This is a genomic window from Pseudomonas spelaei (assembly GCF_009724245.1).
GTDB classification, from domain to species: Bacteria; Pseudomonadota; Gammaproteobacteria; order Pseudomonadales; family Pseudomonadaceae; genus Aquipseudomonas; species Aquipseudomonas spelaei.
In genome coordinates this window covers 56,999-231,226 of the sequence record NZ_WNNK01000008.1, presented here as the reverse complement: position 1 = coordinate 231,226, position 174,228 = coordinate 56,999, and the positions used below count along the sequence as shown (strand labels likewise).

Annotated in this window: 170 protein-coding genes, 1 pseudogene and 1 riboswitch (1 of these 172 running past the window's edge); of the genes and pseudogenes, 130 read left to right on the top strand and 41 right to left on the bottom strand. The window is 60.0% G+C overall.

Annotated elements, in window-relative coordinates:
• Positions 1-73: pseudogene (locus GNF76_RS12200) on the top strand (DUF2937 family protein); the annotation flags it as partial.
• Positions 74-206: 133 nt separating this feature from the next.
• On the opposite strand, the gene GNF76_RS12195 reads toward GNF76_RS12200, so the two are convergent.
• A complete protein-coding gene (locus GNF76_RS12195; RefSeq protein ID WP_155583399.1) occupies positions 207-1,136 on the bottom strand; it encodes a LysR family transcriptional regulator in 930 nt (309 codons plus the stop codon).
• Positions 1,137-1,314: 178 nt separating this feature from the next.
• Here GNF76_RS12195 and GNF76_RS12190 point away from each other — a divergent pair, with 178 nt between their 5' ends.
• Genes GNF76_RS12190 through GNF76_RS12180 form a run of 3 tightly spaced genes read left to right on the top strand, consistent with a single transcriptional unit; the run spans position 1,315 to position 3,676 of the window.
• Positions 1,315-2,055 carry a 5-oxoprolinase subunit PxpA gene (locus GNF76_RS12190; RefSeq protein ID WP_178123296.1) on the top strand — a complete coding sequence of 247 codons (741 nt, stop codon included), beginning with the start codon at positions 1,315-1,317 and terminating at the stop codon, positions 2,053-2,055.
• Positions 2,052-2,756: a 5-oxoprolinase subunit PxpB gene (gene pxpB / locus GNF76_RS12185; RefSeq protein WP_155583397.1), complete on the top strand. Its 705-nt coding sequence runs from the start codon at positions 2,052-2,054 to the stop codon at positions 2,754-2,756. The genes GNF76_RS12190 and pxpB overlap by 4 nt, the downstream gene beginning before the upstream one ends.
• Positions 2,753-3,676, top strand: a complete 924-nt coding sequence (locus GNF76_RS12180) for a 5-oxoprolinase subunit C family protein (protein ID WP_155583396.1) — start codon at positions 2,753-2,755, stop codon at positions 3,674-3,676. The genes pxpB and GNF76_RS12180 overlap by 4 nt, the downstream gene beginning before the upstream one ends.
• Positions 3,677-3,811: 135 nt before the next feature.
• Here the strand turns inward: GNF76_RS12180 and GNF76_RS12175 are convergent, their stop codons facing one another.
• Both GNF76_RS12175 and GNF76_RS12170 read right to left on the bottom strand, forming a co-directional pair.
• A complete protein-coding gene (locus tag GNF76_RS12175; protein WP_155583395.1) occupies positions 3,812-4,990 on the bottom strand; it encodes a vWA domain-containing protein in 1,179 nt (392 codons plus the stop codon).
• Between the two features lie 11 nt (positions 4,991-5,001).
• On the bottom strand, positions 5,002-5,847 hold the full coding sequence (locus GNF76_RS12170) for an AAA family ATPase (RefSeq protein WP_029292347.1): 846 nt from the start codon (positions 5,845-5,847) through the stop codon (positions 5,002-5,004).
• 232 nt (positions 5,848-6,079) lie between these two features.
• Between GNF76_RS12170 and cysK the strand changes: the two genes are divergently transcribed.
• Both cysK and GNF76_RS12160 read left to right on the top strand, forming a co-directional pair.
• Positions 6,080-7,054, top strand: coding sequence for a cysteine synthase A (cysK, locus tag GNF76_RS12165; RefSeq protein WP_155583394.1), 975 nt, complete (start codon positions 6,080-6,082; stop codon positions 7,052-7,054).
• Between the two features lie 186 nt (positions 7,055-7,240).
• Positions 7,241-8,179 (top strand): aspartyl/asparaginyl beta-hydroxylase domain-containing protein, encoded by a 939-nt coding sequence (locus GNF76_RS12160; protein ID WP_155583393.1) that lies wholly within the window; start codon positions 7,241-7,243, stop codon positions 8,177-8,179.
• A 259-nt stretch (positions 8,180-8,438) separates the two neighbouring features.
• Here the strand turns inward: GNF76_RS12160 and GNF76_RS12155 are convergent, their stop codons facing one another.
• Positions 8,439-8,981 carry a hypothetical protein gene (locus GNF76_RS12155; protein ID WP_155583392.1) on the bottom strand — a complete coding sequence of 181 codons (543 nt, stop codon included), beginning with the start codon at positions 8,979-8,981 and terminating at the stop codon, positions 8,439-8,441.
• Between the two features lie 446 nt (positions 8,982-9,427).
• On the opposite strand from GNF76_RS12155, the gene GNF76_RS12150 reads away from it, so the two are divergent.
• The gene (locus tag GNF76_RS12150; protein ID WP_155583391.1) at positions 9,428-10,288 is read left to right on the top strand and encodes a DMT family transporter; all 861 of its coding nucleotides are present in this window, start codon (positions 9,428-9,430) and stop codon (positions 10,286-10,288) included.
• Positions 10,289-10,320: 32 nt separating this feature from the next.
• Here GNF76_RS12150 and GNF76_RS12145 read toward each other — a convergent pair whose 3' ends face one another.
• Complete coding sequence (locus tag GNF76_RS12145; protein ID WP_178123295.1) at positions 10,321-11,217, bottom strand: DMT family transporter; 897 nt, start codon at positions 11,215-11,217, stop codon at positions 10,321-10,323.
• Positions 11,218-11,394: 177 nt separating this feature from the next.
• Here GNF76_RS12145 and aceK point away from each other — a divergent pair, with 177 nt between their 5' ends.
• Positions 11,395-13,116, top strand: a complete 1,722-nt coding sequence (gene aceK, locus GNF76_RS12140) for a bifunctional isocitrate dehydrogenase kinase/phosphatase (RefSeq protein WP_155583390.1) — start codon at positions 11,395-11,397, stop codon at positions 13,114-13,116.
• 174 nt (positions 13,117-13,290) lie between these two features.
• On the opposite strand, the gene GNF76_RS12135 is transcribed toward aceK, so the two are convergent.
• The gene (locus tag GNF76_RS12135; protein WP_155583389.1) at positions 13,291-13,899 is read right to left on the bottom strand and encodes a hypothetical protein; all 609 of its coding nucleotides are present in this window, start codon (positions 13,897-13,899) and stop codon (positions 13,291-13,293) included.
• 253 nt (positions 13,900-14,152) lie between these two features.
• Here GNF76_RS12135 and hrpA point away from each other — a divergent pair, with 253 nt between their 5' ends.
• From hrpA to GNF76_RS12105, 6 genes are all read left to right on the top strand, one after another.
• Entirely contained in the window at positions 14,153-18,064 is a 3,912-nt protein-coding gene (gene hrpA / locus GNF76_RS12130) for an ATP-dependent RNA helicase HrpA (protein ID WP_155583388.1), read from the top strand.
• 226 nt (positions 18,065-18,290) lie between these two features.
• Entirely contained in the window at positions 18,291-19,412 is a 1,122-nt protein-coding gene (locus GNF76_RS12125; RefSeq protein WP_178123294.1) for a beta-ketoacyl-ACP synthase III, read from the top strand.
• A 110-nt stretch (positions 19,413-19,522) separates the two neighbouring features.
• Positions 19,523-20,137 (top strand): RNA polymerase sigma factor, encoded by a 615-nt coding sequence (locus tag GNF76_RS12120; protein WP_155583386.1) that lies wholly within the window; start codon positions 19,523-19,525, stop codon positions 20,135-20,137.
• Positions 20,131-20,367 carry an anti-sigma factor family protein gene (locus GNF76_RS12115; protein ID WP_155583385.1) on the top strand — a complete coding sequence of 79 codons (237 nt, stop codon included), beginning with the start codon at positions 20,131-20,133 and terminating at the stop codon, positions 20,365-20,367. The genes GNF76_RS12120 and GNF76_RS12115 overlap by 7 nt, the downstream gene beginning before the upstream one ends.
• 337 nt (positions 20,368-20,704) lie before the next feature.
• A complete protein-coding gene (locus tag GNF76_RS12110) occupies positions 20,705-22,039 on the top strand; it encodes an OprO/OprP family phosphate-selective porin (protein ID WP_155583384.1) in 1,335 nt (444 codons plus the stop codon).
• Between the two features lie 156 nt (positions 22,040-22,195).
• On the top strand, positions 22,196-23,320 hold the full coding sequence (locus GNF76_RS12105; protein WP_155583383.1) for a GNAT family N-acetyltransferase: 1,125 nt from the start codon (positions 22,196-22,198) through the stop codon (positions 23,318-23,320).
• Between the two features lie 11 nt (positions 23,321-23,331).
• Here GNF76_RS12105 and aqpZ read toward each other — a convergent pair whose 3' ends face one another.
• The 5 genes from aqpZ to GNF76_RS12080 form a co-directional block, all read right to left on the bottom strand.
• Positions 23,332-24,036, bottom strand: a complete 705-nt coding sequence (aqpZ, locus tag GNF76_RS12100) for an aquaporin Z (protein WP_155583382.1) — start codon at positions 24,034-24,036, stop codon at positions 23,332-23,334.
• A 170-nt stretch (positions 24,037-24,206) separates the two neighbouring features.
• A complete protein-coding gene (locus GNF76_RS12095; protein ID WP_155583381.1) occupies positions 24,207-26,039 on the bottom strand; it encodes an ABC transporter ATP-binding protein in 1,833 nt (610 codons plus the stop codon).
• Between the two features lie 83 nt (positions 26,040-26,122).
• Positions 26,123-26,686, bottom strand: coding sequence for a peptidylprolyl isomerase (locus GNF76_RS12090; protein WP_155583380.1), 564 nt, complete (start codon positions 26,684-26,686; stop codon positions 26,123-26,125).
• Positions 26,687-26,689: 3 nt separating this feature from the next.
• Positions 26,690-27,493: an alpha/beta fold hydrolase gene (locus GNF76_RS12085; protein WP_155583379.1), complete on the bottom strand. Its 804-nt coding sequence runs from the start codon at positions 27,491-27,493 to the stop codon at positions 26,690-26,692.
• Between the two features lie 14 nt (positions 27,494-27,507).
• Positions 27,508-28,431 (bottom strand): PA3225 family LysR-type transcriptional regulator, encoded by a 924-nt coding sequence (locus tag GNF76_RS12080; RefSeq protein WP_155583378.1) that lies wholly within the window; start codon positions 28,429-28,431, stop codon positions 27,508-27,510.
• A gap of 49 nt (positions 28,432-28,480) precedes the next feature.
• On the opposite strand from GNF76_RS12080, the gene GNF76_RS12075 reads away from it, so the two are divergent.
• The 4 genes from GNF76_RS12075 (at position 28,481) to GNF76_RS12060 (ending at position 31,216) form a co-directional block, all read left to right on the top strand.
• Positions 28,481-28,795, top strand: coding sequence for a 3-phosphoglycerate kinase (locus GNF76_RS12075; RefSeq protein ID WP_155583377.1), 315 nt, complete (start codon positions 28,481-28,483; stop codon positions 28,793-28,795).
• A gap of 151 nt (positions 28,796-28,946) precedes the next feature.
• Positions 28,947-29,546: an FMN-dependent NADH-azoreductase gene (locus GNF76_RS12070; RefSeq protein ID WP_155583376.1), complete on the top strand. Its 600-nt coding sequence runs from the start codon at positions 28,947-28,949 to the stop codon at positions 29,544-29,546.
• Between the two features lie 201 nt (positions 29,547-29,747).
• Positions 29,748-30,623 carry a carboxylate/amino acid/amine transporter gene (locus tag GNF76_RS12065; RefSeq protein ID WP_155583375.1) on the top strand — a complete coding sequence of 292 codons (876 nt, stop codon included), beginning with the start codon at positions 29,748-29,750 and terminating at the stop codon, positions 30,621-30,623.
• 35 nt (positions 30,624-30,658) lie between these two features.
• Complete coding sequence (locus GNF76_RS12060) at positions 30,659-31,216, top strand: RBBP9/YdeN family alpha/beta hydrolase (RefSeq protein ID WP_155583374.1); 558 nt, start codon at positions 30,659-30,661, stop codon at positions 31,214-31,216.
• A 21-nt stretch (positions 31,217-31,237) separates the two neighbouring features.
• Here the strand turns inward: GNF76_RS12060 and GNF76_RS12055 are convergent, their stop codons facing one another.
• Positions 31,238-32,527: a mechanosensitive ion channel family protein gene (locus GNF76_RS12055; protein WP_155583373.1), complete on the bottom strand. Its 1,290-nt coding sequence runs from the start codon at positions 32,525-32,527 to the stop codon at positions 31,238-31,240.
• A gap of 192 nt (positions 32,528-32,719) precedes the next feature.
• On the opposite strand from GNF76_RS12055, the gene GNF76_RS12050 reads away from it, so the two are divergent.
• From GNF76_RS12050 to GNF76_RS12040, 3 genes are all read left to right on the top strand, one after another.
• On the top strand, positions 32,720-34,066 hold the full coding sequence (locus GNF76_RS12050) for a DEAD/DEAH box helicase (RefSeq protein WP_178123293.1): 1,347 nt from the start codon (positions 32,720-32,722) through the stop codon (positions 34,064-34,066).
• Positions 34,067-34,249: 183 nt separating this feature from the next.
• Positions 34,250-35,956: a copper resistance system multicopper oxidase gene (locus tag GNF76_RS12045; RefSeq protein WP_155583371.1), complete on the top strand. Its 1,707-nt coding sequence runs from the start codon at positions 34,250-34,252 to the stop codon at positions 35,954-35,956.
• A gap of 10 nt (positions 35,957-35,966) precedes the next feature.
• Positions 35,967-36,818 carry a copper resistance protein B gene (locus GNF76_RS12040; RefSeq protein WP_155583370.1) on the top strand — a complete coding sequence of 284 codons (852 nt, stop codon included), beginning with the start codon at positions 35,967-35,969 and terminating at the stop codon, positions 36,816-36,818.
• On the opposite strand, the gene GNF76_RS12035 is transcribed toward GNF76_RS12040, so the two are convergent.
• From GNF76_RS12035 to GNF76_RS12025, 3 genes are all read right to left on the bottom strand, one after another.
• Positions 36,815-37,681 carry a DUF6279 family lipoprotein gene (locus GNF76_RS12035; protein ID WP_155583369.1) on the bottom strand — a complete coding sequence of 289 codons (867 nt, stop codon included), beginning with the start codon at positions 37,679-37,681 and terminating at the stop codon, positions 36,815-36,817. The genes GNF76_RS12040 and GNF76_RS12035 overlap by 4 nt on opposite strands.
• Positions 37,682-37,746: 65 nt before the next feature.
• The gene (locus tag GNF76_RS12030) at positions 37,747-38,472 is read right to left on the bottom strand and encodes a TorF family putative porin (protein WP_178123292.1); all 726 of its coding nucleotides are present in this window, start codon (positions 38,470-38,472) and stop codon (positions 37,747-37,749) included.
• 210 nt (positions 38,473-38,682) lie between these two features.
• Positions 38,683-38,862 (bottom strand): hypothetical protein, encoded by a 180-nt coding sequence (locus tag GNF76_RS12025; RefSeq protein ID WP_034146402.1) that lies wholly within the window; start codon positions 38,860-38,862, stop codon positions 38,683-38,685.
• 335 nt (positions 38,863-39,197) lie between these two features.
• Here GNF76_RS12025 and GNF76_RS12020 point away from each other — a divergent pair, with 335 nt between their 5' ends.
• Positions 39,198-40,034, top strand: a complete 837-nt coding sequence (locus GNF76_RS12020; protein WP_155583368.1) for a CvfB family protein — start codon at positions 39,198-39,200, stop codon at positions 40,032-40,034.
• A 280-nt stretch (positions 40,035-40,314) separates the two neighbouring features.
• Positions 40,315-41,757, top strand: a complete 1,443-nt coding sequence (locus GNF76_RS12015; protein WP_155583367.1) for an NCS1 family nucleobase:cation symporter-1 — start codon at positions 40,315-40,317, stop codon at positions 41,755-41,757.
• On the opposite strand, the gene GNF76_RS12010 is transcribed toward GNF76_RS12015, so the two are convergent.
• Positions 41,747-42,913, bottom strand: coding sequence for an MFS transporter (locus GNF76_RS12010; RefSeq protein ID WP_155583366.1), 1,167 nt, complete (start codon positions 42,911-42,913; stop codon positions 41,747-41,749). The two genes, GNF76_RS12015 and GNF76_RS12010, sit on opposite strands and share 11 nt — an antisense overlap.
• Positions 42,914-43,017: 104 nt before the next feature.
• Here GNF76_RS12010 and ptrR point away from each other — a divergent pair, with 104 nt between their 5' ends.
• Positions 43,018-43,911 carry a putrescine utilization regulator PtrR gene (gene ptrR / locus GNF76_RS12005; RefSeq protein ID WP_178123291.1) on the top strand — a complete coding sequence of 298 codons (894 nt, stop codon included), beginning with the start codon at positions 43,018-43,020 and terminating at the stop codon, positions 43,909-43,911.
• Positions 43,912-44,047: 136 nt separating this feature from the next.
• On the top strand, positions 44,048-44,170 hold the full coding sequence (locus tag GNF76_RS29785) for a PA1414 family protein (RefSeq protein ID WP_003210728.1): 123 nt from the start codon (positions 44,048-44,050) through the stop codon (positions 44,168-44,170).
• A 223-nt stretch (positions 44,171-44,393) separates the two neighbouring features.
• Here the strand turns inward: GNF76_RS29785 and GNF76_RS12000 are convergent, their stop codons facing one another.
• The 4 genes from GNF76_RS12000 to speB are packed head-to-tail and all read right to left on the bottom strand — an operon-like array spanning position 44,394 to position 48,720.
• The gene (locus GNF76_RS12000; RefSeq protein ID WP_155583365.1) at positions 44,394-45,776 is read right to left on the bottom strand and encodes a sodium:solute symporter family protein; all 1,383 of its coding nucleotides are present in this window, start codon (positions 45,774-45,776) and stop codon (positions 44,394-44,396) included.
• Positions 45,777-45,811: 35 nt separating this feature from the next.
• Positions 45,812-47,323 carry a purine-cytosine permease family protein gene (locus tag GNF76_RS11995; protein ID WP_155583364.1) on the bottom strand — a complete coding sequence of 504 codons (1,512 nt, stop codon included), beginning with the start codon at positions 47,321-47,323 and terminating at the stop codon, positions 45,812-45,814.
• A gap of 21 nt (positions 47,324-47,344) precedes the next feature.
• Positions 47,345-47,770 (bottom strand): YybH family protein, encoded by a 426-nt coding sequence (locus GNF76_RS11990; RefSeq protein ID WP_155583363.1) that lies wholly within the window; start codon positions 47,768-47,770, stop codon positions 47,345-47,347.
• A complete protein-coding gene (gene speB, locus GNF76_RS11985) occupies positions 47,770-48,720 on the bottom strand; it encodes an agmatinase (protein ID WP_178123290.1) in 951 nt (316 codons plus the stop codon). Before speB ends, GNF76_RS11990 begins: the two co-directional genes overlap by 1 nt.
• Before the next feature lie 278 nt (positions 48,721-48,998).
• Between speB and GNF76_RS11980 the strand changes: the two genes are divergently transcribed.
• The 7 genes from GNF76_RS11980 (at position 48,999) to GNF76_RS11950 (ending at position 56,796) form a co-directional block, all read left to right on the top strand.
• Positions 48,999-49,892 (top strand): LysR family transcriptional regulator, encoded by an 894-nt coding sequence (locus tag GNF76_RS11980; protein ID WP_155583362.1) that lies wholly within the window; start codon positions 48,999-49,001, stop codon positions 49,890-49,892.
• 6 nt (positions 49,893-49,898) lie between these two features.
• Positions 49,899-50,495 (top strand): tRNA-uridine aminocarboxypropyltransferase, encoded by a 597-nt coding sequence (locus GNF76_RS11975; protein WP_155583361.1) that lies wholly within the window; start codon positions 49,899-49,901, stop codon positions 50,493-50,495.
• Positions 50,496-50,606: 111 nt separating this feature from the next.
• A complete protein-coding gene (gene cysM / locus GNF76_RS11970) occupies positions 50,607-51,509 on the top strand; it encodes a cysteine synthase CysM (RefSeq protein WP_155583360.1) in 903 nt (300 codons plus the stop codon).
• A complete protein-coding gene (rlmD, locus tag GNF76_RS11965) occupies positions 51,509-52,861 on the top strand; it encodes a 23S rRNA (uracil(1939)-C(5))-methyltransferase RlmD (protein WP_155583359.1) in 1,353 nt (450 codons plus the stop codon). The genes cysM and rlmD overlap by 1 nt, the downstream gene beginning before the upstream one ends.
• Positions 52,862-52,996: 135 nt before the next feature.
• Complete coding sequence (gene relA, locus GNF76_RS11960) at positions 52,997-55,240, top strand: GTP diphosphokinase (protein ID WP_155583358.1); 2,244 nt, start codon at positions 52,997-52,999, stop codon at positions 55,238-55,240.
• Between the two features lie 151 nt (positions 55,241-55,391).
• Complete coding sequence (mazG, locus tag GNF76_RS11955; RefSeq protein WP_155583357.1) at positions 55,392-56,225, top strand: nucleoside triphosphate pyrophosphohydrolase; 834 nt, start codon at positions 55,392-55,394, stop codon at positions 56,223-56,225.
• Between the two features lie 25 nt (positions 56,226-56,250).
• Positions 56,251-56,796, top strand: a complete 546-nt coding sequence (locus GNF76_RS11950) for a DUF2058 domain-containing protein (RefSeq protein ID WP_155583356.1) — start codon at positions 56,251-56,253, stop codon at positions 56,794-56,796.
• Between the two features lie 92 nt (positions 56,797-56,888).
• Here GNF76_RS11950 and GNF76_RS11945 read toward each other — a convergent pair whose 3' ends face one another.
• The 4 genes from GNF76_RS11945 to purM all read right to left on the bottom strand — a co-directional run bounded on the left by GNF76_RS11945 (position 56,889) and on the right by purM (position 59,785).
• Entirely contained in the window at positions 56,889-57,077 is a 189-nt protein-coding gene (locus GNF76_RS11945) for a hypothetical protein (protein ID WP_155583355.1), read from the bottom strand.
• 277 nt (positions 57,078-57,354) lie between these two features.
• Entirely contained in the window at positions 57,355-58,068 is a 714-nt protein-coding gene (locus GNF76_RS11940) for a DUF3108 domain-containing protein (RefSeq protein ID WP_155583354.1), read from the bottom strand.
• A gap of 8 nt (positions 58,069-58,076) precedes the next feature.
• Positions 58,077-58,727 carry a phosphoribosylglycinamide formyltransferase gene (gene purN / locus GNF76_RS11935; protein WP_155583353.1) on the bottom strand — a complete coding sequence of 217 codons (651 nt, stop codon included), beginning with the start codon at positions 58,725-58,727 and terminating at the stop codon, positions 58,077-58,079.
• On the bottom strand, positions 58,727-59,785 hold the full coding sequence (gene purM / locus GNF76_RS11930) for a phosphoribosylformylglycinamidine cyclo-ligase (RefSeq protein ID WP_124359311.1): 1,059 nt from the start codon (positions 59,783-59,785) through the stop codon (positions 58,727-58,729). The genes purN and purM overlap by 1 nt, the downstream gene beginning before the upstream one ends.
• A gap of 341 nt (positions 59,786-60,126) precedes the next feature.
• Between purM and GNF76_RS11925 the strand changes: the two genes are divergently transcribed.
• The 5 genes from GNF76_RS11925 to GNF76_RS11905 all read left to right on the top strand — a co-directional run bounded on the left by GNF76_RS11925 (position 60,127) and on the right by GNF76_RS11905 (position 64,765).
• On the top strand, positions 60,127-61,170 hold the full coding sequence (locus GNF76_RS11925) for a DUF2066 domain-containing protein (protein WP_155583352.1): 1,044 nt from the start codon (positions 60,127-60,129) through the stop codon (positions 61,168-61,170).
• Positions 61,171-61,213: 43 nt separating this feature from the next.
• Positions 61,214-62,287, top strand: a complete 1,074-nt coding sequence (locus GNF76_RS11920; protein ID WP_155583351.1) for an AI-2E family transporter — start codon at positions 61,214-61,216, stop codon at positions 62,285-62,287.
• 230 nt (positions 62,288-62,517) lie between these two features.
• Positions 62,518-63,222, top strand: a complete 705-nt coding sequence (gene hda / locus GNF76_RS11915) for a DnaA regulatory inactivator Hda (protein WP_150581685.1) — start codon at positions 62,518-62,520, stop codon at positions 63,220-63,222.
• A 214-nt stretch (positions 63,223-63,436) separates the two neighbouring features.
• A complete protein-coding gene (locus GNF76_RS11910; protein ID WP_155583350.1) occupies positions 63,437-64,081 on the top strand; it encodes a C40 family peptidase in 645 nt (214 codons plus the stop codon).
• Positions 64,082-64,225: 144 nt separating this feature from the next.
• Complete coding sequence (locus GNF76_RS11905; RefSeq protein ID WP_155583349.1) at positions 64,226-64,765, top strand: C40 family peptidase; 540 nt, start codon at positions 64,226-64,228, stop codon at positions 64,763-64,765.
• A 157-nt stretch (positions 64,766-64,922) separates the two neighbouring features.
• Here the strand turns inward: GNF76_RS11905 and GNF76_RS11900 are convergent, their stop codons facing one another.
• Entirely contained in the window at positions 64,923-66,236 is a 1,314-nt protein-coding gene (locus GNF76_RS11900; protein WP_155583348.1) for a PQQ-dependent sugar dehydrogenase, read from the bottom strand.
• A 99-nt stretch (positions 66,237-66,335) separates the two neighbouring features.
• Positions 66,336-66,583: riboswitch (cobalamin riboswitch) on the top strand.
• 77 nt (positions 66,584-66,660) lie between these two features.
• On the opposite strand from GNF76_RS11900, the gene cobO reads away from it, so the two are divergent.
• From cobO to GNF76_RS11835, 14 genes are all read left to right on the top strand, one after another.
• Positions 66,661-67,272, top strand: coding sequence for a cob(I)yrinic acid a,c-diamide adenosyltransferase (gene cobO / locus GNF76_RS11895; RefSeq protein ID WP_155583347.1), 612 nt, complete (start codon positions 66,661-66,663; stop codon positions 67,270-67,272).
• Positions 67,269-68,678, top strand: coding sequence for a cobyrinic acid a,c-diamide synthase CobB (locus tag GNF76_RS11890; RefSeq protein ID WP_155583346.1), 1,410 nt, complete (start codon positions 67,269-67,271; stop codon positions 68,676-68,678). Before cobO ends, GNF76_RS11890 begins: the two co-directional genes overlap by 4 nt.
• On the top strand, positions 68,675-69,325 hold the full coding sequence (bluB, locus tag GNF76_RS11885; protein ID WP_155583345.1) for a 5,6-dimethylbenzimidazole synthase: 651 nt from the start codon (positions 68,675-68,677) through the stop codon (positions 69,323-69,325). The genes GNF76_RS11890 and bluB overlap by 4 nt, the downstream gene beginning before the upstream one ends.
• Complete coding sequence (gene cbiB / locus GNF76_RS11880; RefSeq protein WP_155583344.1) at positions 69,322-70,230, top strand: adenosylcobinamide-phosphate synthase CbiB; 909 nt, start codon at positions 69,322-69,324, stop codon at positions 70,228-70,230. The genes bluB and cbiB overlap by 4 nt, the downstream gene beginning before the upstream one ends.
• On the top strand, positions 70,223-71,212 hold the full coding sequence (gene cobD / locus GNF76_RS11875) for a threonine-phosphate decarboxylase CobD (RefSeq protein ID WP_155583343.1): 990 nt from the start codon (positions 70,223-70,225) through the stop codon (positions 71,210-71,212). Before cbiB ends, cobD begins: the two co-directional genes overlap by 8 nt.
• Positions 71,209-72,660, top strand: a complete 1,452-nt coding sequence (locus GNF76_RS11870) for a cobyric acid synthase (protein WP_155583342.1) — start codon at positions 71,209-71,211, stop codon at positions 72,658-72,660. Before cobD ends, GNF76_RS11870 begins: the two co-directional genes overlap by 4 nt.
• A gap of 1,010 nt (positions 72,661-73,670) precedes the next feature.
• Positions 73,671-74,192: a bifunctional adenosylcobinamide kinase/adenosylcobinamide-phosphate guanylyltransferase gene (cobU, locus tag GNF76_RS11865; protein WP_155583341.1), complete on the top strand. Its 522-nt coding sequence runs from the start codon at positions 73,671-73,673 to the stop codon at positions 74,190-74,192.
• Positions 74,189-75,244: a nicotinate-nucleotide--dimethylbenzimidazole phosphoribosyltransferase gene (gene cobT / locus GNF76_RS11860; RefSeq protein WP_155583340.1), complete on the top strand. Its 1,056-nt coding sequence runs from the start codon at positions 74,189-74,191 to the stop codon at positions 75,242-75,244. Before cobU ends, cobT begins: the two co-directional genes overlap by 4 nt.
• The gene (gene cobC / locus GNF76_RS11855; protein WP_155583339.1) at positions 75,241-75,816 is read left to right on the top strand and encodes an alpha-ribazole phosphatase family protein; all 576 of its coding nucleotides are present in this window, start codon (positions 75,241-75,243) and stop codon (positions 75,814-75,816) included. The genes cobT and cobC overlap by 4 nt, the downstream gene beginning before the upstream one ends.
• A 2-nt stretch (positions 75,817-75,818) precedes the next feature.
• Complete coding sequence (locus GNF76_RS11850) at positions 75,819-76,547, top strand: adenosylcobinamide-GDP ribazoletransferase (protein ID WP_155583338.1); 729 nt, start codon at positions 75,819-75,821, stop codon at positions 76,545-76,547.
• A gap of 42 nt (positions 76,548-76,589) precedes the next feature.
• A complete protein-coding gene (locus tag GNF76_RS11845) occupies positions 76,590-76,994 on the top strand; it encodes a MarR family winged helix-turn-helix transcriptional regulator (RefSeq protein WP_155583337.1) in 405 nt (134 codons plus the stop codon).
• Between the two features lie 63 nt (positions 76,995-77,057).
• Complete coding sequence (locus GNF76_RS11840; RefSeq protein WP_178123301.1) at positions 77,058-78,257, top strand: MFS transporter; 1,200 nt, start codon at positions 77,058-77,060, stop codon at positions 78,255-78,257.
• Positions 78,254-78,376: a hypothetical protein gene (locus GNF76_RS29780; protein WP_257034019.1), complete on the top strand. Its 123-nt coding sequence runs from the start codon at positions 78,254-78,256 to the stop codon at positions 78,374-78,376. Before GNF76_RS11840 ends, GNF76_RS29780 begins: the two co-directional genes overlap by 4 nt.
• A gap of 34 nt (positions 78,377-78,410) precedes the next feature.
• A complete protein-coding gene (locus tag GNF76_RS11835; protein ID WP_155583335.1) occupies positions 78,411-78,962 on the top strand; it encodes a glutathione peroxidase in 552 nt (183 codons plus the stop codon).
• 65 nt (positions 78,963-79,027) lie between these two features.
• Here the strand turns inward: GNF76_RS11835 and GNF76_RS11830 are convergent, their stop codons facing one another.
• The 3 genes from GNF76_RS11830 to GNF76_RS11820 all read right to left on the bottom strand — a co-directional run bounded on the left by GNF76_RS11830 (position 79,028) and on the right by GNF76_RS11820 (position 81,449).
• Positions 79,028-80,317: an OmpP1/FadL family transporter gene (locus GNF76_RS11830; protein WP_155583334.1), complete on the bottom strand. Its 1,290-nt coding sequence runs from the start codon at positions 80,315-80,317 to the stop codon at positions 79,028-79,030.
• A 146-nt stretch (positions 80,318-80,463) separates the two neighbouring features.
• The gene (locus GNF76_RS11825; RefSeq protein WP_155583333.1) at positions 80,464-80,946 is read right to left on the bottom strand and encodes a hypothetical protein; all 483 of its coding nucleotides are present in this window, start codon (positions 80,944-80,946) and stop codon (positions 80,464-80,466) included.
• Positions 80,947-81,224: 278 nt separating this feature from the next.
• Complete coding sequence (locus GNF76_RS11820) at positions 81,225-81,449, bottom strand: hypothetical protein (protein WP_155583332.1); 225 nt, start codon at positions 81,447-81,449, stop codon at positions 81,225-81,227.
• A 940-nt stretch (positions 81,450-82,389) separates the two neighbouring features.
• On the opposite strand from GNF76_RS11820, the gene GNF76_RS11815 reads away from it, so the two are divergent.
• Both GNF76_RS11815 and GNF76_RS11810 read left to right on the top strand, forming a co-directional pair.
• Positions 82,390-82,713, top strand: a complete 324-nt coding sequence (locus tag GNF76_RS11815) for an SEL1-like repeat protein (RefSeq protein WP_155583331.1) — start codon at positions 82,390-82,392, stop codon at positions 82,711-82,713.
• Positions 82,714-82,888: 175 nt separating this feature from the next.
• The gene (locus tag GNF76_RS11810) at positions 82,889-84,253 is read left to right on the top strand and encodes a DNA recombination protein RmuC (protein WP_178123300.1); all 1,365 of its coding nucleotides are present in this window, start codon (positions 82,889-82,891) and stop codon (positions 84,251-84,253) included.
• Positions 84,254-84,302: 49 nt separating this feature from the next.
• Here the strand turns inward: GNF76_RS11810 and GNF76_RS11805 are convergent, their stop codons facing one another.
• The 3 genes from GNF76_RS11805 to GNF76_RS11795 all read right to left on the bottom strand — a co-directional run bounded on the left by GNF76_RS11805 (position 84,303) and on the right by GNF76_RS11795 (position 88,869).
• Positions 84,303-87,773, bottom strand: a complete 3,471-nt coding sequence (locus GNF76_RS11805; protein ID WP_155583329.1) for a hybrid sensor histidine kinase/response regulator — start codon at positions 87,771-87,773, stop codon at positions 84,303-84,305.
• A 104-nt stretch (positions 87,774-87,877) separates the two neighbouring features.
• The gene (locus tag GNF76_RS11800) at positions 87,878-88,261 is read right to left on the bottom strand and encodes a YbaN family protein (protein WP_155583328.1); all 384 of its coding nucleotides are present in this window, start codon (positions 88,259-88,261) and stop codon (positions 87,878-87,880) included.
• A gap of 20 nt (positions 88,262-88,281) precedes the next feature.
• Entirely contained in the window at positions 88,282-88,869 is a 588-nt protein-coding gene (locus tag GNF76_RS11795; RefSeq protein ID WP_155583327.1) for a UPF0149 family protein, read from the bottom strand.
• A gap of 329 nt (positions 88,870-89,198) precedes the next feature.
• Between GNF76_RS11795 and recQ the strand changes: the two genes are divergently transcribed.
• Together recQ and GNF76_RS11785 are read left to right on the top strand one after the other, a co-directional pair.
• On the top strand, positions 89,199-91,325 hold the full coding sequence (gene recQ, locus GNF76_RS11790) for a DNA helicase RecQ (RefSeq protein ID WP_155583326.1): 2,127 nt from the start codon (positions 89,199-89,201) through the stop codon (positions 91,323-91,325).
• A gap of 121 nt (positions 91,326-91,446) precedes the next feature.
• Complete coding sequence (locus GNF76_RS11785) at positions 91,447-91,881, top strand: MarR family transcriptional regulator (protein WP_155583325.1); 435 nt, start codon at positions 91,447-91,449, stop codon at positions 91,879-91,881.
• Positions 91,882-92,029: 148 nt separating this feature from the next.
• Here GNF76_RS11785 and GNF76_RS11780 read toward each other — a convergent pair whose 3' ends face one another.
• Positions 92,030-94,219, bottom strand: coding sequence for a patatin-like phospholipase family protein (locus tag GNF76_RS11780; protein WP_155583324.1), 2,190 nt, complete (start codon positions 94,217-94,219; stop codon positions 92,030-92,032).
• 83 nt (positions 94,220-94,302) lie between these two features.
• On the opposite strand from GNF76_RS11780, the gene GNF76_RS11775 reads away from it, so the two are divergent.
• On the top strand, positions 94,303-94,590 hold the full coding sequence (locus GNF76_RS11775; RefSeq protein WP_155583323.1) for an Rdx family protein: 288 nt from the start codon (positions 94,303-94,305) through the stop codon (positions 94,588-94,590).
• Between the two features lie 36 nt (positions 94,591-94,626).
• On the opposite strand, the gene GNF76_RS11770 is transcribed toward GNF76_RS11775, so the two are convergent.
• The 3 genes from GNF76_RS11770 to GNF76_RS11760 all read right to left on the bottom strand — a co-directional run bounded on the left by GNF76_RS11770 (position 94,627) and on the right by GNF76_RS11760 (position 96,758).
• Positions 94,627-94,908: a hypothetical protein gene (locus tag GNF76_RS11770; RefSeq protein WP_155583322.1), complete on the bottom strand. Its 282-nt coding sequence runs from the start codon at positions 94,906-94,908 to the stop codon at positions 94,627-94,629.
• A gap of 131 nt (positions 94,909-95,039) precedes the next feature.
• Positions 95,040-95,921, bottom strand: coding sequence for a DMT family transporter (locus tag GNF76_RS11765; protein ID WP_155583321.1), 882 nt, complete (start codon positions 95,919-95,921; stop codon positions 95,040-95,042).
• Between the two features lie 93 nt (positions 95,922-96,014).
• The gene (locus tag GNF76_RS11760; protein ID WP_155583320.1) at positions 96,015-96,758 is read right to left on the bottom strand and encodes a helix-turn-helix transcriptional regulator; all 744 of its coding nucleotides are present in this window, start codon (positions 96,756-96,758) and stop codon (positions 96,015-96,017) included.
• Positions 96,759-96,892: 134 nt separating this feature from the next.
• On the opposite strand from GNF76_RS11760, the gene GNF76_RS11755 reads away from it, so the two are divergent.
• Positions 96,893-97,702, top strand: a complete 810-nt coding sequence (locus GNF76_RS11755; RefSeq protein ID WP_155583319.1) for a UDP-2,3-diacylglucosamine diphosphatase — start codon at positions 96,893-96,895, stop codon at positions 97,700-97,702.
• Positions 97,703-97,830: 128 nt separating this feature from the next.
• On the opposite strand, the gene GNF76_RS11750 is transcribed toward GNF76_RS11755, so the two are convergent.
• From GNF76_RS11750 to phhA, 3 genes are all read right to left on the bottom strand, one after another.
• A complete protein-coding gene (locus GNF76_RS11750; protein ID WP_155583318.1) occupies positions 97,831-99,027 on the bottom strand; it encodes an amino acid aminotransferase in 1,197 nt (398 codons plus the stop codon).
• Positions 99,027-99,383, bottom strand: coding sequence for a 4a-hydroxytetrahydrobiopterin dehydratase (locus tag GNF76_RS11745; protein ID WP_017134918.1), 357 nt, complete (start codon positions 99,381-99,383; stop codon positions 99,027-99,029). Before GNF76_RS11745 ends, GNF76_RS11750 begins: the two co-directional genes overlap by 1 nt.
• Before the next feature lie 105 nt (positions 99,384-99,488).
• A complete protein-coding gene (phhA, locus tag GNF76_RS11740; protein ID WP_155583317.1) occupies positions 99,489-100,295 on the bottom strand; it encodes a phenylalanine 4-monooxygenase in 807 nt (268 codons plus the stop codon).
• Between the two features lie 277 nt (positions 100,296-100,572).
• Here phhA and GNF76_RS11735 point away from each other — a divergent pair, with 277 nt between their 5' ends.
• The 49 genes from GNF76_RS11735 to GNF76_RS11495 all read left to right on the top strand — a co-directional run bounded on the left by GNF76_RS11735 (position 100,573) and on the right by GNF76_RS11495 (position 150,813).
• Positions 100,573-102,135, top strand: coding sequence for a sigma-54-dependent transcriptional regulator (locus GNF76_RS11735; RefSeq protein WP_155583316.1), 1,563 nt, complete (start codon positions 100,573-100,575; stop codon positions 102,133-102,135).
• A 314-nt stretch (positions 102,136-102,449) separates the two neighbouring features.
• Positions 102,450-103,190, top strand: coding sequence for a flagellar basal body rod protein FlgF (locus GNF76_RS11730; RefSeq protein WP_178123289.1), 741 nt, complete (start codon positions 102,450-102,452; stop codon positions 103,188-103,190).
• A 77-nt stretch (positions 103,191-103,267) separates the two neighbouring features.
• Positions 103,268-104,053, top strand: a complete 786-nt coding sequence (gene flgG / locus GNF76_RS11725) for a flagellar basal-body rod protein FlgG (protein WP_155583314.1) — start codon at positions 103,268-103,270, stop codon at positions 104,051-104,053.
• A 52-nt stretch (positions 104,054-104,105) separates the two neighbouring features.
• On the top strand, positions 104,106-104,801 hold the full coding sequence (gene flgH, locus GNF76_RS11720; RefSeq protein WP_155583313.1) for a flagellar basal body L-ring protein FlgH: 696 nt from the start codon (positions 104,106-104,108) through the stop codon (positions 104,799-104,801).
• A gap of 27 nt (positions 104,802-104,828) precedes the next feature.
• Complete coding sequence (locus GNF76_RS11715; RefSeq protein ID WP_178123299.1) at positions 104,829-105,917, top strand: flagellar basal body P-ring protein FlgI; 1,089 nt, start codon at positions 104,829-104,831, stop codon at positions 105,915-105,917.
• A 4-nt stretch (positions 105,918-105,921) separates the two neighbouring features.
• Positions 105,922-107,190 (top strand): flagellar assembly peptidoglycan hydrolase FlgJ, encoded by a 1,269-nt coding sequence (flgJ, locus tag GNF76_RS11710; protein WP_155583311.1) that lies wholly within the window; start codon positions 105,922-105,924, stop codon positions 107,188-107,190.
• 10 nt (positions 107,191-107,200) lie between these two features.
• A complete protein-coding gene (flgK, locus tag GNF76_RS11705) occupies positions 107,201-109,243 on the top strand; it encodes a flagellar hook-associated protein FlgK (protein ID WP_155583310.1) in 2,043 nt (680 codons plus the stop codon).
• Positions 109,244-109,257: 14 nt separating this feature from the next.
• Complete coding sequence (locus GNF76_RS11700) at positions 109,258-110,835, top strand: flagellar hook-associated protein 3 (protein WP_155583309.1); 1,578 nt, start codon at positions 109,258-109,260, stop codon at positions 110,833-110,835.
• A gap of 279 nt (positions 110,836-111,114) precedes the next feature.
• Entirely contained in the window at positions 111,115-112,044 is a 930-nt protein-coding gene (locus tag GNF76_RS11695) for a ketoacyl-ACP synthase III (protein WP_155583308.1), read from the top strand.
• A 264-nt stretch (positions 112,045-112,308) separates the two neighbouring features.
• The gene (locus GNF76_RS11690) at positions 112,309-113,727 is read left to right on the top strand and encodes a flagellin N-terminal helical domain-containing protein (protein ID WP_155583307.1); all 1,419 of its coding nucleotides are present in this window, start codon (positions 112,309-112,311) and stop codon (positions 113,725-113,727) included.
• 74 nt (positions 113,728-113,801) lie between these two features.
• Positions 113,802-114,152, top strand: a complete 351-nt coding sequence (locus tag GNF76_RS11685) for a flagellar protein FlaG (RefSeq protein ID WP_155583306.1) — start codon at positions 113,802-113,804, stop codon at positions 114,150-114,152.
• 81 nt (positions 114,153-114,233) lie between these two features.
• On the top strand, positions 114,234-115,640 hold the full coding sequence (fliD, locus tag GNF76_RS11680; RefSeq protein WP_155583305.1) for a flagellar filament capping protein FliD: 1,407 nt from the start codon (positions 114,234-114,236) through the stop codon (positions 115,638-115,640).
• A gap of 140 nt (positions 115,641-115,780) precedes the next feature.
• Positions 115,781-116,185, top strand: a complete 405-nt coding sequence (gene fliS, locus GNF76_RS11675; protein ID WP_155583304.1) for a flagellar export chaperone FliS — start codon at positions 115,781-115,783, stop codon at positions 116,183-116,185.
• Between the two features lie 25 nt (positions 116,186-116,210).
• Complete coding sequence (gene fliT, locus GNF76_RS11670; protein ID WP_155583303.1) at positions 116,211-116,507, top strand: flagellar protein FliT; 297 nt, start codon at positions 116,211-116,213, stop codon at positions 116,505-116,507.
• A gap of 172 nt (positions 116,508-116,679) precedes the next feature.
• A complete protein-coding gene (locus GNF76_RS11665; RefSeq protein ID WP_155583302.1) occupies positions 116,680-118,155 on the top strand; it encodes a sigma-54 dependent transcriptional regulator in 1,476 nt (491 codons plus the stop codon).
• 110 nt (positions 118,156-118,265) lie between these two features.
• Entirely contained in the window at positions 118,266-119,477 is a 1,212-nt protein-coding gene (locus GNF76_RS11660; RefSeq protein WP_155583409.1) for a sensor histidine kinase, read from the top strand.
• Positions 119,478-119,482: 5 nt separating this feature from the next.
• A complete protein-coding gene (locus GNF76_RS11655; protein ID WP_155583301.1) occupies positions 119,483-120,868 on the top strand; it encodes a sigma-54-dependent transcriptional regulator in 1,386 nt (461 codons plus the stop codon).
• Positions 120,869-120,999: 131 nt separating this feature from the next.
• Entirely contained in the window at positions 121,000-121,329 is a 330-nt protein-coding gene (gene fliE, locus GNF76_RS11650) for a flagellar hook-basal body complex protein FliE (protein WP_155583300.1), read from the top strand.
• A gap of 16 nt (positions 121,330-121,345) precedes the next feature.
• Positions 121,346-123,121: a flagellar basal-body MS-ring/collar protein FliF gene (fliF, locus tag GNF76_RS11645; RefSeq protein WP_155583299.1), complete on the top strand. Its 1,776-nt coding sequence runs from the start codon at positions 121,346-121,348 to the stop codon at positions 123,119-123,121.
• Positions 123,114-124,130: a flagellar motor switch protein FliG gene (gene fliG / locus GNF76_RS11640; protein WP_155583298.1), complete on the top strand. Its 1,017-nt coding sequence runs from the start codon at positions 123,114-123,116 to the stop codon at positions 124,128-124,130. The genes fliF and fliG overlap by 8 nt, the downstream gene beginning before the upstream one ends.
• A gap of 10 nt (positions 124,131-124,140) precedes the next feature.
• Entirely contained in the window at positions 124,141-124,917 is a 777-nt protein-coding gene (fliH, locus tag GNF76_RS11635) for a flagellar assembly protein FliH (RefSeq protein ID WP_155583297.1), read from the top strand.
• On the top strand, positions 124,907-126,265 hold the full coding sequence (gene fliI / locus GNF76_RS11630; RefSeq protein WP_155583296.1) for a flagellar protein export ATPase FliI: 1,359 nt from the start codon (positions 124,907-124,909) through the stop codon (positions 126,263-126,265). The genes fliH and fliI overlap by 11 nt, the downstream gene beginning before the upstream one ends.
• 3 nt (positions 126,266-126,268) lie before the next feature.
• Positions 126,269-126,718, top strand: a complete 450-nt coding sequence (fliJ, locus tag GNF76_RS11625) for a flagellar export protein FliJ (RefSeq protein ID WP_155583295.1) — start codon at positions 126,269-126,271, stop codon at positions 126,716-126,718.
• Positions 126,719-126,900: 182 nt separating this feature from the next.
• A complete protein-coding gene (locus GNF76_RS11620) occupies positions 126,901-127,206 on the top strand; it encodes an STAS domain-containing protein (protein WP_155583294.1) in 306 nt (101 codons plus the stop codon).
• Positions 127,203-128,921, top strand: a complete 1,719-nt coding sequence (locus tag GNF76_RS11615; protein ID WP_155583293.1) for a fused response regulator/phosphatase — start codon at positions 127,203-127,205, stop codon at positions 128,919-128,921. The genes GNF76_RS11620 and GNF76_RS11615 overlap by 4 nt, the downstream gene beginning before the upstream one ends.
• Positions 128,922-128,951: 30 nt before the next feature.
• Positions 128,952-129,296, top strand: a complete 345-nt coding sequence (locus GNF76_RS11610; protein WP_178123288.1) for an Hpt domain-containing protein — start codon at positions 128,952-128,954, stop codon at positions 129,294-129,296.
• Between the two features lie 90 nt (positions 129,297-129,386).
• The gene (locus tag GNF76_RS11605) at positions 129,387-130,724 is read left to right on the top strand and encodes a flagellar hook-length control protein FliK (RefSeq protein WP_155583292.1); all 1,338 of its coding nucleotides are present in this window, start codon (positions 129,387-129,389) and stop codon (positions 130,722-130,724) included.
• 204 nt (positions 130,725-130,928) lie between these two features.
• Positions 130,929-131,429, top strand: a complete 501-nt coding sequence (fliL, locus tag GNF76_RS11600; RefSeq protein WP_155583291.1) for a flagellar basal body-associated protein FliL — start codon at positions 130,929-130,931, stop codon at positions 131,427-131,429.
• Between the two features lie 9 nt (positions 131,430-131,438).
• Entirely contained in the window at positions 131,439-132,407 is a 969-nt protein-coding gene (fliM, locus tag GNF76_RS11595) for a flagellar motor switch protein FliM (protein WP_154743732.1), read from the top strand.
• A gap of 41 nt (positions 132,408-132,448) precedes the next feature.
• Positions 132,449-132,916 (top strand): flagellar motor switch protein FliN, encoded by a 468-nt coding sequence (fliN, locus tag GNF76_RS11590; RefSeq protein ID WP_033900765.1) that lies wholly within the window; start codon positions 132,449-132,451, stop codon positions 132,914-132,916.
• 1 nt (position 132,917) lies between these two features.
• On the top strand, positions 132,918-133,367 hold the full coding sequence (gene fliO / locus GNF76_RS11585) for a flagellar biosynthetic protein FliO (RefSeq protein WP_379652606.1): 450 nt from the start codon (positions 132,918-132,920) through the stop codon (positions 133,365-133,367).
• Positions 133,367-134,110: a flagellar type III secretion system pore protein FliP gene (fliP, locus tag GNF76_RS11580; protein ID WP_155583290.1), complete on the top strand. Its 744-nt coding sequence runs from the start codon at positions 133,367-133,369 to the stop codon at positions 134,108-134,110. Before fliO ends, fliP begins: the two co-directional genes overlap by 1 nt.
• Before the next feature lie 3 nt (positions 134,111-134,113).
• Positions 134,114-134,383, top strand: a complete 270-nt coding sequence (gene fliQ / locus GNF76_RS11575; RefSeq protein WP_071486515.1) for a flagellar biosynthesis protein FliQ — start codon at positions 134,114-134,116, stop codon at positions 134,381-134,383.
• 10 nt (positions 134,384-134,393) lie between these two features.
• Complete coding sequence (gene fliR / locus GNF76_RS11570) at positions 134,394-135,170, top strand: flagellar biosynthetic protein FliR (protein WP_379652607.1); 777 nt, start codon at positions 134,394-134,396, stop codon at positions 135,168-135,170.
• Positions 135,171-135,173: 3 nt separating this feature from the next.
• A complete protein-coding gene (gene flhB / locus GNF76_RS11565) occupies positions 135,174-136,310 on the top strand; it encodes a flagellar biosynthesis protein FlhB (protein WP_155583288.1) in 1,137 nt (378 codons plus the stop codon).
• A 235-nt stretch (positions 136,311-136,545) separates the two neighbouring features.
• Positions 136,546-138,660, top strand: coding sequence for a flagellar biosynthesis protein FlhA (gene flhA / locus GNF76_RS11560; protein ID WP_155583406.1), 2,115 nt, complete (start codon positions 136,546-136,548; stop codon positions 138,658-138,660).
• A gap of 11 nt (positions 138,661-138,671) precedes the next feature.
• Positions 138,672-139,988, top strand: a complete 1,317-nt coding sequence (gene flhF / locus GNF76_RS11555; RefSeq protein ID WP_155583287.1) for a flagellar biosynthesis GTPase FlhF — start codon at positions 138,672-138,674, stop codon at positions 139,986-139,988.
• A 120-nt stretch (positions 139,989-140,108) separates the two neighbouring features.
• Positions 140,109-140,942: a flagellar synthesis regulator FleN gene (gene fleN, locus GNF76_RS11550; protein ID WP_003192912.1), complete on the top strand. Its 834-nt coding sequence runs from the start codon at positions 140,109-140,111 to the stop codon at positions 140,940-140,942.
• Positions 140,939-141,679 carry an RNA polymerase sigma factor FliA gene (fliA, locus tag GNF76_RS11545; RefSeq protein ID WP_155583286.1) on the top strand — a complete coding sequence of 247 codons (741 nt, stop codon included), beginning with the start codon at positions 140,939-140,941 and terminating at the stop codon, positions 141,677-141,679. The genes fleN and fliA overlap by 4 nt, the downstream gene beginning before the upstream one ends.
• 169 nt (positions 141,680-141,848) lie before the next feature.
• The gene (locus GNF76_RS11540; protein WP_169353513.1) at positions 141,849-142,223 is read left to right on the top strand and encodes a chemotaxis response regulator CheY; all 375 of its coding nucleotides are present in this window, start codon (positions 141,849-141,851) and stop codon (positions 142,221-142,223) included.
• Positions 142,224-142,241: 18 nt separating this feature from the next.
• Positions 142,242-143,030 carry a protein phosphatase CheZ gene (locus GNF76_RS11535; RefSeq protein WP_155583285.1) on the top strand — a complete coding sequence of 263 codons (789 nt, stop codon included), beginning with the start codon at positions 142,242-142,244 and terminating at the stop codon, positions 143,028-143,030.
• 11 nt (positions 143,031-143,041) lie between these two features.
• Entirely contained in the window at positions 143,042-145,231 is a 2,190-nt protein-coding gene (locus tag GNF76_RS11530; RefSeq protein ID WP_155583284.1) for a chemotaxis protein CheA, read from the top strand.
• Between the two features lie 48 nt (positions 145,232-145,279).
• Positions 145,280-146,416, top strand: a complete 1,137-nt coding sequence (locus GNF76_RS11525; RefSeq protein WP_155583283.1) for a protein-glutamate methylesterase/protein-glutamine glutaminase — start codon at positions 145,280-145,282, stop codon at positions 146,414-146,416.
• Entirely contained in the window at positions 146,416-147,156 is a 741-nt protein-coding gene (locus GNF76_RS11520; protein ID WP_155583282.1) for a flagellar motor protein, read from the top strand. Before GNF76_RS11525 ends, GNF76_RS11520 begins: the two co-directional genes overlap by 1 nt.
• Positions 147,157-147,171: 15 nt before the next feature.
• Positions 147,172-148,059, top strand: a complete 888-nt coding sequence (gene motD, locus GNF76_RS11515) for a flagellar motor protein MotD (RefSeq protein WP_178123286.1) — start codon at positions 147,172-147,174, stop codon at positions 148,057-148,059.
• A 51-nt stretch (positions 148,060-148,110) separates the two neighbouring features.
• Positions 148,111-148,899: a ParA family protein gene (locus GNF76_RS11510; protein ID WP_155583281.1), complete on the top strand. Its 789-nt coding sequence runs from the start codon at positions 148,111-148,113 to the stop codon at positions 148,897-148,899.
• A 154-nt stretch (positions 148,900-149,053) separates the two neighbouring features.
• On the top strand, positions 149,054-149,854 hold the full coding sequence (locus GNF76_RS11505) for a CheW domain-containing protein (protein WP_155583280.1): 801 nt from the start codon (positions 149,054-149,056) through the stop codon (positions 149,852-149,854).
• Between the two features lie 77 nt (positions 149,855-149,931).
• The gene (locus GNF76_RS11500; RefSeq protein WP_155583279.1) at positions 149,932-150,420 is read left to right on the top strand and encodes a chemotaxis protein CheW; all 489 of its coding nucleotides are present in this window, start codon (positions 149,932-149,934) and stop codon (positions 150,418-150,420) included.
• Entirely contained in the window at positions 150,421-150,813 is a 393-nt protein-coding gene (locus tag GNF76_RS11495; RefSeq protein WP_155583278.1) for a DUF2802 domain-containing protein, read from the top strand.
• 163 nt (positions 150,814-150,976) lie between these two features.
• On the opposite strand, the gene GNF76_RS11490 is transcribed toward GNF76_RS11495, so the two are convergent.
• Both GNF76_RS11490 and fliK read right to left on the bottom strand, forming a co-directional pair.
• Positions 150,977-151,306, bottom strand: coding sequence for an EscU/YscU/HrcU family type III secretion system export apparatus switch protein (locus GNF76_RS11490; RefSeq protein ID WP_155583277.1), 330 nt, complete (start codon positions 151,304-151,306; stop codon positions 150,977-150,979).
• Positions 151,303-152,880: a flagellar hook-length control protein FliK gene (gene fliK, locus GNF76_RS11485; protein WP_155583276.1), complete on the bottom strand. Its 1,578-nt coding sequence runs from the start codon at positions 152,878-152,880 to the stop codon at positions 151,303-151,305. Before fliK ends, GNF76_RS11490 begins: the two co-directional genes overlap by 4 nt.
• 198 nt (positions 152,881-153,078) lie before the next feature.
• On the opposite strand from fliK, the gene ccmA reads away from it, so the two are divergent.
• From ccmA to GNF76_RS11365, 24 genes are all read left to right on the top strand, one after another.
• Positions 153,079-153,714 (top strand): cytochrome c biogenesis heme-transporting ATPase CcmA, encoded by a 636-nt coding sequence (gene ccmA, locus GNF76_RS11480; protein WP_155583275.1) that lies wholly within the window; start codon positions 153,079-153,081, stop codon positions 153,712-153,714.
• Positions 153,711-154,379: a heme exporter protein CcmB gene (gene ccmB, locus GNF76_RS11475; RefSeq protein ID WP_154743753.1), complete on the top strand. Its 669-nt coding sequence runs from the start codon at positions 153,711-153,713 to the stop codon at positions 154,377-154,379. Before ccmA ends, ccmB begins: the two co-directional genes overlap by 4 nt.
• A gap of 84 nt (positions 154,380-154,463) precedes the next feature.
• Positions 154,464-155,219 (top strand): heme ABC transporter permease, encoded by a 756-nt coding sequence (locus GNF76_RS11470; protein WP_155583274.1) that lies wholly within the window; start codon positions 154,464-154,466, stop codon positions 155,217-155,219.
• The gene (gene ccmD / locus GNF76_RS11465) at positions 155,216-155,392 is read left to right on the top strand and encodes a heme exporter protein CcmD (protein WP_071487711.1); all 177 of its coding nucleotides are present in this window, start codon (positions 155,216-155,218) and stop codon (positions 155,390-155,392) included. The genes GNF76_RS11470 and ccmD overlap by 4 nt, the downstream gene beginning before the upstream one ends.
• On the top strand, positions 155,389-155,844 hold the full coding sequence (ccmE, locus tag GNF76_RS11460; RefSeq protein WP_169353527.1) for a cytochrome c maturation protein CcmE: 456 nt from the start codon (positions 155,389-155,391) through the stop codon (positions 155,842-155,844). The genes ccmD and ccmE overlap by 4 nt, the downstream gene beginning before the upstream one ends.
• A gap of 3 nt (positions 155,845-155,847) precedes the next feature.
• Complete coding sequence (locus GNF76_RS11455) at positions 155,848-157,836, top strand: heme lyase CcmF/NrfE family subunit (RefSeq protein WP_155583273.1); 1,989 nt, start codon at positions 155,848-155,850, stop codon at positions 157,834-157,836.
• On the top strand, positions 157,833-158,369 hold the full coding sequence (locus GNF76_RS11450; protein WP_155583272.1) for a DsbE family thiol:disulfide interchange protein: 537 nt from the start codon (positions 157,833-157,835) through the stop codon (positions 158,367-158,369). The genes GNF76_RS11455 and GNF76_RS11450 overlap by 4 nt, the downstream gene beginning before the upstream one ends.
• On the top strand, positions 158,366-158,839 hold the full coding sequence (locus GNF76_RS11445) for a cytochrome c-type biogenesis protein (RefSeq protein ID WP_155583271.1): 474 nt from the start codon (positions 158,366-158,368) through the stop codon (positions 158,837-158,839). Before GNF76_RS11450 ends, GNF76_RS11445 begins: the two co-directional genes overlap by 4 nt.
• Positions 158,832-160,025 (top strand): c-type cytochrome biogenesis protein CcmI, encoded by a 1,194-nt coding sequence (gene ccmI / locus GNF76_RS11440; RefSeq protein WP_155583270.1) that lies wholly within the window; start codon positions 158,832-158,834, stop codon positions 160,023-160,025. The genes GNF76_RS11445 and ccmI overlap by 8 nt, the downstream gene beginning before the upstream one ends.
• Before the next feature lie 15 nt (positions 160,026-160,040).
• Positions 160,041-160,433, top strand: coding sequence for a hypothetical protein (locus GNF76_RS11435; protein WP_155583269.1), 393 nt, complete (start codon positions 160,041-160,043; stop codon positions 160,431-160,433).
• 347 nt (positions 160,434-160,780) lie between these two features.
• The gene (phnC, locus tag GNF76_RS11430; RefSeq protein WP_155583268.1) at positions 160,781-161,614 is read left to right on the top strand and encodes a phosphonate ABC transporter ATP-binding protein; all 834 of its coding nucleotides are present in this window, start codon (positions 160,781-160,783) and stop codon (positions 161,612-161,614) included.
• A 32-nt stretch (positions 161,615-161,646) separates the two neighbouring features.
• A complete protein-coding gene (phnD, locus tag GNF76_RS11425) occupies positions 161,647-162,648 on the top strand; it encodes a phosphonate ABC transporter substrate-binding protein (RefSeq protein ID WP_155583267.1) in 1,002 nt (333 codons plus the stop codon).
• Positions 162,649-162,764: 116 nt separating this feature from the next.
• On the top strand, positions 162,765-163,547 hold the full coding sequence (gene phnE, locus GNF76_RS11420) for a phosphonate ABC transporter, permease protein PhnE (RefSeq protein ID WP_155583266.1): 783 nt from the start codon (positions 162,765-162,767) through the stop codon (positions 163,545-163,547).
• 35 nt (positions 163,548-163,582) lie between these two features.
• Entirely contained in the window at positions 163,583-164,287 is a 705-nt protein-coding gene (phnF, locus tag GNF76_RS11415) for a phosphonate metabolism transcriptional regulator PhnF (RefSeq protein WP_155583265.1), read from the top strand.
• Between the two features lie 11 nt (positions 164,288-164,298).
• Positions 164,299-164,736 (top strand): phosphonate C-P lyase system protein PhnG, encoded by a 438-nt coding sequence (gene phnG / locus GNF76_RS11410; RefSeq protein ID WP_155583264.1) that lies wholly within the window; start codon positions 164,299-164,301, stop codon positions 164,734-164,736.
• Entirely contained in the window at positions 164,736-165,326 is a 591-nt protein-coding gene (gene phnH / locus GNF76_RS11405; RefSeq protein WP_155583263.1) for a phosphonate C-P lyase system protein PhnH, read from the top strand. Before phnG ends, phnH begins: the two co-directional genes overlap by 1 nt.
• On the top strand, positions 165,326-166,399 hold the full coding sequence (locus tag GNF76_RS11400; protein WP_155583262.1) for a carbon-phosphorus lyase complex subunit: 1,074 nt from the start codon (positions 165,326-165,328) through the stop codon (positions 166,397-166,399). Before phnH ends, GNF76_RS11400 begins: the two co-directional genes overlap by 1 nt.
• The gene (locus GNF76_RS11395; protein ID WP_155583261.1) at positions 166,392-167,258 is read left to right on the top strand and encodes an alpha-D-ribose 1-methylphosphonate 5-phosphate C-P-lyase PhnJ; all 867 of its coding nucleotides are present in this window, start codon (positions 166,392-166,394) and stop codon (positions 167,256-167,258) included. The genes GNF76_RS11400 and GNF76_RS11395 overlap by 8 nt, the downstream gene beginning before the upstream one ends.
• On the top strand, positions 167,255-168,028 hold the full coding sequence (phnK, locus tag GNF76_RS11390) for a phosphonate C-P lyase system protein PhnK (RefSeq protein ID WP_155583260.1): 774 nt from the start codon (positions 167,255-167,257) through the stop codon (positions 168,026-168,028). Before GNF76_RS11395 ends, phnK begins: the two co-directional genes overlap by 4 nt.
• Positions 168,028-168,747 carry a phosphonate C-P lyase system protein PhnL gene (gene phnL, locus GNF76_RS11385; protein WP_155583404.1) on the top strand — a complete coding sequence of 240 codons (720 nt, stop codon included), beginning with the start codon at positions 168,028-168,030 and terminating at the stop codon, positions 168,745-168,747. The genes phnK and phnL overlap by 1 nt, the downstream gene beginning before the upstream one ends.
• The gene (locus GNF76_RS11380) at positions 168,737-169,882 is read left to right on the top strand and encodes an alpha-D-ribose 1-methylphosphonate 5-triphosphate diphosphatase (protein ID WP_155583259.1); all 1,146 of its coding nucleotides are present in this window, start codon (positions 168,737-168,739) and stop codon (positions 169,880-169,882) included. The genes phnL and GNF76_RS11380 overlap by 11 nt, the downstream gene beginning before the upstream one ends.
• Positions 169,882-170,445, top strand: coding sequence for a phosphonate metabolism protein/1,5-bisphosphokinase (PRPP-forming) PhnN (gene phnN, locus GNF76_RS11375; RefSeq protein WP_155583258.1), 564 nt, complete (start codon positions 169,882-169,884; stop codon positions 170,443-170,445). The genes GNF76_RS11380 and phnN overlap by 1 nt, the downstream gene beginning before the upstream one ends.
• Positions 170,436-171,185, top strand: a complete 750-nt coding sequence (gene phnP / locus GNF76_RS11370; RefSeq protein WP_155583257.1) for a phosphonate metabolism protein PhnP — start codon at positions 170,436-170,438, stop codon at positions 171,183-171,185. Before phnN ends, phnP begins: the two co-directional genes overlap by 10 nt.
• A 561-nt stretch (positions 171,186-171,746) precedes the next feature.
• Positions 171,747-173,216: a M10 family metallopeptidase C-terminal domain-containing protein gene (locus tag GNF76_RS11365; RefSeq protein ID WP_155583256.1), complete on the top strand. Its 1,470-nt coding sequence runs from the start codon at positions 171,747-171,749 to the stop codon at positions 173,214-173,216.
• 48 nt (positions 173,217-173,264) lie between these two features.
• Here GNF76_RS11365 and GNF76_RS11360 read toward each other — a convergent pair whose 3' ends face one another.
• A protein-coding gene (locus GNF76_RS11360) for an MFS transporter (protein ID WP_155583255.1) crosses the window boundary here: on the bottom strand, positions 173,265-174,228 show its 3' portion. Its footprint extends 233 nt past the window's final position; the window shows 964 of its 1,197 coding nt (coding positions 234-1,197); the start codon falls outside the window, past its right edge — the gene reads right to left on this strand; the stop codon is at positions 173,265-173,267.

Genomic DNA, 174,228 nt, shown 5'->3' with positions numbered 1-174,228 from the left:
TTGGGTCGTGCTGGGCGGCAAGCGCCTGCGCCAGAGCCGGCCGATTGAAGAGCGGGATTTGAAGGGACTTTAAGGCCAATCCTGGCACGGTCCTTGTGGGTGCTGGCTTGCCTGCGATAGCGGTGTATCAGCACCAGAAATGCCTGCTGACCCACCGCTATCGCAGGCAAGCCAGCTCCCACAGTTAATCCGGTTTCGTCAGTCGGTCAGGTGCCAGTCGAAGGTTTGCTGAGCACCATCAGTTCCTCACCCACTTCCAACGCATACCGGGCCACGACCGTCTGGCACAGCCCGACAATCTCTTCCACCAGTTCCACGCCAACCCGCCACGACACCACCACCTGCAAGTTCGGCGGCCGTTGCTCCATGGGCAGCATCACCAACTCACCTCGTGCCAGTTCCTCGCTGACCAGCACTGGTGGCAATGCGCCAATACCGAAACCATCGCGCAGTAAACGGGTAATCGCCGACACCGAGTTCACGCAGTTCATCCGCGGCGCGGCCACCCCGTTGGCTTGCATCAGGCTCAGTACATCCTGATGGGGATGGGAGTTTTTCGAGTAGGTGATGATGCGCTCCTGGGCCAGGTCGGCGAGGGAGGCATAGTCGCGGTTGTAGATCGACTGGCTGGCGACAATCCAGCCCATGGGGTGGCTGGCCAGTTCCAGGCTGCGCAGGGTTTCCTGGCGCAGCAGGTCGGTTTGCAGGATCAGGTCGAGAAAGCCCTTTTGCAACTGATCGCTGAGGTTCAATGCGGTATCGGCGACCAGTTCGATTTCCACCAGCGGGAAATGGTCCATCAGCTCTGCCACCAACGGGCTGAGCCAGGTGTGGATCACGGTGTCCATGGCGCCGATGCGGATCCGTCCAACCTTGCTGCTGGTGGTTTCCAGGGATTGCTTGAGCCCCTGCATGGTGAGCATCATCTGCTCGGCATAGTCGAGCACCTTCAAGCCTTCCGGCGTCAGGCTTACACCACGGGAGTCGCGCAGGAACAGCTTCACCCCCAACTCGCTTTCCAGCACGGCAATGCGGCTGGAGATCGAGGCCTGGGTGGTGAAGAGTTTCTCTGCCGTGAGGCGAAAACTCTTGAGCTTGGCCACCCAGACGAAGGTTTCAAGGAACTTCAAATTCATGGGATCAACTTTTTCTTATGCATGGATCGGTTTTTATTAGTTGGACGCCGCCTGAGGCAAACGCCAAAAATCGAGCCGTCTCACGATAAGCGTCGTGGGGGTTCAGGACAACATCGTTGCGAGATCTTGGTAAAAGATCCCACACTACAAAAAAATAATGCCTACAGGAGTCCTTACCGTGAGCCGCCTGCTATTGAACTGCGACATCGGCGAAAGCTTTGGCAACTGGACCTTGGGTCTGGATGCCGAAGTCATGCCGTTCATTGACTGCGCTAATGTGGCGTGCGGCTTTCACGCCGGTGACCCGAGCATCATGCGCAAGACCGTCAGCCTGGCGTTCCAGCATGGTGTGCAGGTCGGTGCGCATCCTGCGTATCAGGATCTGGCGGGCTTCGGCCGCCGCTCCATTGCTTATACGCCCCAGGAAATCCAGGACCTGCTGCACTACCAGATAGGCGCCCTTGAAGGTATTTGCCGGGCCCAGGGGGGCCGGGTCAGTTACGTCAAACCCCATGGTGCGATGTACAACGACATGATGGCCAAGCCCGAGCAATTGCGCGCGGTGATCAAGGCCGTGGCGGCGTATGGTGAGTTGCCGCTGATGCTGATGGCCACCCGCGACAACAGCGCCGCTCAGGCCTTGGGTGACGAATATGGCGTGACGTTATGGTTCGAGGCATTTGCCGACCGGGCGTATGACAGCGCCGGGCATCTGGTTTCCCGCTTGTTGCCTGGTGCGGTGCATCGCGACCCGGATCAAATCGTCGAGCAGGCCTTGATCATTTCCCGTGGTGAACCACTCACTGCCAGTGACGGCAGTGCCTTGTACTTACAGGCCAACACGCTGTGCGTGCACGGCGACAATGTCAGTTCGGTGGCGGCGGTCCAGCGCATCCGCGAGGCCTTGACCCTACGATGAAACCGCGGATTGAAGTGGTGGCCATCGATTGCCTGATGGTGCGTCTGTTTGATGTGATTGCTGAAGACAATATGCCCTGGATGCTGGCAGCCACTCGTCGCCTGCGGGAAGGCTTTGGTGCGGCGCTGGTGGACCTGGTGCCGTCTTACACCACCCTGATGGTGCATTACGACCTGCTTGCGTTGAGCCCGGCCCAGGCTCGGGAGTTGATTAGCCTGGCGCTGAATGGGTTGCAACCTGAGCCCAAGGGCAGCGGACAGTGCCATGTGCTGCCGGTCTGGTATGACCTCACTGTCGGGCCAGAACTGACAGTGTTGGCCCAGCGTAGCGGCCTGTCGGTGGAGGAGGTGATTCGTCGTCACAGCCAACATGAATATCAGGTGTTTGCCCTGGGTTTTGCCCCAGGTTTTGCTTTTATGGGGCTGGTGGATGAGGTGCTCGCCACTCCCCGGCTGAACACCCCGCGCAAGCGGATAGCAGCCGGCAGCGTGGGCATCGCCGAACGACAAACCGCCGCTTATCCGGTGGTGTCGCCGGGCGGCTGGAACCTGATCGGCCGCACCCCGGCCAAACTGTTCGATCGAGCGCGCGATGGCTATAGCCTGATGCAGCCGGGAGATACTGTGCGGTTCGAGCCCGTCGATCATGCCGAATTCATCCACCTGGATGGCGATGACACGCCGTTGGAGGCGCAGGCATGAGCCGCTTGTTGATCGAGGCCAGCACCCCACTGTGCCTGCTGCAGGATGCCGGACGTTTTGGTGTCAGGCACCTGGGCGTGACTCAGGGGGGGGCGCTGGATTGGGTGTCGATGTCCTGGGCTAACTGGTTGCTGGGTAATGCACTGGATGCGCCTGTGGTGGAAATCACCTTGGGCGGGTTCACCGTGCAGGCTGAGGAATATTGCCTGTTGGCGTTGGCCGGGGCGGACCTTGGGGCTTATGTGGATGAGCGAGCGATCAGCCCCGGACGCAGTTTTATCCTGCAAAAAGGCCAGCGCTTGCGGTTCACTCAGCCATTCAGCGGTGCCCGAGCCTATTTGGCGGCACCGGGAGGCTTTGATGCGCCGAAGGTACTTGGCAGTTGCGCCAGTGTCGGACGTGAAGAGTTGGGCGGGTTGGACGGCTTGGGTCGGGCGCTGTCCGAGGGGGCATATCTGAGGTACTCCGGCACAGGCGGCGATATGCGCGTGTTGTCTGCCGAGCAGTTGCCGAACCTGCAATCAAAGGCGCCTCTGGCGTTGATCGTTGGGGCGCAGATCGGTCAGTTCAGAGGGCAGAGCCTGTTTGATGCGTTCAATACCGAGTGGACCCTGGACAGCCGTGCCGACCGCATGGGTATGCGTTTGCTGGGGACGCCGTTGGAGTATCAGGGACGGTCACTGATTTCCGAAGGTATCCCGTTGGGGGGCATCCAGGTGCCGCCGGATGGGCAGCCGATTGTGTTGCTTAACGACCGGCAGACCATTGGCGGTTATCCGCGATTGGGGGCATTGACGCCGTTGGCGCTGGCGCGGCTGGCGCAGTGTTTGCCGGGGGAGAAGGTGCGGTTGGCGCCGGTGGTGCAGGAGACGGCGCATCAGCAGCACGTCGAATATTTGCGACGATTTGCCAGAGACTGAAGAGCGCCGCAGAACTAAATGTGGGAGCGGGCTTGCTCGCGAAGAGGCCGTGTCAGTCAACCATGTATTAACTGACCCACCGCCTTCGCGAGCAAGCCCGCCCCCACATTTGAGCGTCGTGATTTTGAGAATTGGTTATTTGGACAAGAAGCGCATCCCTTCCTCAAGCCCGCGCAACGTCAGCGGATACATCTGGTCCTCGATCAGATCCCGCACGATGCCGGTCGACGCCGTATAACCCCAGGTGTCTTTCGGATACGGGTTAATCCAGATCAGTTTCTTGTACTTCTCCATGAACCGCTGCATCCACACATAGCCCGGCTCTTCGTTCCAGTGCTCGACACTGCCGCCCGCCTGGGTGATCTCATAAGGCGCCATGGCTGCATCGCCGATAAAGATCACTTTGTAGTCGGCGCCGTACTTGTGCAGTAAGTCCTGGGTCGAGGTGCGTTCCGAGCCCCGGCGCATGTTGTTCTTCCACACCGATTCATAAATGAAGTTGTGGAAGTAGAAGTACTCCAGGTGCTTGAACTCGGTCTTGCAGGCCGAGAACAGTTCTTCACAGGTCTTCACATGGGCGTCCATCGAGCCGCCGATATCGAACAGCAACAGCAGCTTGATGGTATTGCGCCGTTCCGGGCGCATCTGGATATTCAGCAAGCCGGCATCGCGGGCGGTGTGGTCGATAGTACCGTCGATGTCCAGTTCTTCCGCCGCGCCTTGACGGGCGAATTTACGCAGGCGGCGCAGGGCGATCTTGATGTTGCGGGTGCCCAGTTCTACCTGATCGTCGAGGTTTTTGTACTCGCGCTGGTCCCATACCTTGACCGCTTTGCCCTGGCGATTGCCGGCGTCGCCGACACGAATGCCTTCCGGGTTGAAGCCGCCGGAGCCAAACGGGCTAGTACCGCCGGTGCCAATCCACCTGTTACCGCCGGCGTGGCGTTCTTTCTGTTCTTCCAGACGTTTCTTGAATTCTTCGATCAACTTGTCGAGGCCGCCCAGGGACTGGATCTGCGCACGTTCTTCGTCAGTCAACGAACGCTCGAACTCCTTGCGCAGCCAGTCTTCGGGAATCAGTGCCTGCAGGTGGTCGTCGAGTTTTTCCAGACCGTTGAAATAGGCACTGAAGGCCCGGTCGAACTTGTCGAAATGCCGTTCGTCCTTCACCAGGATCGCCCGGGCCAAGTAATAAAACTCGTCCATGTCGGCGAAGGTCACGCGCTGTTTCAGCGCGTTGATCAGGTCCAGCAGTTCACGCACCGAGACCGGCACCTTGGCTGCACGCATTTCATTGAACAGGTTGAGCAGCATGGCGATTGCCCTTATCGAGTGCCGCGACGGCTCATGAACGCCAGGCGCTCGAGCAGTTGCACGTCTTGCTCGTTTTTCACCAGGGCACCGGCCAGGGGCGGGATGGCCTTGGTCGGATCACGCTCGCGCAACACCGCTTCACCGATGTTGTCGGCCATCAGCAGCTTCAGCCAGTCCACCAGTTCGGAGGTGGAAGGTTTCTTCTTCAGGCCGGGCACCTTGCGCACGTCGAAGAACACGTCGAGGGCTTCGCTGACCAGGTCTTTCTTGATGTCCGGGTAATGCACGTCGACGATTTTCTGCAGCGTGGTGCGGTCGGGGAAGGCAATGTAGTGGAAGAAGCAGCGGCGCAGGAACGCATCCGGCAGCTCTTTTTCGTTGTTGGAGGTAATGATGATGATCGGACGCTTCTTGGCCTTGATGGTCTCGTCGATTTCGTAGACGTAGAACTCCATCTTGTCGAGTTCTTGCAGCAGGTCGTTGGGGAACTCAATGTCAGCCTTGTCGATTTCATCGATCAGCAGGATTACCCGCTCCTCGGACTCGAAGGCTTCCCAGAGCTTGCCCTTTTTCAGGTAGTTGCGCACGTCGTGGACCTTGTCCACACCCAGCTGCGAGTCCCGCAGGCGGCTGACCGCGTCGTACTCGTACAGGCCCTGATGGGCTTTGGTGGTGGACTTGATGTGCCAGGTGATCAGGCGGGCGCCAAAGGATTCGGCCAGTTGCTCGGCGAGCATGGTCTTGCCGGTGCCCGGTTCGCCCTTGACCAGCAATGGTCGCTCCAGGGTGATGGCGGCGTTGACGGCCAGTTTCAGGTCATCGGTGGCAACGTAGGCCTGGGTGCCTTCGAACTTCATCGGTCATTCCTCGAGCGTGACGCCCACAGGCGGCGGGCCTGGGGACGAATCATCAGTAATGGGCCGACTATACCGCGCAGGCCCGGCGACTGTGAACGCAGACGGGCTATTCAGTCTCTGAATGGGCAGTCACATTGCGTTCAGTCCGCGCTGGGCGTTCGCCTTGACTGGACGCCTCGGGACACGAGGCATACCCTTGGGACCTCTCCAAATGGTGCAATGAGGACCCGTCATGAGCCGCATTTTTGCAGACAACGCGCACTCCATCGGTAACACGCCCCTGGTTCAGATCAACCGTATCGCGCCCCGTGGCGTGACGATCCTGGCCAAGACCGAAGGGCGTAACCCGGGGTATTCGGTGAAGTGCCGGATTGGCGCGAACATGATCTGGGACGCTGAAAGCCGCGGAAAACTCAAACCGGGGATGACCATTGTCGAGCCCACGTCGGGCAATACCGGGATCGGCCTGGCGTTTGTCGCCGCCGCCCGGGGCTACAAGTTGCTGTTGACCATGCCGTCGTCCATGAGCATTGAACGGCGCAAGGTGCTCAAGGCCCTGGGGGCCGAGTTGGTGTTGACCGAACCGGCCAAGGGCATGAAGGGCGCGATTGAAAAGGCCGGGGAAATCCTCGCCAGTGATCCGGCCCAATACTTTATGCCGGCCCAGTTCGATAACCCGGCCAACCCGGCGATCCACGAGAAAACCACCGGTCCGGAAATCTGGAACGATACCGATGGCGCGGTGGACGTGTTGGTGGCGGGCGTGGGGACGGGAGGTACCATCACCGGGGTGTCCCGCTATATCAAGAACACCCAGGGCAAGCCGATCCTGTCGGTGGCGGTGGAGCCCATCACTTCTCCGGTGATTACCCAAACGTTGGCCGGCGAGGAGGTCAAGCCCAGCCCTCACAAGATTCAGGGTATTGGTGCCGGGTTTGTGCCGAAAAACCTCGATCTGTCGATGGTCGACCGGGTTGAGCTGGTCAGTGATGACGAATCCAAGGCCATGGCCCTGCGGTTGATGCAAGAGGAAGGGATTCTCTGCGGTATTTCCTGTGGCGCCGCGATGGCCGTGGCGGTACGCCTGGCCCAGAAGCCGGAAATGCAGGGCAAGACCATCGTCGTTGTACTGCCGGACTCCGGTGAGCGATACCTGTCGAGCATGTTGTTCAGCGATTTGTTTACCGATCAGGAAAACCAGGCTTGACCCAAATCAGCCCGATTGCGTGGGCCTTATGCATAATTGGCCCATCATCGCGCAGTGCTTAACACCGATTGTTGGATTGCGCGGGTTTTTCCCGAGGCCCGGAGTGTTTATCATGGCCGGCTGCTACGTCTGGTTTCCCTTCAGTGGGAGGTTGTTGGCCAGGCGCCTATTTCCAGGAGTTGCTGCATGACCTTTTCTTTGGCCGCCAAGTTGTCGGTGTTGCTGTTGTTTATCGGCAGTACGCTTTATGTGCATTTGCGTGGCAAGGCGCGCCTTCCGATGTTGCGCCAGTTCGTCAACCACTCGGCGCTGTTCGCGCCCTACAACGCCTTGATGTACATCTTTTCTGCGGTACCGTCCAAGCCTTACCTGGATCGCAGCAAGTTCCCGGAACTGGATGTGCTCAAGAACAACTGGGAAGTGATCCGCGAAGAGGCCATGCACCTGTTTGACGAGGGCTACATTCGCGCCGCCGAGAAGAACAACGACGCCGGTTTTGGCTCGTTCTTCAAGAAAGGCTGGAAGCGTTTCTACCTCAAGTGGTACGACAAACCGCTGCCGTCGGCTGAGCTGTTGTGCCCGAAAACCGTGGCCCTGGTCAGCAGCATTCCTAACGTCAAGGGCGCGATGTTCGCCTTGTTGCCGGGTGGCAGCCACCTCAATCCGCATCGCGATCCGTTTGCCGGGTCCCTGCGTTATCACCTGGGGTTGTCGACCCCCAACTCCGACGACTGCCGCATCTTTGTCGACGGTCAGGTCTATGCCTGGCGTGACGGTGAAGACGTGATGTTCGACGAGACCTACGTGCACTGGGTAAAGAACGAAACCGAGAAAACCCGTGTGATCCTGTTCTGCGACATCGAACGCCCGTTGAGCAGCCGGTTGATGACCCGTATCAACCGCTGGGTCAGCGCCCAATTGGGCCGCGCTACGGCGCCGCAGAACCTGGATGACGAGCGCGTCGGCGGGATTAACCAGGCCTACGCCTGGAGCAAGCGTTTCAGCGACAGCTTCAGCGGTGGGGTCAAGCAGTGGAAGCGCAAGTATCCGAAGGCGTACCGCATCTTGCGGCCAGTGTTGGCGGTAGTGGTGCTGGGGGCATTGGGGTATTGGCTGTTTGGTTGAGGCCTTTGCAGGCATAAAAAAACCGCTCGGATGAGCGGTTTTTTTATGTTTTTGGCTTGTCTGGGCAGCCTGCCAAAAGACAGGGTTCCTCAACGTCACTTGTCATGGCCGCATTCAGAAAGCGACGCTGATTGGCGCTAAGTGGGGCAGTCTTGGGGTCTCTGACTGCCTTGGAAGATGCATTTCGGGTGCCGGGCTTTTCAAAAAGTGCTCCCATATTGCCTCCAATGCTGATCATTAATTGAACATATTTATGATGCTATTCGTTCTCTACCGCTATCACAAGCCTGCCTCGTGAGTCGAACTCAAAGCCGAGATCACGGTAGATGGAAATAGCGCCAGGTGCGGGTTCCTGGATTTCTATCCATTGACTACCAATGATCCGGGCATAGTGATCAACGGCAATCATCGTCAATGAGGCTATGCGGCTTTTCAGGGGGTGTAGCTTTCCAGGTTTTCCTTCCAGCCGGATGATCTTGATCCTTAGCCGGCTCTGGTTTGGATTGGCGAAGCACAGTCCACAGAGTTCGTTTCCGTACCAGATGGATAAATCGAACGCCATCGGCTCACTTGCCTTCCAGCCTGTGACCTCGTCCCATGAAAAGTGTGAGTCTTCTCGCCAGTCTTGATAGGCGGCCAGTGCATGGGCATTGATTGTTTCGAATCGGACGTTTGTTAAGTCAATTTCCTCGTTTCCAGTCTGTTTCAGGCTTTCGTACCACTGATGAGTGGAGGCGCTCGCAAGGCGTAGCGCTTTGGATCGGTAGAGCTGGTATCGCAGAGAGTCGCGTTTTTTTGGCATTGGCGGTCATTGGGGAGAGATCCTCCTGAGGTGGAGTGCATTGGTTTTCCCAAGGCTAGGTGCGGTGCCTCCATATGTCCTTACTGGCCTTTTGGCGAAGTCGTTGCAAAGCATGTCGCCAGCTGGTTATAGTCAGCCTCAGGTGTTTCACAGCACCTTTTTATCCCTTCAAAAAAGATCAGCACATGCCAGCTTCCCTGTGCATAGCGGTAGTCGATTCAGCGGTCAGCGCTGTGGTCGTGCCGTGCGGGAACCAGCAGCCTGCGCAGATCAGTCATTACCCCCCACCTGTCAGTAGCACGCCGGTGTACGCAGTCGTATCACCGCCGGGCGTTGGCATTTCGGGCTGATCAGCTGATTGCTGTTACCCCGTGCCCGCCTGAAGAAAACCTACTGAGTTTCAGCCTCGGCTGAGTTGGCTTTTTGCCTGATGACAGGTGGTACCTATGTCTGTTCTTTCGAAACAATCCGTGGCCGCGGCGGCCTCGACGAGTCTGTTTGTCTTGCTGTGGAGCAGTGGGGCGATTTTCTCCAAATTGGGCCTGGCCCATGCATCGCCCTTTGCTTTTCTGCTGATCCGTTTTGCCATTGCCCTTGTGGGCCTGGTGGTCCTGGTGCCGATCCTCAAGCTCAAGTTACCGCGCCCCGGCAAACCGCTGCGGTACGCGGTGGCCACCGGCCTGGTGCTGTTGGGGGCTTATCAGATTTTCTATCTGCTGGCCCTGGACCTCAAAGTCACGCCGGGCGTCATGGCGACCATCATGGGCGTGCAACCGATCCTGACCGTGGTGCTGATGGAGCGCCAGCGCTCCTGGAGCCGGATGTTCGGTCTGGCGTTGGGGCTGGCGGGGTTGATCATGGTGGTTTACCAGGGCATCGGCTTGTCCGGCATGTCTATGGCGGGGATGCTGTTCGGCTTGCTGGCCCTGGCAAGCATGACCTTCGGTTCCATCATGCAGAAGCGCATCACCGATAACCCGTTGGGCACGCTACCCGTGCAGTACCTGGCAGGCCTGCTGCTGTGCGCGGTATTCGTACCGTTCCAGCCGTTTCACTTTGAGCACGACACGGGCTTTTACTTGCCTGTGTTGTGGATGGGGTTGGTGGTGTCACTGCTGGCAACCTTGCTGCTGTACCGGCTGATCGCCAGGGGCAATCTGGTGAATGTCACCAGTCTGTTTTACCTGGTACCGGCCGTGACGGCGGTGATGGATTACCTGATCTTTGGCAACAGGCTGGCGATGTTGAGCCTGCTGGGGATGGGGCTGATCATCATCGGATTGGCTTTTGTGTTTCGTAAAAGCTGATCAATAAACACCCTGTAGGGGCGAGTAGGCTCCTACAGGGGCTTGGCCAGTTTTCCCGGTCTGAGCACCAACCACAACGCCCCTGCAATCAACACCCCGCCATACAGATGGGCCATTGATAAAGGCTCATCCAGCAGCAGCGCCCCCCACAATACGCCGAACGGCGGAATCATGAAGGTGACGGTCATCGACTTCACCGGCCCAATGGCCGTCAGCAAGCGGAAGTACAGAATGTAGGCGAACGCCGTGCAGACCAGCCCCAGGCCCAGCAATGACAGCCACACATGCCAACCGCCCCAACTGGCCGGGGGATGACTGATTGCGCTCCAGGCAAACCAGGGCAACAGGAACAACGTCGCGCCGAGCATGCTGCCGAGGGCTGACAAGCGACTATCAAGGCCACCTTGTTGATCGAGCCAACGCCTGGCCAGAAACCCGGCGAAACCGTAGCACGTCGTTGCCAACAAGCAGGCGAGGGCGCCCATCAGCAGTTCCATGTCGAATGCCACGGGGCCGGCGCGGGTCAGAATGCCAACACCGAACAACCCCAGGCAGACGCCGGTGATCTTGGATGGAGTCAGGCGCTCGCTGAAGAACAGGCCGCCAATCAACACCCCCATCAGCGGCGTGGTGGCATTGAAAATCGCCGAGTAACCAGCCGGCAGCACTTGGGCGGCCACTGAATACATGGTCGCAGGAATCCCCGAGTTGATGACCCCCAGCAGCAGGACAGTCTTGAACTTGCCTTGAAAGTCCCAGCGCACCCGCATCATCGCCAGGATCACCAGCAGGCCGGTGGCGGCAATCGACACGCGAAAGAACGCCGTAGGAATCGTGCCGATTTCGGGCGCGATAATCCGCATGAACAAAAAACTCGCGCCCCAGATAGCGGCCAGCACCAGCAGGTGCAGGGTGTCGACAGGTCTCACGGAAAATTCCTACTTGATGAGGGTGGAAGTGTTGCCCAACGGCCTGCCTGACACAATTGCTAATCCACTATTTACAGAACAAATCGGGTCATGGGGGCTGCCGGAAAAATGACCCTTCTCCTGTCCCCCGACACTGGCTAAGCTCAGGTCTTCCAAATGCCCGCAGAGGTTTCCCTTATGCCGCAGCAAACGCCCGCCCTCGACATTGCGCAAATGATCCTCGACGGCTTTGACGATTACCGCGAGCATTTTCGCCAGATCACTGACGGCGCCCGGGAACGTTTCGAAAAGGCCCAGTGGCAGTTGGGGCAAGCGGCCTCGACAGCCCGTATCAACCTCTACGAAGAAAAAGTCAGCGAAGTGATCGCGCGCCTGAGGGCCGGTTTCGACGAGGCATCGTTGCTCGACATTGCAGCCTGGCCGCTGGTGAAAAGCGCCTACATCAACCTGATTGATCTGCGCTTTGACGATGAGTTGTCCGAGACCTGGTACAACTCGACCTTTTGCGGGCTGTTCAGCCATGACCTGATCAGCGACGGCTGCATGTTCATTCACACCACCCGCCCGAGCCTGCGTCGGGCCCGGGCCGCGCAAACCCGCACCTACAAGCCGCAAGGCAAGCTGTCAGGCATGCTTGAGCAGATCTTTGCCGATTACAGCTTCAGCGAACCCTACGCCGATTTGCCGGCGGATCTGAGCCGACTGGAAGCGCAGTTGCGGGAAAATTTGCCGGACTGGGTCTGCAAGGATCCGGAGCTCAACGTCGAGCTGTTTTCTTCGGTGCTGTACCGCAACAAAGGCGCCTACCTGGTAGGGCGTATCTACACCCGCGACGAGCAATGGCCATTGGTGATTCCGCTGTTGCACCGGGAGGGGCGCGGCATCCAGATCGACGCGCTGATCACCGATGAAGCGGATGTGTCGATCATCTTCTCCTTCACCCGTTCCTATTTCATGGTGGATGTACCGGTGCCGGCGGAATTCATCGGCTTTCTCAAGCGCATCCTGCCGGGCAAACACATCGCCGAGCTTTATACCTCCATCGGCTTCTACAAACACGGCAAGTCCGAGTTCTACCGGGCGCTGATCAACCACCTGGCCACCACCGACGACCAATTCATCATGGCGCCGGGCGTGCGTGGCATGGTCATGAGCGTGTTTACCCTGCCGGGCTTCAACACGGTATTCAAGATCATCAAGGACCGTTTCTCTCCGTCGAAAAACGTCAACCGCGCCACGGTGATCGAGAAGTATCGCCTGGTGAAAAGCGTCGATCGCGTCGGACGCATGGCTGATACTCAGGAGTTCGCCGACTTCCGTTTCCCCTTGAGCAAATTCGAGCCTGAATGCCTGGCCGAACTGCTTGAAGTGGCGGCCGGCACGGTCGAAGTCGAAGGCGATACCGTGCTGATCCGCCACTGTTGGACCGAGCGACGCATGACCCCGCTCAACCTCTACCTGGACAACGCCAACGAGGCCCAGGTGCGCGAAGCGCTGGAAGACTACGGTTTGGCGATCAAGCAACTGGCAGCGGCGAATATCTTCCCCGGCGACATGTTACTGAAGAACTTCGGTGTCACCCGTCACGGGCGCGTGGTGTTTTACGACTATGACGAAATCTGCTTTCTGACCGAAGCCAACTTCCGCCACATCCCGGCACCGCGTACCCCGGAAGATGAAATGGCCTCGGAGCCCTGGTACTCCATCGGGCCGCTGGACGTATTTCCCGAAGAGTTTCCACCTTTCCTGTTTGCCGATGCCGGCCAGCGCAAGTTGTTCGATGAACTGCATGGCGAGTTGTACAACGCGGACTATTGGAAGGGACTGCAGGAGGCGATTCGCGCGGGGAAGGTGATTGATGTGTTTCCGTATCGGCGCAAGGAGTTGGATAATGAATAGAAACCGGCCCAGCCCGTTCTCTGGGCGGGCCAGCGTTTGCTCAGTTCATCACGCTGAATTCAAGCGCCTTTTTCAGGCGGCACTGACAGATTTAGAAATGATGGGAGTGGTATGACTATTTGTGCTCGTTGAATGCAATTTTCAGTTGTGCGGATTGAAGGGCTCCGAATGTAGTCAGGCGATTGTGCATTGCCCTTTTGTCGAATCTACACCCATGTTTCTCAAGTGTTCTTGGGTCGGCCGTAAGTCCCGAACCGTGGGCTGATAATGCCCTGATGTATTGGAAAGACGTGTTTGGCCAGTAAAGTCTTTTTTGATATATCCGGCGCTGACGACGTTACTTGACTGACCACTGCCAGCTCCGATTTCAGCGATTGTGGGGTGTGATAGCCATTTTGGAGGGACATCTTTATCAATGTTTCCAATGATCATTTGGTTATCTTTTGTGAGTACGAACTTATTTACTGTGTTGGGTTTTGACAGGATTTTCAGGCTGCCAGGTGTATCCACGGTTACCAGCTCTGCACGGGGATTTCTGAGATTCAGTGCTGCAATTGCGAGATGTTTCTCTGCATTAAGATCCCGTGCTTTTTTATTGGTCAAAACATCGTAGGAGGTCTGCGGTGGCGTAGAGGTTTGCCAACTGCTGGAATTGGAGAATGAATTCGAAGAGCCCTGTGGGGGGTGTGATGAGGGCGCCGATGAAGTTGCAGACTGAGGTTTGGGATCTGAATTTGATAACCAGGAATTGATTTCGTAGGTAGGATTGTCAGGAAAACGCATATAGCAAAACTCCGGCATGGTTTTAATCAGTGAGATGTTGAGGCGTATTGGAGGGCTTTTTTGTTGGTTTTACCTTCGGACAAATCTGGGTATTTGTAGGGTTGAATCTATGTGTTACGTATGAAACTTCTTCAATTTAGCCTCTGCTACGACTCGTCCTGATGGGCTGAAATCTGCGACAATCCACTGCTGAATTTGTCAACTAAGTCACCCAAGGCTTACCTGCCTCCCAAAGAAGACCTTTGCCCACCTGATGACTGACCAAGCGCCCGCTATCGACCAACTGCTGAAAAGCCTCGATCACGCCATGCTCGCCGACCGCCACCGCTTGCGTCGGCAACTGCTTGAGCTACGCAAGAAACCTGATGAGGAGAAACTTGCGCAGTGGGTGACGAAGGTGCAGGCCTCCTGCGCCCAGGTGACAGTGCGGCGTGCCAGCCTGCCGCTGATTCGTTATGACGATAGCCTGCCGATTGCCGCCAAGCGCGATGAAATCAAGGACGCGCTGCTCAAGCATCAGGTGTTGATCATCGCCGGTGAGACCGGCTCGGGTAAGACCACACAGTTGCCGAAGATCTGCCTGGAGATCGGTCGTGGTCAATATGGCTTGATCGGCCACACCCAGCCTCGGCGGATTGCTGCGCGCAGCGTGGCGAGCCGGGTTGCCGAGGAGTTGGCCACGCCGCTTGGGTCGTTGGTGGGCTATCAGGTGCGCTTCGAAGACCAAAGCGACTCCAACACCCTGATCAAACTGATGACCGACGGTATCTTGCTGGCGGAAACCCAGAACGACCGTTACCTGGAGCGCTACGACACGATCATCGTCGACGAAGCTCACGAACGCAGCTTGAACATCGACTTCCTGCTGGGTTACCTGAAAACCCTGCTGCCGCGTCGTCCGGACCTGAAAGTCATCATCACTTCGGCCACCATCGACCTGGAGCGCTTTTCCAAGCATTTCGATGATGCACCGATAGTCGAGGTGTCCGGTCGTACGTTCCCGGTGGAAACCTGGTACCGCCCGCTGACGCTGGAGCAGGACGAGGAGGGCAATCGCGTCGAGGATGACTTGACCGTGGATCAGGCGATCCTGGCTACCCTCGATGAAATCGCTGCGTTTGAACGCAGCGAGCGCAAGAGCCCCGGTGATGTGCTGGTGTTTTTGCCGGGTGAGCGTGAGATTCGTGATGCTGCCGATATGCTGCGCAAGGCCCAGCTCAAGCACACGGAAATCCTGCCGCTGTACGCACGGCTGTCACCGGCCGAACAGCAGCGGATTTTCCAGTCCCACCCGGGCCGCCGCGTGGTGTTGGCGACTAACGTCGCCGAAACTTCGCTGACCGTGCCGGGCATTCGCTATGTGATTGACAGTGGCACCGCTCGCATCAGTCGCTACAGCTACCGTGCCAAGGTTCAGCGCCTGCCGATCGAGGCGATTTCCCAGGCCAGTGCCAACCAGCGTAAAGGTCGTTGCGGGCGGGTCGAGCCGGGCATCTGCGTGCGCCTGTTCAGCGAGGAAGACTTTGTTGGACGGCCGGAGTTTACCGATCCGGAAATCCTGCGCACCAACCTGGCCGCAGTGATCCTGCAGATGCTGCACCTACGGCTGGGTGAAATCACCGACTTCCCGTTTATCGAACCACCGGATGGCAAGGCCATCAGCGATGGTTTCAATCTGCTGCAAGAGTTGTCGGCGGTGGACCGCAACAGCCAGTTGACCCCAATGGGCCGGCAGTTGGCGCGTTTGCCAGTGGACCCGCGCATGGGTCGCATGTTGCTGGAAGCCGCCAAGCTCGGCAGTTTGCAGGAAGTGTTGATCGTCGCCAGTGCCATGTCGATCCAGGACCCGCGCGAGCGTCCGCCGGAGCGTCAGCAAGCCGCCGACCAGGCTCACGCGCAATGGAAAGACCCCGATTCGGACTTCGCCGGGCTGGTCAATCTGTGGCGTGGCTTTGAAGAGCAGCGCCAGGAGCTGACTGCGAGTCCACTGCGTAACTGGTGCCGCAAGAATTTCCTTAACTACCTGCGTTTGCGCGAGTGGCGTGATTCCCATCGTCAGTTGAGCCTGATCTGCCGTGATATGCAGCTAACGTTGAATAAAGAGCCGGCGGATTTCCCGAAACTGCACAAGGCAGTGCTCTCGGGCTTGCTGAGCCAGATCGGCCAGAAAACCGAAGACGGTGACTACCTTGGCGCTCGCCAGCGACGCTTCTGGATTCATCCTTCGTCGGGCATCGGCAAGAAGCGTCCGCAATGGCTGATGACCGCCGAGCTGGTGGAAACCACCAAGCTCTATGCGCGGATGGTGGCCAAGATCGACGCCGACTGGATCGAGCCGTTGGCCGGGCACCTGATCAAGAAAAACCACTTTGAGCCCCATTGGGAGAAGAAACGCGGACAGGTCGTGGCGTTTGAGCAGATCACGTTGTTCGGGCTGATCGTGGTCGGTCGTCGGCCGGTGCATTACGGACCGATTGATCCGGTGACCTCTCGCGAGTTGTTTATCCGCGAGGGTTTGGTGCGCGGCGAGATTCAGTCGCGGGCCAAGTGCCTGACGGCCAATCAGCAACTGCTGGAGCAGCTCGACGAACTGGAAGCCAAGGCTCGCCGTCGTGACATCCTGGCGGACGAAGAAACCCTGTTCGCGTTCTATGATGCGCGCTTGCCGGCGGAGATTCACCAGACCGCGACTTTTGACAGTTGGTACAAGGTCAACAGCCAGAAAGACCCGCAACTGTTGATCATGCGCGAAGAAGACGTGCTGGCTCGCGAGGCCAGTGAGGTCACCGCTGCGCATTACCCCGACACCTTGCACCTGGGCGACCTGGCCTTGGCCTTGAGTTATCACTTCGAACCTAACCATCCTCGCGATGGCGTGACCTTGCGCGTGCCGGCACCGCTGTTGCCGGCGCTGCCTGCCGAGCGCCTGGAATGGCTGGTGCCGGGTGTAATTGAGGCCAAATGCGTCGCCCTGGTGCGCAACTTGCCCAAGGCCCTGCGCAAGAACTTTGTGCCGGTGCCGGACTTCGTCAAGGCGGCGCTGCAACGCATCGAGTTTGCCCAGGGTTCGCTGCCTCAGGCCTTGGGGCGCGAGTTGTTGCGCATGACGGGGGCACGGGTCAGCGATGAAGCCTGGGCTGAAGCTGCCCAGCAGGTGGAAAACCACCTGAAGATGAACCTGGAAGTGGTCGACGGCCAGGGCAAGTTCCTCGGCGAAGGTCGTGACCTGGCCGAACTGACGGCGCGCTTCGCCGAAGCCAGCCAGGCGGCCTTGGCCGTGCCTCAGTCCGCAAAAAGCCAGCAGCCGGTGGAAGCCAAAGTGTTTGCGGCGGTGGCCGAGAAGACTCAGCAGAAGATCGCCGGGCTGTCGATGACGGTCTATCCGGCGTTGGTGGAGGAGAACGGCACGGTCAAGGAAGGACGTTTCTCCACCGCTGCTGAAGCCGAATTCCAGCACCGCCGGGCTTTGCAGCGGCTGTTGATGCAGCAATTGGCGGAACCGGCCAAATTCCTGCGGGGTAAATTGCCCGGTCTGACCGAGTTGGGGTTGATGTACCGCGAACTGGGGCGCATCGATGCCTTGGTGGAAGACATTCTGCTGGCCAGCCTCGACAGCTGCGTGCTGGAAGGAGAAGCCAGCCTGCCTCGTGATGGTGCTGGTCTGGCTGCCTTGGCCGAGCGAAAACGCGGCAGTTGGACCGAACATGCCGAACGCCTGGCACGCTTGACCCTTGAGGTACTGAAGCTGTGGCACGGTCTGCAAAAACGCTTCAAAGGCAAGATTGACCTGGCCCAGGCTGTGGCCCTCAATGACATCAAGCAGCAACTGAGCAACCTGGTGTACCCGGGCTTTGTGCGGGAAACCCCAGCCCAGTGGTTCAAGGAATTGCCGCGCTTTCTCAAGGCCATCGAGTTACGCCTGGAGAAATTGCCGAGCCAGGTGCAGAAGGATCGGGTCTGGAGTACCGAGTTGGGTGGGCTATGGAGCCAGTATCAGTCGCGCCTGAACAAACACACCCAGGAAGGCAAGCGCGATCCTCAGCTAGAGTTATACCGCTGGTGGCTGGAAGAGTACCGGGTCTCGTTGTTTGCCCAGCAGTTGGGGACCAAAGTGCCCATTTCCGACAAGCGTTTGAGCAAACAATGGAGCCTGGTGGAAGCCTGATCGTACGCCCGGGGGGCAGGTGTACGTTGCAACTGGCGCCAAACCCCCCGCTTTATGGCAAACTTCGCTGTTATAAATGCCGGGATCGTCGAGAAGGGCTGGTGCAGCCGCGACGCGATGGAATAAAGCGTTTCCGGTTTGATGTCCGCTGGGCGCAATAGAACTACTTACGGTTTGGTACGACGGTACCAATGCCATCTGCCTGAATAGATTTAGAGGAACGACCGTGCATAACGTCGTCATCAGCGGCACAGGCCTGTACACCCCGGCCAACAGCATCTCCAACGAAGAGCTGGTGCAGTCTTTCAATGCTTACGTACAACAGTTCAACCTGGATAACGCAGCGGCCATCGAGCGCGGTGAAGTGCAGGCACTGACTGAATCCAGCGCCGCCTTTATCGAAAAGGCTTCGGGCATCAAGAGCCGCTTTGTCATGGACAAGGCCGGTATTCTTGACCCCCAGCGCATGGCGCCACGCCTGCCCGAGCGCTCCAACGACGAGTGGTCGGTCCTTTGCCAGATGGCTGTCGGCGCTGCCGAGCAAGCCTTGCAGCGTGCCGGCAAGACCGCAGCCGATATCGACGGTGTGATCGTTGCCTGCTCCAACCTGCAACGGGCTTACCCGGCCATCGCCATCGAAGTCCAGGAAGCCTTGGGCATCGAGGGTTTTGGCTTCGACATGAACGTGGCCTGTTCTTCCGCTACTTTCGGCATCCAGAACGCGTGCAACAGCATCCAGTTGGGCCAGGCGCGAGCGATCCTGGTGGTCAACCCCGAAGTTTGTACCGGCCACCTGAACTTTCGCGACCGTGACAGCCATTTCATCTTCGGTGATGCAGCGACGGCGGTGATCCTTGAGCGGGCCGACCTGGCTACCTCCAAGCACCAGTTCGATGTGGTCAGCACCAAGCTGCTGACCAAGTTCTCCAATAACATCCGCAACAACTTCGGGTTCCTCAACCGCGCAGCGGAAGAGGGCATCGGAGCAGCGGACAAGCTGTTCGTGCAGGAAGGCCGCAAAGTCTTCCGTGATGTCTGCCCGATGGTCGCCGAGTTGATCGGCAAGCACCTGGCCGAAAACCTGTTGAATGTGGATGACGTGAAGCGCTTCTGGCTGCACCAGGCCAACCTGAGCATGAACCACTTGATCGTCAAGAAACTGCTGGGTCGCGAAGCCACGGTGGAAGAGGCGCCGGTGATCCTCGATACTTACGCCAATACCAGTTCGGCGGGTTCCGTGATTGCGTTTCACACCTACCAGGACGACTTGCCCAAGGGCGCTGTAGCGGTACTCAGCTCCTTTGGCGCGGGCTATTCGATTGGCAGCGTGATTCTGCGCAAGCGCTGATTAACGAAGCGACGCAGTCAGTGTGGGAGCGGGCTTGCTCGCTCCCACACAAGCCCGGCTCCCACACTGACTGTGTTCTTATCTTGAAATGTGTTTGTACCGAGGTCTGAATGGCAGCAGCGGACGACTCGCACCTGCTCGAACGACTGCTCAAGGGTGAGCAGCGTGCCTACAAGGAATTGGTCGCGACCTACCAGAGCGCCATGCGCGCCGTTGCCTATGCCATTGTTGGGCAGCGTCATGCCGATGAAGTGGTGCAGGACGCGTGGCTCTCGGTGGTGCGCAACCTGGGCAAATTCGAGGGGCGTTCCAGCCTCAAAACCTGGCTACTGACTATTACCGCTAACGCTGCCAAAGGCCGTTACAAACAAAATCGCCGGGAGGTCCTGCTGGATGACCTGCCGTCGCCCCACGGTACCATCGGTGATGATCGCTTCGTACCGGAGGATGGCCACTGGTTGGTCGCACCGTTTGCCTGGCATCAGGACACGCCTGAAGCGTTGCTCACCGAGAATGAGCTGCGCGAATGCCTGGAGCACACGCTGCTGAGCCTTTCCGAGCTGCAAAGCAGTGTGTTGCTGTTACGCGAACGCCAGGGGCTGGAGTTGGAGGAGATTTGTAATCTTCTGGAGATCTCGCTCTCCAATGTTCGTGTGCTGCTGCATCGGGCACGGCTTAAAGTCTTCGCCACTGTGGAGCATTTTGAGGAAACCGGCGAATGTTGACCTGTAAAGAACAAGTGGCACGTTCCAGTGACTATCTCGATGGGCAACTGACCTTTCGCGAGCGCTTGCTGGTGCGCCATCACCTGATGTTCTGCCCCAAATGCCGACGTTTTATCCGCCAGATGCGCTTGATGCAAGCGACCTTGCGCATCATGCCCGAGCCACCTGTGCCGGATGTCGACGAATTGGCTGAACGCTTGGCCGCCGAGCGTTCTCGCGACCCGCAGTAATCTGACAGTTTTCACAGTAGCACCCCAACCCGCGTCGGCTTCAGACGCGGGTTTTTTTTCGCTTGAAAAATCACCTGATTAAAAAAGATTTCATTTTTGTCAGTGTTTTTACATTTTGTTTCATTTGGCATTTTTGCCAATTTTGTCCGCGAAACGCTTGCAGGGCGTGGCGTTGCGCTTATTTCTATTGGCTATAAAAAAGTTCCCATGTAACAAAATCTTTATGTTGCAGCAACCCGGCTGAAATATCCCCTCGCCAAGATCCCCACCCAACACAAGCGGCTCTAGTCCGCGTGTTTTGCCAATGCACAAGACCATCAATTAGGGGAAATCTTCGATGATCCGTAAGCACTTCGCCGGTTTTGCGGCCAGCGCTCTGGCCCTGGCGGTTACCGCCCAGGCTTTCGCAGGTACTGTCACTACTGACGGCGCCGATATCGTGGTCAAAACCAAGGGCGGCCTTGAGATTGCGACTACCGACCAGAATTTCAGCTTCAAGCTGGGCGGTCGTCTGCAGGCCGATTACGGCACGTTTGATGGCTTTTACACCAAGAACGGCGACTCGGCGGATGCCACTTACTTCCGTCGTGCCTACCTGGAGCTGGGCGGTACCCTGTACAAGGATTTCAAATACCAGGTCAACTACGACTTCTCCCATAACTCGGGTAATTCCGACGACGGCTACTTCGACGAAGCGTCGATGTCTTACGTGGGCTTCAAGCCGGTCACCATTCGTGTGGGGCGCTTCGACGCAGATTTCGGCCTGGAAAAAGCCACCAGCTCCAAGTGGGTCACGGGTATCGAGCGTAACTCGGCCTACGAATTGGCTGACTGGATCAACTCCCACGAAAACGGCATGGGCATTCAGGTCAGTTCGGTAGTGGCCGACATGGCTTACCTGTCCGCCAGCGTTGCGTCCAAGGACATCAACGACAAGGACGGCAAGGGCGTGAAGCAATTTAACGGCCGTGCGGTGTTTGCGCCGATGCATGAAACCGGCAATGTCTTGCACGTGGGCCTGGATGTCGCGGTACGTGATTTGAAAGACACCGCATTCGACTCTCGTATCCGTCCTCGCCTCGGTGCACGTGGTGTGTCTACCTCCGGCGGCAACGATGCTGGCACCAACGGTAACCGCGCCACCTTTGGCGGCGGTGTGGGTCTGGACTCCGGCAACTTGACCAGCACTGATGCCTACGACACTGACACCGTGTTTGGCGGCGAATTCGCTTTTGCCACCGGCCCGTTGTCCCTGCAGGCGGAATACCTGAATCGCAAAATGAAGGCCGACAGCAGCGCCTACCAGGATGTGAAAGCCACCGGTTTCTACGGCCAAGTGGCTTACACCCTGACCGGCGAAGCCCGTGTCTACAAACTCGACGGTGCCAAGTTCGACACCATCAAGCCCGAGAACAAGCAGTATGGCGCGTGGGAAGTGTTCTATCGCTACGACAACATCAGTGTTGATGACAAGAACGTCGTTCGCAACAGCGCCACCCGTGAAACCGGCGACGCCAAGGCCAACTTGAACACCATTGGGGTTAACTGGTATGCCAACGAGTCCGTCAAGGTCTCGGCCAACTACGTCAAAGTCAGCACCGACAGGATCAAGAACGCCAATGGCGATGACAGCGGTGACAACTTTGTAGCTCGCGTGCAGTACGTGTTTTAAGCAACCTGCAACACCGCTTCAAAGCGCTCTTCCTTCATCCGTTAAAGCGCTCCTCGTTTGTTTGCCCCGCCGTTTGGCGGGGTTTTTTTATGGCCGTGAAAGTGCAGGAGCTGCGATACTCGCCCCGTCTACCAGCAGTGATCATCGGGGAAGCGGATGCCGTTACAACGTTTGAATAGCCTGTCCGAAATTGCCCCCGAAGCGTGGAATGCGTTGGTCCCCTCCGACCAGCCTTTTTTGCGCCACGCCTTCCTCAGCGCTCTGGAAGACAGTGCCAGCCTCGGCCCACACTCCGGCTGGCAGCCCGAGCACCTGCTGCATTATGAAAGCGGACGCCTGATCGCCGCGCTGCCCAGCTATCGCAAGTGGCATTCTTATGGTGAGTATGTCTTCGACCATGGTTGGGCCGATGCTTGCGAGCGTGCCGGTATCGACTACTACCCCAAACTCCTGACGGCCGTTCCTTTCAGTCCGGTCAGCGGCCCACGGCTGCTGGCGGCGAGTGTCGAGGACGGTTTTGAACTGCTCAAAAGCCTGCCGGGCTATCTGGAAATCGAAGGTCTTTCCAGTGCCCATATCAACTTCACCGATGCGTTGGCCGATAGCGCCCTGGCCCAGCAGACGGGCTGGTTGCAGCGATTGGGGTGTCAGTTTCATTGGCAGAACCGTGGTTATCGAGACTTTCAGGACTTTCTCGACGCGTTGAGTTCGCGCAAGCGCAAGCAGATGCGCAAGGAGCGCGAACAGGTCGCGGGGCAGGGCATCGAGTTCGAGTGGTTGCAAGGTCATGAGCTGAGCGAGGCGCAATGGGATTTTGTCTATGCCTGCTACGCGAACACGTACGCCGTGCGCCGACAATCGCCTTACCTGACCCGAGACTTTTTCAGTCTATTGGCCGAACGCATGCCCGAAGCGATTCGCGTGGTGCTGGCCAAACAAGGATCACGGCCCGTAGCGATGGCGTTCAGCCTGATCGGCGGCGGCAGTTTTTATGGGCGTTACTGGGGATGCCTGGCGGAGTTCGACCGCCTGCATTTCGAGACTTGCTTCTATCAAGGTATGGATTACGCGATTGCCCACGGTTTGCAGCGGTTCGACGCCGGTGCCCAGGGTGAGCACAAACTGATTCGTGGGTTTGAGCCGGTCATCACCCATTCCTGGCACTACCTGCGCCATCCCGGTTTGAAGACGGCAGTGGCAGACTTTCTGGAGCGGGAGCGGGTGGGGATTTTGGCGTATGCCGAAGAGGCGAGAACAGCCCTGCCTTATCGGCAGGGCTGAACCCGTTTGCTTCAGGCTTTCTCTTCTTTGCCCAACCAGCGATAAACCACACCGCCGACCACTGCACCGAGGATCGGTGCGATCCAGAACATCCACAACTGCTGGAGTGCCAAACCGCCGACAATCAGCGCCGGGCCAGTGCTGCGAGCCGGGTTGACCGAGGTGTTGGTGACGGGGATCGAGATCAGGTGGATCAGCGTCAGCCCCAGGCCAATGGCAATCGGCGCCAAGCCAGCTGGAGCACGACGGTCGGTGGCGCCGAGGATGATCAGCACAAACATCGCCGTCATCACCAACTCAGTGACAAAGCCCGCTGCCATCGAGTAACCACCCGGTGAATGCTCGCCATAGCCATTGGATGCCAGGCCGCCGGCCAGTTCAAAGCCCGGTTTGCCGCTGGCAATGAAGTACAACAGCGCGGCTGCGACGATGGCGCCGATAACCTGAGAGACGATGTACGCCGGTAACTCCTTGGCCGGGAACCTCCCGCCCACTACCAGCCCCACGGATACTGCCGGGTTTAGGTGACAACCGCTGATATGTCCGATGGCATAGGCCATGGTCAGCACGGTGAGCCCGAATGCCAGGGCCACACCGAGTAGACCGATCCCGACGTTGGGGAACGATGCGGCCAATACCGCACTCCCGCAGCCGCCCAACACCAGCCAAAACGTACCTAATCCTTCCGTAACGGAACGTTTGAACAGAGAAGACATGAACACGTCCTTAATAGATTGCTCTATCTGATTAACTGGTCGGTGAAGCTTCCTTGCCGCTTATGTCAGGATCCTCCTGAATCCTGATTGCAGTACAGCAGGATTATGGCGTATGACCAGTTTGATAGAGAAAAACTGTCAGAATTGTTCGGATTTTGAGACAGTTGGCGTCAGTCGATTCCTACAAAGCCTCCCGTCTGGTGCTGCCACAACCGCGCATACAACCCGCGATGAGCCAGCAGTTCGGCATGGCTGCCGCTTTCGGCGATCTGCCCCTTTTCCAGCACCACCAACCGGTCCATCCGGGCAATGGTCGAGAGCCGGTGGGCGATGGCGATTACGGTCTTGCCTTGCATCAGGGTTTCCAGGCTTTCCTGGATCGCCGCCTCCACCTCCGAGTCGAGGGCCGAGGTGGCTTCGTCCATGATCAGGATCGGCGCATCCTTGAGCAGTACCCGGGCAATCGCAATCCGCTGGCGCTGGCCGCCGGAGAGTTTCACACCTCGTTCGCCGACATGGGCATCCAGGCCGGTGCGGCCTTCGGAGTCCGACAACAGCGGGATGAACTCATCGGCGCGGGCCTTGTGCACGGCGGCCCAAAGCTCTTCGTCGGTGGCGTCGGGCTTGCCGTACAACAGGTTGTCGCGGATCGAACGGTGCAGCAATGAGGTGTCTTGGGTGATCATGCCGATCTGTTCGCGCAAGCTTTCCTGGGCAACCTCGGCGATGTTCTGGCCGTCGATCAGGATGCGCCCGCCTTGCAGGTCATACAGGCGCAGCAGCAAGTTCACCAACGTGGACTTGCCCGCACCGGACGGGCCGATCAGGCCGATTTTTTCCCCGGCTTTGATCTCCAGGTTCAGACCGCCGATGATTCCGCTTTTCTTGCCGTAGTGAAAATCCACCTGCTCAAAACGCACTTCGCCGTGGGGCACGCTCAGGGGCTGGGCATTTTCCACGTCGGTGACGGCGACCGGTTGGGCGATGGTTTTCAGGCCGTCCTGGACCATGCCGATGTTCTCGAAAATGCCGTTGACCACCCACATGATCCAGCCGGACATGTTGACGATCCGAATCACCAGGCCAGTCGCCAGGGCAATGGCGCCGACGGAGATCAGCGACTGGGTCCACAGCCACAAGGCCAGGCCCGTGGTGGTGACGATCAGCAGGCCGTTCATGGTGGTGATCGCCACGTCCATGCTGGTGACGACGCGGCTGGCCAGTTGGGTTTTCTCGGTTTGCTCGATGATGGCTTCCTTGGCGTAGTTCTGCTCGAAATGGGTGTGAGCGAACAGCTTCAAGGTGGTGATGTTGGTGTAGCCATCAACGATCCGGCCCATCAGTTTGGAGCGCGCTTCAGAGGAGATCACCGAGCGCTCCTTGACCCGAGGCACGAAGTAACGCAAAGCCAGGCTGTAGCAGACGATCCAGGTGACCAATGGAATCATCAGGCGCCAGTCGGCCTCGGCGAACAGCACCAGGGCGCTGATGGCGTAGATTGCCACGTGCCAGATGGCATCCACGGCCGCTACTGCGGAGTCCCGCAGGGAGTTGCCGGTTTGCATGATGCGTTGGGCAATACGCCCGGCAAAATCGTTCTGGAAGAAGTTCAGGCTCTGCTTGAGTACATAGCTGTGGTTCTGCCAGCGGATCAGGCTGGTCATGTTGGGGCTGATGGTCTGGTGCACCAGCAAGTCATGCAGGGCGCCGAAGATCGGGCGCAGCAGCAAGGCGACCACGGCCATCCAGATCAACTCGGTGGCGTGAATCTGGAAGAAATCGGGCGGCGGCGTGCCCTGGGCCAGGTCAATGATGCGGCTCAGGTAGCTGAACAGCGCCACTTCGATCAGCGCGCCGATCAGGCCCACTACCAGCAGCGCGGCAAAGCATGGCCACACCTGACGCAGGTAATAGAGATAGAACGGCAGGACTGTATCGGGAGGAGACGCAGTGGGGGCGTCGCGGAAAATATCGATCAGTTGTTCAAAACGACGATAGAGCATTAGGTCTGACGCCCGCCGGGCGGGCTCTCCTGTTCAAATACGCGCGGGGCCTTGTGAGCGCCGCGCGAAACTCCCTGTAGACCTCAGTCGATGCGCTTGGCCGACTTGATCAGGACAGGATCGATTGGCACGTTTTGCATGCCCTGTTTGGTGGTGGTTTGCGAATTGACGATGATGTCGACCACGTCCATGCCTTTGACGACTTTGGCGAAGACTGCGTACCCGGCATCGCGGCCTGGATCAAGGAATGCATTGTCCGCAACGTTGATGAAGAACTGGCTGGTGGCCGAGTTCGGGTCGTTGGTACGGGCCATGGACAAGGTGCCACGCACGTTATGCAGGCCATTGCTGGCTTCGTTCTTGATCGGTGCTTCGGTTGGTTTTTGCGACATTTGCGTAGTGAACCCGCCACCCTGGACCATGAAACCCGGGATCACCCGGTGGAAAATGGTGTTGGTGTAGAAGCCCTTGTCGACATAGGCCAGGAAGTTCTTGGTGCTGATCGGAGCCTTGACCGGGTCCAGTTCGATTTCGATATCGCCATTGGTGGTGGTGATCAATACGTGGGGCGCCTTGGCAGGTTCAGCAGCCATCAGGTTGGCGGCAAACAGAACGGAGCCTGCAAAGAATGCGATTTTTTTCAGCATGGGTCAGTGATCCTGGGTAGTGGTTTCGACTGTATTCAGAAAATCGAGCAAGGTGGTATTGAAGACGTCGGGTTGATCCAAGGGCGTTGCATGGCGGGAATCGTTGATCACCACCAGCCGCGCATCAGGCAGCAGTTTTACATAGATTTCTTTCTGCGCCACCGGGGTGTAGTCGTGGTCGGCGCTGACGACGAGGGTTGGACAGGTGATCCTGGAAAGTCGTTCCTGTACACCCCAGCCGACAATCGCATCGAAGCTGGCGAGGTAAGCACGTTTGTCGTTTTTTGCCCAGCGTTCGGTCATCTTGCGCCGCAGTTCGGCCTGCTCAGGTTTGGGAAAAAGCATCGTGCCCAAGGCTTTGCCGATGGTGTTCAAGCTCAGGATTCGCGCCAGGCTCCAGCGCTTGGCCCATTGCCAATAATCGCTGGCGGTGCGGACCTTGACCTGAGGCGCGCTGTTGACGATGCACAGGCTCTTGACCAACTGAGGCTCATCCACCGCCAGTTGGAAGGCGATCATGCCGCCCATGGACAGGCCCACTACGTGGGCAGGCGTCAGATGCAGATGTTCGACCAGCGCCACCAGGTCGGCGGTAAACCCAGGGATGCTGTAGCGCTCCCGGGGCTTGTCGGAGCGGCCGTGACCACGGATATCCACGACCACCAGTCGATAATGTTGTGCCAGCACCGGCACCTGCAACTCCCAATCCAGGCAACTGGAGCCCAGGCCGTGGATCAGGATCAGCGGTGTGCCATGACCATATTCCTCGTAATGCAGGGTGCAACCTTCATGTTCGAAATAGGCCATCGATGAACTCCTGTTCAGGCTTGCTGCGGTGCGGCAAAGGGGGCGTCCAGCGGTGCGGTGTCAAAGGTACGCAGCAACTCGACGAGAATCTGCGTGGCCGGGCCCAAGGGTTTGTCCTTGTTTGAATACAGGTAAAACGTCGGGTTGCGGCTGGCGCCTTTCTCCAAGGGTAGCTGCTTGAGCAGCCCTTCCTTGAGTTCGCGTTCGATCATGTGCCTCGGCAGCCAGGCAAAGCCCAGGCCGCTGCTGACGAAGGTGGCAGCGGTGGGCAGGCTGCCGACGGTCCAGCGTTGTTCGGCGCCGAGCCATCCGACGTCTCGCGGCTGCTGGCGGCCGGAATCGCGGATTACCACCTGCATCTGGCTTTCCAGGTCGTGGAAGCTCAATTCACGGTTCAGTCGATGCAACGGATGCTCTGGATGGGCCACGGCGATAAATTCCACGTCGCTCATTTCGGTGCCCAGGTAGCCAGGAATGATGAAGCCGCTGATGGCCAGGTCTGCCATGCCGTCGATCAGCAGTTCCTCGACGCCGGACAGCACTTCTTCGCGCAGGCGCACACGGCAGCCACGGCTTTGCGGCATAAAGGCGGTCAGGGCGCGCACCAGCCGGGCATTGGGGTAGGCGGCGTCGACCACCAGTCGTACTTCGGCTTCCCAGCCCTGCTCCATATGATGAGCCAGGTCTTCCAACTGGCTGGCGTTTTTCACCAGTTGCCGCGAGCGGCGCAACAGCACTTCGCCGGCTTCGGTCAGCACGGCCTTGCGCCCGTCGATGCGCAGCAGCGGCACGCCCAATTGGTCCTGCATACGGGCCACGGTGTAGCTCACCGAGGATTGCGAACGGTGCAGTACTTCGGCCGCCTGGGCAAAGCCGCCATGGTCGACCACGGCCTGCAGCGTGCGCCATTGATCAAGGGTAACGCGGGGCGCTTTCAAGATGAGCTCCTCTTGTCCTAAGCTGACAGTCCTTACTGGAGACTGCCGAATGAGAAAATTCTGTTGTGTGCTGCTGACGCTGCTGCCGTTAAGTGCGTTTGCCTATCCCATCGACGTGACGAAAAAAATCGAGGGCGTCAGTGTCGACTACAAAGCGTCTGACGTTGACGGTGATATCAGTTCGATCCAACTCAATAACTACGGCACCAACGACGCGGTGTGCAAGGTAGTCTTCACCAACGGCCCGGAATCCCCTCGCACTCGCCAAGTCACGGTCCCGGCGGGGAAGAGCACCAACACCACGGCCAAGTTCACCCGCGACATTATCAAGATGCGCATCGCCCTGACCTGCGCACCGAAATAACGCATAAGCGGAGCACGCCTACAGCAATACTCCGCTTATAAACAAATTTATAGATGGGTTATAGCAGTTTTTTACGCTTTTTTATCGAATGAGCTCTGTTTAACCTTCACTCCATCGACTTACAGCATTTACCGATGGAGCCTACATAGCCATGTCCCGTGTTCTGATCATCGAAAGCAGTGCCCGCCAGCAGGATTCAATCTCCCGCCAACTGACCCAGCAGTTCATCAGCCAGTGGCAGGTCGCCCATCCGGCCGATCAGATCACCGTGCGTGACCTGGCCATCAACCCGGTGCCGCACCTGGACGCCAACTTGCTGGGTGGCTGGATGAAGCCGGTCGAACAACGCAACGATATCGAACAGTCCTCCCTGGACCGCTCCAATGAGTTGACCGATGAGTTACTGGCCGCCGACGTTCTGGTGATGGCCGCTCCGATGTACAACTTCGCCATTCCCAGCACCCTCAAGGCCTGGCTGGATCACGTGCTGCGGGCCGGTGTGACCTTCAAGTACACCGCCACCGGTCCCCAGGGTTTGCTCAATGGCAAGCGCGCCTTTGTCCTGACCGCACGGGGTGGCATTCATGCCGGTGGCGCCAGCGACCATCAGGAACCTTACCTGCGCCAGGTCATGGGCTTTGTCGGGATCCACGATGTCACCTTCATTCACGCCGAAGGGGTGAACATGGGCGGCGACTTCCAGGAAAAGGGCCTGAACCAGGCCAAGGCATTGCTGGCCCAAGTGGCCTGATTGTTAATCGTCAGATAATCGCCCGCTGTTTATATAAGGCCACGCAACCCTTCAAGTACGCGTATCGAACCTCCCTTTGCACTTGTAGCTCCTGAGTGCTCCTGCCCGATTGACGCTTTAGCGAGATCGGGTTTTTTTTGCCTTGAGTTTCGCAAGTGTTCGAAAACCGCTAAGGTCCCGCCCATTCGATATGAGGCGAACATGGGCTACCTACTGATTGTCACCCTGATCCAGGCATTTTCCTTCAGCTTGATCGGCGAGTACCTGGCGGGGCACGTCGACAGTTACTTCGCGGTATTGGTGCGCGTACTGCTGGCGGGCCTGGTGTTTATTCCGTTGACCCGCTGGCGCTCGGTGGAGCCCGCGTTCATGCGCGGTATGTTGCTGATCGGCGCCCTGCAATTTGGCGTGACGTACGTCTGCCTGTACTTGAGCTTTCGTGTGCTGACGGTACCGGAAGTGTTGCTGTTTACCATCCTGACACCGCTGCATGTGACCCTGATCGAAGATGCCTTGAATCGGCGTTTCAACCCTTGGGCACTGATTGCGGCCTTGGTGGCGGTAGCGGGAGCGGCAGTGATTCGCTTTGACCAGATCACCCCTAACTTCTTTATGGGCTTTCTGCTGCTGCAACTGGCCAACTTCACCTATGCCGCCGGGCAGGTGCTTTATAAGCATCTGGTGGCCCGTCATCCCAGCGATCTGCCGCACTATCGGCGGTTTGGCTACTTCTACCTGGGGGCATTGGCGGTGGCGTTGCCGGCGTTCCTGCTATTCGGCAAGGCCAATTTCTTGCCGGAGGCGCCATTGCAATGGGGCGTTCTGGTGTTCCTCGGCCTGGTCAGCACTGCGTTGGGGTTGTACTGGTGGAACAAAGGCGCCTGCCTGGTCAACGGCGGCACCCTGGCGGTGATGAACAATCTGCATGTGCCGGTAGGCTTGCTGCTCAACCTGCTGATCTGGAACCAGCATGAGCCTTTGGGGCGTTTGTTCCTTGGCGGGATGGTGATTCTGGCGGCGGTGTGGATCAGCCGGTTGGGTATGAAGTCCGGGCCAGGCATACAGTCGGCGACGTAATCAGTCTTACTGGTTTTCTAAAAGGAAGCAGAAATATGACAGTTGGAGTTTTGATCTTGCCGGGCCTGTTCAATTCGGGTGAAGCCCATTGGCAGTCGCAGTGGGAGCGGCAGTTTTCAGGTCTGCACAGGGTTGAGCAACAGGACTGGGAAACCCCGGTCGCGGCCGATTGGGTAGAGCGCCTGAATCAGGCAATAGTGGCGGCCGAGGGTGAAGTCGTGCTGGTCGGCCACAGTTTGGCCTGCACCTTGATTACCCTCTGGGCTCAGCAGTATCCCGAGGCGCGCAAGGTGCGAGGCGCGTTGCTGGTGGCGCCGAGTGATACCGAGGCGGACAGCTATCCGCCGGGGACCACGGGGTTTGTGCCGATGTCGACGCAGCGCCTGCCGTTTCCCACGATCGTGGTGGCGAGCACCGACGATCCGTATGTCACCCAGGAGCGGGCCAAGATCTTCGCTCACGCCTGGGGCAGTGAGCTGGTCTGGTTGGACGATGCTGGCCATATCAACGGCCAAAGCGGTTACGGCGCCTGGCCTGAGGGCGCTCAATGGCTGTTCAAACTGACGGGCGATCCGCAGTTCCAGCTTTCGTAGCGCCCCTCGCAGTTGTCGATATCAGTTTTCCAGGGCTTCCATAGCCCTGGTGTTCTGTTTTACCGGAAACAGGCTGGCCCGCAAGTCATTGCCGCTGGGTTGCTGGTACAGGCTCAGGCCAAACTCCGGCAGCACCGCCAGCAAATAATCGAAGATATCGCCCTGGATCCGTTCGTAGTCAGCCCACGCCGTGGTGCGGGTGAAGCAGTAGATTTCCAGAGGTACGCCCTGGGCGGTGGTCTGCATCTGGCGGACCATGCAGGTCATGTTCGGCTGGATGTCCGGATGACTTTTCAAATAGGCCAGGGCATAGGCACGAAAGGTTCCCAGGTTGGTCATTCGCCGGCGGTTGGTGGTCAATTGCGCGCTGTGCCCCTGGGCTTCGTTCCAGGCTTTCAATTCTGCCTGCTTGCGGCTGATGTAATCGCTCAGCAGGTGCACCTGGGTCATGCTTACCTCTTCATCGTCCCGCAGGAACCGCACACCGCTGGCGTCGATAAACAGGCTGCGCTTGATCCGCCGCCCGCCCGAGGCCTGCATACCGCGCCAGTTCTTGAACGACTCGGACATCAGGCGCCAGGTGGGGATGGAGACGATGGTCTTGTCGAAGTTCTGCACCTTGACCGTGTGCAGCGTGATGTCCACCACATCGCCGTCGGCGCCGACCTGAGGCATTTCGATCCAGTCGCCGACCCGCAGCATGTCATTGCTGGTCAGTTGCACGCTGGCGACGAACGACAGCAGGGTGTCCTTATAGACCAACAGAATCACCGCAGACATGGCGCCCAGGCCCGAGAGCAGTAACAGCGGCGAGCGATCGATCAAGGTCGCGACGATGATGATGGCGCCAAATACGAACAGCACCATTTTTGCCAGTTGCACATAGCCCTTGATGGAGCGGGTGCGGGCGTGTTCGGTGCGGGCATAGATGTCCAGGAGGGCATTGAGCAGGGCGCTCAGGGCCAGGACCTGGAACAGAATGGTGAACGCCAGGGCGACGTTGCCGATGAACAGCGTGCTGGTCTTGCTCAGCTCCGGCACCAGGTACAGGCCGAACTGAATCACCAGGGATGGGGTCATCTGCGCCAGGCGATGGAAGACCTTGTTGTGCCGCAGGTCGTTGAGCCAGTGCAGGGCAGGTTGGCGCCCCAGCAGTTTGACGGCGTGGAGGATGAGATAACGTGCCACCCGTCCGAGCAGCAGGGCCACCACCAGCAACACCACCAGTGCCAGGCTTGAATGCAGCAGCGGGTGTTGGTCGAGGGCGCCCCAGAGGTCTTGGACGTTGAGCCAGAGCTGTTTGATATCCATGGGTTAACGCGATTCTTCTGTAGGACTGACGGGGCGATTAGAGCATTGAAGTGCTTCAAAGTTAGTGTTGCGGACAAATCCCCTGACAAAAAAGCACCTGATTAGCGTTGTTCGCGTAAAGAAACTCGGCCTGAGCGCCCGAAACCGTTACCCTATGCAGCTGTTTTTTTGTATTTCTTCGAGGTAGCACCCGTGTTTTCCCAATTCGCCCTGCACGAACGCCTGCTCAAAGCCGTGGCCGAGCTTAAATTTGTCGAGCCAACGCCTGTGCAAGCAGCGGCCATCCCGCTCGCGCTCGAAGGGCGTGACCTGCGGGTGACGGCACAAACCGGTAGCGGCAAGACCGCTGCTTTCGTTTTGCCGATCCTCAACCGTCTGATTGGCCCGGCGAAAGTCCGTGTCAGCATCAAGACCCTGATCCTGCTGCCGACCCGCGAGCTGGCCCAGCAGACCTTGAAGGAAGTTGAACGCTTCTCCCAGTTCACGTTCATCAAGTCCGGCCTGATCACCGGCGGGGAAGATTTCAAGGTCCAGGCCGCCATGTTGCGCAAGGTGCCGGACATTCTGATCGGCACGCCGGGCCGGATGATCGAGCAACTGAACGCCGGCAACCTGGACCTCAAGGAAGTTGAAGTGCTGGTCCTCGACGAAGCCGACCGCATGCTCGACATGGGCTTTGCCGACGATGTTCAGCGCCTGGTGGAAGAGTGCACCAATCGCCAGCAGACCATGCTGTTCTCTGCCACCACCGGTGGCTCGACCCTGCGCGAGATGGTCGCCAAGGTCCTGAACAACCCTGAGCACCTGCAGGTCAACAACGTCAGTGACCTGAATTCGACCACCCGGCAGCAGATCATCACCGCTGACCATAACGTACACAAAGAACAGATCCTCAACTGGTTGCTGGCTAACGAGACCTACCAGAAGGCCATCGTCTTTACCAACACCCGGGCCATGGCTGACCGTATCTACGGTCGCCTGGTGGCGCAGGAGTACAAGACGTTTGTCCTGCACGGTGAAAAAGACCAGAAGGACCGCAAGCTGGCCATCGACCGCCTCAAGCAAGGGGGCGTGAAGATCCTGGTTGCCACCGACGTGGCCGCCCGCGGCCTGGACGTGGAAGGTCTGGACATGGTGATCAACTTCGACATGCCTCGCAGCGGCGACGAATACGTGCACCGTATCGGTCGTACTGGTCGCGCCGGCAACGATGGCCTGGCCATCTCGCTGATCTGCCACGGTGACTGGAACTTGATGTCGAGCATCGAGCGCTATTTGAAGCAGTCCTTCGAGCGCCGCACGATCAAGGAAGTCAAAGGCACCTACGGTGGACCGAAAAAGGTCAAGGCGTCGGGCAAGGCTGTTGGCGTGAAGAAGAAAAAGGTCGATGCCAAGGGCGACAAGAAGAAAACCGGCGCCAAGTCGCCGACCAAGCGCAAGATCGCCAACCGGCCGAAGACCGACAACCTGTCGTTGGTCAGCAAGGACGGTATGGCCCCGCTCAAGCGCCGCAAGCCAGAGGCGCCTGCTGCTGAGTAAGGCTTGACCCATAAAAGAACCGGACGATGTCCGGTTTTTTTTCGCCCTCAGCTTTTGGTTTTGGCGGCGCTTACTGCTGGGTTTGCGCCGTTGAAGCTGACCAATCGGTAATGTAGCGCTCAGTCAGCTGACAGCTGCCGAACTCTAACCTTCAAGCACTCGACTGACAGGGCTTGAATCGGTATGCACTCCAACACTTCTCGGCGAACGTTCGTCAAAGGCTTGGCTGCTGGCGGTCTTCTGGGCGGGCTCGGGCTGTGGCCGGCGCCTGTCTGGGCCGTCGCCAGCCCCGGACAACCCACGGTGCTGGCGGGCACCGAATTCGACCTGTTCATTGGCCAGACGCCCGTCAATATCACCGGTACTGTGCGCACTGCGCTGACCATCAACGGCGGTTTGCCGGGGCCGCTTTTACGCTGGCGTGAAGGGGACACGGTGACCCTGCGGGTGAGGAACCGCCTGGCCGAGGCTACGTCGATCCATTGGCACGGGATTATTTTGCCGGCCAACATGGATGGCGTGCCTGGGCTGAGCTTCAAGGGTATCGAGCCGGGGGGCGTGTATGTCTACCAGTTCAAGGTCAACCAGCATGGGACTTACTGGTACCACAGCCACTCCGGCTTTCAGGAACAGCAAGGGGTCTATGGCCCGCTGGTGATTGATGCCAAAGAACCCGAACCGTTCACTTACGATCGTGACTATGTGGTGATGCTCAGCGATTGGACGGATGAAGACCCCGTCGCGCTGATGAAAACCCTGAAAAAGCAGTCCGATTATTACAACTTCCATAAGCCCACTGTCGGCGACTTCATTCGGGATGTCGGCAAGCAGGGCTGGTCGGCAACGGTGGCTGACCGGGCCATGTGGGCCGGGATGAAGATGAATCCCACGGACCTGGCCGATGTCAGCGGCGCGACCTACACCTACTTGATCAACGGCCAGGCCCCGGACCAGAACTGGACGGGACTCTTTCGGCCAGGGGAAAAAATCCGCCTGCGCTTCATCAATGGTTCGGCCATGACCTACTTTGATGTGCGCATCCCGGGCCTGAAAATGACGGTCGTGGCAGCGGATGGTCAACCCGTGAAACCGGTCGGTGTCGACGAGTTCAGGATCGCCGTGGCCGAAACCTATGACGTGATCGTCGAACCCACCGAGGCGGTGTACACACTCTTTGCCCAATCAATGGACAGAACCGGCTATGCCCGAGGCACGCTCACCCGCCAGGCCGGCTTGCTGGCACCGGTTCCTCCTGTGGATCCACGCCCCTGGCTGACCATGGACGACATGGGCATGGGTGGCATGGACCATAGCCAAATGCAGGGCATGGATCACAGCGCCATGGGCGGTATGGCGGGGATGTCGATGCAGGGCCATCCGGACTCTGAAAAGAACAACCCGCTAGTGGATATGCAAACGATGAACCCCTCGCCCAAGCTCGACGATCCTGGCATTGGGCTGAGAAACAACGGCCGTCGGGTGCTGACGTACGCCGACCTGCGAAGCACCTTCGAAGACCCGGATGGCCGAGAGCCCAGCCGCACCGTTGAGCTTCACCTCACTGGGCATATGGAAAAGTTCGCCTGGTCCTTCGATGGCGTGAAGTTCTCTGACGCCGAACCGCTAAGGCTGGCCTATGGCGAACGGGTCCGGTTGGTCCTGGTCAACGACACCATGATGACCCATCCGATTCACTTGCACGGCATGTGGAGCGACCTGGAGGACGAAAACGGCCAATTCATGGTGCGTAAACACACCATCGACATGCCGCCAGGCTCGCGACGTAGCTACCGCGTGACGGCTGACGCCCTTGGCCGTTGGGCTTACCACTGCCACCTGCTGTACCACATGGAAATGGGCATGTTCCGTGAAGTCCGCGTGCACGAGTGAGGAGCCGACCATGACCCGCATTTTTTATCCCGCTTCAATGGTGTTTGCTGCGCTGACCCTTGCACCTGTCGTGTTGGCCGCGAGTGAGTCGATGGATCACAGCGCCATGTCTGGCATGAGCCACTCACCCAAGGTACCGGCTACAAGCCAAAGCCGTACGCCGATTCCCGCGTTGACCGACGCGGATCGTGCTGCGGTTTACGACGCACCCGGCGGGCATATGATTCATGACAGCGGGATCAACTCGCTGTTTTTGATCAATCAACTGGAATGGCAAGGTTCGGACGATGGCAGTGCCTTGAGTTGGGACGCTAAAGGTTGGGTGGGCGGTGATGTCGATCGCCTGTGGTTGCGCACTGAAGGTGAGCGGGCGAGGGGGCGGACTGAAAAAGCCGAGATCCAGGCGTTGTGGGGGCACGCCATCAGCCCTTGGTGGGATCTGGTGGGCGGTCTACGGCAGGACTTCAAGCCAGGAGACAGTGAAAGCTGGGCGGCTTTTGGCCTCCAAGGCATGGCCCTGTACAACTTTGAAGCCGAGGCGACAGTGTTTGTCGGTGAAGCTGGCCAGACTGCCGCACGTCTGGAGGGTGATTACGACATTCTGCTGACCAACAGGCTGGTGCTTCAGCCGACGGCCGAGGTCAACTTTTACGGGAAAAATGACCCACAACGTGGTATTGGCTCCGGCCTTGCGGACAGCGAGATCGGGCTCAGGCTGCGTTACGAAATTCGCCGCGAGTTTGCACCCTACATCGGTGTCACCTGGAACCGTTCCTATGGGGCGAGTGCCGATTACGCGAGTGAGGAGGGTGAGGATCGCAGTGAGCTGCGTTGGGTCGTGGGCCTGCGTCTGTGGTTCTAAACTGAGACGCTCCTCAAGCACTTGAGCGCTTTGAAATCACTGCGCACCTTGTCGATCTTCTGCGCCAGCTTCTGGCGTTGTTGCACGGTGCTTTCGGCCATCAGGTCGACGATCAGGCTGCGGGCAGCCTGTTCCGTCTGGGCATAGGCTTGCCGGTAATCCGGGGTCCACAGGCTTTGTCGGTCCACCAGTAATTGCTGCATTTTCTGCGGGAAGTCACTGCTCTGGCGTTGCTCAACCACCGCGATGAACTGCGCCTGCCAATGGGCACGATTGCCGATCCACTGCTGGTTCTGTTCACCCAGGGCTGTCGACCAAGCCATCACTCGCCGCTGTTGGCTGGGGCTGAGCGAGCCGAGCCAGGTATCCAGACGCTTGATCATGCGCTCGCCACGCTCTTTGATTTGCTGTTCCAGTGATGGCTTGAGGTATTCGTCCTGGCGTTTGCGCAGATCCTTCGCCAGTGCCTGTTTCATGTCATTGACCTGCTGATCGTCCAACCCACGCAACAGTTCGATCGCTGAAGGCGTGATTTGCCGGGCGACTTCGGCGATCGCCTGCTTGGCTTCTTCGGTGCGGGTTTGCAGGGCGACGTCGGTGACCTGATTGTTGTCGACCATCTGCTGCAGACGATCCAGCCAATCCAGGTAGCCTGGCAGTTGCGTGGTGCAATGCCAGGCGAGGTGTTCCTTGAGGGTGTCGTTGAACCAGCTCTTTTGCCCGGCGTTCATGTCCAGGTAGTCGTTGAGGCTCCAGGGGATAATGATGTCGAGGTTGCGATAGGCCAGGCCTACCCGATTGCAGCCGGCGAGCACGAGGCTCAGGGTCAGCAGGACGATGATTGGTTTTAACCGACGCAGCATGGGCGAGTCCTTGCGCAGATGGGACAGTTCATCTGAACCCGCCATGACGGCGACAGTTCAGCCCATCAATAAAACGACCGCTCGGCCTTCAAGGTCAACAGGCCGTCACATTGCGAGTTGTGTCCGGAGTACGCCGAGCAATCGCCGCCACTGAGGCTGGAGTCGCTGTAGATCAGGTTCAGGTCGACGCCCATGACGGGGCGGGAGAATTTCACTGACCAGTCGCTGAAGCTGGAAATCGAGCCGCCATCAGTCACCGATACCGGGCTGCCCAACTGATGGGTGGTGTACTTGATGCTGACGCCGATGCCGAAGGGTTGAGTTCCACCCAGGTCGGCAAACAGCGTGCTGTCGCGGCGGTCCGGATCGTTGCTGAAGGCCGCGCCAAAACGATTGCCCAGCAGGGTCAGCCCGCCATAGAACTCCTGGCTGTCGAGGGGGCTCAACTTCGGATAGCTGTAGTGAATCATCCCCAGTTCATAGCCCAGGGTCTGATCGAAAGGGTGCTTGAAGCCCATATAGGAGTCGACTTCAAGGTTGGTGGTCGATGAAAGCCCCATGCTGGGCGACCATTGGCCGAAGTACAGGCCGCTGTCGTGGGACAGGTCCAAGCCGCCGTGGAAAGAGTCGCTACCGGCAGATGTGGGTTTGACCAGGCCTTGGGCCATGCTGCGGCTGGGGGTGGTGCCTAGCTTGAGGTCAAAGTCCCCCAGTTCACGCTGGAAAACCTGCGCTTCGGCAAGGGGGCTGGCCAACAGAGCACAGGCCAGGAAAATGCAGGTTTTGAGCACGCGTCACTCCGTGGAAAGCGAGGAGCAGTAACGGGAAATATCAGGTAAACGCCCGATTTAGACGTGTGCAAGCATACCGGCGAAAGCCTGGCGATGAGGCCCGTTCGTCGATTAGCACAATAGAAGGCGGATCAAGGGGGGTATTTCGGGCCCTAGTCCTAGCGCCTTGGAAGGCAAAGCGCTTAGGGACCAGGTGTCACGCGCGGGGTATTACTTTTTACCCAGGGTGATCTGCTTGGACGGGCCGAAAGTCTGGCCGCTCACGCCTTTGGCAATCTGCTGGATTTCGCCACCGGACTTGAGGAAAGCAGCAATCTGGCTGTTGATCGATTCGCTGGTTTCAACGGCGGGAGCTGGCTTTGCTTTGCTGTTGGATGCTTTTACACGCATGGCGGCCACTAACCTGTAGAAAATTAACTTGGCCAGCTATCGTACATGAAAAGCTTGACAATTGCTTGACAAATATCCCCCTGAAATAAGCGGCACTCTTCTGGAATGCCCAAGTTGATGTTTGAAATAAACGCCTAACTCGCTGTTTTAACTAGAAACCCATGGGTGAAAATGACCTCGAACATCAGCGAAATGTACCGTGCTGATCAGACGAGCGGAGGCCTAGTGGGAAAAGGCCGGCCCAGACCGTGATTTTTCAGGGCTGCAGACTTGCTCGGGGCTCCGTTGCCGTCAAACTCGGGTAGAATGCCGCCCACGTAACGAGGGTATTGGAAATGGCTTTAGTCGGACGCTACAACAGCTTGCAAGTGGTTAAACACACTAACTTTGGTTTGTACCTGGACGGTGATCAAGAGGGCGAAATCCTCTTGCCTAATCGTTATATTCCCAAAGATATTCCCAGTGAAGATGAAGACTGGCTGAACGTTTTTATTTATCTGGACAGCGATGACAAACTTATCGCCACCACCGAAAAACCAAAAGTACAGGTGGGTGAATTTGCCAGTCTGAAAGTGGTTGAAGTCAACAGCATCGGTGTGTTCCTGGACTGGGGATTACCCAAGGATCTGTTGCTGCCGTATTCCGAAGAAAAGCGCCAGATGAGCGCCGGTGAATACTGCGTGGTGCACGTCTACCTCGACAAACACACCAAGCGCATTACCGCCACTGCACGTCTTGACCGCTACCTGGACAAGACCCCGGCCAACTACAAAGTCGGCCAGGAAGTTGATCTGCTGGTTGCCGAAGCCACCGATATGGGCTTCAAGGCGATCATCAACAACAAGCACTGGGGCCTGATCCACAAGAACGAAGTGTTCAAGTTCCTGCGTCCGGGCAAGGAAGAGAAAGGCTTTATCAAAGAGATTCGCGCTGACGGCAACATCAGCCTGAGCCTGCAGCCGGTGGGTGAAGAGGCGGCCTCCAGCCTGAACTCGAAGATCCTCGCCAAGTTGCGTGACAACAACGGCACGCTGCCGGTCAGCGATAAAAGCGATCCGGCCTTGATCAGCAGTTTGTTCGGCGTCAGCAAAGGCAATTTCAAGAAGGCCATCGGTGCGCTCTACAAGCAGGGGCACATTGTGATCCACGCGGATCGTATTGAGCTGAGCTGACCTCGATGGGTTGTGTTGCAGGAGCACGTCTGCTCCTGCAAACAGTTGATTGTGTACAGGATGAGCTGCACCGTTGCTGAGCGTATCTGCACCGTTTAATCGCTTTACCTCCCTTTCTGTTGGCTGATCCCTCTCTCTTGCGACCCTTGTTCTAGAGGGATTGTGCCGTCTTTTATTCCATTGGCACGCATTCTGCTCGTCATCTCGTATACAAACTATGTCGCCTCCCGTACGCACTCCCGTTGCGGGTGGCAGGCCGGTATTTTCGAGGAGCCCTGCGATGTCCGAACAATTGCCCAAAGGCTACAGCCCGCGCCTGTACAACCAGGACCTGGGACCGCTGCCGCAAAAATGGAACTGGTACAACATCTTCGCCTTCTGGATGAGCGATGTGCACAGCGTCGGCGGCTATGTGTTTGCGGCGAGCCTGTTTGCCCTGGGGTTGGCCAGTTGGCAGGTGCTGATCGCCTTGTTGGCCGGTATCTGTATTGTTCAGTTGATTGCCAATCTGGTGGCCAGACCAAGCCAGCAGGCCGCCGTGCCGTATCCGGTGATCTGCCGGATGGCCTTTGGTGTGTTCGGGGCGAATATTCCTGCGGTGATTCGCGGTTTGATCGCCGTGGCGTGGTACGGGATCCAGACGTACCTGGCGTCCAGTGCCTTGATCATTGTGGTGCTGCGGTTTCTCCCACAGATGGCGGCGTACGCTGAGCCGCATTTCGCCGGCCTGTCTTACTTGGGCTGGTTCGGTTTCCTCAGTTTGTGGTCGCTCCAGGCATTGGTGTTCTGGACCGGAATGGAGTCTATCCGTCGCTTTATCGACTGGGCTGGCCCTGTGGTCTACGCGGTGATGTTTGTGCTGGCCGGCTGGATTGTCTGGAAGGCGGGCTGGGCGAATATCAGTTTTACCCTGACGGAAAAGTCCCTGTCTGGCTGGGAAGCATTTGGGCAGGTGATTGTCGCTACAGCGCTGGTGGTCTCGTACTTTTCCGGGCCCACCTTGAATTTCGGCGATTTCAGTCGCTACTGTCGCACTATGAAGGACGTGCGGCGCGGCAATTTCTGGGGCCTGCCGGTGAACTTCCTGGCGTTCTCCGTGGTGACCGTAGTGATTGTCTCGGGCACCTTGCCGGTGTTCGGTGAAATGCTCCACGACCCGATTGCCACCGTCTCGCGCATCGACAATGACATGGCGGTATTGCTGGGGGCGTTTGCTTTCGTTACCGCGACCATCGGCATCAATATCGTTGCCAACTTCGTCTCGCCGGCTTTTGATTTCGCCAACGTGGCCCCGAGCAAGATCAGTTGGCGCGCCGGCGGGATGATTGCTGCGATCGCCTCGGTCTTCATCACCCCGTGGAACCTGTTCAACAATCCACTGATGATCCACTACACCCTGGACATACTGGCGGCGTTTATCGGGCCGTTGTTCGGGATTCTGCTGGTGGACTACTACCTGATCAAAAAGCAGAAGATTGATATCGACGCGCTGTTCGATGACAGCCCCGGCGGACGTTACTACTTCGACGGCGGGGTTAACTGGACGGCGGTCAAGGCGCTGGTGCCGGCGACGCTGGTGGGGGTTGCGATTACCTTCGTTCCCGTGCTGCAGCCGATGGCCAACTTTGCCTGGTTTACCGGCTGCTTCCTTGGTGGTGTGTTTTTCCTGGTCCTGGCTCGCCGGGAGCAGGTCCGTGCCCCGGCGACGTTGGTCACTGGCTGAGGGGATTCACGCCCGTTACGGTAGCGGCGGCGGGGCGCAGCAACAGTGCACCCGCCAGCAGTAACCCGCTGCCTGCCACGATCAGGGCAGGTTGCAGCCCGCCACTGAAGTGGCTACTCACCGCCGCCAATAACGGGCCGCTTAGTTGGCCAACGGCAAAACACGCGGTCAGCAGGCCGGCATTGCGTTGGGTGCCATGGGGGGCGATTTCACGCAGGCGTTGCATCACCAACTGCATGCACGCCAGAAACGGCATCCCGCACAGCAGAACCCCCAGCGCCAACCCCGCGCCATCGCCCAACAGGCAAGCGAAGACGCCGGCACCTTGCAGCCATAATGTCGCGATCAACCAATGCCGGGTAGCGTTCGGGTTGTGTCGACGCAGGCTGACCAGCAGCACGCCAATCGCCGAGGCCAAGCCAAAGCACGGCCAGAATAAATCCGCCTGCCAGGCACCTTTGAACTGGGCACTGGCCATCTGCGACAGAAACGTCGCCGGAATGATGTAGCCCAGGCCGTACAGGCAATAGATCCAGCCCAAACGCGCAATGCTGCCGTTGGTGCCACCCTGAGCATTGGCGGCAGGCGCCGTGCTGGCGTTTGCCTGGGGCAGTAGCGGCAGAATCACCAGCAACATCACCAGGGCAACCGCGGCATAGATCAGCCATAAGGTGGCCGACGTCTGATTCAGCAAGTGTGAGCCGAGCGCCAGAAGCCCGGTCAGAAAAATCCCCAAACCCGGTCCGGCAAAGACCAAAGCCCCCAGGCGTGGACGACCAGCGGCAATGGCCAGCGGCTGGCTCAAGCCCGTGATCATCACCAGCACCCATGCACTGGCGACGCCGGTACCAAAGCGCAATAACAGGTGCGACCAGAACCCATTGGCCCAGAACGAAGCCAGGGTCAGCAGTACACACAGCCACAGTCCACCGAGCAGCCGCCCGCGTACATGATGATGGCTACGGGCGAACATCGAATCCACGGCCCCGACGAAATAGCCCAGGTAGTTGGCTGCCGCGATCAGGCCGGCCTCTGTCAGGTCGATCTGCCCTTCACTGAGCAGGTGAGGCATTTGTGGCGTAAGGGCGAAGCGGCCAATGCCCATGGCCATCATCAGGGCGATAAAGCTGGCGAGTAAGCGGATGAGGGGAGACATGGTCAATTTTTCCTGCAAACAGCGAGTGACCACTAGGCTATGATGGATTGACTTTCTTTAAAAATGAATAATATTGAGTAACTTGTTCAGTTTAGGAGAAAGGTGTGGAGTTCAGTCAATTGCGGATTTTCCAGGCCGTGGCCGAGGAAGGCTCCATCACTCGCGCCGCCGAACGCCTGCATCGAGTGCCATCCAACCTGTCGACCCGGCTCAAACAGATGGAAGAACAGTTAGGCGTCGAGTTGTTCGTCCGTGAGCGCCAGCGCTTGCAGTTGTCGCCGGCCGGCAAGGTGCTGCTGGACTACAGCGCGCGGCTACTGGCCCTACATGACGAAGCCCATGGCGCCGTGCAGGGTGGGCAGCCGGCCGGGGATTTTGTCCTCGGCAGCATGTACAGCACGGCGGCGATCCATTTGCCGACGTTGCTGGCGCGTTATCACAAGGCTTACCCGATGGTGAACTTGCAGGTGCAATCGGCGCCCAGTGGTGAGTTGCTTGAGGGCCTGATCACCGGGCGCCTGGACGCAGCACTGGTAGACGGGCCGCTGGCCCTCGCAACCCTGGACGGCGTGCCGCTGTGTGAAGAGCGTTTGGTGCTGATTTGCGAAGCAGACCACCCACCCGTGCGCGGGCCCCAGGACGTTGCCGGGCGTTCGGTGTTCACCTTCCGACGCAGTTGCTCCTACCGGGCGCGGCTGGAGGCGTGGTTTTCCCACGATCGCGTGGCCATGGGCCGGGCCATCGAGATTGAGTCGTACCAGGGCATGCTGGCTTGTGTCATCGCCGGTTCAGGGGTGGCATTGATGTCTGAATCCATGCTTGAGAGCCTGCCCGGCAAGGACAGCGTGTCCGTTCATCCGTTGGCGGAGCCTTTTGCCAGTGCCACCACCTGGCTGATGTGGCGCAAGGGCATGCTCGGGGCTAACCTCAATGCGTGGATTGATCTGCAACAAGAGGGCAAGGTAGAACCCGTACAAGATTCCCGAGCGAGTGCTTGAACGAACCGTCAGGATTTTGATCCATTCAGTAATAGTTCGTTGTGCTTTCAAGCAAGCATTACGTAGGACTTAGGGCTACTATCTGTATGAAACGGCGACAGAACTCTGCCGTTCGGCATTACCCCAAGGGGGCACCATGAAAGAGAAACTGCAAAACTGGCTGCACGACCTCGGCGTCGCACTGGGCTTGATCGAGCCACCGCTGCAACCGGTGCCTATTCGCACCGATGATGAGCAACGTCGGCCGCGTCGCAGGTAAGTCCTGAAAGGCGCTCAAGCATCGGTGTTTGAGCGCGGTCTGTGAGGCACCTGGGATTTAATGTGGGAGCGGGCTTGCTCGCGAATGCGCAGTGTCAGTCACTGGATATGTTGACTGACCCACTGCATTCGCGAGCAAGCCCGCTCCCACATTTGTTTGGTATTGCAGGCAAAAAAAACGGGTGCGACAACCGACGTCGCACCCGCTGAAGAAAGCTTCGTTATCAGACCGCGCGAACAGCCGCTGCCTCCGGCCGGCGAGACAACAAACTCACCAGTACAAAACTCACCAGGCCCACACCGAGGCTGTAATAGATCGGCGTATTGGCGTCCAACCCATCCTTGATCATGAATGCCAGAGCCGTGACAAAGCCCAGCGTCATGGAGGTGATTGCCCCAGAGGTAGTCGCACGTTTCCAGAAAATCGCCCCGATCAGCGGAATCAACATACCGCCCACCAGCAGGTTGTAAGCCAGGGTCAAGGCGCTGATCACGTCGCTCACTACCAGGGCAATGCCCAGCACGGCGATACCCGTCAGCAGGGTAAACAGGCGGTTGATATTCAGGCTCGACTGTTTACCACCCCGCAGGCGCGGCAGCAGGTCTTCGGTCAATACCGTGGAGGCGGCGAGCAAGCCGGCGCTGGCGGTGGACATCATCGCGGCCAGTGCGGCGGCAATCACCAGGCCGCGAATGCCGTCAGGCAGCGAGACTTTGACGATGGCGGCGAAGGCGTTGTTGACGTTGTCCAGGTCCGGGAGCAGCACATGGGCGGCCATGCCGATCAGTGCACAGGCCAGGCCGTAGAGGATGCAGTAGAAACCGGCGAAGGTGCCTGCGTACTTGGCGACCTTTTCATCACGCGCGGTGAACACGCGCTGCCAGATGTCCTGGCCGATCAGGATGCCGAAGAAGTAGATCATGAAGTAGGTGATGATGGTGTCCCAGCCGATTTCGGTGAAGCTGAAATTCGACGCGGGCAGCTTGGCTACCAGTTCGTCCCAGCCGCCGACGCGGTACAGGCAGATCGGCAGCAGGATAAACATCAGGCCGACGGTCTTGATCACGAATTGCACAATGTCGGTCAGGGTCAGCGACCACATGCCGCCGATGGTCGAATAGACCACCACCACACCGCCACCGACCAATACCGAGATCCAGAACGGCAGGTCGAACAGCACTTGCAGCACGGTGCCGATGGCGAGGATCGAGGTCACGCCGATCATCAGCGCATAGGCCAGCATGATCACCGCACTGGCCTGGCGGGCCATGGGGTTGTAGCGCTTCTCCAGGACCTGGGTCACGGTGAAGATTTTCAGCTTGAGCAGCGGTTTGGCGAGGAACAGGTTCAGCGCGATGATGCCCGCGCCCAACGCGGCACACAGCCAGAACCCGGAAATGCCGTGGACATAACCCAGGCGCACGGTGCCGACGGTGGATGCACCACCAAGGACGGTGGCGGCCATGGTGCCCATGTACAGCGTCGGGCCCAGGTTGCGGCCGGCCACCAGATAGTCTTCATGGGTCTTGGCGCGGCGCATGCCGTAGTAGCCGAGCACCAACATGCCGGCGGCGTAGATGAGTACGACGAATAGATCTAAAGCCATGACGGCGAGTCTCCGATTATCTTTTTTATGGGCTATCAGGCGGCTTGTTGCATCGCCGGTTTATCGAGCGCATCCATGCGTTTGCTACGAGGATCGTTCGGCCCGTAAACCGAAGCCGGTTCTGGAAACAGCCGAAGCAAGCTCAGGTACACCACCGAGGCCAGGCCCAGGGTCACTGGCAGGCTGATGTCGATGCCATCGGCCAGGTTGCCCAGCGGCCCGACAAACTGCCCCGGCAAGTTGACGAAGCACAGGCCCACCAGTGCGCTGGGAATCCAGGCGCCCAGGCCGCGCCAGTTCCAGCCGTGGCTGAACCAATAGCGTCCGCCGGTTTCACCCCGGGTGAAGACTTGCAGGTCGTCCGGGCAATAGAAGCCCCGGCGCACGATCAGGCCGATGATCATCATCACCATCCATGGTGTGGTGCAGGTGATGATCAACACGGCGAAGGTCGATACGCTTTGCACCAAGTTGGCGGCGAAACGTCCGATAAAGATGAAGGCAATCGACATCACGCCGATCAGCAGCGTCGCCTTGACTCGCGACAACAGCCGTGGGAACACGCTGGACATGTCCAGGCCGGTGCCATATAGCGAGGTGGTGCCGGTGGACATGCCGCCGATCACCGCGATCAGGCATACCGGCAGGAAGAACCAGCTTGGCGCCACTGCCAACAGGCCGCCGACGTAGTTATTGGCGGCAATGTAGTCCGGTGCCTTGATCGCCACGATGGTCGCGGTGGCCAGGCCAAACAGGAACGGAATCAGGGTCGCGATCTGCGCGGCGATTACCGCCAGCATGATCCGGCCTTTGGGTGTTTCCCGAGGGATATAGCGCGACCAGTCGCCGAGAAACGCGCCGAAGGAAATCGGGTTGCTCATGGCGACCAGCGCCGCGCCGATAAAGGCCGCCCAGAAGCCAGTCTGGCCAAGGCTGACAGTACCGGTGAAGTGGCTGTCGAAAGCCGGTGCGAAGGCAACGATCCCCAGCAGAAACAGCAAGCTCGCTGCCCACACGGCAATACGGTTGACCCACAGCATGAAGCGAAAACCGTAGATACACACCGTCAGTACCAGGATCGCGAATATGCCATAGGCCAGGCCCAGGGTCAGGTCGGTTTCCGGCAAGCCAATCAGCCGTTTCGCACCACCGACCAAGGCATCGCCTGAGCTCCACACCGACAGTGAGAAAAACGCGATAGCGGTCAATAGCGACAGGAACGAGCCGACAATCCGCCCATGCACACCGAAATGCGCACCGGAAGAGACGGCGTTGTTGGTGCCATTGAGCGGGCCGAACAGACCCATGGGCGCCAGGATCACTGCGCCCACCAGCACGCCGAGAACTATTGCCCAGACCCCGGCCTGGAACGACAAGCCAAACAGCACCGGGAAACTGCCCAGTACCGCCGTGGCAAAGGTGTTGGCGCCGCCGAAAATCAGGCGAAACAAATCCTTGGGCCCGGCGGTGCGCTCATGGTCCGGGATCTGTTCGACGCCGTTGGTTTCTATGTTGCGAATACTGTTTTGGTTATTTTTATTATTCATGATCTGCTCCGATCACATTGGCTAAGGGGGCGGCAGCCCTTCCGGCATAGCGGACAAATGTTCGTGACAGGCCAGCCACAGGCCTTTTTGTTGTTGTGTGCGCAAGCCTTGTCGTGTGAAGACAATGGTCTCGCGTTCCTGGCTAAAGCATTGCTCCCCGTTCATGCGCAGCTCGGTGGCCACGTCATGAATAAATATCGCCACGTCACCTTGCAGGCTGACGAAAGCGTTGCTCGAGGTGCAGGACAGCACCTCGAAGCCTTCATCCCGACGCCAGCTGTCCCACAACACCTGGTAGGCATCGCGGCTCAGCAGCGGCTCGGGAAGGGTGTAGAACACGAAGCTGGCGTCCGTACTGAACGCGCCGAAGTAGGCATCGCGATCATTGCGGGCGAAGGCCGACACCAGGTCGGCCGCAGCGTGCAAAACCTCGTCGCGTTCGTTCATTAGCGGTGGGCCACGCCCGGCAGTACGCAGAGCATTTCGTACAGCAGGTTGGCGCCCAGCAGCGAGGTGTTGCCGGTGGTGTCATAGGGCGGCGAAACTTCTACCAAGTCGCAACCAATCAGGTCCAGGCCTTGGCAGCCACGGATGATCTCGATTGCCTGGATGGTGGTCAGGCCACCGATTTCCGGGGTGCCGGTGCCAGGCGCCCAGGCGGGGTCGATGCCGTCGATGTCGAAGCTCAGGTACACCGGACCACCGCCGACCTTCTCACGCACTTCGGCCATCAATGGCGCGAGGGAGTGGTGCCAGCATTCTTCAGCCTGGACCACGCGAAAGCCCTGCTTGCGGCTCCAGTTGAAGTCTTCGGCGGTGTAGCCCTGGGCTCGCAGGCCGATCTGCACCACGCGGTCGCAATCGAGCAAACCTTCTTCCACGGCGCGGCGGAAGGTGGTGCCGTGGGCGATTTTCTCGCCGAACATGTGATCGTTGACGTCAGCGTGGGCATCGATGTGCACCAGCCCGACCTTGCCGTGTTTCTTGTGGATCGCCCGCAGGATCGGCAGGGTGATGGTGTGGTCACCGCCCAGGGTCATTGGAATCACATCGTGCTTAAGGATCTCATCGTAGGATTCTTCGATGATCCGCACGGCGTCCAGCAGGTTGAAGGTATTGATGGCGACATCGCCGATGTCCGCGACGGACAGCGAATCAAACGGCGCAGCGCCGGTGGCCATGTTGTAGGGGCGGATCATCACCGACTCGGCGCGGATTTCACGGGGCCCGAAGCGGGTGCCGGCGCGCAGGGAGGTGCCGATGTCTAGGGGCACGCCGATAAAGGCGGCATCGAGGCCCTCGGCCGATTGCAAGTGGGGAAGACGCATCATGGTGGCGATGCCGGCGAAGCGCGGCATTTCGTTGCCGCCCAGTGGTTGGTGGAAAATCTTGTCCACGGGATTGCCTCATCGTTGTTTTGTTTATTAGCGGCCGATTCTGCGAAATGCCGGGGAGGGGAAGAATCGCTGGGGGCAAATACTTAGTTCAGATTTTTCTAAACTAAGTGTCGTAGGAGAGATAGACTTCGTAACATCCTGTAGCCGCTGCCGCAGGCTGCGATAAGGCCGAAGGCCTTCAGCAATGTTGAAACACTGTGCCGACTGCGTCGGCGATCGCAGCCTCGTTCCTCGGCAGCGGCTACGCGATCACGAGCCTGAGACCACGCGGAGAACCCATGGCCAACGCCTTGCCCGACCTGAAACTCCTGCGCATCTTCGTCAGCGTGGTGCGGCACCAGGGGTTTGCCAATGCCCAGCATGAACTCAACCTGTCGACGTCGGCCATCAGCACTTACATGAGCCAATTGGAAGGTGCGTTGGGCCTGGTGCTGTGCCATCGCGGGCGGGGCGGTTTCAGCTTGACCAGCAAGGGTGAGCTGTTCCACCAGGAAACCCTGCGTCTACTCGGCGAACTGGAAGGCTTCGAGCAATACGCTGCTGCGCTCAAGGGCGAGTTGCGCGGCACCCTCAAGCTTGGCGTGCTGGACTCCACCGTCAGCGACAAGGCCCTGCCGTTCGCTGAAGTGATCGGCGCCTACAGCCTTGAGCACCCGGCGGTGCATTTGCACCTGTCGGTGATGAGCCCCTATGAGTTGCAACTGGGAGTGCAGGACAATCGCCTGGATTTGGCCATCGGTGCCTTTTCCACACGGATGAGCGGGCTGATCTACATGCCGCTCTATCGGGAGCAGCACTGGCTGTATTGCAGCACTCGCCACCCGTTGTTCAACGAACGGCGCATCCCCGAGCAAGTGATCACTCAGCAACGCATGGTTGGTCGTGGTTATTGGAGCCAGGCCGAACTGGCGCGCCACGGCTTCAAGCACAGCGCCGCCACCGTGGAAAGTATGGAGGCGCAACTGATCCTGGTGCTCTCCGGCGCTTACATCGGTTATCTGCCGGAGCACTACGCTCAGGCCTGGGCCGACAAGGGTGACCTGCGGGTGTTGTTGCCGGCGACGTTTGGTTACCAGGCGCCGTTTTCGATGATCATGCGCCGGGGCCGCAGCCGCGAACCGCTGATCCAAACCTTCCGCGACTTGCTCAAAGCCCAGCTCAACCAGGCCTGAAAATTCATGTCCAGACCCCAATGTTCCCGTTGCCTCAGGCCCCTGACTCACTGCCTGTGCCCGCTGATCCCGAGCCTGGATAGCCGCACCCGCGTGCTGCTGCTGCAGCATCCCAGCGAGGTCAACCATGCCTTGAACACTGCGCGGTTGGCGGCGCTGGGGCTGATGAATGCGCACTTGGTGGTGGGCGAAGTGTTTGAGGATCTGCCAGCCTTATTAAACGTACCCGGGTACCGGGCGCGACTGTTGTTTCCTGCCGAGGATGCGCAACCGTTGCAGGCGTACACGCCGTCCGACGAGCCGTTGCTGTTGGTGGTGCCCGACGGTACCTGGCGCAAGGCGCGCAAATTGCTGCACCTCAACCCCTTGTTGGCGGCGTTGCCGCGAGTCACGTTAGCCGAGGGCGCCGTGTCCAGATACCGGCTGCGCAAGGCGCCGGGGCCAGGTGCATTATCGACGGTGGAGGCGATTGTGCAGGCGCTTCAGGCATTGGAGACGCCCACATCGTTCGAACCGTTGTTGAGGCCGTTCGAGGCGCTGATTGAAGGGCAGATTGCGGCGATGGGCGATGAGGTTTTCCAGAAAAACCATGGCCCAGGCTGATTGTTTTGTTACTTATTCCAATAAGCGATAAACACCATACTTTGCGTGATATGGCCCGCCAGCGTTTGCCGGTATGATGGGCGCCCCCGCAGTCTGGATTGCGAATACGCCATGACCTTGCAGTACCCAACTATCGCCGATTGCGTCGGCAACACCCCGCTGGTCCGCTTGCAGCGCATGCCGGGCAACACGAGTAATACCTTGTTGCTCAAGCTCGAAGGGAATAACCCGGCGGGCTCGGTCAAGGACCGCCCGGCGCTGTCGATGATCACCCGCGCCGAGCTGCGTGGGCAGATCCAGCCCGGTGACACCCTGATCGAAGCCACCTCCGGTAACACCGGGATTGCCCTGGCCATGGCCGCCGCAATCAAGGGTTACAAGATGATCCTGATCATGCCCGACAACGGCAGCGCCGAGCGTAAGGCCGCGATGACCGCCTATGGTGCCGAGCTGGTCCTGGTGACCCAGGAAGAAGGCATGGAAGGCGCGCGCGATCTTGCCGAGCGCATGGCCGCCGAAGGCCGTGGCCAGGTGCTGGACCAGTTTGCCAACGGCGATAACCCCGAGGCGCACTACACCAGCACCGGTCCGGAAATCTGGCGCCAGACCCAGGGCACCATCACCCATTTCGTCAGTTCCATGGGCACCACCGGCACCATCATGGGCACCTCGCGCTTCCTCAAGGAGCAGAACTCCGAGATCCAGATCGTCGGTTTGCAACCCATGGAAGGCTCGGCGATCCCGGGGATTCGCCGCTGGCCGCACGAGTATTTGCCGAAGATCTACAACGCCGACCGCGTCGACCGCATCATCGACATGGCCCAGCGTGAAGCCGAAGACACCACCCGGCGCCTGGCCCGTGAAGAGGGCATCTTCTGTGGTGTGTCCTCCGGTGGCGCCGTGGCGGGGATGTTGCGCTTGTCCCAGGAACTGGAAAACGCGGTGATCGTCGCGATCATCTGTGACCGTGGCGACCGTTACCTGTCGACCGGCATTTTCGACGCGCCTAACTGATGGCCAAGCACGAGAGAGGCCTGCGCTTCCAACCGACGGGCGGCAGCCGGGCCCCACAAATACCGACGGGCAAGAAACAGCGCCTGACCATCGAGCGCCTGGCCAATGACGGGCGTGGCATCGTGTTCTTCGAAGGCCGTACCTGGTTTGTGATCGGTGCGCTGGCTGGCGAAGAGATCGAGGCGCGGGTGCTGGGAGCCCATGGCAAAGTGGTCGAGGCCCGTACCGAGCGGGTGTTCAAGGCCAGCGAGTTACGCCGTCCCGCACCCTGTGTGCATGCCGGTCGTTGTGGCGGTTGCAGCCTGCAGCACTTGCCCCACGACGAACAGCTCGCCCTGAAACAGCGCATGCTCGCCGAGCAGTTGTCCCGCGTGGCGGGTGTTGAACCCCAGGAGTGGGCCGCGCCATTGAGCGGCCCGGAATTTGCCTATCGCCGTCGTGCCCGGGTGGCCGTGCGCTGGGACGCCAAGGCGAAAAAACTTGAGGTGGGTTTCCGCGCTGTCGCCAGCCAGGACATCGTCGCTATCGATGATTGCCCGGTGCTGGTACAGGCCTTGCAACCGATCATGCAGCGGTTGCCGAACATGCTTCGGCGCCTGAGCAAGCCTCAGGCCCTCGGCCATGTCGAACTGTTCAGCGGATCTTCCATTGCCGTGTTGTTGCGGCACATGTCGCCGTTGTCCGAAGCGGACCTGACGATCCTGCAAGAATTTTGTACGTTCCATGAAGCGCAATTGTGGCTCCATGGAGAAGGCGAGCCGCAGCCGTTCGAGCCAGATCAGGCCCTGGGCTACCGGCTGGAGCGCTGGGATCTGGAGTTGGCCTACCGGCCGGGGGATTTTATCCAGGTCAACGCGGGGATCAACGAGGCGATGGTTGCCCAGGCCCTGGAGTGGCTGGCGCCAAAGTCCGACGAACGGGTTTTGGACCTGTTTTGCGGCCTGGGCAATTTCGCCTTGCCCTTGGCACGTCAGGTGCGAGAAGTGGTGGCGGTAGAGGGTGTGCAGGCGATGGTTGATCGCGCCGCAGCCAACGCCGTAAACAATAATTTGCATAATGCAGAGTTTTTTCAGGCCGATTTGTCCCAGCCTTTGACTGACGCGGAATGGGCCAAAGAGGGCTTTTCTGCGGTACTCTTGGACCCACCCCGCGATGGTGCCCTGGAGGTTGTGCGCAAGCTCGCCGCTCTGGGGGCCGATCGCCTGGTGTATGTGTCCTGCAATCCAGCGACGCTGGCGCGGGACACGGTCGAGTTGGTCAAGCAAGGCTACCGGCTAAAGCGTGCCGGGATCCTCGACATGTTTCCGCAGACGGCCCATGTCGAGGCCATGGCGTTATTTGAAGCGGGCTAGGATGCCTGTTTAATCCGACTGGCCTGCATCTCTGGGCCTGTGACCTGCCAGGGAGTGTGCGCAAGCTTGTTTTGTAAAGCAGGTCAGCGATGATTTTGATGCACTTAAAGGTGTGTCGTAGGGAAGGTAAGCAAGATGGTACAGGTGAGAGCACACCAGCCGATCAACACCGACGGCAGTATCAATCTCGAGGCATGGCTGGATCATGCCGTCAGTGTCGACCCGGCACTGGACCGTGAAGCCTTGAAAGCAGCCTGCGAGTTCGCTCGTGAGTCTGAGCAGCAAGACAATGCGGCCAAGAACCTGTGGGCCGAAGGCACTTCAAGCTTTCGCACCGGGTTGGAAATCGCCGAGATCCTCGCCGATCTCAAGCTCGATCAGGATTCGCTGATCGCGGCCGTGCTGTATCGCGGCGTACGCGAAGGGCATATTGCGCTGCCCACCGTCAGCCAGCGGTTTGGCGCGGTGGTCGCCAAGCTGATCGATGGCGTGGCGCGCATGGCTGCCATCAGTGCCAGCCTCAGCCCGCGCCAGTCGATGGTGATGGGTACCCAGGGCCAGGTGGAAAACCTGCGCAAGATGCTGGTGGCGATGGTCGATGACGTGCGCGTCGCCTTGATCAAACTGGCCGAGCGTACCTGCGCGATTCGTGCGGTGAAAACCGCCGATGACGAAAAGCGCAATCGCGTTGCCCGGGAAGTTTTCGATATCTACGCGCCGTTGGCCCACCGCCTGGGCATCGGTCATATCAAGTGGGAACTGGAGGACTTGTCCTTCCGCTACCTCGAACCCGATCAATACAAACAAATCGCCACGCTGCTCCACGAGCGGCGGCTGGACCGTGAGCGTTTTATCAGCGACGTGATGGGCCAGTTGCGCTCCGAGTTGCAGGCCACGGGTGTCGAGGCGGACATCAGCGGCCGGGCCAAGCACATCTATTCCATCTGGCGCAAAATGCAGCGCAAGGGCCTGGCCTTCAGCCAGATCTACGACGTGCGCGCCGTGCGGGTGCTGGTGCCGGAAATGCGCGATTGCTACACCGCACTGGGCATCGTCCACACGCTGTGGCGGCACATTCCCAAGGAGTTCGACGACTACATCGCCAACCCCAAGGAAAACGGCTATCGCTCGCTGCACACCGCAGTGATTGGCCCTGAGGGTAAGGTGTTGGAAGTGCAGATTCGCACCCACGCCATGCACGAAGAGGCCGAGCTGGGTGTGTGCGCTCACTGGCGCTACAAGGGCACCGACGTCAAGGCCGGCTCCAACCAGTACGAAGAGAAAATCTCCTGGTTGCGCCAGGTGCTGGAATGGCACGAAGAACTCGGCGATATCGGCGGCCTGGCCGAACAGTTGCGGGTGGATATCGAGCCCGATCGGGTCTATATCTTCACCCCCGACGGCCACGCCATCGACCTGCCCAAGGGCGCCACGCCGTTGGATTTCGCCTACCGCGTGCACACCGAGATCGGCCACAACTGCCGTGGCGCCAAGATTAACGGGCGCATCGTGCCGCTCAACTACAGCCTGCAGACCGGTGAACAGGTCGAGATCATCACCAGCAAGCACGGTACGCCGAGCCGCGACTGGCTGAACCCGAACCTGGGCTACATCACCACGTCCCGGGCGCGGGCGAAAATTGTCCATTGGTTCAAGTTGCAGGCGCGTGATCAAAACGTCGCGGCCGGCAAGACCTTGCTCGAGCGCGAACTGGCACGCCTGGGGCTGCCGCAGGTCGACTTCGACAAGCTGGCCGAAAAGGCCAACATGAAGATTGCCGAAGACATGTTCGCGGCCCTCGGTGCTGGCGATTTGCGCTTGGCGCAGTTGGTCAACCTGGCCCAGCAACTGGTGGAGCCGGAGCGCGGCAGCGAGCAGTTGGAACTGATCCCACGCAAGGCGACTGGCTACAAGCCGGGCAAGCGCGGCGATATCCAGATCCAGGGCGTCGGCAACCTGATGACGCAAATGGCTGGCTGCTGCCAGCCGTTGCCGGGCGACGCCATCGTCGGTTACATCACCCAAGGCCGTGGGGTGAGCATTCACCGCCAGGATTGTGCCTCGGTGTTGCAGCTGGGCGGGCGTGAGCCGGAGCGGATCATTCAGGTCAGTTGGGGCCCGGTGCCGGTGCTCACTTATCCGGTGGACATCGTTATCCGCGCCTACGATCGCTCTGGTCTGCTGCGGGATGTGTCACAAGTGCTGCTTAATGAGCGGATCAACGTACTGGCAGTCAACACCCGCTCGAACAAGGAGGACAACACTGCGTTGATGTCCCTGACCATCGAGATTCCGGGGTTGGACGCGTTGGGGCGGCTGCTGGGGCGTATTTCCCAGTTGCCGAACATCATAGAGACCCGGCGCAACCGGACGCCATAAACCATTTTTTGTGGGAGCCGGGCTTGTGTGGGAGCTGGCTTGCCTGCGATGCAGACGCCTCGGTTTTTCAGATGTACCGAGTCGATGCCATCGCAGGCAAGCCAGCTCCCACAGAAAGCTAACCCCACAGAGAGCGGACAGAGATTGATCGATGTATTCACTTGAAGACTTGCTGCACCTGATGAACCGCCTGCGGGATCCGCAATACGGTTGCCCATGGGACATCAAGCAAACCTACGCCACCATCGTTCCCCATACCCTGGAAGAGGCCTACGAAGTCGCCGACGCCATTGAGCGTGGGGATTTTGATCACCTGCAAGGTGAGCTGGGCGACCTCCTGTTCCAGGTGGTGTATTACAGCCAACTGGCACGAGAAGAAGGGCGCTTCGAGTTTGCCGGGGTGATCGACAGCATCACTCGCAAGCTGATTCGTCGTCACCCCCATGTGTTCCCGACGGGTGATCTGTACGCGCCGCTGGATATCCCGCAGTTGAGCGAAGAACAGGTCAAGCAGCGTTGGGAGGAGATCAAGGCCGAGGAGCGGGCGGAAAACTCCGACGCGCCTGAGCAGTTATCCTTGCTTGACGATGTACCTGCAACCTTGCCCGCGCTGTCTCGCGCGGCCAAATTGCAAAAGCGCGCAGGGCAAGTCGGTTTCGATTGGCCAGCGGCGTTGCCGGTAGTGGATAACGTGCGCGAAGAGCTGGATGAAGTGCTCGAAGCCATGGCCGATAACGACCCGGTGGCCATCGCTGATGAAGTCGGTGACCTGCTGTTTGCAGCGGTCAACCTGGCCCGTCATCTCCAGATTGACCCGGAAACTGCCCTGCGCGGCGCCAATGCCAAATTCGAGCGACGTTTCCGATTTATCGAACAGGCATTGCGCGAGACCCACCGTCCCATAGAAGATTGCACCCTCGAAGAGTTGGACGCCCTGTGGGGCGAAGCCAAACGTCAGGAAAAGAATGTGTCCAGCTGCGGTTGAGCAGCTGCCTAAGTGAGTAAGCCCCATGAGCCTTTCCCTTCGCGACCAGTTGCTCAAAGCAGGTCTGGTCAACCAAAAGCAGGCCAAGCAGGTCGGCAAGGATAAACAGAAACAGCAGCGTCTGGTCCATAAAGGCCAGGCCGAGGCCGACGACACCCAGGCGCGCCTGGCCATTGAGGCGCAGGCCGAGAAGGTCAAGCGTGACCAGGAACTGAACCGCCAGCAGCAGGAAAAGGCCGAGGCCAAGGCGCGTACAGCGCAAGTCAAGCAATTGATCGAAACCTCGCGCTTGCCGAAGCTGACCACCGAGGACTACTACAACTTCGTCGATGACAAGAAGGTCAAGCGCCTGTCGGTCAACACGTTGATGCGTAATAAACTGAGCAACGGCTCCCTGGCGATTGTCCATCACGGCGGCGGTTACGAAGTGATTCCGCGTGAGGCGGCGCTGAAGATTCAGGAGCGGGCACCAGAGCGAATTGTCCAACTCAACATCCTGACCGAGAGCCAGGTGCCGGATGAGGATGATCCGTATGCGGCCTACCAGATTCCTGATGATCTGATGTGGTAAGGCTTTAAAACAACAAACCCCGCTCAACGGCGGGGTTTTTGTTTGCCGGTACCGCGGCTGCGTGGGCCGGGTACCAGCAGGATTTCAATGCTTCAGGAGCTTTGCGCCTGGCGTTTCATCTCTAGGGTTTCGAGCTCGTTTTTATAATTGTGGGCATCGATTTCGGAGTGAAACATACCTACCAGCAGGTCTTGTTGATGTACATCCCAGATACGGATGCCGTTGGCTACGCCTTCATGGGACATATGTGCATCGTCGCGTTCAGTTACTTTTACAGTCATCTGCTTGCTCCAATCTCTGGTTGATCTGCGGCAAGGCGTCGCAGGCCTTTGTTATATGGTTTGTTAGCTTGCTAAGTAAATAAGCAAAAAATGCAACATACCTTTACCGGAATTGGAACAATCCTCCAGCCCCCGAAAACCGCGACATTGCGTCGCAGGAGGTTGAGTTTTATGACAAAAGTTTCATGTTTGCGTCATTTGAGGGGGAGGGGCGCCGAAAACTTCAGGCGAAAAAAAGCCCCGCATTCAGCGAGGCTCTCTATTCGATAGCGGTGGATCAGCTGCCTTTGACAGCCTTGCCGTCCACAGTACCGTCTTGCAGCATGATGTTGTATTCCTTGCCGTCGGTTTCTACCTGACGCAGGGCAACCAGGATGCCGCCCCAGTCCTTGGCAAACCACATCTGGGTAATGCGTTTGGTTTGTGTCGGGTCACGCACACGCTCAACCTTGATGGCGTCAATGGAGCCGGCTTTGGTCTGGACTTTTTCCGGGCCGATCACGCGGAAATCATAGGTGTCGGTGTCGGTGCCTTCGGCAACCCGATAGCTCATGCTTTTCTTGCCAGCGGCGACATCACGCTGCAAAGCCAACTGGTAGGTGGACTTGTCCAGCATCCCGCTTTCCAGTGGGAGGTTGACCGCGTCCTTGTTTTCAAAACCGGTGACCTTGTTGGCGGTCCAGTCGAAATCCAGGTTGATCTTCTTCGTCTTGCCCAGACCACCTCGTTCGAAGGTGTAGCTCTGTGGTTGCAGGGCATTTTTGTCGAGACGGATGATGCTGGTCTCGGTCAGGCTGGCGATCATCATGGAAGCCTTGAAATTCAAGGTCCAGGTGCCGTTGTCATTTTTGGTCAGGCTGCGTTCGGCCGAACCACTCATGGGCAACTGTTTCCAGTCGGCGGTGTAGCTGGCGGAGAACGGTTGAAGGTCTGCCGCTTGCACGGCAGGCAAGGCAAACAGCGCAAAAGCGAAGAGCAGGGCGCGACGCATAAAATCTCCTAGGTTCGAATCAAGTGGCCGCTGGCCGCGAGTAACTGGCCGTCCAATAATGCACCCTGTTCACCGAGAATCAACCGCTCCTCGGCGAACCAGCGAACAGCCAACGGATAAATCCTGTGTTCCTGGGTATGAACCCGTTGCGCAAGTGTCTGCGCTGAGTCCGCAGACTCTACCGGAACTACTGCCTGTACGACCAGAGGCCCGCCATCGAGTTCCTCGGTGACGAAGTGCACGCTGCAGCCGTGCTCCGTGTCGCCGGCCTCGAGGGCGCGTTGGTGCGTATGTAACCCTTTGTATTTGGGCAGCAGGGAAGGGTGGATATTCAGCAGGCGGCCTTGGTAATGCCGTACGAAGCCAGCGCTGAGAATGCGCATGAAACCGGCCAGGACCACGAGCTTGGGGTTAAAGGCGTCGATCAGTTCGATCAAGGCTGCATCGAAGGCCTCGCGGCCTTCGAAAGCCTTGTGATCCAGGGAGCGGGTATCGATACCCGCGTCCCTGGCGCGTTGCAGGCCGTAGGCGTCGCTGCGGTTGGAAATCACCGCCGCGATGCGCGCCGGGCTATCGCCCGTGCGCGTGCTGTCGATCAAGGCCTGCAAGTTACTGCCTGTGCCGGAAAGCAGCACCACGACATCACAGGTCTGAGACATCAATGAGCCTTGAGGTTCTTCAGTTCAACCTGCGCTGCGCCTTCCGCGGCGGTAGCGATCTGGCCGATGACCCATGGCTGCTCGCCGGCTTCACGCAGCACGTTCAACGCGGTTTCAACGTGCTCTTGGGCCACGCAGATCACCATGCCTACACCGCAGTTCAGCACGCGGTGCATTTCGGTTTCATTGACGTTGCCTTTCTCTTGCAGCCAGTCGAATACCGCCGGACGCTGCCAGCTGGCCACGTCGACAATCGCCTGGGCGCCTTTAGGCAGTACGCGCGGGATGTTGTCCAGCAGGCCACCACCGGTGATGTGGGCCATGGCCTTGACGGCGCCGGTGTCCTTGATCAGCTTGAGCAACGGCTTGACGTAGATGCGGGTCGGGGCCATCAGCAGGTCGGTCAGTGGCTTGCCATCGAGCTGGATGTTTTCGATGTCGGCGCCGGACACTTCGATGATCTTGCGGATCAGCGAGTAGCCGTTGGAGTGCGGGCCGGACGATGGCAGGGCCAGCAGGGCGTCACCGGCAGCGACTTTGGAGCCGTCGATGATTTCGGATTTTTCCACGACGCCGACGCAGAAGCCGGCCAGGTCGTAGTCTTCGCCTTCGTACATGCCTGGCATTTCAGCGGTTTCGCCGCCGACCAGGGAGCAACCGGACAGCTCGCAGCCTGCGCCGATGCCAGTCACCACCTGGGTGGCGGTCTCGACGTTGAGCTTGCCGGTGGCGTAGTAGTCAAGGAAGAACAATGGCTCGGCACCGCAGACCACCAGGTCGTTGACGCACATGGCGACCAGGTCGATGCCGATGCTGTCGTGCTTGTTCAGGTTCAGTGCCAGGCGCAGCTTGGTGCCCACGCCGTCGGTGCCGGACACCAGGACAGGCTGCTTGTAACCGGCCGGGATTTCGCAGAGGGCGCCAAAACCGCCCAGGCCGCCCATGACTTCGGGGCGCGCAGTGCGCTTGGCGACGCTCTTGATGCGTTCGACCAATGCTTCACCGGCGTCGATGTCTACACCGGCGTCCTTGTAGCTCAGGGAGGGTTGCTTGCTCATGATCCAGGCCTTTAGGGGGGATTCAGGGGTAACGACCGAATGGCGCGGGGCACTTGGGGAAATGCCCAGACGTTGCCGGTCTGCGAAGGCGCGCGATTTTATCAGGCTTGAGGGGCAGCGGCCATCCTCGGGCCGACGGGCAGGGGCATATGGTGTTAAAAAAAACGCTAATCGACGCGCTTCGAGGCCGTATTAAGGTATAGCCTTTAACCGGCTATCGTTATGACAGTACGAAAACTTACCAAGGCCCTGTGAATGTTTTGCTGCTTGCTGTGGTCACAGCCTTGCCAAGCGGTCTTCATTCGGTCTGTTCCAGCCGTTTTTTGTGTCGGGAATCTTCCATGCGTCTGTGTAAATTCTTCTTTGTGGGCTGTTTGTCATTGGTCAGCCTGGCGAGTCATGCCGAAACCCTCCATGGCCTTTATCAAGTGTTGGAACCGGTCAGCAGTCAGTCTCCGGATGAGCGCGCCCAGGCGACACAGCGCGCCCTGGAGACCCTGGTCATCCGCTTGACCGGTGACGCCAAGGCCGCTCAAGGCCCGGGCCTGGCGGAGATCCGCAAAGACCCGCAACAGATTATCAGCCGGTACGGTTATGACGCCGGACCGCCTGAAAGCCTGCAGGTGGATTTCGACCCGGTCAGTACTGATCGTGCCCTGCGCGGGGCGGGACTGGCGTTGTGGGGCAGTAATCGGCCGTCGATCCTCGGTTGGTGGCTGAACGATTCCACTGAAGGCAGCAGCCTGGTGGGGGATGGCCAGGCCATCGCCCAACCGTTGCGGCGGGCAGCTCAGCATCGTGGTTTGCCGCTGCGCTTGCCCCTGGGTGACCTGGATGAGCAGATCGTTGCCACCGCCCCCAATCTTGAAAGCCCGGATGCGACGCCATTACGAGCGGCATCCGAGCGTTATGGTGCTGACGCGCTGCTGGCGGTGCACGCCCGTGAAGACGGCGGTCAGTGGCAGGCCAAATGGCGACTGTGGCTGGGCGACAAAAGTGAGCAGGGCACTGTGCAGGCCGCTGATACAGCAGCCCTCGCCGATGCGGTATTGCTGGCAGTCAGCGAGCGCTTGGCACCGCGTTTCGCGGTCAAGCCTGGGGTAAGCAGCGAACAGTTGCTGGAAGTGCAGGGTATGAATCTGGAGCGCTACGCCGCTTTGGGCCGTTTGCTCGAGCCTTTTGGCGGGCAACCATTGCGGGTGGATGGCAGTCGTATCGTCTACCGGGTCAATGGCAGTGCCGACCAACTGCGTACTCAATTGAGTCTGGCCAAGCTGCAGGAGGTCCCGGCGGGCGAAGCCTCGGTACCTGCGCAGCAACCTGCCGTAGCGGGCGTGCAGCCAACGCCGACTGAGCCGCAGGCGCAGTTACGTTTTCGCTGGTAAATGTTCTTCCTTATATAGCAGCAACTGAAAAATGGAGTGGGTTATGACGGATACGCGTCGTTGGGTGTGGCTTGGCGGGGTCGTCCTGCTGTGCGTGTTTGTGTTCTTGCTGCATTCGATCCTGACGCCGTTCCTGGTCGCGTTGCTGTTGGCCTATCTGTTCGATCCGGTGGTGGATCGCCTGGAGAAGGCGGGGCTGTCGCGAACCTGGGGCGTGGTGACGGTGTTTGCGCTGTTTATCCTGGTCATCATGGCGCTGCTGCTGGTGTTGGTGCCGATGCTGGCCAAGCAGCTGTTTCGCCTCTATGAACTCGCGCCGCAAATGCTCGACTGGTTGCAACACACCGCCATGCCGTGGGCTCAGACCAAGCTGGGCCTGGCCGATGGCTTCTGGAAGTTCGACAAGGTCAAGGCTGCCATCAGTGAGCACATGGGCCAGACTACCGACATCGTCAGCGTGGTGCTCAGCCAGGCCACGGCGTCCAGCCTGGCGTTGATTGGCTGGTTGACCAACCTGGTGCTGATTCCGGTGGTGGCGTTCTACCTGCTGCGGGACTGGGACATCATGATGGCGAAGATCCGCAGCCTGCTGCCCCGTGACCGCGAAGAGCGCATCGTGTCCCTGGCCGAGGAGTGTCACGAAGTGCTCGGCGCTTTCGTCCGTGGTCAGTTGTTGGTGATGCTGGCCCTGGGGATCATCTATGCCGCTGGATTGATGGCTATCGGTCTGGAGCTTGGGTTGTTGATTGGTCTGATTGCCGGCCTGGCAGCAATTGTGCCGTACATGGGCTTTGTCATCGGTATTGGCGCGGCGCTGGTGGCCGGGTTGTTCCAGTTCGGCGGTGACTTGTATCCGATGCTGGGGATTGTCGCGGTATTCATGGTCGGCCAGGCCCTGGAGGGCATGGTGCTGACGCCGTTGTTGGTGGGGGACCGGATCGGCTTGCACCCGGTGGCGGTGATCTTTGCAATCCTGGCGGGCGGCGAGCTGTTCGGCTTCACCGGCATCTTGCTGGCGCTGCCGGTGGCGGCGGTGATCATGGTGCTGGTGCGCCATGTGCATGATTTATATAAAGACTCGGATATCTACGCCGGTGTCGACGAGCCTGACTTATAAATCCAGGGCTTGCTTCCCACTTTCAAACCCGGCCTGGCGCCGGGTTTGTTGTTGATGGACCCTGGGCATTTGGCCATTGCGTCAAACAATCTCCACGAAATCCAACGAGTTAACGCAAACCTTTGATTTTGCTTGTGGTCTGCTGCATTGTGCGCCCGGCGTCACGGGTATAAACTTTGCAAACTTTACACAGAGGCCCCTAACGGTTCGATGGGAACTGTTCAGTCAGCATGAAACCGATTCAGCTGCCCCTAGGTGTGCGTCTGCGTGACGACGCTACCTTTATCAATTACTACCCAGGCGCCAATGCCGCTGCACTCGGCTATGTCGAGCGGCTATGCGAAGCCGACGCCGGGTGGACCGAAAGTCTGATCTATCTATGGGGCAAGGACGGCGTGGGGCGTACCCATTTGCTGCAGGCCGCTTGCCTGCGTTTCGAGCAGTTGGGTGAGCCGGCGGTTTATCTGCCGTTGGCCGAGCTGCTGGACCGTGGTATCGGGATCCTCGATAACCTTGAGCAATACGAACTGGTGTGTCTGGATGATTTGCAGGCGGTAGCAGGGCGGGCGGATTGGGAAGAGGCGCTGTTCCATCTGTTCAACCGATTGCGTGACAGCGGCCGGCGTTTGCTGATTGCCGCGTCCACGTCACCCAGGGAACTGCCGGTGAAACTGGCGGACCTCAAATCCCGCTTGACCCTGGCGCTGATTTTCCAGATGCGCCCACTCTCGGACGAAGACAAGCTGCGTGCCTTGCAACTGCGTGCCTCGCGTCGCGGCCTGCACCTGACCGACGAAGTCGGGCACTTTATCCTCACCCGTGGCACACGCAGCATGAGCGCGTTGTTCGAATTGCTCGAACGGCTCGATCAGGCCTCCTTGCAGGCTCAGCGCAAGCTGACCATTCCCTTCCTCAAGGAAACCCTCGGCTGGTAGCCAGGCCTTTAAAATCGTGGGGTTCGGCAAATTTCAGGCGCCAGAAAACCTGCGTTTTGGCCGGTTTGGCCACGCAAAAGGGTCTAAATGGGGTTTAAGGGCTTAGATGTCATGGCCCAAACAAGAAGTCACATAGGTCACGATTGAATTTGCAAATCGATGTGATAGAAGGCATAGTCTCGGCTTCTTTACACATTCAGCCACGGTCGTGCCCATGCTAAATCGCTTCGCACCCCTCGTGCCTCTCGCACTCGTTACCCTGTTGTTTGGTTGCGCCACCCACCCTCAACAAGTGGCTGAGCAGCAAAAAACTCAACAACAGAATCAACAGAGATTCGTCGCTGCGCAGTCTTCCACTGTTTACCAGGAAGCTGTTTATTCAGAAGAAGTCGCAACTGAAAAAGAACTGGCCGACTTCGCCGGCAGCAAGCCTTACCAGCTTCCAGTTCTGGCCGACAGCATCCTCGAACGCGGCATGTCCCTGATCGGTACCCGTTACCGTTTTGGCGGTACCTCTGAAGCCGGTTTCGACTGCAGCGGCTTCATCGGTTACCTGTTTCGTGAAGAAGCTGGCATGAATTTGCCGCGTTCCACGCGCGAAATGATCAACGTGGATGCACCGTTGGTCGCACGAAACAACCTCAAGCCCGGTGATCTGCTTTTCTTTAGTACCAATGGCCGTGGCCGTGTCAGCCACGCCGGTATCTACCTCGGTGATGACCAGTTTATCCACTCCAGCAGCCGCCGCAGCGGTGGTGTGCGGGTCGACAAGCTGGGCGACAGCTACTGGAGCAAGACCTTCATTGAAGCCAAGCGCGCCTTGGCCATGGCCCCTACTAGCGTTACCGCTCGCAAGTAAAGTTAAAGTGATACTTGAAGTTTGACGTGTAAGAGCTAGAATCTCTGGACATTGTTGTGAACTGATCGCGCGAGCTCTGCTTGCGCGATCTGGTTTCCAGCGTTCGGCAGCGAAAGCCGCATCCAGATCAGGATTGTTCTGCCCATGTCGACCTCGGCCCGCCTAATTCTTCTCGTTTGCGCCGCGCTGCTCAGCGCCTGCGCAAGTCGCCCTCCACCTGCGCCTGTGGCCGTCAAGCCCAAGCCGGTGTTCAACTATTCCAGCCAAACCTTTTCGCCTGCTGCTGAAGACGTGCTTTTTCGTGCGCTGGGCCTGGTTGGTACGCCTTATCGCTGGGGCGGCAATACGCCGGATTCGGGCTTTGATTGCAGTGGCTTGATTGGCTTTGTCTACCGTGACGCCGCTGGCATCTCGCTGCCGCGTACCACGCGCGAGCTGATTGTGATGCGCGCCCAGGATGTGAGCGAAGACGCCTTGCAGACTGGCGACTTGATCTTCTTCGCCACCGGTGGTGGCTCGCGAGTCAGTCACGCCGGGATCTACGTGGGCGAAGGGCGCTTTGTGCATGCACCGCAAACCGGCGGTACGGTGAAGCTGGACACGCTGTCCAAGGCTTATTGGCAGAACGCCTACCTGAGTGCCAAGCGCGTATTGCAGCCTGAGCGTCTGGCGCGCAATCCCTAGAACTGCGCTAATCAAAATGTGGACGCGGGCTTGTGTGGGAGCGGGCTTGCTCGCGAAAGCATCACCTCGGTGTAACTGATACATCGAGGCGCCTGCATCGCAGGCAAGCCAGCTCCCACACAAAGCCACCGTTGTTATGGGGTGTTCTCGACTTCGGTTATTTAGCCGCCGATACCCGCCACACCTTGTTCCCTACATCATCGGCCACCAGTAAATCCCCTTGTTTATCGATCACCACGCCCACCGGCCGGCCCATGGCTTTTTCGTCGCTGTTGAGGAAATTGGTCAGCACATCCACCGGCATCCCTTTCGGCTGGCCAGCCTCAAACGGCACAAAGATCACCTTGTAACCACTGTGGGGCTTGCGGTTCCACGAGCCGTGCTGGCCGATAAACGCGCCGTTGCTGAACTGCGCGGGCAGCGTGTTGCCTTCGGCGAAGGTCAGTCCCAGTGAGGCCGTGTGCGGCCCGACGGCATAGTCCGGAGCGATGGCTTTGGCCACCAGTTCAGGATTCTGCGGCGTTACGCGCACATCAACGTGCTGCCCGTAGTAGCTGAATGGCCAGCCGTAGAACGCGCCGTCCTTGACCGAGGTGATGTAGTCCGGCACAAGATCGCTGCCGATTTCATCGCGCTCGTTGACCGCCGTCCACAGCTTGCCGCTTTGGGGTTCCCACGCCATACCGTTGGGGTTGCGCAGGCCTGAGGCAAAGATTCGGTGCTGGCCGGTGGCGCGGTCCACTTCCCAGATGGCGGCTCGGCCCTGTTCCGCTTCCAGGCCGTTCTCTGCAACGTTGCTGTTGGAGCCGACGCTGACGTACAGCTTATTGCCGTCCTTGCTGGCCACCACGTTTTTGGTCCAGTGATGGTTCAGCGGGCCGCCGGGTAAATCGACGACTTTGGTGCCTGCCTCCTTGATGACTGTCTCGCCTGGCTGATAGGGGAAACGCAGCAACGCATCTGAATCGGCGACATACAGGTCGTTGCCCACCAGTGTCATGCCAAACGGCGAGTTGAGGTTTTCCAGGAATACCGTGCGCGTTTCGGCGACACCGTCGTGGTCAGCGTCCCGCAGCAGGGTGATGCGGTTCGGACTGGGCACCCCGGCACCGGCGCGCCCCATGACTTTCCCCATGACCCAGCCACGAATGCCCTTGGCGTCATCCGGCTTGGGTGGCGCGTTGGTTTCGGCGACCAGTACGTCTCCGTTGGGCAGTACGTACAACCAGCGTGGGTGATCCAGACCTTCGGCAAACGCTGCAACCTGGGTGCCGGCGGCCGCAGTGGGCTTGACGCCTTCAGGCCAGCCGATCGCCGGGGCGATGTTCACGGTGGGAATCAGGGTCTTGTTGGGTTCCGGCAGTTTGGGTGAGGGCCCGGTGCCATCGGAGACTTGCAGGCTAGAGCTTTCACCACAGGCGGCGAGGCTGCCTGCGACCATGATGAGTAAGGCGAGTCGGGTCTTGTGCATGGTTTTCTCCTTAATACCTGTAGTGATAGAGGAGTTTAGCGGGCCGATGGTTCAAGCCTGTCGGCGGCTTTAATTGACGCTCCACCCCCAACCCACTAACCTTCGCGGCTTGTTTCAGGTGCTCTGTGGCGTACGCGTCGACAGAGTGAAACAGGGAAGCCGGTGAGTGAGCGCACTTTTCAACAGTGAGGCCGCGATCCCGGCGCTGCCCCCGCAACGGTAAATGAGTCAAAACGGTGCTTTCAGCCACTGTATCGCTCCGCGATATGGGAAGGCGCACCGCCGACATGCGCTTGAAGAGAGTGTCGCTCATGAGCCCGGAGACCGGCCTGATTCATCCAACAGCATCACGGTGGGCGATGCTTGGCTGTCTGTTTTTCTTTTCCTGCCCGCCGTTTTTGTCCAGCCCCAACGGAGAGCTGCCATGACTGATTCCCCTGATCGTGACGAACGCCACCTGGCGCGTATGCTGCGCAAAAAAGCGGTGATCGACGAACGTATTGCCAATTCACCGAACGAATGCGGATTGCTGCTGGTGCTGACCGGCAACGGCAAAGGCAAGAGCAGCTCGGCCTTTGGCATGCTCTCCCGGGCCATGGGCCACGGCATGCAGTGCGGCGTGGTGCAGTTCATCAAGGGCCGCACCAGCACGGGCGAAGAGTTGTTCTTTCGCCGCTTTCCCGAGCAAGTGCGTTTCCATGTGATGGGCGAGGGCTTTACCTGGGAAACCCAGGACCGCCAGCGCGACATCGCCGCCGCCGAGGCCGCCTGGGCAGTGTCCCGGGCAATGCTCCAGGATCCATCCATTGGCCTGGTGGTGCTGGATGAGTTGAACATCGCCCTCAAGCACGGTTATCTCGACCTGGACCAGGTTCTTGGCGACTTGCAGGCCCGCCCGCCGATGCAGCATGTAGTGGTCACCGGCCGCGGTGCCAAGCCTGAGCTGATCGAAATGGCCGACACCGTCACCGAAATGGGCATGCTCAAGCACGCGTTTCAGGCCGGGATCAAGGCACAAAAAGGCATCGAACTTTGAATCAGCCCCGTCATTGCCCTGCTGTCCTGATCGCCGCACCAGCGTCAGGCCAGGGCAAAACCACCGTCACCGCCGCATTGGCCCGCTTGCACCGCAACCTTGGGCGCAAGGTACGGGTGTTCAAATGTGGCCCGGACTTTCTCGACCCGATGATCCACGAGCGCGCCAGTGGTGCGCCGGTCTATCAATTGGACATGTGGATGGTCGGTGAGCAGGAAAGTCGCCGTTTGCTGTGGGAAGCGGCGGGGGAGGCCGACCTGATTTTGATTGAAGGCGTCATGGGCCTGTTCGACGGCACGCCTTCCAGCGCCGACCTGGCGCGGCACTTTGGTGTGCCGGTACTGGCAGTGATCGATGGCACGGCCATGGCCCAGACCTTTGGTGCCCTGGCGCTGGGGCTGGCGCGTTACCAGCCGGACTTGCCGTTTGCCGGTGTACTGGCCAACCGCGTCGGTACGTTGCGCCATGCGCAGTTGCTGGAGGGCAGCCTCACCGAAGGCTTGCGCTGGTATGGCGCGTTGTCCCGTGAGACGGGGATTGAATTGCCCAGCCGCCACCTTGGCCTGGTGCAAGCCAGCGAGTTGAATGACCTGGACGTGCGCCTCGACGCTGCCGCCCAAGCGTTGGGTGGCAGTTGCGAGGTAGCGCTGCCACCACCGGTGGAGTTCGCCGCGCCCGAGCGAATCGAGGCCGAACCGTTGCTGGCCGGTGTGCGCATTGCCGTGGCCCGTGATGAAGCGTTTGCCTTTACCTACGGTGCCAGTCTCGATCTGTTGCGGGCGATGGGGGCCGAGTTGCGCTTCTTCTCGCCAATCCATGATCGTGAACTGCCCGAGGCCGACAGTTTGTACCTGCCCGGCGGCTACCCAGAACTGCATCATCAGGCGTTGTCGGAAAACACCACGATGTTGAGTGCGATCCGTGCCCATCACGCAGCTGGCAAACCGTTGCTGGCCGAATGCGGCGGCATGCTCTATCTGCTGGACTCGTTGACCGATGTGGACGGTACCCGCGCAGAACTGGTCGGCCTGCTTCAGGGCGATGCCGTGATGCAAAAGCGCCTGGCAGCCCTGGCCTTGCAGAGTGTCGAGTTGCCGGAAGGCCTGTTGCGTGGCCACACCTATCATCACTCCCTGACCAGCACCGAATGGCAGCCCATCGCCCGGGGCCTGAGCCCCAATGGTGGACGCGGCGCCGAGGCGGTTTATCGGCAAGGGCGGATGACGGCTTCTTATGTGCACTTTTATTTCCCATCCAACCCGACTGCGGTGGCTGCACTGTTTGCGCCTGACTGTGAGGCCGCCATCGCAGGCAAGCCAGCTCCCACAGTTGGTTTGTGTGAGTCCCCAATTGATGGATCAATCCAGTCCAATGTGGGAGCGGGCTTGCCCGCGATGAGGCCATGAGCCACAACGCCTTCCCCGAAACCGAGCGCGCCGCTGTCTACCGCGCCATCGCTGAGCGCCGCGATATGCGCCATTTCAGCGGCGGCACTGTCGCCCCGGAACTGTTGCAACGCTTGCTGCACGCCGCGCATCAGGCCCCCAGCGTCGGCCTGATGCAGCCCTGGCGCTTTATCCGTATCAGCGACCGCAACCTGCGCGGCCAGATCCAGCAGTTGGTGGAAGAAGAGCGGGTGCGTACAGCGGTTGCCCTGGGCGAGCGCTCCGACCAGTTCATGAAGCTCAAGGTCGAAGGCATCAACGATTGCGCCGAGGTGCTGGTAGCGGCACTGATGGATGATCGCGAGCGGCATATCTTCGGTCGCCGTACGCTGCCGGAAATGGACATGGCGTCGTTGTCCTGCGCGATCCAGAATCTGTGGCTCGCGTCGCGGGCCGAGGGGTTGGGTATGGGCTGGGTTTCTTTATTCGAGCCCCAGGCCCTGGCCGATTTGCTGGGCTTGCCCCCCGGCGCAAAACCTTTGGCGGTGTTGTGTCTCGGGCCGGTCACCGAGTTTTACCCAGCACCGATGTTGCAGCTCGAAGGCTGGACCGAACCGCGGCCATTGAGCGACATGCTGTATGAAAATTATTGGGGAGTGAGTCAATGAGTGTGGCCTTGCTGAGTGTCGCTGCCGTGGCGCTAGATGCGCTGCTGGGCGAACCCAGGCGCTGGCATCCGCTGGTGGCGTTCGGCAATTTCGCCGGGCGTGTCGAGCAACGTTTCAACTCCGCCGGCCGTGGCTGGCGCAGTCATGGCGTCACCGCGTGGGTGATTGCGGTCATACCGTTGACCCTGCTGGCTACGGCCCTGTCGTGGGCGCCCTACGTGGGTTGGGTGATTGAGATCCTCGCACTGTATTGCGCGCTTGGCATGCGCAGCCTTGGTGAACACGTGGCACCTGTTGCCCAGGCTCTGCGCGGTGACGACCTTGAAGAGGCACGTAAATGTGTCAGTTATCTGGTCAGCCGCCAAACCAGCGAACTGGACCGCACCGAAGTTGCCCGCGCGGCCACCGAGTCGGTGCTGGAGAACGGCAGCGATGCGGTGTTCGCCGCGCTGTTCTGGTTTGTCGCCGCCGGTGTGCCTGGTGTGGTGCTCTATCGCCTGAGCAATACCCTCGACGCCATGTGGGGCTATCGCAACGAACGTTTTGAACGCTTCGGCTGGGCCGCGGCCAAGATCGACGATGTGTTGAACTATATTCCCGCGCGGTTGGTGGCCTTGACCTACGCGTTGCTGGGTAAGACCCGGCTGGCCCTCAAATGCTGGCGCACCCAGGGCTCGACGTGGGACAGCCCCAATGCGGGCCCAGTGATGGCGGCCGGTGCCGGTGCACTCGGTGTCGAGTTGGGCGGCGCGGCGATTTATCACGGTGAACTGCATCAGCGTCCACCACTGGGCGAAGGTCCGCCTGCGGATGCCGATTCCATCGACCGTGGCTGGCAACTGGTGCAGCGCGGGGTGTGGCTGTGGTTGCTGATTCTGTGTGTGGGGGCTGAGTTTTATGCTTGAGCATGGCGGCCGGCTGCGCAAGGCAGCCCTGCAATATGGCGTTCCCGAGGCTGATTGGCTGGACCTGTCCAGCGGCCTCGCGCCATGGCCCTGGCCGGTCCCGGAGATCCCGTTGCGGGCCTGGGCGCGCCTGCCGGAGACCGACGATGGCCTGGAACAGGCGGCCTGCGAATACTACGGCGCCACCCAGGTGTTGCCGGTGCCCGGTTCCCAGGCGGCGATCCAACTGCTGCCGCGCTTGCGGCGTGCGGGCAAGGTTGGCGTGTTGTCACCGTGTTATGCCGAGCACGCCGAAGCCTGGCGCCGCGCCGGCTATATCGTGCGTGAAGTGCTGGAGCAGGAAGTCGACTTCTTCCTCGACAGCCTCGACGTGCTGGTGGTGGTCAACCCCAACAACCCCACTGGCCTGAGTTTGTCCCCGCCACGCCTGCTGGAGTGGCACGCACGACTTGCCGAGCGCGGCGGCTGGCTGGTGGTAGACGAAGCCTTTATGGACAACACCCCGCAACTGAGCCTGGCGAGCCAGGCTGATCAAGTGGGCTTGATCGTGCTGCGCTCGTTCGGCAAGTTTTTCGGTCTGGCCGGTGTGCGGCTGGGCTTTGTCCTGGCTGAACGCAAATTGCTCAAGCTGCTGGCCGAACAGGTCGGGCCGTGGGCGGTCAGCGGGCCGACGCGGGTGCTGGGCCAGGTGTGCCTGAGAGACAGTGCCGGTCACGTCCGGCAGCGACTGCGCTGTGAAGAGGCCAGTCGGCGATTGTTCGAGCTGTTACAGCGCTTCGACCTGCAACCCCAGGGCGGCTGTGACTTGTTCCAGTGGCTGATCACCGAGCGTGCCGAGCACCTGCACGAATTCATGGCCCAGCGCGGCATTCTGCTGCGCTTGTTTGTCCACGACAGCAGCCTGCGTTTTGGCCTGCCGGGGACCGACGCCGACTGGCTGCGACTAGAACACGCCTTGGTCGCCTACAGGGAGGCCTCATGAGTACTTTGATGGTGCAGGGCACCACGTCCGATGCCGGTAAAAGCACCCTGGTGACCGCGCTGTGCCGTTGGCTGGTGCGCCAGGGCGTGGCGGTGGTGCCGTTCAAACCGCAGAACATGGCGCTCAACAGCGCGGTTACCGCCGAGGGCGGCGAAATCGGCCGGGCCCAGGCGGTCCAGGCCCAAGCGGCAAACCTGGCGCCGCACACCGACATGAACCCGGTGCTGCTCAAGCCCAACAGCGACACCGGCTCCCAGGTGATCATCCATGGGCGCGCCGTCACCAGCATGAATGCGGTGGCCTATCACGACTACAAGGCTATCGCCATGCAGGCGGTGCTGGCTTCCCATGAGCGCTTGAGTGCGGCGTACTCGGTGGTCATGGTCGAAGGTGCGGGCTCGCCAGCGGAGATCAATCTGCGGGCCAATGACATTGCCAACATGGGCTTTGCCGAGGCGGTGGATTGTCCGGTGTTGCTGATTGCCGATATCAATCGTGGCGGGGTTTTCGCGCATCTGGTGGGGACGCTGGAACTGCTGTCGCCGACTGAGCAGGCGCGGGTCAAGGGTTTCATCATTAATCGGTTTCGGGGTGATATTGCTTTGCTTCAACCAGGCCTGGATTGGCTTGAGGCGCGCACAGGCAAGCCGGTGGTGGGGGTTTTGCCTTATGTGATGGACCTGCATCTGGAGGCCGAGGACGGCATTGACCAGCGCCAGATTGATAAGGCGGCGCAGGTGCTCAAGGTGGTCGTGCCGGTGTTGCCGCGTATCAGTAATCACACGGATTTTGATCCGCTGCGGTTGCATCCGCAGGTGGATTTGCAGTTTGTCGGGCCGGGGCAGGGGATTCCTGCGGCTGACCTGATTATCTTGCCGGGTTCGAAAAGTGTGCGCAGTGATTTGGCGTATTTGCGGGCCAATGGGTGGGATACGGCGATTGCCCGGCACTTGCGCTATGGCGGTAAGGTGTTGGGGATTTGTGGTGGGTTGCAGATGCTGGGTGAGCAGGTGCATGACCCGTTGGGGCTTGAAGGGCCTTCGGGGTCCAGCGATGGTCTAGGGTTGTTTGCGTTCAGCACTACGTTGGAAGAAGAGAAGCAGCTGCGTAATGTGCGTGGGCGGTTGTTGCTGGAGGATGCTGAGGTCAGTGGTTATGAGATTCATGCGGGGGTGACCACTGGTCCGGCACTGGAGCAGCCGTTGGTGGCGCTGGATGGTGGGCGCTTTGATGGTGCTCAGAGTGATGATGGGCAGATTCTTGGCACTTATTTGCATGGGGTGTTTGAGACGCCGGCGGCGTGTGGTGCGTTGTTGCGGTGGGCGGGGTTGGAGGATGTGCAGACGGTGGATTATCACGGGTTGCGTGAGCGGGATATTGAGCGGTTGGCGGATTTGGTGGAGCGGCATTTGGATACGGGGTTGTTGCTTGGGTTGTGTGGGGTTTGAGGTTGGACTGGGGGCATATCCGTTGCTGCGGTTACGGCTGCTATTGGTTCCGCTCTTACAGCGGGTCACTTTTGAAAAGAGCCCAAAAGTAACCAAAAGGCTCTTGCCCCACCACTCGGTGCCTCGCTGTGGCTCGGCATGCCCTCACTCCGGCATTACTCCGTGGGCCGCCGCGACGGGCCATCCATGGCCCAACGCGGCTATCCCGGCATCCATGCCGGGATGCCCACTGCGTAATACCTGCGTTCGGCCAGCGTGGTTTAACGGGGCGCCTAAGATCAAAATCAACAGCACGGCGGCCTGAAAGCCGACCTGAGTGGTAGAAGCAAAGGCAAGGGCCAGGGCCAGAGCGAAAGCAGATCTGCTTTTCTGTGGGAGCTGGCTTGCTTGCGATGCAGGCAACTCGGTCTTTCAGGAACACCGAGGTGATGCCATCGCAGCATGGGTATCTACACAGTTTCTGTAGCCGCTGCCGAGGCACGAGGCTGCGATGCGGACCGCAGGAGCGCCCTAGGGGCCGCTACGCAGCCCATCGCAGCCTCGTACCTCGGCAGCGGCTACAGGGTTTTCGCAGGATTCAAAAGATGTGTAGATACCCATGGCCATCGCAGGCAAGCCAACTCCCACAGTAGACCGCGCCTGCTTTTGATCTTGCCTTTGCTTCACACCACTCAAGCCGGCCCGTAGGCCGCTGTGTTCTTGATCTGCTTTTGACTTTGATCTTAGGCGCCCCGTTAAACCACGCTGGCCGAACGCAGGCATTGGGCCGTGGGTAAACCGGCAGGACGCCGGTTTAGCCGCACTGGGCCAGGGATGGCCCATTGCGGCGGCCCACGGAGCAATGCCGGAGTGAGGGCATGCCGAGCCTAGGCGAGGCACCGAGTGGTGGGGCAAGAGCCTTTTGGTTACTTTTGGGCTCTTTTCAAAAGTGACCCGCTGTAAGAGCGGAACCATAGGTGGCCGTTACCAAAAATCCGGATATACACCCACTCAAAACGAGGCCAAAACCAATGCTCCAACTGATCCTGGGCGGCGCCCGCTCCGGCAAAAGCCGCCTGGCAGAAACACTCGCCATCAACAGCGCACTACCGGTGACCTACATAGCCACCAGCCAACCCCTGGACGGCGAAATGAACGAACGCGTGGCCCATCACCGCCAACGCCGCCCAGCCGAGTGGGGCCTGATCGAAGAGCCCATCGAACTCGCCCGCGTCCTGCGCGAAAACGCCGCCCCCGACCGCTTCCTGTTGGTGGACTGCCTGACTCTGTGGCTAACCAACCTGCTGATGCTCGAAAACCCCAAGCGCCTCACCGAAGAACGCGAAGCCCTGTTACAAACCCTGGCATCCCTGCCAGGTGAAATTGTTTTTGTCAGCAACGAGACCGGTCTGGGTGTCGTGCCGCTGGGCGAATTGACTCGCCGCTATGTCGATGAAGCCGGTTGGCTGCATCAAGCCCTGGCCGAACGTTGTCAGCGTGTTGTCCTGACCGTTGCCGGCCTGCCCCTGACTTTGAAAGGTACTGCGTTATGACCGACACCTGGTGGCTCAACCCCTGCAAAGCGATCGACGCCCAGGCGCACGAACAAGCCCTGGCCCGTCAGCAACAACTGACCAAACCCGCCGGCTCCCTCGGCCAGCTGGAGGCCGTGGCCGTGCAACTGGCCGGCTTGCAAGGGCAAGTCAAACCCAATGTTGATCAGGTATGGATCGCGATCTTTGCCGGTGATCACGGCGTTGTGGCTGAAGGCGTTTCGGCATTTCCCCAGGAAGTCACCGGGCAGATGCTGCACAACTTCGTCACCGGTGGCGCGGCTATCAGCGTCCTGGCGCGTCAGTTGGATGCGCAACTGGAAGTGGTCGACCTCGGTACCGTCACGCCGTCGCTGAACCTGCCGGGGGTGCGTCACCTGAATATCGCTGCGGGCACCGCCAACTTCGTCAACGCTGCGGCGATGACCGAGGCTCAGGGGCGACTGGCTCTGGAAGCCGGCCGCGACAGTGTGCGCCGCGCCATTGCGGTGGGTGCCCAGTTGTTTATCGGCGGCGAGATGGGCATCGGCAACACCACTGCGGCCAGTGCGCTGGCGTGTGCGTTGCTGGACTGCCGGGTGAGTGATTTGACCGGTCCCGGCACTGGCCTGAATGCCCAGGGTGTCAGTCACAAAGTGGCCGTTATCGAGCGGGCGCTGGCATTCCACGCGGCGCAGCGTGGTGATGCCCTGCAAACCTTGTTCAACCTTGGCGGTTTTGAGATTGCGGCGCTGGTGGGCGCTTATCTGGCCTGTGCCCAAGAGGGTGTGGTGGTGTTGGTGGACGGCTTTATCTGCAGCGTCGCAGCGTTGGTGGCCACACGGTTGAATCCGGCGTGCCGTGCATGGCTGTTGTTCGGCCATCGGGGCGCTGAGCCGGGTCATCGTCATGTGCTGCAAAGCCTCGAGGCCGAACCCTTGCTGGAGTTGGGTCTGCGCCTGGGCGAGGGCAGTGGCGCCGCGCTGGCGGTGCCGTTGTTGCAACTGGCTTGCGCGTTGCACGGGCAGATGGCGACCTTCGCTGAAGCAGCCGTGGCGGATCGTCCGGCATGACTTTGCACCTGGACTTGCTCCGCCATGGCGAAACCGAGCTGGGCGGTGGCCTGCGGGGCAGCCTGGACGATGCGCTGACCGCCAAGGGCTGGGAACAGATGCGCACCGCCGTGATGGAGCAGGGGCCCTGGGACCGATTGGTCAGCTCGCCGCTGCAACGCTGTGCGCAGTTTGCCGATGAGTTGGGCGCACGTTTGGGGGTACCGGTCACCTTGGAAAAGGACCTGCAAGAGTTGCACTTCGGTGCCTGGGAAGGCCAGAGCGCGGCGAAGTTGATGGAAACCGATGCCGAGGCGCTGGGCCTGTTCTGGGCCGATCCCTACGGCTTCACGCCGCCACAGGGTGAGCCGGTTTTGCAGTTTTCTGCACGTGTCTTGGGGGCTGTCGCTCGCTTGCATCAAGCCTATGCTGGCCGGCGAGTACTGTTGATCAGCCATGGTGGTGTCATGCGCTTGCTATTGGCTCAGGCTCGCGGCTTGCCCCGAGAGCAATTGTTGAATGTTGAAGTCGGCCACGGCGGGTTGTTCAGCCTGAAGGTCGAAGCCGATGGCGTCTTGAAGGAAGGATTCTGATCATGCTGCCGTTCTGGATTGCCCTGCAGTTTCTCAGCAGCTTGCCGATTCGCCTGCCGGGCATGCCGCAGCCTCAGGAACTGGGTCGCTCGTTGCTGTTTTATCCGTTGGTGGGATTGCTGTTCGGGCTGCTGTTGTGGGGCTTGAACTCTGTGTTGATGGGCGCGCCTGTGCTGTTGCACGCCGCGTTGCTGCTGACCGCGTGGGTGTTGCTCAGCGGTGGTTTGCACCTGGACGGTTTGGCAGACAGCGCGGATGCCTGGTTGGGCGGCTTTGGCGACCGTGAACGGACCCTGACGATCATGAAGGATCCGCGCAGCGGGCCAATTGCCGTGGTCACCCTTGGGCTGGTGTTGCTGCTCAAGTTCACCGCGTTGGTGGCGCTGATTGAACAGCACAATGGCGCCGCGTTGATCCTGGCACCGCTGATCGGTCGCAGCTCGATGCTGGCGTTATTTCTGACCACGCGCTACGTGCGGGCGGGTGGTTTGGGCCAGGCGTTGTCGGATCATTTACCGAGAATCGTCGGCCAACAGGTACTGATCCTCAGTGGGCTGGCCTGTGTGTTGATCGGTGGTTTCAGCGGCGGGCTTGCCGTATTGCTGGCGTCTCTGTGTTTTATCGGGCTGCGGCAGCTGATGGTCAATCGACTCGGCGGCACTACTGGCGATACGGCAGGAGCCTTGTTGGAACTGCTGGAAGTCGCGGTGTTGGTCGGCCTGGTGTTGTAACCGTTTCTTGCATTTCCTTAATCGCGGGTATATACACGCTCCATGCTTGCCTCTCAATGTTTATGTACCAACCTGCGTCGTGCCGCTCGTGGCGTCAGCAGGCATTACGACGGCGCTCTCGACGGCTTCGGGATCAACGTTGCCCAGTATTCTTTGCTGTGCAACTTGCAGCGTCTCGATCAACCGAGCATTTCCAGCCTGGCCGAGGCCATGGGCCTGGACCGCAGCACGTTGGGGCGTAATCTCCGGGTGCTGGAAGGCGAAGGCCTGGTGCAATTGGTCGAGGGCGATGATCTGCGCAATCGCCTGGTGTTGCTCACCGAGGGGGGCCATGAGCGGCTTGCTGCGGCCTTGCCGGCCTGGGAAGCGGCACAGCAGAAGTTGATCGACAAGTTGGGAGCCGAAAAGCGCGAAACCCTGTTGGCCTTGCTGGACGAACTCGCCTAAGCGCGGGTTTGTTCGAATACAAGCGGGTATATACCCGCAAGCGGAGAACAAGAAATGACCTCGATGTGGCGGACCAGTGGCTGGATTCTTGTCGGGAGCGCGCTGATCCTGGCGTTGTCCCTTGGCGTGCGACATGGCTTCGGCCTGTTCCTGGCGCCCATGAGTGCCGAATTCGGCTGGGGCCGTGAGACCTTTGCTTTTGCCATTGCCTTGCAAAACCTGATCTGGGGCCTGGCGCAGCCTTTCACCGGCGCCCTGGCCGATCGCTTCGGCGCGGCCAAGGTGGTGATGATCGGCGGTGTGCTTTATGCCTTGGGCCTGGTGTTCATGGGCTTGTCCGACTCGGCGTGGTCGTTGTCTCTGAGTGCCGGGTTGTTGATCGGCATTGGCCTGTCGGGCACCTCGTTTTCGGTGATCCTTGGCGTGGTGGGGCGCGCTGTGCCGGCGGAGAAACGCAGCATGGCCATGGGTATTGCCAGTGCCGCAGGTTCCTTTGGCCAGTTCGCCATGCTGCCGGGCACATTGGGTTTGATCGGCTGGCTGGGCTGGTCGGCAGCGTTGCTGACACTGGGCCTGCTAGTGGCCTTGATTGTCCCGCTGGTGAGCATGCTCAAGGATCGCCCGCTGCCGACGATGGCGGGTCAGCAGACCTTGACCGAGGCACTTCGCGAAGCGTGTTCCCATTCCGGGTTCTGGCTGCTGTCTTTCGGCTTCTTTGTTTGCGGGTTCCAGGTGGTCTTTATCGGCGTGCATCTGCCGTCGTATCTGGTGGATCAGCATTTGCCAGCCTCAGTGGGCACCACGGTGCTGGCGCTGATCGGGTTATTCAATATCTTCGGGACTTACACCGCCGGCTGGCTAGGGGGGCGCATGTCCAAGCCACGCTTGCTGACCGGGTTGTATTTGTTACGGGCGGTGGTGATTGTGATCTTTCTGTGGGCGCCGGTGACGCAAACCAGTGCTTATCTGTTCGGCATGGCCATGGGCTTCCTGTGGTTGTCGACGGTGCCACTGACCAATGGCACTGTGGCTACCTTGTTCGGCGTCAGAAACCTTTCCATGTTGGGTGGGATCGTGTTCCTGTTCCATCAGTTGGGGTCGTTCCTCGGCGGCTGGTTGGGTGGTGTGGTCTATGATCGAACCGGCAGCTACGATTTGATCTGGCAGGTGGCGATTCTCCTGAGTCTGCTCGCCGCTGCCTTGAACTGGCCGGTGCGCGAGCGCCCGGTGGCGCGATTGCAGGCACAGATGGAGGCCGCATGAGTACGACCTGGTATTGGCTCGGTGCAGCGGGGACGTTGATGCTTCTGCTGCTCCTGGCATGGTGGGGCTGGCAGCGAGGCGGTCTGGCGTTGATGCAGTTGGGCATGGCGATCTGTTAAGTTCGGTGTCTGACCCTATTCAAGGACACTCGACATGCTGATGCGCTGGCTTGCAGTTCCAGCCCTGCTGGTGGCTTTTGGCGGCGTCGCCATGGCCGCCGATTGCCCACCGTTGCTCGAAGGCCAATTGCCCAAGTTGCGCGCCAAGGAGTCCATCGACTTGTGCCAGCGCTTCGCCGGCAAGCCGCTGGTGATCGTCAACACCGCGAGCTTCTGTGGCTTCGCGCCCCAGTTCAAGGGCCTTGAAGCGTTGTACCAGCGCTACAAGAGCGATGGCCTGGAGGTGATTGGCGTGCCGTCCGATGACTTCAAGCAGGAAGCCAAGACCGGTGAAGAGACGGCCAAGGTTTGCTACGTCAATTACGGTGTGACCTTTACCATGACCGAGCCGCAACAGGTCAAGGGGCCGGACGCCGTGCATCTGTTCAAGGTTCTGGCGCAGCAAAGCAGTGCGCCGAAGTGGAATTTCTACAAGTATGTGGTGGATCGCCAGGGCAAGGTGATTGCCAGCTTTTCCAGTTTGACCAAGCCGGACAGCCCTGACCTGATCAAGGCGGTCGAGCAGGCGTTGGCCTCTAAACCCTGATTGTCAGCCACTAAAAAGCCCCGCCTCTTTTGCAAGAGAGCGGGGCTTTTTCATGCATCAGCGGATCAGAACTTGTACGTCACACCCAAGCCGAAACCGTTGGCGCTGTTTTCATACTTGGCGTTGTAGGACTGGCCCAGTGCGTTGCTGCGCGCAACCTTGATCGGTTCTTCCTTGAGGTAGGAGTAAGCCAGGTCAACGGTCATGTTTGGCATCACGTCGTAACCCAGGCCCAGACTGAAGATAGTCCGGTCACCGGTAGGGATTCGAGGAGAGCGATCAGTGTTGTTGGTTGGCGACTGGTCGAAGGTCAGGCCGGTACGCAGCACAACCTGCTTGGTGACGCGGTACGAAGTACCCACGGCATAGGCCCAGGTGTCGTGCCAGTTCTGCTCTTCCTTGATGGTGCCAACCATGCCAGGAGCAGCGATGCCGCCAGCGCGGGTGACGCCTTCGTTTTCGACGGTGATGTCCTTGAGGCGGCTCCAACGGGTCCAGGAAGCACCGGCATAGAGTTTCCAGACGTCACTGAGGTCTTGGGTGACCGACAGGTCCCACGACTCGGGGGTGTCGACTTTCAGTGATGCGTCATAGCGGCGGTTGGCAAGTACCGTGGCGGGTACGCCGGCACCTGGGGACACCTCGGTGTGGCCTTCCAGCTTGTACTTCACTTTCGAGTGGTAAGTCAGGCCCACGCGGGTGGTGTCGGTGGCTTGCACCAGGATACCGGCGTTGAAACCGAGGGCAGTATCATCACCCTTGACCTTGATTCGGTTGTCACCACTGCCTGGAACCAGTGCCTGAAGACTTGGTTCGGATTCCAAAGTACCGGAAATGCGGTTGATCGTCGGGCCAAAGCCGATGGAAACGCGATCGTTGAAGGCGTAGCTGACGGTGGGTTGGAACGTGATGACTTGAACTTCACTCTTGCTGCCGAAGGCACGGCCCTGGAAGCCACTTTCGTAGTCAGTTACCAAGCCGAACGGTGCGTAGACACCGAAGCCTACAGCCCATTGATCGTTGAGTTTGTTGGTGTAGAAACCGAAAGGCACAGCAGTGAAAGGCACCATGTCGCCTTTGTTGGAGCCACGGGAGCGGCCACTGGTGTCTTTGATGTTGGTCGAGGCATCAATCGCTGCAACACCGCCCGTGATTTGCTGGCCTTCCAGGCGAGCCATACCGGCAGGGTTACCATAAACAGTGCTAGCGTTTTCGGCAGAAGAGGAGCGCCCGGCAAAACCAGTACCCATCCCGGCAACGTCCTGTTCGTTGAGGGCGAAGCCGCTCGCGAACAGTTGGGAGGAAGCCATTGCAACGGCGAGGCTAAGTGTCGTCTTGAGCATTACTTTTTTCATTATTAGAACTCCGTGGTGATCACCGCTGCGGAAAGTATCAATAAATTTACGTTAGCGCTATAGGCTGTAACGCAGGAGATAGAGCGGTTTTGTAGGACAATCCGACCAAAATCCCTGATTTTTGCCGAATCTTGCAAATTGCCCGGTCAACAGGCCACCTGATTCAAGGGGGAAATACAGGTTTGCCAGGCGCGGGTGTAGTCCCGCAGCCGGCCCTGAGGGTGAAATATTTCTCGCCAGATACGCGCCATCGCCAGCACATCGTCTGGTGGGGGCAGTGCAGGGCGGTGTTGTTCTACCAGCAGCCAGGCAATGGCTGTGGCGTAACGCAGGTTGACCGTCAACTCCAGTTGCGGGCCGCTGAAGAAAGCATGCTGGCTGGCCAGGCCACGTACCAGGCTGGCGCGTTCCGGATCCAGGGCCAGGTAGTCGTCCCACAGGGCACGGTGGCGCGGTTCGGTGATGCTATAGAGGCCATGGCCGCGGCGATCATGCAGGGCTGAACCGAGGGCCGACTGGCTGGCAGCGATGCCCAGCAGCAGGGATTCTGCGGTGGGGCTATGACGGCCCAGGTAGATCAAGGTGGGCCGGATCACATAACGACACAATTCGCTGGCAGCGATACCCATAATTGCCTCGATCCATGAAAGTAGTCGGCGAGTCCTGAGAGGATAGGGCTTGGCAGCGGTGGATCGGATCTCAGGCTCACCGGAAGCGGATCATGCCGCTTGAGTTGAAGTGTAGTGTCATATTCACGATGTAAAGGACTGTTTTTAAAATATTTTCTTCATTTAGTTATAATGTTTATATCTATTTGCTCTTAGGCAAAACCGCGAGTACTTGAATTTCAGGCAATAAAAAACCCCGCCATTTAGACGGGGTTTTGTGTTTCAGCGATCCGGGTCGATCAGGCAATCAATGCCTGACGGGTACGCTCGATCACGGCCTGCAGCGGCTCTGCGCTGGAGTATTGATCGGGGTACAGGCGTTCGCTGTGACGAGCGATGCCGTGTTCGTTGACCAGGGTGAAGCTGAAGCAGCCTTTGCGAGCGGCCATGATCAGGCAGTTCATTGGAGCAAAAGCATTAGTGAGGGTGCGAATGGCATCCTGAGTGTGGATTTGATTAGACATATTATGGGTGTTCCTACAAATGACACGGATAAGAACCGTGCAACGTTAAAACGTTCCAGTGACGCTGATCACCATTGATCAAGCGAAGAACCCGACTGGAACAAAGCAGCCAGTTTGAAGCGCTGAATAGTTTGGCGCGCTTGGGCTGGCAGGTAGGTACTTAGGAGGGCAGGCAACACAACAGGGGCAAAGGTTCTGGGCCCGGGGTGAAGATCCTGATCAATTTGCAGGTTGGTTCGGTCAGAGTATTGAGACTTCGCGACACCCTTTGCATTATTTCAAAGGCTGTGTCGTCGCAAGTGATACCTGGAAACCATCGAGGTGGTCGATCCCGTGTTGTCGGCAGGTGTCTCTCTTTAAGGAGGGGTGCCGTGGGGATTTGTTCGACCAGAATTGACTTTCAGCTTGGTACTAACGCCGCGGATAGTAACGGATTGAAACAGAGAAAGGAAGTGTGCTAGATAAAATACTTTGGGTAGCCCCGGAAGCACGGGTAGACCGCTGTGTAGGACCAGGCAGGTGAGGTGGGGAGGGTATTGGCAACTGCGCACGTTTTGGGGGCGGTAACGTTACGGGGTAACCCAGGGGCCAAAACGGAGCCACGGTATAACCATCCGGTGGGTAGTTGTGCACATTGGTTGCGCAGTGTGTCACCGCACTGTCACCTCGCCTTCGATGCCCTCGGTTGCCTGCAATGAAAATTTAAGTCAATGAAAAATCTGGCTTTTTTTTATTGGTGAAAAAATCGTCAGTTTGACTGCGGGCCCCGTTCCATGGGGCTTTGCGCGAGTTAAAGAACGGTTGTCCACTGAGTTATCCACAGCTTCTGTGGATTGTCCCAAGCGCTTGCTCTAGGACGGGCGTGCAGGCTTTTTTCAGCTTTACCTGTACGAAAAAAGGAGTAGAGTTGCGCGCCTTTCGTTCTGTCCCACAGTGCTTTATGAAGTTTCGCTCAGTATCACCATCTGTTACCGACAGCCCCCAGGTTGTTACCGTCCCCAAGCGTTTTTCCCTGAAAGTGGCTTTGTGGTTGCTCGATAGCCCGCGACTGGGTGATAACCCCAGCGTCAAACATTTCGCCGGGCATTTGCTCAAGCAGCCGGCTCGTGAAGGCATAGTCGCGGCGCAAAGCCGGCTGGGCCAATTGATGTGCCGTGAGTGCGGCAATGCCCGGGACCGTCGCATCGGCTATGACTTGCTGCGCCAAGCTGCTCGCGCCGGCGACCGTCGCGCCCAGCGGGAACTGGGCCAGATCGAAGACTGAGCTGTCCTCCTCGCGTCAGCTTGGTTAACCTTCCTTTTTCAGAGTATTGGCAGGAATGGCTATGGCTTTTGACTGGACCAGTGTGGCGCTGGGTCTCGCCGGTGCGGCATTGCCGCTTTTGGCGCTGTGCTGGCAGGTTCAGCGCCGGCTGAACGAGCGGCTGGCTGGCAGAGAGCTGTTGGAAGAGCGCCTGGCCATGGCCCAACTGGCGCAAGAAGGGCTGGCGGCGCAGCTGGATGCCGGTCGCGATGAGATCAGCGATCTGAGCCAGGCCAATGCGGCCAAGCAGGCGGATCTGGCTGCCATGCGCCGGGAAGTCGAATTGCTGCAGATTGACCGCGACAACGCCCGCGACGCCGCCCATGCCTGGAACCTGGATCGCTCTGCCAAAGAGGTCGAGTTGCGTCGTCTGGACGCTTTGTCCGCTTCCCTGCGCGCCGAACTGCGCGAACAACAGGAAAGCCACCAACAACGCCTCAACGACCTGCAAGGCTCGCGGGACGAGCTGCGCGCGCAGTTCGCCGAGTTGGCCGGGAAAATCTTCGACGAGCGCGAACAACGTTTTGCCGAAACCAGCCAGCAGCGCCTCGGACAGTTGCTCGATCCGCTCAAGGAACGCATTCAGTCCTTTGAGAAACGGGTGGAAGAAAGTTACCAGAACGAAGCGCGGGAGCGCTTCTCCCTGGCCAAGGAACTGGAGCGCTTGCAACAATTGAACCTGCGTCTCTCTGACGAGGCCACCAACCTGACCCGTGCCCTGAAGGGGCAGAAGACCCAAGGCAACTGGGGTGAGTTGATCCTTGAGCGGGTGTTGGAACATGCGGGCCTGGAGAAGGGCCGTGAGTACCAGACCCAAGTCAGCCTCAAGGGCCCTGACGGAGAGCGCTTCCAGCCCGACGTGTTGATCATGCTGCCCGGTGACAAGCAGGTGGTGGTGGATTCCAAGGTCAGCCTGACGGCGTATCAGCAGTACGTGGTCGCAGACGATGAGGTCATCGGCCAGGCAGCACTCAAGCAGCACGTATTGTCCCTGCGCACTCATGTCAAAGGCCTGGCCGGCAAGGATTACAAACGTCTGGAAGGTCTGCATAGCCTGGATTTTGTACTGCTGTTCGTGCCCATCGAAGCGGCATTTTCGGCCGCGCTGCAGGCTGAGCCGAATCTGTTCCAGGAGGCATTCGATCGTAATATCGTCATTGTCAGTCCGACGACATTGTTGGCGACCTTGCGGGTGATCGACAGCCTGTGGAAGCAAGAACGGCAGAGCCAGAACGCCCGGGAAATCGCCGAGCGCGCCGGTTGGCTTTACGACAAGTTCGTACTGTTTATCCAGGACCTGGATGAGGTGGGCAATCGCTTGCAGCAGTTGGACAAGGCCTACAGTGCGGCGCGGAACAAGCTGACAGATGGGCGTGGGAATCTGGTCAGTCGGACCGAGCAACTGAAATTGCTCGGTGCCCGTGCCAGTAAAAGCCTGCCGGCGGATCTGCTGGAGCGGGCGATGACCGATGAAGACGGTGTGGCGTCACTGCCTGAATAAACCCTGTAGCCGCTGGCGAGGCACGAGGCTGCGATACGCATCGCAGCGGCTACAGGGGCAGGTGTCTGCTCAGTAACGCCCGCAGCGCCGCCGGTTTCACCGGTTTGGCCAGATAATCCAATCCTGCCCCATGTACCTCGGCGACCATTTCCGGTCGCCCATCGGCACTGATCACTACGCCCGGGATCGGTTCCGCCAATTGCGCTCGCAACCAACCCATCAATTCGGTGCCGGTCTCGCCGTGGTCCAGGTGGTAATCCACCAGCGCCAGTTGCGGTCGTATCCCTTCGGCCAGCAACGCGGCGCATTGTGCCTGGTCGCGGGCGGTAAAGACCTCGCAGCCCCAGCGGCTGAGCAGGCTGCGCATGCCGATCAGGATGCTCTCTTCGTTGTCCACGCATAGCACCTGGGCGCCGCTCAATGGCAGGCCATTTTCCAGCGTCGGCTTGACCTGCGGGCTGGACTGTGTTCGAGCCAATGGTACCCGGACACTGAACACGCTGCCCTTGCCTGGCCATGAGCGCACGCTCAAGCGGTGACCGAGCACTCGGCACAGCCCATCGGCAATTGCCAACCCAAGACCCAGGCCTTTTTCGGCGCGGGTTTGATGGCTGTCCAGGCGTTTGAACTCTTCGAAAATCACTTTCTGCTTGTCCTGGGGGATCCCGGGGCCACGGTCCCAGACCTCCAGGCACAATTCACCTTGGCGCCGTCGTACGCCTAATAGCACCGGACCGTGGGCATAACGGAAGGCGTTGGTCAGGAAGTTCTGCAGGATCCGCCTTAGTAACTTGATATCGCTGTCGACGCGCAAGCGACTACCCCGCAAGCGGAAGCGCAAGCCTTGCTCCTGGGCCAGGGCCTTGAACTCGGCGCCCAAGGTGTCGAACAGTTCGTTAAGCATAAAGGGCTGGCGCTGTGGGTTGATTTTGCCGTTCTCCAGGCGCGAAATGTCCAGCAGGTCGCTGATCAGGTCTTCGGCCGAACGCAGGGAGCTGTCCAAGTGCTGCACCAGTTGCCGGGCCTCGCCCGACAAGCCGTCGTTCTGGTGGGAGAGGGCGGCGGAGAACAGTCGCGCGGCGTTCAGCGGTTGCATCAGGTCATGGCTGACGGCCGCGAGAAAGCGGGTTTTCGATTGGCTGGCCGACTCGGCAACGCCCTTGGCATCGGTCAGCGCGACGTTCAGTTGCGACAACTCATGGGTTCGCTCGGTAACCCGCTGTTCCAGGCCCTCATTGGCCTCGGTCAAGGCCTGCTCGGCCTCGCGAAAGGCGGTGATGTCGGTGAAGCTCATGACAAAGCCACCACCGGGCATCGGGTTGCCGATCAACTCGATCACCCGGCCATTGGGGAACAGTCGCTCCGAGGTATGGGCACGACCCTGGCGCATCCAGTGCAGACGACGAGCCACATGCACTTCGGCTTCGCCGGGACCGCATAACCCGCGCTCGGCGTTGTAGCGAATAATGTCGGCAATCGGTCGGCCGACGCTGATCAACCCGTCCGGGTAATTGAACAGTTCCAGGTAGCGACGGTTCCAGGCCACCAGCTTGAGAGACTGGTCCACCACGCTGATGCCTTGGGTGATGTTTTCGATGGCGCCTTGCAGCAGGGCACGGTTGAACTGCAGCACTTCGGAGGCTTCGTCGGCGATCCGTACGACGTCCTCCAACTGCATCTCCCGACCTTCAATGGCGGCTTTCACTACGGCTCGGGTCGATGACGCCCCGAGTACGCCGGCCAGCAGCCGCTCGGTGTGGGCGATCCAATCATTGTCGGCGTTCTGGTTCGGGTTGAAGCCTTTGCCCTGGCGATAGGCGAAGCGGACAAAGCTCTGCTGCGCTCGTTCCTCGCCGACAAATCGCGCGGCCAGGCTGAGCAAATCGTTGATCTGCACCGAGAGCATCGAGCGGGCACTGGCCCGCTGGCTGGTTTCCTGGCCGATAAAACGCCCGGCCTGCCAGTGCTCCGAAACCCGCGTGCGCGACAGCATCGAGACCCACACAAACAGCGTGAAGTTACCTGCCAGCGATAGCACCACGCCTTGAGTCAGCGGGGTAATGGACAGGCCTAGTGGATTGCTATGCAACCAGGCCAGGCCAGGGAAGACACTCAGCGACCAGCCCAGGCTATGGGCGGCAATCGGCAGGATCAACGTGTAGAACCACAGGAACGTCCCGGCCGCGAGCCCGGCAAATACGCCACGACGGTTGGCTTGTTTCCAGTACAGCGCGCCGAGCATCGCCGGCGCCAATTGGGTGACGGCGGCGAAGGCGATCTGGCCAATGGTCGCCAGGCTCGCGGTGGAGCCCAGCAGCCGGTAGCTGACGTAGGCCAGTAGCAGAATGATGACGATGCTGACTCGGCGCACCGAGAGCATCCAGTGACGGAATACTTCGAACGGCCGTTCGGCGTTGGTGCGGCGTAGCAGCCACGGCAACAACATATCGTTGGAAACCATGGTCGACAGCGCCACGCTGGCCACGATCACCATACCGGTAGCTGCCGACGCGCCGCCGATAAATGCCAGCAGTGCCAGGGCTGGATGCGCTTCCGCCAGGGGCAGGCTGATTACATAGGAGTCTGGCAGCACAGACCCTGGGAGCAGCATTTTGCCGCCCAGGGCAATCGGTACCACGAACAGCGCGGCAAGAATCAGGTACGCCGGGAATACCCACTTGGCCAGGCGCAGGTCCTGGGGTTCGATGTTTTCCACCACCGTCACATGAAACTGTCGCGGCAGGCAGATGATCGCCATCATCGCCACACCGGTCTGGACCACCATCGACGGCCAGTTGATGGTTTCCTTCCAGTACTCCTCCAGCCGTGGCGCCAACATCGCTTGGCTGAACAGGTCATCGAAGCCGTCATACAGGCCGTAGGTGACGAACGCACCGACAGCCAGGAACGCGAATAGCTTGACCAGGGATTCAAAGGCAATCGCCAGCACCATGCCACGGTGGTGCTCCGTGGCATCGAGGTTGCGAGTACCAAATACAATGGTGAACAGTGCCAGCACCAGGGACACGATGAGCGCGGTGTCCTGGGCGCGAGTGCCTGTGGCGTCGGCACCCGCGCCGATCAGCAGGTTCACCCCGAGCACGATACCTTTGAGCTGCAGGGCAATGTAGGGCAGCACACCCACCAGGCAGATCAGCGCCACCACTACCGCCAGGGATTGAGACTTGCCATAACGGGCCGCGATAAAGTCAGCGATGGAGGTGATGTTTTCCTGCTTGCTGATCAGAATCATCTTTTGCAGGACCCAAGGTGCCAGCACCAACAGCAGTACCGGTCCCAGGTAAATCGGTAAAAACGCCCACAACTGTTCGGCTGCTTGGCCTACGGCGCCGAAAAAGGTCCAGCTTGTGCAATAGACCGCCAGCGACAGGCTATACACCCAGGCACGCACTCGCGGCGGCAGCGGCGCATGGCGACGGTCACCGTAAAAGGCGATGGCAAACATAATGGCCATATAGGCCAGGGCAACGGCGGCGATCAGCCCGCTGGACAGCGTCATGGGAACTCCGGACATAAGAACACCCGGGCATTCCAGGCCCGGTCGGACAGTCTCGCATGATGCCGGGGGTTAGTCAGTGTCGACCAAGGTCGTGTGGGCGCTTCTCAGCGCCGGGGCAGGGTCTTTTGTCGCAGGATATAGATCGTCACCAGCACCGCACTGGTCAGCATGAACCCGCGCGCCCAGGGCAGCGGCACCAGGTAGCAGGACAAGCCAATACTCAGCCACATCAGCCCGATGGCGTACACCTTGCCCTTGAGGGGAATGCCGTTGCCATCCAGGTAGTCACGAATCCAGGGACCCAGGCGCGGATGCTCCACCAGCCATTGGTAGAAGCGCGGTGAGCTACGGGCAAAGCAGGCGGCAGCCAGCAGAAGGAAGGGCGTAGTCGGCAGAACCGGAAGGAAGATGCCGATCACCCCGAGCGCTACGCTCAACCAGCCGATGGCCAGCAGAACGTAACGCAGGATCAGGGAGCGGTTGCCCATGGGGCCCACGGGCGAGGGGCTTAGTGGTGGCGAGGCTTGAGGATCGCCGGTTTTTCGTCGGGCGCGTTGCACAGCAGGTACAGGGCGGTCAGCGCTTCCGGGATCTGAACGATCATGTCGTCCATCAGATTCGCGTCGGAGGCGATATCGGAGAATTCAGGCTGATCGTCGAACAGACCGGAGCCGACCATGATCGGCAGCAGCATTTCGCTGACTTCTTCTTCGGCGGTTTCGAACCAGGCCGCTTCGCGCAGGAACACGCCTTCCATGAAGCCGATGCACCAGCCGCGCAGGTCGGAGTCGTCCGGATCTTCGCCCAGGTCCAGGTCGCACGGCAGCTCGAACTCCTCATCAGAGGCCAGTTGGCGACCAATGTGGGCCTTGAGGGCCAGCAGGGTGGATTCGATTTCTTCGCGGTGGGCGGCATCACGGTAGTGAGGCTCTTCGGAGAACAGCGCGTCGATCCATTCACGTTCTGGAACGACTTCGGAGCAGATCGACAGGGCGGTCAGATAGCCGTGGGCGGCCACGTAGTCCAGCGCCTCGTCATGCAGCTCATCGGCGTCGAGGAAGGCTTGCAGGCGGGTTAGTTGCTCAGCGAAGGACATGAAGGACTACCTTGGGAATAAACGATGCTGAATTCTAGGCTTTCTTGAGCGCCCCGGCCAGCTGTGGGAGCGGGCTTGCTCGTGATGAAGGCAATTTAGTCGGTCTGACTGAACGGGTTGTCAGCGTTTCGGGGGTCAATTATCCCTCTCCCGCTATTCGTCAGCGGCGCCCTTTGCCGGGTGGTGCTCGGGTATACTGCCGCGTTTTGTGATGCCCTTGCAGGCCAAGCGCTGTAGCGGGAAAAGTTCGCTTACGGATTATTTTCCGTCGGCGCGTGCTTTTTCGGCCAGCCTGTACAGAGGGATTTCGGCGATATTTGGAGTTTTTCATGCTCGAGCAGGCTCAACGCGTCCTCAAGGACATCTTCGGCTACGACAGTTTTCGTGGCCGCCAGGGTGCGATCATTGAGCGCGTGGCCAATGGTGGAGATGCTCTGGTCCTGATGCCTACCGGCGGTGGCAAATCCTTGTGCTTCCAGGTGCCGGCGCTGTTGCGCGAAGGGCTCGCCGTGGTGGTGTCGCCGTTGATCGCGTTGATGGACGATCAGGTGGCCACCCTGGAAGAGCTTGGTGTGGCCGCCGCTTCGTTGAACTCGACCCTCAGTGCCGAGCAACAGCGTGAGCTGGCCAACCGCATCAAGCGTGGCGAAGTGAAGATGCTCTACCTGGCCCCCGAGCGCCTGGTGCAGCCACGGATGCTGGCGTTCCTGCAGAGCCTGGAAATTGCCCTGTTCGCCATCGACGAAGCGCACTGCGTATCCCAGTGGGGCCACGATTTCCGTCGCGAATACCTGCAGTTGGGGCAATTGGCGGAGTTGTTCCCCAACGTCCCGCGCATCGCGCTGACCGCTACCGCCGACAAGCGTACCCGGGAAGAAATCGTCGAGCGCCTGCACCTGCAAGACGCCGAGCGTTTTCTCTCCAGTTTTGACCGGCCCAATATCTTTTATCGCATCGTGCCCAAGGAGCAGCCGCGCAAGCAGTTGCTGGCGTTCCTCTCTGAGCGGCGCAGCGATGCCGGCATCGTCTATTGCCTGTCGCGCAAGAAGGTCGATGAAGTGGCCGCGTTCCTCTGCGAGCAAGGCTACCCGGCGCTGCCGTATCACGCCGGCCTGCCCAATGACCTGCGCGCCTACCATCAGAAGCGCTTCCTCAACGAGGAAGGCCTGATTATGGTGGCGACCATCGCGTTCGGCATGGGCATCGACAAATCCAACGTGCGTTTTGTCGCTCATATGGATTTGCCCAAGTCCCTCGAGGCGTACTACCAGGAAACCGGTCGCGCCGGCCGTGATGGCCTGCCGGCGGACGCCTGGATGGTCTATGGCCTGCAGGATGTGGTGATGCTCAAGCAGATGCTGCAGAACTCTGAGGGTGACGAACGTCACAAGCGCCTGGAGCAGCACAAGCTCGACGCCATGTTGTCGCTGTGCGAAGAAACCCGTTGCCGCCGTCAGACCTTGCTTGCCTATTTCGATGAAGACATGCCCCAGCCTTGCGGGCATTGCGACAACTGTGTGGATGGCGTGCAAACCTGGGATGCCACGGAGCCGGCACGTCAGGGGTTGTCGGCGATCTTTCGCACGGGGCAGCGTTATGGCGTCGGTCATCTGGTGGACGTGTTGTTGGGCAAGGACAACGAAAAGGTTCGCAGCTTTGGTCACCAGCACCTTTCGGTCTTCGGGGTCGGCAAGGACCGCGCGGAAGGCGAATGGCGCTCGCTGTTCCGACAGATGGTCGCGCGCGGCCTGGTGGATATCGACCTGGAAGGTTATGGCGGCCTACGCCTGAACGACAGCTGCCGGCCGCTGCTCAAGGGCGAGGTCAGCCTGGAGTTGCGTCGCGACCTCAAGCCACAAACCACCGCCAAAAGCAGCACCAGCCAGGCCAGCCAGTTGGTACGTTTCGAAGAACGCGAACAGTGGGAAGCCTTGCGCGCGCTGCGAAAAAAACTCGCGCAGGAACACAGCGTACCGCCGTATGTCATCTTTCCCGACTCCACCTTGCTGGAAATGCTGCGCGAGCATCCCACCACGCTGGGCGAGATGGCCAAGGTCAGCGGCGTGGGCGCACGCAAACTGGAGCGTTATGGCCAGGCGTTCCTCGAGGTGCTTGGCGGCCAGGCCGAAGCACCGAAAGAGGTCGCTGATATTCGTCATGAGCTGATCAGTTTGGCCAGAGCGGGTATGACCCCGATCCAGATCGCCGGGCAACTGCAATGCTCGGAAAAGAACGTCTACACCTTGCTGGCCGAGTCCATTGGCAAGCAGCAACTGTCTTTGGAGCAGGCCCTTGATTTGCCGGAAGATTTGCTCGGTGAAATCCAGGATGCGTTCCTCGACGGGGAAGGCGAATTGCCAGCTGTTTCCGAGATTGCGACGTTATTCACCGGTCGCGTTCCCGAGGGTGTTTTGTACTGTGTTCGGGCTGCTTTGCAGTCGGAATTCGAGATTTAATGTGCCAATTACGACAATGTAACGAATCAGTACATACCAGGTCTTGCCTACTGACATGGGTCATGCTTAGCTGACTAATAATTAGCCACACTCTATTTTCAGTCTAATCCATGAGTTTTTTATGCCGTTAACCGATCAACACCGTTTTGGCATGCAGCTGGCACAGATGTCCCGAGGTTGGCGTGCCGAGCTGGATCGCCGTTTGGCTGGGCTGGGTCTGTCCCAGGCACGCTGGCTGGTATTGCTGCATCTGGCGCGGTTTACAGACGCACCTACCCAGCGTGAGCTGGCGCAAAGTGTTGGGGTTGAAGGTCCGACCCTGGCGCGTTTACTTGATAGTTTGGAAGGTCAGGGGCTGGTGCAACGCCAGGCCGTAGTAGAAGACCGTCGCGCCAAGCGCATTGTCCTGTGTGATACCGCCCGCCCGTTGATCGAACAGATCGAAACCATTGCCACGGCTTTGCGCCATGAGCTGTTCGTGGGGGTCGATGAAGAGGATCTGCGAGTATGCATGCGGGTTCACGGGCACATTCTGGCGAACCTGGAAAAGTCCTGATTTGTAGCCGCTGCCGAGGCACGAGGCTGCGATGCGGTCCCCAAGACGGCGGTCCTGCGGCCCGCATCGCAGCCTCGTGCCTCGGCAGCGGCTACAACGGTTAGTGCAAACAAGCCCTACGGCTCCCACATTTGGTTCTGTGTAAGGCTCAGAACGTCTGGCCCAGATTCAGATACACCGCCTTCTGATTGTCATCGTTAAAGCCATAGCTGAAGTTCAACGGCCCCAGCGGCGTATCAAACCCCAGGAAAATACTCGCGGCATTGATGTAGCCGCTGTCGTATTCATTGTCGTTGTTCCACGCGCGACCCCGTTCCAGGGAGGCGCCCAGGTACAGCGGGAAATCCAGTGGCAGGTACGAGCGTGGCGTCAGGCGACGATAGTAGACCGCTCGCATCAGGCTGATGTTCTGCCCGGAAATCGCGTCCTGGCGGAAGCCCGACAATTGTCGCGCACCCCCCAGCAGGAAGCTGGAGATCACCACGTCCGAATTGTCCAGCGTACGCCCATAACGCCCGCCGAGGATCAGCGTGTCCGGCCCGCTGCTCATGGCTTTGTCCAGCTTGAACTCCCATTGGCGGTAGCGCTGGTCCGAGCCCAGGCCGGGTTCGAATTCACGGAACGCCAGGCCGATATCTTCACCGGTGTGGGGGAAGTAGACGTTGTCCAGGGAGTCGAAGGAGTACTTCAACTCGTAGAAGCCCTCGCTGAAGTGCACGCTCGGCATATCCCGATCGCCAATGCGCACATCCGCGTTGCCCCAGGCTTCGCCGACGCCGAAGCGGATCTCGCCGCTGTTGCCGATTTGCCGGCCGACGTTCAGGCCAAAACCGTAACGCTCCAGGCGGTATTCGGAGATGGGGTTATTGTCTTCAATCAACTCGACGTTCTGCGCTTCGGCACTGATATAGGGTGCGACGAAGTAGCGTGAGCCGGTGTCCAGCGGTTGATAGAACTCGCTGTACAGCTCTTGCCGATCACCAATCTGCACCCGCGTCAGCCACTCGGCACCCAGGCGATTGATGCCATTGATGCGATAGCTGGCACCGAGGTTGAAGGCGCTGTCACCGCGCATGTCATCGGAGAGATTGAGGCCCAGGCGCAGGTAGTCAGTACCGCTGCGTTTACCTCGCGCGCTGATGACCAAGGTATTGTCCTGGCCTTTTTTCACCACCCGGTATTGCACCTGCTCGAAGTAATCCAGGCCGTATAAAGTGCCCATATCGGTTTGCAGGCGACCCATGTCCAGCGGTTCACCGATGTTTTGCCGGATGTAGTAGCGGATCACGTCATCGCCGACCTTGGAGTCGTTTTCCACTTTGATCGCGGTGATGACCGGGGTGCGTTGGCCGGGCGTACGGGCGGCCACCAGTTCGGCGTCCACCGGTTGCGCAGGGCGCAGGTGTGCCAGGCGCACATCAAGGGCGCGGGTGGCGCGGTAGCCGGCGTCAATCATGTCCTTGGCCCGGCCGAAATCCGCCACGCCATAGGCGGCCAGGGGCGGCTGGATCAGTATGTCGCCCGAGTGGAGGGCCTTGAGCTGTTCTTCGGAGTTGCGCCGGGTCATCAAGGTGATGGACTGGTTAAGCACGTCCACCACGGTCGCCAGTTGTTTGCGTGAGCGCAGTGGTGTGCCGATGTCCACCACGATGGCGATGTCGACGCCCATCTCCCGTGCCACGTCCAGCGGGATGTTATCGGTCATGCCGCCGTCCACCAGCAATCGACCGTCCAGCTCTACCGGTGCAAACACCGCAGGAATCGACATGCTGGCGCGGATCACCTGGGGCAAGTGACCCTTGCGGAAGACCACCTTTTCGCCGCTGGTGATGTCAGTGGCCACCGCGCGGAAAGGGATCGGCAACTTGTCGAAGTCACGGACGTTACTGGTATGGGCGAACATGCTCTCCAGCAGCAACGCCAGGTTCTGGCCCTGGATTACACCTAACGGCAGGCCGAGGCTGCCATCATCGCGAAAGCTGAGCTTCTGTTTGACCAGGAAATCCCGGTCATCCTGCTTGCGCCGAAACGGTACATCTTCCCGGGGCGGTGCATCGGACAGCGCCAGCTTCCAGTCGATATTCAGCGCCAGCTTTTCCAGCTCGTCGATCTTGTAGCCCGAGGCATACAGCCCGCCAATCACTGCGCCCATGCTGGTGCCGGCGATGGCATCGATGTGGATACCTTGTTCTTCCAGGGCCTTGAGCACGCCAATGTGGGCCAGGCCACGGGCGGCGCCGCCGGAGAGCACCAGGCCGATTTTCGGGCGTGGGGGCTCTGCGGCGTGTACGAGGACAGGGAGCAGGCACAGCAGCAGGCAGGACAACAGGCGGCGCATCATGAATCTCGGGGCTGAACGATAAAGGCCGGTATTATAGCCACTTGATCCGTTCAACCCGCCAAGCAGGAGCCAGTCAATTCATGTCTGCGGCCAAACCCGAGATTGTCATCACCTATTGCACCCAGTGTCAGTGGCTACTGCGCGCGGCGTGGCTGGCTCAGGAATTGTTGAGCACCTTCGCTGACGACCTGGGGAGAGTGGCGTTGGAACCGGCCACGGGTGGCGCGTTTCGCATTACCTGTGACGGCGTGCAAATCTGGGAGCGCAAGGCCGATGGTGGCTTCCCGGAAGCCAAGGTGCTCAAGCAACGGGTGCGCGACCAGATCGACCCGCAACGGGACCTGGGGCATAACGACCGCGTTCAATAAAGGTCACTGCCATGGGCCGTGACCTTCTGGCTGCCTCTACTTGGTGGCCATTCGGTTTTTAATCCAGCCGACGACAAACGTCAGGACCAGGCCGCCGACACCGCCACCGATAATATTGCTGGCCAGTGCGGCAAGTGTGAGGTCATTGGCGGCGGCGGTGCCGGTAATGAGCGCGACAACCTGGCCCAGTACCAGGCCGCCGACCCCGCCGACCACCGTATTGAGTGTGGTGCCCAGGCCTTGCTTGCCCAGGCCCGCAATCTGGCCGCCGATGGCGCCACTGATGATTTGAATGACCAGGCTGATGAGCATTTCCATGGTGCAACTCCTGCATAGCGTTGATGGAATGACCACTCGCTTGCAGCAACTTCAAAAAGCACCCTGGCTGTCGTCGAGAAGTCTGGGTCCGTTGAATGACAACACACTGCTACGGACACACAAAGTATAGATCAGGCCGTGGCGGCGGGTTGTTTGACCGGTTTGGCGCTGCCCATCAGCCCGGACACGATGATGGCAACGATGATCAAGGCGCCGCCGGCGAGCATGCGTAACGTCGGGTTTTCACCAAACAGCAGCCAGGCCACGGTGATGCCATACACCGGCTCCATGGCAAACACCACGGCGGCCGTGCGTGCCTTGATCACCGCTAGGCTGGCGACAAACAGGCTGTGGGCCAGCCCCGTGCAGAACACCCCCAGCAGGCCGATCCACAACCAGTCCAGGGCGCGTACATCGGCGAGACCGGGCGCGGCGATCGGTAACAAGCACAGCGCGACGACGACGTTTTGACACAGTGCAGCCTGTACCGCCGGGATACGCCCACTGGCGCGATTGTTCAGCGACAGCAGCGAGAACAACAGCCCGGAGCCCACGGCCCACAGCAGGCCACTGGTGGCTTGGCTGGCGAGGTCGAAGTCCGGCGTGACCAGCACCAGGCCGATGCTGACCAACGCCACCAGAAGGATTTCATTGGCGCGAATCCGCTCGCGGAAAATCAGCCCTTCGAGGATCACCGTGAACGCCGGGAAACTGGCAAACCCCAGGGTGGCGATGGCCACGCCGGCGACTTTTACGGCAATAAAGAAACTCACCCAATGCCCGGCCAGCAGCAAGCCGCTCAGCAACAGCCGGCGCCAGTCACGGCTGTGCAACTTTTGCCAGGCGGTGTTGCTGGCAAAGCGGGCGAACACCGCCAGGGCAATCACGGCGAACGCCGCCCGGCCGAACACGATAATGGCCGGCGACGCTGCAGCGAGCTTGCCGAACACACCGGTGAGGCCAAACATCAGTGCGCCGATATGCAGGGCGCCGAGGGCAGTGCGGGGAGTCATTACGATCCTTGAATAGCTGGCTGACAGGACCCTCAGTCTAGAGGGGCACACTGCGGGGCGTCTGTCGTGAAACTCGTGGGTTTTGTCGCCGGGCTAGCGTTTACGCCGCAAGGCACCGGGAGATGCGCCAAACTCGCGCAACATGGCCGCCGCAAAAGCGCTCTGGGAACCATAACCGACGCGCACCGAGATTTCACCGATGGGCAGTTGGCTGTCACGCAACAAGCCGTGGGCTATCTGCAAGCGCCGGCCGCGCAGGTAGTCCATCGGCGTCTGCCCGCATTCGGCGACAAAGCGGGCGTGCAGCCGGGCGACCGACAGGTTGGCGATCCGCGCCAGGTCTGCCACTTCCAGCGGTTGTGCAACGTGCTGGTCGATGTGCGCGTTGAACGCCGCATAGGGCAGCCGGCGACCCTCGTTGCAGGCCTGGCCGTTAAGACTCGCCAGCAACAGGGCCGCGCCTTGCTGGGCAATCAATGGATCATCCAGCGGGCTGTTGGCCAACCACTGCACCAACTGACTTTGCCGGGTATCCAGTGCGACCCGAGCGGGCTGATCGAGCAAACGGCGGCTGGCATCGGCATGTGCGCCCAGGGACTGCACCAGCCATTGTTCATCGGGCACATCCAGTACCAGGCAGTGGCTACCGTCGGGACTGCCGCAGGCATGATGGGTCGAGAAGGGCAGCACCATCACCCCTTGGGGGCGGATCTCGCTGCCCATTCCTTCCACCTCGAAATCCAGGCGACCGGCCAAGGCGAATACCAGCTGCGCGTGGTCGTGGCTGTGGGCAATCAGGTCGTGGCTGTAGTGGCGTAGCGTGAGGATCGGTCTCATCGCAGTCTCCTGGGCAGGGCCGCAGTTTACACCGCGTAGCGGCAGATGAACGTTGTCATCAGACTGACGCACGACTGTCATGGGCTATTAATCGCATGGGAGCAAGCTCGCGAAAACACCGTCGAGGTATGCCCATGACCCGTGCCGAGCTCGCCAAACCCAGCCGCAAGCAACGGGTGCGTACCCTGTGGATTTCCGACGTGCATCTGGGCACCCGGGATTGCCAGGCCGAGCACCTGTCGCAGTTTCTCAAGCGCTATCATGCCGACCGCGTGTACCTGGTGGGCGATATCATCGACGGTTGGAAACTGCGCAGCGGCATGTATTGGCCCCAGGCCCATACCAACGTGATCCGCCGTCTGCTGACCATGAGCAAGCGCGGCACTGAGGTGATCTACGTCACCGGTAACCACGACGAATTCCTGCGGCGCTATTCCAAGTTGATCCTGGGCAATATTCAGTTGGTGGACGAGGCGGTACACGTGACCGCCGATGGCCGCCATCTGCTGGTGATTCATGGTGATCAGTTCGATGTCATCACCCGCTATCACCGGTGGCTGGCCTTTCTCGGTGATTCGGCCTATGAGTTCACCCTGACCCTCAACCGTTGGCTGAACCACTGGCGAGCACGTTACGGTTATGGCTACTGGTCACTGTCGGCTTACCTCAAGCACAAGGTGAAAACCGCCGTCAGCTTTATCAGCGACTTCGAGGAGGCGATTGCCCACGAAGTGACCAAGCGCGAATTGCATGGCGTGGTGTGCGGGCATATCCACCATGCGGAGATTCGCAAGGTAGGCGAGGTGGATTACCTCAACTGCGGAGATTGGGTGGAGTCGTGCACGGCGTTGATCGAGCACTGGGATGGGCATATCGAGTTGTATCGATTGGCCGATGAGCAGGCCAAGGAAGCGCAGCTCAAGGCTGAGATGGTGGCGGGCTAAAGGTCAACTTGGCTCAAATGTGGGAGCTGGCTTGCCTGCGATGACTGACTAACATTCAGCATAAATGTTGTCTGTTGTACCGCTATCGCAGGCAAGCCAGCTCCCACAGTTTGATTGGGTTTTGTCGGTTAGAGGCGGGACACATCCGCGATGGCTTCGGCCAACAACGCCAGGCGCGTTGCATCAATCCCAGCCACGTTGGCACGGCCGGTATTGACCATGTACACGCTGTGTTTGTCTCGCAGTTGCTTCACCTGTTCGGCGTTCAACCCGGTATAGGAAAACATCCCGCGCTGCACGCCGATATGGGCGAATCGCTCCGCCAAACCATGCGGTTGCAAGGCCTCGACCAGCCCCGAGCGCAGCTGTGCAATCCGCACGCGCATCGCTTCAACTTCCTCGCTCCAAAGCTTTTTCAGCTCGGCATCACCCAGGATGGTAGCGACCACGGCCGCCCCATGATCCGGCGGCGTCGACCACAGGTTGCGCGCAATAAACGCTAGTTGGCTGCGCACATCCAACAGCTTCTCGGCATCCGCCGCACACACGATCAGGGCGCCAACACGGTCACGGTACAGGCCGAAGTTTTTCGAGCAGGAACTGGTGATCAGCACTTCAGGCAGTTCGGCAGCAAACAACCGCACGGCCCAGGCATCCTGTTCCAAACCATCGCCGAAGCCTTGGTAGGCGAAGTCGATCAGTGGCAGCAGGTGGCGCTCGCGAACGATCTTCAGCACCTGGTGCCAGTCATCCTGCGACAGGTCGAAACCGGTCGGGTTGTGGCAGCAGGCGTGCAGCAGCACCACATCACCCTCAGGCACTTTGGCGAGCGTGGCCAGCATCGCCGCGACATCCAGGCGGTTATCACTGCCTACATACGGGTAGTGACTGACCTTGAGCCCGGCCTTGGCGAAGATGGTTTCATGGATCGGCCAGGTCGGATCGCTCAGCCACACGCCGCGACCGGGCAGGCTATGGGCGATAAAGTCGGCGCTCAGGCGCAGGGCGCCCGTGCCGCCAGGCGTCTGGGTGACACCGGCGCGGCGGTCGCGCAGCAGCGGCGAATCGGCGCCCAGCACCAGTTCGCCGATCAGCTTGCCGAACGCCGCATCGCCGTGGCCGCTGACGTAAGTCTTGGTGGTCTGCTGCTCTACGAGACGTTGTTCCGCCAGCTTCACCGAATGAGGAATCGGCGTCAGGCCCTGGGCGTCTTTATAAACACCCACGCCGAGGTCGAACTTGTTCGGGTTGGCGTCCTGGGCATACAGCTCCATCAGCCCGAGGATCGGATCCCCGGGCACCCGGCCAATGGCATCGAAATGCATTACTTGCGCCCCTCGGCATCTTTGGCCACTTCGTCAGTGCGTGCCGCCATGATGAAGTCGTTGCGGTGCAGGCCCTTGATGGAGTGGCTCCACCAGGTCACGGTGACTTTGCCCCATTCGGTGAGCAGGCCCGGGTGGTGACCTTCGGCCTCGGAGATTTCACCCATGGCGTTAGTGAAGGCCAGGGCGAATTTGAAATTCTTGAACAGGAAGACCTTTTCCAACTGCATCACGCCATCGCGGACTTCGATGTTCCAGTCGGGGATTTGCTTGATCAGCACCGGCAGTTCTTCGTCGCTGACTTGAGGGGCGTCGGCGCGGCAGGCTTCGCAGTGGGCTTGGTTCAACGTGGTCATGTGGGATGTCCTGAAATCGAGTATTTGGAAAACGGTCGTCAGTGGCGTCACCCTAAAGCAACGCGGGGCCAGGGAACAGACTCACCTGGCCTTAAAAGGCGCGGCTCACGCGGCTTTGGGCTTGGGCGGAACTGATTTTGGAGGGAAGAGTGGTGCGTGCAGACCCAACTGCATACCGCGTTCGACCATGCCCATGATGTCTTCCTGCGCCACTTCAAACAGACGCTTGAGGTTGGGCAGGGCAAAGTACAGGGGTTGCAGGATGTCGATGCGATACGGCGTGCGCATGGCTTCCAGCGGATCGAAGGCCTGGTGCTCGGGCTCGTCCGACAGGCAATACACCGTCTCTTTGGGAGAGGACAGAATGCCGCCGCCGTAGATGCGCCGGCCCTCAGGTGTGTCCACCAAACCAAACTCGATGGTCATCCAGTACAGGCGCGCCAGGTACACGCGTTGTTCCTTGGTGGCCGCCAGGCCGAGCTTGCCGTAGGTGTGGGTAAATTCCGCGAACCAAGGGTTGGTCAGCAGCGGGCAGTGGCCGAAGATCTCGTGGAAAATGTCCGGCTCTTGCAGGTAATCCAGCTCTTCACGGGTACGAATAAACGTCGCCACCGGAAACTGCTTGTTGGCGAGCAACTCAAAAAAGGTCTGGAAGGGAATCAGTGCAGGCACTCGGGCCACTTGCCAGCCGGTGGTGTCGGCCAGCACTTGGTTGACCTCTGCCAGTTGCGGGATACGGTCATGGGGCAGGCCGAGCTTGTCGATGCCGTCCAGGTATTCCTGGCAGGCGCGTCCCTCGATCACTTTCAGTTGGCGGGTGATCAGGGTGTTCCACACCGCATGCTCTTCGGGCGTGTAATGGATAAAACCTTGCGCGTCGGGCTCGCGGGCCACGTACTGCGTCTGTTTCATACGGCTCTCCTGCTAGGCATTCATTCTTGTTATGTCCTGCGATGAGCCTATTGATACTCCGGCCGGATAAAGAATCCATCCACCCTCAGCGGTTGCGCGTAGGAAAATATACCGAAATTCGTAAAGTATTCGTTACGGATGACGGGATTGTCGCTGCACATTGCGATTGGTCGGTTTGAAAAGGGCTGAATCTGTCACATAATCTTGACGACTATCTGCGCCCAGCGGCAAAAAGACGCAGCACCTTCCGCCCTCCAACAACAAACCGGGCCTTTTCATGCGTATCAAAGTGCATTGTCAGAACCGCATCGGCATCCTGCGGGACATCCTCAATCTCCTGGTGGAATACGGCGTCAACGTCGCCAAGGGCGAGGTCGGCGGCGAACACGGCAATGCCATTTACCTGTTCTGCCCGAACCTGGTGAACATGCAGTTCCAGGCGTTGCGCCCGCAGTTCGAGGCGATTGCCGGGGTGTTTGGCGTCAAGCGGGTAGGGCTGATGCCCAGTGAGCGCCGGCACATGGAACTCAATGCGTTGCTTGGGGCCATGGAGTTTCCGGTGCTGTCCATCGACATGGGTGGCTCTATTGTCGCGGCCAACCGCGCGGCGGCGCAGTTGCTCGGGGTACGGGTGGACGAGGTGCCGGGCATTCCCTTGTCCCGTTACGCCGAGGACTTTGATTTACCGGAGCTGGTACGGGCGAGCAAATCGCGGATCAATGGCTTGCGGGTCAAGGTCAAGGGCGATGTGTTCCTCGCCGATATCGCACCGCTGCAATCTTCGGAACACGATGACAGCGAAGCCATGGCCGGGGCCGTGCTGACCCTGCACCGTGCCGACCGGGTCGGTGAGCGTATCTACAATGTGCGCAAACAAGAGTTGCGGGGCTTCGACAGTATTTTCCAAAGCTCGAAAGTCATGGCCGCCGTGGTCCGCGAAGCCCGGCGCATGGCGCCGCTGGACGCACCGCTATTAATAGAAGGCGAAACCGGCACCGGCAAAGAACTGCTGGCTCGCGCCTGTCACCTCGCCAGTCCCCGTGGGCAATCACCCTTGATGGCCCTCAACTGCGCCGGTTTGCCGGAGTCCATGGCCGAGACCGAGTTGTTTGGTTATGGTCCGGGCGCGTTTGAAGGTGCGCGAGCGGAAGGCAAATTGGGGCTGCTGGAGTTGACGGCGGGTGGCACGTTGTTTCTGGACGGTGTTGGGGAGATGAGCGCGCGGTTGCAGGTGAAGTTGCTACGGTTCTTGCAGGATGGTTGCTTCCGCCGTGTAGGCAGTGACGAAGAGGTTTACCTGGATGTGCGGGTGATCTGCGCGACCCAGGTGGATCTTTCGGAGCTGTGTGCCCGGGGTGAGTTCCGCCAGGACCTTTACCATCGGCTGAACGTGTTGTCCCTGCATATCCCGCCGCTGCGTGAATGCCTGGATGGTTTGATGCCGTTGGTGGAACACTTTCTCGATCAGGCCAGCCGCCAGATCGGTTGTCCGCTGCCCAAACTGGCTCCTGCGGCGATGGATCGGCTCAGTCATTACCACTGGCCCGGCAATGTGCGGCAGTTGGAAAATGTATTGTTCCAGGCGGTCTCGCTATGCGACGGCGGCATGGTCAAGGCCGAGCATATTCGCCTGCCGGACTATGGCGTGCGCCAACCCTTGGGGGATTTTTCCCTGGAGGGCGGGTTGGACGCGATTGTCGGGCGGTTCGAGAAGGCGGTGTTGGAGCGCTTGTATTCCGAGCATCCCAGCAGCCGGCAGTTAGGCAAGCGGTTGGGGGTTTCTCATACCACCATTGCCAACAAGCTGCGGGACTATGAGGTTGTCAAAGGCGACAAATAACCCTCCTGAATGAATACGATAAAACCTGTGGGAGCTGGCTTGCCTGCGATGACGGTTTGTCATTCAACATCTTTAGCGACTGACCCACCGCCATCGCAGGCAAGCCAGCTCCCACATTTAATCTTCGTCGTTGCCGTAAGCGGCATAAGTCCGCCGTTTTTTCGACTCTCGTGCCTCGCTCATTTCCGCAGACATGCCAGCAACCCCTTGCCCTGCCTGGCTTTCACCGTGTTTCGAAAAGTTGGTTCGCAAATTGCTTAAGCCTCCTTAGTACAGCGGTGGGCGGCAAGCGTCCGTCAGAAAGAGGAATGAGCGTGGACAAGTACCTTTATGTGGCAATGACCGGCGCCAGCCAGAACGCACTGGCGCAAAAGGCTCATGCCAACAATCTGGCGAACATCTCCACCAATGGTTTTCAGCGTGACCTGGAGCAGGCGCGTTCGATGCCGGTGTTCGGTGACAGCTTTCCGGCGCGGGCGTTTGCACTGACTGAGCGGCCGGCGACGGATTTTGCCGCCGGCTCGATGATTGAAACCGGCCGCGACCTCGATGTGTCGGTCAGCGGTGACGGCTGGATCGCGGTGCAGTCGCCGGACGGCAGTGAAGCCTACGTGCGCACCGCCAGCATGAACGTCGATGCCCTTGGCGTTCTGCGGGCCGGCAATGGCATGCCGATCATGGGCAACGGTGGCCCGATTGCCGTGCCGCCTGAACAGAAGATTGAAGTGGGCGAGGACGGCACCATCAGCATCCGTGCCATGGGCGAAGGCCCGCGAGTGATGGCTGAAGTGGACCGGATCAAACTGGTCAAGCCGGACTTTGCCAACATGACCAAGGGCCTGGACGGCGCTATCCACACCAAGGACGGCAAGCCGGCCCAGGCAGACGCTGGTACCAAACTGGTGTCGGGTTTCCTGCAGTCGAGCAACGTCAATGCCGTCGAAGAAATGACGGCCGTACTGGCTTTGTCCAAGCAGTTCGAGTTGCACATCAAGATGATGAACAGCGCCAAAGAAGACGACCAGGCCATGACCCGTGTCATGCAGATGAGCTGATTGCGGTTTCATTACTTGGCTTATTAAACAGATAGCGCAACGCAGCGCCAACAAACAGGCGCACGAAGGAGAACAGCATGCTTCCGGCTCTATGGGTTGCCAAAACAGGCCTGTCCGCCCAGGACACCAACCTGACCACCATTTCCAACAACCTGGCGAACGTATCGACCACAGGCTTCAAGCGTGATCGCGCCGAGTTCCAGGACTTGCTCTATCAGATCAAGCGCCAGCCAGGCGCCAATTCGACCCAGGACAGCGAACTGCCGTCGGGGCTGCAATTGGGTACCGGTGTGGCCATTGTCGGCACCCAGAAAAACTTCAGCGCCGGTAACCTGCAACAGACCGGCCAGCCGTTGGACATGGCCATCAACGGCCGTGGTTTCTTCCAGATACTGCAACCGGACGGCACCACGTCTTATACCCGTGACGGTACGTTCCACCTGGACTCCAACGGCCAGATCGTCACCGCCAACGGCTTCGCTCTGGAGCCGGCGGTTGTCGTGCCTGCCGATGCCAAGACCTTTACCGTCGGCAATGACGGCACCGTGTCCATCACCGTCGCCGGCAACCCGGCTTCGCAAGTGATCGGCAACCTGCAAACCGCCGACTTCATCAACCCGGCCGGCCTGCAAGCCATGGGCAACAACCTGTTCCTGGAAACCGCTTCCAGCGGCGCGCCGCAAATCGGCACACCCGGGCTCAACGGTTTTGGTACCACCCTGCAAAGCACCCTGGAAACGTCCAACGTCAGCACCGTTGAAGAGATGGTCAACATGATCACCACCCAGCGCGCCTACGAGATGAACTCCAAGGTGATCTCCACCGCCGACCAGATGCTTTCGTTCGTTACGCAGAATCTGTAATCAAGTCTATGGGGCGTCTTGAAGGCGCCTGCAGCACCGTGAGGTAAGGGTCATGAATCGCTATGTTTCCGTCCTGGCATTGAGTGGGATCGCCGTGCTCGCGGGCTGTGTCGCCCCGACGCCAAAACCCAATGACCCGTACTACGCGCCGGTGTTGCCGCGCACGCCGTTGCCGGCGGCAGCCAACAATGGCTCGATCTACCAGGCCGGTTTCGAACAGAACCTGTACAGCGACCGCAAGGCGTTCCGGGTCGGTGACATCATCACCATCACCCTGAACGAGAAGACCCAGGCCAGCAAAAACGCCAACTCCCAGGTGGGCAAGACCAGCAAGACCAACATCGGCCTGACGTCGCTGTTCGGCGGCGGCTTGACCACCAATAACCCTTTGGGTGACGGCGATCTGAGCCTGAACGCGGGCTACAGCGGTGACCGCGCCACCAATGGTAAAAGCACCGCAGGGCAGGGCAATAGCTTGACCGGTTCGATCACCGTGACCGTGGCGGATGTGTTGCCCAACGGCATCATTGCGGTACGTGGCGAGAAGTGGATGACCCTCAACACCGGCGACGAGCTGGTGCGCATTGCCGGGATGGTCCGCGCCGATGATATCTCCACCGACAACACCGTGCCGTCGACGCGGATTGCCGATGCACGCATTACCTACTCGGGTACGGGTTCGTTTGCTGACGCCAGTCAGCCGGGCTGGTTTGACCGTTTCTTCCTTAGCCCGCTGTTCCCTTTCTAGGTGATCACTTTGAAATTCAAACAGCTGATGGCCGCCGCATTATTGCTGGCCTTGAGCGCAGGCGCCCACGCTGAGCGCCTGAAGGACATCGCCAGCATTTCCGGCGTGCGCAGTAACCAGTTGATTGGTTACGGCCTGGTGGTGGGTCTTAACGGCACGGGTGACCAGACCACCCAAACCCCGTTCACCTTGCAGACTTTCAACAACATGCTCTCGCAGTTCGGGATCAAGGTGCCGCCAGGGTCGGGCAACGTGCAGTTGAAAAACGTCGCGGCGGTGTCCATCAGTGCTGATTTGCCGGCGTTCTCCAAGCCGGGGCAGGTGGTGGATATTACCGTCTCGTCCATCGGTAACTCGAAAAGCCTGCGGGGCGGCACCTTGTTGATGACCCCACTCAAAGGTATCGACGGCAATGTCTACGCCATCGCCCAGGGCAACCTGGTGGTGGGCGGGTTCGATGCCGAAGGTCGCGACGGTTCGAAGATCACCGTCAACGTCCCGTCAGCCGGCCGGATTCCCGGCGGCGCCACGGTGGAACGTACCGTGCCCAGCGGCTTTAACCAGGGCAATAGCTTGACCCTGAACCTTAACCGTTCGGACTTCACCACGGCCAAACGCGTGGTGGACAAGATCAACGACATGCTCGGCCCAGGCGTGGCCCAGGCCATCGACGGCGGCTCGATTCGCGTGACCGCACCACTGGACCCAAGCCAGCGAGTGGACTACCTGTCGATCCTGGAAAACCTCGAAGTGGATCCAGGCCAGGCGGTGGCCAAGGTCATTATCAATTCGCGCACCGGTACCATCGTGATCGGCCAGAACGTCAAGGTCTCGCCGGCGGCGGTGACCCACGGCAGCCTGACCGTGACCATTACCGAAGACCCGATCGTCAGCCAGCCAGGGGCGTTCTCCAACGGCCAGACCGCCGTAGTGCCACGTTCACGGGTCAACGCCCAGCAAGAAGCCAAGCCGATGTTCAAATTCGGCCCCGGCACCACACTGGATGAAATTGTCCGCGCGGTGAACCAGGTGGGCGCAGCGCCCGGCGACTTGATGGCGATCCTTGAAGCCCTGAAACAGGCCGGCGCCTTGCAAGCCGACCTGATCGTGATTTAAGGCCATGGCCATGGACATGCGCAAAAGCGGCCTGAGCAGCACGGCAGACTCGGGTTCCTATTCCGACCTCAACCGGCTTAACCAGCTCAAGGTCGGCGACAAGAACAGCGAAGGCAACATGCGCAAGGTGGCGCAGGAGTTCGAGTCGCTGTTTCTCAGCGAGATGCTCAAGTCCATGCGTTCGGCCACCGAAGCCCTGGGCAAGGACAACCCGCTGAACACGCCGGCGGCCAAGCAGTACCAGGAAATGTACGACCAGCAATTGGCGGTGTCGCTGTCTCGCGAGGGTGGTGGTATCGGCTTGGCGGACGTGCTGATGCGCCAGATGAGCAAGGACAAACCGGTGGTCGCAGCCGATGCGACTTTGCAGGGCCCGGCGGTCCCGGCGAAGAAAGTCGATGTACCGACCGAGATTGCCGCCGGCACGTTGCCGGACGGTCCGTTGGGACGTTCCAACGGCCAGCGTCCGTTGTGGGCTTATCGTGTGGCAACCACTGATCGCTCCAACGATCCGGCCGCCCATGCCAATGACATGGAACTGATGAATCAACGCCGTATTGCGTTGCCGAGCAAGCTGACTGATCGCCTGCTGGCCGGCATTGTGCCTGCCGCGGGAATGAATGGTAGCGATGCCAAGGCCGCACCGCTGCGTAACAGTGCCGCCGATGATGGCGTGATCAACAGCGCTGCCCGCAGCTTCGCGGTGCCGAGCGGTCGCATGCAGGTTTATGGCCGCGCCATCGCGCAGCCGCCACTGGCGCCGGCGAAGAAGGCGTTCAGTTCGCAAGATGAGTTTGTGGCCACGATGTTGCCGATGGCCAAGGAAGCGGCCTCGCGCATTGGCGTCGACCCGCGGTATCTGGTGGCCCAGGCGGCCCTGGAAACCGGTTGGGGCAAATCCGTGATGCGTGCCCAGGACGGCACCAGCAGTCACAACCTGTTTGGTATCAAGGCCGGTCAGAGTTGGCAGGGCGGCCAGGCACGGGCGATCACCAGCGAGTTTCGCAATGGCGAGATGGTCAAGGAGACGGCGCAATTCCGTTCCTATGCTTCCTATAAAGACAGCTTCCATGACCTCGTCACGTTGTTGCAAAGCAATGATAGGTATCAAGAAGTTCTGAAATCGGCCGACAACCCGGAACAGTTTGTACGCGAGTTGCAAAAAGCCGGTTATGCAACCGACCCGGACTACGCCAGCAAGATTTCGCAGATAGCCAAAACGATGAACAGCTACCAGAACTACGCTGCGGCGGGCGCTTCCACACATTTATAAGGTCTGAATCATGAGTTTGCTCAATATCGGGATGTCGGGGCTCAATGCCGCTCAAGGATCGTTGTCGGTCTTAAGTAACAACATTGCCAACGTCAACACCCCGGGCTACTCACGTCAGCAGAGCGCCCAGAGCGCCAATGCATCGAACCAGTTTGGTGGTGTGTTTATCGGCAGCGGTACGACCCTGGCCGATGTGCGTCGGGTGTACAACCAGTACCTGGATACCGCTTACCAGAACAGCACCTCCCTCAACAGCGACGCCAAGGCGTATCTGGACCAGATTGGGGCCGTGGACAAGACGCTCTCGGACAAGACCACCGGCATGTCCTCGGTGCTCAGTGCATTTTTCGCCTCGGTGCAGACTGCTGCTGCCAACCCTAGTGACGTGTCCGCCCGACAAGTGTTGCTGACCAGTGCCCAGACCTTGAGCAACCGTTTCAACGCGATTTCATCGCAGTTGAACCAGCAGAAAGAGAGCATCAACGGCCAACTGAGCACCATGAGTGATCAGGTCAACCAGTTGACTTCCTCGATTGCCTCGCTGAACAAGCAGATTGCCCAGGTGCAGGGCTCTTCCAGCAATGCACCGGCCAATTTGCTGGATGCGCGTACCGAAGCCGTGCGTTCGCTCAATGAATTGGTGGGTGTAACCGCCACTGAGAAGAACGGCCAGTTCAGTGTGACCTTGGGCACCGGTCAGGCCCTGGTGACGGGGGCGACGTCCAACCCGATTTCCGCCGTGCCGAGCAAGAGTGATTCGAGCCAGTACACCATCCAGATGGACATGGGCACCCTCTCGATCGACCTGGGCTCGGTCATCAGTGGCGGCAGCATTGGCGGTCTGTTGCGCTATCGCAGCGACGCGCTGATGCCTGCAATCAATGACCTGGGCCGTATTGCCATCGCCACCGCCGACACAGTCAACAATCAGTTGGGCCAGGGCCTGGATCTCAATGGTGAGTTTGGCTCGTCGTTGTTCAAGGACATCAACAGTGCGGCCGCCATTGCGCAGCGCAGCCAGGGCACTGCGGGCAATAGTACCGGCTCCGGCAACCTGAACGTGTCGATCAAGGACAGCAGCAAGCTGTCGACCTACGACTACAACGTCACGTTCACCAGCGGCAATCAGTACAACGTGGTGCGTTCCGACGGCAAGTCCATGGGCTCGTTCGATACCACCACCTCGCCACCGCCGGTGATTGATGGTTTCACCCTGGCCCTCGATGGCAAGGGGCCGATGAGCGCCGGGGACAGTTTCAAGGTCAGTCCGACTGCCAGCGGTGCCAGCAACATTGGCACAGAGCTCACCGACGCCAACAAAATTGCGTTTGCCGGGCCATTGGCAGGCGACGCCAGCAAAACCAACCAGGGTACGGGCACCTTTACACCGCCGACACTGACGGTGCCGCTGGATATTCACGGTGGTGCTGACACGGCTCAGTTGCGCACGGGGATCGAGCATTCGATGCCGGTGAAAATGGTCTTTGACAAGCCCGCAGCCGACGGTACGCAGAAGTACACGGTCAATGATGCCCAGGGCAATCCGATCGGTACCGGCAGCATCATTCCCGGTCAGGGCAACAAGATCACCATCAACGTGCCAATGCGCGATGCCAATGGTGCGTTGGTCGTTCCTGCCAAGAGCTTTAGCTTCGACACCACGGTGGGCGGTTCTCCGGCCGGCGGTGACAGCACTACGTTTTCCTTCAACGCCTCCGGTAGCAAGGACAACCGCAATGCCCAGGAACTGCTCAACCTGCAGACCAAGGCCTCGGTAGGCCTGGCTGACGGGAGCGGGGGCGGGGTGAGCCTGGTAGCCGCGAACAGTCGACTGGTGTCCCAGGTGGGTTCCAAGGCCAGCCAGGCGAGTGTCGACAACAGTGCTACTGGCGCGTTGTTGACCGCCAACAAGGCGGCCCGTAACTCTGTGTCCCAAGTCAACCTGGATGAAGAGGCGGGCGACATGATCAAGTTCCAGCAGTACTACACGGCCTCGTCGCAGATCATCAAGGCTGCGCAAGAAACCTTCGCCACACTGATCAATAGCCTTTAAGGGAGTCTGGGACGATGCGCATTTCTACACAGCAGTTCTTCGATACCAGTGCCGCCAAGTATCAAGACAACTATTCCAGTGTGGTGAAGGCTCAGGATCAGGCCAGTTCCGGGGTGCGGGTGCAAACGGCTGCCGATGATCCGATTGCTGCCGCCCGGTTGTTGATGCTGCAACAGCAGAAAGACATGTTGGGGCAGTTCAACGGCAATATCACCAGCCTGAAAAACTCGCTGACCAACGAAGAGAGCGTGCTGAGCTCGATCAACGAGGCAATGCAGCGTGCCAGTCAGTTGGCCCTGCGTGCGGGTGGTTCCATCAGTGATGCTGATCGAAAATCCATTGCCAGTGAGATCGGGGCGATTGAGGATCAGGTGCTGGGGTTGCTCAACAGCAAGGACTCGTCCGGAAACTTTCTGTTTTCCGGGTCCAAGTCCCAGACGCCACCGTACTCGCGCAACAATGACGGCTCCTACAGCTATCAGGGTGATGAAACACCTCTGAGCCTTCAGGTTTCCGACACCTTGAAAGTCAGTGCTGGCGATACGGGCAAGAACATTCTGGAAGGCGCGGCCAATTCGGGCCGTACCCAGGCGACGGTGATCCCGCCGACGGTCAACGACGGCAAGGTTTCACTCTCCGCCGGGTTGGTCACTTCGGGTACGGACTACACCCGGGCATTTGCTGACGGCCAGCCCTACAAGTTGACGTTCTCCAGCAGTACCCAGTACACCGTGACCGACAAGGACGGCAAGGACATCACCTCCGAGATTCCGGGTAACGGCACCTTTGACTCCACCAAGGAAGGCAGTTCCAGCGTGAACCTGCGTGGGGTGAAGTTCGATATCACCCTTAACCTCAAGGACATTGCACCGGGTGCCGACTCCGATGCTGCGGTCAAGGATCGTGCCTTTACCTTGGACACCAAGCCGGACAGCTTCAGCGTTTCGCGTACGCCGAGCAATACATCGACCGCACAACTGACCGGTGCCCGGGTGACCAGCCAGGGCGACTACGCCAGTACGTTCCCGGCGAACAGCGGGGCAGTGATCAAGTTCACCAGCGCTACCGCGTATGAGGTTTACGCCCAGCCCTATAGTGCCAATAGCAAGGCCATTGCTACAGGTGATACGGGCGGTGGTACCACGGTCACTGCGGCGGGCATTACCTTTGATGTCAGTGGTACGCCGCAGGTCGGTGATCAGTTTGCGGTCGGTGCCAGCACCCACAAGACCCAAAGTGCACTAGACACCCTGAGCCAACTGCGCCAGGCGCTGGAGCAGCCGGCTGACGGCAACCCGGCGGCGACGATCAAGCTCAAGGATGTCCTGGATTCGTCCATCAGCAACCTGGCCAACTCGCGCGCCCAGTTGGACAACGTGCGTGGTTCCATTGGTGCGCGGCAGAATGCCCTGGATATCCAGGCCAGCGAAAACGCAAGTATCGGTATCGCTAATACGAGCACCATGAGTGATCTGGCGAACGTCGATATGGGAGAGGCGGCGATCAACCTGACACTGCAGCAAACCATGTTGCAGGCGTCGCAACTGGCCTTCGTGAAGATTTCCCAGTTGAGCCTGTTCAGCAAGATGTAATTTCACCGCGATAGCGCAGCGGCCCACTCTGGAAACAGGTTGGGCCGTTGTCGTTTCCGGGGCTCAATTGTTCAAGGCTTTTGCACAAAGCGCAGAAAATTGAGTGACCTATGAGTCATAAAGCGCATCTTCACTGTATCGTGTGAAAAGGATAAGTCGTCGCAGGGTCCTTGCGGGGCGGCTTTCAGCGAGTTTTTTGCGGGGTTATCCCCTTTATTGTCAGCACCCCCGAGGCAGTTCGCGGGGTGTTCTCCAGCTATTTAGTATTGGGAAGCCACAATGATTGGCATAAAAAGCATCGCCAGTTACGTGCCGGCAGACGGGATCGATAACTACGCCCAGGGTGCCAAGTTCGCCAAGGATGAAGAGTTCATCATTGGCAAAATCGGTTCGGCGTTCCTGCCGCGCAAGGAAGCCGCGCAGGAAACCTCCGATCTGTGTGTCGAGGCGGTCAACGCTTTGTTTGCCAATAACCCGGACCTGAAGCGCGAGTCCATTGATGCGTTGATCGTCGTCACCCAGAACGGCGACGAAGAGGGGCTGCCCCACACCGCAGCTATCGTCCAGGACAAACTGGGTCTGCCGACCCATGTGGCAGCGTTCGATATCTCTCTGGGTTGCTCCGGCTATGTATACGGCATCTATGCCATGAAAGGTTTCATGGAAGCCGCCGGCCTGAAAAATGGCCTGCTGATCACGGCCGACCCGTATTCGAAGATCGTCGACCCGGAAGACCGCAACACCACCATGTTGTTTGGCGATGCTGCCACCGCCACCTGGATGGGTGAAGACGCTCCGTGGTTGCTCGGCAAGTCCAAGTTCGGCACTGACGGTTCCGGCGCACCACACCTTAAGGTCAGCGACGGCGTGTTCTTCATGAACGGCCGCCAGGTATTCAACTTCGCCCTGCTCAAGGTTCCGGCGCATTTGCACGAGCTGCTCAATGAGTCGAACCTCAAAGCCGATGATATCGATGCGTTCTGCATCCACCAGGGCAGTGCGGCGATTGTCGACGCCGTGGCGCGACGTTTTGAAGATGCGCCGGTGGACAAGTTCATCAAGGACATGGTCGAGACCGGTAACACCGTGTCGTCGAGCATTCCGCTGCTGCTGGAAAAGCACGTGATGGATGCGGCGTGGAAGCGCGTGGCAATCAGCGGTTTTGGCGTAGGCCTGTCCTGGGGCTCGGCGATTCTCTATCGCCCGTGACACCCTAATAGGCTGAGCAAAAAACGCCGATGATCGAAAGATCATCGGCGTTTTTTATTGGGTGCCAAAAAAGCCAATGAATCCGGAGTTTTGGGTCACCGTAAACCCTTGAATTACAAGCAGTGGCACGGGGCTAGTAAAAAAAATCAAAAAAACACTCAAGCAACCGGCTACTCCGACGATAACTATTACGAAGGTTCTCAGGCCACACCCGGCGGTTGCCAGGGCCGGAAGCCGCAGTATCCATCCAACGAGGATTTCGTCATGGCTTTAACAGTAAACACCAACATTGCTTCGATCACGACTCAGGGCAACCTGAACAAAGCTGGCGGCGCCCTGGCCACTTCCATGCAGCGCCTGTCTTCCGGCCTGCGTATCAACAGCGCTAAAGACGACGCTGCCGGCCTGGGTATTTCCAACCGCATGACCAGCCAGATCAACGGCCTGGGTCAAGCAGTAAAAAACGCCAACGATGGCATCTCCATCGCGCAGACCGCTGAAGGCGCAATGCAGGCTTCGACCGACATTCTGCAAAAAATGCGTACCCTGGCCCTGTCCTCGGCTACTGGCTCCCTGAGCACCGACGACCGTAAGTCGAACAACGACGAATACCAGGCGCTGACTTCGGAACTGACCCGTATTTCCCAGACCACCACTTTCGGTGGCCAGAAACTGCTGGACGGTTCGTACGGCACCAAAGCCATCCAGGTTGGCGCCAACGCTAACGAAACCATCAACCTGAGCCTGGACAACGTTGCAGCCAACAATATTGGTTCGCAGCAGATCAATAGCCTGGGTATCGCTCCAAGCGCTACGGGTGTTGCTGGCGGCGCGATCGCTGTTACCGGTAATGGCCAGACTGCCAGCGTTACTGTCGCTGCCGCAGCTTCCGCTAAAACCATCGCTGCACAGCTCAACGGCGCCGTCGGTGGCCTGAGTGCTACTGCCAGCACTGAAGCTCAGTTCGTTGTCGGCGCTGCCGCTGCAACCGCTCCGGCCTCGTTCACCATGACCGTTGGCGGCCAAGCCACCACGTTCGTTGGTGTGACCGATACCGCCAGCCTGGCTGACCAACTGAAGTCGAACTCGGCCAAACTGGGTATCAGCGTCAACTACGACCAATCCAAAGGCACTCTGTCGGTTAAGTCTGACACCGGCGAAAACCTGGCCTTCAGCGCTTCGACCGCTCCTGGTTCGATCACTGTTGCGACTAAAGATGGTTCCGGTGCTTACGGTGCTGGCGTTGCCCTGGCCGATGGCCTGATCGCTACCGGTGCTGTCAACATGAACTCCTCCAAGGGCTACTCCCTGGAAGGCGCTGGTGTGACGGGTATCTTCGGTGCCGCGACTTCCGCTGCCTCCGCCAAAGTTGCTGTTTCGCAGACCGACGTGACCGACGCCACCAAGGCTCAGAACGCTGTTTCCGTAATCGACCAGGCTATCGCTACCATCTCCAGCTCCCGTTCGGGCCTGGGTGCTGTTCAGAACCGTCTGACCAGCACTGTAGACAACCTGTCCAACATCCAGAAAAACACCACCGCTGCCCGTAGTACTATCCAGGACGTTGACTTCGCTTCCGAAGCTGCTGAACTGACCAAGCAGCAAACCCTGCAGTCGGCTTCCACTGCGATCCTGTCGCAAGCTAACCAACTGCCATCTGCTGTACTGAAGCTGCTTCAGTAATCACGGCGATTGGTAACTGACGGAAGGGCGCGTTTACGTGCCCTTTTGTCTTTTCCAATCAGAGGAGATTGGTCATGGACATGAACGTAAAGCTGAACTTGTCTTATCCGCCATTGATCCCTCAAGGCGCCGTGACACCGGTGGTTGCGGACAAAGACAAGACCAAGGTTGAAGCGGTGGCGCCAACCGCAGAGAAGTCCCAGCGGGACGATCTGGAAAAAGCGGTCACCGATATTAAAGAATTCGTACAAGCGGCCCAGCGCAATCTGGATTTTTCCATTGATGATTCCACCCATAGGGTTGTGGTCAAGGTCATTGCCACCGACACCGGTGAAGTGATCCGCCAGATTCCCTCGGAAACAGCTTTGAAGCTGGCGCAAAACCTGGCCAGTGCCAGTCATGTGTTGTTTGACGGCAAGGCTTGAGCTGGCATGAAACTTGTTGCTGTTACCGCTTGAAGCGATGTTCGTCAAGATAACGGCAGCCACCGAAATAGGAGAAGGATGATGGCAGGTACAACGATTACTGGCGTGGGGTCGGGCTTCGACACCCAAGCGATTGTGAAGTCCCTGGTGGATGCCGAGCGAGCGCCGAAACAGGCTCAGATCAACACTCAGTCGCAAAAGGCAACCACTCAGCTGTCATCAATCGGCAAGATCCAGGCTGCCCTGGACGCCTTCCGTGGTGCGCTGACCAGCATGGGTACCGACAACAGCTTCAGTGGTTTGACCGGCACGTCTTCGGATGAAAAGGTCGCGACCATGACGGCTAACCAGGGGGCGGCCAACGGTAGCTTCTCGCTGGTGGTCAATCAGTTGGCGAAGCCTTCAAAGCTGTCGACCACCAGTTTCCCTGGTGGCCAATCAACGATCGTCAACAAGACCGATAAGGCTACGACGCTGACCATCTCGCAGTCGGGCAAGAACTTTGACCTGAGTGTTCCGGCGGGCGCGACCCTGCAACAGGTGCGTGATTCGATCAACTCGCAGTTCGGCACCGCCGGCCTGAGTGCCAACATCCTCACCGACTCCAACGGTTCGCGTCTGATCTTGACGTCCACCACTGCCGGGGTCGGTTCGGACCTGGCGATGTCGGGCAATTCCGGGATTGATACCGGCTACACGGTCGTGGACCAACCGCAGAATGCCAAGTACACCATCGATGGTATTGCTGCGGAATCCAAGACCAATAACATCACGGATGCTGTGAGTGGCGTGAGCATCAAATTGCTGTCGCTGTCGCCTACGGTCATTCCTAACGATCCGAATACAACAAACCCGAATCGTACGGCCATGACCATTTCGGTTACCACCAGCACCACCGCACTCAAGTCCGGGGTCAAGGGCTTTGTCGACAGCTACAACGCCCTGCTCAAGGCCATGAACGCCGAGACCAAGGTCACCAAGGATGCTGCAGGTAACTCCATCGCGGCGACCCTGACCGGCGATTCGACCATGCGCACCCTGCAGGGGGCGATCCGCAACGAGTTCAACGCGCTGTCCGGCAACGGTACCTTGAAGTCCCTGGCGCAATTTGGCGTCACGACCGACCAGGACACCGGCGCGCTGAGCATCGACAGCAAGCAGTGGGATAAGGCTGTGCTGACCAATGCGGCTGATATCAACAGTATCTTCAGCGGCAAGACCGGTTTGCTGGCGCGGCTGACGGCGGCTACCGATGCCTATGCCAAGCCCACTACCGGGATTCTGGCGACGCGCACGACGTCGTTGGCCGACAGCCTGAAAGACCTGACCAAGCAACAGACTGATCTGGATGAGCGTCTCACGACGATGCAAGATGCCTTGACCCGCAAGTACACCGCCATGGATACGCTGGTGGCGCAGTTGCGCCAGCAGAGCAACAGCATCCTCGGCACGCTCAGTGCGATCAGTAACTCGAAAAGCAGCAACTGATTGACTGCGCATGAAAAAGCCCAGGTCTATTAGCCTGGGCTTTGTTCTTCCTAAGACCGGCGGGTTAAAGCTTTTTGCGACCCGGTCGACATAATGGTTACTGCAACCCTTCTCGCTGTTGCCTGTCACGAGGTAGAAACATGAATCCCATGAGAGCCCTTCGCCAATACCAGAAGGTCAATTCCCATGCCCAGATCTCCGAAGCCAGCCCGCATCGCCTGGTGCAGTTGCTGATGGAGGGTGGCCTGGACCGCATGGCGCAAGCCAAAGGTGCCCTGGCGCGCGGTGACATTGCTCAGAAGGGCCTGATGCTTGGAAAGGCCGCCGATATCATCATCGGCCTTCGTGACGGCCTGGATGCGGAAAAAAGCGACAACAAGGAATACGTTCAGCAACTGGAAAGTCTGTATGTCTACATGACCAACCGCTTGATGGAAGCCAATCTGCACAACGATGCCGACATGATCGACGAAGTCGCCCGTTTGCTGATTACCGTGAAAGAAGGCTGGGATGCCATCGCGATATCACCGGGCGCAGCACAATAAGGCCACAGGCTTTGAGGAGCACGTCATGAGCCAAGCACTGCAACGCATTGATGAAACCCGTGAAGCCCTGATCGGCGCGCTGGCTGAACGTAACTGGGACGCCATCGGCGAGCTGGACATGGGCTGCCGCAGCGTGATCGACGAGGTGCTCAATGAAGCGCCGGTTGACGAGGATGCCCTGCGCGAAAAGCTGGAAAGCCTGCTGGTGGTCTATCAACAGTTGCTTGAGGTGACGACCGGGGAGCGCCAGGCGATCTTCGAAGAGATGTCGCAGATCAACCAAGCGAAAAATGCGTCAAAGGTTTACCATCTGTTCGGCTGATCTGGCTCAGTTAATCCGAACATAGCGCGTCATAAATTTGACTGTGCACGTTTTTTTGACTTAACTAGTGCTATTTTCAGACATCAGATGGCTGTAACGCAGTAAATGCCTACAGCTTTCTAGATTGCCCCGACTCGAGGGCATTTGAGTTTACTAGGGAAGTTGCTATTGCATGTGGCGTGAAACCAAAATTCTGCTAATCGATGACGATAGCGTTCGACGCCGCGATTTAGCGGTGATTTTGAATTTTCTTGGCGAAGAAAATCTACCCTGCGGCAGTCACGACTGGCAGCAGGCGGTCAGCTCGTTGTCGTCGAGCCGCGAAGTCATTTGTGTGCTGATCGGGACGGTAAACGCTCCTGGAACAGTTCTTGGCCTGTTAAAGACACTGTCAACCTGGGATGAGTTCCTTCCGGTGTTGCTAATGGGTGATATTTCTTCCGTGGACCTTCCGGAAGACCAGCGCCGTCGGGTGCTTTCCAACCTGGAAATGCCTCCCAGCTACAGCAAATTGCTCGACTCCCTGCACCGTGCCCAGGTCTATCGTGAGATGTACGACCAGGCTCGCGAGCGTGGGCGTCACCGCGAACCCAATCTGTTCCGCAGCCTGGTCGGCACCAGCCGCGCCATTCAGCATGTGCGCCAGATGATGCAGCAAGTGGCCGACACCGACGCCAGCGTGCTGATCCTCGGCGAATCCGGCACCGGCAAGGAAGTGGTGGCGCGCAACCTGCACTATCACTCCAAGCGCCGCGACGGGCCATTCGTGCCGGTCAACTGCGGGGCGATTCCTGCTGAATTGCTGGAAAGCGAACTGTTCGGCCACGAGAAGGGCGCCTTTACCGGGGCGATCACCAGCCGTGCCGGGCGTTTTGAGCTGGCCAACGGTGGCACGCTGTTCCTCGACGAAATCGGCGACATGCCGTTGCCGATGCAGGTCAAACTGCTGCGGGTCCTGCAAGAGCGCACCTTCGAGCGCGTGGGTAGCAACAAGACCCAAAGCGTTGATGTGCGCATCATTGCCGCCACCCACAAGAACCTCGAAAGCATGATCGAGGTCGGCAGTTTCCGCGAAGACCTGTACTACCGTCTCAACGTATTCCCAATCGAGATGGCGCCCCTGCGTGAGCGGGTCGAAGACATCCCGTTGCTGATGAACGAGCTGATTTCGCGCATGGAGCACGAAAAGCGTGGTTCGATTCGTTTCAACTCGGCGGCAATCATGTCCCTGTGCCGCCATGGCTGGCCGGGCAACGTTCGCGAGCTGGCCAACCTGGTGGAGCGCATGGCGATCATGCACCCGTATGGGGTGATCGGCGTGGTCGAGTTGCCGAAGAAGTTCCGCTACGTCGACGACGAAGACGAACAGTTGGTGGACAGCCTGCGCAGCGACCTGGAAGAGCGGGTGGCCATCAACGGTCATACCCCGGACTTCGGCGCTACCGCTATGCTGCCGCCAGAAGGCCTGGACTTGAAGGACTACCTCGGCAGCCTGGAGCAAGGCCTGATCCAGCAAGCCTTGGACGACGCCAATGGCATCGTGGCGCGTGCCGCCGAGCGCCTGCGCATTCGCCGTACCACCCTGGTGGAGAAGATGCGCAAGTACGGCATGAGCCGTCGTGAAGGTGATGAACAGGCGGATGATTGACGCCTGTTTTTCAACTGACTGAAAACTAAGCCTATTTTTTTAGGCACGGGTATTGCTACAGCACTCGCAACGTTCCGTTTAACTGACGGTCAGCCAAGCGAGAGAGCATGATGCCCCACGCCGCCCAACTATCTTCGGCCCCTGACATTCAGGGGCCGGCCCCCTCCGTAGAGCAGATCAGCCGGCTTGGACTTGAGCAGGCGTTTTCGCTGTTCAATCAGATGTCCAGCCAGTTGACCGACTCCTACAGCCTGCTGGAAGCCCGTGTGTCGGAGCTCAAAGGCGAGCTGGCGGTGGTCAGTGCCCAGCGCATGGAAGAGCTGGCCGAGAAAGAGCGCCTGGCCAACCGTCTGCAAAACCTCCTCGACCTGTTGCCCGGTGGCGTGATCGTCATCGACGACCAAGGCCGTGTGCGCGAAGCCAACCCGACTGCCTGCGACTTGCTGGGCCTGCCCCTGGAAGGTGAGCTGTGGCGCCACGTCATCAGCCGTTGCTTCGCTCCCCGCGAAGATGACGGGCATGAAGTGTCCCTCAAGGACGGTCGCCGGCTGTCCATTGCCACCCGTTCCCTGGATGCCGAGCCCGGGCAGTTGGTGTTGCTCAATGACCTGACTGAAACCCGTCACTTGCAGGATCAGTTGGCGCGCCACGAGCGGTTGTCGTCCCTGGGGCGGATGGTTGCTTCCTTGGCACATCAGATTCGTACGCCGTTGTCCGCCGCCCTGATCTACGCCAGTCATTTGACTGATGAACAATTGCCTGCCGCCACCCACCAGCGTTTTGCCGGCCGACTCAAAGAGCGTCTGCACGAATTGGAGCATCAGGTGCGCGACATGCTGGTGTTTGCCCGTGGCGAACTACCGCTGACCGACCGCGTCACCCCGGCCATCCTGATGCAGTCCTTGCAAGCCGCCGCCGCCGCGCATATTCAGGACGTCTCGATGCGTTGGCAGTGCGACAGTCACCTGGGCGAGTTGCTGTGCAACCGCGACACCCTGGTGGGCGCGCTGCTCAACCTGATCGAAAACGCGACCCAGGCCAGCGGCCCCGGGGCGCGACTCAAAGTGCATCTGTATAGCCGTGGCGAAGTACTGCGCCTGTGCATCAGCGACAGCGGCAGCGGGATCGAACCTGCGGTGTTGCAACGCCTGGGTGAGCCTTTTTTCACCACCAAGACCAATGGCACCGGCCTCGGACTGACCGTGGTCAAGGCAGTCGCCCGTGCGCATCAGGGAGAATTGCAGCTGCATTCCCGGTTGGGTCGCGGCACGTGCGCATTGATGACGCTGCCGCTGTTTTCAAGCGCGCCAAGCGCGGAGTAAAAGTAATGGCGATCAAGGTTCTACTGGTTGAAGACGACCGCGCCCTGCGCGAAGCCCTGGCGGACACGTTGCTGTTGGCCGGCCATGACTATCGGGCGGTCGGCTCGGCCGAAGAGGCCCTTGAGGCGGTCGGGCAAGAGTCTTTCAGCCTGGTGGTCAGCGACGTCAACATGCCAGGCATGGACGGTCACGAGTTGCTGGGCCTGTTGCGCGCCCGACAGCCGCAATTGCCAGTACTGCTGATGACCGCCCACGGCGCGGTGGAGCGGGCCGTGGATGCCATGCGCCAAGGCGCGGCGGATTACCTGGTCAAACCGTTTGAGCCCAAGGCGCTGATCGAGCTGGTCGCCCGCCATGCCCTCGGTACTGTGGGCATATCCGATGGTGAGGGCCCGATTGCCTTTGAGCCGGCCAGTGCCCAGTTGCTGGAGCTGGCTGCTCGCGTGGCGCGCAGCGATTCCACAGTGCTGATCTCCGGCGAGTCCGGCACCGGCAAGGAAGTCCTGGCGCGTTACATCCACCAGCAATCCCATCGTGCCACGCAGCCGTTTATCGCGATCAACTGCGCGGCGATCCCCGACAACATGCTCGAAGCCACCTTGTTCGGCCACGAAAAAGGCTCGTTCACCGGCGCCATTGCGGCGCAGCCCGGCAAGTTCGAGCAGGCCGACGGCGGCACCATCCTGCTGGACGAAATCTCGGAGATGCCCCTGGGCCTGCAAGCCAAATTGCTGCGGGTGCTGCAAGAGCGCGAAGTGGAGCGGGTAGGCGCACGCAAGCCGATCCAGCTGGATATCCGTGTAGTTGCTACCACCAACCGTGATCTGGCGGGCGAAGTGGCGGCGGGGCGTTTCCGTGAGGACCTGTTCTACCGGCTCTCGGTGTTCCCGCTGGCCTGGCGCCCGCTGCGTGAGCGCCCGGCGGATATCATCCCCTTGGCAGAACGCTTGTTGAGCAAGCACGTCAATAAAATGAAGCACGCCCAGGCGCGCTTGTCGGCTGACGCTCAGGCCTGCCTGATCGGTTATCCATGGCCCGGCAATGTGCGGGAATTGGACAATGCGATCCAGCGTGCATTGATCTTGCAGCAGGGTGGCTTGATTCAGCCTCAGGACTTCTGCCTGGCCATGGGTGGCAATAGTGCGCCGCTGCCGAGCCTGGCGGCGAGCACCGCGCCGGTTGAAACGGCAGCAGCCGAATCGGCTGGCGCCTTGGGTGACGACCTGCGCCGCCGCGAATTCCAGATGATCATCGATACCCTGCGTTCCGAGCGCGGCCGCCGCAAAGAGGCCGCCGAGCGCCTGGGCATCAGCCCGCGAACCTTGCGCTACAAGCTGGCGCAGATGCGCGATGCCGGGATGGATGTGGAAGCCTACCTTTTCGCCACCTGATATTTACTTGGGACGACAGGATCAGTCGTCTTTTCTTACGATTAGCCACGGAGCTGGCACCCTTGTTGCTACCACCCTACTAACCGCAGACGTAGTGTCAAAAAATTGCGGGTCGTCGGAGAGAGAAGTTCATGAGCCAAGGTGTTGAGTTCAATCGGTTGATGTTGGATATGCGGTCCATGCAAATGGATGCGATGGCTCGTCCAAAATCCGTCGCCGAAGCGCCGGAGTTGGGCAAGAGCAATTTTGCCGACATGCTCGGCCAGGCCATCAACAAAGTCAGCGACACCCAGCAAGCTTCCACGCAGTTAGCCACCGCCTTCGAGATCGGCAAGAGCGGCGTGGACCTGACCGATGTGATGATTGCTTCGCAAAAGGCCAGTGTTTCCTTCCAAGCCTTGACCCAGGTACGCAACAAGCTGGTTCAGGCTTATCAAGACATCATGCAGATGCCGGTTTAAGGACGAGATTTAAGTCATGGCAGAAGCAGTCGTGGACAACGCACCCGCCAAGGCAGACGGCAAGCCGCCGCTGTTCGGCCTGTCGTTCCTGGAAAACCTTTCCGAGATGACCATGTTGCGTCAGGTGGGCCTGATGGTCGGCCTGGCCGCCAGCGTGGCGATTGGTTTTGCCGTGGTGCTGTGGTCCCAGCAACCTGATTACCGGCCGCTGTATGGCAGCCTCGCGGGCATGGATTCCAAGCAGATCATGGAAACCCTGGCCGCCGCAGACATCGCCTACACCGTCGAACCCAACTCCGGCGCCTTGCTGGTCAAGGCCGATGACGTGGCCCGTGCGCGGATGAAACTGGCTGCGGCCGGTGTCACCCCCGGCGATGCGAACATCGGTTTTGAAATCCTCGACAAGGACCAGGGCCTGGGCACCAGCCAGTTCATGGAAGCCACCCGCTACCGTCGCGGCCTGGAAGGCGAACTGGCACGGACCATTTCCAGCCTGAACAACGTCAAGGGCGCCCGGGTGCACCTGGCGATTCCGAAAAGCTCGGTGTTTGTGCGCGACGAGCGCAAGCCTAGCGCCTCGGTACTGGTAGAGCTGTTTTCCGGGCGCTCCCTGGAGCCTGGCCAAGTGTTGGCGATCATCAACCTGGTGGCCACCAGCGTTCCCGAGTTGAGCAAGTCGCAAATCACCGTGGTCGACCAGAAGGGCAACCTGCTCTCCGACCAGGCGGAAAACTCTGCCCTGACCATGGCCGGCAAGCAGTTCGACTACAGCCGTCGCATGGAAAGCATGTTGACCCAACGGGTACACAACATCCTGCAACCGGTGCTGGGCAATGACCGCTACAAGGCTGAAGTGTCCGCCGACGTGGATTTCAGCGCGGTCGAGTCGACGTCCGAACAGTTCAACCCCGATCAGCCGGCCTTGCGCAGCGAGCAATCGACCAGCGAACAACGCACGGCCTCCAACGGCCCGCAAGGTGTGCCAGGTGCCCTGAGCAACCAGCCGCCGGCGCCGGCTTCGGCCCCGCAAACCACCGGTGGCGCAGCCGCTATGGCCGCGGCGATTCAACCTGGCCAACCGCTGCTGGACGCCAACGGCCAGCAAATCATGGACCCGGCCACCGGCCAGCCGATGCTTGCGCCATACCCTGCGGACAAGCGTAACCAGTCCACCAAGAACTTCGAACTGGACCGCTCCATCAGTCACACCAAGCAGCAACAGGGCCGGATTAACCGGTTGTCGGTATCGGTGGTGGTGGATGACCAGGTCAAGATCAACGCGGCCAACGGTGAAACCACCCGTGCGCCGTGGAGCGCCGACGAATTGGCGCGCTTTACTCGCCTGGTGCAGGACGCCGTCGGTTTTGATGCGAGCCGTGGTGACAGTGTCAGCGTGATCAACATGCCGTTCTCCCTGGAGCGCGGTGAGGTGATTGCCGACATTCCGTTCTACTCTCAACCGTGGTTCTGGGATGTGGTCAAGCAAGTCTTGGGCGTGCTGTTCATCCTGGTGCTGGTGTTTGGCGTGTTGCGTCCGGTGCTCAACAACATCACCGGCCACGGCAAGAAGCAGTTGGCCCTGAGTGGCAGCGATGTCGAGTTGGGCGGCATGGGCGGGCTGGATGGTGAACTGCGCAACGACCGGGTCAGCCTCGGCGGCCCGCAAAGCATCCTGTTGCCGAGCCCGAGCGAAGGCTATGACGCTCAACTGAACGCAATCAAGAGTCTGGTAGCAGAAGACCCGGGTCGTGTGGCCCAGGTCGTGAAAGAGTGGATTAACGCAGATGAATGATCGAGCCGCTGTTGCCAAGCTCTCCCGGGTCGACAAAGCCGCTGTATTGCTGCTGTCCCTGGGCGAAACCGACGCAGCACAAGTGTTGCGCCATATGGGCCCCAAGGAAGTCCAGCGGGTCGGCGTCGCCATGGCGCAAATGCGCAACGTACACCGCGAGCAAGTCGAACAGGTGATGAGCGAATTCGTCGAGATCGTCGGCGACCAGACCAGCCTCGGCGTCGGCTCCGACAGCTATATCCGCAAGATGCTCACCTCCGCCCTGGGCGAGGACAAGGCCAACGGCCTGATCGACCGCATCCTGCTGGGTGGCAACACCAGCGGCCTCGACAGCCTGAAATGGATGGAGCCGCGGGCCGTGGCGGACGTGATCCGCTACGAGCACCCTCAGATCCAGGCCATCGTTGTCGCCTATCTGGACCCGGACCAGGCCGGTGAAGTGCTCGGCCATTTCGACCACAAGGTGCGCCTGGACATCATCCTGCGGGTCTCGTCGCTGAACACCGTGCAGCCGGCGGCCTTGAAAGAGCTGAACACCATTCTCGAGAAGCAATTCTCGGGCAACTCCAACGCCTCGCGCACCACCCTGGGTGGTATCAAGCGTGCGGCGGACATCATGAACTTCCTCGACAGCGCCATTGAAGGCCAGTTGATGGATTCGATCCGCGAAGTCGACGACACCCTGTCCGGCCAGATCGAAGACCTCATGTTCGTCTTCAACAACCTGTCCGATGTCGACGATCGTGGCATTCAGGCCTTGCTGCGCGAAGTCTCCTCCGATGTGCTGGTGCTTGCCCTTAAAGGCTCGGATGAGGGCGTCAAGGAGAAGATCTTCAAGAACATGTCCAAGCGGGCTTCCGAACTGTTGCGCGACGACCTCGAGGCCAAGGGCCCGGTGCGCGTCAGCGATGTGGAAACAGCGCAGAAGGAAATCCTCACCATTGCCCGCCGTATGGCCGAAGCCGGAGAAATCGTTCTCGGCGGGAAGGGCGGCGAAGAAATGATCTAAGGCGCCGCGCATGTCGAACAAAGATGAGACGCCCAGCGATCTGATTCGCGCCCGGGACGTCGGCGGGTTCGACGTCTGGTCGCTGCCCAGTTTCGACCCGCATCAGCCTGAACCCGAGCCCGAGCCTGTGGAAGAAACACCGGCAGAGATGGAAGAGGTGCCGCTGGACGAGGTCCAGCCACTGACCCTGGAAGAGCTCGAAAGCATCCGCCAGGAGGCTTACAACGAAGGCTTTGCCACCGGCGAAAAAGAAGGCTTTCACAGCACCACCCTCAAGGTCCGTCAGGAAGCTGACGCCGCCTTGAGCGTCAAGCTGGCCAGTCTGGAAACACTGATGGGCAGCCTGTTCGAACCCATCGCCGAGCAAGACTCGCAGATTGAAAAGGCCCTGGTCGGATTGGTGGAGCACATCACTCGCCAGGTGATCCAGCGTGAGTTGGTGCTGGATTCCAGCCAGATCGAAAGTGTGATGCGTGAAGCCCTCAAGCTGCTGCCTCTGGGCGTCGGCAACGTACGGCTGTATATCAATCCCCAGGATTTCGAGCAGGTCAAAGCCTTGCGCGAGCGTCATGAGGAAACCTGGCGCATTGTCGAAGACGCTTCGTTGCAGCCGGGCGGTTGCCGAGTGGAAACCGAACACAGCCGTATCGATGCAACGGTTGAAACGCGCGTCAGCCAGATCATGGCCAAACTCTTCGACCAGTTGCACGAGCAGGCACTGCATCCGGCGGCGGCGGATCTGCATCTTGAGTTAGGCGTCGACCTGGACATCCCCGATGCGCCTTGACCGCACCAGCTTTGCCAAGCGCCTGGGAGGCTACGCTGAAGCCACCCAGTTGCCTGGCCAGCCGATCCTTGAGGGTCGGCTGCTGCGCATGGTCGGCCTGACCCTCGAAGCCGAAGGCCTGCGCGCCGCCATGGGCAGTCGCTGCATGGTGATCAACGACGACAGCTACCACCCGGTGCAGGTGGAGGCGGAGGTCATGGGCTTTTCCGGCAGCAAGATTTTCCTGATGCCCGTGGGCAGCCTCGCCGGCATCGCCCCTGGCGCACGGGTTGTACCGTTGGCCGATACCGGCCGCTTGCCCATGGGTATGAGCATGCTTGGCCGGGTCCTCGATGGCGCCGGGCGTGCCCTCGATGGCAAGGGCGGGATGAAGGCCGAAGACTGGGTGCCGATGGACGGCCCCACCATCAACCCCCTCAAGCGCAACCCTATCAGCGTGCCGCTGGACGTGGGTATTCGCAGCATCAACGGTTTATTGACGGTCGGTCGTGGCCAGCGCCTGGGCCTGTTTGCCGGTACCGGCGTGGGCAAGAGTGTGCTGCTGGGCATGATGACGCGCTTTACCGAGGCCGACATCATTGTGGTGGGGCTGATCGGCGAGCGGGGCCGCGAGGTGAAGGAATTCATTGAGCACATCCTCGGCGAAGAAGGCCTCAAGCGCTCCGTGGTGGTCGCCTCGCCGGCGGATGACGCGCCGCTGATGCGCTTGCGCGCGGCGATGTACTGCACGCGGATTGCCGAATATTTTCGCGACAAGGGCAAGAACGTCCTGCTGCTGATGGACTCCCTGACCCGTTTCGCCCAGGCCCAGCGGGAAATCGCCCTGGCCATCGGCGAGCCGCCGGCCACCAAGGGTTATCCACCTTCAGTGTTCGCCAAGCTGCCCAAGCTGGTGGAGCGCGCCGGTAACGCCGAGGCGGGTGGTGGTTCCATCACCGCGTTCTACACCGTGCTGTCCGAAGGCGATGACCAGCAGGATCCGATTGCCGACTCGGCCCGGGGCGTACTCGACGGCCACATCGTGCTGTCCCGCCGTTTGGCGGAGGAGGGGCACTACCCGGCCATCGACATCGAAGCATCCATCAGCCGGGTGATGCCGTCTGTGGTCACGCCCGAGCACATGACTCGTGCCCAGCAGTTCAAGCAGTTGTGGTCGCGTTACCAGCAGAGCCGCGACCTGATCAGCGTCGGCGCGTATGTGGCTGGCGGTGATCGTGAGACCGACCTGGCAATCGCCCTGCAACCGCAGTTGGTGAGCTACTTGCGCCAGGGCCTGAACGACAACATCAGCATGGCCGAAAGTGAGGCACACCTGGCCTCGATTTTCGCGCCTGCGCCGGGCGGCTAAGCCATGGCCACCAGTCGCGCCGCCCGCCTTGCGCCTGTGGTGGAGATGGCCGAAAACACCGAGCGCGCCGCCGCCCAGCGCCTGGGACATTTCCAGGGGCAAGTGCGCTTGGCCCAGAGCAAACTGGGGGACCTGGAAGGCTTTCGCGGCGAGTACCAGCAACAGTGGATCAGTCGCGGCAGCCAAGGCGTTTCCGGGCAATGGCTGATGAACTACCAGCACTTCCTCAATCAGCTGGAAACCGCCGTCGGCCAGCAGCGCCAGAGCCTGGCCTGGCACGAGGCCAACCTCGACAAGGCGCGCGACAGCTGGCAGCAGGCTTATGCGCGTGTTGAAGGCCTGCGTAAGCTGGTCCAGCGCTATATCGACGAAGCCCGGGCGCTGGAAGACAAACGCGAGCAGAAGCTGCTGGATGAGCTGTCCCAGCGTTTGCCGCGTCAAGACCACTACTGACCGCGTGCGGTCTTGTAGCCGCTGACGAGGTACGAGGCTGCGATGGGTTGCGAAGCGACCCCCGGCGGCGGTCCTGCGGACACGCATCGCAGCCTCGTACCTCGCCAGCGGCTACAGGGTTGCCGATCTTCCCATGAGCTGCTAAACCTTGTGCCTATTGCCAATGACAAGGAAGCAGTCACATGTCAGTTGATTCAGCAGTGTCCCTGGATGGGAAAAAGTTGACGATCATGGTCAAGGGGCGGTTCGATTTCGGCAGCCACCAGGCTTTTCGAGATGCCTATGAGCGGTTTTACAAGGTGCCCGAGACCTACGTGGTGGACTTGAAAGAAACCACCTACGTGGACAGTTCTGCCTTGGGCATGCTCCTGCTGTTACGCGATCATGCGGGTGGCGATGACGCCGAGGTGCGGGTGGTTAACAGCAATTCCGACGTGCGCAAGATCCTCGCCATCTCCAACTTCGACAAGCTGTTCGACATCAGTTGAGCACCCTGGCGCCCGTCATTGAGACCCTCACCGTACTGATCGCCGAAGACAGCGCGGCCGACCGGCTGTTGCTGTCGACCATCGTTCGCCATCAGGGGCATGCCGTGTTGACCGCCAGCAATGGCGAGGAGGCGCTGCATGTGTTCGCCCGTGAGCGCCCGCAACTGGTGTTGATGGACGCCCTGATGCCGGTGATGGATGGTTTTGAAGCCGCCCGGCAAATCAAACAGTTGGCGGGCGAGGCGCTGGTACCGATCATTTTCCTCACGTCCTTGAGCGAGAGTGAAGCCCTGGCCCGTTGCCTGGACGCCGGTGGCGACGATTTTCTGCCCAAACCTTACAACCAGGTGATTCTGGCGGCGAAGATCAACGCCATGGATCGCCTGCGCCGTTTGCAGGCCACGGTGTTGCACCAACGGGACCTGATCGCCCGGCACCACGACTACCTGCTCCATGAGCAGCGCGTCGCCAAGGCGGTGTTCGACAAGGTTGCCCATTCCGGTTGCCTGAACGCGGCCCCCAACATCCGTTACCTGCAATCGCCCTATGCCTTGTTCAATGGTGATTTGTTGTTGGCGGCGTACACGCCGTCAGGGGATATGCACGTTCTGTTGGGGGACTTCACCGGGCATGGCTTGCCCGCTGCGGTGGGCGCGATGCCCCTGGCGGAAGTGTTCTACAGCATGACCGGCAAGGGCTACGGCCTGGCGCAAACCCTGCGGGAAATGAACGCCCGGCTTAAGCGGATCTTGCCGGTGGACATGTTCTGCTGCGCCACCTTGTTGTGCCTCAGCACAGAGCGACGGGTGGTAGAGGTGTGGAGCGGTGGCATGCCCGATGGCTATGTGCATGAGGTGGCAACCGGGCGGCGTACGCCGTTGGTGTCGCGGCATTTGCCGCTGGGGGTGCTGTCGGCAGGCGCCTTCGATGATCGTACTGAAGTCTGGCCGATGGCCGTGGGCGACCGGATTTTCCTGTTGTCCGATGGCGTGCTCGATACCGCCGATGCCAATGAGCAGTTGTTCGGTGCCGAGCGCCTGCAGCAGGTGTTTGCCGCCAATCGTCAGCCAGATCGTTTGTTCGAAGAGATAGAGCAGGCGCTGGCGGGTTTTCGCGGGCAGGTGCGCGATGACATCAGCATGGTGGAAATCAGCCTCTTGCCCGATCAACTCGTGCGCTCGCCAACCGTGGTCTATTCCGACAGCGGCCAAGCGAGCCCGCTGGATTGGTCGGTGAGTTTCGAGTTTCGTGCCGAAACCCTCAAGCACTACAACCCGCTGCCGTATTTGCTGCAACTGCTGCTGGAGATCCACGGCCTGCGAGGGCAGAGCGGGGCACTGTATAGCGTGATGGCCGAGGTGTATTCCAATGCCCTGGAGCACGGTGTGCTGGGCCTGGACTCAAGCCTCAAGCGCGATGCCAGAGGTTTTGCCGATTATTACCGTCAACGCAATGAGCGCCTGGCGCAATTGAGCCGTGGTTATGTACGGGTGCATATCCAGGTGTTGCCCACGGATGTGGGCGGTTGCCTGACATTGCGTGTCGAGGACAGCGGGGCAGGATTCGATGTGGAAAAGGTCCTGGCCCAGCCGCAGGAGGTCGACCGCTTGTCCGGTCGTGGCCTGAACCTGGTGCGTCAACTCAGTAGCAATGTGCACTGGTCAGACGGAGGGCGTAGTGTCTGCGTGGAGTTTTGCTGGGAGGCTCTGGCATAATCCGCCGATTCTTGATCAAGGAGAGAGCAAGTGGCTGTGGATCATCTGGACAAAGACGTGTTGACGCATCTACGTGACGTCATGGAAGGCGAGTACCGCACATTGCTGGATACCTTTCTGGAAGACTCGCAAGAGCGTGTCGAAGCCTTGCGCAAGGCCAGGGATACCAAGGTGCTGGGCGAGATTGCCCATAGTTTCAAAGGCAGTAGCAGCAACCTGGGGGCGGTACGCCTGGTTGAGTTATGCCACCGCCTGGAAACCGAAGCGGCCAACCAGTCGCTGCAGGCGCTGGAGCCGTTGGTGGATGAGATTGGCGATGAGTTTGCCTTTGTACGACCGCTCTATGAGCTGGAGCGGCAACGGTATCCGTTCTGATCAAATCGGGCTGGGTGCAAAGCTGGCCCGACTTTTGCTCCACCCTCTCTTACTGTGCCCTCGACCCCTGTGCAGTGGAGACCCTTATTTATGCCTCTTGCCCCGAATTCGCTCCTTCAGGCTGCCCCTGCGGCCAAGCCTCAAGCCCCCGTTGCCAACTCACCGGCACCGGCTGCGGACCCGCGGAACAAGGCCCCGGCCTTCGCTCAGGTGTTCGCCAAGCAAGCCTCTTCGCCTGTGGCCAAGTCCACCGACATCACCAGCAAGCCTGTGCGTGACAAGGCGGTTGATGCTAACGCCAAGCCAGTTGCCAGCAACGATAAGCCTGCCGCTGACGCTCCAGCGGTTGCCGATAGCGGCAAGACCTTGCCTGCCAACCCGTCGGACACGACAGACACCTCGGCCAGCAAGGACGATGATGCCGCCACGGACCCAACGGCGGCGCAGCCTCCGGTCGATCCGACGGTCGACCCTGCGCTGATGGCTGCCGTGGTTGCGCCGGTCCCCTTGCCGGTGCCGGCGGCAACACCGGCTCCGGTGGCCGTCACCGATGAGAAAGCCCAACCTGCTGTCGCGGCGGTGCCACTGGCACCGTCCGATGAAGCCAAGCCGGCCTTCGACCCAGAAGCCGACCCACTGGATGCATTGCCGGCCGTGCGCCTGGCCATGGAGCAAGGCGGACATGTCTCGGCGAGCAGCCAGGCGTCGCAAAAGAATGCTCCGACTCAGGATCAGCCGACCGCCGCACAGAACTTCACCAACGGCCTGGCCGCCATGGTGGATCAACAAGCCACCAAGGACAGCACGGATCAAGGTGGCAACAAGGCCTTCGGCGGCCTGATAGACGAGGGTCTCAAGGATCTGAAGAGCGCCAGCAGCGACACCCGTGTCGACGACTTTGCCAACCGCCTGGCCGCCTTGACCCAGGCCGCCACGCCGAAAACCGCCAACGCCTTGCCGCCGGCAGCCAATGCGCCATTGGCCATGCATCAGAGCGGTTGGACCGAGGAGGTGGTGAACCGGGTGATGTACCTGTCCAGCACCAACCTCAAGTCGGCGGAGATCCAGCTGCAACCGGCCGAACTGGGACGTCTGGACATCAGCGTGAAAATGACCGCCGACCAACAGGCCCAGGTCAGCTTCATGAGCGGTCACGCTGTCGTTCGAGAAGCGCTGGAAAGTCAGTCTGGTCGCCTGCGAGAGATGTTTGCCCAGCAGGGGATGGGGCAGGTTGACGTGAATGTATCCGACCAGTCTCGCGGATGGCAGGGGCAAGGGCAGGATCAGCAGCATCAGAGCCGTGGCGTGAGCGACAGTGGCGAACGCGGTGATAGGCGTGACGGTGATATAGCGGGTGATGTGGCTGAAGTCGCAGCGCCTGTTACCCGAACCGTAATCGGCTCCAGTGCTGTGGACTATTACGCCTGATTCCTGTTGCAACCGAATCAATGTGGGAGCTGGCTTGCCTGCGATTGCGGTGGGACAGCTGGCATTTCTGGTGCTGCTACACCGCAATCGCAGGCAAGCCAGCTCCCACATTTGATTTGCGTCACCGTCACTCAACTCTGGCATAACACTTGCTCTTGCCTTGCCGTAGATCTATGAATCCCCGAATAGTGACGGATTATTGGCATGGCAAAGAGTGACGAAGCAGCGCAAGAACCCGCAGGCAAGGGCAAGCTCAAGCTTATCCTGCTGATTGTCCTGGCTTTACTCCTGGCGATCGGCTTGTCCGTGGGGGCTACCTGGTACTTCATGCACAGCGCCCAGAGCACAGCGCCCGTTGCTGCCGAGGTCAATCCCAATGTCAAGCAACCGGCAATCTTCGAGCCGATGCTCCCGGCCTTTGTCGCCAATTTCAATCAGAATGGCCGTCAGCGTTACTTGCAGGTGAGCATAACCCTGCTGGCACGCAACCAGGCGGACCTGGATGCCCTCAAGGTGCACATGCCAGTGATCCGCAACAACCTGGTGATGCTGTTCTCCGCGCAGAGTTTCGACACCCTGGCCACCCCGGTAGGCCAGGAAATGCTGCGCCAGAAAGCCACCGCCAGCGTGCAGGAAGTGGCTCAGAAGGAAGTCGGCAAAGTCGTGGTCGAGCAGTTGCTCTTCACTAATTTCGTATTGCAGTAGGATCACGACATGGCCGTGCAGGACCTGCTGTCCCAGGATGAAATCGACGCACTGCTCCATGGCGTCGACGATGGTCTGGTACAGACCGAAATGGCTGCCGAGCCCGGCAGCGTCAAAAGCTACGACCTGACCAGCCAGGATCGCATCGTCCGCGGACGCATGCCGACCCTGGAAATGATCAACGAGCGTTTTGCGCGCTACACCCGCATCAGCATGTTCAACATGCTGCGCCGCTCGGCGGACGTGGCGGTGGGCGGCGTGCAGGTGATGAAGTTCGGTGAGTACGTGCACTCGCTGTACGTGCCGACTAGTCTCAACCTGGTCAAGATCAAGCCGCTGCGGGGCACCGCACTGTTCATCCTCGACGCCAAGCTGGTGTTCAAGCTGGTGGACAACTTCTTTGGCGGCGACGGCCGGCACGCCAAGATCGAAGGGCGTGAATTCACCCCGACCGAGTTGCGTGTGGTGCGCATGGTGCTGGAACAGGCCTTTATCGACTTGAAAGAAGCCTGGCAGGCGATCATGGAAGTCAATTTCGAGTACATCAACTCGGAAGTGAACCCGGCCATGGCCAACATCGTCGGCCCCAGTGAGGCCATTGTGGTCTCCACGTTCCATATCGAACTCGATGGCGGTGGCGGCGACCTGCACATCACCATGCCGTACTCGATGATCGAGCCGGTGCGGGAGATGCTCGATGCGGGCTTCCAGTCTGACCTGGACGATCAAGACGAGCGCTGGGTCAAGGCCCTACGCGAAGACCTGCTGGACGTCGACGTGCCGCTGAGCGCCACTGTGGCCCGACGTCAACTGCGCCTGCGGGACATTTTGCACATGCAGCCGGGGGACGTGATTCCCGTCGAGCTGCCGGACGAGTTGATCATGCGCGCCAACGGCGTACCGTCGTTCAAGGTCAAGTTGGGTTCCCACAAGGGCAATCTGGCGTTGCAAGTGATCGAGCCGATCAACCGTCGCTGATCCCCTAATTTCATGAATCAATGCTGCGCCGAGGACATGTAATGGCTACCGAACACGAAAACACTTCTGCCGAAGACCAGGCCCTGGCTGACGAGTGGGCGGCTGCTCTGGAAGAAACCGGTGATGTCGGCCAGGACGATATCGATGCCTTGCTGGCGGCCGATGCGGCTACTGCGCCGGCCGGCAATCGCCTGCCGATGGAAGAGTTCGGCAGTGTGCCGAAGAATAACGATCCGGTAACCCTGGACGGTCCGAACCTGGACGTGATCCTCGATATTCCGGTGTCGATCTCCATGGAAGTGGGCAGCACTGAAATCAACATCCGTAACCTGCTGCAGCTTAATCAGGGCTCGGTGATCGAGCTTGACCGCTTGGCCGGCGAGCCGCTGGACGTGCTGGTCAATGGCACGCTGATCGCCCATGGCGAAGTGGTGGTGGTCAATGAGAAGTTCGGTATTCGCCTGACTGACGTGATCAGCCCGAGCGAACGCATCAAGAAGCTGCGCTGATATGGCACGCCTGCCGTTGGGTAAAGGGTTGGCGGGACTGCTATGGGCGCTGCCCTTGAGCGTCCTGGCTGCCGAGCCAGTGGCCCCGGTTGCCGCTGTGGCGCCGGTCAGTGGCATGGCCGGGCAATTGACGCAGTTGGTGCTTGGCCTGCTGCTGGTGGTCGGGCTGATCTTCGTCCTGGCCTGGCTGTTGCGCCGGGTGCAGCGTATTGGCCCGGGCAACGCTCAGGTTATCGAACTGGTGGGTTCACGAGCCCTGGGGCCGCGTGATCGGTTGGTGCTGGTGCAAGTGGGTGAAGAACAGATTCTGCTGGGCCTCACGCCCGGCCGTATCACCCCGCTGCATGTGCTCAAGACGCCTGTGGAAGCGGCCCAGACTCAGCCGGCCACGCCGGAGTTCGCCCAGCGCCTGATGGAGCTGTTGGGCAAGGACCAGAAGGATAAGAAGTAATGCGCGTTCTATTGACGCTCATGCTGTTGCTGGCGGCGCCGATGGCGTGGGCGGCGGACCCGTTGTCGATCCCGGCGATAACGCTGGGGACTAACGCGGCGGGTGCCCAGGAGTACTCGGTCAGCCTGCAGATCCTGCTGATCATGACCGCGCTGAGCTTTATCCCGGCGTTTGTCATGCTGATGACCAGCTTCACCCGGATCATCATCGTCTTCTCGATCCTGCGCCAGGCCCTAGGCCTGCAACAGACGCCGTCGAACCAGATCCTCACCGGCATGGCGCTGTTCCTGACCCTGTTCATCATGGCGCCGGTGTTCGACAAGGTGAACCAGCAAGCTTTGCAACCCTACCTGGCAGAGAAACTCAGTGCCCAGGATGCGATCGACAAGGCCCAGGGCCCGATCAAGGACTTCATGCTGTCCCAGACCCGTTCCAGCGACCTGGAGCTGTTCGTGCGCCTGTCCAAGCGTACCGATATCGCCAGCCCGGACCAGGCGCCGTTGACCATTCTGGTGCCGGCGTTTGTGACCTCGGAACTGAAGACGGCGTTTCAGATCGGCTTCATGATTTTCATCCCGTTCCTGATCATCGACCTGGTGGTTGCCAGTGTGCTGATGGCGATGGGCATGATGATGCTGTCGCCGCTGATTATTTCCTTGCCGTTCAAGATCATGCTGTTTGTGTTGGTGGATGGTTGGGCGCTGATTATCGGCACTTTGGCGGGCAGTTTCGGGGGTGTATAGCGCATGACGCCAGAAGTCGCAGTCGACCTGTTCCGCGAAGCCTTGTGGCTGACCACCATGATGGTCGCGGTGCTGGTGGTACCCAGCCTGTTGGTGGGCCTGCTGGTGGCAATGTTCCAGGCCGCCACCCAGATCAACGAACAGACCTTGAGCTTCCTGCCGCGCCTGCTGGTGATGCTGATTACCCTGATCGTCGCCGGCCCGTGGCTGGTACGAACCTTCATGGAATACATCCTGCAGCTGTACGGCAGTATTCCGCAGTTGATCGGCTGACATGAATGCTTTGTTGGCATTGACCGACACCCAGATCAGCACCTGGGTGGCTTCGTTCATCCTGCCGCTGTTCCGGGTGACGGCGGTGCTGATGACCATGCCGGTGTTCGGTACCACTCTGGTACCGCGCCGTATTCGCCTGTACTTCGCCGTGGCGATCACGGTCGTCATTGTTCCGGGGTTGCCGCCGATGCCGCCGGTGAATGCCATCGACCTCAGCGCATTGCTGCTGATCGCCGAGCAGATTCTGATTGGTGCGCTGCTGGGCTTCTCCCTGACGTTGTTCTTCCAGGCCTTCGTGATTGCCGGGCAAATCATCTCGATCCAGATGGGCATGGGCTTCGCGTCCATGGTCGACCCCACCAACGGTGTGTCGGTGGCGGTGATCGGGCAGTTCCTGACGATGCTGGTGACCTTGCTGTTCCTGGCCATGAATGGTCATCTGGTGGTGTTCGAGGTGCTTACCGAGAGCTTCACCACCTTGCCGGTGGGTGAGGGATTGGTGGTCAATCAGTTCTGGGAGCTGGTCGGGCGCCTGGGCTGGGTATTGGGGGCGGCCTTGCTGTTGGTATTGCCGGCCATTACTGCGTTGCTGGTGGTCAACATTGCGTTTGGTGTAATGACTCGGGCCGCGCCGCAGTTGAATATCTTCTCCATCGGTTTCCCGCTGACCCTGGTGCTGGGCATGGGGATTTTCTGGATCGGCATGGCTGACATTCTTAATCAGTATCAACCGCTGGCCAGTGAGGCCTTGCAGTTTTTACGTGACCTGGCCCGAGCGCGCTGAGCCATGGCCGAGAGCGAGAGTGGTCAGGACAAAACAGAAGACCCCACGGAGAAGCGCAAAAAAGACTCCCGGGAAAAGGGCGAGATTGCCCGCTCCAAAGAGCTCAACACCCTGGCAGTGATGCTGGCCGGCGCCGGTGGTTTGTTGATCTACGGCGGTGGCCTGGCCATGGATCTGATGGAGCTGATGAAGCTCAACTTTTCCCTGCCTCGTGATGTGTTGATGAGCCCGGGCGCCATGGGCCTGTACCTGCTGCATTCGGGAAAAATCGCCATCCTGGCGGTACAGCCGGTGCTGATCACCTTATTGCTGGCGGCGTTGATCGGGCCGATCTCCCTGGGCGGCTGGTTGTTTGCTCCCGGCAGCATGGCGCCAAAATTCAGCCGGATGAACCCCGGCGCCGGGCTCAAGCGGATGTTTTCGTCCAAGGCATTGGTGGAGCTGCTCAAGGCCCTGGCCAAGTTCGCGCTCATTCTGTTCGTGGCGCTGGCAGTGCTGTCGTCCGACATCGATGACTTGCTGCGCATTGCCCACGAACCGCTGGAGCTGGCGATCATTCACAGCGTCCAGGTGGTGGGTTGGAGTGCATTGTGGATGGCCTGCGGGTTGATCCTGATTGCAGCCGTGGACGCGCCGATCCAGCTGTGGGAAAGCCACAAGAAACTGCTGATGACCAAGCAGGAAGTGCGCGACGAACACAAGGACCAGGAAGGCCGGCCGGAAGTGAAGCAGCGGATCCGCCAACTGCAGCGGGAAATGTCCCAGCGCAAGATGATGGCCGCCGTTCCCGATGCCGACGTGATCATCACCAACCCGACCCACTATGCCGTGGCCCTCAAGTACGACCCGGAGAAGGGTGGGGCGCCGATGCTGTTGGCCAAGGGCAGCGACTTCATGGCATTGAAGATTCGCGAAATCGGCGTCGCCAACAACGTGCTGCTGCTGGAGTCGCCGGAGCTGGCCCGTTCGATCTTCTACTCCACCGAACTGGACCACGAAATTCCCGCTGGGCTGTACCTGGCCGTGGCCCAGGTATTGGCCTACGTCTACCAGATCCGCCAGTACCGCGCGGGCAAGGGCAAGCGCCCGGATCCGTTGAAGGATCTGCCGATTCCACCGGATTTGCGCCGCGATTCCTGAGTCCTTCAGCGTCTGATCGGGCCTCATCGCGGGCAAGCCCGGCTCCCACATTTGATTGCGTTCTACTGTGGGAGCCGGGCTTGCCCGCGATGGCGTCTTCCCATTCAACAAAAATCCCCGTCTCGTACCCTTCAAGCAAAAGTTGGAAGGCTTCTTGCAATGACGCCTTCACGTCGCCTCCAGGCGTCAAAAGTTTGCTTCAAGGAAACGAGGAATACCGGTGGATCGTTCTCAAATGCTCAACAATGCCCGTGGCACGCTGACAGACCTTTCGCGAGGCAATCTGGGCGTGCCGCTGTTGCTGTTGGTCATGCTGGCAATGATGATGTTGCCGATCCCGCCGTTCCTGCTGGATGTGTTTTTTACCTTCAATATTGCCCTGTCCATCGTCGTGCTGCTGGTCTGCGTGTACGCCCTGCGGCCGCTGGATTTTGCGGTCTTCCCGACCATTTTGCTGATCGCGACCTTGCTCCGGCTGGCGCTCAACGTGGCGTCGACCCGGGTGGTGATGCTCCATGGCCAGGACGGCCACGCCGCCGCGGGCAAGGTGATCCAGGCCTTCGGCGAGGTGGTGATCGGCGGTAACTACGTGGTCGGTATCGTGGTGTTCGCGATCCTGATGATCATCAACTTCGTGGTGGTGACCAAGGGCGCCGGGCGGATTTCCGAGGTGAGCGCGCGTTTCACCCTCGACGCCATGCCTGGCAAACAGATGGCCATCGACGCCGACCTCAACGCCGGCCTGATCGATCAGAACCAGGCCAAGTCGCGCCGCCTGGAAGTGGCCCAGGAAGCCGAGTTCTACGGTTCCATGGACGGTGCCAGCAAATTCGTTCGCGGCGACGCCATTGCCGGCCTGCTGATTCTGTTTATCAACCTGATCGGCGGTATGGCGGTCGGCATCTTCCAGCACGGCATGACCTTCGGCGACGCCGGCAAGGTGTACGCCTTGCTGACCATCGGTGACGGTTTGGTGGCGCAATTGCCATCACTGTTGCTGTCCACTGCCGCCGCGATCATGGTGACCCGTGCGTCCGGCTCCGAAGACATGGGTAAACAGATCAACCGGCAGATGTTTGCCTCGCCCAAGGCGTTGGCGGTTGCGGCAGGCCTGATGGCGGTGATGGGCATTGTGCCGGGCATGCCTCACGTGTCCTTCCTCAGCATGGCGGCGCTGGCGGCCGGTGGTGCGTACCTGTTCTGGCGCAAGCAGAATACGGTCAAGGTCCAGGCCCAGCAGGAGATTGCCCGCCAGCAGGAACTGCTGCCGTCCCCGGCCCGCGCCCAGGAAACCAAAGAGCTGGGCTGGGACGACGTGACCCCGATCGACATGATTGGCCTGGAAGTGGGCTACCGCCTGATTCCCCTGGTGGATCGCAACCAGGGCGGCCAATTGCTGGCGCGGATCAAGGGCGTGCGCAAGAAGCTGTCCCAGGACCTGGGCTTCCTGATGCCCACCGTACACATTCGCGACAACCTTGACCTGGCGCCGAGCGCTTACCGCCTGACCCTGATGGGAGTGATCCTGGCCGAAGCCGAGATCTACCCGGACCGCGAACTGGCGATCAACCCGGGCCAGGTGTTCGGTACCCTTAACGGCATCACCGCCAAAGATCCGGCTTTCGGCCTGGAAGCGGTGTGGATCGAAGTCAGCCAGCGCAGCCAGGCACAGTCCCTGGGCTACACCGTGGTGGACGCCAGCACGGTGGTTGCCACCCACCTCAACCAGATTCTCTACAAGCACTCCCACGAGCTGATTGGCCACGAAGAGGTCCAGCAGCTCATGCAATTGCTGGCCAAGGCCTCGCCGAAACTGGCTGAAGAGCTGGTGCCGGGGATTTTGTCACTGTCGCAACTGCTCAAGGTGCTGCAAGCGTTGTTGGCCGAGCAGGTGCCGGTACGGGACATTCGCAGCATTGCCGAGGCTATCGCCAACAATGCCGCCAAGAGTCAAGATACTGCCGCCCTGGTGGCTGCGGTGCGCGTCGGATTGTCGCGCGCCATCGTCCAAAGCATTGTAGGGCTTGACTCCGAGCTGCCTGTGATCACGTTGGAACCCAGGTTGGAACAAATATTGCTCAACAGTATCCAGAAGGCCGGACTTGGCCAGGAAGAGGGCGTTCTGCTGGAGCCAAGCATGGCTGAAAAGCTGCAGCGCTCGTTGATCGAAGCGGCACAACGTCAGGAAATGCAGGGCCAACCGGTGATTCTGCTGGTGGCAGGCCCGGTTCGAGCGATGTTGTCGCGGTTTGGACGCCTGGCAGTACCGAATTTGCACGTTTTGGCTTACCAGGAAATTCCTGACAATAAGCAAGTGACTATCGTCGCGACAGTAGGGCCCAACGGCTGAGGTAGTGGGTTATGCAAGTGAAGCGTTTTTTCGCCGCCGATATGCGTCAGGCCATGAAGCTGGTTCGTGATGAGCTGGGCGCCGACGCCGCGATTATCGGAAACCGCCGCATTGCCGGCGGTGTCGAGCTGACGGCTGCCCTGGATTACACACCCTCGGCGCTGGCGCCGCGGGTACCGAACATGGAACTGGAAGACGAACTGCGCAAGACCGCCTCGCGCATTGTCTCGGCCCAGGCCGAATTGAGCATGCGGGGTGACAGCGACGCCAGCACCAACCGCCAGCTGTTCGCCGGCCTGCCGCTGACCGCTGCCGAGCCTCTGGTGGAGCCGACCTTCGTCGAACCGCAGCGTCCGGCTGCGCCCGTGCAGGCCGCCGCAGTTGATCAGCGGGTCTTCGACTCGATGCGTTTCGAGCTCAATGGTCTGCGTGAGCTGCTGGAAGTGCAGTTGGGCTCTCTCGCCTGGAACCAGTTGCAAGGCAGCAAGCCGCAACAGGCTAACCTGTGGCGTCGCCTGCAACGCATTGGCCTGTCTGGCCCGTTGTCCCGCGACTTGCTGGAATTGACCACCGAAATTGAAGAGCCTCGCCAGGCCTGGCGCATGTTGCTGGCCCACCTGGCGCGGATGATCGTCACCCCGGAAGTTGAACCCCTGGAAGAAGGGGGGGTGATTGCCATGGTCGGCCCTGCCGGCATGGGCAAGACCACCACTCTGGCCAAGCTGGCTGCCCGTTATGTGCTTAAGTACGGCGCACAGAACATCGCTTTGGTGAGCATGGACAGCTACCGCATCGGCGCCCAGGAGCAGCTCAAGACGCTGGGCCGCATCCTCAACGTACCGGTCACCCATGTCGACCCGGGCCAGTCCCTGGCCAACGCCCTCGATCCGTTGCTGCGCAAGCGCGTGGTCCTGATCGACACCGCCGGCCTGCAAGCCAGCGATCCGGCCCTGCGCATGCAGCTGGAAAGCCTGGCCGGGCGCGGGATCAAATCCAGGAATTACCTGGTGCTGGCCACGACCAGCCAGAAGCAGGTGCTCACTGCCGCCTATCACAGCTACAAACGGTGTGGGCTGGCGGGCTGCATTCTGACTAAACTGGACGAAACGGCTAGCCTGGGTGAAGTGTTGAGCCTGGCTATCAGTCACGAGTTACCGGTCGCCTACCTGACCGACGGGCCGCGGATCCCGGATGATCTGCATCTGCCGCGCCGTCATCAGTTGGTCAGCCGGGCTGTCAGTGTGCAAATGCAGGAAGAGCCCAGCGAGGAAGCGATGGCTGACATGTTCGCTGATCTCTACCACAGTCCGGCCAAACGGGTCGGCTGAGGTGAATATGAACATGCAACATAAACGACAGTGCAATGTATCTACATTGATGGCCTGCAAGCAGTTACCGCAGCCAACCTATGTAGCCTGCGTCTAAGCAAGACAAGGTAAAGAACGAACATGGGCAGCATGCATCCCGTACAGGTGATCGCGGTGACCGGCGGCAAAGGTGGCGTCGGGAAAACTAACGTGTCAGTGAATTTGTCCCTGGCCCTGGCAGAGCTTGGCCGTCGCGTCATGCTGCTGGATGCCGACCTGGGCCTGGCGAACGTTGATGTTCTGCTGGGGCTGACACCCAAACATACCCTGGCCGATGTCATCGAAGGCCGCTGTGAGCTGCGCGACGTACTGTTGCAGGGCCCCGGCGGCATCCGCATCGTGCCGGCTGCCTCAGGCACCCAGAGCATGGTGCACCTGAGCCCGGCGCAGCATGCAGGCCTGATCCAGGCCTTCAGTGACATCGGCGACAACCTCGACGTGCTGGTGATCGACACCGCCGCCGGGATCGGCGAGTCCGTGGTCAGCTTCGTGCGCGCCGCGCAGGAAGTGCTGTTGGTGGTGTGCGACGAGCCCACCTCGATCACTGACGCCTACGCCCTGATCAAACTGCTTAACCGTGACTACGGCATGAACCGCTTCCGGGTGCTGGCCAACATGGCCCAAAGCCCGCAAGAAGGGCGAAACCTGTTCGCCAAGTTGACCAAGGTCACGGATCGCTTCCTCGATGTCGCCTTACAATACGTCGGCGCAGTTCCCTATGACGAGTGCGTGCGCAAGGCTGTGCAAAAGCAGCGTGCAGTCTATGAAGCGTTCCCTCGTTCCAAATGCGCGTTGGCGTTCAAGGCTATTGCCCAGAAGGTCGATACGTGGCCGTTGCCCGCCAATCCCCGGGGGCATCTGGAGTTTTTCGTCGAGCGATTGGTGCATCAGACGAGCGCAGGACCGGTGCTATGACATCCAGCGGCTACAACCTTTACAAGAAGTCGGCACGTGACAGCCAAAGCGAATTGATCGAGCGCTATGCGCCATTGGTCAAGCGCATTGCCTATCACTTGCTGGCCCGACTGCCTGCCAGTGTCCAGGTCGAAGACCTGATCCAGGCGGGGATGATCGGCTTGCTTGAAGTGTCGACCAAATACGACGCGAGCAAGGGGGCGAGTTTCGAGACGTATGCGGGTATCCGCATCCGTGGTGCGATGCTCGACGAGGTCCGTAAAGGTGATTGGGCGCCGCGTTCGGTTCACCGCAATACCCGGATGGTGAGTGACGCCATTCGCTCAATTGAAGCAAAAACCGGTCGCGACGCTAAAGATCATGAAGTTGCGGCCGAACTCCAATTGAGTCTCGACGATTACTACGGGATTTTGAACGATACCTTGGGCAGTCGCCTGTTCAGTTTCGACGACCTTTTGCAGGACGGCGAACATGAAGGGCTGCACGAGGACGGCGCGAGTGCTCATCTCGAACCGTCACGCGATCTGGAAGATGAACGCTTCCAGAGCGCACTGGCGGACGCGATTGCCAATTTGCCGGAGCGTGAGCGACTGGTGTTGGCGCTGTACTACGACGAAGAGCTGAACCTCAAGGAAATCGGTGAGGTCCTGGGAGTCAGCGAATCGCGGGTCAGCCAGTTACACAGCCAGTGCGCGGCCCGCTTGCGGGGGCGTTTGGGAGAGTGGCGAGCGCGCTGACAGGCAGTGTGGGGACACTGCGAACGATACCGCCCGGGCCAAAAGCCCTGGCGGTTTCAACCCGTGGTGCGCCCCAGTAGTCCTTATTTGTAACGCCTGAATGATTGAAATGGCGCGCCCAGGTGCTGGACGCGTTTAAGACTGCTTGGAGGTCGAATTGGACAAGAACATGAAAATCCTCATCGTTGATGACTTCTCAACGATGCGGCGGATCATAAAAAACCTGTTGCGTGACCTTGGGTTCACTAACACGGTCGAGGCGGATGACGGCACCACGGCGATTCCGATCCTCAACAGCGGGAGCATCGACTTTCTGGTAACCGACTGGAACATGCCGGGCATGACCGGTATCGATTTGCTGCGCCACGTGCGCGCCGATGAAAAACTGCGCAGCCTTCCTGTGCTGATGGTGACCGCCGAAGCCAAGCGTGAACAGATCATCGAAGCCGCCCAGGCTGGGGTCAACGGTTACGTGGTCAAGCCATTCACTGCATTGGCCTTGAAAGAGAAGATCGAAAAAATCTTCGAACGCATCGGTCATTGATGTCGCCACGGGGGAGCTATGGAGCATAACGAATCATCACAGGCCGACTTCGAGTCGACCCTGAAAAAGCACGCTCACCAGTTGGTTGAAAGCCTTGAAAAAGGCCAGTTCGGCGACGCGGTGCAGTTGATCCATGAGCTCAATCAGACCCGTGATCGTGGCCTGTACCGGGAAGTCGGCAAGCTGACGCGCGAGTTGCACAGCGCCATCGTCAACTTCCAGATTGACCCGCACATGCCGCAGGCCGAGGAAGTCTCGCAGATCACCGATGCCACCGAACGCCTGTCCTATGTGGTCAGGCTGACTGAGGCGGCAGCCAATCGCACCATGGACCTGGTGGAAAACGCCACGCCGCTGGTCAATGGCGTCGCTAACGAGGCCAAGGCCCTGAGCACCGACTGGGGCCGCTTCATGCGCCGGGAAGTGGGCGCTGAAGAGTTTCGTGAACTGGCACGGCGGGTCGAAGGCTTCCTGGCACGTAGTGAGCAGGACAGCCGCACGGTGTCGAGCAACCTCAATGACATCCTGCTGGCCCAGGATTACCAGGACCTCACCGGCCAGGTGATCAAGCGCGTGACCCAACTGGTCACCGAAGTGGAGAGCAACTTGCTCAAACTGGTACTGATGGCCAGCCAGGTCGACCGTTTTGCCGGCATTGAACATGACCGTGAAGCGATCCTCTCGGAAAAAGATCCACAAAAACACCTCGCCAAGGGTGAAGGTCCGCAGATTCATGCCGATAAACGTGAAGACGTTATGTCAGGTCAAGATGACGTAGACGATTTGCTGTCCAGTTTAGGCTTCTAAGGAGCACGCACATGAGCTTCGGCGCCGATGAAGAAATCCTCCAGGATTTCCTTGTAGAGGCCGGCGAAATTTTAGAGCAGTTGTCCGAACAACTGGTCGAGCTGGAAAGCCGACCGGATGATGCGAACCTGCTCAATGCAATTTTTCGCGGTTTTCACACTGTAAAAGGGGGCGCCGGCTTCCTCCAGCTCCACGAGCTGGTGGAGTGCTGCCACATCGCCGAGAACGTGTTCGACATCCTGCGCAAGGGTGAGCGGCACGTCGACTCGGAACTGATGGACGTGATTCTCGAAGCGCTGGATGCGGTCAACGGCATGTTCAGTGAAGTGCGCGAACGTGCGCCGATCACAGCGGCCACCCCGGAGCTGCTGGCGGCCCTGGCACGTCTGGCGGAACCTGCTGACAACGCGCCGACCCCTGTAGCTGTCGTGGCGCCTGAACCTGTCGCTGAACCTGCTGGTGATGTGACGGATAGCGAATTTGAACAACTGCTGGACTCGCTGAACGCCGTCAAGGCCCAGGCTGAAGCCCCGGCAGCAGCGGCCCCGGCGATGGTGCCGACCACCGAAGACATTACCGACGCCGAGTTTGAATCCCTGCTCGACCAGTTGCACGGCAAGGGCCAGTTCGCCCCCGACGCGGTGATCGCCGCCTCAGCGCCAACGGAAGCCGCAACGCCTGTCAGCAATGAAATCACCGACGACGAATTTGAAGCCCTGTTGGACCAGTTGCATGGCAAGGGCTCGTTTGCCGCCGAGGCGTTGCCAGAAGTGGCGGCAGCCGCCGCACCGGCTGCCAGCGCTGCCCCGGCCGCCGATGGGCTGATTTCCGATCACGAATTTGAAGCCCTGCTGGATGAGCTGCACGGCAAGGGCAAGTTCTCTGAAGTGGCGCCTGCCGCCGCGTCCACAGCCGCCGTAGCTGCACCGCCAGCGGTGGCGGCCGCCAAGGCACCTGCGCCAGTGGCTGCCAAGCCGGCTCCGGCCCGTGCGCCTGCCGCCGCCGCGCCAGACAAGCAGCCGGCCAGCGAAGCCGAAACCACTGTACGGGTCGATACCGCACGCCTGGACGACATCATGAACATGGTGGGCGAACTGGTGCTGGTACGTAACCGTCTGGTGCGCCTGGGCCTGAACAGCGGCGATGAAGCCATGCAAAAGGCCGTGTCCAACCTGGACGTGGTCACCGCTGACCTGCAAACCGCTGTCATGAAGACCCGGATGCAGCCGATCAAGAAAGTCTTCGGCCGCTTCCCGCGTCTGGTTCGTGACCTGGCACGTCAGTTGAAGAAAGAGATCAACCTGGAACTGGTGGGCGAAGAAACCGACCTCGACAAAAACCTCGTCGAGGCCCTGGCCGACCCGCTGGTCCACTTGGTGCGCAATGCCGTCGACCATGGCATCGAAACCCCGGAAGAACGTGAAGCGGCGGGCAAGTCCCGTGGCGGCAAGGTGATTCTGGCGGCGGAACAGGAAGGCGACCATATCCTGTTGTCGATCACCGATGACGGCAAAGGCATGGACCCGAACGTTCTGCGATCCATTGCGGTCAAGCGTGGGGTGATGGACAAGGATGCCGCCGATCGCCTGAGCGACACCGAGTGCTACAACCTGATCTTCGCGCCGGGCTTCTCGACCAAGACCGAGATTTCCGACGTGTCCGGCCGTGGTGTAGGCATGGACGTGGTGAAGACCAAGATCAGCCAGCTCAACGGCTCGATCAACATCTACTCGACCAAGGGCCAGGGCTCGAAGATCGTCATCAAGGTGCCGTTGACCCTGGCGATCATGCCGACCCTGATGGTGATGCTGGGCAACCAGGCGTTTGCCTTCCCGCTGGTCAACGTCAATGAAATCTTCCACCTCGACCTGTCGCGCACCAACGTGGTGGACGGCCAGGAAGTGGTGATCGTGCGCGACAAGGCGTTGCCGCTGTTCTACCTCAAGCGCTGGCTGGTGGCGTCGGCCAAGCATGAGGAGCAGCGCGAAGGTCATGTGGTGATTCTCTCCGTGGGTACCCAGCGCATCGGCTTTGTGGTCGATCAACTGGTGGGCCAGGAAGAAGTGGTCATCAAGCCTTTGGGCAAAATGCTGCAGGGAACCCCGGGCATGTCGGGCGCGACCATCACCGGTGACGGTCGGATCGCGCTGATTCTCGATGTTCCGAGCATGCTCAAGCGTTACGCCGCACGGCGTATTTGATTCTGGTGGGGCAGGGCGGTATTGCCCGTCCCGCCTAACGGAGTGTTTATGGTAGTCAAGGTCCTGGTGGTGGACGATTCGGGTTTCTTCCGCCGCCGCGTCTCGGAAATTCTTTCAGCCGATCCAAGCATCCAGGTGGTCGGTACGGCCACCAACGGCAAAGAGGCGATCGATCAGGCCCTGGCCCTCAAGCCGGATGTGATCACCATGGACTACGAGATGCCGATGATGGATGGCATCACGGCAGTGCGGCACATCATGCAGCGCTGCCCGACTCCGGTGTTGATGTTCTCCTCGCTGACCCACGAAGGCGCCCGGGTGACCCTGGATGCGCTGGACGCCGGCGCGGTGGACTTCCTGCCGAAGAACTTCGAAGACATCTCGCGCAACCCCGAGAAGGTCAAGCAGATGCTCTGCGAGAAGGTGCACAGCATCTCCCGCAGTAACCGTCGCAGTCTCTTCAGCGCCCCTGCTCCTGCTCCCGCACCCACACCTGCTGCGGCGCCTGTGGCGCCGAGCACCTTTGGTCGCCCGGCACCCGCGCCCGCACCGGTGGCGCGCCCTGCGGTTACCCCCGTTCGCACACCTGTGCCCAGCGCACATTCGCCGGCGCCCAAGCGCAAGGCCTACAAATTGGTCGCCATCGGTACCTCCACGGGCGGCCCGGTAGCCTTGCAGCGGGTCTTGACTCAACTGCCGGCCAACTTCCCGGCGCCGATCGTGTTGGTCCAGCACATGCCTGCCGCCTTCACCAAGGCGTTCGCCGAGCGCCTGGACAAGTTGTGCCGCATCACCGTCAAGGAAGCCGAGGACGGCGATATCCTGCGCCCAGGCCTGGCACTGCTGGCCCCAGGCGGCAAGCAGATGATGGTCGACGGCCGTGGCGCGATCAAAATCCTGCCGGGTGATGAACGCCTCAACTACAAGCCTTGTGTGGATATCACCTTCGGTTCCGCCGCCAAGTCCTATGGCGACAAAGTTCTGGCGGTGGTGCTCACCGGCATGGGCGCCGACGGTCGCGAAGGTGCGCGCCTGCTCAAGCAAGGCGGCAGTTCGATCTGGGCCCAGGATGAAGCCAGCTGCGTGATCTATGGCATGCCCATGGCCATCGTCAAGGCGGACCTGGCGGATGCTGTCTACAGCCTCGACGACATTGGCAAACACCTGGTGGAGGCCTGCCTCTGATGGATGTGTTGAGTCTGATTGGCATCATCATGGCGTTCGTCGCCATTATCGGCGGCAACTACCTTGAAGGCGGCCACCTGGGTGCCTTGGCCAACGGGCCGGCGGCGCTGATCGTGATCGGCGGTACGGTGGGCGCGGCGCTGTTGCAGTCGCCCATGAGTTCGTTCAAGCGCGCCATGCAGATCCTGGTGTGGATCATTTTTCCGCCACGGGTCGACCTGCCCGGCGGCATCGACCGCGTGGTCAACTGGAGTCTGACGGCGCGCAAGGAAGGCCTGTTGGGCCTGGAAGGCGTGGCCGACGCAGAACCCGACAGCTACGCGCGCAAAGGCCTGCAATTGCTGGTCGACGGTGCCGAGCCGGAAGCCATTCGCAGCATTCTCGAGGTGGACTTCTACACTCAGGAAAGCCGTGACATCAACGCTGCCAAAGTCTTTGAGAGCATGGGCGGCTACGCGCCGACCATCGGTATCATCGGCGCGGTCATGGGCTTGATCCATGTGATGGGCAACCTGGCTGATCCGTCGCAACTGGGCAGCGGTATTGCTGTGGCGTTCGTCGCCACCATTTACGGCGTGGCCAGTGCCAACCTGGTGCTGTTGCCGGTGGCCAGCAAGCTCAAGTCCATCGCCATGCGCCAGTCCCGTTATCGCGAGATGCTGCTCGAAGGCATCCTGTCGATTGCCGAGGGTGAAAACCCGCGCTCCATCGAATTGAAGCTCCAGGGCTTCATGGATTGATGGGAGGTATGTGTTGTGAGTCGTCGTCGCCGCGAGCCTGAAGAACACGTCAACCATGAACGCTGGCTGGTGTCCTACGCCGACTTCATCACGTTGCTGTTCGCGTTCTTCGTGGTGATGTACTCCATCTCGTCGATCAACGAAGGCAAATACAAAGTCATCTCCGAAGCCCTGGTGGGCGTGTTCACCGATTCGGACCGTGCCGTCAAGCCGATTCCCATCGGTGACGAGCGGCCCAAGACCGTGACCCCGGCCAAGCCGCTGGTCAAGGACAGCGATGAAACCGACGCTGGCCTCAGCGGCGCCAGCGACCCGTTGAAAAGCATTGCCGACGACATCAGCGCAGCCTTTGGCGATCTCATCAGCTCGAACCAGATGACCGTACGCGGCAACGAATTGTGGGTCGAGATCGAACTCAACTCCAGCCTGCTGTTCGCCAGTGCCGATGCCATACCCAGCGACCAGGCGTTCACCATCATCGATAAGGTGGCGGCGATTTTGAAACCCTTCGACAACCCGATCCACGTCGAGGGCTTTACCGACAATCTGCCTATCAGTACGGCGCAGTACCCGACCAACTGGGAGCTGTCTTCTGCGCGCTCGGCGAGTATCGTACGCATGCTGGCGATGCAGGGCGTGAACCCCGGGCGCCTGGCGTCGGTGGGGTATGGCGAGTTTCAGCCGGTGGCCAACAATGCCACGGCCGAAGGCCGTGCGCGCAACCGGCGGGTGGTGCTGGTAGTGTCGCGCAACCTGGATGTGCGCCGCAGCCTGACCGGTACCGGCACCGCCAATGCGCGACCGGATGCCGCACTGAAGCGGGCTGGCACACAAACTGCACCGACGCCCGTAAAGCCGCCGGTACGTGAGAGCGCCGTCAATTCTCCGTCGCCGGCCCTATAACCTCGTGCTATTTCTCGGTCGAGCCAACGCCTTCCGGGAGGAACAATCCGAATGAGAGTCTGGGCAGTTGCCAATCAAAAAGGTGGAGTCGGCAAGACCACCACCTCCATCGCCTTAGCCGGCTTGCTGGCCGAGGCGGGCAAGCGTGTGGTCGTGGTTGATCTGGACCCCCACGGCTCCATGACCAGTTATTTTGGTTACGACCCGGATGCCCTGGAACACAGCTGCTACGACCTGTTCCTGCACAAGGGCAGCGTGCCGGACGGTTTGCCCGGGCAACTGCTGATGCCTACCAGCAACGACAATATTTCGCTGTTGCCCTCCAGCACCGCCCTGGCCACCCTTGAGCGCCAGTCGCCGGGGCAGAGCGGCCTGGGCCTGGTGATCGCCAAGAGCCTGGCGCAACTGTGGAAAGACTTTGACTACGCGATCATCGACAGCCCGCCGTTGCTCGGCGTGCTGATGGTCAACGCGCTGGCAGCCAGCCAGCAACTGGTGATCCCGGTGCAGACCGAACACCTGGCGGTCAAAGGCCTGGAGCGGATGGTCAGCACCCTGGCGATGATCAACCGCTCGCGCAAACAGGCGCTGCCGTTCAGCATTGTGCCCACCTTGTTCGACCGCCGTACCCAGGCGTCTCTCGGCACTTTGCGGGTATTGCGTGACGCCTATCCGCAGACCATCTGGCAAGGCTATATCCCGGTGGACACGCGTCTGCGCGACGCCAGCCGAGCCGGGCTGACACCGTCGCAGTTCGATGGCAAGAGCCGTGGCGTGCTGGCGTATCGGGCGCTGCTCAAGCATCTGCTGTCTCAGCAGCTTGTTGCGCAGGTGGCGTGATGAAAACATCGACCTTGGCCAACCGCGAACCCTGTAGCCGCTGGTTCGCCAGCTCGCCAGCGGCTACAAGGGTTGTATTGCATTCAAGTCCCCGGGACATCAGGCCGATAACCTCTGAGTACAGAGGTAATGGGGCTTGCGCGTGGGCATACAGATGAATCGTCCAGTCGATCTCAAGACCCGGCCGCAGCTGGCGCTGGAGTCCTACCTGGACGCCTTGCTGCAGGAGGCGACCGAGGAACAAATGCCGGAGCCGATTCTGGTTCTGGATGAAGTTGTCGAGCCACAAGCCACGCTGGATGACTTTCAACTGGCAGTGCTGGAAGAGCAGGCCCGCGATGCAGTGGTCGTGCCGGTCGCGATCCCGGTCCCGGAGCCCGTTGAACCTGTAGCGTTGGTGACACCCGTCGTGATCGAGCCGGTGGTGGAAGTTCACCTGCCGCCGAGTATCACGCCACCACCGGTTGAACGTGATGGCCGCCCGGCGTGGGCCGCTGAACCGTTCGAATGCCTGTTGTTTGACGTGGCCGGGTTGACCCTGGCAGTGCCGTTGGTGTGCCTGGGGTCGATCTATTCCCTGGAAGGTCAGGAGCTGACGCCGCTGTTTGGCCAGCCTGAATGGTTCCTCGGAATCCTGCCGAGCCAGGCCGGCAACCTGAAGGTACTGGACACCGCGCGCTGGGTCATGCCCGACCGTTACCGCGATGATTTTCGCCAGGGCCTGCAATACGTTATTTCGGTCCAGGGCTACGAGTGGGGGTTGGCGGTGCATCAAGTCAGCCGTTCGTTGCGCCTGGACCCCAACGAAATCAAATGGCGCAGTCACCGGGGCCAACGGCCATGGCTGGCGGGCACCGTGATCGAACACATGTGCGCGTTGCTGGATGTCGCCGAGCTGGCGGAGTTGATTGCCAGCGGTGCGGTGAAAGATATGCCGGGCAACAAACGTACTTGAACAAGCATGAGCCGCACCTGTGTGCGGCTTAGAGAGAACACACACCGTTACCAACGGTTTTTGAAGGGGTCAGGGGTATGAACAAGTCAGCGTCCGCGTCCGCACAAGGTTTGGATGATCCGATCCTGCAATGGGTGACCTTCAAGCTGGACAATGAGACCTACGGCATCAACGTGATGCGCGTGCAGGAAGTGCTGCGCTACACCGAAATCGCCCCGGTACCGGGCGCGCCGAGCTATGTGCTGGGCATCATCAACCTGCGCGGTAACGTCGTCACCGTGATCGACACCCGCCAGCGTTTTGGCCTGGTGCCGACCGACGTTAATGACAATACCCGTATCGTCATCATCGAAGCCGACAAGCAAGTGGTCGGGATCATGGTCGACAGCGTGGCCGAAGTGGTTTACCTGCGCCAATCGGAAGTCGAAACCGCGCCGAACGTGGGCAATGAAGAGTCGGCCAAGTTCATCCAGGGCGTGTGCAACAAGAACGGCGAGCTGCTGATTCTGGTTGAACTGGACAAGATGATGAGCGAAGAAGAATGGCTGGATCTGGAGAGCATCTGATTGATCCTCGAGCTGGCGGTGATTGTCCTGGCCATTCTCTGGGTCGGGACCCTGGGTTTTGTGCTGCGCTACGTGCGCCAGCAGCGCGAATGGGCGACGCAGCAGGCCGAGCGTGATGCTGTGCGCGACCGGCGCCTCATTGAATTGACCAAGCGCGTCGACCACTTTCAGCGCAGTGCTGTGCAGGTGGGCGATGAGGTGCATGAACTGCGCGCGATCATTGCCCCGTTGCCGGACAAGTTGTCGGCGCTTGAACAGCGTGATCCGTCGAGCCTGTCCTTTGCCCAGGCGGCGAAGCTGGTGGGCATGGGCGCCACAGTGGATGAGTTGACCCAGAGTTGCGGCTTGACCCAGGCCGAGGCGCAGTTGATGAGCAAGTTGCACAAGAACTGACAGATTCACGTGGATCAAATGTGGGAGCTGGCTTGCCTGCGATTCTGTAGCCGCTGCCGAGGCACGAGGCTGCGATGGGTTGCGTAGCGGCCCCAAGCGGTCCTGCGGACACGCATCGCAGCCTCGTGCCTCGGCAGCGGCTACAATTGCATTGCGGTATTCATCAGTAATCATCCCCGCGTTCCGTCACATCCCGCTCCACCGGCTCGGCATTCGGGTCATACCCCACCGGGAACTTGCCCTTCAAGGTCCAGGCAAACGCAATAATCTCGGCGACGGTGCGGTACAGCTCCTCGGGAATGCTGTCCCCCAACTCCATCCGCGCCAGTAATTTGACCAGTTCGGCATTCTCATAAATCGGCACTTCATGTTCCCGTGCCAGCTTGAGGATGGCCTCGGCCAAGGCATCGTCGCCCTTGGCAGTCAGGGTTGGCGCTTGCTGGCCGTCATACTTGAGGGCGATGGCTTGACGGGGCGGGTTAGCGTTTTTCATGCGGTTTCATCCACCCAACGTTGATCGAGCCCGGTTTTCGGACCTTGGGGCGGTGCGCCGAGGTGGCAGTCGAGGTCACCGACATTGAGTCCCGAGGCCACCAGCCGTTCGCGCAGGCTGCCCAGGTGGCTTTCGATCAGGCTGGCGGTGTAGGGGCGGGTTGCCCACAGCTGGCTGGACAGTTTGCCCTGGCTCAGTTGGGCCTGAACCTGCAACGGGCCCAGGGGCTCCATGTCGAAGGCCAGTTCCACGCGCCAGAGCATCTGTTTGGGTTCCTTGCTGGCCTTGCGTTCGGGCTGTTCCTTGTCCGGTGCCGGTTCTTCGCGCTGGAACCTGACCTGAAGTGGCACGATGTCTTGCAAGGTGCGCATCGGGATCTCCAACTGCCAGGTGGTCAGCAGTTTGCCGTCGGCGGTGGTGCCGGTTTGTTCCAGGCTCGACAGTTGATGACTCTGCAATCGGGAGATGGCAGCGGCAGCCAGGCGCAGCAGGTTTTCCAGGCTGTTTTCGCCTTCCAGCGATTGCATCAGGCGCTCCGGTAAAGGGAAGCCGGCTGGCGCGGTGCGGGCGCCGACTTGGCCGAGTGTGCCCAACGGGCTGCGCACAAAGCTGGGCAGCACCTGGGCCAGGGTGTTGGCGGCGAGGATGGCATTCAGGTTGGTGTTGGCGGGCAGGGTGGGCAGTAATTGCGCCACCAGGCGCAGCAGGCTGCCTTTCATGTCCGGGGGTTCCACCAGCGGGTTTTGCCCGGCCAGCAGCTTGGCTTCCAGGAACACCCCGCTGTTTAGCAAGGCCTGCGCCAAGCCTTTGGGGGTGCTGACCTGCGCGAGGTCCGGCAAGCCTGAAAGCAACCGCTCGACCGCGGCGCGCAGGTCGGCGGAAGTACTGTCGCTGCGGGGCAGGTTTTGCAAGGCATTCAATACGCTGTCCAGCGACCCCTGACGGCTTTGCTGGGTGGACAGCTGCTGGGCGATGGCCAGTTGATCCTGGCGCCCGCTCAAGGGCACGAAACTCAGGGTTTGCGCGTTCTGCACCACGGCGCTGAGCAAACTGCCGATGCGCAGTGGTTGTGGGCTTTCGATCGCCAGGGTGCTACCGCTCATGGCGCTGTTCAGTACGCTGACCATGGAGCGATAGATCGTCGCCTGGCCCGTGCCTTGGGGCAGCGGTTGGGTGGTGATTACCTTGCCCTGCAACAACGTACCCACCGGCAATTGGTGGGTGTCGATGCGGGTCAGGGTGGCGACTGTGGAACTCAGCGCCTGCTGCAAGCTGATGGTCAGGTTGCCCGAGGGCGCCTGGCTGACCGCCACATTGCTGCCCAAGGGCAGTGGCTGGTTGCTGGAGGCCTGGACCAGGGTCTGGCGGCCTCCTTCGAGGGTCAACTTGAGTAATAGCTGAAAGGCATCGCCACCTTGCTTGAGGGCCAGCACCTCGGCATTCGCGGTTTTCCCCGGATCAATCAGCCCTGTCTGGGGTTCCAGCAATTTCAGCAGTTCACCCACCGGCGGAGCAGGGCGAGGCGCAGCCGGGGGCGTCGGGGGAAGCACAGGAAGGTTGATGTCACCGGTCATCGCGCGCGCCGTCTCAAGGGAAATTGCCCTCTTTAGAGTAGGGCATCACATGTATAATGCCGCCGGTCTTCAAAGAGAGCGGCTAAAACCTTACAACTATTTGATCCAGCTCTCTAAAACAGGCCGTCAAAGCATCTATTCTGCATCTCTTTAACGGCCGCTCCACCGCCGACTTGAACCGTAAAGGCACGCAATCTCTTGACCAGCCCTCTTCTAGAAGCCGTAGCGCTCGCTTGTGAACGCGATCTGCGGATGCTCTTCGAACACCTCGAACTGCATCTGGCGGGCGGCGACATGGTGCAGATCAGCGGGCCCAACGGCAGCGGCAAGACCAGTCTATTGCGCCTGCTGGCGGGCTTGATGCAGCCGACGGCCGGGCAAGTGCGCCTCAACGGCAAACCCTTGAACGAACAGCGCACGGAGTTGGCCCGCAATCTGGTCTGGATCGGCCACGCCGCCGGGATCAAGGATGTGCTGACCCCTGAAGAAAACCTCAGTTGGCTCAGCGCCCTGCATCATCCGGCCACCCGTGAAGCCATCTGGCAGGCCCTGGCCGCCGTTGGCCTCAAGGGTTTTGAGGATGTGCCGTGTCACACCCTTTCAGCCGGCCAGCAGCGCCGTGTGGCCCTGGCCCGCTTGTATCTGGAGGGCCCGCCGCTGTGGATCCTCGACGAACCTTTCACGGCCCTGGATAAACAGGGCGTCGCGCAACTGGAAGAACACCTGGCCAATCACTGCGAGCAGGGCGGCATGGTGGTACTCACTACCCACCACACCCTGGCCCGGATGCCCGCCGGTTACCGTGACCTGGATCTGGGGCGGTGGTCGGTATGAGTGTGTTCGCCCTGTTGGTCGCCCGTGAAGCACGTTTGCTGTGTCGGCGCCCGGCTGAACTGGCCAATCCGCTGGTGTTCTTTGCGATTGTCATCGCCTTGTTCCCTTTGGCGGTTGGCCCCGAGACTAAACTGTTGCAAACCTTGTCTCCGGGACTGGTCTGGGTAGCGGCCCTGTTGTCCGTCCTGCTCTCGCTGGACGGGCTGTTTCGCAGTGATTTCGAAGATGGCTCCCTTGAACAGTGGGTCCTTTCGTCGCACCCCCTGCCTCTTCTGGTCCTGGCCAAGGTACTGGCACACTGGGCGTTTTCCGGCCTGGCGCTGGTGCTGCTTGCGCCACTGCTGGCGATGATGCTGGGATTGCCTGCCGAGTGCCTGCCGGTGTTGCTCCTGTCATTATTGCTCGGCACCCCGGTGCTCAGCTTGTTGGGCGCTGTCGGTGCGGCACTGACCGTCGGCTTGAAACGGGGTGGCCTGTTGTTGGCCCTGTTGATCTTGCCTTTGTATATCCCGGTGTTGATCCTGGGCAGCGGCGCTTTACAAGCGGCGCTCCAGGGCATGCCGGCGACCGGTTACCTCCTGTGGCTTGGCAGCCTGGCCGCCCTGGCGGTAACCCTGACACCCTTTGCTATAGCGGCTGGCCTGAAGATCAGCGTCGGCGAATAATGAGGTCTGGTTAAGTGTTGTTACTTAACCAGTAAAGACCCTTGGCTTCTTGCAACGACAAGAAGCACCGTGATGGAAACAGCAATGAACTGGACCTGGTTTCACAAGCTCGGCTCGCCCAAGTGGTTCTATGGCATCAGTGGCAAACTGCTGCCGTGGTTGAGCATCGCCGCCGTTTTACTGATCGGTATCGGCCTGGTCTGGGGCCTGGCCTTCGCGCCGCCGGACTATCAGCAAGGCAACAGCTTTCGCATCATCTACATCCACGTTCCTGCCGCGATGCTGGCCCAGTCCTGCTACGTGATGCTGGCGGTGTGCGGCGTTGTCGGCCTGGTGTGGAAGATGAAACTGGCCGATGTCGCGCTGCAATGCGCGGCGCCCATCGGTGCCTGGATGACGGCTGTGGCGTTGGTCACCGGTGCAATCTGGGGCAAGCCGACCTGGGGCTCGTGGTGGGTGTGGGATGCGCGCCTCACGTCGATGTTGATTCTGCTGTTTCTGTACTTCGGCCTGATTGCGCTGGGCAACGCCATCAGCAACCGCGACAGTGCCGCCAAGGCCTGCGCCGTGCTGGCCATCGTCGGGGTGATCAATATCCCGATCATCAAGTACTCGGTGGAGTGGTGGAACACCCTGCACCAGGGCGCCACCTTTACGCTCACTGAAAAACCGGCCATGCCCGTGGAAATGTGGGCGCCACTGCTGTTGATGGTGCTGGGGTTCTACTGCTTCTTTGGTGCTGTGCTGCTGATGCGCATGCGCCTTGAAGTGCTCAAGCGTGAAGCACGCGCCAGTTGGGTCAAGGCCGAAGTACACAACAGCCTGGGAGCCCGTGGATGAGTTTTGCCTCTTTCAGTGATTTTCTCGCCATGGGCCATCACGGCCTGTATGTCTGGACGGCCTACGGCATCTGCCTGGCGGTGCTGGCCCTCAACGTCGCCGCGCCGATCCTGGCCCGCAAGCGTTACCTGCAACAAGAGGCGCGTCGTCTGCGCCGGGAGACCGATAAGTGAATCCGCTGCGTAGAAAGCGTCTGTTAATCATCCTTGCCATCCTGGCCGGCGTCGGCATTGCCGTGACCCTGGCCTTGAGCGCCCTGCGGGAGAACATCAACCTGTTCTACACCCCGACCCAGATCGCCAACGGCGAAGCACCGCTGGACACCCGTATTCGTGCCGGCGGCATGGTAGAGAAGGGCTCCCTGCAACGTTCCGGTGACTCCCTGGACGTCAAATTCGTGGTCACCGACTTCAATAAATCCGTGACCATCACTTATCGCGGCATCCTCCCGGACCTGTTCCGTGAAGGCCAGGGCATCGTCGCCCTGGGCAAACTCAACGCCGACGGCGTGGTGGTGGCCGATGAAGTACTGGCCAAGCACGATGAAAAATACATGCCGCCAGAAGTGACCAAGGCGCTGAAAGACAGCGGTCAATCAGCCCCAACCCCTGCCAAGGAGGGCTAAGTGATGACGTCTGCACTGTTTATTCCTGAGTTGGGCCAACTGGCGATGATTCTCGCCTTGTGCTTCGCCGTGGTCCAGGCCATCGTCCCGCTGCTGGGGGCCTGGCGCGGTGATCGGCTGTGGATGAGCCTGGCTCAGCCGGCGGCATGGGGGCAGTTCGCCTTTCTGGCCTTTGCCTTTGGTTGCCTGACCTACGCCTTCATGACCGACGATTTTTCCGTCGCGTATGTCGCCAACAACTCCAACAGCGCCTTGCCCTGGTATTACAAGTTCAGCGCCGTGTGGGGTGCCCACGAAGGTTCCCTGCTGCTGTGGGCCTTGATCCTCGGCGGCTGGACTTTCGCCGTATCGGTCTTCTCCCGACAACTGCCGCAAGTGATGCTGGCGCGGGTGCTGGCGGTGATGGGCATGATCAGCATCGGTTTCCTGCTGTTCCTGATCATGACCTCCAACCCATTCACCCGCATCCTGCCGCAAATCCCGGCGGACGGGCACGACCTCAACCCGCTGCTGCAAGACATCGGCCTGATCGTCCACCCGCCGATGCTGTACATGGGGTACGTGGGGTTCTCGGTAGCCTTCGCCTTTGCCATCGCCGCCTTGCTCGGCGGGCGTCTTGATGCGGCCTGGGCACGCTGGTCACGGCCATGGACCATTGTCGCCTGGGCCTTCCTCGGCATTGGTATTACGTTGGGCTCCTGGTGGGCCTACTACGAACTTGGCTGGGGCGGCTGGTGGTTCTGGGACCCGGTGGAAAACGCCTCCTTCATGCCTTGGCTGGTGGGTACGGCGCTGATTCACTCGTTGGCGGTGACCGAGAAGCGCGGTGTGTTCAAGAGCTGGACCGTGTTGCTGGCTATCGCGGCGTTCTCCCTGAGCCTGCTCGGTACCTTCCTCGTGCGTTCCGGTGTGCTGACCTCGGTTCACGCGTTTGCATCCGACCCTGAGCGCGGCGTGTTCATCCTGATCTTCCTGCTGTTTGTAGTCGGCGGCTCGTTGACGCTGTTTGCGTTGCGCGCTCCAGTGGTCAAGAGCCACGTCGGCTTCAACCTCTGGTCCCGGGAAACCCTGTTGCTGGGCAATAACCTGGTGCTGGTGGTGGCCGCGTCGATGATCCTGCTGGGCACCCTGTATCCGCTGGTGCTGGATGCCTTGACCGGTGCCAAGTTGTCCGTTGGCCCGCCGTACTTCAACGCGCTGTTCATTCCGCTGATGGGCTTGCTGATGGTGGTGATGGCGATCGGCATGCTGGTGCGTTGGAAAGACACGCCGGTGAAATGGCTGGTGGGCATGCTGACCCCCGTGCTGTTGGGCAGCGCCGCCCTGGCCGTGATTGCCGGGATCGCCTACGGCGACTTTAACTGGGCCGTGTTGGCGACCTTCATGCTCGCTGCCTGGGTATTGCTGGCTGGCGTGCGCGACATCTTCGACAAGACCCGCCACAAAGGCCTGATCAAGGGCCTGCCGAGCCTGACTCGCAGCTACTGGGGCATGCAGGTGGCGCACCTCGGCATCGCCGTTTGCGCACTGGGCGTGGTGTTGTCCAGCCAGAACAGCGCCGAGCGCGACCTGCGCCTGGCACCGGGCGAGTCCATGGACCTGGCCGGTTATCACTTCATCTTCGAAGGCGCCAAACACTTCGAAGGGCCGAACTTCACGTCGGACAAAGGCACCGTGCGCGTCGTGCGCAACGGCAAGGAAGTGGCCGTGCTGCACCCGGAAAAACGCCTGTACACCGTGCAAAGCTCAATGATGACCGAAGCCGGGATCGATGCCGGGTTTACCCGCGATTTGTACGTCGCCCTGGGCGAGCCGTTGGGTGATGGCGCCTGGGCTGTGCGAGTCCACGTCAAACCGTTTGTGCGCTGGATCTGGTTCGGCGGTTTGCTCACCGGTTTCGGTGGGTTGCTGGCGGCGATGGACCGGCGTTACCGGGTCAAGGTCAAGAGCCGGGTGCGTGAAGCCCTCGGCCTGCAAGGGGCAGCCGTATGAAGCGTTGGTTGATGGTGTTGCCGCTGGCCCTGTTTTTGGTGGTGGCTGTGTTCTTGTATCGCGGCCTGTATCTGGACCCCGCCGAGCTGCCGTCAGCGATGATCGGCAAGCCGTTCCCGGCGTTTTCCCTGCCGACGGTGCAGGGCGACCGCACCCTGACCCAGGCCGATTTGCAGGGCAAACCGGCGCTGGTCAACGTCTGGGCCACCTGGTGCATTTCCTGCCGGGTCGAGCATCCGGTGCTCAATAAGCTGGCCGAGCAGGGCGTGGTGATCTACGGCATCAACTACAAGGACGACAATGCGTCGGCCTTGAAGTGGTTGGCGGAATTCCACAACCCGTACCAGATGGATATCCGCGATGAGGACGGCAATCTCGGCCTCAACCTCGGTGTCTACGGCGCTCCGGAAACCTTCTTCATCGATGCCAAGGGTGTGATCCGCGACAAGTACGTGGGGGTGATCGACGAAGTGGTCTGGCGCGAGCAACTGGCCGCCAAATATCAGGCACTGGTCGACGAGGCCAAGCCATGAAGCGTTGGTTAGCCGCCGCTGTATTGGGCCTGAGTATGGCCGGCGTGGCTCACGCCGCCATCGACGCCTATGAGTTCGCTAAAGACGGTGACCGCGAGCGTTTTCGCGAATTGACCAAGGAACTGCGCTGCCCCAAGTGCCAGAACCAGGACATCGCCGACTCCAACGCGCCGATTGCCGCCGACCTGCGCAAAGAGATCTTCCGCATGCTGGGCGAGGGCAAGGACAATCAGCAGATCATCGACTTCATGGTCGATCGCTACGGTGATTTCGTCCGCTATAAGCCGGCGCTCACAGGCAAGACCGCGCTGCTGTGGTTTGGCCCCGCCGGGTTGTTGCTGGGTGGCCTGGTGGTCATCGCCGTGATCATCCGCCGCCGTCGCGCCGCCCCGGCCGAAGGCTCGGACTCGCTTTCCGCCTCCGAGCGTCAACGCCTCGACCAACTGCTGGACAAAAATACTGATGATTGATTTCTGGCTCGCAGCAGGTCTGCTGCTTTTGGTTGCCTTGAGTTTCCTGTTGATCCCGGTTTTGCGCGGCCGTCGTGCCCAACGTGAAGAAGATCGCACTGCGCTGAACGTGGCGTTGTACCAGGAGCGCGTGGCGGAATTGCAAACCCAGCAGGACGAAGGCGTGCTTGATGCCGCGCAGCTGGATACCGGTCGCGCTGAAGCGGCCCGTGAGTTGCTGGCCGATACCGAGGGTGTGGAAAAGCCCCGGGAATCACGTCTTGGCAAGCCGTTGCCATTGCTGGCCGCGATCCTGGTGCCAGTGCTGGGCCTTGGTCTTTACTTGCATTACGGTGCCAGCGACAAGGTCGAGTTGACCCGCGAATTCTCCCAGCCACCGGTGTCCATGGAAGACATGACCCGGCGTCTGGAGCGGGCAGCAGCAGCGCAGCCGGATTCGCCGGAAGGCCTGTACTTCCTCGGTCGCGCCTACATGGCCCAGGACCGTTCGGCTGATGCCGCGAAAATCTTCGAACGCACCGTGGCCCTGGCCGGCCGTCAGCCTGAACTGCTCGGGCAGTGGGCTCAAGCGCAGTACTTTGCCGACAACAAGCAGTGGTCGCCCAAGGTTCAGGCCTTGACCGATGAGGCGTTGAAGCAGGATCCGAAAGAAGTCACCAGCCTTGGGCTGCTGGGCATCGCGGCCTTTGAAGGCCAGCGTTATCAGGAGGCGATTGATTACTGGAACCGCCTGCTGGCGCAATTGCCCCCCCAGGACAACTCCCGTGCGGCACTGCAAGGCGGGATTGATCGGGCAGCAGAGAAGCTGAAGGAAAGCGGCGGTACTGTGGCGCCCGTTAAGGCACAGGCGCAAATGAAGGTCCGTGTTGACCTGTCAGCGGACATTAAAGCCAAGGCCGCGCCAGGCGACAGTGTGTTCATCTTCGCCCGCGCGGTAAACGGCCCGCCGGCGCCATTGGCGGCCAGGCGCGTGACCGTGGCCGACCTGCCGATCACTGTCGAACTGGGCGATGCCGACGCGATGATGCCGCAGTTGAAACTGTCCAACTTTCCCGAAGTCCAACTGGTTGCGCGCATATCCCGGGCCGGTCAACCGACCGCTGGCGAGTGGATCGGCCGCAGCCAACCCTTGGCCAGCAGCACCACAGCCTTGCAGCAGCTGACCATCGACAGCCCGGATAAATAACCTGAGGAAGTGCCCATGACCTCCATCGCTCGTCTCACCCTGCTTAGCCTGGTTCTGGGCTTGAGTGCTTGTGCGGTTCATCGGCCATCGGCACCTACCGGCCCGACTATCCCGCCGTCAGGGCCTTCAACCCATCCGAGTACCAAGCCGTCCGGACCGGTGACCGCACCGCCCAAGGCGCCGCCGAGCACCTCCGCCACCTTCGCACCGCCACCTGGGGCTTCGAGCCATTGGGATGGAAGGATGCAGGTGTATGTGCTGGACGAGCAGCCAGACACGTTTTACCGCCAGCGCACGTATTACCGTTGGAGCAATGGCTGGAGTCGCTCCATCAGCCCGAATGGGCCTTGGGAAGAGACCGATATCCACGGCGTGCCGCCGGGGTTGAGCAAGCAGTACGCGCAATAACAAAAGGCGACCTTTGAAAGGTCGCCTTTTTAATGCCTGATTTTCTGTAGCCGCTGCCGAGGCACGAGGCTGCGATGCGGGCCGCAGGACCGCCCTCAGGGCCTGCTGCGCAGTCCATCGCAGCCTCGTGCCTCGGCAGCGGCTACAGGGGACCACTTGGCTATCAGGCGGCATGGTCGAAATCTGTGTGGGAACGGTCCCTCGGCCAGTTCCAACCTTTCACAAAACCTTAACCAAACCGTTTCACTCCAGTCATGTGCAAGTCATAGGCCTGACACCTCCCGCGCCTACTGTCGTTTGAACTCAACTACAGCCACGGATGGCTGTTCAACCAGACAGAGAAGCCCATGACTCCCGCTATCCATGTCGATCATCTGAACAAGACCTTTGCGAAGAAGTCCGCGTTGGTCGACCTCGAACTCACCATCGCATCCGGTGAGATGGTCGCGCTGATTGGCGCTTCCGGTTCCGGCAAGTCCACCTTGTTGCGTCACCTCGCAGGCCTGGCCTGTTGCGACAAGGGCAACGGCGGCAGCGTCAAGGTGCTGGGCCGGGAAGTGCAGGCCAGTGGGCGGTTGAATGGCAAGGTGCGGCGGTTGCGGGCGGATATCGGCTATATCTTCCAGCAGTTCAACCTGGTCAATCGCCTGAGTGTGATCGACAACGTGCTGCTCGGTTGCCTGGGCCGCATGCCGCGCTGGCGTGGCAACCTCGGCTTGTTCAATGCCGAGGAAAAGCAGTTTGCGATGGAGTCCCTGGCCCGTGTCGGCCTGGCTGATCTGGCTGCACAGCGCGCCTCGACCTTGTCCGGCGGCCAGCAGCAGCGTGTGGCGATTGCGCGGGCACTGACCCAGCGCGCCGAAGTCATTCTCGCCGACGAGCCCATCGCCTCCCTGGACCCGGAGTCGGCGCGCAAGGTCATGGAGATTCTCGCCGACATCAACGGCCGCGACGGCAAGACCGTGGTCGTCACCTTGCATCAAGTCGACTACGCCATGCGTTATTGCCCGCGAGCCGTAGCACTCAAGGGCGGGCGGATTCATTTCGATGGCCAGGCCGCGCAGATGAGCAGCCAGTTCCTCAATGATTTGTACGGTGCCGACGTCGACACCAGCCTGATGTTTTCCGACCAGACCCGCCGTACCGAGACCACCGCTCGGCTGGCCCTGGCGCGCGCTTGAAACCTCTCCCACGACCCACAGGAATCCCTTCCATGTTGAACCGTATTGGTCACGTGTTTCTGTCTGCCGTCCTGTTGGCCAGTTGCGTTCTGGGCAACGCCCAGGCCGCCGACAAAGCCATCAACTTCGGCATCATGTCCACCGAGTCTTCGCAGAACTTGCGGAGTATCTGGCAGCCATTCCTGGATGACATGCACAAGAAAACCGGCCTGACCATTAACGCCACCTTCGCCTCCGACTATGCCGGCCTGATCCAGGGCATGCGCTTCAACAAGGTCGATGTGGCTTGGCTGGGCAACAAGGCCGCCATGGAAGCCGTGGACCGTTCCAACGGTGAGATCTTCGCCCAGACCGCCGCCGCCAATGGTGCCGTCGGTTACTGGAGCGTGCTGATCGTGCGCAAGGACAGCCCGATCAACAACGTCGAAGACATGCTCAAGAACGCCAAGAACCTGACCTTCGGCAACGGTGATCCGAACTCCACTTCGGGCTACCTCGTGCCGGGCTATTACGTATTCGCCAAGAACCACGTCGACGCTGCCACCGCGTTCAAACGCACGCTCAACTCCAGCCATGAAGTCAACGCGTTGAGCGTGGCCAAAGGGCAGTTGGACGTCGCCACGTTCAACACCGAAAGCTGGGACCGTCTGGAAGTCACCCAGCCAGACAAGGCCGCTCTGCTCAAGGTGATCTGGAAGTCGCCACTGATCCCGGCCGACCCGATGGTATGGAGCAAGGCTCTGAGCGACAGCGAGAAGACCAAGATCCGCGATTTCTTCGCCAACTACGGTGACACCGATGAAGAGAAGGCAGTGCTGAAGAACATGCAGCTGGGCAAATTCCTCAAGTCCAGCGACGACCAGCTGTTGCCGATCCGCCAACTGGAACTGTTCAAGCAGCGCACCACCATTAGTGCCGACAGCAAGCTGGAAGCCGCCGACAAGGCCAAGAAACTGGCGGATATCGACGCCGACCTGGCCAAGCTGCAACAGCGCATCACCGAACTGGACAAGAAAACTGCCACCAACGGCTAACCCCATACCTGTGGGAGCGGGCTTGCCCGCGATGACGGGGGCACATTCAACACCGATTCCGCCTGATGTACCGCCATCGCGGGCAAGCCCGCTCCCACATTGATCGAGAGTGACCCATGACTACGTTGCACGCTGAAGCCGTCGGCAAACGCACTTGGCCGCAATACCTCGGTTGGGGCCTTTTCCTGGTCCTGCTGGCCTGGGCCTGGCACGGCGCAGAAATGAACCCGCTGGCGCTGTACCGCGATTCCGGAAACATGGCGACCTTCGCCGCCGACTTCTTCCCGCCGGACTTCCACGAATGGCGCTCCTACCTCAGGGAGATGATCGTCACTGTGCAAATCGCCCTCTGGGGCACGGTGCTGGCGATTGTCTGTTCAGTGCCGCTGGGGATTCTGTGCGCGGACAACATCACGCCGTGGTGGATTCACCAACCGCTGCGCCGGGTGATGGATGCCTTCCGTTCGATCAACGAAATGGTGTTCGCGATGTTGTTTGTGGTGGCGGTCGGCCTTGGTCCCTTCGCCGGCGTATTGGCCTTGTGGATCAGCACCACTGGCGTACTCGCCAAGCTGTTCGCCGAAGCCGTGGAGGCCATTGATCCAGGTCCTGTTGAAGGGGTGAGAGCGACCGGTGCCAGTGCCCTGCAGGAAGTGATCTACGGCGTGATTCCGCAAGTGATGCCGCTGTGGGTTTCGTACGCGCTTTACCGTTTCGAGGCCAACGTGCGTTCGGCGACGGTGGTGGGAATGGTCGGCGCCGGCGGTATCGGCGTGATCCTGTGGGAGAACATCCGCGCCTTCCAGTTCGTTCAGACCTGCGCAGTGCTGCTGGTGATCATCGTGGTAGTGAGCCTGATCGATGTGCTGTCCCAACGCCTGCGCAAGCAGTTCATCTGACGCCGGAGGGGTGCCCTTGGGCGCTTTTTTTAAGCATGCAGTTGTCTAGACAAGATGAGCCGGTGTACCGCGAACTCGCGGATATCCTGCGCCGCGAACTGAGCAGCTACCAGGCCGGCGACTTTCTGCCGGGCGAAGTGCAGTTGGCCGAGCGCTTCGGCGTCAACCGCCACACCCTGCGACGCGCCATCGACGAACTGGTGTTCGAAGGCAGCCTGTTGCGCTTGCAGGGCAAGGGCACCCAAGTGCTGGACCGGCCGCTGATTTACCCAATGAGCGCCGACACGGCCTACAGCCAATCGCTATCAGCCCTGGGCCATGGCGTGGCGGCGGTGCTGCTCAAGCGTCGCTACTGCTACGCCAGCCGTGAAGAGGCCGGGCACCTGGGCATTGCCGAGATGGCGCCGATGATCGAGCTGCAAACCCTGCGCAAGCTCGACCACCAGCCTGTGAGCCTGATCCGTCATCGCTACTGCGCCAGCCATGCGCCGCTCTTGGCGGACTACACCGGCGGCTCCTTGCGTCAGTACCTGCGTGAGCGTGACCTGCCGTTGACCCGAACCCAAAGCGTGATCGGTGCCCGTTTGCCCAACCGTGACGAAGCCGCGCTGCTGTTGATGCCTCGGCATTTACCGGCGCTGACTGTGTTCACCCTTTCCCGCGATCGCGACGGCCGCCCGGTGGAGCTGGCGCAGTCCACCAGCCGTTCGGATCGCTTTCAGTACCTGGTGGTGACTTGATGGAGACCCAGATGAACCTGTCCCCGCGTCAACACTGGATCGGCGTACTTGCCCGCGCCCATCGCAGTGAATTGCAACCTCATGCAGATGCTTTGCGCGACGTGAATTACCAACTGATCCGCGCCCCGGAAATCGGCATGACCCTGGTCCGTGGCCGCATGGGCGGCAATGGTGCGCCCTTCAACGTCGGCGAAATGAGCGTGACCCGCTGCGTGGTGCGTCTGGCCGACGGTCGCACCGGCTACAGCTATCTGGCCGGGCGCGACAAGGTCCACGCCGAACTGGCAGCCCTGGCCGATGCGCATTTGCAGGGCACGCCACCGAGTCTTTGGCTCAGCGAATTGATCACCTCGCTGGCCGCTGCCCAGGCTGAACGTCGGGCGCAAAAGGAGGCGGACACCGCTGCCACCAAGGTTGAGTTTTTCACGTTGGTTCGAGGAGAAAACTGATGAATGCCCAACGCTTGCAACCGGCGTTTGTGGATCCGGTGCTGGACGCCCAGCGCGGTTTTCGCGGGGCGCTCAAGGCGCTTGCCGAGCCCGGTCTGATCCAGTCGCTGCCTGCCGCGCCCAGCCTTGAAGGCTTGGCGCCGGCCACCTACGCGCTGTGTCTGGCGCTGTTGGATGTGGACACACCGCTGTGGTTGGCGCCGGCGTTCGACACACCGCTGATTCGCGCCAACCTGGCGTTCCACTGCGGTTGCCCGCTGATCACACGCCGGGAGGAGGCTGCATTCGCCTTGCTCGGCGAGCAGGACCTGTCGGACCTCGGCGGCTTCGACCACGGCAATGACCGTTATCCGGATCAGTCCTGCACCTTGTTGGTCCAGTTACCCGATCTGGAGTCCGGCGATGGTTTGAACTGGCGCGGCCCGGGAATCGAAACCGTGCGCCGGGTCAGCCTGCCGCTGCCCCGTGGCTTCTGGCTGGAGCGCCAACGCCGTGAAGCCTTCCCCCGTGGCCTGGACGTGCTGTTCGCAGCCGCCCACCAACTGATCGGCCTGCCTCGCAGCACCCGAATCGTAGAGGAGCTTGCCTGATGTACGTAGCCGTCAAGGGTGGCGAACAGGCCATCGACAATGCCCACCGTCTGCTGGCGAAAAAGCGCCGGGGCGATACCGCCATTACCGAGCTGAGTGTCGAGCAGATCCGCCAGCAGTTGCCCCTGGCCGTGGCCCGGGTGATGAGTGAAGGCTCGCTGTATGACGAAGAACTGGCCGCGCTGGCGATCAAGCAGGCGGCAGGGGATCTGGTGGAAGCGATCTTCCTGCTGCGGGCCTACCGCACTACGTTGCCGCGCTTTAGCCCAAGCATGCCGATTGATACGGCGCAGATGGTGCTGAGCCGGCGTTTGTCCGCCACGTTCAAGGATGTGCCCGGCGGCCAACTGCTGGGCCCGACGTTTGATTACACCCATCGCCTGTTGGACTTTGCGCTGCTGGCCGACGGCGAATATCCCGGCCCACAGACCACTGAGACCCGCCTGGAACCGTGCCCCCGCGTTCTCGGTTTGCTGGCCAAAGAAGGCCTGATCAAGAACGAGTCCGACGACACCGGCAGCGTCGCCGACATCACCCGCGACCCGCTGGAATATCCCGCCAGCCGCGCCCAGCGCTTGCAGGCCCTGGCCCGTGGCGACGAAGGTTTCCTGCTGGCCCTGGGTTACTCGACCCAACGCGGTTACGGCCGCAACCACCCATTTGCCGGGGAGATCCGCATCGGCGATGTCGAGGTGTGGATCGACCCTGAAGAGCTGGGCTTCCCGGTCTGCCTGGGCCGCATCGAAGTGACCGAGTGCGAGATGGTCAACCAGTTCGTCGGCTCGGGCACGGAGCTGGCGCAATTCACGCGGGGTTATGGCCTGGCCTTCGGTCACGCTGAACGCAAGGCCATGGGCATGGCGCTGGTGGACCGCTCCCTGCGCGCGGCGGAGTTCAACGAAGAAGTCGTCTCGCCGGCCCAGCAGGAAGAATTTGTCCTGGCCCACTGCGACAACGTCGAGGCCGCCGGCTTCGTCTCGCACCTCAAATTGCCTCATTACGTGGACTTCCAGTCCGAGCTGGAACTGATCCGCAAACTGCGCCAACCGGCCGAGGGCACCCGCCATGAATGACCTGACGCAAGCGCCTGTACGTGACCCGGCGTACAACTTCGCCTACCTGGATGAACAGACCAAACGCATGATCCGCCGCGCCTTGCTCAAGGCTGTGGCGATCCCCGGTTACCAGGTGCCCTTCGGCGGCCGTGAGATGCCGTTGCCTTATGGATGGGGCACCGGCGGCATGCAATTGACCGCCGCGATTCTGGGGGCCGATGACGTACTCAAGGTCATCGACCAAGGCGCAGATGACACCACCAACGCGGTATCGATCCGCCGTTTTTTCGCCCGGACTGCCGGCGTCGCCACCACCGAAAGCACACCCGACGCGACAGTCATCCAGACCCGCCACCGCATCCCGGAAACGCCGTTGCAGGTTGATCAGATCATGGTCTACCAGGTACCGATTCCCGAGCCGTTGCGCTTTATCGAGCCCTCGGAAACCGAGACCCGCACCATGCACGCCTTGAACGATTACGGGGTGATGCACGTGAAACTCTACGAGGACATCGCCACCTTCGGCCATATCGCCACCAGCTACGCCTACCCGGTGATGGTCGATGAGCGCTATGTGATGGACCCGTCGCCAATACCCAAATTCGACAACCCGAAACTCGACATGAGCCCGGCGCTGATGCTGTTCGGCGCAGGGCGGGAAAAGCGCCTGTACGCGGTGCCGCCGTATACCCAGGTCACCAGCCTCGATTTTGAAGATCACCCGTTTGAAGCGCAGAAGTGGGAGCAGTGCTGTGCCATTTGCGGCAGCCGCGATTCGTTCCTCGATGAGCTGATTCTCGACGATGCCGGTACCCAGAGTTTTGTCTGTTCCGACACCTGGTACTGCGCCCAGCGGGTCAAGGAGAACAACCAATGAGCCAACCCTTGTTGCAAGTACGTGACCTGTCTCTGCTGTACGGCGAGGAGAAGGGCTGCCAGGACGTGAGCTTCGACCTGTACCCCGGCGAAGTGCTGGGGATTGTCGGCGAGTCCGGCTCAGGCAAATCCACCTTGCTGTCATTGCTCAGTGGTCGCTTGCCGCCGCAGGGCGGACATATCGGTTATCGCGGCAAGGACGGCGAATGGCTCGACCTTTATAGCGCCAGCGAAGCCGAACGCCGCACCTTGTTGCGCACCGAGTGGGGCTTCGTCGAACAGAACCCACGGGATGGCCTGCGTATGGGCGTCTCCGCCGGTGCCAATATCGGTGAGCGCCTGATGGCCCAAGGCGTGCGCAACTACCAGCAACTGCGGGGCGCCGGGCTCGACTGGTTGAGCCAGGTGGAAATCGACCCGCTGCGCATCGACGACTTGCCCCGGACCTTTTCCGGCGGCATGCAACAGCGCCTGCAAATCGCCCGCAACCTGGTGTCGAGCCCGCGCCTGGTGTTCATGGATGAGCCCACCGGCGGCCTTGATGTGTCGGTGCAAGCGCGCTTGCTCGACCTGCTGCGCGGCTTGGTACGCGAGCTGGACTTGGCCGTGGTGATCGTCACCCATGACCTGGCGGTGGCGCGCTTGCTGGCCGACCGCTTGATGGTGATGCGCCGTTCCCGTGTGGTGGAAACCGGGCTGACGGACCAGATCCTCGACGATCCACAGCACCCTTACTCTCAACTGCTGGTGTCTTCGGTATTGCAGCCATGATGAATACCTTGATCGAGGTCCGTGACCTCTCGAAAACCTTCACCCTGCACCAGCAACACGGCGTGGTGTTGAACGTGCTGCGCGGGGTGGAATTCAGTGTGCGGGGCGGCGAATGCCTGGTGTTGCATGGCCAGTCCGGCGCCGGTAAAAGCACGCTGCTGCGCACCTTGTACGGTAACTATTTACCGGCGGGCGGCAGCATTCGTGTGCAGCATGCCGGTGCCTGGCTGGAGTTGGTGGGCGCCGAGCCGAGGGCGGTGTTGCAGGTGCGTCAGCAGACTCTCGGCTACGTCAGCCAGTTTCTGCGGGTGATCCCCCGGGTGGCCTGCCTGGACGTAGTGATGGAGCCGGCCCTGGCTCGCGGCTGGTCCAAGGCCGACGCGCAAGTACGGGCCGAACACTTGCTGACCCGTCTCAACATCCCGCAACGCCTGTGGCAGTTGGCACCCGGCACCTTCTCCGGTGGCGAACAACAGCGGGTCAATATCGCTCGCGGCTTCATGGTGGCCTGGCCGGTGATGCTGCTGGATGAGCCCACCGCATCGCTGGATGAGAGCAACCGCCAAGTGGTGCTGGAACTGATGAGCGAAGCCAAGGCCGGCGGCGCTGCGCTGATTGGCATCTTCCACGACCGCGCCGCCCGTGAAGCGGTCGCCGATCGTCATTTCGACATGACCCCCACTGCCATCGCCGAAGAGGAATACGCCCATGCCCGCTGAACAGATCCTCAGCAATGCCCGACTGGTCACCGCTGATCGCGTGTTTCTCGGCACTGTGGTCCTGCGTGACGGGATGATCGTCGACCTGGCCGAAGGCCGCAGCCAACTGCCTCAGGCCCAGGACCTCAATGGCGATTTCCTGCTGCCGGGCCTGGTGGAGTTGCACACCGATAACCTGGAAAAACACATGACCCCACGCCCCGGTGTGGACTGGCCTTCGACCTCGGCGGTGCTCAGCCATGATGCGCAAATCATCGCGGCCGGTATCACCACGGTGTTCGACGCGGTGTCCATCGGCGACGTCAATCCCAAGGGCAATCGCATGCAGAAATTGCCGGCGATGCTCAACGCTATCACCTCGGCACAAGGTGCCGGCCTGACCCGCGCCGAGCACCGCCTGCACCTGCGTTGCGAGCTGTGCCACCCGGACACCTTGAGCGTGTTCCGCGATTTGGTAGAAAACCCGCTGGTGCAACTGGTGTCGGTGATGGACCACTCGCCGGGCCAGCGCCAATTTGTGCTGGAGTCCAAGTACCGTGAGTACTACATGGGCAAGTACCACTTGAGCGACGAGACCATGGACGCCTTTATCGTGCAACAAATGGCCAATTCGAAGACGTACAGCGACCGCTACCGCGCCGCCATCGTCGAGCATTGCCTGGCGCGTGGGTTGTCGGTGGCCAGTCACGACGATGCCACCTTGGCCCATGTCGAGGAGTCGGCACGCTACGGCATGACCATCGCCGAGTTCCCCACCACACTGGAGGCTGCGCGTGGCTGCCGGCAACTGAACATGAAAGTGTTGATGGGCGCGCCGAACGTGGTGCGTGGTGGGTCGCACTCGGGTAATGTGGCCGCCGCCGGCCTGGCTGCCGAAGGATTGCTGGATATACTTTCCAGTGACTACTACCCGGCCAGCCTGCTGCAAGCGGCCTTTGCACTGGCCGCTCCGGACAACGACTGCGATCTGCCTCAGGCGGTCAAGATGATCAGCCTGGCGCCCGCACGCGCGGCGGGCTTGAGTGATCGCGGCGAAATTGCCATCGGCCTGCGGGCAGATCTGGTACAAGCCAGGGCCCAAGACGGGCTGCCAGTGGTCCAACAAGTCTGGCGACAAGCGAAGAGGGTGTTTTGATGGCGGGCAGGTTGATCTATCTCATCGGACCATCGGGTTCGGGCAAGGACAGCCTGCTGGATGCTGCACGTGCGCGGTTGGCCGAACGCGGCTGCCGCATTGTACGGCGGGTCATCACCCGTTCGGCGGAAGCGGCGGGCGAGGCGGCTCAGGGCGTCAGCCCTGAACAATTTGCCGCAATGGACGCAGAGGGCGCGTTTGCCCTCAGTTGGCAGGCCAACGGCTTGTCCTATGGAATCCCACGGGAAATCGATGATTGGCTGGCGGCGGGAGAGGACGTGCTGGTCAACGGCTCCCGTGGCCACCTGGCGCAAACCCGATTGCGTTATCCGACGTTGCTGGTGGTGTTGCTGAGCGTTGATCAGGCTGTGTTGCGCCAGCGGTTGCTGGCGCGGGGCCGCGAGTCCATCGCTGATATTGATGAGCGGCTGGCGCGTAATGCGCGGTTCAGTGACAGCCTGATCGCTGCGCCAGACGTGTTTCTGCTCGACAACTCCGGCGCGCTGGCGCTCACCGTCGAACGCTTGCTGGGCTGCCTCGACGGACATCCCGCATGCGCCTGACCTTGCTCGGCACCGGCGATGCCCGCCAAGTCCCGGTCTATGGCTGCGACTGCGCGGCCTGCGGGTTGGCCCGCAGTGATGAAAGCCTGCGTCGTCGACCGTGCAGTGCGCTGATCGAGTGCGGCGACCAACGCTGGTTGATCGACAGCGGGTTGCCGGACCTGACCGAGCGTTTCCCGCCGCGCAGCTTCAACGGGATTCTGCAGACCCACTACCACGCCGACCATGCCCAAGGCCTGCTGCATTTGCGCTGGGGCCAGGGCCTGATCATCCCGGTTCACGGTCCGGTGGACCCGGAAGGCCTGTCTGACCTCTACAAACACCCTGGCATCCTCGATTTCAGCCAACCCTTTGCCGAGTTTGAAAGCCGCCAGTTTGGCGAGCTGACCGTCACCGCGTTGCCGCTGCAACACTCCAAACCGACCCTCGGCTATCTGCTGGAAGGGCAAGGGCGACGCATCGCCTACCTCACCGACACTACCGGCCTGCCATCCGCCACCACCGTCTGGCTGCAACGGGAAAAGCTGGATGTGCTGGTGATCGACTGTTCCATGCCGCCACAACCCCAGGCACCGCGCAATCACAATGACCTGACGTTGGCATTGCAGTGCATTGACGAGGTGAAGGCCGAGCAGGGGGTGCTGACCCATGTCGGGCATACGTTGGATGCTTGGTTGATGCAGCACCGTCGCGAGCTGCCAAGGCATGTGACGGTGGGGTGGGATGGGCGAGTGATCTAGCGGTGCCCCAGGCCGTGAAGATCAACTGTGGGAGCTCTCGAGCTTTAGCGAGACTGCGATAGCGATGGATCAGGCAACATCAATGCAGGTTGTGCCGACGTCATCGCAGCCTCGCTAAAGCTCGGGAGCTCCCACACGGGTTTCACTTTGCCGGTTAGATATTCAGCCTTTTGTCGCCCTGTTTGAAATGTCAGGTGTGCGCAGTAAAACGCGTCATGAAAAAGTTGAGTAAACATATCGTGGCAAGATAAGAAAACGCCTGCTTGAGTTGAGGCATATTTTTTATTTTTTGTTTTTTCCAGTTAAAACAAATCGCTATTGAATAAAAGTTTGTGTTTTTGAATGTTTAAATTGCAAATGAATTAATCATTTTCTGAGCGCATGTTGCACGACCGGTAGGCGTTTCAGTCGGAGATACAATAAGGATTGTCTGAGTTTTTTTGACGTGCGACGTTAATTTGCGGTGTCGATTGGGTGGGCGTTGGATAACCCAGGCTTCGTCAGAGAACGAAGTGACTCAATTCGATACGCGTTTTGATTAACCTAGACGAGGCGCATGTCATGAAAGTTGTTGATTCTTGTTGTTTTGATACTTACCCGGGTTTGCCTGTCTCTGACCCCGGCCCGTTTGGGGTCGGCGCCAGCAGCAAACCAAGCTTTACAACGGATCAGGCCGCCAGACAAATCACTCGGGAAAACTTGCGTTTTCACGACCGTAATGCGGATGGAAAAATTGATCTGCACTACACGGTCGACAAGAGTTTCGACACCCAGCAACAGCAGCGTGTTCACCAGGCAGTCCAATCCTGGCAGGACGTGGCCAATATTAACTTCCGCGAGCAGTCGTCCGGGACGGACGGCGTGCTCAGCATCCACAATAACCCCCGCGGTGATCGAGGTGTTGCCAGCTCACCCAATCGTTTCAATGCCCGTACCAGTGCCACGATCGGTACGCTGGGCGGGGCGCGTTCGCCCGCGCTGGGCAGCCATTTCTCGGTCACGGCTGTTCACGAAATCGGCCATGCCATCGGCCTGCAGCATCCGGGGAATTATAACGGTGGCAATCCCCGTTATGAGCAGGGTGCTGTCTATGCCCAGGATACAAAGGCACGCACGGTAATGAGCTACTGGTCGGAGAAACATCAAACCGGCCATGACTTCAGGGGAATCAATCCGTCCGCGCCCATGATGGATGATATTGCGGCGGTGCAGCGCCTCTATGGGGCCAATCACCAGACACGCAATACCGACACCATCTATGGCTTCAATTCCAATACCGAACGTGAGGTGCTGAGCCTTAAAAGTGCCAGGGACAAGCCCGTGTTCTGTGTCTGGGATGGAGGGGGGGTCGATACCCTGGATTTTTCCGGATTCTCACAGGACCAGAACATCAACCTGAAAGCCGAGTCGTTCTCTGACGTAGGCGGGTTGAAGGGCAATGTGTCCATTGCCAAGGGGTGCACGATTGAAAATGCCGTCGGCGGCGCTGGCCGCGACACGTTGATGGGTAATGAGGCTGCCAATCGGCTTAAGGGTGGCCTTGGCGCCGACCGGTTGAGAGGAGGGGGAGGCGCGGATACGTTTGTCTACGATAAGGCCAGCGATTCTATGCCGCAGAGCCCGGACATGATCGAAGATTTCACCAGCGGCACCGACAAGATCGATGTATCGGGCGCCTTGAAAGAGGCGGGTGTGCGGGCCCTGGTGTTTACGGATCGATTCAGTGGCCGCGCGGGTGAGGCGGTGCTCAAGTACGACGCGAGCACGGGTCAGTCGAGCCTGGCGATCGACCTCAAGGGAACAGGCAGCGCGGACCTGTTAGTCAAGAGCATGGGGGGGATCAGGCCGGCCGATGTGCTGTGGGGCGGCCGGGAGGCTCCCCAGCCGCCCCCGGCCCCAACACCCGATGAAATACCGGATCGGCCTTCAGGGGTAATCGAAACGCTCATCCAGACCCTGGCAGGGTTTTTTGCGCAATTGCTGCAACTGTTCATGACACCGCCCAGCCAGACGGCTGGCAAGTCCCGTTAGCAACCCAGAGAGAGGGCGCACCCGAGCAGGGCTCGCTGCGCCCTCTCTTCAGGCGGTAGCAACCGAGGCCTGGCGTGAAGTACTGACGAAGCGCAACAGTGCCACCAGCGGGAATGCACTGCCCACCAGCATCACCCCCAGCCAGCCGCCGTGTTCATACACGCTGCTGGCAATCGCCGAACCAAAGGCGCCGCCGATGAAGATGCTGGTCATGTACAGCGCGTTCAGGCGGCTGCGGCTGTGGGCGTCGAGGGCGTAGATGGCGCGTTGGCCGAGGACCATGTTCATCTGCACGCAGAAGTCCAGGACCACGCCGGTTACCGCCAAGCCAATTACGCTGTAGAGCGGATGGACGAAAGCTGGCAGGAAGCTCAATGCGGCAAATAGCATCGCCAGCAACGAGGCTTTATGGGTATGCCCGGCATCTGCCAGGCGCCCGGCGATAGGGGCGGCTATGGCACCGATGGCACCCACCAGGGCGAAGATTGCGATCTGGGTTTGGCTCAGGCCGTGGTTGCGTACCAGCTCCAAAGGAGCAGCGGTCCAGAACAGGCTGAAGGTGGCGAACATACAGCCTTGATAAAACGCGCGTTGGCGCAGGACCGGCTGTTGGCGCAACAGCGTGCCCAGGGAGCGCAATAACTGGCCATAACTGGCGGCGTGATCGGGCTGGCGCTTGGGAATGGTCAACAGCAGCACCACGCTGATCACCGCCATCAAGGCAGCGGCTGCCATGAACATTGCACGCCAGCCGAAGTGATCGGCCACCACACTGGACACCGGCCGTGCCAGCAGGATGCCCAGCAGCAGGCCGCCCATGATGCTGCCGACCACCCGGCCACGGGACTCCGCCGGCGCGAGGTGCGCCGCCAACGGGATCAGGATCTGTACCGAGACTGAACTGAAGCCGATCAGCAACGACACCAGCAGGAACAGATTCGGCTGTTCGGTGAACGCCGCACCCAACAGGCTGGCAATGGCCACCACGGTTGTGATGATCATCAAGCGGCGA

What these genes read in the sequence shown, in the direction of transcription:
- GNF76_RS12195 (WP_155583399.1), bottom strand. Translation starts at nt 1,136, where the DNA reads ATGAATTTGAAGTTCCTTGAAACCTTCGTCTGGGTGGCCAAGCTCAAG.
- pxpB (WP_155583397.1), top strand. Translation starts at nt 2,052, where the DNA reads ATGAAACCGCGGATTGAAGTGGTGGCCATCGATTGCCTGATGGTGCGT.
- GNF76_RS12180 (WP_155583396.1), top strand. Translation starts at nt 2,753, where the DNA reads ATGAGCCGCTTGTTGATCGAGGCCAGCACCCCACTGTGCCTGCTGCAG.
- GNF76_RS12175 (WP_155583395.1), bottom strand. Translation starts at nt 4,990, where the DNA reads ATGCTGCTCAACCTGTTCAATGAAATGCGTGCAGCCAAGGTGCCGGTC.
- GNF76_RS12170 (WP_029292347.1), bottom strand. Translation starts at nt 5,847, where the DNA reads ATGAAGTTCGAAGGCACCCAGGCCTACGTTGCCACCGATGACCTGAAA.
- cysK (WP_155583394.1), top strand. Translation starts at nt 6,080, where the DNA reads ATGAGCCGCATTTTTGCAGACAACGCGCACTCCATCGGTAACACGCCC.
- GNF76_RS12160 (WP_155583393.1), top strand. Translation starts at nt 7,241, where the DNA reads ATGACCTTTTCTTTGGCCGCCAAGTTGTCGGTGTTGCTGTTGTTTATC.
- GNF76_RS12155 (WP_155583392.1), bottom strand. Translation starts at nt 8,981, where the DNA reads ATGCCAAAAAAACGCGACTCTCTGCGATACCAGCTCTACCGATCCAAA.
- GNF76_RS12150 (WP_155583391.1), top strand. Translation starts at nt 9,428, where the DNA reads ATGTCTGTTCTTTCGAAACAATCCGTGGCCGCGGCGGCCTCGACGAGT.
- aceK (WP_155583390.1), top strand. Translation starts at nt 11,395, where the DNA reads ATGCCGCAGCAAACGCCCGCCCTCGACATTGCGCAAATGATCCTCGAC.
- GNF76_RS12135 (WP_155583389.1), bottom strand. Translation starts at nt 13,899, where the DNA reads ATGCGTTTTCCTGACAATCCTACCTACGAAATCAATTCCTGGTTATCA.
- hrpA (WP_155583388.1), top strand. Translation starts at nt 14,153, where the DNA reads ATGACTGACCAAGCGCCCGCTATCGACCAACTGCTGAAAAGCCTCGAT.
- GNF76_RS12120 (WP_155583386.1), top strand. Translation starts at nt 19,523, where the DNA reads ATGGCAGCAGCGGACGACTCGCACCTGCTCGAACGACTGCTCAAGGGT.
- GNF76_RS12115 (WP_155583385.1), top strand. Translation starts at nt 20,131, where the DNA reads ATGTTGACCTGTAAAGAACAAGTGGCACGTTCCAGTGACTATCTCGAT.
- GNF76_RS12110 (WP_155583384.1), top strand. Translation starts at nt 20,705, where the DNA reads ATGATCCGTAAGCACTTCGCCGGTTTTGCGGCCAGCGCTCTGGCCCTG.
- GNF76_RS12105 (WP_155583383.1), top strand. Translation starts at nt 22,196, where the DNA reads ATGCCGTTACAACGTTTGAATAGCCTGTCCGAAATTGCCCCCGAAGCG.
- aqpZ (WP_155583382.1), bottom strand. Translation starts at nt 24,036, where the DNA reads ATGTCTTCTCTGTTCAAACGTTCCGTTACGGAAGGATTAGGTACGTTT.
- GNF76_RS12095 (WP_155583381.1), bottom strand. Translation starts at nt 26,039, where the DNA reads ATGCTCTATCGTCGTTTTGAACAACTGATCGATATTTTCCGCGACGCC.
- GNF76_RS12090 (WP_155583380.1), bottom strand. Translation starts at nt 26,686, where the DNA reads ATGCTGAAAAAAATCGCATTCTTTGCAGGCTCCGTTCTGTTTGCCGCC.
- GNF76_RS12085 (WP_155583379.1), bottom strand. Translation starts at nt 27,493, where the DNA reads ATGGCCTATTTCGAACATGAAGGTTGCACCCTGCATTACGAGGAATAT.
- GNF76_RS12075 (WP_155583377.1), top strand. Translation starts at nt 28,481, where the DNA reads ATGAGAAAATTCTGTTGTGTGCTGCTGACGCTGCTGCCGTTAAGTGCG.
- GNF76_RS12070 (WP_155583376.1), top strand. Translation starts at nt 28,947, where the DNA reads ATGTCCCGTGTTCTGATCATCGAAAGCAGTGCCCGCCAGCAGGATTCA.
- GNF76_RS12065 (WP_155583375.1), top strand. Translation starts at nt 29,748, where the DNA reads ATGGGCTACCTACTGATTGTCACCCTGATCCAGGCATTTTCCTTCAGC.
- GNF76_RS12060 (WP_155583374.1), top strand. Translation starts at nt 30,659, where the DNA reads ATGACAGTTGGAGTTTTGATCTTGCCGGGCCTGTTCAATTCGGGTGAA.
- GNF76_RS12055 (WP_155583373.1), bottom strand. Translation starts at nt 32,527, where the DNA reads ATGGATATCAAACAGCTCTGGCTCAACGTCCAAGACCTCTGGGGCGCC.
- GNF76_RS12045 (WP_155583371.1), top strand. Translation starts at nt 34,250, where the DNA reads ATGCACTCCAACACTTCTCGGCGAACGTTCGTCAAAGGCTTGGCTGCT.
- GNF76_RS12040 (WP_155583370.1), top strand. Translation starts at nt 35,967, where the DNA reads ATGACCCGCATTTTTTATCCCGCTTCAATGGTGTTTGCTGCGCTGACC.
- GNF76_RS12035 (WP_155583369.1), bottom strand. Translation starts at nt 37,681, where the DNA reads ATGCTGCGTCGGTTAAAACCAATCATCGTCCTGCTGACCCTGAGCCTC.
- GNF76_RS12025 (WP_034146402.1), bottom strand. Translation starts at nt 38,862, where the DNA reads ATGCGTGTAAAAGCATCCAACAGCAAAGCAAAGCCAGCTCCCGCCGTT.
- GNF76_RS12020 (WP_155583368.1), top strand. Translation starts at nt 39,198, where the DNA reads ATGGCTTTAGTCGGACGCTACAACAGCTTGCAAGTGGTTAAACACACT.
- GNF76_RS12015 (WP_155583367.1), top strand. Translation starts at nt 40,315, where the DNA reads ATGTCCGAACAATTGCCCAAAGGCTACAGCCCGCGCCTGTACAACCAG.
- GNF76_RS12010 (WP_155583366.1), bottom strand. Translation starts at nt 42,913, where the DNA reads ATGTCTCCCCTCATCCGCTTACTCGCCAGCTTTATCGCCCTGATGATG.
- GNF76_RS29785 (WP_003210728.1), top strand. Translation starts at nt 44,048, where the DNA reads ATGAAAGAGAAACTGCAAAACTGGCTGCACGACCTCGGCGTCGCACTG.
- GNF76_RS12000 (WP_155583365.1), bottom strand. Translation starts at nt 45,776, where the DNA reads ATGGCTTTAGATCTATTCGTCGTACTCATCTACGCCGCCGGCATGTTG.
- GNF76_RS11995 (WP_155583364.1), bottom strand. Translation starts at nt 47,323, where the DNA reads ATGAATAATAAAAATAACCAAAACAGTATTCGCAACATAGAAACCAAC.
- GNF76_RS11990 (WP_155583363.1), bottom strand. Translation starts at nt 47,770, where the DNA reads ATGAACGAACGCGACGAGGTTTTGCACGCTGCGGCCGACCTGGTGTCG.
- GNF76_RS11980 (WP_155583362.1), top strand. Translation starts at nt 48,999, where the DNA reads ATGGCCAACGCCTTGCCCGACCTGAAACTCCTGCGCATCTTCGTCAGC.
- GNF76_RS11975 (WP_155583361.1), top strand. Translation starts at nt 49,899, where the DNA reads ATGTCCAGACCCCAATGTTCCCGTTGCCTCAGGCCCCTGACTCACTGC.
- cysM (WP_155583360.1), top strand. Translation starts at nt 50,607, where the DNA reads ATGACCTTGCAGTACCCAACTATCGCCGATTGCGTCGGCAACACCCCG.
- rlmD (WP_155583359.1), top strand. Translation starts at nt 51,509, where the DNA reads ATGGCCAAGCACGAGAGAGGCCTGCGCTTCCAACCGACGGGCGGCAGC.
- relA (WP_155583358.1), top strand. Translation starts at nt 52,997, where the DNA reads ATGGTACAGGTGAGAGCACACCAGCCGATCAACACCGACGGCAGTATC.
- mazG (WP_155583357.1), top strand. Translation starts at nt 55,392, where the DNA reads ATGTATTCACTTGAAGACTTGCTGCACCTGATGAACCGCCTGCGGGAT.
- GNF76_RS11950 (WP_155583356.1), top strand. Translation starts at nt 56,251, where the DNA reads ATGAGCCTTTCCCTTCGCGACCAGTTGCTCAAAGCAGGTCTGGTCAAC.
- GNF76_RS11945 (WP_155583355.1), bottom strand. Translation starts at nt 57,077, where the DNA reads ATGACTGTAAAAGTAACTGAACGCGACGATGCACATATGTCCCATGAA.
- GNF76_RS11940 (WP_155583354.1), bottom strand. Translation starts at nt 58,068, where the DNA reads ATGCGTCGCGCCCTGCTCTTCGCTTTTGCGCTGTTTGCCTTGCCTGCC.
- purN (WP_155583353.1), bottom strand. Translation starts at nt 58,727, where the DNA reads ATGTCTCAGACCTGTGATGTCGTGGTGCTGCTTTCCGGCACAGGCAGT.
- purM (WP_124359311.1), bottom strand. Translation starts at nt 59,785, where the DNA reads ATGAGCAAGCAACCCTCCCTGAGCTACAAGGACGCCGGTGTAGACATC.
- GNF76_RS11925 (WP_155583352.1), top strand. Translation starts at nt 60,127, where the DNA reads ATGCGTCTGTGTAAATTCTTCTTTGTGGGCTGTTTGTCATTGGTCAGC.
- GNF76_RS11920 (WP_155583351.1), top strand. Translation starts at nt 61,214, where the DNA reads ATGACGGATACGCGTCGTTGGGTGTGGCTTGGCGGGGTCGTCCTGCTG.
- hda (WP_150581685.1), top strand. Translation starts at nt 62,518, where the DNA reads ATGAAACCGATTCAGCTGCCCCTAGGTGTGCGTCTGCGTGACGACGCT.
- GNF76_RS11910 (WP_155583350.1), top strand. Translation starts at nt 63,437, where the DNA reads ATGCTAAATCGCTTCGCACCCCTCGTGCCTCTCGCACTCGTTACCCTG.
- GNF76_RS11905 (WP_155583349.1), top strand. Translation starts at nt 64,226, where the DNA reads ATGTCGACCTCGGCCCGCCTAATTCTTCTCGTTTGCGCCGCGCTGCTC.
- GNF76_RS11900 (WP_155583348.1), bottom strand. Translation starts at nt 66,236, where the DNA reads ATGCACAAGACCCGACTCGCCTTACTCATCATGGTCGCAGGCAGCCTC.
- cobO (WP_155583347.1), top strand. Translation starts at nt 66,661, where the DNA reads ATGACTGATTCCCCTGATCGTGACGAACGCCACCTGGCGCGTATGCTG.
- bluB (WP_155583345.1), top strand. Translation starts at nt 68,675, where the DNA reads ATGAGCCACAACGCCTTCCCCGAAACCGAGCGCGCCGCTGTCTACCGC.
- cbiB (WP_155583344.1), top strand. Translation starts at nt 69,322, where the DNA reads ATGAGTGTGGCCTTGCTGAGTGTCGCTGCCGTGGCGCTAGATGCGCTG.
- cobD (WP_155583343.1), top strand. Translation starts at nt 70,223, where the DNA reads ATGCTTGAGCATGGCGGCCGGCTGCGCAAGGCAGCCCTGCAATATGGC.
- GNF76_RS11870 (WP_155583342.1), top strand. Translation starts at nt 71,209, where the DNA reads ATGAGTACTTTGATGGTGCAGGGCACCACGTCCGATGCCGGTAAAAGC.
- cobU (WP_155583341.1), top strand. Translation starts at nt 73,671, where the DNA reads ATGCTCCAACTGATCCTGGGCGGCGCCCGCTCCGGCAAAAGCCGCCTG.
- cobT (WP_155583340.1), top strand. Translation starts at nt 74,189, where the DNA reads ATGACCGACACCTGGTGGCTCAACCCCTGCAAAGCGATCGACGCCCAG.
- cobC (WP_155583339.1), top strand. Translation starts at nt 75,241, where the DNA reads ATGACTTTGCACCTGGACTTGCTCCGCCATGGCGAAACCGAGCTGGGC.
- GNF76_RS11850 (WP_155583338.1), top strand. Translation starts at nt 75,819, where the DNA reads ATGCTGCCGTTCTGGATTGCCCTGCAGTTTCTCAGCAGCTTGCCGATT.
- GNF76_RS11845 (WP_155583337.1), top strand. Translation starts at nt 76,590, where the DNA reads ATGCTTGCCTCTCAATGTTTATGTACCAACCTGCGTCGTGCCGCTCGT.
- GNF76_RS11840 (WP_178123301.1), top strand. Translation starts at nt 77,058, where the DNA reads ATGTGGCGGACCAGTGGCTGGATTCTTGTCGGGAGCGCGCTGATCCTG.
- GNF76_RS29780 (WP_257034019.1), top strand. Translation starts at nt 78,254, where the DNA reads ATGAGTACGACCTGGTATTGGCTCGGTGCAGCGGGGACGTTGATGCTT.
- GNF76_RS11835 (WP_155583335.1), top strand. Translation starts at nt 78,411, where the DNA reads ATGCTGATGCGCTGGCTTGCAGTTCCAGCCCTGCTGGTGGCTTTTGGC.
- GNF76_RS11830 (WP_155583334.1), bottom strand. Translation starts at nt 80,317, where the DNA reads ATGAAAAAAGTAATGCTCAAGACGACACTTAGCCTCGCCGTTGCAATG.
- GNF76_RS11825 (WP_155583333.1), bottom strand. Translation starts at nt 80,946, where the DNA reads ATGGGTATCGCTGCCAGCGAATTGTGTCGTTATGTGATCCGGCCCACC.
- GNF76_RS11820 (WP_155583332.1), bottom strand. Translation starts at nt 81,449, where the DNA reads ATGTCTAATCAAATCCACACTCAGGATGCCATTCGCACCCTCACTAAT.
- GNF76_RS11815 (WP_155583331.1), top strand. Translation starts at nt 82,390, where the DNA reads ATGAAGTTTCGCTCAGTATCACCATCTGTTACCGACAGCCCCCAGGTT.
- GNF76_RS11805 (WP_155583329.1), bottom strand. Translation starts at nt 87,773, where the DNA reads ATGACGCTGTCCAGCGGGCTGATCGCCGCCGTTGCCCTGGCCTATATG.
- GNF76_RS11800 (WP_155583328.1), bottom strand. Translation starts at nt 88,261, where the DNA reads ATGGGCAACCGCTCCCTGATCCTGCGTTACGTTCTGCTGGCCATCGGC.
- GNF76_RS11795 (WP_155583327.1), bottom strand. Translation starts at nt 88,869, where the DNA reads ATGTCCTTCGCTGAGCAACTAACCCGCCTGCAAGCCTTCCTCGACGCC.
- recQ (WP_155583326.1), top strand. Translation starts at nt 89,199, where the DNA reads ATGCTCGAGCAGGCTCAACGCGTCCTCAAGGACATCTTCGGCTACGAC.
- GNF76_RS11785 (WP_155583325.1), top strand. Translation starts at nt 91,447, where the DNA reads ATGCCGTTAACCGATCAACACCGTTTTGGCATGCAGCTGGCACAGATG.
- GNF76_RS11780 (WP_155583324.1), bottom strand. Translation starts at nt 94,219, where the DNA reads ATGCGCCGCCTGTTGTCCTGCCTGCTGCTGTGCCTGCTCCCTGTCCTC.
- GNF76_RS11775 (WP_155583323.1), top strand. Translation starts at nt 94,303, where the DNA reads ATGTCTGCGGCCAAACCCGAGATTGTCATCACCTATTGCACCCAGTGT.
- GNF76_RS11770 (WP_155583322.1), bottom strand. Translation starts at nt 94,908, where the DNA reads ATGGAAATGCTCATCAGCCTGGTCATTCAAATCATCAGTGGCGCCATC.
- GNF76_RS11765 (WP_155583321.1), bottom strand. Translation starts at nt 95,921, where the DNA reads ATGACTCCCCGCACTGCCCTCGGCGCCCTGCATATCGGCGCACTGATG.
- GNF76_RS11760 (WP_155583320.1), bottom strand. Translation starts at nt 96,758, where the DNA reads ATGAGACCGATCCTCACGCTACGCCACTACAGCCACGACCTGATTGCC.
- GNF76_RS11755 (WP_155583319.1), top strand. Translation starts at nt 96,893, where the DNA reads ATGACCCGTGCCGAGCTCGCCAAACCCAGCCGCAAGCAACGGGTGCGT.
- GNF76_RS11750 (WP_155583318.1), bottom strand. Translation starts at nt 99,027, where the DNA reads ATGCATTTCGATGCCATTGGCCGGGTGCCCGGGGATCCGATCCTCGGG.
- GNF76_RS11745 (WP_017134918.1), bottom strand. Translation starts at nt 99,383, where the DNA reads ATGACCACGTTGAACCAAGCCCACTGCGAAGCCTGCCGCGCCGACGCC.
- phhA (WP_155583317.1), bottom strand. Translation starts at nt 100,295, where the DNA reads ATGAAACAGACGCAGTACGTGGCCCGCGAGCCCGACGCGCAAGGTTTT.
- GNF76_RS11735 (WP_155583316.1), top strand. Translation starts at nt 100,573, where the DNA reads ATGCGTATCAAAGTGCATTGTCAGAACCGCATCGGCATCCTGCGGGAC.
- flgG (WP_155583314.1), top strand. Translation starts at nt 103,268, where the DNA reads ATGCTTCCGGCTCTATGGGTTGCCAAAACAGGCCTGTCCGCCCAGGAC.
- flgH (WP_155583313.1), top strand. Translation starts at nt 104,106, where the DNA reads ATGAATCGCTATGTTTCCGTCCTGGCATTGAGTGGGATCGCCGTGCTC.
- GNF76_RS11715 (WP_178123299.1), top strand. Translation starts at nt 104,829, where the DNA reads ATGGCCGCCGCATTATTGCTGGCCTTGAGCGCAGGCGCCCACGCTGAG.
- flgJ (WP_155583311.1), top strand. Translation starts at nt 105,922, where the DNA reads ATGGCCATGGACATGCGCAAAAGCGGCCTGAGCAGCACGGCAGACTCG.
- flgK (WP_155583310.1), top strand. Translation starts at nt 107,201, where the DNA reads ATGAGTTTGCTCAATATCGGGATGTCGGGGCTCAATGCCGCTCAAGGA.
- GNF76_RS11700 (WP_155583309.1), top strand. Translation starts at nt 109,258, where the DNA reads ATGCGCATTTCTACACAGCAGTTCTTCGATACCAGTGCCGCCAAGTAT.
- GNF76_RS11695 (WP_155583308.1), top strand. Translation starts at nt 111,115, where the DNA reads ATGATTGGCATAAAAAGCATCGCCAGTTACGTGCCGGCAGACGGGATC.
- GNF76_RS11690 (WP_155583307.1), top strand. Translation starts at nt 112,309, where the DNA reads ATGGCTTTAACAGTAAACACCAACATTGCTTCGATCACGACTCAGGGC.
- GNF76_RS11685 (WP_155583306.1), top strand. Translation starts at nt 113,802, where the DNA reads ATGGACATGAACGTAAAGCTGAACTTGTCTTATCCGCCATTGATCCCT.
- fliD (WP_155583305.1), top strand. Translation starts at nt 114,234, where the DNA reads ATGGCAGGTACAACGATTACTGGCGTGGGGTCGGGCTTCGACACCCAA.
- fliS (WP_155583304.1), top strand. Translation starts at nt 115,781, where the DNA reads ATGAATCCCATGAGAGCCCTTCGCCAATACCAGAAGGTCAATTCCCAT.
- fliT (WP_155583303.1), top strand. Translation starts at nt 116,211, where the DNA reads ATGAGCCAAGCACTGCAACGCATTGATGAAACCCGTGAAGCCCTGATC.
- GNF76_RS11665 (WP_155583302.1), top strand. Translation starts at nt 116,680, where the DNA reads ATGTGGCGTGAAACCAAAATTCTGCTAATCGATGACGATAGCGTTCGA.
- GNF76_RS11660 (WP_155583409.1), top strand. Translation starts at nt 118,266, where the DNA reads ATGCCCCACGCCGCCCAACTATCTTCGGCCCCTGACATTCAGGGGCCG.
- GNF76_RS11655 (WP_155583301.1), top strand. Translation starts at nt 119,483, where the DNA reads ATGGCGATCAAGGTTCTACTGGTTGAAGACGACCGCGCCCTGCGCGAA.
- fliE (WP_155583300.1), top strand. Translation starts at nt 121,000, where the DNA reads ATGAGCCAAGGTGTTGAGTTCAATCGGTTGATGTTGGATATGCGGTCC.
- fliF (WP_155583299.1), top strand. Translation starts at nt 121,346, where the DNA reads ATGGCAGAAGCAGTCGTGGACAACGCACCCGCCAAGGCAGACGGCAAG.
- fliG (WP_155583298.1), top strand. Translation starts at nt 123,114, where the DNA reads ATGAATGATCGAGCCGCTGTTGCCAAGCTCTCCCGGGTCGACAAAGCC.
- fliH (WP_155583297.1), top strand. Translation starts at nt 124,141, where the DNA reads ATGTCGAACAAAGATGAGACGCCCAGCGATCTGATTCGCGCCCGGGAC.
- fliI (WP_155583296.1), top strand. Translation starts at nt 124,907, where the DNA reads ATGCGCCTTGACCGCACCAGCTTTGCCAAGCGCCTGGGAGGCTACGCT.
- fliJ (WP_155583295.1), top strand. Translation starts at nt 126,269, where the DNA reads ATGGCCACCAGTCGCGCCGCCCGCCTTGCGCCTGTGGTGGAGATGGCC.
- GNF76_RS11620 (WP_155583294.1), top strand. Translation starts at nt 126,901, where the DNA reads ATGTCAGTTGATTCAGCAGTGTCCCTGGATGGGAAAAAGTTGACGATC.
- GNF76_RS11605 (WP_155583292.1), top strand. Translation starts at nt 129,387, where the DNA reads ATGCCTCTTGCCCCGAATTCGCTCCTTCAGGCTGCCCCTGCGGCCAAG.
- fliL (WP_155583291.1), top strand. Translation starts at nt 130,929, where the DNA reads ATGGCAAAGAGTGACGAAGCAGCGCAAGAACCCGCAGGCAAGGGCAAG.
- fliM (WP_154743732.1), top strand. Translation starts at nt 131,439, where the DNA reads ATGGCCGTGCAGGACCTGCTGTCCCAGGATGAAATCGACGCACTGCTC.
- fliN (WP_033900765.1), top strand. Translation starts at nt 132,449, where the DNA reads ATGGCTACCGAACACGAAAACACTTCTGCCGAAGACCAGGCCCTGGCT.
- fliO (WP_379652606.1), top strand. Translation starts at nt 132,918, where the DNA reads ATGGCACGCCTGCCGTTGGGTAAAGGGTTGGCGGGACTGCTATGGGCG.
- fliP (WP_155583290.1), top strand. Translation starts at nt 133,367, where the DNA reads ATGCGCGTTCTATTGACGCTCATGCTGTTGCTGGCGGCGCCGATGGCG.
- fliQ (WP_071486515.1), top strand. Translation starts at nt 134,114, where the DNA reads ATGACGCCAGAAGTCGCAGTCGACCTGTTCCGCGAAGCCTTGTGGCTG.
- flhB (WP_155583288.1), top strand. Translation starts at nt 135,174, where the DNA reads ATGGCCGAGAGCGAGAGTGGTCAGGACAAAACAGAAGACCCCACGGAG.
- flhA (WP_155583406.1), top strand. Translation starts at nt 136,546, where the DNA reads ATGCTCAACAATGCCCGTGGCACGCTGACAGACCTTTCGCGAGGCAAT.
- flhF (WP_155583287.1), top strand. Translation starts at nt 138,672, where the DNA reads ATGCAAGTGAAGCGTTTTTTCGCCGCCGATATGCGTCAGGCCATGAAG.
- fleN (WP_003192912.1), top strand. Translation starts at nt 140,109, where the DNA reads ATGGGCAGCATGCATCCCGTACAGGTGATCGCGGTGACCGGCGGCAAA.
- fliA (WP_155583286.1), top strand. Translation starts at nt 140,939, where the DNA reads ATGACATCCAGCGGCTACAACCTTTACAAGAAGTCGGCACGTGACAGC.
- GNF76_RS11540 (WP_169353513.1), top strand. Translation starts at nt 141,849, where the DNA reads ATGAAAATCCTCATCGTTGATGACTTCTCAACGATGCGGCGGATCATA.
- GNF76_RS11535 (WP_155583285.1), top strand. Translation starts at nt 142,242, where the DNA reads ATGGAGCATAACGAATCATCACAGGCCGACTTCGAGTCGACCCTGAAA.
- GNF76_RS11530 (WP_155583284.1), top strand. Translation starts at nt 143,042, where the DNA reads ATGAGCTTCGGCGCCGATGAAGAAATCCTCCAGGATTTCCTTGTAGAG.
- GNF76_RS11525 (WP_155583283.1), top strand. Translation starts at nt 145,280, where the DNA reads ATGGTAGTCAAGGTCCTGGTGGTGGACGATTCGGGTTTCTTCCGCCGC.
- GNF76_RS11520 (WP_155583282.1), top strand. Translation starts at nt 146,416, where the DNA reads ATGGATGTGTTGAGTCTGATTGGCATCATCATGGCGTTCGTCGCCATT.
- GNF76_RS11510 (WP_155583281.1), top strand. Translation starts at nt 148,111, where the DNA reads ATGAGAGTCTGGGCAGTTGCCAATCAAAAAGGTGGAGTCGGCAAGACC.
- GNF76_RS11505 (WP_155583280.1), top strand. Translation starts at nt 149,054, where the DNA reads ATGAATCGTCCAGTCGATCTCAAGACCCGGCCGCAGCTGGCGCTGGAG.
- GNF76_RS11500 (WP_155583279.1), top strand. Translation starts at nt 149,932, where the DNA reads ATGAACAAGTCAGCGTCCGCGTCCGCACAAGGTTTGGATGATCCGATC.
- GNF76_RS11490 (WP_155583277.1), bottom strand. Translation starts at nt 151,306, where the DNA reads ATGAAAAACGCTAACCCGCCCCGTCAAGCCATCGCCCTCAAGTATGAC.
- fliK (WP_155583276.1), bottom strand. Translation starts at nt 152,880, where the DNA reads ATGACCGGTGACATCAACCTTCCTGTGCTTCCCCCGACGCCCCCGGCT.
- ccmB (WP_154743753.1), top strand. Translation starts at nt 153,711, where the DNA reads ATGAGTGTGTTCGCCCTGTTGGTCGCCCGTGAAGCACGTTTGCTGTGT.
- GNF76_RS11470 (WP_155583274.1), top strand. Translation starts at nt 154,464, where the DNA reads ATGAACTGGACCTGGTTTCACAAGCTCGGCTCGCCCAAGTGGTTCTAT.
- ccmD (WP_071487711.1), top strand. Translation starts at nt 155,216, where the DNA reads ATGAGTTTTGCCTCTTTCAGTGATTTTCTCGCCATGGGCCATCACGGC.
- GNF76_RS11455 (WP_155583273.1), top strand. Translation starts at nt 155,848, where the DNA reads ATGACGTCTGCACTGTTTATTCCTGAGTTGGGCCAACTGGCGATGATT.
- GNF76_RS11450 (WP_155583272.1), top strand. Translation starts at nt 157,833, where the DNA reads ATGAAGCGTTGGTTGATGGTGTTGCCGCTGGCCCTGTTTTTGGTGGTG.
- GNF76_RS11445 (WP_155583271.1), top strand. Translation starts at nt 158,366, where the DNA reads ATGAAGCGTTGGTTAGCCGCCGCTGTATTGGGCCTGAGTATGGCCGGC.
- ccmI (WP_155583270.1), top strand. Translation starts at nt 158,832, where the DNA reads ATGATTGATTTCTGGCTCGCAGCAGGTCTGCTGCTTTTGGTTGCCTTG.
- GNF76_RS11435 (WP_155583269.1), top strand. Translation starts at nt 160,041, where the DNA reads ATGACCTCCATCGCTCGTCTCACCCTGCTTAGCCTGGTTCTGGGCTTG.
- phnC (WP_155583268.1), top strand. Translation starts at nt 160,781, where the DNA reads ATGACTCCCGCTATCCATGTCGATCATCTGAACAAGACCTTTGCGAAG.
- phnD (WP_155583267.1), top strand. Translation starts at nt 161,647, where the DNA reads ATGTTGAACCGTATTGGTCACGTGTTTCTGTCTGCCGTCCTGTTGGCC.
- phnE (WP_155583266.1), top strand. Translation starts at nt 162,765, where the DNA reads ATGACTACGTTGCACGCTGAAGCCGTCGGCAAACGCACTTGGCCGCAA.
- phnF (WP_155583265.1), top strand. Translation starts at nt 163,583, where the DNA reads ATGCAGTTGTCTAGACAAGATGAGCCGGTGTACCGCGAACTCGCGGAT.
- phnG (WP_155583264.1), top strand. Translation starts at nt 164,299, where the DNA reads ATGAACCTGTCCCCGCGTCAACACTGGATCGGCGTACTTGCCCGCGCC.
- phnH (WP_155583263.1), top strand. Translation starts at nt 164,736, where the DNA reads ATGAATGCCCAACGCTTGCAACCGGCGTTTGTGGATCCGGTGCTGGAC.
- GNF76_RS11400 (WP_155583262.1), top strand. Translation starts at nt 165,326, where the DNA reads ATGTACGTAGCCGTCAAGGGTGGCGAACAGGCCATCGACAATGCCCAC.
- GNF76_RS11395 (WP_155583261.1), top strand. Translation starts at nt 166,392, where the DNA reads ATGAATGACCTGACGCAAGCGCCTGTACGTGACCCGGCGTACAACTTC.
- phnK (WP_155583260.1), top strand. Translation starts at nt 167,255, where the DNA reads ATGAGCCAACCCTTGTTGCAAGTACGTGACCTGTCTCTGCTGTACGGC.
- phnL (WP_155583404.1), top strand. Translation starts at nt 168,028, where the DNA reads ATGAATACCTTGATCGAGGTCCGTGACCTCTCGAAAACCTTCACCCTG.
- GNF76_RS11380 (WP_155583259.1), top strand. Translation starts at nt 168,737, where the DNA reads ATGCCCGCTGAACAGATCCTCAGCAATGCCCGACTGGTCACCGCTGAT.
- phnN (WP_155583258.1), top strand. Translation starts at nt 169,882, where the DNA reads ATGGCGGGCAGGTTGATCTATCTCATCGGACCATCGGGTTCGGGCAAG.
- phnP (WP_155583257.1), top strand. Translation starts at nt 170,436, where the DNA reads ATGCGCCTGACCTTGCTCGGCACCGGCGATGCCCGCCAAGTCCCGGTC.
- GNF76_RS11365 (WP_155583256.1), top strand. Translation starts at nt 171,747, where the DNA reads ATGAAAGTTGTTGATTCTTGTTGTTTTGATACTTACCCGGGTTTGCCT.